Origin of the sequence: Streptomyces zhihengii, from assembly GCF_016919245.1 — a bacterium.
Taxonomy (GTDB): Bacteria; Actinomycetota; Actinomycetes; order Streptomycetales; family Streptomycetaceae; genus Streptomyces; species Streptomyces zhihengii.
This window is the reverse complement of the sequence record NZ_JAFEJA010000002.1, coordinates 1,978,979-2,209,664: the sequence shown is the minus strand read 5'-3', so window position 1 is coordinate 2,209,664 and position 230,686 is coordinate 1,978,979. Positions and strand designations below refer to the sequence as shown.

The 230,686-nt window shown below is 69.0% G+C and carries 183 protein-coding genes and 23 pseudogenes (2 of these 206 cut by a window edge); 101 read left to right on the top strand and 105 right to left on the bottom strand.

Annotated elements, in window-relative coordinates:
- From JE024_RS37110 to JE024_RS37090, 6 genes are all read left to right on the top strand, one after another.
- Positions 1-72, top strand: partial view of an STAS domain-containing protein gene (locus JE024_RS37110; RefSeq protein WP_205378224.1) — the 3' portion only. 291 nt of this gene lie to the left of the window's left edge; only the last 72 of its 363 coding nucleotides appear in the window; its start codon lies off the left edge, out of view; the stop codon is at positions 70-72.
- A gap of 500 nt (positions 73-572) precedes the next feature.
- A complete protein-coding gene (locus tag JE024_RS41545) occupies positions 573-794 on the top strand; it encodes a hypothetical protein (RefSeq protein WP_244883513.1) in 222 nt (73 codons plus the stop codon).
- Positions 795-2,076: 1,282 nt separating this feature from the next.
- Entirely contained in the window at positions 2,077-2,349 is a 273-nt protein-coding gene (locus tag JE024_RS37105) for a hypothetical protein (protein WP_205378223.1), read from the top strand.
- A 1,269-nt stretch (positions 2,350-3,618) separates the two neighbouring features.
- Positions 3,619-3,831 carry a hypothetical protein gene (locus tag JE024_RS37100; RefSeq protein ID WP_205378222.1) on the top strand — a complete coding sequence of 71 codons (213 nt, stop codon included), beginning with the start codon at positions 3,619-3,621 and terminating at the stop codon, positions 3,829-3,831.
- Positions 3,832-3,905: 74 nt separating this feature from the next.
- Positions 3,906-4,730, top strand: coding sequence for a sigma factor-like helix-turn-helix DNA-binding protein (locus JE024_RS37095; protein ID WP_244883651.1), 825 nt, complete (start codon positions 3,906-3,908; stop codon positions 4,728-4,730).
- Positions 4,727-5,593 carry a hypothetical protein gene (locus JE024_RS37090; protein WP_205378220.1) on the top strand — a complete coding sequence of 289 codons (867 nt, stop codon included), beginning with the start codon at positions 4,727-4,729 and terminating at the stop codon, positions 5,591-5,593. Before JE024_RS37095 ends, JE024_RS37090 begins: the two co-directional genes overlap by 4 nt.
- A 197-nt stretch (positions 5,594-5,790) precedes the next feature.
- Here the strand turns inward: JE024_RS37090 and JE024_RS37085 are convergent, their stop codons facing one another.
- The 5 genes and pseudogenes from JE024_RS37085 to JE024_RS37070 form a co-directional block, all read right to left on the bottom strand.
- Positions 5,791-6,450, bottom strand: a complete 660-nt coding sequence (locus JE024_RS37085; RefSeq protein WP_205378219.1) for an HNH endonuclease family protein — start codon at positions 6,448-6,450, stop codon at positions 5,791-5,793.
- A 1,054-nt stretch (positions 6,451-7,504) separates the two neighbouring features.
- Positions 7,505-7,617 (bottom strand): annotated as a pseudogene (locus tag JE024_RS41540) (IS30 family transposase); the annotation flags it as partial.
- A 128-nt stretch (positions 7,618-7,745) separates the two neighbouring features.
- Positions 7,746-8,945 (bottom strand): UDP-N-acetylglucosamine--N-acetylmuramyl-(pentapeptide) pyrophosphoryl-undecaprenol N-acetylglucosamine transferase, encoded by a 1,200-nt coding sequence (locus tag JE024_RS37080; protein WP_205378218.1) that lies wholly within the window; start codon positions 8,943-8,945, stop codon positions 7,746-7,748.
- Between the two features lie 346 nt (positions 8,946-9,291).
- Complete coding sequence (locus tag JE024_RS37075) at positions 9,292-11,874, bottom strand: glycoside hydrolase family 9 protein (protein WP_205378569.1); 2,583 nt, start codon at positions 11,872-11,874, stop codon at positions 9,292-9,294.
- A gap of 845 nt (positions 11,875-12,719) precedes the next feature.
- Positions 12,720-13,199, bottom strand: a complete 480-nt coding sequence (locus JE024_RS37070) for an SRPBCC family protein (protein WP_205378217.1) — start codon at positions 13,197-13,199, stop codon at positions 12,720-12,722.
- A 77-nt stretch (positions 13,200-13,276) separates the two neighbouring features.
- Here JE024_RS37070 and JE024_RS37065 point away from each other — a divergent pair, with 77 nt between their 5' ends.
- The 5 genes and pseudogenes from JE024_RS37065 to JE024_RS42015 all read left to right on the top strand — a co-directional run bounded on the left by JE024_RS37065 (position 13,277) and on the right by JE024_RS42015 (position 19,314).
- On the top strand, positions 13,277-13,867 hold the full coding sequence (locus JE024_RS37065; protein ID WP_205378216.1) for a TetR/AcrR family transcriptional regulator: 591 nt from the start codon (positions 13,277-13,279) through the stop codon (positions 13,865-13,867).
- Positions 13,868-13,917: 50 nt separating this feature from the next.
- Positions 13,918-14,516 (top strand): annotated as a pseudogene (locus JE024_RS37060) (DinB family protein).
- Between the two features lie 562 nt (positions 14,517-15,078).
- Complete coding sequence (locus tag JE024_RS37055; protein WP_205378215.1) at positions 15,079-18,648, top strand: hypothetical protein; 3,570 nt, start codon at positions 15,079-15,081, stop codon at positions 18,646-18,648.
- A complete protein-coding gene (locus JE024_RS37050) occupies positions 18,645-19,037 on the top strand; it encodes a hypothetical protein (protein WP_205378214.1) in 393 nt (130 codons plus the stop codon). Before JE024_RS37055 ends, JE024_RS37050 begins: the two co-directional genes overlap by 4 nt.
- A gap of 151 nt (positions 19,038-19,188) precedes the next feature.
- Complete coding sequence (locus JE024_RS42015) at positions 19,189-19,314, top strand: hypothetical protein (RefSeq protein WP_280521588.1); 126 nt, start codon at positions 19,189-19,191, stop codon at positions 19,312-19,314.
- A gap of 269 nt (positions 19,315-19,583) precedes the next feature.
- Here the strand turns inward: JE024_RS42015 and JE024_RS37045 are convergent, their stop codons facing one another.
- The 5 genes and pseudogenes from JE024_RS37045 to JE024_RS37025 form a co-directional block, all read right to left on the bottom strand.
- A complete protein-coding gene (locus JE024_RS37045; RefSeq protein WP_205378213.1) occupies positions 19,584-20,159 on the bottom strand; it encodes a hypothetical protein in 576 nt (191 codons plus the stop codon).
- 26 nt (positions 20,160-20,185) lie between these two features.
- Positions 20,186-20,902: pseudogene (locus tag JE024_RS37040) on the bottom strand (RNA-guided endonuclease TnpB family protein); the annotation flags it as partial.
- A gap of 136 nt (positions 20,903-21,038) precedes the next feature.
- Positions 21,039-21,230: a hypothetical protein gene (locus JE024_RS37035; protein ID WP_205378212.1), complete on the bottom strand. Its 192-nt coding sequence runs from the start codon at positions 21,228-21,230 to the stop codon at positions 21,039-21,041.
- 138 nt (positions 21,231-21,368) lie between these two features.
- A complete protein-coding gene (locus tag JE024_RS37030) occupies positions 21,369-22,544 on the bottom strand; it encodes a glutathione-independent formaldehyde dehydrogenase (protein ID WP_205378211.1) in 1,176 nt (391 codons plus the stop codon).
- Positions 22,545-22,800: 256 nt separating this feature from the next.
- Positions 22,801-23,610: pseudogene (locus tag JE024_RS37025) on the bottom strand (hypothetical protein); the annotation flags it as partial.
- A 103-nt stretch (positions 23,611-23,713) separates the two neighbouring features.
- Between JE024_RS37025 and JE024_RS37020 the strand changes: the two are divergent.
- On the top strand, positions 23,714-24,697 hold the full coding sequence (locus tag JE024_RS37020; RefSeq protein WP_205371595.1) for an IS481 family transposase: 984 nt from the start codon (positions 23,714-23,716) through the stop codon (positions 24,695-24,697).
- Positions 24,698-24,706: 9 nt separating this feature from the next.
- Entirely contained in the window at positions 24,707-25,000 is a 294-nt protein-coding gene (locus tag JE024_RS37015; protein WP_205378210.1) for a hypothetical protein, read from the top strand.
- Positions 25,001-26,263: 1,263 nt separating this feature from the next.
- Here JE024_RS37015 and JE024_RS37010 read toward each other — a convergent pair.
- From JE024_RS37010 to JE024_RS36985, 6 genes are all read right to left on the bottom strand, one after another.
- Positions 26,264-27,049: a nucleotidyltransferase domain-containing protein gene (locus tag JE024_RS37010; protein ID WP_205378209.1), complete on the bottom strand. Its 786-nt coding sequence runs from the start codon at positions 27,047-27,049 to the stop codon at positions 26,264-26,266.
- Complete coding sequence (locus JE024_RS37005) at positions 27,046-28,797, bottom strand: AMP-binding protein (protein ID WP_205378208.1); 1,752 nt, start codon at positions 28,795-28,797, stop codon at positions 27,046-27,048. The genes JE024_RS37010 and JE024_RS37005 overlap by 4 nt, the downstream gene beginning before the upstream one ends.
- 25 nt (positions 28,798-28,822) lie before the next feature.
- Positions 28,823-29,899, bottom strand: coding sequence for a GNAT family N-acetyltransferase (locus JE024_RS37000; protein WP_205378207.1), 1,077 nt, complete (start codon positions 29,897-29,899; stop codon positions 28,823-28,825).
- Positions 29,896-30,636 carry a DUF6071 family protein gene (locus JE024_RS36995; protein WP_205378206.1) on the bottom strand — a complete coding sequence of 247 codons (741 nt, stop codon included), beginning with the start codon at positions 30,634-30,636 and terminating at the stop codon, positions 29,896-29,898. The genes JE024_RS37000 and JE024_RS36995 overlap by 4 nt, the downstream gene beginning before the upstream one ends.
- A complete protein-coding gene (locus JE024_RS36990) occupies positions 30,633-32,096 on the bottom strand; it encodes a carbamoyltransferase family protein (protein ID WP_205378205.1) in 1,464 nt (487 codons plus the stop codon). The genes JE024_RS36995 and JE024_RS36990 overlap by 4 nt, the downstream gene beginning before the upstream one ends.
- Positions 32,097-32,272: 176 nt before the next feature.
- Positions 32,273-33,679, bottom strand: coding sequence for a condensation domain-containing protein (locus JE024_RS36985; protein ID WP_205378204.1), 1,407 nt, complete (start codon positions 33,677-33,679; stop codon positions 32,273-32,275).
- 261 nt (positions 33,680-33,940) lie between these two features.
- On the opposite strand from JE024_RS36985, the gene JE024_RS36980 reads away from it, so the two are divergent.
- The 9 genes from JE024_RS36980 to JE024_RS36940 all read left to right on the top strand — a co-directional run bounded on the left by JE024_RS36980 (position 33,941) and on the right by JE024_RS36940 (position 43,642).
- Entirely contained in the window at positions 33,941-34,909 is a 969-nt protein-coding gene (locus tag JE024_RS36980; RefSeq protein WP_205378203.1) for an ABC transporter ATP-binding protein, read from the top strand.
- A gap of 1 nt (position 34,910) precedes the next feature.
- Entirely contained in the window at positions 34,911-35,747 is an 837-nt protein-coding gene (locus tag JE024_RS36975; protein ID WP_205378202.1) for an ABC transporter permease, read from the top strand.
- A gap of 10 nt (positions 35,748-35,757) precedes the next feature.
- The gene (locus JE024_RS36970) at positions 35,758-36,549 is read left to right on the top strand and encodes an ABC transporter permease (RefSeq protein WP_244883512.1); all 792 of its coding nucleotides are present in this window, start codon (positions 35,758-35,760) and stop codon (positions 36,547-36,549) included.
- A gap of 97 nt (positions 36,550-36,646) precedes the next feature.
- Positions 36,647-37,789, top strand: coding sequence for a DegT/DnrJ/EryC1/StrS family aminotransferase (locus JE024_RS36965; protein WP_205378201.1), 1,143 nt, complete (start codon positions 36,647-36,649; stop codon positions 37,787-37,789).
- Between the two features lie 4 nt (positions 37,790-37,793).
- Positions 37,794-39,170, top strand: coding sequence for an aspartate aminotransferase family protein (locus JE024_RS36960; RefSeq protein ID WP_205378200.1), 1,377 nt, complete (start codon positions 37,794-37,796; stop codon positions 39,168-39,170).
- Positions 39,167-39,652, top strand: coding sequence for an adenylyltransferase/cytidyltransferase family protein (locus JE024_RS36955; protein ID WP_205378199.1), 486 nt, complete (start codon positions 39,167-39,169; stop codon positions 39,650-39,652). The genes JE024_RS36960 and JE024_RS36955 overlap by 4 nt, the downstream gene beginning before the upstream one ends.
- Entirely contained in the window at positions 39,649-40,380 is a 732-nt protein-coding gene (locus JE024_RS36950) for an HAD family hydrolase (protein WP_205378198.1), read from the top strand. Before JE024_RS36955 ends, JE024_RS36950 begins: the two co-directional genes overlap by 4 nt.
- The gene (locus JE024_RS36945) at positions 40,377-41,402 is read left to right on the top strand and encodes an NAD-dependent epimerase/dehydratase family protein (protein ID WP_205378197.1); all 1,026 of its coding nucleotides are present in this window, start codon (positions 40,377-40,379) and stop codon (positions 41,400-41,402) included. Before JE024_RS36950 ends, JE024_RS36945 begins: the two co-directional genes overlap by 4 nt.
- Positions 41,399-43,642, top strand: a complete 2,244-nt coding sequence (locus JE024_RS36940; protein WP_205378196.1) for a glycosyl hydrolase family 65 domain-containing protein — start codon at positions 41,399-41,401, stop codon at positions 43,640-43,642. The genes JE024_RS36945 and JE024_RS36940 overlap by 4 nt, the downstream gene beginning before the upstream one ends.
- Positions 43,643-43,705: 63 nt before the next feature.
- Here JE024_RS36940 and JE024_RS36935 read toward each other — a convergent pair whose 3' ends face one another.
- Together JE024_RS36935 and JE024_RS36930 are read right to left on the bottom strand one after the other, a co-directional pair.
- On the bottom strand, positions 43,706-44,851 hold the full coding sequence (locus JE024_RS36935) for an MFS transporter (protein WP_244883511.1): 1,146 nt from the start codon (positions 44,849-44,851) through the stop codon (positions 43,706-43,708).
- Positions 44,852-45,277: 426 nt separating this feature from the next.
- Positions 45,278-45,751, bottom strand: a complete 474-nt coding sequence (locus tag JE024_RS36930) for a hypothetical protein (RefSeq protein ID WP_205378194.1) — start codon at positions 45,749-45,751, stop codon at positions 45,278-45,280.
- 631 nt (positions 45,752-46,382) lie between these two features.
- Here JE024_RS36930 and JE024_RS36925 point away from each other — a divergent pair.
- From JE024_RS36925 to JE024_RS36910, 4 genes are all read left to right on the top strand, one after another.
- Complete coding sequence (locus JE024_RS36925; protein WP_205378193.1) at positions 46,383-46,532, top strand: hypothetical protein; 150 nt, start codon at positions 46,383-46,385, stop codon at positions 46,530-46,532.
- A gap of 172 nt (positions 46,533-46,704) precedes the next feature.
- Positions 46,705-47,823, top strand: coding sequence for a hypothetical protein (locus tag JE024_RS36920; RefSeq protein ID WP_205378192.1), 1,119 nt, complete (start codon positions 46,705-46,707; stop codon positions 47,821-47,823).
- Between the two features lie 643 nt (positions 47,824-48,466).
- A protein-coding gene (locus tag JE024_RS36915) for an IS3 family transposase (protein WP_205378191.1) occupies positions 48,467-49,671 on the top strand; the annotation gives its coding sequence in 2 pieces (ribosomal slippage) (positions 48,467-48,758 and positions 48,758-49,671; 1,206 coding nt in all).
- A 42-nt stretch (positions 49,672-49,713) separates the two neighbouring features.
- Positions 49,714-50,442 (top strand): barstar family protein, encoded by a 729-nt coding sequence (locus tag JE024_RS36910; protein ID WP_205378190.1) that lies wholly within the window; start codon positions 49,714-49,716, stop codon positions 50,440-50,442.
- Here the strand turns inward: JE024_RS36910 and JE024_RS36905 are convergent.
- From JE024_RS36905 to mobF, 3 genes are all read right to left on the bottom strand, one after another.
- Entirely contained in the window at positions 50,376-51,401 is a 1,026-nt protein-coding gene (locus tag JE024_RS36905; protein WP_205378189.1) for a hypothetical protein, read from the bottom strand. The genes JE024_RS36910 and JE024_RS36905 overlap by 67 nt on opposite strands.
- A gap of 612 nt (positions 51,402-52,013) precedes the next feature.
- Positions 52,014-52,448 (bottom strand): hypothetical protein, encoded by a 435-nt coding sequence (locus JE024_RS36900; protein ID WP_205378188.1) that lies wholly within the window; start codon positions 52,446-52,448, stop codon positions 52,014-52,016.
- A 295-nt stretch (positions 52,449-52,743) separates the two neighbouring features.
- Complete coding sequence (mobF, locus tag JE024_RS36895; protein WP_205378187.1) at positions 52,744-57,435, bottom strand: MobF family relaxase; 4,692 nt, start codon at positions 57,433-57,435, stop codon at positions 52,744-52,746.
- Between the two features lie 450 nt (positions 57,436-57,885).
- On the opposite strand from mobF, the gene JE024_RS42010 reads away from it, so the two are divergent.
- Entirely contained in the window at positions 57,886-58,509 is a 624-nt protein-coding gene (locus JE024_RS42010; protein WP_205378186.1) for a hypothetical protein, read from the top strand.
- A gap of 72 nt (positions 58,510-58,581) precedes the next feature.
- Here the strand turns inward: JE024_RS42010 and JE024_RS36885 are convergent, their stop codons facing one another.
- The 5 genes from JE024_RS36885 to JE024_RS36865 form a co-directional block, all read right to left on the bottom strand.
- The gene (locus tag JE024_RS36885; protein ID WP_205378185.1) at positions 58,582-58,956 is read right to left on the bottom strand and encodes a hypothetical protein; all 375 of its coding nucleotides are present in this window, start codon (positions 58,954-58,956) and stop codon (positions 58,582-58,584) included.
- Between the two features lie 214 nt (positions 58,957-59,170).
- Positions 59,171-59,773: a DUF3085 domain-containing protein gene (locus tag JE024_RS36880; RefSeq protein WP_205378184.1), complete on the bottom strand. Its 603-nt coding sequence runs from the start codon at positions 59,771-59,773 to the stop codon at positions 59,171-59,173.
- Between the two features lie 302 nt (positions 59,774-60,075).
- The gene (locus tag JE024_RS36875; RefSeq protein WP_205378183.1) at positions 60,076-60,771 is read right to left on the bottom strand and encodes a GNAT family N-acetyltransferase; all 696 of its coding nucleotides are present in this window, start codon (positions 60,769-60,771) and stop codon (positions 60,076-60,078) included.
- Between the two features lie 555 nt (positions 60,772-61,326).
- Positions 61,327-61,662 carry a hypothetical protein gene (locus tag JE024_RS36870; RefSeq protein WP_205378182.1) on the bottom strand — a complete coding sequence of 112 codons (336 nt, stop codon included), beginning with the start codon at positions 61,660-61,662 and terminating at the stop codon, positions 61,327-61,329.
- A gap of 227 nt (positions 61,663-61,889) precedes the next feature.
- Positions 61,890-62,489, bottom strand: a complete 600-nt coding sequence (locus JE024_RS36865) for a hypothetical protein (protein ID WP_205378181.1) — start codon at positions 62,487-62,489, stop codon at positions 61,890-61,892.
- Positions 62,490-63,332: 843 nt separating this feature from the next.
- Between JE024_RS36865 and JE024_RS36860 the strand changes: the two genes are divergently transcribed.
- Entirely contained in the window at positions 63,333-64,115 is a 783-nt protein-coding gene (locus tag JE024_RS36860) for a sulfite exporter TauE/SafE family protein (protein WP_205378180.1), read from the top strand.
- A gap of 88 nt (positions 64,116-64,203) precedes the next feature.
- Here JE024_RS36860 and JE024_RS36855 read toward each other — a convergent pair whose 3' ends face one another.
- Positions 64,204-64,791, bottom strand: a complete 588-nt coding sequence (locus JE024_RS36855; RefSeq protein WP_205378179.1) for an SMI1/KNR4 family protein — start codon at positions 64,789-64,791, stop codon at positions 64,204-64,206.
- A 44-nt stretch (positions 64,792-64,835) separates the two neighbouring features.
- On the opposite strand from JE024_RS36855, the pseudogene JE024_RS41530 reads away from it, so the two are divergent.
- Positions 64,836-64,976: pseudogene (locus tag JE024_RS41530) on the top strand (glutamate--tRNA ligase); the annotation flags it as partial.
- A gap of 193 nt (positions 64,977-65,169) precedes the next feature.
- Here JE024_RS41530 and JE024_RS42005 read toward each other — a convergent pair.
- The 3 genes from JE024_RS42005 to JE024_RS36845 form a co-directional block, all read right to left on the bottom strand.
- Positions 65,170-65,292 (bottom strand): hypothetical protein, encoded by a 123-nt coding sequence (locus tag JE024_RS42005; protein ID WP_280521587.1) that lies wholly within the window; start codon positions 65,290-65,292, stop codon positions 65,170-65,172.
- 127 nt (positions 65,293-65,419) lie between these two features.
- Positions 65,420-65,956 (bottom strand): GNAT family N-acetyltransferase, encoded by a 537-nt coding sequence (locus tag JE024_RS36850; RefSeq protein WP_205378178.1) that lies wholly within the window; start codon positions 65,954-65,956, stop codon positions 65,420-65,422.
- Positions 65,953-67,227: an NsdA family TPR-like regulatory protein gene (locus JE024_RS36845; protein ID WP_244883510.1), complete on the bottom strand. Its 1,275-nt coding sequence runs from the start codon at positions 67,225-67,227 to the stop codon at positions 65,953-65,955. The genes JE024_RS36850 and JE024_RS36845 overlap by 4 nt, the downstream gene beginning before the upstream one ends.
- 324 nt (positions 67,228-67,551) lie before the next feature.
- Here JE024_RS36845 and JE024_RS36840 point away from each other — a divergent pair, with 324 nt between their 5' ends.
- The 7 genes from JE024_RS36840 to JE024_RS36810 all read left to right on the top strand — a co-directional run bounded on the left by JE024_RS36840 (position 67,552) and on the right by JE024_RS36810 (position 74,851).
- A complete protein-coding gene (locus tag JE024_RS36840) occupies positions 67,552-68,907 on the top strand; it encodes an IS4 family transposase (protein ID WP_280521544.1) in 1,356 nt (451 codons plus the stop codon).
- Between the two features lie 151 nt (positions 68,908-69,058).
- Complete coding sequence (locus JE024_RS36835; RefSeq protein WP_244883509.1) at positions 69,059-69,838, top strand: ATP-binding protein; 780 nt, start codon at positions 69,059-69,061, stop codon at positions 69,836-69,838.
- Positions 69,835-70,377, top strand: coding sequence for a hypothetical protein (locus JE024_RS36830; protein ID WP_244883508.1), 543 nt, complete (start codon positions 69,835-69,837; stop codon positions 70,375-70,377). Before JE024_RS36835 ends, JE024_RS36830 begins: the two co-directional genes overlap by 4 nt.
- 300 nt (positions 70,378-70,677) lie before the next feature.
- Entirely contained in the window at positions 70,678-71,541 is an 864-nt protein-coding gene (locus JE024_RS36825; RefSeq protein ID WP_205378176.1) for a radical SAM/SPASM domain-containing protein, read from the top strand.
- 26 nt (positions 71,542-71,567) lie between these two features.
- Entirely contained in the window at positions 71,568-72,710 is a 1,143-nt protein-coding gene (locus JE024_RS36820) for a methyltransferase domain-containing protein (RefSeq protein WP_205378175.1), read from the top strand.
- Between the two features lie 312 nt (positions 72,711-73,022).
- Positions 73,023-73,919 (top strand): Scr1 family TA system antitoxin-like transcriptional regulator, encoded by an 897-nt coding sequence (locus JE024_RS36815; RefSeq protein WP_205378174.1) that lies wholly within the window; start codon positions 73,023-73,025, stop codon positions 73,917-73,919.
- On the top strand, positions 73,916-74,851 hold the full coding sequence (locus JE024_RS36810; RefSeq protein WP_205378173.1) for a Scr1 family TA system antitoxin-like transcriptional regulator: 936 nt from the start codon (positions 73,916-73,918) through the stop codon (positions 74,849-74,851). Before JE024_RS36815 ends, JE024_RS36810 begins: the two co-directional genes overlap by 4 nt.
- Positions 74,852-74,901: 50 nt before the next feature.
- On the opposite strand, the gene JE024_RS36805 is transcribed toward JE024_RS36810, so the two are convergent.
- The 3 genes from JE024_RS36805 to JE024_RS36795 all read right to left on the bottom strand — a co-directional run bounded on the left by JE024_RS36805 (position 74,902) and on the right by JE024_RS36795 (position 78,283).
- The gene (locus tag JE024_RS36805) at positions 74,902-76,086 is read right to left on the bottom strand and encodes an NsdA family TPR-like regulatory protein (RefSeq protein WP_244883507.1); all 1,185 of its coding nucleotides are present in this window, start codon (positions 76,084-76,086) and stop codon (positions 74,902-74,904) included.
- Between the two features lie 2 nt (positions 76,087-76,088).
- Positions 76,089-76,250, bottom strand: a complete 162-nt coding sequence (locus tag JE024_RS42450) for a hypothetical protein (protein WP_205378172.1) — start codon at positions 76,248-76,250, stop codon at positions 76,089-76,091.
- A 536-nt stretch (positions 76,251-76,786) separates the two neighbouring features.
- Complete coding sequence (locus tag JE024_RS36795; RefSeq protein WP_205378171.1) at positions 76,787-78,283, bottom strand: hypothetical protein; 1,497 nt, start codon at positions 78,281-78,283, stop codon at positions 76,787-76,789.
- A gap of 187 nt (positions 78,284-78,470) precedes the next feature.
- Here JE024_RS36795 and JE024_RS41520 point away from each other — a divergent pair.
- Positions 78,471-78,963, top strand: a pseudogene (locus tag JE024_RS41520) (transposase family protein); the annotation flags it as partial.
- Positions 78,964-79,370: 407 nt separating this feature from the next.
- Here the strand turns inward: JE024_RS41520 and JE024_RS41510 are convergent.
- Together JE024_RS41510 and JE024_RS41505 are read right to left on the bottom strand one after the other, a co-directional pair.
- Positions 79,371-80,966, bottom strand: coding sequence for a fibronectin type-III domain-containing protein (locus JE024_RS41510; RefSeq protein ID WP_244883506.1), 1,596 nt, complete (start codon positions 80,964-80,966; stop codon positions 79,371-79,373).
- A gap of 242 nt (positions 80,967-81,208) precedes the next feature.
- Positions 81,209-81,808 (bottom strand): annotated as a pseudogene (locus JE024_RS41505) (S8 family serine peptidase); the annotation flags it as partial.
- Between JE024_RS41505 and JE024_RS41500 the strand changes: the two are divergent.
- Positions 81,713-82,354, top strand: a complete 642-nt coding sequence (locus tag JE024_RS41500; protein WP_244883656.1) for a hypothetical protein — start codon at positions 81,713-81,715, stop codon at positions 82,352-82,354. The pseudogene JE024_RS41505 and the gene JE024_RS41500 overlap by 96 nt on opposite strands.
- A 351-nt stretch (positions 82,355-82,705) precedes the next feature.
- Here JE024_RS41500 and JE024_RS36785 read toward each other — a convergent pair whose 3' ends face one another.
- Entirely contained in the window at positions 82,706-84,880 is a 2,175-nt protein-coding gene (locus tag JE024_RS36785; protein WP_205378170.1) for a M4 family metallopeptidase, read from the bottom strand.
- Between the two features lie 177 nt (positions 84,881-85,057).
- Here JE024_RS36785 and JE024_RS36780 point away from each other — a divergent pair, with 177 nt between their 5' ends.
- Positions 85,058-87,781 carry a helix-turn-helix transcriptional regulator gene (locus JE024_RS36780; protein ID WP_205378169.1) on the top strand — a complete coding sequence of 908 codons (2,724 nt, stop codon included), beginning with the start codon at positions 85,058-85,060 and terminating at the stop codon, positions 87,779-87,781.
- 161 nt (positions 87,782-87,942) lie between these two features.
- Here JE024_RS36780 and JE024_RS36775 read toward each other — a convergent pair whose 3' ends face one another.
- On the bottom strand, positions 87,943-88,389 hold the full coding sequence (locus JE024_RS36775) for an Lrp/AsnC family transcriptional regulator (RefSeq protein ID WP_244883505.1): 447 nt from the start codon (positions 88,387-88,389) through the stop codon (positions 87,943-87,945).
- Positions 88,390-88,853: 464 nt separating this feature from the next.
- On the opposite strand from JE024_RS36775, the pseudogene JE024_RS36770 reads away from it, so the two are divergent.
- Positions 88,854-88,958, top strand: a pseudogene (locus JE024_RS36770) (IS5/IS1182 family transposase); the annotation flags it as partial.
- Positions 88,959-89,447: 489 nt separating this feature from the next.
- On the opposite strand, the gene JE024_RS36765 reads toward JE024_RS36770, so the two are convergent.
- The 11 genes and pseudogenes from JE024_RS36765 to JE024_RS36715 form a co-directional block, all read right to left on the bottom strand.
- Complete coding sequence (locus JE024_RS36765; protein ID WP_205378167.1) at positions 89,448-89,909, bottom strand: hypothetical protein; 462 nt, start codon at positions 89,907-89,909, stop codon at positions 89,448-89,450.
- Between the two features lie 494 nt (positions 89,910-90,403).
- Entirely contained in the window at positions 90,404-91,624 is a 1,221-nt protein-coding gene (locus tag JE024_RS36760) for a hypothetical protein (protein WP_205378166.1), read from the bottom strand.
- Between the two features lie 362 nt (positions 91,625-91,986).
- Entirely contained in the window at positions 91,987-92,577 is a 591-nt protein-coding gene (locus JE024_RS36755) for a GNAT family N-acetyltransferase (protein ID WP_244883504.1), read from the bottom strand.
- Between the two features lie 710 nt (positions 92,578-93,287).
- Positions 93,288-93,800, bottom strand: a complete 513-nt coding sequence (locus JE024_RS36750; protein WP_280521594.1) for a DUF6283 family protein — start codon at positions 93,798-93,800, stop codon at positions 93,288-93,290.
- 298 nt (positions 93,801-94,098) lie between these two features.
- The gene (locus JE024_RS36745; protein ID WP_205378164.1) at positions 94,099-94,746 is read right to left on the bottom strand and encodes a GNAT family N-acetyltransferase; all 648 of its coding nucleotides are present in this window, start codon (positions 94,744-94,746) and stop codon (positions 94,099-94,101) included.
- A 9-nt stretch (positions 94,747-94,755) separates the two neighbouring features.
- Positions 94,756-94,929: a hypothetical protein gene (locus JE024_RS36740; protein ID WP_205378163.1), complete on the bottom strand. Its 174-nt coding sequence runs from the start codon at positions 94,927-94,929 to the stop codon at positions 94,756-94,758.
- A 965-nt stretch (positions 94,930-95,894) separates the two neighbouring features.
- Positions 95,895-96,479, bottom strand: a complete 585-nt coding sequence (locus tag JE024_RS36735) for a hypothetical protein (RefSeq protein WP_205378162.1) — start codon at positions 96,477-96,479, stop codon at positions 95,895-95,897.
- Between the two features lie 440 nt (positions 96,480-96,919).
- Complete coding sequence (locus JE024_RS36730; protein WP_205378161.1) at positions 96,920-97,204, bottom strand: hypothetical protein; 285 nt, start codon at positions 97,202-97,204, stop codon at positions 96,920-96,922.
- A 575-nt stretch (positions 97,205-97,779) separates the two neighbouring features.
- Positions 97,780-98,501: pseudogene (locus JE024_RS36725) on the bottom strand (transposase family protein).
- Between the two features lie 257 nt (positions 98,502-98,758).
- Positions 98,759-99,124, bottom strand: a complete 366-nt coding sequence (locus JE024_RS36720; protein WP_205378160.1) for a hypothetical protein — start codon at positions 99,122-99,124, stop codon at positions 98,759-98,761.
- Positions 99,121-103,350 (bottom strand): CHAT domain-containing protein, encoded by a 4,230-nt coding sequence (locus JE024_RS36715; RefSeq protein WP_244883503.1) that lies wholly within the window; start codon positions 103,348-103,350, stop codon positions 99,121-99,123. The genes JE024_RS36720 and JE024_RS36715 overlap by 4 nt, the downstream gene beginning before the upstream one ends.
- A gap of 350 nt (positions 103,351-103,700) precedes the next feature.
- On the opposite strand from JE024_RS36715, the pseudogene JE024_RS36710 reads away from it, so the two are divergent.
- A pseudogene (locus tag JE024_RS36710) lies at positions 103,701-103,963 on the top strand (IS5/IS1182 family transposase); the annotation flags it as partial.
- A 185-nt stretch (positions 103,964-104,148) separates the two neighbouring features.
- A complete protein-coding gene (locus JE024_RS36705) occupies positions 104,149-104,871 on the top strand; it encodes a hypothetical protein (protein ID WP_205378158.1) in 723 nt (240 codons plus the stop codon).
- A gap of 323 nt (positions 104,872-105,194) precedes the next feature.
- Here the strand turns inward: JE024_RS36705 and JE024_RS36700 are convergent, their stop codons facing one another.
- Together JE024_RS36700 and JE024_RS36695 are read right to left on the bottom strand one after the other, a co-directional pair.
- Complete coding sequence (locus JE024_RS36700; protein ID WP_205378157.1) at positions 105,195-105,560, bottom strand: hypothetical protein; 366 nt, start codon at positions 105,558-105,560, stop codon at positions 105,195-105,197.
- Positions 105,561-105,733: 173 nt separating this feature from the next.
- Positions 105,734-106,144, bottom strand: coding sequence for a hypothetical protein (locus tag JE024_RS36695; protein ID WP_205378156.1), 411 nt, complete (start codon positions 106,142-106,144; stop codon positions 105,734-105,736).
- 407 nt (positions 106,145-106,551) lie between these two features.
- Here JE024_RS36695 and JE024_RS36690 point away from each other — a divergent pair, with 407 nt between their 5' ends.
- Both JE024_RS36690 and JE024_RS36685 read left to right on the top strand, forming a co-directional pair.
- Positions 106,552-106,881, top strand: coding sequence for a DUF4429 domain-containing protein (locus tag JE024_RS36690; RefSeq protein WP_205378155.1), 330 nt, complete (start codon positions 106,552-106,554; stop codon positions 106,879-106,881).
- A gap of 119 nt (positions 106,882-107,000) precedes the next feature.
- A complete protein-coding gene (locus JE024_RS36685; protein WP_205378154.1) occupies positions 107,001-107,804 on the top strand; it encodes a hypothetical protein in 804 nt (267 codons plus the stop codon).
- A 787-nt stretch (positions 107,805-108,591) separates the two neighbouring features.
- On the opposite strand, the gene tgmC is transcribed toward JE024_RS36685, so the two are convergent.
- The 4 genes from tgmC to JE024_RS36665 form a co-directional block, all read right to left on the bottom strand.
- The gene (gene tgmC / locus JE024_RS36680; RefSeq protein WP_205378153.1) at positions 108,592-109,761 is read right to left on the bottom strand and encodes an ATP-grasp peptide maturase system methyltransferase; all 1,170 of its coding nucleotides are present in this window, start codon (positions 109,759-109,761) and stop codon (positions 108,592-108,594) included.
- Positions 109,758-110,717, bottom strand: a complete 960-nt coding sequence (gene tgmB, locus JE024_RS36675) for an ATP-grasp ribosomal peptide maturase (protein WP_205378152.1) — start codon at positions 110,715-110,717, stop codon at positions 109,758-109,760. Before tgmB ends, tgmC begins: the two co-directional genes overlap by 4 nt.
- 3 nt (positions 110,718-110,720) lie before the next feature.
- The gene (tgmA, locus tag JE024_RS36670) at positions 110,721-110,975 is read right to left on the bottom strand and encodes a putative ATP-grasp-modified RiPP (RefSeq protein ID WP_205378151.1); all 255 of its coding nucleotides are present in this window, start codon (positions 110,973-110,975) and stop codon (positions 110,721-110,723) included.
- Between the two features lie 661 nt (positions 110,976-111,636).
- Positions 111,637-112,362 (bottom strand): HEAT repeat domain-containing protein, encoded by a 726-nt coding sequence (locus tag JE024_RS36665; protein WP_244883502.1) that lies wholly within the window; start codon positions 112,360-112,362, stop codon positions 111,637-111,639.
- A gap of 1,028 nt (positions 112,363-113,390) precedes the next feature.
- Here JE024_RS36665 and JE024_RS36660 point away from each other — a divergent pair.
- Positions 113,391-113,513: pseudogene (locus JE024_RS36660) on the top strand (IS5/IS1182 family transposase); the annotation flags it as partial.
- Positions 113,514-113,517: 4 nt separating this feature from the next.
- On the opposite strand, the gene JE024_RS36655 reads toward JE024_RS36660, so the two are convergent.
- From JE024_RS36655 to JE024_RS42210, 8 genes and pseudogenes are all read right to left on the bottom strand, one after another.
- Complete coding sequence (locus JE024_RS36655; RefSeq protein ID WP_205378150.1) at positions 113,518-113,883, bottom strand: hypothetical protein; 366 nt, start codon at positions 113,881-113,883, stop codon at positions 113,518-113,520.
- A gap of 447 nt (positions 113,884-114,330) precedes the next feature.
- Positions 114,331-114,522: a hypothetical protein gene (locus JE024_RS36650; RefSeq protein ID WP_205378149.1), complete on the bottom strand. Its 192-nt coding sequence runs from the start codon at positions 114,520-114,522 to the stop codon at positions 114,331-114,333.
- On the bottom strand, positions 114,494-115,540 hold the full coding sequence (locus tag JE024_RS36645; protein ID WP_205378148.1) for a helix-turn-helix transcriptional regulator: 1,047 nt from the start codon (positions 115,538-115,540) through the stop codon (positions 114,494-114,496). Before JE024_RS36645 ends, JE024_RS36650 begins: the two co-directional genes overlap by 29 nt.
- Positions 115,541-117,879: 2,339 nt before the next feature.
- Entirely contained in the window at positions 117,880-118,887 is a 1,008-nt protein-coding gene (locus tag JE024_RS36640) for an iron-containing redox enzyme family protein (RefSeq protein WP_372449903.1), read from the bottom strand.
- Positions 118,871-119,107, bottom strand: coding sequence for a CDGSH iron-sulfur domain-containing protein (locus JE024_RS36635; RefSeq protein WP_244883501.1), 237 nt, complete (start codon positions 119,105-119,107; stop codon positions 118,871-118,873). The genes JE024_RS36640 and JE024_RS36635 overlap by 17 nt, the downstream gene beginning before the upstream one ends.
- A gap of 13 nt (positions 119,108-119,120) precedes the next feature.
- Positions 119,121-119,807, bottom strand: a complete 687-nt coding sequence (locus tag JE024_RS36630; RefSeq protein WP_205378145.1) for a HemK2/MTQ2 family protein methyltransferase — start codon at positions 119,805-119,807, stop codon at positions 119,121-119,123.
- Positions 119,808-120,080: 273 nt separating this feature from the next.
- Positions 120,081-121,559, bottom strand: a complete 1,479-nt coding sequence (locus JE024_RS36625; RefSeq protein WP_205378144.1) for an aminotransferase class I/II-fold pyridoxal phosphate-dependent enzyme — start codon at positions 121,557-121,559, stop codon at positions 120,081-120,083.
- A 110-nt stretch (positions 121,560-121,669) separates the two neighbouring features.
- Positions 121,670-122,431 (bottom strand): annotated as a pseudogene (locus tag JE024_RS42210) (DMT family transporter); the annotation flags it as partial.
- Positions 122,432-122,584: 153 nt separating this feature from the next.
- Between JE024_RS42210 and JE024_RS42445 the strand changes: the two are divergent.
- Positions 122,585-122,752, top strand: a pseudogene (locus JE024_RS42445) (DUF6233 domain-containing protein); the annotation flags it as partial.
- Positions 122,753-122,965: 213 nt separating this feature from the next.
- Here JE024_RS42445 and JE024_RS41490 read toward each other — a convergent pair.
- Together JE024_RS41490 and JE024_RS36615 are read right to left on the bottom strand one after the other, a co-directional pair.
- A pseudogene (locus JE024_RS41490) lies at positions 122,966-123,305 on the bottom strand (HNH endonuclease); the annotation flags it as partial.
- 50 nt (positions 123,306-123,355) lie between these two features.
- Entirely contained in the window at positions 123,356-123,931 is a 576-nt protein-coding gene (locus tag JE024_RS36615) for a helix-turn-helix domain-containing protein (RefSeq protein ID WP_205378143.1), read from the bottom strand.
- Between the two features lie 120 nt (positions 123,932-124,051).
- Here JE024_RS36615 and JE024_RS42205 point away from each other — a divergent pair.
- The 3 genes and pseudogenes from JE024_RS42205 to JE024_RS36600 all read left to right on the top strand — a co-directional run.
- Positions 124,052-124,930, top strand: a pseudogene (locus JE024_RS42205) (EamA family transporter).
- Positions 124,896-125,603: a B3/B4 domain-containing protein gene (locus JE024_RS36605; RefSeq protein ID WP_205378142.1), complete on the top strand. Its 708-nt coding sequence runs from the start codon at positions 124,896-124,898 to the stop codon at positions 125,601-125,603. The pseudogene JE024_RS42205 and the gene JE024_RS36605 overlap by 35 nt, the downstream one beginning before the upstream one ends.
- 71 nt (positions 125,604-125,674) lie before the next feature.
- Positions 125,675-125,857, top strand: a pseudogene (locus tag JE024_RS36600) (dihydrodipicolinate synthase family protein); the annotation flags it as partial.
- Between the two features lie 73 nt (positions 125,858-125,930).
- Here the strand turns inward: JE024_RS36600 and JE024_RS42000 are convergent.
- From JE024_RS42000 to JE024_RS36590, 3 genes and pseudogenes are all read right to left on the bottom strand, one after another.
- Positions 125,931-126,056, bottom strand: coding sequence for a hypothetical protein (locus JE024_RS42000; protein ID WP_280521595.1), 126 nt, complete (start codon positions 126,054-126,056; stop codon positions 125,931-125,933).
- 157 nt (positions 126,057-126,213) lie between these two features.
- Positions 126,214-126,399: pseudogene (locus JE024_RS42710) on the bottom strand (transposase); the annotation flags it as partial.
- 255 nt (positions 126,400-126,654) lie between these two features.
- The gene (locus JE024_RS36590; RefSeq protein WP_205378141.1) at positions 126,655-127,734 is read right to left on the bottom strand and encodes a serine hydrolase domain-containing protein; all 1,080 of its coding nucleotides are present in this window, start codon (positions 127,732-127,734) and stop codon (positions 126,655-126,657) included.
- A gap of 600 nt (positions 127,735-128,334) precedes the next feature.
- Between JE024_RS36590 and JE024_RS36585 the strand changes: the two genes are divergently transcribed.
- The gene (locus JE024_RS36585) at positions 128,335-128,973 is read left to right on the top strand and encodes a GNAT family protein (protein ID WP_205378140.1); all 639 of its coding nucleotides are present in this window, start codon (positions 128,335-128,337) and stop codon (positions 128,971-128,973) included.
- A gap of 275 nt (positions 128,974-129,248) precedes the next feature.
- Here the strand turns inward: JE024_RS36585 and JE024_RS41995 are convergent, their stop codons facing one another.
- Together JE024_RS41995 and JE024_RS36580 are read right to left on the bottom strand one after the other, a co-directional pair.
- Positions 129,249-129,380, bottom strand: a complete 132-nt coding sequence (locus JE024_RS41995) for a hypothetical protein (protein ID WP_280521586.1) — start codon at positions 129,378-129,380, stop codon at positions 129,249-129,251.
- Positions 129,381-129,532: 152 nt separating this feature from the next.
- A complete protein-coding gene (locus JE024_RS36580; RefSeq protein ID WP_205378139.1) occupies positions 129,533-129,772 on the bottom strand; it encodes a hypothetical protein in 240 nt (79 codons plus the stop codon).
- Between the two features lie 550 nt (positions 129,773-130,322).
- On the opposite strand from JE024_RS36580, the gene fxsT reads away from it, so the two are divergent.
- Positions 130,323-134,243, top strand: a complete 3,921-nt coding sequence (fxsT, locus tag JE024_RS36575) for an FxSxx-COOH system tetratricopeptide repeat protein (protein ID WP_244883498.1) — start codon at positions 130,323-130,325, stop codon at positions 134,241-134,243.
- A 44-nt stretch (positions 134,244-134,287) separates the two neighbouring features.
- Here fxsT and JE024_RS36570 read toward each other — a convergent pair whose 3' ends face one another.
- The 3 genes and pseudogenes from JE024_RS36570 to JE024_RS36560 all read right to left on the bottom strand — a co-directional run bounded on the left by JE024_RS36570 (position 134,288) and on the right by JE024_RS36560 (position 136,122).
- Complete coding sequence (locus JE024_RS36570) at positions 134,288-134,494, bottom strand: hypothetical protein (protein ID WP_205378138.1); 207 nt, start codon at positions 134,492-134,494, stop codon at positions 134,288-134,290.
- Between the two features lie 103 nt (positions 134,495-134,597).
- A pseudogene (locus JE024_RS36565) lies at positions 134,598-134,810 on the bottom strand (STAS domain-containing protein); the annotation flags it as partial.
- 100 nt (positions 134,811-134,910) lie between these two features.
- On the bottom strand, positions 134,911-136,122 hold the full coding sequence (locus JE024_RS36560) for an MFS transporter (RefSeq protein WP_205378136.1): 1,212 nt from the start codon (positions 136,120-136,122) through the stop codon (positions 134,911-134,913).
- 226 nt (positions 136,123-136,348) lie between these two features.
- Between JE024_RS36560 and JE024_RS36555 the strand changes: the two genes are divergently transcribed.
- Positions 136,349-136,864, top strand: a complete 516-nt coding sequence (locus JE024_RS36555; protein WP_244883649.1) for an ATP-binding protein — start codon at positions 136,349-136,351, stop codon at positions 136,862-136,864.
- Between the two features lie 620 nt (positions 136,865-137,484).
- Here the strand turns inward: JE024_RS36555 and JE024_RS36550 are convergent.
- Entirely contained in the window at positions 137,485-137,676 is a 192-nt protein-coding gene (locus JE024_RS36550; protein WP_205378135.1) for a hypothetical protein, read from the bottom strand.
- Between the two features lie 266 nt (positions 137,677-137,942).
- On the opposite strand from JE024_RS36550, the gene JE024_RS36545 reads away from it, so the two are divergent.
- Positions 137,943-138,383, top strand: a complete 441-nt coding sequence (locus JE024_RS36545) for a DUF5959 family protein (RefSeq protein ID WP_205378134.1) — start codon at positions 137,943-137,945, stop codon at positions 138,381-138,383.
- 275 nt (positions 138,384-138,658) lie between these two features.
- Here JE024_RS36545 and JE024_RS41475 read toward each other — a convergent pair whose 3' ends face one another.
- From JE024_RS41475 to JE024_RS36530, 3 genes are all read right to left on the bottom strand, one after another.
- On the bottom strand, positions 138,659-139,093 hold the full coding sequence (locus JE024_RS41475) for a hypothetical protein (RefSeq protein WP_244883495.1): 435 nt from the start codon (positions 139,091-139,093) through the stop codon (positions 138,659-138,661).
- A gap of 239 nt (positions 139,094-139,332) precedes the next feature.
- On the bottom strand, positions 139,333-139,872 hold the full coding sequence (locus tag JE024_RS36535) for a hypothetical protein (RefSeq protein ID WP_205378133.1): 540 nt from the start codon (positions 139,870-139,872) through the stop codon (positions 139,333-139,335).
- Positions 139,865-141,472, bottom strand: a complete 1,608-nt coding sequence (locus JE024_RS36530; protein ID WP_244883493.1) for a tyrosine-type recombinase/integrase — start codon at positions 141,470-141,472, stop codon at positions 139,865-139,867. The genes JE024_RS36535 and JE024_RS36530 overlap by 8 nt, the downstream gene beginning before the upstream one ends.
- Positions 141,473-141,542: 70 nt before the next feature.
- Between JE024_RS36530 and JE024_RS41470 the strand changes: the two genes are divergently transcribed.
- From JE024_RS41470 to JE024_RS36510, 4 genes are all read left to right on the top strand, one after another.
- The gene (locus tag JE024_RS41470; RefSeq protein WP_244883491.1) at positions 141,543-141,722 is read left to right on the top strand and encodes a transposase; all 180 of its coding nucleotides are present in this window, start codon (positions 141,543-141,545) and stop codon (positions 141,720-141,722) included.
- Between the two features lie 94 nt (positions 141,723-141,816).
- Complete coding sequence (locus JE024_RS36520) at positions 141,817-142,368, top strand: VOC family protein (RefSeq protein WP_205378131.1); 552 nt, start codon at positions 141,817-141,819, stop codon at positions 142,366-142,368.
- A gap of 228 nt (positions 142,369-142,596) precedes the next feature.
- Positions 142,597-142,992 carry a hypothetical protein gene (locus JE024_RS36515; protein WP_205378130.1) on the top strand — a complete coding sequence of 132 codons (396 nt, stop codon included), beginning with the start codon at positions 142,597-142,599 and terminating at the stop codon, positions 142,990-142,992.
- Positions 142,993-142,998: 6 nt separating this feature from the next.
- A complete protein-coding gene (locus tag JE024_RS36510) occupies positions 142,999-144,246 on the top strand; it encodes a GNAT family N-acetyltransferase (RefSeq protein WP_205378129.1) in 1,248 nt (415 codons plus the stop codon).
- A gap of 134 nt (positions 144,247-144,380) precedes the next feature.
- Here the strand turns inward: JE024_RS36510 and JE024_RS36505 are convergent, their stop codons facing one another.
- Complete coding sequence (locus JE024_RS36505) at positions 144,381-144,935, bottom strand: flavoprotein (RefSeq protein WP_205378128.1); 555 nt, start codon at positions 144,933-144,935, stop codon at positions 144,381-144,383.
- A 548-nt stretch (positions 144,936-145,483) separates the two neighbouring features.
- Complete coding sequence (locus JE024_RS41465) at positions 145,484-145,735, bottom strand: hypothetical protein (protein WP_307840743.1); 252 nt, start codon at positions 145,733-145,735, stop codon at positions 145,484-145,486.
- Between the two features lie 26 nt (positions 145,736-145,761).
- Here JE024_RS41465 and JE024_RS36500 point away from each other — a divergent pair.
- Positions 145,762-146,232: pseudogene (locus JE024_RS36500) on the top strand (transposase); the annotation flags it as partial.
- 72 nt (positions 146,233-146,304) lie between these two features.
- Positions 146,305-146,667 carry a hypothetical protein gene (locus JE024_RS36495; protein WP_205378126.1) on the top strand — a complete coding sequence of 121 codons (363 nt, stop codon included), beginning with the start codon at positions 146,305-146,307 and terminating at the stop codon, positions 146,665-146,667.
- Positions 146,668-146,859: 192 nt separating this feature from the next.
- Here JE024_RS36495 and JE024_RS36490 read toward each other — a convergent pair whose 3' ends face one another.
- Positions 146,860-147,894 (bottom strand): IS110 family RNA-guided transposase, encoded by a 1,035-nt coding sequence (locus JE024_RS36490; protein ID WP_244883487.1) that lies wholly within the window; start codon positions 147,892-147,894, stop codon positions 146,860-146,862.
- A gap of 319 nt (positions 147,895-148,213) precedes the next feature.
- Between JE024_RS36490 and JE024_RS36485 the strand changes: the two genes are divergently transcribed.
- Positions 148,214-149,428, top strand: a complete 1,215-nt coding sequence (locus JE024_RS36485; RefSeq protein WP_244883485.1) for an IS110 family RNA-guided transposase — start codon at positions 148,214-148,216, stop codon at positions 149,426-149,428.
- Here JE024_RS36485 and JE024_RS36475 read toward each other — a convergent pair whose 3' ends face one another.
- Positions 149,429-149,872: a hypothetical protein gene (locus tag JE024_RS36475; protein ID WP_244883477.1), complete on the bottom strand. Its 444-nt coding sequence runs from the start codon at positions 149,870-149,872 to the stop codon at positions 149,429-149,431. It abuts the gene before it with no gap.
- Between the two features lie 400 nt (positions 149,873-150,272).
- On the opposite strand from JE024_RS36475, the gene JE024_RS36470 reads away from it, so the two are divergent.
- Positions 150,273-151,477 (top strand): IS3 family transposase gene (locus tag JE024_RS36470; protein ID WP_205378124.1). Its coding sequence is split into 2 segments (ribosomal slippage): positions 150,273-150,564 and positions 150,564-151,477, totalling 1,206 coding nucleotides; the frame shifts between segments, so codons are not numbered across the junction.
- Between the two features lie 195 nt (positions 151,478-151,672).
- Here JE024_RS36470 and JE024_RS36465 read toward each other — a convergent pair.
- The 3 genes from JE024_RS36465 to JE024_RS36455 all read right to left on the bottom strand — a co-directional run bounded on the left by JE024_RS36465 (position 151,673) and on the right by JE024_RS36455 (position 153,172).
- Positions 151,673-152,140 carry an NUDIX hydrolase gene (locus JE024_RS36465; RefSeq protein WP_205378123.1) on the bottom strand — a complete coding sequence of 156 codons (468 nt, stop codon included), beginning with the start codon at positions 152,138-152,140 and terminating at the stop codon, positions 151,673-151,675.
- 97 nt (positions 152,141-152,237) lie between these two features.
- Positions 152,238-152,588, bottom strand: coding sequence for a hypothetical protein (locus JE024_RS36460; RefSeq protein WP_205378122.1), 351 nt, complete (start codon positions 152,586-152,588; stop codon positions 152,238-152,240).
- Positions 152,585-153,172 (bottom strand): Gfo/Idh/MocA family protein, encoded by a 588-nt coding sequence (locus tag JE024_RS36455; RefSeq protein ID WP_244883648.1) that lies wholly within the window; start codon positions 153,170-153,172, stop codon positions 152,585-152,587. The genes JE024_RS36460 and JE024_RS36455 overlap by 4 nt, the downstream gene beginning before the upstream one ends.
- A gap of 212 nt (positions 153,173-153,384) precedes the next feature.
- Between JE024_RS36455 and JE024_RS36450 the strand changes: the two genes are divergently transcribed.
- The 4 genes from JE024_RS36450 to JE024_RS36435 all read left to right on the top strand — a co-directional run bounded on the left by JE024_RS36450 (position 153,385) and on the right by JE024_RS36435 (position 163,845).
- On the top strand, positions 153,385-154,869 hold the full coding sequence (locus tag JE024_RS36450) for a VMAP-C domain-containing protein (protein ID WP_205378121.1): 1,485 nt from the start codon (positions 153,385-153,387) through the stop codon (positions 154,867-154,869).
- A gap of 32 nt (positions 154,870-154,901) precedes the next feature.
- Positions 154,902-155,993: an AAA family ATPase gene (locus JE024_RS36445; RefSeq protein WP_244883475.1), complete on the top strand. Its 1,092-nt coding sequence runs from the start codon at positions 154,902-154,904 to the stop codon at positions 155,991-155,993.
- Positions 155,993-158,956, top strand: a complete 2,964-nt coding sequence (locus JE024_RS36440) for an SAV_2336 N-terminal domain-related protein (protein WP_280521585.1) — start codon at positions 155,993-155,995, stop codon at positions 158,954-158,956. Before JE024_RS36445 ends, JE024_RS36440 begins: the two co-directional genes overlap by 1 nt.
- Before the next feature lie 437 nt (positions 158,957-159,393).
- Positions 159,394-163,845: an AAA family ATPase gene (locus JE024_RS36435; RefSeq protein WP_205378119.1), complete on the top strand. Its 4,452-nt coding sequence runs from the start codon at positions 159,394-159,396 to the stop codon at positions 163,843-163,845.
- A gap of 93 nt (positions 163,846-163,938) precedes the next feature.
- On the opposite strand, the gene JE024_RS36430 is transcribed toward JE024_RS36435, so the two are convergent.
- Positions 163,939-164,754, bottom strand: coding sequence for an alpha/beta hydrolase family protein (locus JE024_RS36430; RefSeq protein ID WP_205378118.1), 816 nt, complete (start codon positions 164,752-164,754; stop codon positions 163,939-163,941).
- A 363-nt stretch (positions 164,755-165,117) separates the two neighbouring features.
- Between JE024_RS36430 and JE024_RS36425 the strand changes: the two genes are divergently transcribed.
- Entirely contained in the window at positions 165,118-166,473 is a 1,356-nt protein-coding gene (locus tag JE024_RS36425; protein ID WP_280521544.1) for an IS4 family transposase, read from the top strand.
- Positions 166,474-166,529: 56 nt separating this feature from the next.
- On the opposite strand, the gene JE024_RS36420 is transcribed toward JE024_RS36425, so the two are convergent.
- From JE024_RS36420 to JE024_RS36410, 3 genes are all read right to left on the bottom strand, one after another.
- Positions 166,530-167,816 carry an IS701 family transposase gene (locus tag JE024_RS36420; protein WP_443742873.1) on the bottom strand — a complete coding sequence of 429 codons (1,287 nt, stop codon included), beginning with the start codon at positions 167,814-167,816 and terminating at the stop codon, positions 166,530-166,532.
- Positions 167,817-167,885: 69 nt separating this feature from the next.
- On the bottom strand, positions 167,886-168,323 hold the full coding sequence (locus JE024_RS36415; protein ID WP_205378116.1) for a hypothetical protein: 438 nt from the start codon (positions 168,321-168,323) through the stop codon (positions 167,886-167,888).
- Between the two features lie 67 nt (positions 168,324-168,390).
- On the bottom strand, positions 168,391-169,269 hold the full coding sequence (locus JE024_RS36410; RefSeq protein WP_205378115.1) for a helix-turn-helix domain-containing protein: 879 nt from the start codon (positions 169,267-169,269) through the stop codon (positions 168,391-168,393).
- A gap of 512 nt (positions 169,270-169,781) precedes the next feature.
- Between JE024_RS36410 and JE024_RS36405 the strand changes: the two genes are divergently transcribed.
- Positions 169,782-170,333, top strand: coding sequence for a hypothetical protein (locus JE024_RS36405; RefSeq protein WP_244883473.1), 552 nt, complete (start codon positions 169,782-169,784; stop codon positions 170,331-170,333).
- Positions 170,334-172,011: 1,678 nt separating this feature from the next.
- Here the strand turns inward: JE024_RS36405 and JE024_RS36400 are convergent.
- A complete protein-coding gene (locus JE024_RS36400) occupies positions 172,012-172,539 on the bottom strand; it encodes a GNAT family N-acetyltransferase (protein ID WP_244883471.1) in 528 nt (175 codons plus the stop codon).
- Positions 172,536-173,759, bottom strand: a complete 1,224-nt coding sequence (locus JE024_RS36395) for an NsdA family TPR-like regulatory protein (protein WP_507232748.1) — start codon at positions 173,757-173,759, stop codon at positions 172,536-172,538. Before JE024_RS36395 ends, JE024_RS36400 begins: the two co-directional genes overlap by 4 nt.
- 440 nt (positions 173,760-174,199) lie before the next feature.
- Here JE024_RS36395 and JE024_RS36390 point away from each other — a divergent pair, with 440 nt between their 5' ends.
- Both JE024_RS36390 and JE024_RS42200 read left to right on the top strand, forming a co-directional pair.
- Positions 174,200-174,619, top strand: a complete 420-nt coding sequence (locus JE024_RS36390; protein ID WP_205378112.1) for an ATP-binding protein — start codon at positions 174,200-174,202, stop codon at positions 174,617-174,619.
- A pseudogene (locus JE024_RS42200) lies at positions 174,616-175,068 on the top strand (DUF5999 family protein); the annotation flags it as partial. The gene JE024_RS36390 and the pseudogene JE024_RS42200, both read left to right, overlap by 4 nt.
- A gap of 78 nt (positions 175,069-175,146) precedes the next feature.
- On the opposite strand, the gene JE024_RS36385 reads toward JE024_RS42200, so the two are convergent.
- The 4 genes from JE024_RS36385 to JE024_RS36370 all read right to left on the bottom strand — a co-directional run bounded on the left by JE024_RS36385 (position 175,147) and on the right by JE024_RS36370 (position 179,349).
- Positions 175,147-175,494: a hypothetical protein gene (locus tag JE024_RS36385; RefSeq protein WP_205378111.1), complete on the bottom strand. Its 348-nt coding sequence runs from the start codon at positions 175,492-175,494 to the stop codon at positions 175,147-175,149.
- Between the two features lie 81 nt (positions 175,495-175,575).
- A complete protein-coding gene (locus JE024_RS36380) occupies positions 175,576-175,959 on the bottom strand; it encodes a DUF6262 family protein (RefSeq protein ID WP_205378110.1) in 384 nt (127 codons plus the stop codon).
- Positions 175,946-178,234 carry a tyrosine-type recombinase/integrase gene (locus tag JE024_RS36375; RefSeq protein WP_205378109.1) on the bottom strand — a complete coding sequence of 763 codons (2,289 nt, stop codon included), beginning with the start codon at positions 178,232-178,234 and terminating at the stop codon, positions 175,946-175,948. Before JE024_RS36375 ends, JE024_RS36380 begins: the two co-directional genes overlap by 14 nt.
- Positions 178,231-179,349 (bottom strand): tyrosine-type recombinase/integrase, encoded by a 1,119-nt coding sequence (locus JE024_RS36370; protein ID WP_244883467.1) that lies wholly within the window; start codon positions 179,347-179,349, stop codon positions 178,231-178,233. Before JE024_RS36370 ends, JE024_RS36375 begins: the two co-directional genes overlap by 4 nt.
- Before the next feature lie 514 nt (positions 179,350-179,863).
- Between JE024_RS36370 and JE024_RS36365 the strand changes: the two genes are divergently transcribed.
- The 14 genes from JE024_RS36365 to JE024_RS36300 all read left to right on the top strand — a co-directional run bounded on the left by JE024_RS36365 (position 179,864) and on the right by JE024_RS36300 (position 192,939).
- Positions 179,864-180,349, top strand: coding sequence for a hypothetical protein (locus tag JE024_RS36365; protein WP_205378107.1), 486 nt, complete (start codon positions 179,864-179,866; stop codon positions 180,347-180,349).
- Between the two features lie 255 nt (positions 180,350-180,604).
- A complete protein-coding gene (locus JE024_RS36360; protein ID WP_205378106.1) occupies positions 180,605-181,525 on the top strand; it encodes a Scr1 family TA system antitoxin-like transcriptional regulator in 921 nt (306 codons plus the stop codon).
- Between the two features lie 183 nt (positions 181,526-181,708).
- Positions 181,709-183,154, top strand: a complete 1,446-nt coding sequence (locus tag JE024_RS36355; protein ID WP_205378105.1) for an ATP-binding protein — start codon at positions 181,709-181,711, stop codon at positions 183,152-183,154.
- 14 nt (positions 183,155-183,168) lie between these two features.
- Entirely contained in the window at positions 183,169-183,624 is a 456-nt protein-coding gene (locus JE024_RS36350; protein WP_205378104.1) for a roadblock/LC7 domain-containing protein, read from the top strand.
- 1 nt (position 183,625) lies between these two features.
- Complete coding sequence (locus JE024_RS36345; RefSeq protein WP_205378103.1) at positions 183,626-183,991, top strand: DUF742 domain-containing protein; 366 nt, start codon at positions 183,626-183,628, stop codon at positions 183,989-183,991.
- Positions 183,969-184,583 (top strand): GTP-binding protein, encoded by a 615-nt coding sequence (locus tag JE024_RS36340; protein ID WP_205378102.1) that lies wholly within the window; start codon positions 183,969-183,971, stop codon positions 184,581-184,583. Before JE024_RS36345 ends, JE024_RS36340 begins: the two co-directional genes overlap by 23 nt.
- Entirely contained in the window at positions 184,580-185,107 is a 528-nt protein-coding gene (locus JE024_RS36335; protein WP_205378101.1) for a GAF domain-containing protein, read from the top strand. Before JE024_RS36340 ends, JE024_RS36335 begins: the two co-directional genes overlap by 4 nt.
- Positions 185,108-185,158: 51 nt before the next feature.
- The gene (locus JE024_RS36330) at positions 185,159-186,478 is read left to right on the top strand and encodes an acyl-CoA dehydrogenase family protein (RefSeq protein WP_205378100.1); all 1,320 of its coding nucleotides are present in this window, start codon (positions 185,159-185,161) and stop codon (positions 186,476-186,478) included.
- 11 nt (positions 186,479-186,489) lie between these two features.
- Positions 186,490-187,269, top strand: a complete 780-nt coding sequence (locus JE024_RS36325) for a hypothetical protein (protein ID WP_205378099.1) — start codon at positions 186,490-186,492, stop codon at positions 187,267-187,269.
- A 39-nt stretch (positions 187,270-187,308) separates the two neighbouring features.
- Positions 187,309-187,812: a LuxR C-terminal-related transcriptional regulator gene (locus tag JE024_RS36320; protein WP_205378098.1), complete on the top strand. Its 504-nt coding sequence runs from the start codon at positions 187,309-187,311 to the stop codon at positions 187,810-187,812.
- 1,136 nt (positions 187,813-188,948) lie between these two features.
- Positions 188,949-189,698 carry a hypothetical protein gene (locus JE024_RS36315; protein ID WP_205378097.1) on the top strand — a complete coding sequence of 250 codons (750 nt, stop codon included), beginning with the start codon at positions 188,949-188,951 and terminating at the stop codon, positions 189,696-189,698.
- 71 nt (positions 189,699-189,769) lie between these two features.
- Complete coding sequence (locus JE024_RS36310; RefSeq protein WP_205378096.1) at positions 189,770-191,710, top strand: ATP-binding cassette domain-containing protein; 1,941 nt, start codon at positions 189,770-189,772, stop codon at positions 191,708-191,710.
- Positions 191,711-191,980: 270 nt separating this feature from the next.
- Entirely contained in the window at positions 191,981-192,502 is a 522-nt protein-coding gene (locus tag JE024_RS36305) for a methyltransferase domain-containing protein (RefSeq protein WP_280521593.1), read from the top strand.
- Positions 192,503-192,582: 80 nt separating this feature from the next.
- Entirely contained in the window at positions 192,583-192,939 is a 357-nt protein-coding gene (locus tag JE024_RS36300) for a MazG-like family protein (RefSeq protein WP_205378094.1), read from the top strand.
- Here JE024_RS36300 and JE024_RS36295 read toward each other — a convergent pair.
- The 4 genes from JE024_RS36295 to JE024_RS41450 form a co-directional block, all read right to left on the bottom strand.
- Positions 192,936-193,756, bottom strand: a protein-coding gene (locus JE024_RS36295; RefSeq protein WP_205378093.1) for an IS5 family transposase whose coding sequence is annotated in 2 segments (ribosomal slippage) — positions 192,936-193,414 and positions 193,414-193,756 — 822 coding nt in all. Because the reading frame shifts where the segments join, the coding sequence is not laid out codon by codon here. The genes JE024_RS36300 and JE024_RS36295 overlap by 4 nt on opposite strands.
- Positions 193,757-193,842: 86 nt before the next feature.
- Complete coding sequence (locus JE024_RS36290; RefSeq protein ID WP_244883465.1) at positions 193,843-195,525, bottom strand: ISAzo13 family transposase; 1,683 nt, start codon at positions 195,523-195,525, stop codon at positions 193,843-193,845.
- 82 nt (positions 195,526-195,607) lie between these two features.
- Complete coding sequence (locus tag JE024_RS41455) at positions 195,608-196,114, bottom strand: FkbM family methyltransferase (protein WP_372449912.1); 507 nt, start codon at positions 196,112-196,114, stop codon at positions 195,608-195,610.
- A 32-nt stretch (positions 196,115-196,146) separates the two neighbouring features.
- Positions 196,147-196,512 (bottom strand): class I SAM-dependent methyltransferase, encoded by a 366-nt coding sequence (locus tag JE024_RS41450; RefSeq protein WP_244883462.1) that lies wholly within the window; start codon positions 196,510-196,512, stop codon positions 196,147-196,149.
- 56 nt (positions 196,513-196,568) lie between these two features.
- Between JE024_RS41450 and JE024_RS36280 the strand changes: the two genes are divergently transcribed.
- Together JE024_RS36280 and JE024_RS36275 are read left to right on the top strand one after the other, a co-directional pair.
- Entirely contained in the window at positions 196,569-197,075 is a 507-nt protein-coding gene (locus tag JE024_RS36280; RefSeq protein ID WP_205378091.1) for a P-loop nucleotide/nucleoside kinase family protein, read from the top strand.
- A gap of 91 nt (positions 197,076-197,166) precedes the next feature.
- The gene (locus JE024_RS36275; RefSeq protein ID WP_205378554.1) at positions 197,167-197,406 is read left to right on the top strand and encodes a peptide deformylase; all 240 of its coding nucleotides are present in this window, start codon (positions 197,167-197,169) and stop codon (positions 197,404-197,406) included.
- A gap of 117 nt (positions 197,407-197,523) precedes the next feature.
- Here the strand turns inward: JE024_RS36275 and JE024_RS36270 are convergent, their stop codons facing one another.
- A complete protein-coding gene (locus tag JE024_RS36270) occupies positions 197,524-198,078 on the bottom strand; it encodes a flavoprotein (protein WP_205378090.1) in 555 nt (184 codons plus the stop codon).
- A 120-nt stretch (positions 198,079-198,198) separates the two neighbouring features.
- Between JE024_RS36270 and JE024_RS36265 the strand changes: the two genes are divergently transcribed.
- The 13 genes from JE024_RS36265 (at position 198,199) to JE024_RS36205 (ending at position 215,931) form a co-directional block, all read left to right on the top strand.
- On the top strand, positions 198,199-199,383 hold the full coding sequence (locus JE024_RS36265; RefSeq protein WP_205378089.1) for a helix-turn-helix domain-containing protein: 1,185 nt from the start codon (positions 198,199-198,201) through the stop codon (positions 199,381-199,383).
- Positions 199,384-199,447: 64 nt separating this feature from the next.
- Complete coding sequence (locus JE024_RS36260; RefSeq protein WP_205378088.1) at positions 199,448-199,702, top strand: hypothetical protein; 255 nt, start codon at positions 199,448-199,450, stop codon at positions 199,700-199,702.
- 201 nt (positions 199,703-199,903) lie between these two features.
- On the top strand, positions 199,904-201,328 hold the full coding sequence (locus tag JE024_RS36255; RefSeq protein WP_205378087.1) for a protoporphyrinogen/coproporphyrinogen oxidase: 1,425 nt from the start codon (positions 199,904-199,906) through the stop codon (positions 201,326-201,328).
- Positions 201,325-202,410: an ATP-binding protein gene (locus JE024_RS36250; RefSeq protein WP_205378086.1), complete on the top strand. Its 1,086-nt coding sequence runs from the start codon at positions 201,325-201,327 to the stop codon at positions 202,408-202,410. The genes JE024_RS36255 and JE024_RS36250 overlap by 4 nt, the downstream gene beginning before the upstream one ends.
- Positions 202,407-202,958 carry a P-loop NTPase family protein gene (locus JE024_RS36245; RefSeq protein ID WP_244883458.1) on the top strand — a complete coding sequence of 184 codons (552 nt, stop codon included), beginning with the start codon at positions 202,407-202,409 and terminating at the stop codon, positions 202,956-202,958. Before JE024_RS36250 ends, JE024_RS36245 begins: the two co-directional genes overlap by 4 nt.
- A gap of 6 nt (positions 202,959-202,964) precedes the next feature.
- A complete protein-coding gene (locus JE024_RS36240; protein WP_205378085.1) occupies positions 202,965-203,981 on the top strand; it encodes a glycosyltransferase in 1,017 nt (338 codons plus the stop codon).
- The gene (locus JE024_RS36235) at positions 203,978-205,576 is read left to right on the top strand and encodes a hypothetical protein (RefSeq protein ID WP_205378084.1); all 1,599 of its coding nucleotides are present in this window, start codon (positions 203,978-203,980) and stop codon (positions 205,574-205,576) included. The genes JE024_RS36240 and JE024_RS36235 overlap by 4 nt, the downstream gene beginning before the upstream one ends.
- A gap of 43 nt (positions 205,577-205,619) precedes the next feature.
- Positions 205,620-206,099, top strand: a complete 480-nt coding sequence (locus tag JE024_RS36230) for an NUDIX domain-containing protein (RefSeq protein ID WP_205378083.1) — start codon at positions 205,620-205,622, stop codon at positions 206,097-206,099.
- A 4-nt stretch (positions 206,100-206,103) separates the two neighbouring features.
- The gene (locus JE024_RS36225; protein WP_205378082.1) at positions 206,104-206,880 is read left to right on the top strand and encodes a phosphotransferase family protein; all 777 of its coding nucleotides are present in this window, start codon (positions 206,104-206,106) and stop codon (positions 206,878-206,880) included.
- A gap of 342 nt (positions 206,881-207,222) precedes the next feature.
- Entirely contained in the window at positions 207,223-208,791 is a 1,569-nt protein-coding gene (locus JE024_RS36220; RefSeq protein WP_205378081.1) for a TIGR02677 family protein, read from the top strand.
- 26 nt (positions 208,792-208,817) lie between these two features.
- Entirely contained in the window at positions 208,818-210,212 is a 1,395-nt protein-coding gene (locus JE024_RS36215) for a DUF2398 family protein (RefSeq protein WP_244883453.1), read from the top strand.
- Complete coding sequence (locus JE024_RS36210) at positions 210,209-214,528, top strand: SbcC/MukB-like Walker B domain-containing protein (protein WP_205378079.1); 4,320 nt, start codon at positions 210,209-210,211, stop codon at positions 214,526-214,528. Before JE024_RS36215 ends, JE024_RS36210 begins: the two co-directional genes overlap by 4 nt.
- Complete coding sequence (locus tag JE024_RS36205; RefSeq protein WP_205378078.1) at positions 214,525-215,931, top strand: TIGR02679 family protein; 1,407 nt, start codon at positions 214,525-214,527, stop codon at positions 215,929-215,931. Before JE024_RS36210 ends, JE024_RS36205 begins: the two co-directional genes overlap by 4 nt.
- Positions 215,932-216,286: 355 nt before the next feature.
- Here the strand turns inward: JE024_RS36205 and JE024_RS42435 are convergent.
- A pseudogene (locus tag JE024_RS42435) lies at positions 216,287-216,821 on the bottom strand (nucleotidyltransferase domain-containing protein).
- Between JE024_RS42435 and JE024_RS36200 the strand changes: the two are divergent.
- The gene (locus JE024_RS36200; RefSeq protein ID WP_205378077.1) at positions 216,747-217,028 is read left to right on the top strand and encodes a hypothetical protein; all 282 of its coding nucleotides are present in this window, start codon (positions 216,747-216,749) and stop codon (positions 217,026-217,028) included. The pseudogene JE024_RS42435 and the gene JE024_RS36200 sit on opposite strands and share 75 nt — an antisense overlap.
- A gap of 414 nt (positions 217,029-217,442) precedes the next feature.
- Here the strand turns inward: JE024_RS36200 and JE024_RS36195 are convergent, their stop codons facing one another.
- A complete protein-coding gene (locus JE024_RS36195; RefSeq protein WP_205378076.1) occupies positions 217,443-217,916 on the bottom strand; it encodes an NUDIX domain-containing protein in 474 nt (157 codons plus the stop codon).
- A gap of 117 nt (positions 217,917-218,033) precedes the next feature.
- Here JE024_RS36195 and JE024_RS42195 point away from each other — a divergent pair.
- Positions 218,034-218,267 (top strand): annotated as a pseudogene (locus JE024_RS42195) (NUDIX hydrolase); the annotation flags it as partial.
- Positions 218,268-218,280: 13 nt separating this feature from the next.
- Here the strand turns inward: JE024_RS42195 and JE024_RS36185 are convergent.
- From JE024_RS36185 to pglX, 5 genes and pseudogenes are all read right to left on the bottom strand, one after another.
- Positions 218,281-220,440, bottom strand: a complete 2,160-nt coding sequence (locus JE024_RS36185) for a DEAD/DEAH box helicase (protein ID WP_205378074.1) — start codon at positions 220,438-220,440, stop codon at positions 218,281-218,283.
- A 53-nt stretch (positions 220,441-220,493) separates the two neighbouring features.
- The gene (gene brxD, locus JE024_RS36180; protein ID WP_244883647.1) at positions 220,494-221,804 is read right to left on the bottom strand and encodes a BREX system ATP-binding protein BrxD; all 1,311 of its coding nucleotides are present in this window, start codon (positions 221,802-221,804) and stop codon (positions 220,494-220,496) included.
- A 163-nt stretch (positions 221,805-221,967) separates the two neighbouring features.
- A complete protein-coding gene (gene pglZ, locus JE024_RS36175) occupies positions 221,968-224,886 on the bottom strand; it encodes a BREX-2 system phosphatase PglZ (protein ID WP_205378072.1) in 2,919 nt (972 codons plus the stop codon).
- Positions 224,886-228,779 carry a BREX-2 system ATPase PglY gene (pglY, locus tag JE024_RS36170; RefSeq protein WP_205378071.1) on the bottom strand — a complete coding sequence of 1,298 codons (3,894 nt, stop codon included), beginning with the start codon at positions 228,777-228,779 and terminating at the stop codon, positions 224,886-224,888. The genes pglZ and pglY overlap by 1 nt, the downstream gene beginning before the upstream one ends.
- A gap of 23 nt (positions 228,780-228,802) precedes the next feature.
- A pseudogene (gene pglX / locus JE024_RS36165) lies at positions 228,803-230,071 on the bottom strand (BREX-2 system adenine-specific DNA-methyltransferase PglX); the annotation flags it as partial.
- Between the two features lie 93 nt (positions 230,072-230,164).
- On the opposite strand from pglX, the gene JE024_RS36160 reads away from it, so the two are divergent.
- On the top strand, positions 230,165-230,686 hold the beginning of the coding sequence (locus JE024_RS36160) for an IS630 family transposase (RefSeq protein WP_205371596.1). Its footprint extends 612 nt past the window's final position; the window shows 522 of its 1,134 coding nt (coding positions 1-522); the start codon lies at positions 230,165-230,167; its stop codon lies beyond the right edge, outside the window.

Genomic DNA, 230,686 nt, shown 5'->3' with positions numbered 1-230,686 from the left:
GGCACCCAGCGCTTCCTGCCTACCGCCCCCGACACCGCCACTGCCATCGCCCTCCTCCGCAGCACTAGCTGACCCGTCGGCAGTACCCGCACGGCTGGACCCAGTCCCCGGCCGGGTGACGCGCAACCAGCCCCCGGGGCGCGCCTTCACCAGAAAGCCCGCGCTGGTCAGAACTGCGGTCAGCGCGATACCGAAAGCCCGTTGCAGACCCTCCAGCTCCTCCGAGACCAGGTGGGCCTCGGCCTTCAGATCACGCGAAGGACGCAGCAGATCGTCCGGCTCCCAGCCCACCAGCACCCCGTCACCTTCCGGCAGCAGTCGCAGCCCGTCCGCCCCCGGTGCCGACTCCTCGAAACCCGCCCGCTCAAGCGCCCGGGCCACGGCAGCGATCAGATCAGCTCCCACACCAGCACCCTAGACACACGACCACGCTCCCCCGTGGCGGCATGCCGCTTGCCCTTGCGGGCCTCCGCGTCAGATGCCACAGGAAAGTGCCGGGCCAAGGCATCCGCCCTTTCTGGGCGACCAGCTATCGGGATGCTCTGAAAGCTGGTCGGCCGCACCCTGGAGCTATGGCGACACCTATAGTCGTGCACCGGCTGTCCCGGACGGGCGGCCGCAGAGTCACGCTCTCTCGCGCGGGCTGGAATGAAATCCTGGGACTCGCACGCAACGATCACGACGTGATCGCCCTCATCGGGCGCGCTGGGATCCTGTATCCGGAGACCATTCTCGACAACCCACGATGGGTGGAGTGGCGTGGCGGCCGCGCCCACCAATGGGACGCCGCGTAGGCGCTCCCGTCGCCGGCCTGCGAGCTGAGCTGGTCTGACAGACCCGTCCAGGCCGTGGGCTCGACGCCGCGGTGACAACGTCCAAGGTCGGCGCCGCCTCAAGCCGGGTAAGACCCTTGAGCCGCATCCGCGCCTTACGGGTGTCCTCGCCGTCCAGTGTCTGCCAGTACGGGTGGGTGGTGAACGTCATGGACCTCGCGGTGGCCGGCACGCGGCTCCGGCCGGGGCCGTGCTCGATGGAGAAGCGGCGATCTGGCGCGATGGGTACCTGGACTTCGGCACTGTCCAGGCGCCCGACAACTCCCCGGTTCCCCCGGCCCGGATACTTGCCGAGCAGTTCTCGGCGTCATGTCCTCGTGCACCCCGAGCACGGCAACGTCCGCGGAAGCCGGTACTCGCAAAGGCGCCAACTCTTGCTCGTGGTCGGCGACCTCAGGCCGCTATCCAGACCCTGCCGGCCACCGGACGGCAATGGTCCTGTACGAAGCCTTCGACGCGCAGGGCGTCGAGGGGATCGTGGCGAAGCAGTCGGTGAGACCTACCGGGGCGGCTCGCGCGAGTGGCGCAAGATCCGGCACGCGGCAACCCGAAAACCTGGCGGGCAGCGCGGCAAAAACGTCGAGATCATTCCCAGCGCCGACCTCCACCGCAGACTCACCGGCGAACTCAGCACCCCCTGACACACAGCACCACACCACACCACACCACACCGCGCCCCGTCCCGGCCCCACCACCCGGCACGGGGCGCAGCCCGCCGCAGACACCAGCACCCCTCGCCAGGAGGTCACCCCGTGACAGAGCACAAACGCGCACCGGACGAGTCGCCCGCCACAGCGGGATGATCATCGCTGTCACGGCGGCGGCCAGCACGGCCGGCTGGGCAAGCTGATGCGTTCACGTAGCCGAGCAGGCCCACAGCCGGACAACCCACGCCCAGCGGCAGGTGCTTCGGGACGCCAGCCTCAGCCGCCTGCCTGACCCGTGCACGCGCACGGCCCGGCAGCCCCGCCGTCGCCGCACCGCGGAACTGGGACGACCGTCCGGCCCTCGCTACCACAGGCTGCTGCGGATCTGCTCGCGCAGCGTGGACCGGGTCCGACCGGTACGTCCATTGGGTAGTTCCCGGACGTCGAGCCGGTCGCCACTCGGTGGTGCTTTTCCTCACCACGGACGCTTCGCCGCGGCCTACCGTGCTGCCTTCGGCGTCTCCCCCTCCACCACTCTGCGCGCCGCTCCCTGGCCTTCCCTCCCCTCCGCGAACGGCTGCGGCAAGCTGGAGGGCATGAACACCCTGGAGGCCGTCATGGCGGGCTACACCGGGCCCGCTGCACAGCCCCGACGACTCGTCCTGCGGCTGCCGGGCGGGCAACTCGTCCTGTCCTCAGCTGTACCCGATGCACTGGCCCGCGCCGTGGCGACCTACCTGACAGGCTCAGGTCCCCGCGCCCGTCTCCCGGACGGCACCCTCTACACGAGCGCGCCCAGCTCACTCATCGCCGAGGTGGCCGCCCAACCCCACGCCGACGGCACGTTCGACATCCTGCGCGTCTACTGACCGGCCACCATCGACACCGTCCGCGAGCGACCTCCTGACTACGCCCGCGGCCCAAGGAGATCACCCGGCCCGCGGCCAGGCGGCGGCACTCCCGCATCGGCGGTGCGCCGCGGGGGTGAACACGGGACCTCACCGGCCGGGCATACGTGCCGTCTCATGGTCTCGCGCGCGACTATGGGTGCGCTGTCACATCAAACGTCTCCCCGGGTGACGTGACGCGTCCCGGGGCTCCCCGACCTCCCCGTGCGGAAGCCCCGGGCACCCGGCTGTGCGAGCAGAGCGTCGCGGAGGGCGCAGGGACGATGGCCCTGGCAGGAATTCCGCTCCGCAGGAGCCCATCCTCGACGCCTGCGCCGAATACGGCATCCAGGTCCTCTTCCTGTACGGAGACGCCGACCACGCCCACCGCCACACCCTGGAGAGGGCGTTCACGGCCGTCTGGGACACCGGCTGGCGCCTGGTCATCGACCTCACGCAGCTCACCTACGCTGACGAAGCCCTCCACGGCCTGCTCCTGGCTACCCGGACCCGCACCCCGCACGTCCTCGCCGGCACCCTGCCTGCCGTCCTGCGCCAGCGTCGCCATCACCGACATCCAGCGCTTCCTGCCCACCGCCCCCAGCATCGCTGGCGCCTGGGCACCGGCCCCGCTCGCGTCAGGGTGCGCCCGGGCGGCGACCGCGGGGGCAGGCCCCTTCGGTGCCGAAAGTCGTGTGGGAGCACGCCCCGGCGCGGGGGCCCATGCTCAACCGTGACCTCGGGCCCACAGCGCCATGAGCTGGCCGACGTTGGGCGTCTTAGGGTGAGCGACTCCTGGTGTCGGTGCTCTCCGCTACCGTCTTCGAGGTCCTCGCGCGTGGGGACTTGAGCCGCTCCCGCCTGACCTCTATGGGTGGTCAGGCGGGAGCGGTGATGCTCTGTCCCTGTTGTTCTCGGCACGGGGCAGAGCCCTTCCGGATGGGAAGGCCGACACCCGGGGGTGTCCTGTAACCATTGACGTGGGTCTCCCGTGGGATTGCAAGGAAAACCGGGAACTTCTACACGGCAGACGGACTGGTCGGGCGTCCTGCGCACCGGAACGGTCATCTTTGTGCGCTTTAGGCTCGGTCTGCGACTGCCATTGTTCCCTGAATCCATGATCACGTGGCGTTACAACTCCCCCGTCGTACAAGCTGGTTGCCCTTCCCCAGGGAGCGGAATCGGCACCCGCCACCCGTGGGCTTCCGGATGGGCCGCAGGGGTGCGGCCGACACCAAGGGAGATGCGCACATGACGCTCAACCAGATACTGATCGTTTCGCTCGCGGTGCTTGCGGGGAGCATCGCGATGGTCGCCATGGGACAGACTGCGGCACTCGCGGCGCTGGCCCCCCTCCTCGTCCTCGTCGTGCAGCAGCTTCCGCGAGGATCCCGTCGTGAGTCCCGGCGCTCAGCCGGTGGCCGTGGGGGCGACGCCTCCGGCGAGGAGGGCAGCGCACTGTGACGCCTTCCCTGGAGCCGCCGGCTCCGGCCCCGGAGCCTGCTCCTGTGCGGCCTGGCCGCAAACTCGGTCCGATCATGGAGGGCGTGGGCAGTGTTCACCGGGCGTGGCTGGAGCCTCTGCGTGCGGCCTACCTCGGCAGCGGGCTGACCATGAGTCACCTCAGCGTGCGGGTGCCGCTGGCCAAATCGAAGATCTCGGAGCTGCTGCGCGGACTCGGGCACTACCCGCGGTGGGAGATCATTTTCAGCCTGTCGGTGCCGCTGGAAGTGCCCAGTTGGCCCCTGTACCGGCTGTGGCGTCAGGCGGCGCTGGAGGCCCGTAAGTCTCCGGACTGGGTGGAACAGTCGAGCGACAGAATTCCGGTGACCACGGCCCAGACACCGCCGCTCGACCACCGGGCGTTCCAGGAGACGGTGGAGACCATGTACCGGCTGTACGCGCAGGTCTTCCTCGACGATGACCAGCGGGACACCGCCGTATCCAACACGTTCGACATCCTGTGGCTGAGCTGGAACGACGCGCTGGCCAGCCCCGACATCCGACGGTTCGCCTGGCAGGCGCTGCGCGCCACGGTGATGTCCCGTACCCCGCACATTGATGGACGGCCCGAGTTCGGGGCCGCGGCGTTCGACACGATCGCGTTGCGGCAGCTGTCCACCGAGGCGGCCCAGATGCATCAGATGGCGGAGAGCCTGCAGCTGTTCAAGGCCATGAGCTGGCTCCCTGAGCAGCAGCTCGACGTGATGGTCATGCGCCGCTTGTATGACTTCCCACCCGAGGAGGTCTCAGCGCTTCTCGGTGTGCCGCTGGCCATCGTCCGCTCCAGCGAGCGGCACGCCATCCACTTCCTGGAGAACGTCATCTGCCCGCCCACCGAGACCGAAGGGACAACCGCATGACACACATCGAAGAGATCCTCTCCCGGGCCCTGCTGGTCCGGGACCGCTCCGTACCCCGGGACATCGTGCCGCCACCCAAGGCCACCTACCCCGACTGGGACCCGGTCGCCCCTGCCGGCGAGCAAGCCACGGCACCTGTGTCCTCCGCTGCGGCGAAGGACCTTCGGACCCTGTGCGAAACCCTGGTCACTCACGCTCCCGCTGACGACGTGGCCGACTTCGTCACGGACCAGGTCCCCGAGCCCCGCAGCGCCATGATCCTCGCCTGCGTCCTCCAGCTCACGGACACCGACGACGGGGCCCGCTACTGGTGGCAGTACGCCTGGGGCGCTGGACAGAGTGCGGCCGCGTACTGCCTCTACCTGCACCACCTCTCGCTGGGGGAACAGGCTCTGGCTGCCTGGTGGCGCAGGCGCACCGACGACGACAAGCCGGCCGAGACATCAGAAGGACCTGCCCAGTCATCGCACCCGGCCCAGACCTGGCACCCCGCCAATCAGCAAGTCACCGAAGCTTCCACAGCCACCATGCTCCGTGTGCTGCAGCACCTCGCGAAGCACACCGCACGGCCGTACTCCGCCGTGGTCGTCGAGCTGATGGACTACATCCCGACCGCCGTCGCGTCCGGATACCTCCGCCAGCCCGACTGGGAGATGCCCCTCCCGGGCCCCGACTTCTCAGCCCGCGTCGCACGCCTCCTCGACGCCGCCACCACACAGCCAGACACCCGGCGGCACCGCCTCCCAGCCCGCACCCCCTCACGCGACCGGCATCCCGCACCCACAGCACAGCAGTCGGCACCCCCAAGCCCAACCGAGTCACATGAAGTGCCCACGGGCGCCCGCGGCACAGCGACCCGATAGCAGGCAGTCTTGGGGGCGGTGACCTGTCTAACCCGGCGCAGGGAGGGCCACTGCGCCGGGCATCAGCCCGGTGCCTCACCTCGATGAACGCGGTGGGGCACCGGACGGCTTCGACACTGCAAGAGGCCCCGCCCTGCGGTCGCGCGGGTGCGCCCTGCCGCGCGCCCGAGCTGGCATTCGCCGCCCGGCGCTCGGGCTTATGGCGCAGCGGTGTAGTTCACGACCGTCGTCTCACACGTCTCGCCGTAGACCTCGAGCGTCGCCAGCTCGGTTTCGTCGATCGCGAGGCCCCAGCGGAGCTTCGTGCCCACCCACTCACCGATGTATCGGCAGTGGACATCGGCGGCCGGCGGCAGCCACTCGGCCGGGTCACGGTCGGCCTTCGCCCTGTTGGACCGGGCGGTCACGGCGACGAGACTCGTCGCCGATCCCTGGTCGTTGGCGTACGCCTCCCGGCGCGCGGGCGTCCAGGTGCTGGCCCCTGAGTCCCACGCCTCGGCCAGGGGGACCATGTGGTCGATATCGAGTGAGCCTGCCTGGATGACGGTCTGGCCGTCGTAGTACGACGTCCAGGATCCGCCGCTGATGGCGCAGCCGGGGCCAACCTCCGGCGCCACGGTGGCTTCGGCGAGGAGCACCTCCTGGCGGGTGTTGCACCCGTCGGCCGGGTCGTCCCCGCCCGTCCAGTGCTTGAAGCTGCTGCGGGTGTAGCCGGTGCGGTCCTCGACAACGACGGGGAGCAGCTCGACGGCGTCGGCGAGCGGCACGGTCTCCAGGGCCTGGGCCGGTGTGGCGGCGGTGAGCGGGGCGAGGGCGAGAGTGAGCGCGGTGAGTCCGCGCAGCAGGTTAGTGATCACGAGGATGTGGATACCGGCCGTGTCCGCTGCGACGGAAGCGCTCGGGGTGCCCTATACCCGAGCGGGTGAGTGTTTTCACCTGGCGAAACGTTCCGCGAACCGCACATGAGGCTGCACGGCCGGAAGCAGGACTCCGGCGCTGGGCCTTCGCCGGGTGGAGTGTTTGCGAGGTCAGGGCCGGACGCTTTCGCGCAACGCTGATCAGTTGCTGCGGCTTTCGATCACTGAGGGAAGAACGGGGGCTGGTTAGCCGTCAGGGAGGCGAAGGCGTCGGGCTGCTGTCTCGCCTCAACGAGCACGTGGGCTGACCAGCCTCGGAACGGCGAGCCACCACTTAGAACACGGGACGCCAGCAGAGAGTCGCCGAGCTTGAGGACGACCTGGCAGCCGCACGCGCAAGCCATTACCGCATGATCCGCAACAAGAATCGGTTGTCAGCATGGAGTCACCCTGCTGCTTGGCCAACGTAGCCCCCACGGACGCGGGGGTGCTCCGCCGCAGCCGCCGGCCCGCTTCGCAGCGAGTACTTGCGGCCGACGACCGCCGACGAGCGGGTGAAGCTCTGGTTCGCCAGGCCGGTCTGGTCACCGACGGCCGGCCCCTCAGCAGCCACGGGCTCCGGGCCGGGGCGGCTACGGACCATGCCGGGGCGAAAGCATCCGTGAGCGAGATCCGGAAAGCCGGTCGCTGGGCAGAGGGATCGACCATCCCCGAGCGGGTGTACGTCCGGCCCGTGGAGGACGCGTCGAAGAACCGTTCGAGAACGTCAGACGACCCGCCTGAGCACCACTGCGGAAGCCGACTGAACGAGCTGAGAACGGCGCCTGATGTCGATGGCCAGTTGGGCGGGCGAACTTCCCGTGTACGGCGCCCGTGTCACCATCACACCCGACGGCGAGACCACCCTCGCCCGCGGAAACTGGACGGCCAGGCTGTAGCCCTTCGGCTCCGCTTCCCGCTGCGCCCCCGAGACTTGTCAATTGCAGGGGTCGCTGCACCAAAGTGATCAACTGACTGGTGTCAGGAGCTTGGCGAGACGCTCGGATGGGGTCTGTCAGCCGAGCGTTTTGCGTGGCCGGCCATTGAGTTCGGCGGCAACGGCATCCAGGTCCTCCCACTGTGGTGGGACCAATCGGTGCCCTTATGTAGGTACCGCCTCAACTGACCCTCCCACCGCAGGCACAGGACGAGGCCCGGACGGTGACGCACTACTACCTCCGCGACAACGCTCTGCTCGGCGCGAGAACCGACTGGACCCGGGCCGCCATAGCCACGTAACCCAGCCAGTTCGTCCTTCAGCCACGATCGGCCGCAGCCAGCACCACGTCGGCCAGGCGTTCCGAGGCGTCCGGCCGGCCCTGCTCCCGGGCCCGCCCGGCGACAGCTGCTCGTCGCTCCGGGTGCGTGAGCAGCCCATGCAGTGCCGACTGCAACGCGGCCGGGGATACGTCGTCGACGAGCGCGACGGCGGCCCCGGCCTCTTGCAGGTGCAGCGCGCTGTGGGCCTGTTCGTTGCCGGCCGAGGAGGCGAGCGGGATGAGCACCGCGGCTTTGCCGAGGGCAGTCAGTTCCGCGATCGTGCCTGCCCCGGAGCGGGATACGACGACGTCGGCGAGCGCCAGGACGTCGGGGAGCTCGGCGCCCGTGAACCCGGTGACGTGGTAGCGGGCCGCAAGCTCGGCGGGTAGCGCTGCCGCGGCTTCCCGCAGGGTCGCTTCGTTCGCTGGCCCGCACTGGTGAACGACGTTGGCGCGCTCCAGCAGCCACGGCAGGTTGGCCTGGATGTTGTTGTTGATCTGCACCGATCCCTGCGCGCCGCCGGTCACGTACACGGTCGGCAGGGCACGGCGGAACCCGTGCAGGCTCAGAGCCTCGATCGCCTTTTCCGCCGTTCCGGACAGCACCTCGGCGCGCACCGGATTGCCGGTTACGACAGCGGCCGCCCGCACGCTGTCGGGGAGGAGCCCGAGCGTGGACTCCGCGGAGACGGCGATGCGCGTGGCAGCGCGGGCCAGCACCCGGTTCGCCAGACCGAGACGAACCGTCTGCTCATGGACGACCAGCGGCCGCCGGCACATGCGCGCGGCCAGCCCGATGGGGATGGCGACATAGCCGCCGGTCGCCAGGACGACGTGGGGAGCGAAATCGGCGACGATCCGGCGGGCTTGGGCCACCCCGCGCGGCACATTGCTCATGTCCTTCACGTTCGCAGGCGAAACGAGCTTCAGGGGGTTCTTGGAGCGCCGGATCTTTCCGGTGGCGACTTCGGTGAAGCGGATGCCCTCAGCTGCCGTGACCCTGGCTTCCAGGCCTTCGGCAGATCCTGCCCACAGCACATCGAGTGCGACGCCTTGGAGCGCCAGCCGCTGTTGAACGGTACGCAGGGTGGTGAGGGCCGGGTAGGTATGCCCGCCGGTACCTCCGCCGGTCACGAGCAGCCTGAACGGGCCGCTATTTGCGGCCTGAGGGGGGCGGATTCGAGAGGGGTCGACCATCCACGGAGAGTAGCGCGATCACGTTCCGCACGATGCGCCATTCCGCCACCACGACGCCGGTGACATTGCAGGCAAACGCGGTCGTGGCGACGGAGGGTGTTAGAGAGCTACACCGTTGACGTTCAGGGAATGAAGGCGGTTGCGAGTTGCAGCGAACCGGAGAGACGGTGACGACCGATACACCCCCTCTTGACCCAGACGAGCGACCTTCCGGAGGCATCCCGGCGTGCGCGGGGAGCAGGTTTCCAGCGAGGGGGTGTGGGCCAGGCCGGAGGCCGTCGCGGGTGTCGCGACGGCCTCCGGCCTGGCCCGCCCCGCAGCAAATGTGCAGGGCGGTGGCGCGCAGTCAGCCGGTGGTGCAGGGGGCGCCGTTGAGCGTGAAGGCGGTGGGGTCGGCCGCCCCGCCGCCGGAGGTGCCGTTGAAGCCGAAGTCCACCGAGCCGCCGGGCGTGATGGTGCCGTTCCATGAGGCCGGGTGAGCGGTGACGTCCCGCCCGGTCTGGGTGATCCGGCTGCTCCAGTGGTGGGTCACCCGCTGGTCGTCGGCGAACGTCCAGGTCAGTTTCCACGGACTGAGCGGCTCGGTGCCCGTGTTGGTGACCGTCACACGGCTGGTGAAGCCCCCGTTCCAGCGGTCGGACGCGTAGTCGACCTCGCACGTGGCCGGGTCGGGATCCGTGGTGCCGGAGCCGCCGAGATCGTCCACGTAGGAGGCGATCCAGGCGAGCGGGGCGTTCCAGTTGATGGTCACCTCGTTGGTGGCCCAGGAGCCGATGTCGTCGATGTAGCACATCGCCGGAGCGCAGCCTTGGAGCTTGTCCTGCGCGACCGGGTCCTGGATGTCGGCGTTGGGGCCGGCGGCGACCGAGCCGGGTGCCGGGTTGGGCAGGTTCGGGTCGAGCTGGTGGGCCCAGTGCCGGTGATGCTGGTTGCGGGAGTCGCGCTCGCCGTGACCGGTGACGTACGACTGGTTGAGCGGGTTGCGGCCCAGCAGGTAGTCGAGGCCGCCCAGCAGGGCATCCCGGTACTTCGTGTTCCCGGTCAGGTCGTGGGCGACGCCGAGTACCACCATGTTGTTGAGCACTCCGCTGTTGGATCCCCACACGTAGTGGCTGTCCTCCGGGGCGTAGGGCACGCCGTAGGCGGCGGCCTGGGCGTCCGCGGCGTAGCGGTCGGCGCCCGTGGTGACCGTGGAGCGCACTGCGGCCAGTTCGGCGGTCGTCAGGCGGTTGTCCACGGTGGCCAGGGACAGTGCGCCCAGACCCGCGGTGCCGCCCCACCACACGCCGCCGCGCGGGAAGGTCTTGTCCGCGTCTCCGTGCAGCGGGGAGTCCAGGAGGTGCCTGCGGTAGTCGCCCTGGCCGGTGGTGACGAAGAGCTCTGCTGCGGCCCAGTAAAACTCGTCGCGCACGTCGGCGTCCTCGTAGGCGCCGCCGCCGACGTTGTCGCCGGCGTCGGCGTAGACCTCCGGGTGGGCCAGAGCGGCCTGCCAGGCCCTGGTGGCCGAGGTCAGGCAGCGGTCGGCGAAGGCCGCGTCGTACGGCCGGAACAGGCGGGCGCACTGGGCACCGGTCGCGGCCAGGTTGAGGGTGGCCGCGGTGGACGGCGGGTGGAGTTCCCGCTTCTGCGGGTCCTGGTGCGGCAGCAGCGGCAGCCCCGTCCACTTCTCGTCGTGGACCTTGTGGTGTGCCATGCCCGCCAGTTCCTCACCGGCGGGGACCTGCATCTTCATCAGGAAGTCGAGCTGCCAGGCGGCCTCGTCCAGGATGTCCGGAGTGCTGTTGCCCCGCTCGGGCACCCGCAGCCGGCCGTCGCCCAGGGGTTCGCCGTCGGCGTTCTCGGCGGTCAGGGTGCGCTCGTAGGTGGCCATGACCTGGGCGGCCGAGATGCCGCCGTTGACCACGTACTTGCCGTGGTCCCCGGCGTCGTACCAACCTCCGCGTACGTCCAGGCGGTAGTCGCAGACGCCGGGCTGGCAGGGCACGTCACCGTCGCCCTGGTTGGGTGCCGTGTCCAGGTGTCCGGCGGGTCGGGCGTACTCCTCGCCGACCAGGTCGGCGTCGATCTCGATGCCGCTGCGGTTGTGGTAGAAGTACGCCAGCGCGTCCGTGCGCAGCTGTGCGTACAGGTCGTCGCCGATGGCGAACGGCTCGCTCGTCTCGCCGGCGATGGTGACGGTGTAGTCCTGGCCGGCCCTGGTGAACTCGCTGAAGTCGAAGGTGTGCACGTGCTGGCGCGAGGTCGGGTCCTGGCCGAACACCTTGGTGGTGCCGGTGGCCGCCGCGGTGCCGGCGGGGGCGTTCAGGGTCCAGGTCAGGGGCTCGGCGGCCTCGGTGACGAACGTACCGCTCTTGGGTCCTCCGGTCAGGTAGCCGACCTGGTTGACCCGGACCGGTGAGCCGGTGTCCGGCTCGTAGGGCGGGGTCGCGGTTCCGCCCGTGAGTGAGACGTCGTCCAGGCAGAGGGTGAACGCCTGGTCGTGGCCGCCTGTCTGGAAGCCGAGCTGGGCGGCGTCGTTGTCGGCCTTCGCGGTGAAGGTGTGGGTGAAGGTCTGCGGCTCGGTGGTGATCTGGTCGGTCGAGAGATGCTCGGCCGTGTAGGGCTCGACGGCCATCTGCAGGGCGGTGCGGATCGCGACGGGGGCGGTGGCGTGCGCGGTGAAGCTCAGGACGTAGCCCTCGCCGGCCAGCAGGTCGACTCCGTCCTGCCCGATGATGGCGTCCCACGGGTTGGCGGTGCCTCCGACGATGTCGGCGCACAGCTCGCCGTCGGTGACGGCGGCCGGGCTGTTCGCCGTCCACCACCAGGGGGCGGCGCCGGCGGAGAAGTCGCCGTTGACGATCTGCTCGACGCCTTCGGCGGGACGGGTGTCCGGGACCTCAGCTCCTCCGGCAGGGGCCGCGACGAGGCCGGCGATCAGGACGCCCATGACCGCGGTGCCCGTGATGCGGCTCCTTCGGCGGTACGCGCGACGGCTGGGAGGCTGGGGTAAGCGGGGCAGATGTCTCACGCCTGGGTCCTCACTCGGTTACGGACAGACATGGGAGCGCTCCCATATCTGGGGGACGGTCGAACTGTGTGCGCCTGGAGGGAGCATGTCAACCCCTCGCGTCAGTTCCGGCGGACCTGTCAAGGTCTCGAGCGCGCGCGGCCACCCCCTCGGGGTCGGTCCGCAGCGACTGGCTGGCAGCTGGCAGTGGATGCCGCGGCCGCGGCACACCATCTCCAGGCGGGAACGCACTGCGCACAGCGATATGCACAAGCAGATCGAAACGATCATCACTGAGCGGGACATCCAAGACCACTGCTGTGCGCGTTCGTCCTCCAACTCACTCCTCGTCGGTCTCCCAGCATTGCCTGGGCGGCAAGGTCGACGGGGACAGAGTCGTGCCCCGGATGCTCGCCCTCGTCTCGCAGCAGTCCTGTCTCCCGTGACGATTCCCCACACCGTTTCGGGCACGTCCGGGCCCGCCGACCGGCAGAGCAACTCCTTTGCACCGGCACAGGCAAGCTTCATAGTGGTCGTGCATCACCTGGAGGAGGCGCTGCTTGTCCGTGGGGAGCGTGGCGGGCGGCTCGGAAGCGCACACGAGCGCCAGTGGCCCGACGCTTACTGTCGCTCTTGTCGCCGACCTCGCGCCGGGGAAGCAAGACCGCCCCGAAAGAAAAGGCCACCGCCTCGTCGACTACCGCGCAGACCACATGCGGTCGGGATGGAATCAGCAGCCCGCAGGTTGGCGGAGGTTACGGTCCAAGCACGGGATCTTGAGGCCACTAGCCCCGCCGGGCCAGGGCCGTGCGCAGCAGTCGGACGTAGGGGCTCCAACGGGCGGGTCGGGCGGTGGGCGCGGCGCGGTCCAGGCCGTCTTCCACCAGGGCGTTGTGGAGGGGGCGGTAGAGGAGGGGCCAGGTAAGGCGGGCTGCTCCCGTGGTGCGCATCGACAGGGTGTGCCGTAGAAGGGTGCGGTGCGCGTCGACCGGGATCACGGCGAACTCGTGGTATCCGTGGAATCCGGGCGGTCCGGTGAAGTCGAAGCGCACCCGCGCACCGGGCTCGTAGGCGCTGACGGTGTATCGGATCGGACCGTGCCCGCCGGCCGATCCGGGCGACAGCCCGCGGTCGAGCCGCATGGCGGGCCAGTGGCCGGAGGGCCAGAGCCGGTCCTCGGGCCCGGCGGAGAGGGTGTCGAGCAGCTCACCCACGGCGTCGGCGCCCGCCGCGACCAGACGTTCGTGCACATTCAGGACGGCCATGTGTCTCCCCGGGACAGAGGTCGAAAGTATATTAGAGATATCTCTCCAATATAAAATTGGAGGGTACTCTCCGATTCATGGCCCGGCCACCCCGTTTCGACAGCGACCAACTCCTCGACGCCGCCGTCCGCCTCGCCGCCGGCGGCGGGCCCGCCGCCGTGACCATGTCCGCCGTCGCCCAGGCGGTCGGCGCGCCCAGCGGCTCCGTCTACCACCGGTTCGCGGGACGGCCGGCGCTGCTCGCCGAGGTCTGGCTGCGGACCGTCGAGCGGTTCCAGGAGGAGTACGCGCAGTCCCTCGACCAGGAGCCCGACCCGCACCGGGCCGCCCGCGCGGCCGCCCGGCACGTCGTCGCCTGGAGCCGGGCCCACCCGCGGCAGGCCGCGCTTCTGCTGCACGGCCCCGAGGAGTTCGGGCAGGCCGACTGGCCCCCCGAGCACCGGGAGCGGGCGGACGGCGGCAACCGCCGCACTCTCGCCCGGCTGGCCGCGCTCGGCACGGCCCTCGGCGCGACCGGCCCCCAGGACCGCGAGCGGATCGCCCTCGCCGTGGTCGAGGTACCGCTGAGCGTGGTCCGCCGCCACCTCCGCGCCGGCGAGGCCCTCCCGCCCTACGCCGAAGACCTCGCCGAGGACAGCGCCGCCGCGCTCCTCGACCGCTTCGGCTGATGCCTGACCTGAAAGACAGGCCCCAGCAGCCCATGGCAGGCTCATGCCGCATGACCGACGAACGCGCGAAGGCAACCCTGCACGGGCGACTGCGGCGGGACCGCAAGGCGCTGCTCTGGAAGCTCGACGGCCTGTCCGAGTACGACGCCCGCCGGCTCTGACAGTGACCGGGACCAACCTCCTCGGCCTGGTCAAACACGTCGCCGGCGTCGAGGCCAGGTACTTCGGCGAGGTCTTCGGCCGGCCGTCCCTGCAACCGCTGCCCCGGTGGCAGGACCACGACGGCAGCGATCTGTGGGCGACTGCGGACGAGACGCGCGATCGGATCATCGAGTCCTGCCGGCGCACGTGGGAACACTCCGACACGACGATCGACGCGCTTGCCCTCGATACCCCGGGCCACGTGCCCTGGTGGCCGGAGCCCTATTCCGACACGACCCTGTTCGCCGTCCTCGTCCACGTCCTCGGCGAGACCAACCGGCACGCCGGGCACGCCGACATCCTGCGCGAAAGCGTGGACGGCCGAACCGGGATGCGCCCCGAACACGAAACGCAGATCGACCAGGACGCCCGCACCGCGCATTGCGCGAAGATCGAGCAGGCCGCCAGATCAGCCGCATCCGCCAAAGGCTTGTCCCGTGACACCTGACCGCAGTTGAGGTTTCTTCGGCCTGCCTCCACGACCTGCTCCTCGAATCTGAGGTTCTGCAGGTGGTGGTGGCGGCTGCGGTTGGGCAGAGGGCGGGTGCGGATCAGCTCAGGGCTCGAGCGAGTCCTTCGTGCTGAGCCGCCGAGGCCGTTTGACACAGTTGCACGCCAGGAGCTCGATACCGGTGGCGTCGAAGTACAGATTGAAGAACGAGAGTCGAGGCAGGTTGGTTCAGCTCCCTCGCCTCGCTCCCCCAGCCGTCGTTCACCTGGTGCGGCGCATCCTGATCACTCCTACGGCGAGGTTGGCCCCTCCGACGACAAGAGACCCGATTGTGAGCAGGGGCTGCAGGGGCGTGAGGTGGTGGCAGATGTCGAGGAGCAACTGCATGGTGGTTTCCCTCCCTTGATCTCCGGCGGCTGTTCCCCCGGGTTCGCTTGACTGTGGGGTCGGCGGCGTTCCGGGGGTGCGGGGGCAGGGCTTGGGGCGGGGAAAGCGCGGGGTATGGATGGGGGAAACGGGTCGGGCGGGCTTTCCCCGCGCGGGGAAGGGCGGGGGAATCGTGGGCAGGAACCTGGGGCCCGTCAGGGCGTCGGCGCCGGAGAGTTTGCGGACTCTGGCCGTGTGGCTGCGTTCGGTGGCAGAGCAGGCGGGTCTGGGGTCCCTTGCGGATCTGGCCGCGCGGGCGGGTGTCAGTGAAACAGTGACCAGTGAGGCGCTGCGGGCTGTGAAGCCCCCGACGGAGCGCACGGTGCGGTGTCTGCTCGATGCCTGCGGGGTTTCGTTCGACGGGCGTTGGAAGGCGTGGTGGCAAGCAGCGGTCAAGGCTGGCCGGTTGGAGCGCAGCGAGGTGCGGGAGCTGGAGCGGGCGGCTGCCGCCCGGATGGCTCCCGTGGTGGTGCGGCCGCGATCTGCGCCTGAGGTGGAGCGGCGGCGGCGTGTGCTGGCGGGGCGTGCGCATGTGCAGGCGGATGGGGACCTGCCGCTGGTAGGCCAGGTGCGGGACCGGGCGTTGCTCGGGATTCACGCGGCTGCGCGGCTACGGCTGAGCCCGGGGGTGGTTTTGGATGAGCAGCTGCCGTCGTATGTGGTGCGGGACGGTGATGCTGTGCTGCGTGGGCATGTGCGTGAGGGCCGGGATCGTGGCGGGCTCGTGTTGGTGTCCGGTCCGTCGACGGCGGGCAAGACCCGGTCGGCGGCGGAGGCGATGTGGGCGGAGCTGAGTGGCTGGTCGCTGTTGGTGCCGGTGACGCCGGAGTCCTTGGTGGAGTTGGCCGCAGGTCAGCTCGACTTGTCCCGAACGGTAATCTGGCTGAACGAGCTGGATGTGTATCTCGGTCCGGCAGGCCGGCAGGCGGAGGCCTTGGCGCAGTTGCTGGCCCGGCCGGAGAAGCCGCTGGTGATCGCGACGATTCGTGCGCATCAGCTGTCCGACTTGGAGGAGGGCAGCGGCTCGGAGCCCGGGGACGACGAGCGGACTGCGCGTGAGCCGGCAGGACGCAGGGCGGCTGCGGTCATACGCGGTGTGCTGGCGAGGGCCTGGCACGTGCGGATGGAGCGCATGTTCTCGGCCGGTGAGTTGGCCCGTGCCGGGGAATTGCGTGAGGACTCGCGGTTGGTTGACGCCTTGCGGGTGGCCGGCCGGTACGGGGTGGCAGAGGCACTGGCCGCTGGGCCGGAGCTGCTCCATCTCCTGCGGGCACACACCGACGCCGCGGATGGTCAGTTCGGCGGAGCGGCGCTGGTGCGGGCAAGTGTGGACGCTGCGCGCATCGGTTGGCGGTGGCCTTTGCCGCCGCATGTGCTGCGGGAGCTGTTGAAGCACTACGTCCCGTCGGAGCTGCGGCAGGAGGTCGACGATGCCCTTTTCGACCGGGCGTGGAAGTGGGCGCGCCGGCGGCGGCGAGGATTCAGTCGGCTGTTGATTGACGACGAGTCGGGGCAGGGTGTGCGGGCCTTCGATTACCTTGTCGATCATGCGCAGACACGTCTGCCGCAGGCTCCAGTGCCTGCGGTTTTGTGGTCGGTCCTGCTGAAGGCCGTCACGCCTGATGAGGCGTTGGAGTTCGGGCATCAAGCGCAGCGCTGGGCGCAGGCCGGCGTGGCGGTTGCCGCGTGGCGGACGGCGGCGGAGGCGGAGGCGTGTGGGCTGGCTGGTGATGCGGCGGGGGCGCTTGGGCGTCTGCTGATGGAGCGCGCTGAGCCCGAGGCGGCTCTGCCCTTTCTGCTGCAGGCCGCGGAAGGTGGCGACTGGTGGGCGGGTGACATCGCCGTGAACTGGTTTCTCGCGCGGGGGCGGTTCGACGATGCGCTGCCGGTTGTTCGGTGGCGGGTGACTGCGCACAGCACTCGCGGGGCCAAGCGGGACCTGTGCAGGGTTCTGGCCGCTTTGGCGCGGTGGGAGGAACTGGCAACAGTCGTGGAGGGTTTCAGGGCCGAAGACCGCGACATCGCGTCCCGAGATTCCCTTCGGGGTGCCGAGATTCTGGCCCGGTGGGACCCGCAGGGCGATCACCGTGCCGGCGACGAGGAGCTGCACCTCGCGTTCTCCCAAGCGCGCTACGGCTGGGACTGGGAGCAGCGGGTTGCGGCTCTCGTCGAGAGCCTAGGCAACACTTCTGCGGGGCAGACAGTGCCTACGAGTACAACGCAAGCACCGTCCGGTGAGGACAGCGCGGAGCTGCCGGTCGCGGCCGCCGTGCCGGCCCCGGCCGCCGTGAAGCAGCATCCCAGCATTCAGGATCAAGAGGCGGAGCTCCTCACCGGCACCACGAGCGACAGGTCGTGGGAACGCGGTGAGGCGTGGCACGGCCTCATCGGTCTGCTGTGGTCGCAAGAGCGCCTGGCGGAAGGCGAGGAGATGCTGCGGGAGGCCGCTGGCGGCGATGAGGTGGCCGCGGAGCAGCTGGAACGCCTGCTCCGCATGACCGGCCGCGATGCGGAGAGCAGGAAATGGCACCGTCGCGGGCACGAGCGGCATCGTCTCGACCGGCTCGTCGAGGAGCAGGATCTTGGTGAAGCCATGCGCCTGGTTGCGCTGGATGAGCGTCTGCGGAGCGATCTGGTCGAGCTGTGTGCGCAGCACGGACTGGCGGAGCACGCCATGACGCTGGCGGACCGGTGGGCCCGTGAAGGGGACCCCGCTCCCGCACTCGAGCTCTACCGGCGTGCCGGCGATTGGGAGAAGGTCCTGGGGGTGCTGCCCTTCAACGCGCCACCGGAACTGCGGGCCCAGGCGCTCAGCGACATGGACTACGGCATCGAGGCACTGGTGCAGCTCGAGCGCGTGGAAGAAGCGCAGCATGAAGCGCAGCGCCTGTTCGAGTCAGGACATGGCTCATACGCCTTCGTCATGGCAGACCTCATGGCCGGCCGGGGCCAGGCAGACGAGGCGGAAATGCTGCTCACCCGAGTGTGGCGAGAGGGAGTCGGCCACCAGGCTGCGCGTGCGCGCGATCGGCTCGGCGTGCTGCTGCACGGCATGGGCCGTCACCGGGAAGCCATCGACGTACTGCGGGACCTGTCGAGTGGACATGCTCCGGAGACGATGCCGCCAACTGATCCCATCGACCGCATCAGTCTGGCCAGGGCACTGGCCGCGACCGGAGCTCTCGACGAGGCGCTCCAAGAGCTCCGCACGCACTTGGAGCAGTACCGACCCTATGCGACGCACCGCATCTGGCGCACGCTTGCAGAACTCCTCGACGGGCACGGCCGCACAGCGGATACGGCGCAGACACTCCTAACAGTCGCGGCCACAGACCCCGGCGCCTGCTACGTCCTGTCCCTGCGCCGACAGCAGGCCGGGGACCACGACGGCGCAATCGAACTGCTGGCTGATCACTTCACTCAAACAGAGCGGTTCCAGGACGACATGCTCTGCTCCGTGAAACTGGCGAGGCTGCTGCACGATCAAGATCGGGTCTACGAGTCACGGTTCGTTCTGTGGCATACAGCTCATCTGAACTGGCTAGAGGGCGCCGGCGAGCTCGCCCACCACGAGATGTGGGACGAACTCGACGACGTGCTGTGGGCCGTGGACGCCAGCGGCCTGGTGCTACCAGACAATTTCCAGTACCTCCGCAGCCACTTCTCCCGAGGCGACCTCAACCTCAGCACCACGGACCGGTGACACCCGACCGAGGCCACCGTGGCAGCCACGAGCTGCTGCTCACCACCCGCACCCGGCCCGTCCTCGCCGGTACCCTGCTACCCGTTCCGCGCGCCCGGATCGCCATCGCCAGCACTCTGCGTTTTCTGCTTACCGCCCCCGACGTCGCCACCGCCATCACCCGCGGGCAACAGGGGGATGCCCCGCAGAAGCGGACAGTCACCCTCCCGCCAAGTCCAACGAGACTGATCTTCACGGCGACGCTGACCAGCTACGCCACCATCACTTGCCAAGAATCGTCCCTGGCCCACTTCCTCACGGCCGTGCAGCTCCCGCCGGATAACCGGGCCCTGACGCCGCCCGCGCCGCCGCCGTGGCCGCGGCTGAGACCGGGCAGCGCGCCCAGCTGATCGGGCCTGGCGCTCGCCGCATCGACGTCACGTCCGCACGTCGCGTCGAGCCCTCCAACAACGCGACGGGGGCCACCGCGGACGGCCGCCTCACCGCCATCGTCACCTACTCCCCGAACCTGCGCACCGCCCGCCTGACCGTCACCGTTGAATGGGCACCGGCAAGACCCTGCTCGCCCTGGATCGTATCTGTGCCCTGTTCACTCATCCCGGCCGCGCCGACACCGACCCCGTCCCGATGCGTCTGTCCCTCGCGATCCAGTACGCGACGACCTGACGGTCGGGCACGTGACTGGGCTCGTCGGCGCGTTCGCGGTCAGGCCCGCAACCGAGCTCGTGTCCGAGCTGGTCCTGTTGTCGGAGCTGGTCGCCGCCTCCTGGTAATCCTGCTCTGCGTTCGGAGCCGGCTGTGGTCTCCGGCGAGCAACGCGCCCGCGTGAAATATTCACCCCGGGCCCTCCTCTGCCGCGCATCGCGGCCCGCTCGCCATGCTCCGAGCATCTTGCGTTGAGCGGGGGGGGGGAGGACGCACGAACTCCGACTTCCTCAGAGTTTGCCACCCATGAGAACCACGCGATGTCCACCGAGCGCACGGGAGAGACCCTCGAGGAACCCGGCGCTGAAGGCGGGCCAGTCCCAGAACTGGAAACCGAGATAACCGAAGGCGAAATAGTCATCCGACCAGGTCCACGCGGTGAGGTCACCAGAGCGCCGACAATACGGGCAGGCGACTGCCGCGCTGCCTGTGTCGCTCCAGACGTTGATGGCTTCACCGAAGGGTTCCCACGCGCCCTCGATCTCCTCCATCCGGTCGGTGTAGAAATCCACCCGCCCGGCGCAGTGGGGACACACCGCGAAACTGGGTTCTCCCTGACCGCAGTCGAATACGGTGCGGCTGGTCTCGATCCTGAGCCCGTCGCTGGGCACCCAGTCCTCCTGATCGACCGCCTTGGCCCAGGAGGGACCGGGCGGGTGCCCAGACGGCGCCCCGAGTACACAGTCGGTGAGCTCGGCCCGAACTATCCCTTCCCTGACCAGCCAGTCGAGTCCGCTGGCTGCAAGAGTGCGGGTGTCCGCATGAACGGCGTCGAGGTCGACGATGGTCTGAAAGTAGTTCCCCATGAGGCAACATTGACATGCTCTCCGCCCTAGAGGGCGGGGATTCCCGTCTGCCTTCCGGTGGTCACCGGCTGGGGCTTCGGGTGGGTTCCTGTTTCTTCGCGCTGTGCCGGGATGAGTCCCGGTCTTACCCGCGCTCCGCAGGCAGTGACCGCCAGTCCGGCGGCCTTGGCGACGTTGATGGCCGCGTTGATGTCCCGGTCCAGGACGGTCCCACACGCCCTGCACGTCCATACCCGGACGTGCAGGGGCTTGGGGCCGTCCTTGACGCCGCAGGCCGAGCAGACCTGAGACGTGGGCTCGAAGCGTCCGATGCGGTGGAAGGCGCGGCCGTACAGGGCGGCCTTGTACGCCAGCATCGCGGTGCACGCCGACCATCCGGCGTTTCGAACGGACTTCGCGAGACGCGTACGGGCGAGTCCCTTGACCGCCAGGTCTTCCACTGCGACCGCTTGGTTCTCGCGGATCAGCCGGGTGGAGAGCTGGTGGTGGAACTCGCGCCGCGCATCGGCAGTCCGTGCGTGGGCGCGGGCAACCCTGATCCGGGCCTTCGCCCGGTTCTTGCTGCCTTTCGCCTTCCGGCTCAGGTTCCGCTGCGCTCTTTTCAGCTTCTTCTCGGCCCGGCGCAAAAAGCGCGGGGAGTCGATCTTCGTGCCGTCGGAGAGGATCGCGAAGTGGGTCAGGCCCAGGTCGATGCCGACCGTCGCGTCCGTGGCGGGCAGCGCCCCGGGGCCGGTCTCGACCAAGTTGGGGGCTACGAGCCGCCACTGGCACAGGTGAGGGTTCGTCCACAAGCCGCTGCCGACGACGCGGGAACCCGCTGGATCGAGCCGGTAGTCGAGTGCCAGGGCGACAGCACCTCCGGGCTGCGGCTCACGGCGATCAGGACGGCCTGTTCCACGTCGAGCCAGGGAAGTGCGAGAGGACCGACGACCCGCTCTGCGCCTCGGGGAAGAAGACGCAGAGCGGGTCGTCGGCGAACATGTCCATCGACCGGGACTGCCACTCCATCTGCTCCGGATCCGGCAGGAAGACGAGCGGATCCTCGAACCACGGGAGGAACTTGCCCCCCACGGCATCACCAGGGTGCCGCCACGAACCGTGTTCCATGAGCGAGTTGAGGGTGAAAGGAGCAGACCACGAACCGTCGAAGGCGCCATGCCGTGCAGCATCACGCGACGGACAGCTCCTGGGAGAGACGCTGGAGTCCCGTTACTGCTTGTGGCCGTTGCCGTGTCCATTGGGATGGAGGACTACCTTGGTCCAGCCGTCGTCACGGGCATCGAAATGCTCGTATGCGGTGGCGGCTTCATCGAGGCTGAGTTCGTGGGAGACGAGGAAGCTTGGGGTTGCTTTCCCGCCGGCGATGAGGTCACGCAGCGCCCGGTTGTACTTCTTTACCGGTGCCTGCCCGGTGCCCATGCGCTGGCCCTTGAACCACATCATGCCGAAATCGATCGGGATCTTGCCCTGCGCCTCGAGCTCCCCCTGGGCTTCGGCGCCACCGGGGTCCTGGGGTAGGAAGACGCCCACCACGCCGAGGTTGCCTGTGAACCTGACCGAGTCGATGAGTCCGTTGAGCGTGAGGCTGGCGTCCTCCTGCCCCTGGGGGTCGTGTGCCTGGTAGCCGACGCATTCGCAGCCGTTGTCAGCGCCCAGACCGAGGGTTGCCTCCTTGACGACTTCCGCCGGGTCCTGCTGAGCGGTGTTGATGGGGATGGCTCCGATTTCCTCTGCCGTGCGCAGTCGGTCCGGTTGGTGGTCGGCTACCCAGACGCGGCCAGCGCCCTTGAGTATGGCGGAGTAGGCCGCCATGAGGCCGACGGGACCGGCGCCGAAGACGATGGTCTGGTCGCCAGGTTTGACGTGGGCCATCTCGGTGGCGTGGTAGCCGGTGGGAAAGATGTCGGCGAGCATGACGTAGTCGGTCTGCCGTTCGGCGGCGTCCTCTCCGAGGCGCAGTGCGTTGAAGTCGCCGTAGGGTACGCGCAGTAGCTCCGCCTGGCCGCCCTGGTAGGGGCCCATGTCGGCGAATCCGTAGGCCGCCCCGGCGAGGGAGGGTTCAGGTTGCATGGTCAGGCAGTAGTTGGTCAGGCCCTGCTCGCACTGCTTGCAGAAGCCGCAGGCGATGTTGAAGGGCAGGACCACATACTCGCCGACTTTGACTTTGCTGACTGCCGAGCCGACCTCCACGACCTGGCCCATGTTTTCGTGGCCCAGGGTGCGGCCGGACTCGAACGAGGTGCGGCCTTCGTACATGTGCAGGTCCGAGCCGCAGATGTTGGTGGTGGTGATCTTGACGATGATGTCGCAGGGGTGCTCGATCTTCGCGTCCGGTACGTCCTTCACTGTGACCGTTCGCGGTCCTTCATATACCGCTGCTTTCATGATGGCTTCCCTCGCTGCTGCGGCATGCTTTGAGCATGCTGTTATGGATGCTGCAGATCCGGGTCTTGGGGGTTGGTGCGAGGACTTTTGGCTCCGGTTGTGCTCGTGGGTGCCGCTCATCTGATTCTGACGATTGTGCGCCACCGGCCCGTCCAGCGGATCTCGCGTGGCGTACCGCTCGAGTCACCGCTGGCCCCGACGCTAAACACCGCCGGCCGATCGATCTGCGGAATCTGCGTATCGGGATGGCCACCCGCTAGTCACTTTGTTTGTCCTGGAGCGCGTGTCGTCGTTCCTGTTCGCGCTTGGAGTAGGCGGCGGCCCGAATTGCTTCGTTGCTCTCGAGGCCGGATCCCAGCGCGCCGCCCACAGTGGCGACGGAAGCGACGAACCAGGACAACGTCCAGTAGTCCGTCGCGTGCAGTGGGGTTCGGGTCATGGAAGCGAACACTTGGTCATTGAGGATGAACAGTGCCCATAGCAAGTTGATGGCCATCAGGCCCGCGTAGCAGACGATCACCCCGATGGCGACGGTGAGCACTGTCGAGGCGTTGTAGAGGGCCGTCTTCTTCTTGTCCTCCGGTGAAGTGTCTGTCGATCGGTGCCACAGCTGCGCGTCGATGATCAGCCAGCCGATCATGAGGGTGACGGATCCGACCATCGCGATCACGAGGCGTGGTGCGCTCAAGGCCTGCGCCAGGCTCCATACCGTGGAGTTCACGGTGGCGATAGCGCCCGTGGTGAGTGCGGCTGCCAAGGCCTTCTTCAGGCCGGGTACCAGTCGCCATGGCCGGTTGGCGCGGACCATTCCGGCGAGGACGGTCAGGTATCCGCGTGGCCCGCTGACGACGAATCGCAGATCGGCGGTCTCCTCCTCGCTGACCGGTCCTGGGCCGATCGGGGTGAGACGACCGGCAGCAGGTCCCGGCGGCGAGTGGCCTTGCGGAGGCCCTTCAGTCTCTGGGGCATGCGGGCCCGTCAAAGCGAGCACGGCTTCCTCCACTGCCCGCCGGGCCCTCCTGTGCAGGCGAAAGCCCCCCAGTGAGGGCAGGGACAGCAGGGCTAGGTGTATTGATCACGAGCGTTGTTGACGCCGGTCTGGCCTTGATCATGGCGAAGACCTCCGGTGTGGTGGGAGCTGTCTAGGAACTCACCGCACGGAGGTCTTCGTGTCCCACCGTAATGCCCGGCTGACCGTCTTCGGTAGGAGACTGCTGGTCGAACGTGTCTGCTCAGGCCGTCCGGTCGCTCATGTGGCCGCCGAGATGGGTATCTCCCGGGCTACCGCCCACAAATGGACCCGCCGGTGGCGGACGGAGGGCGAGGCGGGTCTTCACGACCGGTCGAGCCGACCTCACACGACGCCCCACCGGACCGCGTCCGCGGTGGAAGACCGCGTCTGCGACCTGCGGCAGAGCCGCAAGCTCGGCCCGGCCCGGATCGGCCCGATCCTGGGCCTTCCCGCCTCGACCGTGCACCGGATCCTGGTCCGTCACGGCCTGAACCGGCTGGCCTGGCTCGACCGGCCCACCGGAGAGCCGATCCGACGCTACGAACGGGCCAGGCCCGGCGAGCTGGTCCACGTCGACATCAAGAAACTCGGCAACATCCCCGACGGCGGCGGATGGCGAACCGTCGGCAGGACCACCGGCGACCGCAACCGCCAGGCCACCACCACCGAGCGCAAGAGCTGCAGCCCGGTGATCGGCTACAGCTACATCCACTCCGCCGTCGACGACCACTCCCGCCTGGCCTACAGCGAGGTCCTGCCCGACGAACGCCAGCACACCGCCATCGCCTTCTGGCAACGCGCGAACGCGTTCTTCGCTGACCACGGCATCAGTGTCGAACGAGTCCTGACGGACAACGGCTCCTGCTACAAGTCGAAGCTGTTCACCCAGAGCCTGACCGCGGCCGGCATCACCCACAAGAAGATCCGGCCCTACCGGCCGCAGACCAACGGCAAGGTCGAACGCTTCAACCGGACGCTCCTGGACGAGTGGGCCTACCTGCGGCCCTACACCTCGAACCACGAGCGGACAGCGGCTCTGTCAGACTTCCTCCACACCTACAACCACCACCGCTGCCACACCGCACTCGACGGACACCCGCCCATCAGCCGTGTCAACAACACTGCGGGTCAATACACCTAGGCCGTGCTCGTGGCTGAGATCCACGACAATCTTGCGCCCGTGTGCGTGCAGCGGAAGGTCGGTGAGGGCGATGACGATGTCCCAATTTTCCTCACGGCTGCGATCCATGATCCGACGCATCAATGTGGGCAGGTCTTCGGTGCCCGCGGTGAAGGGCTCACTGGCCACGTGCACCTCGAATCGCTGCCCCTGTCCCGAGCGGTCGGCGAGCCGAGAAGGAAGTGCGCCGGCTATGCGCTGCGCGATCTCCGTCGGCGCATCTGGATCCGCCAGGAGAGTGACGACCGTAACGCTCTGGGATGACACGCGCATGATGGGCCTCCTCGTCGGCTGCCCCCGAATGGCAAGTGCCCGCGCGATGCCGGAGGTAACGTCGCGTGTGTGATGCACCGCGCCGCACGGGCACCCCGGCGCTCATGGATGCCTTGTCACCCGGGTAGCGCGGCGTCACCTCTGACCGCCGGCGGATCCTCGCTGTGGCGGTGCCTACCGTGAGGAAGATGGTTGTTGCCTGCGCTTGGATGGCAGCTGGTGCTGTTCATCGTGACCGGGCTGCTTCACACTGTCCGTCTCACCATGCGGAACCGGACCCTCGTGGGTGGGCCATTCCCTGATCGTCGGCATCCGGCACCGTGCTCATAGCCACGGCCGAGGCGGAGTAGACCTGCCGGTGGCACGCCTAAGGGATCGACGTGTTCATTCTGGCCGGGCTGATTTTCGTCGTGGTGACAGCGGTGTGCGTGTGGCGGAGCTCGAGCGTCTAGCGGCGCTTGACGCCCTGGAGACTTTCGCGTCGCAAGGCGAGGTGCTGAGCGCTGTCGGAGCCGTCTGCCCCCATCCTGGTACACCTGACCTACTCATCGCCTTCCGCGGCCGAGGCTGCCCGCGCCCGCTGCTGCTCGCGAGCGGAGCTGATGTCCCGTTCCAGATGTGTTCTGCTCACGGCCGTTGCAAGGTCCTCGTAAGGCCCTTGCAGTTCTGCCCCGCGTCGCACTACGGGGCTCCGATCCTCTGGGGTCCTTTCCTGCGGGCGATGACACCCTTGAACTCCCCCGGCGCTTCGTCCGATAGGTCACGAGACTGCGTCCGCGGCGTCGGTGCTGGGCGGGCGAGAGGGGCGCTCTCCCGCCCACCAGGTGTTGGACGCGTTGTACGCGGCGTGGTCGACCATGGCGGCCGGAGGCGGGAGCGGCGCGTTGGTGAGATCGGAATGCCGAACCGGCTCCGGATCGCGATATCCACAACCGGCCGCCGCAGGAGTGGGCCCAGTCCTTCGAGGCACCTGTGGTGATGGCGCAGCGGACCCGAAATGCCTACCAGAGCAGGATGAACGCTCTGGTTGGGCACGACGCGGCCGAGTACAGGTATGGGGAGGCCCTGACGGCCCAGTGGGCCTCGGCATACCGGCAGGCCCGGGCTCAGGTGCCCGAGCCTGCGGGTTTGGCACTGGCCGCCCTGCTGAGGCTGTTCTCCTGCTGCAGCCGCAAGGACGGCACGCCAGAGTGGGTGGCAGCGGCGCAGGGGGCAGCCGGGGGCGTAACGATGCAGATGCGGTAACCCGTCGTGTCATGACAACCCAGTGCCGGCGTCGAGTGCATAGCGCACGATGCGGCGCTGCTCCTCGGTCATGTGCGCGTCGAAGAGGGCGCAGGCGCTGCGGAACAGCTCGATCGCGGCGGCGGAGCTGCTGTGCGGGTCCTCGCCGCCCGCGGCGAGCGCCGCGCTCTGGGCATCGCGCCACGCGCCGAGGCGGTCGGCGAGCAGATGCCAGAGGTGGTTCTCGGAGGGGAAGAAGGTACGGGTGCCGCCCGCGACCACCGGCGCCAGGTGGACGGCGAGGATCGACGCCTGGACGCGGGCGTTGACCCAGTCCTCGCGCGCGATCGCCCGGTGCAGCTTCATGACCTCCTCCGCGTAGCCGTACACGGCCTGCGCCGCCCAGACCTCGGGTGCGGGATCGAGCAGGTCCCACGTCCACCGGCGGGCGTGGTCGACGAGTTCCCGGGCCCGCCCGTGGGGATCGTCGAGGATCAGCGCGTCGCGCCACGCGGGCACGACCTGGCCGCAGGAGTGGGGGTTCGCCATGTTCGCGAGGTGCTCGTCGGCGGTGGCGAAACTCCAGGACACCGGGCCGAGTCCGGTGAGGCGGAAGACGTAGCCGGGGCCGTTCCCCACACAGACGACGTCGATGTCCGACCAGGGCGTCGCGTCCCCCCGAGCGTGGCTTCCCACCAGCACCGCGGCCTCCGGTTGCGGGTCCCACTCCCGCAGCAGCGGCTTCAGTTCCCGGGCCCAGTCGACAGCGGTCACGCTTTCCTCCGTGGTGATGCTTGTGGTGGTGTTCATGGTCATGAGCGGTGGTCCGTCGCCGCGGCGATGTCGCGTGCGATAAGGGTGAGGGAGTCTCCGAGAAAGAGCAGGCCGACGTCGAAGTCTGCTGCCAGTTCTTCGACGAGCGCGAAGTAGACGCGCAGCATCTGGAGGGAGGTCGCGCCGAGTTCGAGCAGCGAGCGGTCGTGGTCGACCCGCGGGACGCCCAGTGCGCCGGAGACGATCCGGGCGAGCCGTTCCTCGACGGTCTCCGCGCTCCCTGCGGGGCCGCGGGCGCCGTCCAGCAGGGCGGGGAGCAGTTCCTTGCGTATCTTGCCGTTTCGCGTCCGGGGCAGGTCGTCGAGCAGGAGGACATGCGCCGGGGCGGCGTGTGCCGGCAGCTCCCTGGCGGCGAAGCGGCGGATCTCCTCGGGGTCCGCCCCCTCCCCCGCGGTGACGGCGACGGCGACTTCCTCGCCGAGCATTGCGTCGGGCCGGGCGAACGCGGCGGCCTCGCGTACGCCGGGGTGCCGTTCGACTGCGCGTTCGACGTCCGCGCAGGCGACTTTGCGGCCGCTGACGTTGACGAAGTCCTGTGCGCGGCCGACGAGATGGAGGCATCCTTCGTCGTCCAGGTGGCCGATGTCCGCCATCCGCACCCAGGAGCCGCGGAAGGTGTGCGCGGTGGCTTCGGGGTCGCCCTCGTAGTGGCGCTGCGGGATGCCCTGGGGCGGGCTGAGTTCCACCCGGCCGGTCCGTCCCGGGGGCAGGGGGTGGCCGAGGTCGTCGGTGATCCGTACCCGGGTGCCGGCGTTGGGACGGCCCACCGCATCCGGGGCAAGCCCGGGGTGCCAGGTGCAGCCTGTCCCGGCGAAGCCCGACTCGGTGCCCGCGTATTCGATCCGGATGGTGGCCTGAGGGAAGAGTCGGGCCACGCGTTCCAGTACGGGGGCGGGGCACCGCGCGGTGCCCATGGTGATGCGCTCCACGGTGCCCGTGTGGGCGGCCTCCTCCGGTGCGATGCCGCTGAGCAGGGCGGCCATCGCCGGCACCATGGATATCTCGTGGACGCCATGGCGCCGGACCGTGCCGACCAGGGACGCAGGAGTCAGCTCCGCCGCGGTGATCATGCGCACGCCGAGCAGCAGCGGGGCGAGCGCCACCCACTGCCCGGCCGCCGTCGAGGGTTGGAAGGCGTTCAGGTGGACGCTGCCAGAGGCCGGGTGGGTGTCGACCCCGGCGGCGGTCCGGGGGGCCCGCGCCATGAGGTCCGCGTAGGCGATGGCTACGCCTTTGGGGGTGCCGGTGGTTCCCGAGGTGAAGACCACGAGCGCGGTCGCCGTGCCTTCTGGTGCGGCGGCGGGCGGGTGGGCCCCGGGGCCGGTGCGCAGGTCGCCGGCGTCCAGCACGGGGAGGCCGGGCGGCCACCTGCGTCCGCTGGGCGCCTCGTGTTCGGTGGCCACCAGGCACTGGAGCGGGGTGAGGGCCTCGATGGTGTGCCGGGCGGCAGTGTCGTCGTCTGCGGGGAGCAGCACAGCCGCGGCGCCGAGCCTGTGTGTGGCGACGAGAGAGGCCGCGAAGTCCTGTGTCTGCCCCCGGGTAAAGGCGAGGCCGACGTGGGACCCCGCCGTGACACCCTGGCGCGCGAGTCCGGCCGCGACCGCCAGGGAGGCGCGGTGCCACGCACCGTAGGTGATATCGGACTCGGTGCCGTCCGGGGCGATGACGGTGTGCGCGATGCGGTCCGGGAAGCGTTCGGCCCACCAGGCGAGGACTTCGCTTGTGGTCACGGCCGTGGCTGGAGGGCTCGGTTCCTCAGAGCTGTGCGGGCGGGCCATCTCCGCCTCCTTCCGGGGTTGCCGGTTGGGGAATCGGTGCGTCGCGTTGCCAGTCCTCGCATCGTTCGAGGGCGGTGAAGCCCAACCGGTCGTTGATCGCGCGCATGGGGGTGTTCTGCGTCGCGTTGGTCGTCTCGACGGCGACGGTCGACGGTGCGTCGCGTTGGAGGCGGAGGAGGTTGACGGCTTTGAGCACGATGCCGAGGCCGTGTCCCCGGTGGCTCGGGAGGACGAGGGTGTCCCGCTGGAAGGCGTGGCCGCCTGGCCCGGCCGCCAGTATGGTGTGGCCCGCGGTCGAGCCGTCCGGGGCCAGCGCCATGCTCGTGACGACCGTCCGCCCCTGCCGTTCGTCCAGGCGTTCCTCGGCTCTGAGTCGGTCCACGTCCCACCGTTCGGCTTCCAGGGAGAGGGCGCCGGTGGGCGCTTCGCCTAGCAGCATGCCGCGCAGGGACGCGTAGCGCCGTGCGTAACGGTCTGGGCACCGGCCCGACCAGCTGACGATCCGGCAGTCTGCCGCGGCCGGTGTGGGTGCGGCGAGCCGCCGCAGGCGTCCTTCGTCGACCGGCAGCCGCAGTCGCTGGCGCAGCTCGGTGTTGCGGAGGGTGTAGCCGCGGGCGGCGGCGAACGCGGCGCCCGGCCCGCTCGGGCCGTTCAGTGGGAGGTCGAGGTGTGTCAGGAGACTGGTGCGCCCTTCGTGTGCGGCCGTCGCCGTGATCGCCCGGTGCAGGGCGTTGCCGATGCCCCTGCCGCGCAGTTCGGGCGGGACGGCCAGGCGGAAGGAGAGCAGGCGGGTGTTGTCCCGGGCTGGCAGTTCGAGGCGGGCGGCGCCGGCGGGCAGGCCGTCGGCGAGGGCGAGCAGGGCGTGAACGCGCGTGTGCTCGCGGGGCACCGACAGGTCGGCCGCCGTCTCGGCGAGGGTGTACGGGGGCGGGTCGTCCCGTCCTGCTCCCAAGCCCCGGGTGAGGGCGTCGAACCAGGAGGACACGGCTGCTCGGTCCGAGGGGGCGACGCTCACCACGGCGGGGCCCGCTCCGGGGTCGCGTGGGCCCGTCATGCCGCGTCCCGCGCGAGGAGCCTGGTCACCCAGGGATGGAGGTGTTCCTCGGTGTAGATTCGCTGGCTCCGCTCCAGCGGGTGGCCGTCGGGGCCGAGGTCGCCGAGTGCCTTGCCCACCGAGTAGAGGGACGGTCCTCCGTGGGGGAGGTGTTCGGCGCCGATCGTGCGTGCTGGCGCGGGCCCGCCGTCGTACTGGGGGAACTGGGCGAAGGTGGCCGGGTCGGGGTCGTAGGCCCACAGGAATCCGTAGCGGTATCCCTCCCGTGCGAGCCAGGCGTCGAGGAGGATGCGGTGCAGCAGGAATTCGGAACGGTCTCCCGCTTCGCTCTGGAGTTCGCGGTACCAGGTGCGCGAGAGCCGGTCGCGGCGGTCGATGTAGCTCGCGTGGATGCGCCGCCATCCGCTGTCCGGCAGGTCAGGCAGGCCTGCTCGGGGGTCGGGTCTGTCGGTCAAGATTTCGAAGCGGTTGATGCTCGTCCACATGCCCAGGAAGAGCACTTCCCCGGGTTGCAGGCCGTGTTGGCGCGTGATGCGTCCGAGGTGCTCGACGGTGACGCGCACCAGGCGGTGGTTGCTGCCGGCGCATGCGCCGAGGTTGACGGACGGGATGTCGAGTCGGCGGGCGAGCAGGGCGGCCCAGCTGTCCTCGGTACGGTCCCGCAGTTCGTCGCCGTAGGTCATGCTGCATCCGTTGACGACGAGCAGCCGGACGGGCGGGTGGGCGGGCGCGGTCACAGGACCTCGACTCCTGTGTCGGCCCGGAACGCGCGGGCGTCCTCCCAGGTGTTGACGAGGGGTTGCCCCTTGATGTTGAGGCTGGTGTTGAGGAGCATCGGGCATCCGGTGCGGCGGTGGAAGGCGGAGATGAGGTCGTAGAACTCCGGGTGCGTGGACCGGGAGACGGTCTGGACCCGGCTCGTTCCGTCGACGTGGGTGATGGCGGGGAGGAGGTCGGGCCGTTTGCAGCGCGCCACGAACTGCATCCAGGGCGAGCGCTTGACCGGCAGCTCGAAGTAGTCGTGTGCGTGCTCTTCCAGCACGGCGGGCGCGAACGGGCGGAAGGGCTCCCGGCCTTTGATCCGGTTGACCTTGTCCTGGACCTCTTCCCCGCGGGGGTCGCAGAGCAGTGAGCGGTTCCCCAGCGCGCGGGGTCCGAACTCGGCACGGCCGTTGGCGACGCCCACGACCTCGCCGTCGAGCAGTCTTTCCAGGATCGCGCGGTGCTCGTAGGGGCGGTCGATCGCCGTGCCGAGGTAGGGGCCGTCCCAGTGCAGCGGCCTGCCCAGGTGGGCGGCGGCGGCACCGATGCTGGATCCGGCGTCACCCGGGTTCGGGAAGATGGACACCTCGTCGAACCCGGCCTCACGGGCGATGCGGGAATTGGCGACACAGTTGAGGGCGACTCCGCCCATCAGGACGAGATTGCCGCTTCCCGTGGCGCGGCGGCCCCATCGGGCGATGTCGACCAGAACGTCTTCCGTCACCGCCTGGATGCTGGCGGCGAGGTCCTCGGGGCGGGCGTCGTGCAGCCAGTCGCCGATCCCGCGGTGGACGTTGTGCCGCAGCCGGTAGCCGCCGTCGGTGCGTTCGATCAGGTCGCGGTGGATCGCGTCGGCGTGGCGGGGTTCACCGAAGCCGGCCAGGCCCATAAGGATGAACTCCTCCTCGTTGGCCTTGAAGCCGCAGCGCCGGGTGAAGGCGCTGTAGAGCAGCCCCAGGCTGTGCGGGTAGCGGATCCTGCGGTGGTGGCGGTGGACACCTTGCCGGAAGGAGCCCACGGTCATGCAGTCCCATTCGCCGATGCCATCTACAGTGATGACGCACGCGTCGTCGAACCCGCTGGTCCAGTAGCCGGCTGCGGCGTGGGAGGCGTGGTGGCCGACTGTGTGGAAGCGGCAGTCCCGCAGGGCGTCGAAGCGGCGGAGGTAGCGCCGGGGCAAGTCCGCCGCGCTGAAAGCCAGGCCGTACTGACCGGCGCGCAGATGCCGCAGTTTCTTCACCAGCGGGCGTTCGTACCACACCACGTCTGAGGGCTGCCCGAACCGGAGGGCGTCCTCGATCAGGAGCGGGTTGAGTTCGGCGTCGTTCTTCCGGCGCGAGTAGCGCTCGGAGTGCGCGGCGAAGACGACCCTGTCGCCGTCCACCACCGCGAGCGCGGCGTCGTGGGAGAGCGCGGAGATTCCCCAGATGGTCATCGTCCTCTGCCCCTCACTTGTAGAGGAACGGGTCGCGCTGCTTGAGAGTGCGTCTCTTCCGGCGCCAGCGCACTTCCTCCCGGAGCCACGTCCACGGGTTCCTGAGCGTGATGTTGCGGACCGACGGCACTGCGGTCCACCTCTCTCATCGGCGCGGTGTATGGGCGGGGCGTGCTCTACGAGGTCCGGCTGTCCTGACTGCCGGACCGGGCGGCGCGGCGCGGCGTGTGGGCGCGGGACAGCTCCCCTGGCCCCGCTCCGGTGCGGGCGGCCGTGGTCAGGAGCCACTCCAGATCGTGCAGGAACCCGGCGGTGGTGCCGGGGGCGAGGAAGTCCCGGTGCGCCGTGACGGACAGCCGGACGCGCAGCCCGAGGTCGTGGACGTAGAGGAAGAAGTTGGCGCCCTTGGGGTCGGCCGGCGGCGGGAGGTCCCTGACGACGGTGGGCCCCGCCGGGGTGTCGTCGTCGTGCCGGGCGGGGGCGCTGCCGGGTGCCTGGTAGCCGGTCAAGTCGTTGACGAAGCAGTATCCGTCGCCGCGGAAGCCGCGTCTCGCAGTGGCCTCGCCCACGACGTCCTCCAGGGCGACGGGGTCGTACTCGGCGGCGGCGAGGGACTGGAGGGAGGCCGTGCGCACCCGGGTGAAGAAGTCCGCGAGGCTCTCGTCGCGCAGAGGTAGGCGGAGCAGCGCGTTCTGGTTGAGGGGGCCGACGAAGCGGGCGGTCCGCGTCGTGTAGCGGGTGGCGACGATGAGCCGGAGGCCGATCTCGCTCTCCCCTCGGTCGAGGCACAGGGCGAGGGCGGTGCCGGCCTGGACGACCATGGACGGGGTCACCTTGTGCTGGGCCGCCAGTTCGGCGACGGCGCTTCCCAGCGCGGCAGAGTCGATCTCGCTGCACACGAGGTCCCCCGTGCCGGGGGCCCTGGGTAAGCCTTCCAGCCACACCCGGGGCAGATCGCGTACCGCCGTGCTCCAGTGGGCGAGGGCCGCCCTTTCCCTGGCGCGGGCGGCGGGAGAGGCTTCGTGGCGGGCGCGGTCGACGGGCTGTTGTGCGAGGGGCGGGGGTTCGGCACCGGCCAGCAGGGTCGCGAGTTCCTCTCGGACGATCGCCATGCTCCAGCCGTCGACGGCGAGGTGGCTCACGACCAGCACGAGTTCGGCCGGCTCTCCGTCGCGGCACAGAACGGCGGCGCGGACGGGGAGTTCGTCGGGCGCGAAGGCGGGAGTGGCGAGTTCCGTCACCAGGCGGTGAAGATCGTCACCGCGCTCCTGGCGCGGGGCCCCGGGTGCCGTACCGCGGGTGTCCTGGCGCACGGTGAGCGGGATCGCACCCGATGGGGTGACGTCCTGGCGCGGTCCGTCCCCGTCGTCCCGCATGCGGGTGCGCAGCGACTCGTGGCGTTCGAGCAGCCGTGTCAGCGCCGTGGTGACCGCGGGGAGACCGGTACCGGCCGTGAGCGGGCAGACCTCGACCATGTTGAGGTCGCCGGCCCGTGCTCCCAGCCAGCGGACGACCTCCCAGATGGCGCGCTGTCCCCAGGTCAGGGGGGCGCTCAAGGGGCCGCGAGGGCCGTCGAATGTCACCCGCACGACGGTGTCCGGTGTCGTCGGTGCTTCCTGTACCGGGCCGGATCCGGGGGTGCCGCCGGGGAGTTCCGAAGCCCCGAGGTTTGCCTGTTCGTCATTCTCACGGTCTGCGAGCACAACTGCGATCATAGGTCAGTTATTTTTGCGATCAAGTCTTGTTCTTGCGTGGCAATCATGGTGTGGTTGCGCCTCGGTAGTGCCGTGCAACGAGCCGGGACCGGCTCGGCCTCAGGCGGCCCGTTCCTCGGGGGGACGTTGATGAGCACCGACAGCGCGTTACAGTCCGGGCGGACGACCGTCCTTGTCGAGGCCGACGGTCTGCGCAAGGTGCACGTCCCCCGGCGGGGCGGGGCGGCCGTCGAGGCCGTCGCCGGCGTCTCGTTCTCAGTGGCACGCGGCGAGGTCTTCGGGATGCTCGGGCCGAACGGCGCCGGCAAGTCGACCACCATGCGCATGGTGGCCGCCGTGTCCCCGGTCTCCGGGGGCAGGTTGCGAATCTTCGGTCTCGACCCCGAGCGCGGTGGTGCCCGGATCAGGGCCCGCATCGGTGTCGTCCCGCAGGACGACACCCTGGATATGGAGCTCACGGTCCGCGAGAACCTGCTCGTCTACGGGCGCTACTTCGGCCTGCGCCGCCAAGTCATCCGCGAACGTACCGACCACCTGCTGGAGTTCGCCCGGCTCACCGAGAAGGCCGGCGACCAGGTCGAGGCTCTCTCCGGGGGCATGCGGCGCCGGCTCACCATCGCACGGTCGCTGATCAACTCGCCCGAGATCCTCCTGCTCGACGAACCCACCACGGGTCTCGACCCGCAGGCCCGGCACATGCTGTGGGAACGACTCTTCCGCCTCAAACAGGAGGGCGTGACCCTGCTGCTGACCACCCACTACATGGACGAGGCCGAACAGCTCTGCGACCGCCTCGTGGTCATGGACCGGGGCCGGATCGTCGCCGAGGGGACACCCGCCGGGCTGATCCGTGCCCATGTCACGCGCGAGGTGCTGGAGATGCGCTTCCCCGTCGGTGAGCAGCCCTCGCCGGACGTTCTCGCCGACGGGGGCCGGCTGGAGGTACTGCCCGACCGCGTCCTCGTCTACGCCGAGGACGGGGAGACGGCGCTGGCGGCCGTGCACCGCCGCGGGGTGCGGCCCCTGACCGCTCTGGTGCGCCGGGCGGGGCTGGAGGACGTGTTCCTCAGCCTCACCGGCCGGACGCTGGTGGACTGATATGGCCGTCGCCCCGCCCGGTCGGCGTCTCGCGCGCGGTGCCGCCGCCCTGTCCGACAGCGCGGTCCGGGTGCCCGCGCTCGGCGCATTCGGCTACTGGATGCGGCGCTACCGGCGGACCTGGCGCGGCTCCGTGGTGATCAGCGTCGTGAATCCGCTGCTCTTCCTCGCGGCGCTCGGCGTCGGGCTCGGGCGCCTGGTCGACGCCCATCAGAGCGCCCATCTGTCCGGCGTCGCCTACGCGGACTTCCTGGCTCCGGGGCTGCTGGCCGCGTCCGCGATGCAGAACGCCTTCGTGGAGGCTACCTATCCGGTGCACGAGGCGACCCGCCCCCGGGGCGCCTACCCGGCGGCGGCTGCGACACCGCTGAGTCCCGGCGACATCCTAACCGGGCACCTGATGTTCATCGCCTTCCGGATCGCCGTCAGCGCCCTCGCCTTCGTGCTCGTGCTCCTCGCCTTCGGGGTGACCGGCCCAGCCACCGGGGCGCTGTTGCTCCCGTGCGTCCTGCTCGTCGGCATGGCGTTCGCAGCGCCGCTGTGCGCCTGGGCGGTGGGCGTCGAGCGGCCCAGCCGCCTCAACGGCGCGTACCGGTTCGTCGCCATGCCGCTCTACCTGTTCTCCGGCACCTTCTTCGCGGTCGGCCAGCTCCCCGGCTGGCTCCAGTGGGCGGTCACGCTCACTCCGCTCTACCACGGCACCGAGCTGGTACGCGGCGTCGCGCTCGGGACCGCTCCCGCGGGCCCGGCCGCCGCCCACGCCGGCTACCTCGCCGCCCTCGCCCTCGCGGGCACCGTCCTCGCCCACCGCGGCTACGCACGCCGCCTGCACCGCTGAAAGGAACACCGTGCCCGCCTGCCCCAGGGGGTGGCCCGCCCTGTCCGGACCCGTCGCGCTCGTGGAGCGCAGTCTGGTCGTCTACCGGCACAGCTGGCACTTGCTGCTCGCGGAGATCTTCGAGCCGGTGCTCTACCTGCTCTCACTCGGCGTGGGCATCGGAGCACTCGTCGGCGAGGTGCCGGGACTGCGGCCGGACCAGGGAGGCTACGCGGCGTTCGTCGCACCGGCGCTGCTCGCCACCGCCGCCATGAACGGCGCAATGGACGAGACAACGTTCAACCTTTACGCGAAGCTGCGGACTTTGCGGACGTACGACGCGATCCTCTCCACCCCGCTGTCCGTGCGCGACATCGCCTTCGGCGAGGTGCTGTGGGCACTGCTGCGCGGCACGGCGGTCACCGTGGTCTTCGCCGCCGCCCTCGCCGCCTTCGGCATGGTGACCTCGCCATGGGCCCTCCTCGTCCTCCCCGGGGCGCTACTCGTCGGCTTCGCCTTCGCGTCCCTCGGTCTGGCGGTGGTCACCTTCGTGCGGAGCTGGCATGACTTCCAGCTCGTCCAGCTCTTCATGCTGCCGATGTTCCTCTTCGCCACCACCTTCTACCCGCTCGGCGTCTACCCCCGGCCTGTGCAGATCGTCGTCGAATGCCTGCCGCTGTACCACGCCATCCAGCTCATCCGGCTGCCCGCCACAGGGGTCGTCGACGGCGGCGTCGCCGTCGCGGCGGGCTATCTGCTGATCCTCGGGACCCTCACTCTGGCCCTCGCCCTGCGACGGCTGCGCACGGCGCTGGTCCGATGACGCGCGCCGTCCGCACCGCCCCACCCGGTGGCCCCGGAATCCGCAAGGACGGAGGGCTCGCTTGAGCCGTGCCGGCCGCTGTGAAAGGAGAACCGACATGCGTGTGCCCTTCTCCCAGGTACGGGAGGAGAACCGTGAGCTCATGGACGAGCTGCTGCCCCGGCTCACGGAGGTCCTGGAATCCGGCGTCCTCGTCGGCGGCGACGAAGTGCCCCGCTTCGAGCGCGCGTTCGCCCGACTGCACGGGACCCGTGAGGCCGTCGCGGTCAACTCGGGCACCGACGCGCTCCGGCTGGCGCTGCGCGCCCTGGGCGTGCCGCGCGGCAGCGTCGGGATCACCGTGGCGAACACCTTCGTCGCCACCGTGGGCGCCCTCGTCTCGGAGGGTGTCCGCCCGCTGCTGGTCGACGTCGGCGCGGACGAGAACATCGATCCCGAGGCGGTCGCGGCGGCGGTCACCGAGGAGACCGGCGTGGTGGTTGCCGTCCATCTGCGGGGCCGGCCCGCACAGATGGACGTGCTGCGCGATCTGTGCGCCGAGCGCGGCGTCCCGCTGATCGAGGACTGCGCCCAGGCCGTCGGCGCTGTCTTCTCGGGCAGACCGGTCGGCGGTTTCGGAGCTGTCGGCTGCTTCAGCCTGCACCCGCTCAAGAACCTCGCGGCGTGCGGGGACGCCGGTGTCGTCGTCACCGACGACACCAAGCTCGCCGACAGACTGAGGCTGCTGCGCAACCACGGTCTCGCGGACCGGGACACGGTGGCCCTCTGGGGTGAGAACTCCCGGCTCGACCCCCTGCAGGCCGCCGCCCTCGACGTCAAACTCAGCAGGCTCGCCGGCTGGACAAAAAGCCGCAGGGAGCTCGCCGCCCTGTACGACGCCCGCCTGGCCGGCCTCCCGTTGGTCCTGCCGGCACATGGCCCGGACCGCACCCATGTCTACCACCGCTATGTCGTCCGTACTCCGTGGCGGGCCGAGCTGCGGGCCCATCTCGCCGCGGCCGGTGTCGAGACGGCGATTCACTACCCGGTCCCCGTGCACCGGCAGCCAGCGGCACGTACCGGAGGGGTCGCCGTCGCGGACGGCGGGCTGCCCGTCACGGAGCACCAGAGCGGGGAGATCCTCTCCCTCCCCCTCCATCCCCTGCTGACGGAGGAACAGATCGACTACGTGACCGACCGCATCACCGAATTTCATCACCGGCGCTCTCTTCGAGCGCATCGAGACGAAGTGGGGGCGTGACGACATGAGCACTGCGCACAGTCCGCTGAACGGGACGGCACCGCACCTGGTCGGCGGAGTCGCCGCAGGCTGGAACTCCCTGTCGGCCGTGGGGCCGGTCCGTGTCACCGGCGCGAGCGGCCCGTACATCCGCGACGACCAGGGGCGGGAGCTGCTCGACTTCATCATGGGGTGGGGCTCGTGCTTCCTCGGCCATGACGCGCCGCCGATCCGGGAGGCGCTGCAAAAGGCGCTCGCCGGCGGATTCCTGTACCAGTACGAGACAGCGACCCACGGCATGCTGGCGGAGGAGTTCTGCGCGGTCGTCCCCTGTGCGGACAAGCTGCGGCTCGCCAACTCCGGCCTCGAAGCGACCATGTACGCCCTGCGGATCGCCCGCGCCGTCACCGGCCGGCGCCTGGTGGTGAAGTTCGAAGGCCACTTCCACGGCCTGAATGACCAGCTCATGTGGAACGTCGACACCTCCGAGGGGCCGGCCGCCCCAGGCGAGAACGGCCTCCTGCAACGCCTGCCCGGCGCCCCCGGGCTGCCGGACGAATTCGGCGAACTGGTGCTGCCCCTGCCGTGGAACGCACCCGGCCTGGTGGACCAGGTCTTCGCAGAGCACGGGGACGACATCGCCGCGGTCATCCTCGAACCGGTGTGCCTCAACATCGGCTGCGTCGGGCCCGAGCCCGGATTCCTGGAGCACCTGCGCGCGGTCACCACCCGGCACGACGCCCTGCTGATCTTCGACGAGGTGCTCACCGGCTTCCGACTGGCCCTCGGCGGCGCCCAGGAGCGCTTCGGCGTGGTGCCCGACCTCGCCTGCTACGGCAAGGCCTTCGGCTGCGGCATGCCCATCGCGGGCATCGCAGGCCACGCCGACTTCATGGACGCCGTCGCACCGGTGGGCCAGGTCGAGGTGAGCGGGACAAACACGGGCCGCTACCTCTCCGTGGTCGGCGCCCTGGCCGCCCTGCGCGAGCTGTCCACCCCCGGCTTCTACGAGCACATCGAGCAGCTCAACGACTACCTGGTCACCGGCGTCCGCGAGGTGTTGGGGCAGCACAAAGTCCCCGCGTTCGTCTCCGGATTCGGCGGCCGAGTGGGCGCCCACATCGGATCGTCCGAACGGCCCCGCAACATGGCCGACGTCGCCCGCCTGTACAACCTGCCCTACGCAACCGAACTGTTCCGGCTGCTGTCGACCAAGTTCGACCTGTACGGCTTCCTGCTGCCGCTCTCCTTCTGCCCCGAGCCCGTGACCGTGTCCGCCGCGCACACCACCGGGCACATCGACGAGGCGCTCAGCCGGCTCGACGACGCGCTCACCGAACTGCCCTACAAGCCGCACGAGCCGGACGGCCCGCTGCTCGGGGGTGGCCGGGGATGGCGATGAGCCGCAGGGGCAAGGTGCTGCCCGCCGACCTGATCGCCGGGCTGCGCACCGAATGGGGACGCCGCGGAATGACGGTCGGACAGTGCCACGGCTGCTTCGACATCCTGCACGAGGGACACATCCACTATCTGCGGCAGGCCGCCGAACAGGTCGACGTGCTGCTCGTGTCCGTGACGGCAGCACGCCACGTCGGCAAGGGGCCCGGCAGACCGGTCTTCGGCGACCGCGCACGGCTCTCGGTGCTGGCGGCCCTCGACGCCGTCGACCACGTCGCCCTGAGCGACTTCCCGACCGCGGTCCCACTGATCGAACTCTGGCGCCCCGACTTCTACTTCAAGGGCGCCGACTACGCGGACGGCGAGGACCCGCGCGTCGCCGCCGAGCGCGACGCGCTGGAGGCCACGGGCGGAAAGTTTTTCACCACCGACGGCAGCATCTTCGACTCGTCCACCCGGGCTCTGCACGCATGGACCGCCCGATGAAGGACTCCTCCACGCCGCCCCCCTACGGTCTGCTGGTCCTCGACATCGACGGCACCCTCCTCGACACCCCGCACCTGCGGGCCTGGAACCAGGCGCTGCGGCAGGTGCTCGGCCCCGCCATCGACAACTGGACCCACGGCGGCCTCACGGCGTACGCCTACCAGCGCCATGTCGCGGGCCGCCCCCGCGACGCGGGCGCCCGTGCGGCATTCGCCTCCGTGGGCGTCGACCCAACCCCGGCACTCGTCGACCGGCTGGTCACGGTCAAACAGAGCGCCTTCCTCGCCCTGGCGGGCAGCACCCTGCTCTTCCCCGACGCGGCACGCCTGCTGGACCGGGCAGCCGAACGCGACATACCTCTCGCCTTCTGCACCGCGTCACGCAACGCCGGCACCCTGCTGCGCGGGCTCCTTGCCGGCCATCCCCGGGCGGCATGGCTGACCAGCCGGATCGACCGCAGCCTCGGCGCCGGCGGACCGCACCCGCCCGCCGACCGGGCGGAAGCAGTCCGCCGTGTCGTCCGTGTCTGGGAAACAGCCCCGGAGCGGACGCTGGTGGTGGACGACACCGAACACGGCGTCGCGGCAGGCCTCACGATCGGCGCCGACGCCCTGCTCATCGACCGGACAGCCCACCTGGCGCCCGAGGACACCGCGCCCCGGGTGTCCACCCTGGACGAAATCGACCTCGACGACTGGGCGGTACCCGCCGGCAAGGAGAGCACATGACGGACCCGACCGCTCCCCCCACCGTGCTCGTCACGGGAGGCGCCGGCTACATCGGCTCCGTCCTCGTGCGGCGCCTGCTCGCCGACGGCGCCCGGGTGCGGGCCATGGACACCCAGCTCTTCGGCGACGGCCTCGCCGGAGTCCGAGACCCGCGCCTCGAAGTCGTGACCACCGACGTACGCGACGCCGACGGCTTCCGCGACGCGGTACACGGCATCGATGTCGTCGTGCACCTGGCCGCGGTGGCCAACGACCCGAGCTTCGACCTCGACCCGGCGCTCGGCCGCGCCGTCAACCACGACTGCCTCGACCATGTCACCCGGCTGTCCGTCGAGGCCGGAGTGCGTCGCTTCGTGTACGCCTCATCGGCCAGCGTCTACGGCGTGTGCGACGCCCCCGAGGTCGATGAACTCCAGCCGCTGGCCCCTCTCACCGACTACAGCCGCTACAAGGCGCTCGGGGAAGACATCCTCTTCCCGCTGACCGGCAGCAACTTCGAAACGGTGGCCGTGCGGGCGGCCACCGTCTGCGGTGTCTCGCCACGCCAGCGCCTGGACCTGACGGTGAACCTGCTGACTGCCCAGGCCGTGAAGAAGCGGGCGGTGACCGTGTTCGGCGGGTCGCAGTACCGGCCCAACGTGCACATCGACGACCTCGTCGACGTGTACTGCCGCCTCGTCCTCGACCCGTCCCTCGGGCCGCTCAACGGCAGGCCCCTGAACGTGGGCAGGCAGAACATGACTGTCTCCGAGATCGCCGCCGCGGTGCGCGAACGTGTCTCCCGCCGACTCGGGGAACCGGTCGACGTGACCACCACGGCCACCGATGACCTGCGCTCCTACCGCCTCACAGCCACCAGGCTCACCCGGCTGCTGGGCATCCAGCCGCGCCGCGACGTCCCCCAGGCGGTGGACGAGGTGGCGGCCGCCCTGCTGGACGGATCCCTGCCCGACGCCTTGGGCGACGACCGCTACTACAACGTGCGCAGCATGAGCACCCGCGCCGCAAAGGACCACAGGTGAGCGACACCGGAATGACCCCTGCGGGCTGGCTGCTGCCCGTGACTGCCGCCGGCCCCCGGCAAGCGGCGTACGCCGAGGCGCTGCTGCACCTCGCCAACTCCCACCAGGGACTTCGCGTGCCGCTCGACGTCGACGACCCGCACAGCGAACCGGGTTTCTTCCTGCGCGACGTGTACGACGCTGGCGTCGGCGTCGACCGTGAGATCGTCAACCTCCCGCACCCCCTCGGACTGCGGGTGCGACAGGGGTACGAGCGCCTGCGCCCCGACTGCCCGGCCACACGGACACTGGACATGCGCGACGGGGTGGTCCGCTCGACCACCCCGCTGACCGGACCGGACGGCGACCGGGTGCTGCTGACCACCGTCACCGCGGTCCACGCAACCCGCCCCTCGGTCGGCGTCATGACGGGCACTCTGCGCGTCCCGGCGGGAGTCTCCTCCCTCGCGCTCGACGTGTTCTGGGACAACACCCGGGGCAACGCCTACCTCGGCGGTGCGGTGCCGGAACTCGCCATGGTCCACACCCTCGTGGACGGCGTCGCCCACCGGGGGGACGCCGTGGAACTCGACTGCCGGCTGACCGGCACCGGCGAGCGGCTTCTCCTCACCGCGGACACCCGCTGCGAGCGGGTGTCGCGCAGGATCCCGCTCACGGAGTTCCGCCGCTGGGGCCAGACCCTAGTCCTCGACACCCAGGCCCGGGGCGGCACCGCGGAGGTCCGCTTCGATCTCGTCTGGCAGGCTGGCCGCGCACAGGACGTGGCGGACGAGGTGCGGGGCGCGGGCGCGGACGAGCTTCTCGCGGAGCACCGGGCCGAGTGGCACCGCCGATGGCGGGCCCACGGGATCACCGTCGACGGCGACCCGGAGGTGCAGGAGGCCGTCCGGTACTGCCAGTTCCAGTTGCTGCAGCACGAACTGCCCGCCAGGACGTCCGCCGTCACACCGGCGCGCGGTCTCTCCGGCTGCTACCACTCAGGGGCGACGTTCTTCGACACCGAGCTCCACAAGGACGCGTTCTGGGCGTGGACGGTGCCCGAGGTCGCGCGCGCCCACCTCGTCTTCCGTCACGAACACCTCCCGGAGGCTCGGGAGTTCGCGCGGACGACCGGCTTCGCCGGGGCCCGGTTCCCCGAGGCGGCGAACGACGCCGGGCGGGAGAACGGCCCCCACCGCCTGCTCGACTATCCGGAGAACCGCGACATCACCGAGTGGAGCGTGCGCGAGGTGCTCCACAACTCGGCGGACGTGGCCTACGCCGTCCACCGGTACCACCGGGTGACCGGTGACACCGGCTTCCTCACGGCCAGGGGCGCGGAACTCGTCCTGGAGACGGCCCGCTTCGCGGCATCCGTTTTCACCTGGGACGACGCGACTGGGGCCCATGTTGTGCGCTCCGTGATGGGCCCCGACGAATACCATTACCACGTCGACAACAACCACTTCACCAACGTGATGCTGCGCTGGAACCTCGTCTACGCGCTCGCGCTGCTGGACGGCACAGAGGGCCTGCCGGCCCCGGAGGCGGCGGCGGTGGCCAGGCGCCTCGGGATCACCCAGGAGGAGAGGAGGCACTGGAGCAGAATCGCCCGCAGCGTCCTGATCCCCGAGCCGCTGGACGGCGAGGTCCCGGCACAGCACGAGGGATACGCGGCCCTCCCGGACTGCCCGCCGCGGGCCCCCGGCCACGGACCCTCGGCCCGGCTCAGCGAGGAGGAGCGGGCGCTCGCCGACGATCTGCAGCCGTTCCCCACCAGGCTGGTGAAGCAGGCGGACATCCTGCTCCTGGCTCATCTGCTGCCCGACGTGTTCGACCCGGCCACCCTGGCCCGTGCCTACGACTACTACGAACCACGGACGGCGCACGAGTCCTCGCTCAGCGCCGCACCGCACGGAGTCGTCGCGGCACGGCTCGGGCGCGCTGACGCAGCGCTGGCCTTCCTGTCACGGGCCGCACGGTACAACCTCGACTACACGCCCCGAGAGGACTACCGCAACGGACTGCATCTGTCGGCCTACGCCGGCGCCTGGCAGATCCTGGTGGAGGGCTTCCTCGGCGCGACTCCGGTCGACAAAGACACACTCGCGCTCGCCCCGCGCCTGCCACCCGCATGGCGGGAACTCACCGTGCCCCTCGCCTACCAGGGGCGGCGCCTCATCGTCTGCCTGCGCCGCGACGGCCCGTCAGTCCGCCTGCTGTCCGGAACGAAACTGCGCGTGCGGGTGGACGACGCCTGACAAGCCGAACATATGGGCCGTTCTGTCCGACTGAGCGGGGCCGCCGTCGCCGCCCGCGGCGGGTCAGGTAGTGGCGGGTGCGCGGCGTGGGGTGATGCGGGTGGCGAGCGTCAGCGTGCACAGCGCGGCCGCCACAAGGGGGACGGTGAATTCGCCTCCGAGGGGGCCGGCGAGCGCGGTTCCCGCGGCCAGGCCCAGGCGCATGGCGCTGGAGAGCCAGCCCACCGCTTCCGTGGAGGTGCCGGGGGGAGCCAACGTGGTGAGCGTGATGCTGGCGACGGTGAGGACCGGTACGAACAGGGCTCCGGGCAGCAGTGCGGCCACCAGAAGCAAGGGGGCGGGCAGCGGGGCGAGCAGCGGGAGCCAGCACAGCGCGTACAGGGCAGCGAGTTGGGCAAGGTGGCGGGGACGGGGCGCGTTGGCCGGCTGGAAGCGAAGGAACAGTGCACCCCCGATGACTCCGGCGGTGGAGAAGACCGCGGGCAGGGCGCCTGCCAACCAGGGAGCGTCGTGTGTCTCGGCGGCGGCGATTCCGGCGACGTCGAGCGCGCCGACGGTGGCGCCGAGGAAGACCAGCGCGGCGAGCAGCGGGCGCATGGCGGGTGGTCGCAGTGCGCCGAGCGGGTCGGGTGTGCGGGGCGCGGCGCGCCAGGTGCGGGTGGGGCGGACGGTGGCGAAGGCGAGGGATCCGGCGAGGGTGGCTGCGGCAGCCAGGGCGATGGCGGCGGCCGGGGAAAGCCAGCTGGCGAGGGCGATGGTGAGGGCGGGGCCGGTGACGTAGACGATCTGCTGCGCTGAAGAGTCCAGGGTGTAGGCGGCGCGGACGTGTGTGTCGTCGGGCAGTACGGTCGGCCAGAGGGAGCGCAGGCCGCCTTCGAGAGGTGGGCAGGCGGCGCCGGCCAGCAGGACGCACGCAGCGGCCAGGGGGATGTGGGTCGTTCCCGCGAGGGCAAGGATGCCCAGAGCGGTGGCGACGACGGCCGCTCCGAGGCAGATGGGTGGGGTCAGGCCGCGGTGATCGGCCAGGCGGCCCAGCAGCGGCAGGCCGAGTGCCGGGGACAGGCCGTAGAGAGCGGCCAGAAGGCTGGCGGTGGCCAGGGAGTGGCCGTCGGCCTTCGCGGCGAGGATGAGGGCGACGGGCATCATGCCCAGGGCCAGGCGGCCGATCACGGAGGCGAACAGCAGGCGGCCGCAGTATCGGTGCCGCACAACGGTGCGAAACGACGGAGGAGTATGGGGGCCGGCGGGCTTGTCGTCCGGCGGATGGGGTGCGGGGGGTCTCGGTGCCTGTGTTGGGCGGGGGATGTCGTGGACTTGCGCGTGGGCCATCGGTTGCCTTGCTCCTGTGCGTGGGCCGGTTGGGGGATGTCACCCGCACTCCGGGAGCTCCCGGCTTGCACTCGGGGTGCGGGTGGCGGCAGCGGAGGCGGGGGCTTGTCCGCTGCGTCGGCAAGCCCAACAGGGCTGCGGCCGGGTTACCCCACTGTTTCCGGGCGGGCGGCAGCGGTGCCGGTGTCCCGGTGCTCGGCGCGGCGATCGGGCTGAGCGGTCCGCCACACGGCGCCTTCGAGGGGCGAGGAGGCCGCGGGGAAGCAGGCTCGTGTACGTCTGGTGCCGGGGGTTGTTCGGGCTGTGTCAGCCGCAGTGCTTGCTGGTGTACCTGCTCCAGGCGCTCGAGGAGTCCCAGGTGGCGTTGTAGGTGAAGCCGCCCTCGAAGCTGATGCAGGCGTTGCGGGCGGAGACGTAGACGGGCCCTGCGTACTGGGTGAAGTTGGCCTGGTAGCCGTCGAGCCCGGCCCAGCCGGATCCGGTCTTGCCGATCTTGACCTTGATCCCGCGGGCCAGGTGCACCCCGTCGACGGGCCTGGCAATGGCGCAGTTCTTGCCGGTGGCGCCGGAGTAGTAGACGTCGATGTACCCCTTGGTCTTGCCGGCGTCGCTGGTCCAGTACTGGGCCTGGATCGGCCACGACTTCAAGAGCGCGTAGCTGGAACCGCAGGCGTTGATCCGTGGCGTCGCGGTGGCTTCCGTCGCAGTGGCGGCGACGGCAGCGCCGGCGAGCAGGGCCAGCGACATCGCCGTGAGAGCTGTGCTGCGCAGAGTTGTCATTCGCTTCAGTTCCTTGATCGAAACGGGCCGGGGGCCGGTTGGGAGGGGGCCGCCCGCACGCCGGGGGCTCATGGTTGGCGCGCGGCGTGCGGGCGGCGACAGCGGGGGGCTCATCCGCTGTGTTGGCAAGCCCAACAGGGCCGGGAGCGCGCTTCAAAGGCCCTTCCCTGCGGGCGGGCGGGCGTGTGGGCGCGTCCCAGCGTGTGGTGCGGCAACCGGGCCCGCCGGTCCGCCACGTGACCCCCGCAGGCGCGGGCGAGGCCGCGCTCGGGGCCCGGCTTCTGGCATGAGGAAGCTGCAGTATGCGGCGGTGCAGCACTTGCTGAGGATGCCGGGCTTACGTGATGTGCCGGGCGTTGTGTTGCTGGCGGTTGAGGGACTCGGCCCGGTCGTGCGCAGAGGCGCAGTGACGTGAGGAAGGTGGTTGGTCGAGTCGCGTTGCCGGGACTCGGCTGCGATCTGCTTGGCCCGGTCCATGAAACGGCTGAGCCATGGTGGGCCGGGTGCCGGTGGCGGGGGGCGAGGGTGCTGCGCGGATGAGGGCCGAGGTCTAGAGGAGGGGGTGTGGAATCCCGCCGCTGACTCTGCCGTTCTGGTCCAGGGCCGCACCGGCCGCAATGATCGCTGGCCAGTGGCGGTCGCGCAGGGCCGGGGCGGCAGTTCGCGCCTGCCGGAGCTGCTCGCCAGCCGCTCCCGTTTCATCGAGTGCGGCGTCGTCGTGACCCGCGAGGGCGGCCACGGCGGGGTCTCTGCCAGTACTCCGAACGCCTTGAAGGCGTGAAGTAGCTGGTGAGGCGGTAGAGCCACTCTCGCGGCTTCACCGCCCTCACACGCGGGGCGCTAGGCGGTTGCGTTTGATGCAACCGGCCGCCGAGTCGAGGGGCTTGTCGCGGCGATTGCTATCGTGGCATGCTTCGATCCATGATCAAGAGAATTGAGTCCTCCGTCCGCCGATGAGCGAGACGACCGGGACAGGACTGCCCGGGTCGCCGACGTCGCTGTTCGATCACGCACTCCAGCTACATCAGTTGGCTCCAGGGGAGCCGCTTCCGCGCGACGGGGAACCATATCCCGACGACGAGTTGCACCGTCATCGGCGAAGCCCGAAGGCACCTGAGGACCGGCCCTCGGCCGGCAAGGACGTTGCCCTCGTCCTGGACACGCATTTCGCCAAGGTTTCGGCCCTGCCCAGCGAATTGGCCGATGCCTTCCACGACGTCTACGTCCCGATTCACCAAAACAGGCACATCGCTGCCGCGGCTGAGCGGGCGGGCAGAGACCGCGTTCGCCAAACGGGCCGCTGGTTGGTCCGATACGGGACCGATCGATGCGCGGTCACCGTTGGACTTGCCCTGCTGGCTGCCGTGGGCACAGCCGAAGACATCCCGCTGATTCGAACGATCGGGCTGCTTTCCAACCGCTTCGGGCCACTTGCGGCGCACGCATTCGAGCAGCAGACAGGGGGAGTCGAGGCCCTGCTCTGGTTGGCCGAGCGCGTCACCGGCTGGGGGCGCGTCTATGTAGTTGACGCACTCTGCAGACTCAACAACCCGATTGCCCGACCTTGGCTGCTTCGCAGAGCCTGTGACGGCGATTTCCTTAATGCATACTTCGCCGGCAGCGTCGCAACAGTCGCCAAACTCCATGAGGCACTGGCAGACCTCGACACTGACAGCGAGATGGTCGACCACGTCGGTCGTCTACTCCATCAGATGTGTGACTGCGGGGGGATGGGACTCACCCTCGCTGACTACCCCCATTCGGGAGCGGTCCTGGAAGCTCATGCTCGCCATGTGGGACTGCTCAGCCCGACGATCGAGCGCTATTTCACGATCGCGGTGCTCGCCCAGCACCTGACTACAGAGCCTCCCGAGGCTGCGGGATGCACTGCGGCGCAGCAGGAAGCGCTCCGGGCGACCTACCTTGAGGTGCTCGACCGAGAAGAGTGGGCCCAGGCCGCACGCGCCGGGCTGGCGACGGATGACAACCGGATGCGATGGCTCGCCGATCACCGGGCGCCCCCGTTGAGACTGCGTGCGTTTCCCGATCGTGGGTCCAATGCCGAGGAATAGCGCCCGCCGGGAATAGCTGGTCTCCGCCAGCAAACAGCGTCCAAGATCGTCGCGTGGTCGATGTGCTCCCACCCGTGAAGCCGGGCCGCTGGCCGCCTGGCTGGGGACCGCCCTCCCGGCGTGGAGATCATCTGCCGAGGCCGGGCGGGCGCCTTCGGCGTTGGCGCCCGCCGCTTCGCCCGGCAACTACCTGCTCACAGCCGAGCGCGCCAGGGGAAGGTCCACCAACTCTACTTGCGCACAGATGGACCGCGAACGCGCCGGGCCGGCCAGAGCCGTACGCTCAGTGGCCAGCTGCGGTGCTCAGTCAAATCACAATAGGGGAAACGTGATGGTCCTGCAGCACTGGCCCCGCAAGACCCTCTTGCCAATGTCATCGCCCCTGGCCTGCTCAGCTATGTTCGTCAAGCACGATCTGCCCTCCGCAAATAGCCCTGCCGCCGAGCAATCGGCGTGCAAGGATCTCGCCCATGACGACCAAGCCCACTCTGACGGATCACCGCCCTCCATGGGGCGTGTTCACCTCCCCAGCCGACCCATGGCTGGCGTCGGAAACGGCCATGTTCGTGCAGCGAAAGGGCCTTGACCCCGGATGTTGAACACACGAGACACTGGATCCTGAGGATCTGAGAACGGACATCTCGTGGTCATGAAGAACTACCCGCCGCAGTTCAAGGCGGACGCGGTCGCGCTGTACGAGTCGCGGCCGGAAGCGACGATCAGGTCGGTCGCCGCCGATCTGGGGATCAATCCGGAGACCCTGCGGAACTGGGTGAGGGCCGCCGGCGTGAGTCGTCCCCGGGGCCGGCGGACGCAGGACCCCTCTCAGCCGCCGGCCCCGCTGGAGGCGGAGAACGCCGCTTTGCGGAAGAAGGTCCGTGAGCTGGAGGAGGAACGCGAGATCCTGCGCAAAGCGGCGAAGTATTTCGCCGGGGAGACGCGCTGGTGAACCGCTTCCAGTGTGTCGCCGACCTCCAGCGCCGTCACGGCGTGAAGCGGCTGTGCAGCATCCTCGGCGTCAGCCGCTCGAGCTTCTACTACTGGCGCCGGACAGCCGCTGACCGCGCCGCCCGGCAATCAGCCGACGCCCGCCTGGCGACCCGGATACGGGCGGTGCACCAGGAATCGGACGGCACTTACGGAGTCCCGAGGATCACTGCCGAGCTTCGCGAGAAGAACGGTGAGGTGGTCAACCACAAGCGGGTCGCCAGGATCATGAGGGCGTCCGGGATCGAGGGGGTCCGGTTGCGTCGCCGGCACCGCACTACCGTCCCAGACCCGGCCGCGGCCAAGGCCCCGGACCTGATCGGCCGCGACTTCACCGCGGACAAACCGAACACGAAGTACGTCGGCGACATCACTTACCTGCCCATCGAGGGCGGGAAGTTCTGCTACCTGGCGACCGTCATAGACCTTGCCTCACGACGCCTGGCGGGCTGGGCGATCGCCGACCACATGCGCGCGGACCTCGTCACCGACGCCCTGGCCGCGGCGATCCGCACCCGCGGCAGCCTCGCCGGATCGATCATGCACACCGACCACGGAGCCCAGTACACGAGCAGAATTTTCGCTGAAGCATGCAGGTCAGCAGGGGCGCGGCGAAGCATGAGCGCGGTCGGGTCCAGCGCGGACAATGCACTCGCCGAGTCCTTCAACGCCACCTTCAAACGCGAGACCCTGCAGGGACGGAAAGGCTGGTCCACCGAGCGCGAGGCCCGGCTCGACGCCTTCCGATGGCTCCACCGCTACAACACCCGACGCCGACATTCCTACCTCGGGCAACGATCACCGATCGCCTTCGAGGAAGCTCTCCAGCTCACACCAACTACGCTGGCCCAAGCCGCATAACCCGTGTTCAGGATTCGGGGTCAAGGCCCAAACGGTCTGGTCGTGCGGCTGGACGGCCGGGAACTGCGGGATCCGGCGTCCGTCTTTCGTACCTTCGCCCGGGAACTGTCGTTCCTCGACAGCTTCGGCTACAACTGGGATGCGCTTGTCGACTGCCTCCACGACTGGCACGGTCCCGGCCACGGCAACCAGGACCTCGCGATCCTGATCGAGCACGCGGACGACCTACTGAATGCAGACTTCCTCGGGCTGTTCGTATCGGTCCTCGCCCAAGCAGCATGGAGCTCCAACCTGCGCCTGGACGGCGATGGCGTGCCCGATGAGTGGCGGCAGCGTATAGCCCAACATTTCATCTTCCTCCTGGACCACACGGCACCCGTTGCCTTCATCGAGAAAGTAGCCCGCGGCATTGACGTGGCGGTGGCGCTCTCGGACGGCCGCCTGCTCGTCACCCTGACCGACGTCGACTGGCCTGGTGGCGATTCCGCGTCTGCGCCTTGGACGGCCGGCACGCTCTCCTTCGCAGACGAGGAGATCCTCAGCGGCAGAAACATCGAGGGCATCAAGGTGTTCCGAGACCACCTCGGCTGCTCGACCCACGAGGCCCTGGACATCCTCCGGTCTCGCTCTGAGCTCCTGCGCCACAACTATTCAGACGGCCACATGATGGGCCGTGCCAGCCAAGCAACTGGACTGCGGGCGGGCTACGTCATCAACTCGATGTGCGGATGCTCGGGATCCGCCGGGCAGACGAACAGGTGCTGCCGGTAGCCGCTGCCTATCTGGACCCCGGTCGCGTTGTAGCCGCGGTGGCTGGGGTACGGTCCAGCACCTGGGTGGGGGTGCGGAGACCAGCTGTTTCCGGCATCGTCCCCTTCCTCGAACGTGGCGACGGTCATCAGGACCTCCATGCCGGTGCTGCACTCGGAGCAGTGCTGGGGGCTGGGGTCGGTGGCGTTCCAAGCCGGCCATCCGCCGACCTTCCAGCCGGGGGCGTTGGACAGCACACAGTCGTAGTACGTGTCCGGGTCCATGTCTTCCTCTGCTGCCTGCGGCACACTCCACTGCTTGAGCTGTTCTCGCAGTTCTACGCTCAGCTCCAGGTGGTCGGGGTACTCGGTGATCTGCTCTGGTTCGAGCACGCACGGTTCCGGTAGGTAGCCGTCGAACTGCACTGCGGGCGGCTCGGGGGGCGTGTCGAGGATGTCGGTGACGGCGGCTGCCAAACGCCAGAAGAGCCGGGTCTTGGGCATGATGGGGTGATCGAAGGGGCACCATAGGACCTGCAGCAGGTCCTTGCCCTCCGGCGGGCTCAGATCGGGCACATCCCGTACGTACAGCTGCGCGACAGGCAGCATCGCTATGGGGCCGTCGTACGCCTGGACCGCCAGCCTTACCGGATACGTCCGAGCGGGCCTGATCCGCAGGAGAGTATCTCGTTCCTCCACAGTCATGTCCCAGCCGTGCGAGGCCTCGAAGATCCGTCGTTCCAGCCTCAGATCCGCAGGGGACAGAGCTGGGTTGATGCCATCCACCACATGCGGTTCCTCGCAGTGCGGCCACGGCTCCTCAGCTGGCCAGAGCAGCGGACCGCCGATCGAGCTGTCGTCCCACGTCGGCTCCCCTGGGCGGGGGTGCAGTCGGGTCGCCGTACGGGCCAGCGGCACCAGTTGGGGAAAGACCGCGGCAACGTCGATCGGCCGTGGCGGAGTGACAGGAGTGACGTTCATGGCCGCCATCTTGCCTGTCGCCTCTGACAACGGCCCTCGTGGCCGGCCAACGGCAAGCCGGCGCGCGAGGTCAGGGCGTGCCGTGCAGGGTGAGGCTCGGGGACACGCCGTAGGCGGCGCGGTGAGTGGCGGCGAAGCGACCTGGGTGCGAGAACTCTCAGCGGGCGGCGACGGCCAGGGGCGCTTGTGGGGATGGGTGTTGCGGAGGTCGAGGTGGGCGCGGCCGAGACGCACGTGCCGCCGTGGCCGAGCGAGGTGGAGCCGACGTAGCGGCTGAAGGCGACTGGACGACCCGCGGCGTAACGGACACGGCCGCGGCAGTCTCGGCGAAGTCGATGTCGCGGTGGACGTTGTCCTCGATGAACGTGACGGCCGCAGTGCTCGGCTACTCGGAGCCCATCACTCAGCGTGTCGTGAACAGAGCCACCGAGCTGCTGACGCGCGCCGCCGATGAGGCGGTCCATGTCAGTCCCACCAGAGCACGACGAGAAGCTGCCGTTGGGATGCAGCACGGTAGAACTCGCGCGGGGCGTTGAAGTGCCCCAGCACGTACCGTCTTCCGTGGCACCGCAACCGCGGTGGCCGTATCGCTCTGGCTTTGGGCGTGAACTGCTACGCAGCCCAGCAGTAGACGCTCTGGTTCTGGCGGCGGGCGCTGCTGACGAGAGCAGCGAGATCACCCACGATCGCTTCGGCGATTTCCGTACCGATAACCTCGCCGTCCTGCGCACGCAGCCGGGTCCACGAGGCGGCGACGTCGCGCAGTCTGGCGTACTCGGCGTCCGCGAGCGCTGCGGACAGGCGAGGTGAGAGCGCGAAGACAACGGGCCCGTCGTTGTCCTGGCCGGCGACGATGCGAGGCTCATCGGCTTCCAGCAGTTCCTCGAAGGTGCCGCCGGCCAGCAGGCATTCCCACTCGAGCACGGCTTCTTCGGGATCGAAGTTGCCGAAAGAGAGCGACTCGAATGCCCGTCCCGGGCCGGACTGGAGGGCCAGGCTCGCTGACGTGTCGTCCGGCGCCATGAAGAACTTCACGATTGTGCTCACCCGGGCATCATGCCCGACTGCCTACAGCCATGATCGGCCGGACGAGTCCTGGCTGGGCGCTGTGGGGCTGATCGTCTTCCTCGGCGGTGGCGGTGTGCCGTGGGTAGGCAGGCGTCCGCGGGTGTGCTGCGCGGCAGGAGTGAGCGGCCGCCCCAGCGGGCGGCGGGTCGGGTCAGCGGGTGCAGGGGGGCGGGGTCCAGGCTGCGTTGGAGGAGGGCGGCGGGGCGGGGCAGGTCGTGCGGGTGTGGCGGCAGGTGTTCCGGGGGGTGGGGATGGAGGGTGGTGGGGTTCGGGTTCAGTGGGTTGGGCGCTGCGGGCGCGGGCGGTGGTTGTCGGGCCGGGGCTGCTGGTGGAGGGGCAAGGTCGGGGGCTTCAGCGCGGTCCGGGCCGCGGCGGTGCGCTCGCGTATCTGCTTGAGGCGGCGGGCGACGCAGGCGTGGGTGTAGAGGTCGATGGCGTTGGTGAGGTGGTCCCATTCCTCGCCTGCGAGTCCTTCGGGGCGGGGGCCGAGGATGTCGTGTCCGGCACGGTGGTGGCGGCGCCGGTAGTCGCTGAGGGTGGTGATCAGTGCGGTGAAGGTGCGCTGTTCGTCCTCGTCGTCCTTGCCGGGCGGGGTGATCTTCTCCATCCATTCTTCGGGGGCGCTTTCGCCGGCGAGTGCTGCGGACAGGGCGATGCGGGCGAGGGCGCCGTAGGTGTGGGGTGCGACGCCGGAGGGGTCGTGCAGAGCCGGGTGTGCGGGCTGGGGTCTGGCCGGTGGTGGGGTGTCGAGGTGGCCGAGTGCGGCAGCGAGGACCTGGTGGGCGGGTGCGCCGGCGGGCGGCAGGTGCAGGGCCGGGCGGCGCCGTCCGGTCAGCGCGTGGATGCGTGCGTCGAGGTCGTCGAAGTGTCCTGCCGCTTCGGGGTCGGCCGGGCGGGGGCCGAGTCCGGGGACGCTGTGGATGGCGTGGCGGGTACGCCACAGCTCGACCAGGGCGGCGGTGGTGGCCCATGCGTGGCGGCGGCGCGGTGAGTGCGTGGAGGGAGGCGGGCCCAGCGGTCGTGTCCAGGCGGGCGGGTTGCCGGCGAGGGTGTGACCGCGGTCGGCCAGGGAGCGGGCCAGGGTGCGGTGGCGTTCGGCGAGGTGGGTGCGCCAGTGGGCGGGGGTGTCGGGGTGGGTGAGGGCGTGGGAGTCGGCGACCCAGTCGGGTATCTCGCCGCGGGTGCGAGGGTGCGGCATGCGGTCGGGCAGGCGTTCACGCAGACGCAGCTCGGCGTCGATCCGGGCGGTGACGGCCTCGGCGCGGGCCACGGCAGCCCGGGCGGAGTGCTGTCGCTGCTCGGTGGCGGCGCGGCGTTCGGCGGCTTGGCGACGGGCGGCGGTGAGCGACTGGTGGGCGGTGTGGGGGCGGTTCGGGGAGCGTTCTCGCTGGTAGTCCTCGCGGGCGCGGTCGCGCCAGGTCAGTGCGCGGCGCAGCTGGGTTTCGGTGGTCAGGGCGGTGATGGTGGCGTGGGCGGTGTCGGAGAGAGGGTGGCTGGTGGAGCCCGCATCGTGCGGTTGGGTGCGGACGGCTGCCAGCTGGGAGGCGAGCTCACTGCGGGTGAGGGGGCCGAGCGGCCGGTCGGGCCAGGCGGGATGGGTGGTTCCCTGGCGGGTGGTGACGGGGGTGGGCAGGTGGGTGAAGGCGGCGTCGGTAGCCATCAGCGCTTGTTGAGCTGCTGTGCGATGACCGGCGGCGAGCTGCTTGAGGGTGTCGAGCTGGGCCTGTGAGCGCGCGGCCAGGGTGCTGTCGCGGAAGGTGTGGCGGGCCTGTTCGGCGTCGGTGAGGGCTTCGCGCAGCCGCCAGGTCAGCACGGCGGACACGTCGTCGGCGTCGAAGATCCCGCGGTCCAGAGCGGTGCGGGCGAGGAGTCGGGGCAGGGCGAAGCCGGCGCGTTCGGCGTCGTGGAGCGCGCGGGCGAGGGCGGGGTAGGCGTCGGCGGCCAGGAACTGTGCTGCCCGGTCGGCGCCGAGGATCTGTTCGAGGGCCCCGGTGAGGCGGGCGGCGGTGGCGCGTTCGGTGACGTCGGCGTACTCGGCTGACAGCTGTCCGGGCGCGCTGATATTGCGCTGCAGGGCGGCGATCTGCTCGGTCGCGGTCAGCTGCGCACTGCGGCGTGCGGCGACGGCGGTGAGGACGTCGTCGAGGTGGTCGCCGTTGTCGATGGCCATGTAGAGGCGGTTGGTGCGCCGGCCGCGGGTCAGCTGGACGTAGACGCCTTCGCGGGTGGAGCGGGCGGAGGCCAGCGCGTGGGAGGTGTCGACCGTCATGCCTTGGGCGCGGTGGATGGTGGAGGCGTAGCCGAGCTCGGCCTGGGCGGTGAGGTAGTCGGCGGGCAGGGTGATGCGGCCGCGGTGCTGGGTGTGCCGGACGGTCGCGGCGCCGTCGGCGAGGATTTTCTCGACGGTCCAGGTGTCGCCGTTCTTCACGAAGTCCTTCCCGCCGCGCACGGTCATGCGGCGACGGTTGAGACGGGTGACGATGATGTCGCCGGGGTGGGCGCGCGCTGCGGTGCGCAGGGGGATGGAGCTGCTGGTGTCGAGGTCCCCTCGGGAGATGTGCCAGTTCTGGGCACGCTGGTTGAGCTCGTTGACGGTGGCGTTGTCGGCGGCGGTCATCAGCGAGGCGAGGCCCCGGCCGGTGTCGGCCGCCCACGCGGTGAACACCGCGTCGCACATCGCCTCGTGCCGTCCTGCGACGATCCGGCCTTTGCTGCGGTACCAGTCGAAGGCCGACCGGGGGTCTTCGCCGTCGCGCAAGGTGAGGGAGGCGTCGCCTTCGCCGGAAACGGTGAAGCGGTGCAGGCGGTCGAGTTCGACCGTGGCGCCCGCCTGGGAGATGAGCCGCAGTGCGCCTCCGGCCTCGACGGCGGCGAGTTGGTGCGGGTCACCCAGGAGGCGGACGACGGCGCCGGCGGCGGCCGCGTCGGCGAGGACCTGGTCCAGGAGCAGGGTGCCGGCCATGCCCGCTTCGTCGACGAGGACGACGTCGCCTGGGCGCAGGGAGAATTCCGCCTCCACGGGGTGCCCGCCGGCTGCCTGGGCGCGCTGGTGCAGCCAGGAGTGCAGAGTGTGGGCGCGGCGTTGCAGGTCGGTGGCGAGGACCTGGGCGGCGCGGGAGGACGGGGCGAGCGGGATCAGGCGGCCGCCCGTTGCGTCGACGGCGGCTGCGACCAGCCGCATGGCGGTGGTCTTGCCCGCGCCGGCGGGGCCCAGTCCGGCCTGGAGCAGGCGGTCGGAGAGGACGAAGGACGCGGCCAGGGCCTTCTGTCCGGCGTCCATTCGGCTTGGGTGGAGGGCGGCGGTGCGGTGGAAGGTGCCGTGGGCGACGGGCGGGATCACCCGGCTGCGGGCTCCGGCGAGGAGGCGGTGTTCGGAGGCCAGGAGGGAGTGGGTGGTGTAGGTGTCCGAGCCGATGGGCCGGTAGATGCTGCTGCCGTCCGGACGGACGAGGTCGGGGTGAGTCGGGTTGATGGTGGGTGGGGTGATGTCCAGGCAGTCGCCGTGCGTGAGAACGCGGTCGGTGATCTCCTCGGCGAGCTGGGGCCCGGCTGGCTGCCCGCGCAGGGTGCGCATCAGGTAGCGGCGGGCCTCCGCGAGAACGTGGCGGCGCCTGAAGGTGGTGCGCCGCTCGGCCACGGCCGCGAGCACCTCCGTAGCGGCCGCGGAGAGGTCGACGTTCGCCTCGGCCGGGTGCTGGGGGTCGCGGGTGAGGGCTGCTGCCTGGGCTGCGGTGAGCAGACGGTCGACGGTGTCCTGGTCGGTCGCTGCGACGGCCCGGCGCCGCCAGGTGTCGAGCAGGTCGTCCAGAGGGCGGGCCTTGCCCTTGGGCGGTCGGGTCATCAGCGTGGCCCGCTGCTGCAGCCGGATCCGGGCGCCGGCGTCCGGCTGACGGCCGTGGCGGCGCCGGTAGTCGTCGAACAGGTCCTCGGCCATGGACCGCACGGCGCCCGCACGGCTGGCGAACTCGGCACGGATCCGCGGGTCGATGCCGACGATCCGCATGACCGGCCGCCTGCCGGGTGTGACCACCACTTCCTCCGCGGCCAGGCCCAGCCGGTCGCAGAGCAGTTCCAGGGCCCGCTGGTTGAACAGCTCGCTGGCGGCGACGATCTCGCGCAGCAGCAGGCGCGAATCCAGGTTCCCCCACCGCCCGTCCGGACCTTTGACGCGCGGGCTGATCACGACGTGCTCGTGGAGCATCGGGTCACCGGCACGCGATTCATAGTGGAGATAGACCGTCGCCATCAGCGCCGGCTCGGCCCGGTGCTGGACGATCCCGCCCGCTCCGCTACGGACGGCGAGCGCGTGGTTCTCCAGCCACGCCAGGGTTTCCGTCCGGGCCTGCTCCAGGACCTCCAAGGCGATGCGCCGCACCTCGGGGCTGCCGAGCGCGAACAGCAGCGACAGTTCCTCAGAAGCAAAGGTCAGGTCCCAGCCGGTCACGGCCCGGCGCTTGGGCCCGGTCCGCGCCGCGAGATACCGGCCGAGTTCTTCACCGTCAGCGGGGCTGCGGTGGTACTCGGCTTCGAAGGCGAGAGCTGCGGTGCGGTGAGTGAGTTCACGGCGCTCCGACTTCGTCAGCGGCCGGCACAGCCGCGCGGCCGCGAGGTCGAGAACCTCCTCGACCGTCTTGTCCAGCGGTGACTGCTCGGCCAACTGGGGCACCGCCCGACCCAGCTTCGCCGCCGTGAACGCCTGGCGAATCGAGGCCCCCCGTGCCAGCTCGGCAGCGATTCGCTCCTCGGCATCGGGATGCATGCCCAAGCCGAACAGCGCCCTCATCTGCGGCTCGGTCACCTCCCCCATCAGCCCCATCGCGGCCGCGGCCCGGCCGGCCCACACCCCGGCCGGGACGCCCGGCTCACTCGACGACACGGCCGGCTCACCACCCTGGATGCCGTCGCCCGCAGCGACGCTGCTCCGGTAGTAGCGGTAGTTCTCGGCCGTCACGGCCGCCCCGGTCATTCCCACACAGGAAGTCGACCAGCCCGCCAAAGCCAGAGAAGGCGCCGGGACGGTTCCTCCCAGGCCCTTGGATGAGAATCTCCCCGCGCGTCCCGCCGGGCGGGAAATCCCCGCCTGCGCAACGGGCAGCGGCCGCTGATGCCAGAGGTGTGCTGCGCGCCAGCGGCCGCAGACCGCAGGCCATGACTCACCCCCGGCGACGCCGATCGGACACCCTCACATCCTGGCAAGGGCGCCGAGCAGCCGGGGCGGGGAGCACCCGAGCTACAGCGTTGGCCGCAGCATCGTGGGCCTCTTGAGCGGCGTGTCCCGTGGGCGGGACCGGGCGGGGCGACAGGAGTGTTACGGGGTGGGACGTGGGCGGCTGGGGCGGGGGCGGGTGTGGGGGCGTCTTCAGACTGGCGGCAGGCGGGTCCGTGTCTGGCGGGCCTGATGGCCGGGAGGTGGCACATGGCAGCGAGTAAGGGCAAGGCGCGGGGTGGCAGGGAGTTGGTGGCGCGGCGTCGGGCGGCGTTGGCTCGGGCGGCGTTGCGGGTGTCGGCGGAGCGTGAGGCTGCGGAGCGGTTGGAGGCGGAGCGGCTGGCTCGGGAGGTGGAGTTCGATGAGTTGGCGGCGGATTTCGAGTTGGCTCGGGAGGACGAGGATCAGGTGGCGGCTGAGGTGGAGGCGGAGTTGCGGAGGGTGCGTGAGCGGGGGCAGGCGCGGATCCGGGAGGTGCGGTTGGTGGCGGCGCGGGTGGTGGTGGCGATGGGTGAGAGGGGGGAGACGGTGGCCGGGTGTGCGCGGCGGTTGGGTGTGGGGGCGGATCGGGTCAAGGAGTTGCGGCGGTTGGGTCGGGAGGAGGGCGCTGCCGAGAGCGGGGAGCCGGTGATGAAGGGTGCCTCTGGGGCGACGGTCCCCGCGGTGGGGCGGCGGCGGGGCGCGGTGTCGGGAGTGAAGGTGAGGGAGGAGGGCCGGGCGCTGGGGCCGGGGGTGGTGGCTCCTCCCCCGGTCCGGCCGGCTGGTGCGTCGGTCGGGGTGCGGGGGGTGGTGGGGCCGGGTGGTGGGGATGCGCTGTCGGGGGTGTCGGGCTGATGGTGTGGGACGGATGGCGGCCCCGGCTGCCGTTGGGGGGCGGCGGCCGGGGCCGGGGGCGGGCGGAGGGGGTCAGGAGTGCCAGGGGGCGGCGGGGCGGCGCGGGGGCGCAGGGTGCTGCGGGGCGGCAGGCTGGGGGGCGGTGGGCTGGGGCCAGGGGGCGGCCGGCTGCTGGGGTGTGGCCTGGTGGGCGGGGAGGGTGTCGCGGTAGTAGACGGTGATGGGGGCGCCGTCGGCGACGTGGATGCGCTCGTGGATGCCGGGTGGGGTGAGGACGAAGACGCGGGTGTCGTCGCGCAGGGTCTTGCTGCGGATGAGTGGCGGGGGGAGGGTCACCTCCTCGGTGATGCCGGTGGCGGGGTCGGTCTCGGGGACGGTGATGTGGTCGACGGTGGTGAACAGGCCGTGCAGGGCGGCGAGTTCGTTGATCGTTGTCTGGTGCTGCACGGTGGGCTCCCCCTTGTGTGGTGTGGCCGGTGGCGGCGGATGTCTTGCGACGGTAGGTGCGGTGGTGGGGGCGTGTGAGCAGGGTGGGTGGCGGGGTGTCGGGGGGTGGGACGCGGGCTGGGGTGGCGGGTGCTGGAGGTGGGATACGCGCGCCGGCCCCGCGCTTGCCGGGGGTGTCCGGTGGGCGCGGGGCCGGGCTGGGGCTGGGGTGCTGCTACTCGGTGATGTAGGTCAGTTCCATGTGGTGGTCGTCGAAGGTGGCCTTCAGCTTGAAGCGGGTGCAGCCGCTGGCGGCGGCGGTGCGGAGCATGTCGAGCAGGGTGCCGCCGCCGTCGTCGTCGAGGGGGGTCGTCAGGTTGAGGGACTCGCGGAAGTCGTCGCCGCCGAGGATGGAGCGGGCGTCGGTGCCCGGTCCCCAGCCGGTGGCGTGGACCATGTGGGGCGGGTGGCCGTCCTCGTCGCGGGTGCCGACGGGGTCTTTGCCGTTGCTCATGAGGTAGGTGCCGTCGTCCTTGACCCACCACAGGCGGGGCGCGGCTTCCTTCTCCTCGTAGCCGAGTTTGTGCTGGTCGGCGGAGGCGGCGTGTTCGGCGGTGGCGAGGACCTTGTCGAGGGGGAAGTCGAGCGTGCACTTCTTCTCTCCGTGGGCCGTGTCGGCCATGACGAGGTCGAGCAGGGGGTGGGTGCTCGTGGCGGGGATCTCGGGGTTGGTCATGTGGCCGAGGTAGTCGTTGAGCCATGCGGGGCGCTGGTCGGTGGGGAGGTTGAGCATCCGGATCGTCTCGGCGGATTCAGCGTTGGGGGTCGGGTCGGTCATGACAGGTGTTCCTTCGGGTTGTTGGTAGCTGCGGGGCGGGCGCGGAGGCGCTCGACGGGCGTCAGGGTGTGGGGGCGGGGGGTTAGGGCGGCAACCGGGATGGGCTGTGGCTGGCGGTGGGGTCTGAGGGGCAGGGGGTGGGCGGCCGGGTCGGCACGCCCCGGGGTGGCGGAGGAGCGGGGCGCTTGGCTGGGCGATGGGGCGCTGATTGCGCGACAGCGGCTGTGGGCGGGGACGGGGCGGCGCCGGGCCGCTGGCTGCGGTCCGGCGCCGGGGAGGCCCCGCGCGGGGCGGGGTGCGGGTCAGGTGATGAGGTGTCCGTCTTCGAAGCGTGCGGTGGGTGGCAGGTCCCAGCCGGGCAGGAGGCCGGTGACGACGGGCAGGGGTGCGCCGGGCAGTTTGCGGATGTGGATGTCGGGCCGGAGGGCTTTCACGGCCGTGAGGCAGGGCTGGGGCTGGGTCAGTCCCATGGCGGCGTCGGGCAGGGCGATGGTGACGTGGTGGGCGGTGGTGTAGCCGAGGTGTTCGTAGAAGTCGGTGAGGTGGGGGGCGTGCAGGAGGGTGGTCATCCCGTATCCGGCGGTGCGGGCGCGGTCTTCTGCCTCGGTGAGCAGGGTGCGGGCGATGCCTTGTCGGCGGCGGGTGGGGGCGGTGGCGACGCCGTAGATGAGGAGGACGGTGCGGGACAGGACTTGGGCCAGGGCGGGGTTGTTCTGGGTCAGGGGGTGGTGGAAGGCCCAGTCCGGGAACGAGGCGAGCAGGGCGCCGGCGGGCTTGGGGTGGGTGCTGCGGCGTGGCCGGGCGGTCAGGCAGAGGGCGGTGCCGTGGGTGGACGGCGGTTGGGCTGCGAGCAGGGTGAGGACGTGTCGGACTTCGGGCGGCAGGTGGCCGCTGACGGTGGTCAGTTCGAGGAGTTCGATGTAGTCGGCGTGGTCTGGGCGTTGCAGTGGTGCCACGTCTATGCGCGCGGTGTGGTCCTGGTGGGCGGTAGGGGGCATGACGGCAGGGGCCTTTCACGAAGAGCCGGGTGGGTGGGGTGCACGCCGCCGGTGACCTGTCTTGGTGCAGGGGGCGGCGGGTGGCGTGACCGTCGCTGTGGCTTGGGTAAGCGCCGCAAGCCGAGGGCCGTGGGTGGCCTGGTGGCGGGCGGGGCGAGGGAGAGGATGTGAGCGGCTTCGGCGTGCGGGCTCTGGCCGGGGGTGAGGTCGGGCAGGGCGAGGCAGATGGAGTGGTCGGCAGGCCCAGGGGCGCGACGCTGGTGCGTGTGGCGTGGGGTCGGGATGAGGTGGCGGTGCAGAGTACGGGGCGGGTCGCCTTCCGGTTGGCGGGAGGCGGCGCGGCAAGTTGCGTGCCGCTGGCCGGGAGTTGGGCGGTCGAGAGGTGGTCACCACTCCCCCGGTCGGTGACTCGGTCCTGCGGCCGCACCAGGCAACCCCTCCAGCACCGGCGGGGTGTGGGGCTGGGGGCTGTGAACGCTGCGGCCCCGCGCCCGAAAAGGGCGCGGGGCCGGGAAGCGGTCCCCTTGTGCGGGAGGGCCAAAGGGTGGTGGCGGGTCAGGAGTCGTTGTCCTGGCCTCGGATGGGGAGGTCGGGCCGTTCGGCACGCAGGTGGTGCGGGGTGATGCGCGGGGAGTTGCTGGCGGTGTTCACGAAGCGGGCTCCGCATCCGGGAGTCGGCTTCCTTCCCGGGATGTCGGTGTGGCGGTCCACTCCGTGGATGAGGGTGGGCATGTGGCAGTTGCTGCACTCGGATTCGAAGTCTCCGATGAGCAGCGTGGCAGTGAGCTCGACGGCCGGTGTCTCGAGCGTGTCGTTGTCGTTGTCGTTGTCGTTGTCGTTGTCGTTGACGGGAGTGGTACCGGTCATGGGGCGTTGGATGTGGGTGGTCAAGGCTGCTCCTTGCAGATCTGGACGGCGGCAGGAAGCCGGGGCGGTGGGTTGAGCAGGCCGGGGGGTGGGGGTGGTCACCACTCCCCCGGGCCGGTGACCCGACCTTGCGGCCGCGGCCCGCTACGCCCGCAACACCCCCGCCCGTCTGGGGGCGGGGGCGAGCGGCCTGGGCGGCGGCATCGGATCTGCGCCGGGCGCCGCCCGCCCCGCGGGGTGCGGCATGTGTGTCAGGGCTGTGCGGGGGCGGGGGTGCCGGTCAGGAGGACGTGGCAGAAGCCGGTGGCGTGCGTCCAGGCAGCCGTCAATGCCTGCGGGGTGTCGGGGGCGATGGTGAGCATGGCGGTGACGTTGCCGAAGGGGTCGGGGTGTTCGGTCAGCATCTGGGCGTGAGCATCGTCGGGCAGGTTCAGGTGCCCGGAGAAGCTGTGGTTCGTGACGTGGGGGCGCAGCGCCCAGTGGTCGGGGGTGGGGTGGGCCGGGGTGGTGAGGGCGTCGGGGCGAAGGGCGTGAGGCGTCAGGTCGCCGAGGTGGCGCAGGGCGGTGAGCCAGCGGTGGCCGGGGAGTTGGTGGGCGCGGATGGTGGCGTGGCCGTCGGGGGTGATGAGGATGGTTCCGGTGGTGCGGGCAGGGCCGGGGCGCGGGGTGTCTTCGGTGAAGCTGAAGCCGCACACGGGCTCGCCTTCGTGCGGGTGGGGGTAGCTCGTCATGCGCGGGGCGGAGTGGTGGATGGCGGTGTGGAGGTTCTTCCAGGTGCCGGTGGTGGTCAGGCGGTGGTCGAGGTCGGCGCGGGTGGTGAACAGGCGGGCGGTGGTGGTGGCGTCTGGCATGGGTTTGCTCCCAGCAGGGGGTCTCGGATGGTGGGTGGACCCTGTTGGGTGTGGTGGCAAGCTGGGCAACGCCCCACCCCGCGCTGGGCGCGGCGCGTGCAGGGCGGGCGAGAAGAATGCGTGTGCCCACCCCCGGGGTGTAGGGCGGGCACATGGGGTGGCGGGAGGGGCTACCGACCGTTGTGGGCGACGGTGACGTCGTAGCCGGTGTTGTTCCGGGTGCGGGCGGTCTCGGCGGTGAACTGGGCTTCCTGCGGGTGAGGCAGCGGATGGATTGGGCGCCCGGACCGGTGCCGTTGCACAGGGAAACATGGCTCGACGAACGTGCGCCGACCGCACGAGACGACTTCGCACGTGAAGCGCCGGACACGAAGCCGCAGCACCACCCGACGTCCCGCCACGGGGACGTCAGCGGGAAACCGCATGCATGAGCCGTGCACCCGCCCGAACCAGCTTCCGTAGCCCGGGCATCGAGCACCGTCCGTCCGGCATCTGACACCGACTCGGATCGCCTCGCCATCGTCCTGCACCCGACACCAACCGGATCCTTTGGTCCGCCAGGAGGAGCAGCTTTCCGGCCGGAGCTCGCGCACAGCCCAAAACCATCAGCCCGAACCCGGTCGGCGTCAGTTTCCAGACGATCTCGCGCGGCCAACCTGCGTAACCCATAGGCACAGGAAGTAGGCACACCACAGAAGTTGGACCAGTACCTGAGTTTGGGCAGCAGTTGTTCACCGCTTCGGGAGGCGGTTGAATCAGGGCGGGGTCGATGTTCATGGGAACGGGAGGCACCTGAGCCGGAGCCTCCACCCGCTCCGGAGGCGGATCGCGGGAGGGGCTGTCGTGGACTGGTCGATGGGGCTGCTCGGTTTCGCCTCGGGGCTGCTGATATCCGCGGCCACAACGCCCGTGGGCGTCTCCGGAGCAGTCTTCCTACTGCCGGTCCAGGTCAGCGTGCTGGGCGTCCCAAGCCCGGCGGTGACACCGACGAACCTGCTCTACAACGTCGTGGCCGGCCCCGGCGCTCTCCTCCGCTACTGGCGGGCCGGTCGCCTCGGGGGGCCGCTGACCCGTCTGCTGATAGCCGGGACCCTGCCCGGCGTCGTCCTGGGCGCCCTGATCCGCGTCTTCGCCGTCCCCGGGCCGCGCGTCTTCCGCCTGCTCGTGGCAGCGCTCCTGTTGCCGCTCGGGCTGTGGCTGGGGCTGCGAACCGTACGTCCGGTCCCGGCCCGTGACCCACGCCCACCCTCGCCACGCGCCACCCGAACGCTGGCCCTCCTCGTCGGCGTCATCGGGGGCATCTACGGGATCGGCGGCGGCTCCCTGCTTGGCCCCATCCTCGTCGGCCGCGGAACCCCAGTCGCTGCCGTCGCACCCGCAGCCCTGGCCGCCACCTTCGTGACCTCCATCGTCGGCGCGGCCACCTACGCACTGCTCGCCCTGACCACAGCGGGCGACGTCGCCCCCGATTGGCTCCTGGGCCTCTCCTGCGGGGCGGGCGGACTCCTCGGCGGATACCTCGGCGCGCTCCTCCAGCCCCGCCTGCCCGAAACCGTGCTGCGCCTCCTGCTGGCTGCCCTGGCGACCGGCGTTGGCTCGCTCTACGCGGTGCAGGTACTGGGCTGACCACACGGCGATCCAGCCGCCCACGCCGCACGCGGGCACCGTCGAAACTCGGGTTCTGGCTCACTTTCCGTGCAGCGGCTGCGGAGAGTCAGATCTTCGGGGCCATGCGATGGCGGTTCGGATGGGCACGTAGTCGAGGCGAGGTGAGTTCCAAGGCGCGGTTGTCGCGTCCGGCGCTCATGTGGTTGAGCCAGCGTTCGTACCAGTCGAGGAAGTCGGTGGCGGAGGAGACGTTGGGGCCCCAGTACCCGTCGCCGTTACCAATGAGGACGCGGCCGGTGAGTGGGCCGGTCACCGCGAGGACGCATACGTCAGTGCAGCCCATCTCGATGATGTGGAGGAAGAGGTCGCCTTCATGTGCCCCGGCGCCCGCGCGGCTGAAGCCGCGGGGTTTCCCTGCTTCTTCGCGCGGATTCATGACCAGCAAGGAACACCGCTCCAGCGGCACAAGGCCGTAGAAAGGGGCCGCGCCTGAGCCCCCGATGTTCGTGAGGAACTGCCGATATGCTTCGGGAAGAACGATGTCGCGCTCGGCCTCAAACGCAGCAACGCGTGCTGCCGTCAGCTTTGGGCCGAGGCCGAACTGGTGTTGCTCTTCTCCGAAGGAGTGGCTGCGCAGTGGCTGGAAGGGGATCGCGGCCAGCTTGCGACGCAGGCGGGGTATGCGGGGATCCATGGTGCATCTTCTCTCGTCCCCGTCACTTTACGGCTGGCTGTGGTCAGAAGGAGCGATCTGGGTCGGATCATCTCGGGTATGACGGGTTCTGCCGGAAGCGGGGGCTGGCCTTCGAGGAGGGCCGGGCGCGGTTCCGGACGCCGGAAGAGGGCGAGACGGTCGTAGTCGACTTGATCCGTGCGGATCGCATCTGCGGGGTGAAGAGCAGCAGGCTCAGGTCGGTCCACATGAAGGTGTCGGCGGTGCTGTTGAGTGTCCGGATGGCCGGGGCCAGGCTGTAGCGTCCGGCTCCGCTTCCCGCTGTGCCCTCGAGACTTCCAGCTCGGGGGCGCAGCTCGGTGGAGGAGGCCGTGCCGCTGTGCCCGTGGGGAGCAAAGGTCAGGTTGCCTGCAGGGCGGTGCGGATGCGGTCCCTGCTGTCGAGGACCGCGGTTCCCAGGGCCTTGGGGTCCAGTTCGACCCCCAGTTCGCGGAGCCGGTCGCTGACACGGGTGGAGTGCACGTCCTCCATCAGCCTGAGCGCGGTCGACGTGGCGGCGTCGGCTGCTTCCGGCTGCCCGTACCGGGCGTAGGAGCGGGCGTGTACGTCCGGCCCGTCAAGGATGCGTCGAAGGACCCGTTCGCGAACGTCAGACGGCTCGGATCATCACGGTGAGGCGGGGTGACGCCGGCGAGGGCTGGCTATGACCGAGGTCCTCGTACCCCCACGACCTGTAGAGGGCGTGGACCTTTCCGTCACCAGCCGTCTTGTTGACCATGAGCGTCACGTAAGGCTCATTCCTGGTGGCCAGGAAGGCGTCATGGATGCGACGCGCCAGGCCTATGCCACGCCAAGCGGGCCGGACTCCGATCTCTTTGAGTGCGACAACCGCTCCCGCCGTGAACTCTTCGCCAGGGGTCGGATCTGTGCGCTGCCAGTAGCGATCCCCGTCTTCGATCCGATTGCCGTAGGCGTATCCCACGGGGTGCTCGCCCTCATAGGCGAGGAGGGCCTGGAAGCCGTCCTCGGCGCCGTGCCGGTCCAGACGTTCACCGAAGGCACTCACCGCGTAGTTTGCGAGGTGGAGCAGCGGAGCGCGGACTTCGGCGTATACGTCGAGGAGGTCGCCGCGGGCAGCTTCCATGTCGGTGAACGAGCGGAGTTCGATGGCGGGGGTCGAGGTCATGCGGGTGTCCTCCAGGCGGCTGTGTGCTCAGTCCATGCGCGCGCATTCCTACTGCCCGGTGCTGTGGCGCGGAGCGCGGCACCGAACTCCTGAAGCATGCGGGACACCCGTGGGTGTTGGGTAGCCGCTTCGGCGTTGACGGCCATGGCGGTGTGGGTGGCAGCGTCGGTGTCACCTTGAGCGAGCTGGGCGTGCGCGAGGCGGCTGGTGGCGATGGCGCGTGAGCGCTGCATGTGAGGGCGGAGCGATGCGAGGCACTGGTGTGCGTGGTATTCAGCGGTCGGCCAGTCGCCGGCGGCGAGGTAGGCGCTCAGGGCCAGAGAGTGAAGTTCTGCTTCGTCCCAGAAGGCGAGGAGCCACACGGGACGGTAGGCGTCTGTACTGGCACGACTCATGGCTTCACGTGCCTGACCGAAGGTGCGGGGCAGGCTGCGCAGCTCGTGGGAAACGCCCTGGATGGCCATTTGCCGGGCCATCCCCAGGGACGCGAACATCGGGTCACGGCGAGTGATGTGCAGGTTCCTGGCGACATCATTGGCGGCTCGCGCGTCCGTGGGGCGTCCCATGTGGCGGTAGAGCGTGCCGGCGTGGGACCAGATACGGAACTTGATCGCCTGGTCGCCGGAAAGCTCTGCGAGCGCCTGGGCTTCGCGCATGTGGATGAGAGCGTCCTTGAAGCGGCGGCCGTCGATGGCCGCCCACATTGCGGATGAACGGAAGCTGGCGGCGCTGGCGTAGAGACTGCTGCGGACGCGCTGAGTGGCGGTCCCAGAGTTCTGGAGGTTCAAAGCGGTGTCGGCGAGGGTCGCTGCGCGCTGTTCAATGTCGCGCTGCCCTCCGTGCTTGTGGTCGCTGGCGATCACGGCGGTGAACTTCTGCTGCAGGCGCCCGACGTCGCTCATCCCGATCTTGCGGGTCGACGCGGCGCATGGAGCTGCGGCAGCGATGGCGGTTGAAACGGCGCCCGTGACGAGGGTGCGACGGTGCATGGAATCCTCCTGCGGTACGGCTGCCGGCGAGGTTCGGCCCCGTGGCACGAACCCTAAGTCGACTGGCGACCTTCCGGAGAGGTCGGAGAGGACTCGCCGGGTGGCCGTATTGGGCCAACGGACCCGTCCAGAGCGCCACTCGCGAATGTGGCGGCCGTCGTAGGTACCTACCTTGCCCGTGAGGGACTCCAGCCCTGCATTGATCGCTATGGCAAGGCCGTTGGCGCTGTACTGGTGCTCGTCCATCCATGCTTCGAGGGCAACGTTGCGCTCGCTTTCCATCCACGCAAGGTAGCCCTATGAGTGCATCGAGCGAAGTAAAGCGAAGGTCAAAACCCCCTAGGCGATTCATCGGAATCGTACACAGCATCCCCTAACCAGCGACCGGCCAGGCGGAGTTGTCTGTTCATGCGGCGCCGGACCGATGGCTCCCGCACGGAGGAACTCCAGTCCTGTCACTTGCGAGGGCTGGGCAACCCCACGCTGGAGGGATAGACCCAATGCCGTGTAGTTAGGGCTCTGGGCTGCTTGTCAAGCAGGCTGATGAAGTGACGGAGCTCCTGCTAGAACCGTGTCGACCAAGATCACTGTTCAGCAGGAGCTCCGTTGGCCGCCAAGTCTGTCATTTCTCGCGAAGTAGCGGTTGCGGCAGGGGCGTTTGCCCCCGGCCATCTCGGCGAGCTGACACGGATTGTCCCGTTCGAGATGGTCGATGAGGTGTTGGCAGATACCGGCAGAACCCAGCAGCGGATACGGGACCTTCCCTCGCGCGTGGTGGTGTATCTGCTGCTGGGCGGGGCATTGTTCCCGGGGCTCGGATGGCAGCAGGTGTGGCAGCGGCTGACGGCCGGCCTGGACGGACTGCCGACGGCGACTCCCACGGCCGGCGCGCTGGCCCAGGCCCGCAAGAGGCTCGGGACCCGACCGTTGCGTCACCTGTTCGACTTGCTTCGTGGACCGGCCGCGGGACTCGGGATCGCCGGAACGCGGTGGCACGGACTGCTCGTCTGCGCCATCGACGGCACGTTGATGGCAGTGCCGGACAGCCCCGCGAACCAGGCCGAGTTCACCAGGCACCGCTGCAACAATGGCGGCGCGGGATACCCCTCACTGCGGCTTCTGATCCTGGTCGCCTGCGGAACCCGAACCGTCATGGACGCGGTATTCGGTCCGGCCACCGACGGTGAGACCACCTACGCTCCACGCCTGGTCCGAAGCCTGCGGGAAGACATGATCGTCCTGCTGGACCGGAACTTCGCCGTCCAGGCCCTGATCGAAGCAGTCACCTTGAGGAGCGCACACGTCCTGGTCCGGGTGAAGGAGAACCGCAGACTGCCGGTCCTGCGACGCTTCCCCGACGGCTCCTGGCTCTCCCGGATCGGACCCGTTCCGGTCCGTGTTGTCTGCTGCGAGATCACCATCAGCACATCACAGGGACGACGCACCGGCGCATACCGGCTGGTCACAACCCTGACCGACCCCTTCACCCACCCCGCCGGCGATCTGATCGGGCTGTATCACGAGCGGTGGGAAATCGAGACCACCTATCTGGAGATCAAGTCGACGATCCTCGGCGGTCGGGTCCTTCGTGCCCGCACTCCCGCCGGTGTCGCCCAGGAAGTCTTCGCAGTGCTGGTCACCTACCAGGTCCTGCGGCTGGCGATGGCGGACGCCACCGCCAGCCGGCCCGGGACCGACCCCGACCGGGCGAGTTTCTCCATCGCCCTGAACACCGCCCGCGATCTGGTCATCCAGGCCGCAGGCGTGTTCAGTGGCGCCGTGATCGACCTCGTCGGCACCATAGGCCGCCGAATCCTGGCCGCCCTCATGCCCGACCGCCGTGTCCGCACCCGTCCACGCGTCGTGAAACGGGCCATCTCGAGATACAACGCCAGAGGCACCGTCGACCGCACCACCTACAGGGCCACGATCAGCGTCCACATCCTGACGCCCGCCCCTTGACACCGCCCACGGCACCCCTAACTACACGGCATTGGGGATAGACCCCGTGATGACAACGCATCCCAAGGCTGCCGGAGTCCGACAGCGGCCGCTCAGGCAGCCAGCCCTCGAGATGTCAATTGAGCGCCGCCCCGATCCCGTCACCGGTGGCATGTCCGAGGCGGACAGAAGGCGGCCGCACCAGCTCCGCCGGACGCTTCGCGCAGCTCTCCACCACTGGAACCGGCACGAACTCGTCGACGCCGCGGAGCTGCTGCTCACCGAGCTCGTGACGAACGCCCTCCGTCACGCATCCGGCCCTACGGTGAACGTGCGGGTTGCCCACCTGGACAGCCACCTCAAGATCGAGGTGAACGATGGAACGCCCCGCTGTCCGCTGCCAGGCTCCTCGAGCCCGGACGCCGAGCACGGCCGCGGCCTGTTCATCGTCGACGCGGTAGCCGATGCCTGGGGCGTCAGCGAAGACCGAACGACGGTCTGGTGCACCCTTCCCCTGACCGAAGGAACATCCGACATGGCCACCCCGCAGATCGTGCGCGAGAAGACCATGGAATTCGACGCCAACCCGAACTCGTCCGGGTCCGCCCGCGTCTGGGCACGATCCGCGCTCACGATCCTGGCCTGGCCCGGCCCCGTCCACCTTGCCACGGACGTGCTGTACGTCCTCGTCACCAACGCCTTCGAGTACGGGTTACCCGCGGGGAGCGGACGGTCGGTGAGGGTGGCGCTCCGGCTGACGGAGCACGATGAACTGCTCGTCGACGTCGAGGACGACACCCCCGACTTCCCCGCCTTCGACAAGGCCGTGAGCGGTGAACTCGGCCGCGGCCTGTGGGGGGCCAAGAGTCACGGCGCCGAAGTGACCTGGTTCCCCAGCAGCGCGGGCAAGACCGTGCGCGCCACGCTCCAGGCGGGGCCGGTGGACCTGTGACCGTCACCGCGACGCCCGACGCCGGGCAGATGATGAACAGGCTCGTGCGGGAGGCGGGTGGCCCCAGCGAGCCGGCCGCCGACATGGCCGACCTTGCTGAGCTGCTCCGCAATCTTCTGGCAGTCACCAGGCGCGAGGACACCATCGTGCGCCTGGGCGGCAACCTCTTCGACGTCGTGGTCACCAGCTCGAGCTTCAAAGCTCGCGCCGCTGTCGACGTCATGGACGAGATCCAGGGCGGGTGCGGACCGGTCATCGAGGACACCCGAGACGGATCCTTCTACTGGCTGGTCCCGCCGGGCACGGCCGAACGGTGGCCGCAGCACACCCATGCCGTCTGCCTCGGCGCCCCGTGCCGCATCACGCTTCCGTCGCTCGACTCCACGTCATGGCCTTCCGTTCCCGGGCCCTACTGGTACCGGCCGTCCAGGAGCGACCGTCTGGTTCCCGGCATGCCGCTGTGGAAGACGCTCGCCCTGCACCAGCCGGAGCCGACGCCGCATGCCGCGTTCGAGAAGCGTCTCGGCGGAACCCTCTAGATCCCCGTGTCCGGGCGGCCCTCCCCCCCCCGTAGCTGCCCGACACGGGCGCACCCCCTGGTGCCGGAGCGGATCCGGCTCCGGCACCAGGGGCCCCACAACTCCTGTCCGGCGGTCGGGTCGACGGCCCGTCCCCGGCCGCCGGACAGGCGCCACTTCCGGCGCGGGGCACCACCCGATCGTGTTCCCCCACGGCGGCGTTCCCCGCGCCGGGCCCATCACCCACGGCCGATGGGACCGTTCCGCCCACACCTTCCGCCCCGGCCCGGCATCCTGGGCCGGACGAGCAAGGAGCAACCAATGACCGTGCTGGACATACACCGCCCCTCCCCCACCCCGCTCGACGTCCTCTCGCTCGAACTCACCGCCCGGTGCCAGTTCACCTGCCCCAGCCAGTGCTACGCCGAGGCGGGCCCGACCCGCGACCACGGCAGCATGACCGCCGACAACTGGCACCGGCTCATCGACGAGGCCCACGCCCTCGGTACGCGCAGCGTGCAGTTCATCGGCGGGGAGCCCACCCTGCACCCGGCCTTCACCGAACTCGTCGAGCACGCGCTGAACGCAGGCCTGAATGTCCGGGTGCACTCGAACCTCTACAAGGTCCGTGACGAGCACTGGAGCCTCTTCGAGGACCCGCGCGTACGCGTGGCGACCACCTACCACAGCGATGACCCCGCGCAGCACGATGCGATCACCGGCCGGGACGGGTCTCACGCGGCCACGCGCGCCGCGATCCGCGAAGCATTCATGCGCGGCGTGAAGCTGCGCGTCGCCATCGTCGACCACGGGAACGGCCAGCGGGCGGAGCAGGCACGCGCCGAGATGGAGGCCCTCGGGGTCACCGCCTCCGTCGACAAGGTCCGCGCGGTCGGGCGCGCCTCCGGCGGCCTTCTGCCGTCCACGTCGTCGCTGTGCGGGCGCTGCGGCGATCGCAAGGCGGCCGTCCTGCCGAACGGTGAGGTGTCCGTCTGCGAAATCGGCCGCTTCCTGACCGCGGGCAACGTCCGCGAGACGCCGCTGGCGTCAGTTCTGACCAGCCCCGCGTGGCAGCAGGCCCGCAAGAGCGTCCCGGTCCGGGACTCGGCGGACCCGTGCGGGCCGGACTGCGGGCCCTCGGACGACAGCTCGTCCGGCGGCGGCTCCTGCGGCCCCATGAGCTGACAACGGTCAGGAAGAGGAGAAGCAGCATGGACTGGGAGACAGACGCCCAGCGCTTGGGCGCGAAGGTCGCCCGGCCGGGATCCCCCTGGGAGGCGGCCGTTACGGAAACCCCCCGGCATGTGTTCGTGCCCCGGTGGTTCGAACGGGACCAGGAGGCCGGCGGGCGGGTCGTGCGCGACGGTGCGGCCGACCCCGATGCGTGGCTCGCCGCCGCGTACAGCGACACCACGCTGGTCACGCGGGTCGGGGCCGTGCACGCGGACCACGCCGAACCCGGCACCGTGGTCACCTCCGGCGTCTCGACGTCGTCCTCGACGGAGCCGGGCCTGATCGTCGGAATGTATCGGCAGGCGGACTTGATCGACGGGTGCCGCACGCTGGTGACCACCGGCACCGGCTACGGCACCGCACTCGCCTGCCATCGACTCGGCGCAGGCATGGTGACCAGCGTCGACGTCGACCCGTACCTCGTGGAAGCCGCCACCGACCGGCTCGCTGCTATCGGGCTGCGTCCCGAGACTGCCGTCTGCGACCTCACCCAGGGGCCGCTCCCGGGCGAGTACGACCGGATCGTGTCCACCGTGGCCGTACCGAGCATCCCGCCCGCCTGGCTCGAAGCCCTGCGGCCCTACGGCCGGCTGGTCACCACGATCACCGGGACGGGGCTGACTCTCTACGCCGACAAGACCCCGGACGGCGGCGCCGTGGGACGGACCGCCTTCGAACCGGCATTTTTCATGGCCGCCCGCCAAGGCGCCGACTACGAGGAGACCATCCCGGCGACCGTCTGGGACGCCGCACAGCACGGCGACGGCGAAGCAAGCGTGAGCCGTCACCTGCTCGTGTTCGTGCCCGAGGCATGGAGCATCCGCTCCATGCTCCAGCTCCACACGCCCGGGATCGAGCACCGCCACCGGTGGTACCCGGACCGTAGCCACACGGTCTGGATGGCACACGCCGACGGGTCATGGGTCCGCGCCCACTCCCCCGCCCCCCGCGAGGTTGCCACCGTGTACCAGGGCGGCCCACGCCGCCTGTGGGACCCCCTCGAGGACATCCTCGACCGCCTCAACTGGGTCGGCGAACTTCCCGTGTACGGCGCCCGTGTCACCATCACCCCCGACGGCGAGACCACCCTCACCCGCGGAAACTGGACGGCCAGGCTGTAGCCTTCGGCTCCGCTTTCCGCTGCTTCAGTCCGTGTCGACGCCTCATGTCGCGTTCGAGAAGCGCCTCGGCATGAGCCCCTAGATCTCCGTGTCGGGCTTACCCATAGCTGCCTGACACGGGCACACCCCTGGTGCCGGCGCCGGATCAGGCGTCGGCACCAGGGCTCGACTTCACACCCGTCCGGCGATCGACGCACCGTCTCGCCTGGACTGGTACGGCTCCAGCCCTGCCCCGAACGCACCGTGTCCCCCCAACAGGACGTTCGGGGGCAGGCAGGCCCTTTCCCTCGCAGAACTGCACAAGGACTTCCCATGCCCAGCGCCCCGCACCACGCCTCACCTCGCACGGCCGCGGTCCCGTCCCCGGCGCAGCTCGTCACCAGCCGATGGCTGCGGCACCTGCGGCGTGAAAGCAAGCTCACCCTCGAAACGGTCGCCCAGCGATTGCGAGTCCCCCACCAGGTCGTGTCCCAGTGGGAGGAAGGCCTGCCGCCCCGTGACCGGGCATGCCTGACCGCATTACTGCGGTTGTACAACGTCAAGAGTCCAGACGAGGCGGTCGAGATGCTGAGCCGCGGCCTGCCGCCGGTAACGGCCGGCCGGGAGGAAGCGGAGCAGATTGCCGATCAGCGCTGTGAGCGGACCATGTGGGACCGCTGGACCGACACAGGCCACGGTGCTGCTCTGCGGCACTGGCTGATGTGGGACTCCGCCACCACCGTCCTGAGCCACACCAACCTGTCCATCCCCCCGCCCTATCGAACACCCGCCTACACCCGAGCTGCATGCGGAGGGCGCACCGCTGCGCACACGCCTCCCTACAGGCTTGCGGGACGTGGACGCCGACCCGAGCTGATCCTCCTGCTTGGCCAGGACGCCTTGGAGTATCCCGTCGGCGGTCCGCTGGTCATGGCTGAGCAGCTTCGGTACCTGGTGAGCATCGTGCAGGAGCGCCTCGCAACGATCCGTGTCCTGGTCCCGCGCCCGCACCTGCCCCCGATTGTGTTCAAACACGCGCACCTGATGCTGATCGAGGGCCAGTGGGTGGCGGCTGGCGCCAGCGGCTACTGGTACGAGACCCGCACCGTCGAAGTAGGCCGCGCACGGGCGGCTTTCAACAGCCACTTATGGGCCGTATCAGAGGAGGAGAACGCCATCTACTACCTGACGAAGGCGGCAGAGCGCATGGAGAGGGCGGCCGCACCGTGACCGTTCTGCAATTCCCTCTACGCGGCGCTTCCGCACCGTTGTCCGTCGCCGACTCCGCACCACCCGCTCGGATCGTCCTCGGCGTCTACCTTCGGGCTCTGCGCCGGGCTCACCGGATGAGCCAGCGGAGGTCCGGCCGCCACGACCACGTCGCGACGTCCACCATCTCCCGCGTCGAGAGAGCCGAGAGTCCGCTGAAACCGGAACGGCTGGAGGCACTGCTGGACGTGTACTCCGTCGCCGAGAAGGATCGCCGCTATCTGCTGCGTTCCCTCCCTCCAGCCCAGTTCACACCGGCCCCCCAGGGGTGGACTCAACGCGACCGATGGGATCACTGGGCAGACGTCGCAGGGGCGGAAGCCGATGCCCGCTACGTTGCCGTGCTGCTCTCGGCCAGCGAACTCATTGAGCACGCCACCACGCGCATTCCCTCGGACCTGCGGCCCGGCAGCCACCGTGACGCTCAGGACTCCGACCAGTCCGCAGGTCCCGCGGGCCACGACGTGGGCATGCCGTCCTGGGTGCGCACGGTAGAACGTCATCCCGAGCAGCGTCGAACGGTACTGATCGACGAGTACCTGTTGAGCCGCCCGGTAGGCGGACCGGCCGCGGCGGCGGAACAGTTCCACCACCTCGTGGAGCTGATGAAGCGGGAGGATGAGAGTCGTCTGCGGATCCGCGTGCTCGACTCCTCCAAGCTGAGCATGCTGGATCTGATTCACACGTCGGCGCTGGTGACGGTCGGATCGAACCGCATGATCGTGGGGTACGGCCTCTGCCCGTACTACGAGACCCGATCCGGGGCGGCCATCACCAGCGCCGACGCCTTCCGTAAGGCGCAGGAGAACGCCTACGACCGGGCCACCACGATCGCCCTCATCGAGCGAGCGGCCGAAGGGATGGCCAAGAAGGTCAAGCAGGTGAAGCAGTAGTTACAGGCCCGCGCGCCCGGTCTGTAGTGCCTCCGGGCCGGGGCCGAGGGTCAGCGGCGAGCTGAAAGGAAGTCGCGGGTACGATCGTCGAGATCGGCGGCGCATCGCAAACCGCGGGAGCGGAAGCGCGACAGGTCGCGGCGCATGGTGCTCACGGCCTTGCGAGTCCGGGCCGACTGAACGCCATCCATGTGGTCCATGGCCCGGCCCCAGGTGGCGCACGCTTGCTCAATGCTGCCCTCTGCGGCCTGCATCTCGGCCTGCGCGACCAGGTCCAGGGCAACAATGCGCGCGTGCGTGCCCGGTGGCCGGCTCGTCGCCGCCGCTCCGTACATTGCCGCGGCCCGGCGCCGGTCTCCCAGCGTTTCGAAGACCTTCGCCGTCCGGCTGTGAACAGTGGCAGCGGGCGGCCCCCACGACAGGGCCCAGAACGGAACGTCGTCGCCCTTCGCCGAGCTGAGGGCCGTGCGAGCACGCTCGACCTCGCGCACCGCCTCCTTCCTCTGGCCGGCCTTGGCAAGGGCGTGGGCGTGGGTGACGGCGAACAGCGCATCGGTCTGGGTGTCGACCCGCCCGTGGACCTTGTCGACGGCGGAAGCGGCCAGGGCGAGGCAGTGCTCTGGGCGGTGCAGCTTCATGCCCTGCTGCGACATGGTCCTCATGACGAACGCGGCGTGACCGGTGACCTCCGACTCGCGGGCCAGGGCGTACGACTGGAGGTAGTACCGCTGCGCCAGGCCTTGCTCCCCGCCGTCGTACGCTCGCCAACCGGCCTGGTGCACACCGACGGCGGCGGCGGACAGCATGTGACGGTGGTCGTCCTCGGAACTGAAGCGTCCCCGGCACAGGGTCGCGACATCCGACAGGAGGTACTGCACCAGTGCGGACCGGCCATGCTGGCCGCCGTGTCGTTCGTCCATCACTGCAAACATCGCGACCATGTCGCGTACCGCGGCAACGTCCGCATGCCCGAGCCGGGCGCCGGTGCGGGCCTTGGCCGCGCGGGAGGCGATGTCGGTGACGTGCTCCAGCGGCAGCACGGCGGCGGCCACCGAGTACGCGGCGCCGGACAGGAAGCGTCGGCGGTCCAAGTCACCCCTCCAGATCGGTATCAGGGCCTCCAGCGGGTAGTCGCCGAGGGACAGCCCGATGCTGTCATTGTCCCAGCCGGCCGGGACCGGCAGGCCGAGATCCTCCGGGGCCAGGGTCCTGCCCAGGCGGCGGAAGAGCGCCATCGTCAGGTAGCGGCCGGTCTGCCCCGCCGGCAGCGCTCGACGCCCGTGCCGAGCATCGCATCCTGTCGCGACTTCGCGCTCTGGCCGACGGCAGGACGACACTGTTCATCACCCACCGGCTGGTCAACTGCCGGCTCGCGGACCGGATCGTCGTTCTTGACCACGACCGGATCGTCCAACAGGGCACCTACGACGAATTGGCCACCGGTACCTCCCTGTTTCACGACATGCTCAAACTCCAGTAGGACACCACAATCGCCGAGGTGTAACAGAACTACACCGTTGACGTTCAGGGAGTGCAAGTTGCGCCAACCGCCCAGCGGACCAGAGGAAGGATGACACCCCTACGACCCCATCCCCGTGCGCGCAGGGCCGACGGGTCGGACTGCTGGCCGCGCTCCGTAACGCGCGGACCATCTCCGCAGGCACGGGGGCCGACGTGGCGAGCAGCCGGTCGGTCTGGCCCAGGCCCGGACCATCCCCGCGCGTGCGGGGACGACACGGCCCTCACCGGCGATTACTCCCGCGGCGCCGGACCATCCCTGCGCGCGCGGGGTCGACCCGTCCCACACGCCGTCAGGCACACCGGGTGGTCGCGCCGCCCCACGGGACGAGCCACATCTGGGTGAGGGCGGCGCCGCGGAGACGAAGATCCGCGTCGGGGTCGACCTGAACCACGAGCCCTACCCGATCCCGCCGCTCACTTCGGCTGACTGACCCAGGCCGACTTCTCGTACTGGCTGTCCACGTGAAAGATCTGCGGCTTGCCGTGGCTCAGCTTGATGATGATCTTCCAGGTGCCGACGCCGGGGGTGATCCCGGAGCATTCGAGCTTCGCGGGCCGTCCCGCGGTGGCCCACTGGTCCTGGGCCATGCGGCAGGCGGCGACCAGTTCGGCGAAGTAGCGGGTCACCTTGGTCTCGGAGAGGGTGGGGCCGAGTTCCTGTGCCATGTGCTTGAGGCACGCCATGTCGGTCTCCATGCCGCCGACCGAGAAGGCCCGGGGGACCCACCACGAGCCGATCCGGATCCACGTCATCGGGGTGACGCCGCCGGGCACGGGGATTTCGGTCCACGAGGAGTTGAGGGCGATACAGGCGTCCTCCCAGTTCGCGACGGTCGCCAGCACGCTGAAGGCCTTCGACAGCTGGACTGTCGTGCAAAGCGGCGGGGCCACCAGTCTGAAGGGCTTCTTGACGTATTTGTTGTCGCAGTGCGTCAGCACCTGCGTGAACTCCTGCGGCGTGGCCAGGGAGCTGAGGCACAGCAGCCAGGGCTCGCCGTAGTCGGTGGCCATCGTGGTGCAGGCGCTCTTGAGCGGTGGCGTCATGGTCGCGAGTGGTGCGAGGCGCTGGAGCGTGTCGTCGGTGAGGCGGAAGACGCTGCCGCACAGCTGCGTCCGGGCGCCGTTCGCCGCGCTGCCTGGTGTGTCGACGACGGCGCCGACGGTCTGCTTCAGTGCGGCCTCGGGCTCCGTGAACGCCGCGCAGAGCGCCGTGTCGACGTCCTTCCAGACGTTGTCCAGGGGCGTCGCGAGCACGACCGCGGCGGCCTTGCGGAACTTGATGACCGGGCCCGTCCATACGGTCAGGAACGGGCCGAGCTGGAGGGTGTCGATCGTGTGCAGGGTGGCGTCGACCTGCTGGACAAGGGTGTCGAGTTCGCCGTACTCCTGGGCGCACCACTGCTTGCGGCCGGCCAGCCACGTCTCGACGCTCTGCGAGCGGGTGACGTATGCGGTGACCTCGTCGGAGAGCCCGTGCAGGGCGATGTCGAGGGCTGCCATGATCGGGGTGGCGTGCAGGAACGAGTCGAGGATGGACAGGGTGGTGGGGTCGGCCGCCACGACCTGGTCGTCCGTGAGGTTGGCGTACTTCACCTGTTTGGCGTTGACGAGTGCCGCGTCGACGGACTCGGCGAGCTGGGCGGTGAGCGGTAACAGCTTCGCGCGCAGGGCGATGACGACCTTCTTGATCTCGGCGATCCAGATCGCCCTGCGCTCCGGTGCCAGGTGGGCGAGGCGGGCGTCCAGGCTCTTGGTTGCGGCCGTCTGGGTGGTCCAGCTCTTGATCGTCTCGTTGAGCAGGGTCCGCAGGAGCGGCTCCAGGGCGGTGCGCATGTGCTCGTCGGTGGGCGGCGCCGGCTTCCCCCCGGTGCCGACCGGTCCCGGCGGTCCTGCGAACGGTTGCTGCGACATGATGTCCCCCCTCGTCGCGACGCCACGGCGACGCCGCCCGGAAAAGTATCGGGCAGTGGAGGCGCACCCGGAGCTGGAACAACACAATTCGCGGGAGCGCGAGTTCACGGTCCCGCGACATGCGCCCGCGGCGTTGTGGCAGGTGTCGGAGCGCGGGGCGCCGTCCATGCCCCGATGCCGGTCCGGCCGGGCGCCGGGCCTCCTGCGGGTCCTGCGCGAGGCCGATCCGGACTACGTTCCGCTCGCCGGGACACTCGCCGAGTGCGACCGGGTCGGCGACAGCCGGGCGATTGCCAGGGGGCACCGCCGTCACGGCGTGAACGTGCAGGTCGTGGCCGCCCCCACCGGCACCTGCTGGGGATCTCACCCGTTCTGCCCGGCCACGCCCACGGCCTGACGGCGGCGCGCGCTCACCGCAGCGAACGCCAGGGCGTCCCCGTCCTCGCCGACCGCGCCTACATCGGTGCCGGCCCCTGGGTGACGACACCGATCAGACGGCTTCCGAACCGGGACCTCATCCCGGCCCAGCGGACGATCAACCAGACCTGTCGGCGGCGTGAGCACCGATCGAATGAAGCGTCGCAAGGCTGACGTCCTGGCGCATCTTCCGCATAGCCCGCTGCAGCCCTAGCCGCATAACAGCCATGGCCGCAGCCGTCGTCACCCTGGAGCGTCAAGCTGAAGAGGCTTGGTGTCCCGTGTGTTCGGCATCAGGGGTCAAGGCCCGATCTCGTCGGGCGTAGTGATGCTGCGGACTCATCCTCACGGCCTTCGCGCTGAACGTGTGTGTTCCGTGGCCGGAGCGCATTTTCAGGTGAAGGCCGTTTCTGCGTCCGGCGGTTACCGAACCGAGTGATCAAGTACGACGCACCGTTCGACGCCCCATGCTGAAGATCGAGTTAGGCTGGAAGATCAAGAAACGTCTGGACCACAAGGTAGGCGTCGCCATCGGCTACGGCGACTGCTTCTCCAACGGCGAGCTGGAGATCGTGCGCAGGGGCGTGGGCGAAACTTCGCGGTTCGAGTGGTGGGCACGTGCGGGGGCGGTACGCGTGTGCGTGCCGCCCCCGCTGGTGGGTGCCGGGACTCAGCTGAGGGTCAGGAAGGTGCCTGCCCCGTTGCCGTACTCGATCCAGGCGCCGGAGCGGGTGTGCGCCGGGACGCCGGACCAGGCGGCGGTCAGGTCAGTCGGCACGCCGGGGATGACGCGGGCCCGGTCGGGCGTGACCGTGACTTTGCCAGTGATGGGGCTGTCCGCGGTGATGTGGTTCGCCTGATAGGTGTACGGCGTGACGGTCTCCCCGTCGGCCCCCATCGCGACCAGGGACACGAAGAGGGCGTCGGCCGTGGGATGCGGCACGGTGATGGTGACCACTCCGTCGCTATCGGGGACGGCGATCTGGACGTCCTGGAGGACCCCGCCGACCTTGTTGCCCCACAGGACGCCCGTGATCGTGTCCTCCACCGCGTCGAAGCGGACCGTGATCTGCGACGCCTTAGTGCCGGACGGGATAGCGGCGTCGTAGGAGACCTCCTGCATCTGAGTCAGGGTGCCCTCGGTGACCGGCGAGGTGACCGGTCCGTAGGCGGTGGCCGTCAGGGTGCTGGTGGCCGGGGTGACCGAGAATATGTTCGAGCCGCTGAAGCCGGAGCCCTCAATCTCGGCGGGGGCGCGGACGATCTGCGGGGTGACGACGATCGGGCTGCGGACGGTGGTGCGGCCAGAGGTCCAGGTGAGGGCCCCGGTGTCGACGCGTCCCGCGGGCGCGGAGGTCACGTCCAGGGTGAGAGTGAAAGTGCGCTTCTGGCCGGGGTGAGTGAAGTGCAGTACGGGCGGGCTCACCGTGGCCTTGATGCCGGGGAGGTCCACCCGGGAGCGGTAGGTGCCGGCCGTGGTCGCAGTGACGGTGCGGGTGACGGTCTGCTTGCCGAACAGGTCGCCGATGGCTATGGACGGGTAGTTGAGGTCACTCGGGTCGATGGCCTTGATGCCGGTTCCGGTGTCCACGCCGGAGCCTTCGAGGTAGGCGAGCCAGTCCCGCTCGCCCGAGTCGTAGACGAGTCCGGGCCGCAGCATGGCCCGTGCGTCCACCTCGCCGGCGCCCTGCGCGAAGGCGTCGACGCTGTTCTCGCCGTCCGCTGTCTTCGTCGGCGTGGCGGTGGTCATCATGGCCGACTTGATGCTCATCGGGGACCAGGTGGGGTGCTCCGAGAGGTAGAGCGCCGCGAGGCCGCTGATGTGCGGGGTGGCCATGGAGGTGCCGGAGTAGTAGTCGAAGTCGCGGCCCTTGTTGCCGACCGGGGACACGGCCGCGAGGATCGTGGCGCCGGGCGCGGTGATGTCGGGCTTGAGCAGGTCGCCGTTGCCGACGAGCGAGGGGCCGCGCGAGGAGAAGCCGGCCACCTGCGGGTAGACGTGCGAGGTGCCTCCGTCGGTGAGGGTGGCGGTGGCTCCGCTCGTGGCGGCGTAGGTGCGCACGGGGGGCGCAGCCGCGTGGTCGAGGTGGACGGCCGGCAGGCTGTGCAGGTCGCCGTCCGTGCTCTCGTTGCCGGGGTTGACCAGGACGAGGCCGATGCCGCCGGCCCGCTTGACCTCGGCGGACTTGTCGGGGCGGCCGTTGACGCCCCGTTCGCAGACGACGATCTTCCCGGCCGTGCGGGCGGGGTCGAGGGAGTTCGGCATGCAGTAGTCCGCGTAGATGTCGTGTCGGGGACCCGGACCGCGGAGCCCAGGACGAGCGGGGCGGGGCCGACCTGCCGGTGCACGGTGGTGCTGATGCCGGTGTGGCTCGCGCCGTTGCCGAGGGTCACCGTGCCGGTGTGCGACTTGATGGTGCCGGCGGCGACCGTGGTGGTCCAGGGCGCGGTGTTGGAGAGGCTGGACGCGCCTGGGCCGGAGTTGCCCGCGGCGGTGGCGACGAACACTCCGGCCGCGGCGGCGTTGCGGAGCGCGACCTGCGCCGGGTCGTTGTACACGCTTTCGAACGCGGCGCCGAGTGAGTAGTTGATGACGTCCACGCCGTCGGCGACGGCCTGGTCGATGGCGGCGACGATGTCGCTGGTCAGACCGCCGTCCGCCTGGCCGTCCTTGCTCTGCCAGAGGGCTTTATAGACGGCGATGGTGGCTGCGGGGGCCACGCCGGAGACGGTGCCGAGGTTTTCACCGCCGGCCGTGGCGCGGACGTTGGCGTTGCCGGCCGCGGTGGACGCCGTGTGGGTGCCGTGGCCTTGGCTGTCGCGCGGGGAGACGTATCCGCCCCGGTTGGACTCCGGAACGGCGTCGAACCATGCCTTGCCGAAGTAGCGGGCGCTGATGACTTTCTCGTTGCAGTCCGCGGCGGTGAAGCTGTCGCCGGTCTGGCAGGTGCCCTTGAAGGTGGCGCCGTCCGCCTTGTGCATCACGGTGGTCGTGCCCACGCGGTAGGGGCGGTGGCGGTCCTTCGTGCCGGGTTTGCGGGAGCTCAGGGCCGGGGCGTCGAAGGAGGGGTTCTCGGGCCAGATGCCCGTGTCTATGTCGCCGATCACGATGCCCTTGCCGGCTTCGGCGGTTCCGCCGAGGGCCTTCCACAGTCCCGTGCGGCCGGAGAGTCCGAGGAAGTCGGTGGAGTTCCGGTCGTCGGTGGCGTGGTGGAAGCGGTCGGGGGCGATGTGCACGACGTTCCCGGTGTGGGCGAGGCGCACCAGTTGGCGAGCGTCGAGCCGGGCGCTGAAGGTGTTGGTGGTGACCGCGTAGTGCTGGCGGACGGTGGCGCCGACCTTCTTGGCGACGCGGTTCTGCTGGTCCGTCAGGTGGGTGCGGTACCGCTTGGCGGCGGCCGATGCGACATCGAGCTTGCCGCCCTCGGCGGGCTTCGTGGCGGGGAGGTCACCCACCCCGCCGTCGTAGGTGACCAGAGGCTCGTCGGCGAGGGTGACCAGGTAGGTGCCCGTGGCGGATTCGGCGATCGGGGAGGCGGCGGGAACGGCGGTGGCGGCCGTGGCGAGGGGAAGGCTGAGCGCGGCAAGGGCACTGGTGAGCAGGGTGGCAAGGGCGGCTCGCCGGTTGCGCGACGTTCTGCGCGGCAGGAGTGACACGGACTCTCCTCATGGAATTCCACGCACGCCGGAGATGACGAGCACGGATGCTCGCCTGCGGCGTGCGCTGGGGGCGGGAATCTCCGAACCGCCTGGCACCGGGCGGTGACTGACGGGAAGACCGGGACGAGTGAACGCTCTCTCTTCCCCGTATGAGGTGGTGTGACTGGCAGGAAAGACACTCACGATCACACCTGTCATGCATGCGGCAGGCAGGTTGGGCGGTTGAACACACCGGGAATCCCGCGGAGCGGGAACCGGGCCGCCCCCGCGCATGCGGTGGCTTCTGCGGCCGGAGCACCCGAGCGGGGCTCCGGCCACGGGAGCACTGGCGGTGGGTGGGATCGGTCAGCCGATGGTGATGCCGTCGAGCAGGAAGATGGTGGACAGATAGGTGTCTTCGGTGCCGGCGAACTCCAGCTTCACCGTCTGCCCCTTGTAGGCGGACAGGTCGACGGTCTTCTGGACGTATCCGGAGCTCGCGTTCGCGTTGGAGTAGGTGGCCAAGGTGGTGCCGTTGACGTTGACCTTGAGGGTGTCGTAGGCGATGGAGCCGGTCTCCTGGGTGGAGACCTTCAGCCAGAAGGTGAGCTTCGGGGTGCCGGTGGAGGGCACCGCGACGTTCGACTGGGACAGGGACTCGATCGCGTCGGCGCCATAACCCATCATCCAGGCGTACCAGGACCCGTCACGTGCGGCCTGCAGGGGCGAGTTGGTGATGATGCTGTCGCTCTGGGTCCAGCCGCTGGTGCCCTGTTCGAAGCTGCCGTTAATCAGCGCGTTCCCGCTGGGGGGCGTGGTCGGCGAAGGAGTCGGATCGGTCGGGGAGGGGGTGGGGGTGCCGGTGCCGGGGTCGGGCAGTGCGGTGCCGACGCTGACGGCGGCCCACGCCTTGGAGACGAGGTAGCGCTCCTGGGAGTTGCTGCCGTACAGGTCGGCGGCTGCCTGCAGGGTGGCGGTGCGGGCGCCGGCGTAGTTGGTGGTGGAGGTCATGTAGGTGGACAGCGCCCGGTACCAGACCGCGGCCGCCTTGTCCTTGCCGATGCCGCTGAAGGTGTCGTTGTTGCAGGTGGTGCCGGTGTGCGAGCGTCCGCCGATGGTCTTCGTGCCGGTGCCCTCGGCGGCCAGGTAGAAGAAGTGGTTGCCGATGCCGGAGGAGTAGTGGACGTCCACCGAGCCGGCGCCGGAGGTCCAGCAGGACAGCGAGTTGCCGTCGGCGGCGGGGTTGTCCATGCGGCGCATGTAGCCGCCGGACATGTTGAGCTTCTCGCCGATGTAGTAGTCGCCCGGGTCGCCGGTGTTGCCGGCGGAGAACTCGACCATGGTGCCGAAGATGTCGCTGGTGGCCTCGTTGAGGCCGCCGGACTCGCCGGAGTAGGTGAGGTTGGCGGTGGCGGCGGTGACGCCGTGGCTCATCTCGTGGGCGGCCACGTCGAGCGTGGTGACCGGGGTGTTGCTGTTCTGCGAGGAGCCGTCGCCGAAGAACATGCAGAAGCAGTCGTCGTCGTAGAAGGCGTTCAACAGGCCGGTGTCCACGTGGACGTAGGCGGGGGCGCCGCTGCCGTTGTTGCGGATGCCGGAGCGGTTGAAAGAGTTCTTGTAGTAGTCCCAGGTCTTGGCCAGGCCGTAGGAGGCGTCCACCGCGGCGCTCTCGCGGCTGGAACTGGTGCCGTTGCCCCAGGAGTTGGTGGTCTTGGAGAAGGGCCGGGCGTTCTGCCTGGGGTTCGACTGGGGGCTGTTGTACGAGTCGTAGACGATCGTGCCGCCGTGCGCGGGGTCGGTGAGGGTGTAGCCGCCGGCGGTCTGGGTGGTCTCGATGGAGACCTGGCCGACGGTGACGCCGTTGCCGGTGCCCGTGACGTTCTGGTGCAGCTCGTACTGGTCCAGCGCCGCGCCGGTGGTGGCGTCGACGATCACCGCCTCCCGCGAGGTGGGGCCGGTCTCGCCCTCGCCGGTGACGGTCGAGCGGTAGGCGAGGACGGGGATCTTGCCGACCGCGTACACCACCAGGGTGCTGTCCTTGCTGCCGGCCTTAGCCTTCTTCACGTGCTTGGCGTGCTTCACGGCCTTGGCGGAAGCGTCGTCGGCCGTGAGTTTCGGGGTGGTGCCGGCGATCCGGATCGCGCCCTGGTGCGCCAGGTTCGAGCCGGTGATCGTGCCGCCTTCGGTGAGGTGGACCACCAGGTCGCCGCCGATCACCGTCAGGCCTCTGTAGGTGCGGTCGTAGCGCACGTGCCGGGAGCCGTCGGCGTCGATCAGCACGTCCTTGGCCACCAGGCGCTCGTCGGGGCCCAGGCCGAGTTCGCGGGCGGTGGCGGCCGCGTTCCTGCCGGCCGTGCGTATCGCCTCGCTCCGCGCGTCGGCCGTCATCGCCCGGAACCCGGCGCCGGGTTGGGCGACGGAGGTACCGGCGGCCGCGGTGGGCCGGGGACCCGCGGCGGTGGACTGGGTGGCCACCATGGTCACGGAGCCCAGGGCGAGGGCTGCCGCGACACCGGCTGCCAGGGCGTTCTTGCGGTTCATTGCAATCCTTCCGCCGGGCCTGTCGGGGAAATGCCGCAAAACGTCATCTACGGTGCGGGGGGCGTTCAGCAGTGGTTGGCTCGGCTGTGGCCATGAGGCTAGGGACGCGGGAGGCAGCCGACATCAGGGCAATCCCTTGACCTGGACGGGGAGGCCCCGTGGGCGCACCATGGCCCGATGCCAGACTCTGCGATGTGGATCAACGCGTCCCACGAGGCCGGTGCCGTGCTGCCGGTCGTGCCGGAAGACGGGCCCGTCGCCCGCCGGGTGGTCCTGTTCGGGCCGCCTGGCAGCGGCAAGACCACCGCGGCCGGTGCCCTGGGGCAGCGGCTGGGCTTGCCCGTTCTGCGTCTGGCCCCCCGTCCGCAGGACGCCCGGGTCCCCGGCGCCGGGCTCCTCGAACTCGCGCTGGCTCTACCGGCGCTGCCCGCAGCGCGGGAGCTGACGGCTGCACTCGACGACGCCGCCGATCGGCCGGGTTTTCCGGATGACGCCGGCCGGGCCCTGCGGCTGCGACGGCAGACCGCCGTCCTCCTGCGGGAGGCGCCACCCATGACCCTGGTCGTGGACAACGCCCAGTGGCTGGACCCGGCCAGCGCTGCCGTCCTGGACTGGGCACTGCGCGCGACCCCGGACCTTCCCGTCATCGCGGCCGAGCGCACCTGGCGCCCGCAGGCCGGAGGCCACTGGTGCGGGGAGGACACGCACGCGGTACGCGTTCCGCCCCTGACGGCCTCTCAGGTCGCGATGCTGCTCTCCCCGTACCGGCTTGCCCTCCGCGAGGTCACGTGCATCCATGCCCGCAGCGGCGGGAACCCTGCCCTGGCCCTGGCGCTGGCCGACGCCTCGCGTCCCCTACCGGACCGGGACGGTGGAAGGGAGTCGGCCCTGCCGCCTACGGCCCGTCGGCTGGTGGGCGAGTGGCTGGACGAGGTACCGGCCCAGGTACAGGAACTGCTGACGTTCGCCGCACTCGATGATCGGCCCGGCCTCGAACTGCTCGGCCGCCTCGCCGGCCCGGCAGCCGAGGCCCTCCTCGCCCAGGCCGAGGCAGCGGGGCTGCTCGAGATCGGGCAGCCCAACGGGACGGTGCGGTTCACCGCCTCCGCGATCGGCACCGAACTCGTGGCGCGGCTGCCGGGTCACGCGCGCCGGCTCCTCCACGCCCGGCTGGCCGAGGCCAGTCGTGACAGCGTCCGCCGTGACCGGCACACCGCGCTGGCGGCCGATGCCGACGACCCGCAGTCGGCTCTCCACGCTGCCCGTTCTGCCGTACGCGCCCGGCAGCGCGGCGACCACGCACTCGCGGCAGAGCTCTCCTTCCTCGCCGCCCAGCGCACCCCGCACGACGATGGCGACCTGCTCACCGAGCGGGCCCTGACCGCCGTACGCGACGCCGCCCACTACGGCGACCTCCCCCGCGCCCGGGCCGCCGCCTGCCTTGTCCTGAGCCACGACACCACCCCGGACCAGCGCGTCGACGCCCTTGTTGCCCTGATCGACGCGAGCGGCCAGTACCTGCACAGCGCGGACGAACTGTTCGCCGACGCACTTCACGCGGCGGCCGGACGACCCGACCTCACGGCACAACTCCTCATCCGCAAGTCCATCTGGGCCAACGTCAATGAGGGCGATCCCCGCCGGGCGTGCGACCTGGCCGGACGTGCCACTGCCCTCGCCGAGAGCGCCGGTGACATGACCACCACCGCCATGGCCCTCACGATGCAGGCCCGTCTCCAACGCGTCCTCGGACACCCCGACGCCGAGACCACGCTCAGCCGAGCCCTGTCCCTGCCACGCGCCGCTTCCGTCCCGGCCAACGGCACACCCCAGCACCTCGCCGCCCGGCACGCCCTCTTCGATGACAACCCCGAGGAGGCCCGTACCGCGCTGCTTCCCCTGCTCGTCGAAGCCGAGCGGACCGGAGACACCGAGGCGACCGTGGACATCCGGCGCAGCCTCGCCGAGGCCGAACTCCGCGCCGGACGGTGCGCCAGGGCGCTCGAACACGCCCACCGCGCCCAGGCACTGACCGACGAGACCTCCCTGTCACCCGCACCGGCGTGCTACACCTCCACCCTCGTCGAGGGCACCGCTTGTCGCACCGACATCGCCCTCCTCCACGCACGCCGCGGAGTCGACACCGCCCGGCAGGAGGACAACAAGGTCTTCCTCTCCCGCAACCTCTTCGCCCTTGGTCACCTTCTTCTGGTCACCGGCCGTCCCAAGGAAGCCCTGGAGGCCCTGGAGGAAGTGCGGTATTTGGAGGGACTCCAGCAGGTCCGCGACCCGTCCGTCCTGCGCTGGCATCCCGAACTCGCCGAGACCCTCGTCACCCTCGGCCACCTGGGCCAGGCGCAGAGCCTCCTGGACGAGACTCGCCGCACAGCGATCGATCTCGGCCGTCACACGGTCCTTCCTCCGCTCGAACGCACCCAGGCGCTTCTGGACGCCGCCCGCGGCGACTACGACACCGCGGCCCGGCGCCTCAACGACGCGGCCGACCGCCTTCGCCACCTCCCCCTCGAACGCGGCAGGACCCTGCTGGCGCTCAGCCACACCGAACGACGCGGACGCAGACGCGCCAGCGCCCGCACCGCCGCGCACAGCGCCATCGACCTCTTCACCACCCACCAGGCCCACCCCTGGGCCGAAGCCGCCGCGCGCACCCTCAGCCGACTGGAAGCCGCCCCCACAGACGACAACGCCCACCCCCTCCTCACCTCCGCCGAGCAGCGCTGCGCCGAACTCGCCGCCGCCGGAGCGAGCAACCGCGACATCGCCACCGCCCTCACCGTCAGCGTCAAGACGGTCGAAGCGACTCTCACCCGCGTCTACCGGAAACTCGGCCTCCACTCACGCTTCCAGCTCGCACACACCGTCACTCCAACACGTGAGTGAGCCACCCAGGCGGCTGCGGGAGCCCGCCCGGGTCCAATAGTGGCCCGGGCGACCTGCCGCTCTGTCCCGGACCCGAGGCGTGGCGGCGGAACCCTGTTCGGCTGAACAAGCCTGCCGCCGGCAGGCGGAAGGCCTCCGATCCTGGGGATGCCGTTTCGCGGTCACGGGGTGACAGCTTGCTCGGTCGCCCGCGTCCAGGTGTTCATGATGATGAAGGTCTTGGTGCCCTCCACCTTGCCGGTCCGGCGTACGGCGTTGATCACCTGCTGAAGATGCTTCACGTCCCGGACTCGGAGCTTGAGCAGGGCGTCGGAGGTGCCGGCGATGCTGTGGCTCTCCTCCATCTCCGGGATGCTCTCGGCGATGCCCTGGATCTCGTCGCTGTCGGTAGCCCCGAGCAGGCGGATCTCGATGAACGCCTGAAGCATGCCTGCCTGGCTGTCCTCGATGACTGCGGTGTAGCCGCGGATCACCCCCTCCCTCTCCATGCGCTCTATGCGGCGAGCGCACGGTGCCGCCGAGAGTCCCACAGCACGTGCGATCTCCGACACGGGCGCTCGCCCGTCCTTGCGGAGGATGTTCAGTATGTGGCGGTCGATCGCATCCACGGCCAACTCCCCGAATCATGCGCGCCACGCACAGGTCACGCGCCGAAAGCTCCCTAGCTCCCTACAGGTCGAGTGAATCACGCTCGACATGTGCGTGATGATGCCCGGCCTGTCGCCGGGAGGACGTCGCCCTGTCATCGTCATGGCGTCCGGGTGATCCCCGGCAGGAGGCTCGTACCGGCCAACCCCTACGGCGCGGACTCCGTCCAGGTGACAGGTGCGCGGGCATCCCCGGCACCCCGCGGCCGGCCCCACATCCTGGGGCCGGCCGGGCACCGGACCAGGTCCACGGGCAACGATCATCGCGCAGGCCACACGAGCTGTCCTGGACAACATGATCACGAAGCTGCGCTGTACCTGATCTGAAGCCCCGTCACGACGCATGGTGAGCATCGGATCAGGGTGTCAACGGTATCGACTGCGCTTCGGGTCTCACGGTCACTAGCGCGGCCGGATGGTGTGATGTCGCCCGCCTCAAGTCCTGGCGGATCCTCCGCAAAGCCCGCTGCAGCCCCAACCGTATGTCGGCCATCGCCGCCACCCTCCTCACTCTGCAGCGGCAACGCTGAAAGTCCTCACTGATCGGCATGCTGTGCTCCCAGGACGGGCCGATGCTCTCCGCAGTGGTATCGGGCAATCATCGCCATGAGTTCGACGTACCGCTGGTCGCGGACAGGCGCGGTCATGACGGACTCAAAACCGTGACCGTCTCGCTCCGCCGCGGCCCAGGACCCTGCCGTCATGTAGGCCCAACTGCCGCTGCGGGGGCCAGGAGCCACAAGGAGGATGCGTAGGGCGGCGAGCCTCTCGCCGCTCCAGCCCGAAGTCGTCGTCGATGTCGCCGACAAGATGCCCTTCAAAGATGTCCCGGACTTGCGACTCGGCCGCCTCGGCGGCTCCCGCCTTCGTATAGCTCACCGCGCGAACATGTCGGACAGGCCGTCGTCCGCCTGCAGCTTCACCCTGCGTCATGTCCATCCGGTGCGACCGCGAATACACAGCGCCTCACCATGCGAGCCCACCGGTCCCCGGGCCGAAGTACGGACGCCGGGACGGCCTCACGCCGCGACAAGGTCCAGGACGGCTTCGCTGACGACGTGTACGTGGGTCCAGCCCCGGTGGGTCGCGCCGATGAGGTGACGCCATCGGCCCACGATGTCGGTGAACAGGAGGTTGCGCAGGTCGTCGTCGCTTGCGCAGGCGGCTGCTGCGCGGGCCGAGTCGGCGGTGGTGAGCAGTCGAGCGCTGGGGGCGGTCAGAGCGCGTTCGGCGGTGGTGAGGAAGCTGAGCGCGCAGGGGGTTTCTGCGTGATCGGCAACGCCCAGGGGGTGAGGAGCCGGGCGGTGGCCGTGAATCCGCGCGGGATGCGGGTGGTGACGGTCGGCGGTCGCGTCGGGGTTGTCGAGGATGCGGCTGATGGCCGCTGTCCGGTAGGCGACCTGGTTGAGGCGGACGATGAGCCGGTCGGTTTCAGCGGCGTGGCGGGCGGCAGCGCGCCACTGCTCGAGGGCCGTGGGCATGGACAGCTCCCATACTCGGCGCCCAGGGATGCTGTGTGGCCGAGGGGCGGGGGTGCCGGGCCGCCCTCTGAGGGAGGGGGTGGGGGGCGGCCCGGCGGCCGGGGGCTCGACCACGCCCCACCCCCGGGGGGTGGGCAGTGGGTGTGGGAGCACCTTCCGGCAGAACCGACACTGCCCGGGGCGGGGGCAAGCTCCGCAACCCCGGCCGGAGAGGGTGGGCGCAACCCGCTCCTCGCACCCGGGGGCGGGTTGCGCTCCTGTGGGTTGGGCCGGGGGTGGGGCCGGCGGACGTCAACGGGAGCTCAACGCAAGGGGGCTGAGGCACAGATCGCAGGGAGCGCTGCGGCCCTGAGGCACGTGGGGCGCGGCGGGCAGCGGAAAGCGCAGGTGGCCTCGTGCCCGGACGGATGTCCGGGCACGAGGCCGTTCAGGGGCGGGCGGCTCGTGGGGGTGCGGTGGTGGAGGAAGGTGGGCTGCTCTGCACGGGGGTGTGGTCAGGCGGAGGGGGCATCGAAGGTGAAGGTGGTCCCTCCGCGGATGCGGAGGGGCTTGTCGGCGGGGCCCTTGATGCTCATGGGCATGATTTCTTCGCGGTGCGTGTGGTGTTCGAGGGCGTCGTCACCGAGTTTGTGGTGCAGGTAGGGGTTCTGGCAGGTGTTGCGGCGGTAGGGCGGAACAGGCCAGCGGCATGACCACTGAACGGTTCGGCGGCCGTCTGAGGCGGCGTTGTCCCGTTCGGCGTCTCGGGCTGCCGGGCGGGCTGTGGCCGCGAGGTCGACGACGCGGACGGCTCCGTCGCCCACGCGGCGCGTCCGCTGTGTGTTTGCCTTGCTGGCCAGTTTCTTGCGGGCGGCGGGAGGCAGGGCGTGTCGCGCGGTCTCGGTGAGCTGTGCTTTGCCGGTCTGTTCCATCACCTGCCAGACGGTGTAGACGGTTGCGGCCCAGTGCTGCGGTGTGCCTGGTTGCGACGTGCCGAACAGCTCGCCTTCGGGCAGGACGAGCTCGTTGTGCCAGGACAGCGGGCCCCAGTGCTCGCGGTTGTTCTGACGGAACGCTGTGTCGGCCTGGTGGGCTTCGGCGGCGGTGATCACAGTGCCGTCAGGTCCGACGGCGACGGGCTGGCCCGGATCGACGCCGATCGTGTCGCCGGTACGCGGGGCGTAGAACGTCATCCAGATGCCGCAGAAGCGTGGCGGGTAGGGAAGGACATCGCCGTGGTGTGCCTGGCGGAGCCAGGTCACTGGTATGCCGTGGTGGGTGTCCTGGTCCCCGTCCCACAGGGACCATGATGCAGCCACGATCGGGGTGTGGATTACCACGGTTTCGCCGCTGGTGGTGCGGTAGGTCTCGATGTCGGAACCGATGGGATCGGCGAAGACCATCAGTCCTGCAGGGCTTGGGGGCCGGTGGCTGCTGATCGCTTCGCGCGGGGCTGATCCGGCGGTGGCGGCGACCGCGAGAGCGGTCGCGTTCGCTCCGATGCTGTAGGTGCGTGCCTGCTGCAGCCGGTCGGATTCGGTGATCATCAGCAGCTTCGACGACAGCTGGCCTGCGACGAGAGGAGCAACGTTCCAGTTCCTGTTGCGGAAGCTGAGTTCGAGCATGTTCTCGGTGAGATTGGATCGGGTGAAAGCCTCCTGACGGCGCTGCCAGTCCAGAAGCGTCAAAGGAGCTGGGGCACGCCAGCCGGTCGGGCGGGTGGAGGGGAAGGACATGATGCTGCGCTCCTGGTTCGAGGTGGTGACGGGCGGGGCCGGGCCGCGCGGGGGCGGGATGGTCCGCGTTCCAGGCGCGGCCCGGCCGGAGCCGGTCGCTCGCAGCTCACGACACGGGGGTTCGTGGCGGGCGTGTTCCGGCTGCGCCGACTCTGGCCCGCGGGCGGGATAGCCCCGCAACCTGTCGGCCGTGGCCGGGTGGACGATGGAAGCCCCGGGGCCGGAGGCGCGCGGCGGAGTGCCGGGCGGTGTCGCACCGTCTGGGCTGGCAGCTGGTGGGGTGGAGGAGCGGTCGGCAGTGGCACGGCCCGGCGCCCTGCCGTGTGGGCGGGGCGCCGGGCCGGGTGGGCCGGGGGGCCGGGTCAGTTCAGGAGGCCGGACAGGACGTGCAGGCCCCGTTGTGTGGTGAAGGTGATGGCGGGGTCGAGGGGTTTGACTGCGTACTTCCACTCGCGGTCGTGTTCGGTGAACAGTCCGGCCGGGCCGAGGTCCACCGCGAGGCGCGGAAGGCTGGTGAAGCCGTGTGCGGTGAAGAAGTGCCGCATGCGGTGTTCGTGGCGCAGGGCGAGTGCTCGGTATCCGGCGGCTGCGAAGTCGCTTTCCACCCGGGCGAGGATCGCTGTGGCGATGCCTTGGCGACGGTGGTCGTCGTGGACGGCGATCGTGTCGATGCTGCTGACTTTCTCGACGAGGGTGCGCCGGATGCGGGCGGGGATGCTCCGGTCGAGCATCCAGCGGGCCGGGCCGACGTGTACGGCGCCGACGGGCTGGTCGTCGAGGGTGGCGAACAGGAAGTGGTTCAGGCCGTGCGAGAACGGCGGGCGGACATCGGTGAGTGCCGCTGCGATCGTGTCCTTCAGGGCGGGGAGTTGATCGGCGGGCATGTGAAGGTCGACCAGCAGCGTCAGGTCGAAGAACGCATCGACCTCGTCAGGGCGCACCGCACGGATCACGAGACCCTCCACAGATGCCGGGGTGGATGCACACCCGGGTGCCGGGTGGGACGCTGCTTCACATCGCTGGGGTGCCGGTGCAGCGTGGGAGTTGGGGCTGGGCATGGCGGGGTGCCTTCCGGTCCTTCTCGGGAACGGGCCCACACCAAACTGGCCGGGCCCGGGGTACGGCCGGACCGTGACCGGGCGACGGGTTACCCGGGCAACACCCACGTCTCCCCCGGTCCAACACCCGACCACGCCCTCGCCCGGGCGGCACGAGAGGGCCGGTCGTACAGGGATACGACGCCTACGTCGGCCGCTGGTCCACGCGCGGCGGCCCCTGCACCGGGTGAAGGCGGGAGGCAAGAGGGAGGCAAGAGGGAGGCAAGGGCATGTCCAAGGCAACCGTATGTCGCTAGTGCCGGCCCCGCCGCGCGGAACACTGCAGCCCGGTGCGACAGGAGCCAACGGCCAGGCGGCGACAGTGCGGCGGCATCAGGCGGGTGCGGTTCAGCCGACGACGTGGCTGCCGAATCCGGCAGCCGTCAGCAGACCACAGCTGTACATCAGTCCCGTCACGACCGGCCCGGGCGTGACGGACCCGGTGCGCCCGGCGCAGGCTCCGGATAAATGATCAAGTGAAGCGGCTTCTCAGCGGTCACGAAGGGCGTGAGCGAATGGAGCACCACCACGTTGCAGGGCAGCAGTATCGACGCTGGGTAGCAGTGCTATGCGCCTGCAGGGTCAACGTCGCGGCGGCCGGTTGTCTCAGAGCGCGTGGCGGGAGTGGGGGCTGGGGGCGGCACGCCGGGGGTGAGGTCGCCGCGTGTGCGGGTGATCTTGTCGATCTGCCGCTGGGCGTTGTCGTCTGGCCGCGTGATGTTGGCCTGGCCGTGTTGCGCGGCTTGCATGCCGGAGTCGAACAGCGGGACGGGCGATTGGTAGTTGACGATCTCGGCGAAGGTGTCGGCGTCGATACGACCGAAGGCCAGGGCTGTTCTGGGAGCGAGCAGCTCGGGACCGTGGCAGCCCGCCCAGCCCGCGCACACCCGGCGTGCCGCGCTACCGCCGTCCGTCTGGTGGCATTGGAACAGTCCGCTCGGTTGGACACCGGTGGGATCGTCGTAGCGGATGAGTTTCGCGTACTCCTCGTGCGCCCAGATTCCCGAGGGCACGTCTCTGCGGTAGGGGCACGATTCACAGGGACGCGGCGCAGGTCCGCGCACCGGCACGCCGTGCATGTCCCCCGGCGCCCGCTTCGGCGGATTGGAGTCAGACACGAAGAGGCCCTTCGACGGTGTGATGTGCAGGTGGCCCTACTCTGCGCCTCAGCATCATAAGCCCGCTACGGCAGGCGGGCCCCGGGGTGTGCCTGGCGGGTCCGTGTACGGCCTGCCAGGCACGGATGCAGTGTGGCAGCCCTGCCCGGGTGTGCGAGCGAGAATGACCTGAGTGCTCGTGCCCTGCCCGGCTGCTTTGCGGTGCGGATCTGCCGTCCCATGGCGTCACGTGGCAGGCGGGCGCTCCGGGAGCGCGGTCTCAGGCGTCCTGTTGCGCGACGAGCAGTGTCGTGCCGCGGCTGCTGGTCCTGCGGACGGTCACCCCGGGCTGCAGGGCCTTCACGGCGAGCTGGAACCCGTCCCCGCCGTCGTCGCAGGATGACATTCCGCCCTGGGTGGCGAAGACAACGGGCTCGCCCTGCCCGGCGAGAAGGTATCCCCGCCTGCGATACCAGCGCATCAGCGGAAGGGCGCCGATTTGTACCTTGGCGAGCATCAAATGCACCCCGTCACTGAGCGCTGCATTCTCCGCCGCCTGCAGCAGGGCGGAGCCGGTGCCGCGACGGCGGTGAGCGGGGTCGACAGCGAGGAGTTCGATCTCCGCCACGGCACGCGCGAGGCGTGGCCGCAGCGCGGGGGAATGCCCCTCGAGCCACCGGATGGGCGGCGTGAGATACAGCATTCCGGCGACCGGGCCCGCCCCGGTCCTGGTGACCCAGCAGTGCCCGTGCCCGTAGGGCAACGGGATGCGGCCGCCGTACTCGTCGATCGCGGCAGCCAGAGGCTGCGACGCCGCCGACCGCCCGGCAGCCGCACCGGACAGGGCGAGCGCTCCGAGCGCGGCCACCGCCTGCCCATCCCCACGCACAGCAAAATCAGTCACTGCTCCTACGCCGTCATCGGTCACGGGGACACCCTAGGACTGCGAGCGGAAGGCAAGGAAACAGGCGTCGGCTACACCGGTCCACAGCGCGCACGGCACCTCACCGGAATTGAGGCCACCAAGAGCCAGGTTTCTGCCGGCCGCGACGATCGTGTCCTTCAGATTGGGAAGTTGATCGGCAAAAATGTGGGGGTCGACCAGCAGCATCAGGTCGAAGAACGCATCGACCTCGTCCGGGCACCGTACGGATCACGAGACCCTCGGGGGACGTCGGGGTGGGGCGCTGCTTCACCTTTCTGGGGTGCCGGTGCAGCGTGGGAGTTGGGGCTGGGCATGGCGGGGTGCCTTCCGGTCCGTCTCGGGGGCGGGCCCACACCAAGACTGGCCGGGCCCGGGGTACGGCCGGACCGTGACCGGGCAATGGGTTAACGGGGCAACACTCATGTCTCCCCCGGGCCAACACCCGACCCCGCGCCCCCGCCCGGGGACACGAGAAGGCCGTCGTACAGAGGTGCCCCGCCCTGGCCGGCCGCTGGGCGAGCCCGGCCACAAGGCAGCATCCCCGCGCGTGCGGGGTCGACGAAAACATGCCGGGCGCTGCGCGGCTGCGGCCCGAGGGGGCAGGTGGGGTGGTCACCGCCCTCTCCGGGCAGCTGGAGCGAACATGGGGTGAGGCAAGAGGCGCAAAGGGCAGGGGGGCCCGCAGGGTCGGGGGTGTCCTGGTCCTATCTGGCGGGGCAGTGTCGGGCGATCGGGCTTCGGGAGCGGGGCGGTGCGGCCGTGCGCCCCGGAACGCTGTGACCTTGGGGCGGGTGGCGTCCTGCTGGCCACAGAGCTCCACTCCCCTCTGGTCACGCGTGTCTTGAGCGACGGGCCGGCGCGGTGCCGCCGGGACGGGCGCGGGCGGGCGGTGTCGACCGTGTGGTTCTTAAGCGAGGGCTGGCGGAGCGTCGACACCGGTCGGCATAGCGGGCGAGCGGGTCTGGTGGGCGGGGAGCGTGACCGTTATGACGGCTCCCTCAAAAGTCGTGCGGCAACAGGCGCTGGCGAGGACGGGACGGGCGTGCGGTGGGCCCGGGGGGACGGCGGTGGCCACCATTCCCCCGGGCCGGTATCCGTGCCCTGAAACCAAGGTGTGGAGCGCTGCGAGGCAGCGGCCCGGGGTGTGGTGGTCAGGCGCAGAGGGCAGGTGTGGCAGCTGCGGCAGGGTGGAAGAACACGTCACCGACGAGCCGCGAGTGGAGGGTGACGACGCCGGTGGGCAGTTCGAGGTGGACGCTCACGGTGCGGGTGCGGGTGATCTGTCGGGCCAGTTGGCGCAACCATGGCCCGGTTACCGTCTCGGTGTACGTGAACGCACCGTCACGCAGGCTCAGAGGGCGACTGCGGCTGGTGTAGCGGTCGCCTGTGATCAGACTCGTCTCGGTAGGGGCAAGCCGGTGGACCAGGGCGAACCGGTGGCCCGGCTGGTGCCGGGTGTGCCACCAGCCGGTGACCGTTCGGTCGTCCAGGACAAGGCTGCCCGGCCCCCCGGGGACGATCCACCAGCCGTCGTGGCGCATCCACTCGTTGCCCAGCGGGCAGCTGGCGCTGTCGCCGTCACGGAAGGGCGGCAGCGTGGTCTGCGTGCGGCCGGTGCGGGCGAGGGTGAAGAAGTCGGCGGCCGCGATGCGGGGGCTGTCGGAGCGGACCGGGCAGGCGGGCGTGGCCGGGGCGGTATGCGGAGCGGCGGCCGTCGCGTGGGCGGGCGCGGGCATGGGAACTCCTCTGCAGGGGCGGCGTGAGGTGTACGAGAGCGCATCCGCCTGGCTGTCACCGGCGGAGCTCGACCCACCCCACGGCTGGGCCGGGGGCGGGAGCAGCGTTCTCGATGGCCCACACGCTCGCCTGGGCGATACCAAGCCCCACAACACCCGGGTAAGAGACCGAACCGGGATCGGGACGACACGAGGCAACCGGGGGTGACAACGCCGAGGGCCCGCCCCATGGTTGTGTCCAGGGGCAGGCTTTCGGGTGTGCGGTAGGCCGGTCAAGAGGCGAGGCGCCGACGTGCGGGGGTGGCTCTGCCGAGCGTCCAGAGCACGTCGTCGATGTGGCTCCGGTCCGAGGCTGTATACCGAGTCGCGGTAGGGGATGACGCGGACGTGGATCAGCCGCCCAGCGACCAACTGCGCACTGACCGCGACCTTGACGGAGGTCACAGTCTCGGCGGTCCAGCGGGGAACAGCGCGCGGTACTCCACGTACTCGCGGCCGAGATTGGTGATCGCTGAGTCGGAAAACTGGTGGCCGACCATGGACGCGCACTCTCTCGCAAGCAGGAACCGGCTGCGGAGCCAGTAGAGGCGGTCGCCTTCCGGCCACACGGCTGCGGACCAGACGACCTCCCAGTCGTGCCCGGCCTCGACCGGGGCGGCAACGTAGGTGTTGAACTCGCGCAGCAAAATGTCTCCGAGCCGGCCGCGCTCCTGCATGTTCGACACAGCTAATCCTCCATGCGGGTACCGGCAAGCTCGACCAGGAGAAGGCGCTCCACTGCGGGAACGTCGCCGCGGCGTGCCGGGTTGTGGGGCAGAGCTCCGGCCAAGCCGCGGGCAGCCGCACTGAAACCTGCGGGGGTGGACATCATCGGTCTCTTTCTGTCGGTCAGGAGGGCTGGGAGGAGTCCTGCGGCCCCTCCCCCAGCCCCGGACGAGGAGGCGGGCTCACTGTCGTCGGGCGATCGGCAAACAACGAGAAGAGGCCCGGTACAGGGGCCGAGGGCCGGAGCGGCAGGGTGAAAGGGCGGCATCCCCGGCACCTGCTCGGGGCGGCATCGGGATTGCGCGCGCTCCCAACATGGACCGGCCCTGGCATCGCGAGCGATGCCAGGGCCAGAATCTGGAGCCGAGGTCGGGGAACCGTGCAGGAGGTCAGGCCGGTTCGGGGGCCAGGCGAGTCGTGGCGTCTACGTGGCGGCCACGGTCTCGCTGGCGGTCTCCTCGCCAGCCAAGGGGGATACCCCATTCGTTTGGCCTCTGTTGTGCGGCACACCTCTGGCACTGAGGCTTTTCCACCCTCACTCTGACGCGTGGTGAAGGACGAGGACGGCCTGGATGATCGCTGTGGTGCGGTTGGTTCTTCAGCGGAGCTCCGCAGGAGGCGCCAGCCCTTCAGGGTGGCCGTGGCCTGCTCGCCGAGGCAGCAGGTCTTGGCGTGGGTGCTGTGATAACGACGTTGCCACTGCTTGAGGCGTCGGTCCCGAAGCGGGACCCGGCCGGGCCCGCCGGCGCCTTGATACGCCTTGTTCGCCCAGCATCTGAGTCCTGCTCCGGTGAGGGCTTCGATGATCCCGTGCTGCCTGGCGGCGGTCAGGTCGTGAGCCGAGCCGGACAGCACCTGAGAGACCCAGCGCAGCCGTCCGAATGGAGCGGTGAGGGCCTGCACGTTCATGCCGTGCCGCTTGTGGGTGTCGACGGCGATGGGTTGATCGGCAGCAAGGTGCTCGAGGATGACAAACGCCTTCTCCTGGATCGTCCGCATCGCCCCAGCCAGGTACAGGGCGAGACCGGCCAGGGCCTCGACGACTTCACGAATCTAGCGGCAAACGGTCGCGTTCCCGACGCCGAACCCGGCGGCCAGCTGGACGTAGGTGTGCACCGTGGGTGGGCCAGGGCAAGCAGGGCCTGTCGCGAGGCGGGAAGGTGCCGCCAACGCGTACCGATCTCCTGCCTTCAGCCGCCTTGTCAGGTACCGCATGCTGTGGCTGGACAGATCAATCGCCGACGGGTAGACAAGCACGCGAAGCTCCTGGCAGACGCGGGTGATCTTGGTCGAGAACCCGCCTACCAGGAGCTTCGACCTTATTCAGGCCCGTCCAACTCGCGGTCAACGCCGCCAGCTCAGAAGGAGCCCTGTGCCTCGCCCCCCGAACGCTGGAGCCGTCACCCCGGGCCGGTGTGGTCCGCCGGCCAGGGGTGACGCAGGGGTACGGCTGCGGCGTGCGACGGCTGGTCAGCCGGCTGCGGGCGTGGGTGCCGTGCGGCTGTCTGGGTAGTTCACGGCTCGTCGGTGATGAGGTCGAGGAGTTGGTCCGACGTGAGCGTGGCGAGGTCGACGGAGCGGTCTTCGAGGACAAGGCGTGCCGTCGATTGTTGCGTCTGGAGTTCTCGGGCGCGCTCGATGAGTTCGCCGGCGCGGCGCCGTTTACGGATTCGGTCGGTGATGTCCGCGACGGCGAGCATGGCCGAGGGGATGGACAGGATGAGGGCGGTCAGCGAAATCGGATCGACGGCCTTGGCGTCCGGATCCTTCACGGGTTCCCCTGCCCGGACGGGCTCGGCGGGGTAGCCCCAACTCGCGGCCAGCTCGCTGATGCTCTTCCCGGCGGCTTCGGTGTCCGTTCCGACAAACTCGATGATCATGATTCGTTGTCTCCGTCGTCCGTGGACTTCAGCAGTTCATCAAGCTGGTTGACCTGGTCCGTGAACCCGATCTTGGCGGCGGCGGCTCGGGCTGCCTGAAGCACCTGCCGCGCCCGGCCATGCTCCCCGCTATTGAGAAGCAGCTGTCCCCAGGCCGCCCCGACAACCGCGATGCCGTCGGCTCGCTGAAGCCCTTGAAGGAGCTGAAAGGAGGTGTTCAGCCTTGCTGCCGCCGACGCGAGATCCTGACGGCTCAGATCGATGCGCGCAAGGTCCCAGTTGGCTGCGGCGACGCCATCCACATCACCAAGCCTCTCATTGACCTCCAAACGCTTGATCTGCAGTTCGCGGGCCTCGTCCGTCTCCCCCCGCTGCTCGAGGATGTCGGCGATCTGCCCCCAGGTGACCGCGGCAGCGCGGGTGTCGCTGATCCGCTCGTACACGGGCAGTTCGACCTCCCGCCGGATCCGCAGCGCCTCGTCCGTCTCGCCGCGCTGCTGGAGGATGTCGGCGATCCGCCCCCAGGCGATCGCAGCGGCGCGGGTGTCGCCGATCCGCTCGTACACGGGCAGTTCGACCTCCCGCCGGATCCGCAGCGCCTCGTCCGTCTCGCCGCGCTGCTGGAGGATGTCGGCGATCTGTCCCCAGGTGACCGCGGCGGAGCGGGTGTCGCTGATCCGCTCGTACACGGGCAGTTCGACCTCCCGCCGGATCCGCAGCGCCTCGTCCGTCTCGCCGCGCTGCTGGAGGATGTCGGCGATCTGTCCCCAGGTGACCGCGGCGGAGCGGGTGTCGCCGATCCGCTCGAATACCGGGAGGGTGACCTCCCGCCGGATCCGCAGCGCCTCGTCACCCTCGCCCCGCTGCTGGAGGATGTCGGCGATCCGCCCCCAGGTGATCGCGGCCTCGCGGGTGTCGCCGATCCGCTCGTACACCGGGAGGGTGACCTCCCGCCGGATCCGCAGCACCTCGTCCGTCTCGCCCCGCTGCTGGAGGATGTCGGCGATCCGCCCCCAGGTGACCGCGGCGGAGCGGGTGTCGCCGATCCGCTCGTACACCGGGAGGGTGACCTCCCGCCGAATCCGCAGCACCTCGTCACTCTCGCCCCGCTGCTGGAGGATGTCGGCGATCCGCCCCCAGGTGACCGCGGCCTCGCGGGTGTCGCCGATCCGCTCGTACACCGGCAGTTCCACCTCCTGCCGGATCCGCAGCGCCTCGTCCGTCTCGCCGCGCTGCTGGAGGATGTCGGCGATCTGTCCCCAGGTGACCGCGGCGGAGTGGGTGTCGCCGATCCGCTCGTACACCGGCAGTTCCACCTCCTGCCGGATCCGCAGCGCCTCGTCCGTCTCGCCGCGCTGCTGGAGGATGTCGGCGATGTGCCCCCAGGTCATGGCGGCGGAGCGGGTGTCGCCGACCCGCTCGTACACGGGCAGGGTGACTTCCCGCCGGATCCGCAGCGCCTCGTCCGTCTCGCCGCGCTGCTGGAGGATGTCGGCGATCTTCCCCCAGGTGATCGCGGCGGCGCGGGTGTCGCCGGCATCGGTGTAGAGCTGACGTGCCTGGTTGAGCAGGCTCTCGGCCTGGTCGGTCTCGCCGCGGGTGATCAGGCGGTTGGCGTGGTCGTAGAAGAGCGCGGCGCGGTCGGTCGGGTTGGTCTGCTCGTTGCTTGTCTGCTGGATGGCGCGGTCGAGGAGAGTGTCAGCATGGTCGCCGTCGCCGCATGTCACGGCTGCGTCGAGGACGGCCCGCAGCAGAGGGACAGGGACTTCGTGGTCATGGCGGTCGAGGAGGGTGATCGCTTGGCGGCCCAGTTCGGCGGCGATGGCGGCGGGCCCCTGGCGTAGTGCGCTCACGGCGCCGGTGGCGCAGTGGGCGGTGATGGCCGGATGGTTGGCGGCCAGGGCGAGTCGGGTCAGCTGCAGGTCGAGGTCGCTGTCGCGGTCTGGGCGGGGTGTGGTGCCGCCCCACTGGGTGTAGAGCTTTTCGACGGTCAGGGTGGCCAGGGCTGTCCGTTCGTCTTCGGTGAGGGGAGCGAGGCGGCCGGCGGCGAGGGCGTTGACGGCGAGTGCGGGGCGGTCGGGGTGGCGCTGGTCGGGGAACGTGTCGAGGAGGCCGAGGCCGCACAGGCGGGAGGCCGTGCCGCCGACGGCCTCGGCGAGGGTGTCGACGACCGGTTGCGGGACCGGGACGGAGAAGAGGGTGCAGGCCTGCAGCAGGGCGCGGTGCGTGGGCCCGGCCTGTTCCAGGAGGGTGTCGAGGGCGAGGTTCTCCAGGAAGCTGCTGACGTCGGCGTTGTCGGCGGGGAGGTCTCCCTGGCGCAGGTAGGCCTCCATGTCGGTCACGGCCGCCTCGGCGCGGGCTTGGTCGACTTCGTTGCTGTAGACCAGGCGCAGGCCGATCAGGTCCTGCAGTCCGGGGTTGCCGCGGCTGATCTCCATTGCCCGACGGGCCAGATCGGCCCGCTCGGCCACGTAGCCGACCGGGGCGAGTGCCTCCTGGCGGCGCTGCAGTTTGAGCCGGGCTGCCTGCGACAGCGGCTGCAACTGCACCGGCTCCAGTGTTTCTTCCAGTGCGTCGAGGGTGAAGGTGAAGCGGCTGGTGACGAGTAGGCGGCTGTCGGTCCGGGCCGGATCGCACGCGGCCAGCACATCGGCGACGACACCGGCATATCTCGGGTCGAGCCGGTGCGGACCGTTCTGGTCGGCGATCAGGATCTGCTCCAGATCGTCGATGATCAGAAGGAGCGGCTTGCGCACGTCGTCGCGCTCCTGGGCGCACGGTCCGGCCAGCAGATCAGTCAAGAGAGTTCGGAGGCGGTCGGGCTGTTCGCGAACCTCGGCGCGTCCGCCCTCGATGAGCGCGCGGGCTTCCGGGTTGGCGGTGACGGCGTCGGCGACGGCGTCGAGGAGCGCCCCGGCGGAGTAGTCGCCGAAGACGACCGCGACGTCCCGGTGGGGGTGGCGGTCGGCGATCCGGGCGGCCAGGCTCGACTTGCCCAGCCGGCCCTGTCCATGGAGCAGGACCCCGCCTCGCTCCCCACCCCGCAGTGCCCGCAGTGCCCGTTGCATCTCCGGACGGCGGCCGACGAACATCTTCGCGTCCGCGACACGCAGTTGGTGCTTGCGGTCCAGGAACCTCTGGGTCGCGTGGTGCGCGGGCACCATCTGGCGCTTGCGGGTCCCGGCGACCAACGGCCCGCCGCCTGCCGGTCCCAGCCACAGCCGCGCCAGATGCCAGTCCGCCCGCACCCGCTCCTCGGCGTGGTGCAGGAGCTGGTGGCGGGCGACGGCGACGGCCTCGGCCAGGTCGACGCGGCGGCTGAGCTGCTGGTAGAGGTGCTCGGCGAACAGGGTGGCGGCCCGGTCGCTGACCGACCCGTCCCAGCCGATCACCGCCGGGACCCCGGCCGTCACCAGCCCCGTGGCCAGCGAGTGCGCCACCGGCACCGGGGCCGGGGCCTCCGCACCACCGCGGCGGCCGGCCCCGGCGGGCAAATGCCCGGCCACGTCCGAACCCGTGGCGGTCAGACAGGCCGACACGAACGCGAGCCTCGGACGCGGAGTCAGCAGTCTGAGCAGTTCTTCCGCGCGCGTCGGACGCCCTTCGCCGAGGTCGTCCTCCATGAGCAGCACCGGCGCCGGAGCCCCGTCCGGCGACTCACGCCAGTTGTGCAGCCCGTGGCAGGACAGGTGCACCACCGGCATCCCGCCCAGCTCGGACAGTCGCCGGCCGAGGTGCTCGGGGTTCCCGGAGTCCTCGACGACCAGGTCGAGGCTCGTCGCCCCGGCAGCCTGCAGGATCGCCAACTCCTCGGCCTCGAAGTCCAGCTCGTGCTGACCCCGCGGCGACGACGCCATGAACGCCACCCCGAGCCGGAACCCCTCCAGATCTGGCGCCCGCCCGGGACGCCCTAACCGGCGCACCACCGCGAACGACGACAACTCCCCCGCCAGGAACCCGCCCTCCGGCGCGGCCAACAGCTCGAAGGGGGCGCGCAGCAGCGCCCACGCCGCCGCAGACGGTCGTGCGGACGCCCTGACCTCGAAGACCAGCGGGCTCTGCGCCTCGTCGCGCAGCCGGGTCAACTCACCCCGCTCGCCGTCCAGCCACCGGTACAGCTCCCGCCCCACCGCGAGCAGCTCCTGCTCTCTCGAACCCTTGCGCACGGCGTCCACGTACCGGGCGGCCACCGCGTCGAGCAAGTCCACATCAGCGCTCTGCACCATCCGACGGGATCCGACCCGTCGGTCATCGACGACAAGCTCGAACCCGTCAGCGTCCGCCACCACCCCTGTGACCATGCGTCATATTAACGTCGCAGGGAGCCACCGCTGTCTGCCTTTCAGCGAACTCACCCCACTGAAGTGAGCCGCCAGGCACCGGCACAGACTCGCCGTAGAGGTGGACGAGACGGCGCCAGGCGGACCGAGCGCTGCCCCGCAGCGCAGGCGCGCAGCGTCCGCGGACGCCGCGGATTCGCCGCGCGCGACCCGGGCGGCTCAAGGTCCGCCGACGCGTTGGGCTGCGGGTTCCCTCCCAGCCTCCACTCCCGCCATGCCCTGCGCGGGACTGAAGAGCCCAGCTCGCCGCGGGATTCGGCACCAGCATGACCACGGCCTACCGCTACATCGCCGAAGCCGTCGACCTCCCCGCAGCCCTGGGCCCACGCTCCACTCAGCCGTCCGCGAAGCGTCGAGGAAAGCGCTTGTCCTGCTCGACGGCACCCTGCCGACCGACCGTCTCGCCGCCGACCGACCGTTCCACTCAGGCAAACAAGGCATGAACGTCCAGATCCTCGCCGACCCGGCCGGCCGCCTGCGGTGGGCCTCACCCGCGCTACGGCACATTCGCGCCTCGGTCTCGGCTCGGGTGCAGCGTCGCGTGGGCCCGGCTGGAGCGGTGCAGACCGGGCTCAGCGTCGTGAGGCAGCCTCCGCACACACACCTGATGTTTCTCAAAGTCACACAGCTCTGACCGGGAACCCCGTGGAATCCGCTTTAGGCAGCATGGAATGCTGACCCGTCTTGGATCTTCGATTTGCAACGGGGCTGATCAGGGTGGGGTACACCGTTCCCGAGGGCGTCGACACGATGCTGGACGTCGCGGGCGTGGGGGTGGCCGAACGTGACGAGGACGCGTACCTCGACATGGCGGACGCGTTTTGGGAGTTCGCGGACGACGCGGGCGCGGCGCACGGCCACATCCAGCAGAATCAGGATCGAAGGACCATCCTCATGACCAGCCCAGAAGTACGTCAGCTGCTGGAATCTGCGCGGGCCCTGCTGCCCCAGGAAACGGAGTGGGACGTGATGAACTCCGTCCCTACCGGGTACGCCGGCCCGGTGGACGCCACTGTGCCCGACGCGTACCGGGAGTACCTCGGCCTGGCCGACGGCGGCATTTTCAGCACCATGGCCCTCTTCGACGCCGACCACGCCGCAGGCAACCAGTTCCTCGCCGATCCCGTGGACGGCGCGCCCGTCACCTTGGGCGGGCAGGACTGGTTCTGCCTGGGCAAGATCTACGAGGACCCGGTGTTCCTCAAGCGGGCGGACGGCACGGTCTGGGGCTTCCCCGACCAGGGGATCAACTGGTGGCAGAGCGACGTGTTCGAGAAGTGGGCCGACGACCTGGATGCCTTCCTCCGCAACACCGTCTTCGGCCCCGGCTTCCGCACCGTAACCGGTGCCGACGACGAGGACCCCTGGTGGCAGGTACTGCGCGAAATGGGACGCGTCAGCAGGTAGCGACAGCACCAGGTAGCTCGCCTGTGCACCGTCGGCCGCACAAGGCTTGATGCAGCCCTGCGTTCCGGTCGCACGTTACGCGGGGCTGCCTTACCTTCATGACTCGGTCTGTCGCGCCCGGAGTAAGGACGCGCCGGACCTTTGCGATTCGGCCTTTCTCTGGCCGCTGACCCACACCTGGCGCCTGGCGGGGCTGTCGGTACCGGACACCCGCACGCTGCCGTTCAACGATTTCCACATGGCGACCACGCGGAGGAGACGACCTGATTTCGCGAGGACGGCCGCCACACACAGAGGAATGAGGCCTGACTCCGGACCAGTTGTCACGTGTCCGAAGCGCCGCGCCCGAAGCGGGCACGCTCAACACAGGGCGCCCGCGTGGGCGGCGAATCGGGACAGCCGCTGATCCCCGACTCGCGGCCCGCGCTCGGACGGCCATAGGGCCCGGCCGGTCGAATGCCGCATCCGGGCCGGGCCTCGTTGATCCATTCCTCGATCGTGCGGGGTGTCCAGTGCCAGGCGGTCAGCACGCTGCGGCGCTTGGGCGGTGAGCCCTTCTTGGCCTTGCCGTGGCGGACCAGCGGGGTGCCGTACTCGCCGACCTCCCGGCCCGCCGGATTGTGTCCGAAGTCGGTGAGATCCAGCATTCGGGTCTCGTTGCGGCGCAGCTTGTAGGCGTGCGCGATCATTCAGCAGGGCAACGTCCCGAAGGGCCGGCAGCCAGCCCTTGCGGCCCTTGCGGCGAACGCGCAGCACCTTCTCGTCTGCGTGATCGGAGCAGGTCGCGGGTGGCTGCAATGGCATCGGTGGGGGCACCATCGATCGCTGCCGCTGCCCCGTCTCGCCCACGTCTGCGGATGCCTCATTGCGGGTCCGGTTCTTGGGAAGGGAACGCTTCGTACAGGGCGTCGGCGTGTACCGCGTCCCACTGGCTGATCAGCAGACGCTCGATCCCGCTGTCATGCTTGTGCAGTTCGACTTCTTGGCCCCTGTCGAGCTCCACCCGCACCTGCGGATTCCCGCAGACCGCTCTGGCTTCGCCGCGCATGATCTCGAAAAAGATGCCACGTATGTTGTAGCGGAGGTCATTTCCTCGATGACGCAGCACCCTCACTCGGCGGTCGGTCAGGAGGAGGGACGCCCGCCGTGGGACCAGACCCCACAGCGACCGTCCGTAGATCACCGCACAGCCGGCCATCATCCGCTCACCCTCGGGAACCCATTGCTCCAGGCGTTTACGGTCCACCGACCACTTCGCAGCTTCCATGATCATCTCCGGCATCCCTCGAACGGCAACGCAACGGTCCGCTGACCGTCTACCCGGGAGCAGTCCATCAACCGGCGGTCGGCGGCTCCCGCAGAGTCGGCTTCCCCACCCGCCGCGCCGAACGGGCCGCAAGTGATGCCACTGTTCGCCCAGTGCCGGAAGCTGATCGCTCGCGCGGAGGAGAGAGCTGCGGCGCCGGTGATCTGGAACAGCGGGGCACGTTGGGCACAGCATGCAAAAGACAATGACGGCGAAGCCGGCTTCCGCACCTCTCCCCGTCGCTGCTGCGCGTCGTGCAGCATGTCGGCCTGCATCATGCGGGAGCGGAGCAGCTCTCCTACTGCATTTCGAGACACACGTTCGCTGACGCCGACTAGCATCGGCCTCCTCAACTGGACTACCTGGGGGCAGATGTGGCGGAGTGGGATGTCAAGGGCGTGCTGGGGAGCATCCATTTCGACGGTGCGTGGGTCAGGATCACGAAGAAGGAGATCGGGAAGGCTCCTCGGCCCTTCCGCCTGCGGGCCGCTGACGTTACCGGCACCCGGCTCAAGCCCGCCACCACGCTCTTCCACGGGTACGTTCAGTTCCTCGTACCGGGCAGCGACCCAGCAGAGGAATCCCGGAGCCTCTTCTCGGGCGGCCGGCCCCCGGACTCGGACCCGCACAGTCTGTCGATCCCGAAGAAGAGTAGCGACGATGCGGCCAAGCTGGTGGCAGCGGTCGGGCAGGCGCGCGCTTGAGAATGAATCCCTTCACCAGGCGCGCATTGCACTTCTCCGGGAAATGGGCAGACCGCGCAGACAGCGCGAACCGCGTGTACACCCCTGCCCCTGATGCCCCATTACGATTCCGTGCGGCCGTGGGTCGCTCCGCGTACTTCTTCTACATCAGGCAGCAGCGAACATGGGCGTTTCTCACGGTTGCCCTCGCGGTGAACGTTTGGTTGTTGTTTGGTAGCGCCAAACACGTGCTCGCGGACGAGCGCTTCATCGCAGCCTGGGGTGCAGTGGAGTGGAAAGCTCCCGAACCGCCGGTGTCGTGGGTGGCCGAGATAGCCGGTGGAGTGCTCATTCCGATCCTCGGGGCGCTGGCCGCGCAAAAAGCGAGCCGGAGGGGAAACGCTGTGTGGTTGTCGCGCCCGGACTCTGCTCGGGACCCGGGGCCCACCGCCTTCTTGTGTGGCCTGTTGCTCTACAGGTCAGCATTGGCTTCAGTGGCACCGCCTGCCCGGCGCCCTGCCGAGATAGGGGCCGTTGACGAAGCGGCTCGGCTTGTTATCCGTGCCCTTCTGAAAACTCCGAGGGAAACGAATCGATTCGACACCGGATCCCCCAGGAAGAAGCATGCCAAAAAGCACATCGCCCTGGTGGCCGCAGCAATTCAGCAGGTTCGTTCACGGCTGGACACAGACCCCGAGGCCGCCGCAACCGAGATGGCACGCGTGGCACGCAAGATCGGAACGCGCTATGCGGAATGCCGGTGGGGGCAACTTCTCGATGACGATCAGCTGGAGAATTTGGAGCCGTTACGAAACTGGGAGTTGCTCCGCGTCGTCGGTACGAGCGTCGTGATAGGCGCTGCTGCCCTGGGCATCGGCTTGCTCAATCCACCGGGGCGGCAGTGGTCCCCGTGCTCGTCGGAACGGTCGGGCTCATCACCGTAAGCCTCGTCTACGGGGCGCGCCGCCACAGCCCATACGACGCCTTGGACTCCATGCGGGGCATCCAGCGTCCGTGATGATCAACCGGTGCCGAAGGTGAGGGCCACGACGACCGCTCCTGTGCTGACCGTGAACGGAGAGCGGAAGCCAACCCCGGTTCCGGGTTCGCTGTACATCTCGCCCTGGACGCGAACCTGGTCCGTGGGGTGGATGACGCTGCCGAAGGGGCAGTAGACCCGCAGGCCAGAGATAACCTGCTGGCGCCTTTGGGTGTCCTCGTTCCGGCCGGCGCCGGTCTATCGGTTCAATCGCACATCCGGGAACTTGGATCTCCTTGGTGGCTCCGGGGACACCGTTGCCGTACACGTCTTCGGTGAGCGGGCCGGGCGGACGATCGTGATCGTCTCACCGTGCGGGAGCGCGTGCGGGGGTGACTTCGCATCAAGGAAGTACCGAAGCTCGGTCTCCGGACCATCCCCGCGCGTGCGGGGTCGACGCCGAGCGTCGAACGGCCGGCGTCATTCCGTCCGGGGCTTCCCCGCGGACGCGGGGCCGACGCGGCAAGGGCACGGGTGGCGTCCTCCGCTGGCGAAGCATCCCCGCGGTCGCGGGGCGACGAAGCCGAAGTGGATCTACAGGATCATCAACGCCCTCGCGACCTTCGGCACCTACAGCGAGGACGCGGCCTTCAAGGGCGCCGTGCCCTTCCTCCCCCGCCCTCGCGATACCTCACATCCCCGCATGGAGCAGAGATCATGGCCCGTATCCACCCGCCACCACCCCCGAGACCTCAGCACGTGAGGTGATGCTGCCAGCGGAGGGAGGGGTGCCCGTCAATCCAATAGGTGTGGGCCTGCTTCGTGACGCGAAGCCGCACTGCCGTGATGTCAGGGCGGCCTGCGTCCCTCCAGGTGGTGAGGGTCTGTTCGACCGTGTCCCACAGGGCCACCGGGCCCCCTTGACGGACCGTCCAAGCGTCGCCGCTCTGCACGAACGAGGCGAAGGACTCGCGGTCGGGGTTGAAGAGGTACAGCAACCGGTTGCCCTCCTTCGATGTGGCGCGGGTGAAGTGCGTTCCGGGGGCGGCGAGCTGTGTGAGGAAGGCCGGCATCCACTCTTCAAGCAGCAACGGGGGCAGTTCGGTCTCGCGCTCGCTGTCGGCGTAGGCGGTGCGGGCAGACAGGTCGCCAGCGATCGGTACCTCAGCCTGGGAGCGGGCCTGCATGAAGGAGCTGCGGCCGATGATCTGGCCCTCGGCGGTGCCGTCGGTGGCAACGGTGACCTTCGCCAGGCCGGTTCCGTAGTGCCATGAGCCGCCTACCGTGGCCAGGACGACGCCACCAGGCTTGGTCTGCCTGATCCAGGTGTACGGGATACGGCGTACCGCGCAGGTGGCGATGACGCGGTCGTATGGGGCGCGGCGGGGGTGGCCGAGGAGTCCGTCGCCGGTGACGGTCCAGGTCGAGTATCCGGCGGTTTCCAGGGCGGTGTCGGCGCGGGCGGCTACGTCCGGGTCGACTTCGACCGTCGTGACGTTGTCTTCTCCGAGGCGGTGGCACATGAGGGCGGCAGAGTAGCCGGTCCCCGTGCCGATCTCGAGGATCTGGTGGTCGTCCTCCACGTTGAGTTCTTCCAGCATGTCCACGACGGTGACTGGGGTGGTGGACGAGGAAGTCGGGGAGCCTGTCACGGTCCCACTGGCCTGGTCGGCGGTGAGATGTCCGTCGAGCTGAGTGGTCAGAGACTCGTCGCGGTAGGCAATCTGCGCCCACGCATCTGGGTCTGTCCCATCTGCGGTCACCGGCCTCCAACCTCCCTCTGCTGGTAGGAACACGCCGGGGTGTAGGAACAGCTCGCGCGGTACGGCCTCCACGGCTTCCCGCCAGCGGGGGGTAGAGAGGACGCCTGCTTTCGTTAGGCGCTCGGCAAGAGCGCGCCGCTCGTTGGTGGTGCCGGTCATGGGGCAGCTCCTTGCGTTAGCAGGTCAGCGAAGGCGGCGGACATGCCGAGGCCGGTGCGTTCCTCCAGCCATCCCCACTGTCCGTTCGGGTTCAGTTCCAGCCACCAGAGGTCTCCGGTTTTGTCCACGGCGAAGTCGAAGCTTCCCGACACCAACCCGAAGTGCTTCAAGTAGGCAAAGAGCATTTTCTCCACACGATTGGGCAAGTCCACGACACGGTAAGCGAGGTTCGAGTAGTTTTTGCGCCAGTCCAGCATTCCGGACTCGATATGGACAGCAAACACATCACGGCCGACGATCAGCACGCGCAGATCGCCTGTTTTGTCGACCACGGTCTGGAAGAGATGCGGTACTACCGAGACCCTCTCGTCGATCTCGGTCGCCGAGACACGGTCAGCCCACCCGGTGACGGGCACACCGTCGCGCTGGTAGGGCGTCCACCGGAGCGTCTTGAAGATCACCTGTTCATAGCTACTGACGAAGCAGCGTGCTTCGTCCGGGTCGTTCGTGACAAGAGTGGGCGGTACTCTCAGCCCGAGGCGCTGAGCGACAGCGAGCTGGGCGGGTTTGTAGTCGGCTGCCGCGTTGCGCAAGGGGTGGTTGACCCACAAGGGCCCGTCGAGTGCATACAGTGTGCCGGCAAGTCCGTAGCGGGTCTGCGCCGCAGCAAACCGGGCGTCGTCATGTTCCAGGTCGGCGAAGACCGGCCATACGGGACGGCGCCAATACACCGACCTAACCTCGGCCAGGTCTACAGTCCGCGATGGGGTGCGAAGCTGCCCGGCCACGGAGGCCGGGCCACCCCCGAATCGAGCGGAGACCGTCAAAGCCGCCCCGATGTCAGCTGGATTGAACCTGGCCACTGGCACCTTCTGTCGGTTCAATGCGGTGATCACCATGTCGGCAGTAATGTCATCCACCTCGGTGACCACCAGCACCGGCCTCCTATCGGACATTCGTCAGTCCTGCTCCGAGTCTTGATCGTGTCCTTGGTCGGGCGCGGAGTCCGAGTTCGTAGTCGTACTCGTCTCGGTGCCGCTGCTGGTGCCGTGCTTGCCCATATCGATCACCATGCCGAGGTGGTCGGTGAAAATACCAAGCTGGGTGGCGGGGTCCAACGTGACCGACGCATGAGGTCGGTGGGCGACCGTCGGAAACGGCGCGAGCCGATCGGCCCCCCAGGGACGCCCGATAGGGTCAACTGAGGCGGACATATTAACCTCCTTAATTGCGGTGGTTGTTGACAATTCGAACACCCTGATCGCTGCCGCTGGAGAAAATCGGACTGATCGCGGGAACGGAATAGGTCACCAGGGAGCGCATCAGGCATACACCCAAGCAAGGTTGCACGACGATGTTCCACCATGGGGCACAATCAAGGGGGAAACAGCTTGGGAGTACGCAGCTGACGGCCTGCTGCATGTCTGGGGCATGACGACGGGGAGACAGCCTGCCTCAGACACAGTTCACCGTACGACCCTTCGAGCGAGTCGAAGCGCAGATGGCGAAGAAATGTCCGAAACCCAAGCTCCGGCGAACCCCCCCCTCGTCCCGGCAGCGACATACGGGCCGCACCGCGGCCCGCGTGCGCCGCGGGTACTACACCCGCGCAGAGCTAGTTTCCGGCAGGAAGCTCCAAGCACGGCGCGGGCCGTCCCCGCGCGTACGAGGTCGACCCCCACGTAGTCGGCCAGGTGCTCGCGTACGCCGGACCATCCCCGCGGGCGCGGAGCTCACCCCCCTGCCGGTCTTCGGCGTCTTTCGGTACGCGCGTGCCCGCAGTGCGGAGGAAATGCCAAACCGGCAAGGGGTGTTGGCTGGCCCGGGGCACCGCCCGGGCGACGTATCCGGGACACTTCTTTCAGATCGGGGTCATCACAGATCCGAGGCGTCGATCCAACAGATTGTCGCCACCAGGTCGGGAGCCTTTTCAGCTTCTTCGGCTGCCAGAAGTGCCCAATCCCGACATTCGACCACGATCCGATCCCAGGGCAATTGGCGATCGATGTCCCAGTCGATGCCCGGGCCTTGGCGCCAGAAGGCCCCATTGGTCGGCTTGATCTGCCACACCTGGAAATAGAGCACCGCCTGACCGTGAGCGGCAAGATCCTCTATGACCTCGGCGAGGTGAGCCGTCGGCCATGCCAGGTCCAGGTTCCCCAGCGAGGCCCGCAGCGCAGCAGCCCGGGGCGGGATCACGAGCGCGCGGGCACCGAGATCCGTCAGCGCCCAGCGAAGTGCCTCTCCTTCGCTGTCATCGGGGGCTTCCCCTCGCTGCCGAAAGGCTTCATAAGCTCGTTGAAGCTCGGGCACTGCACGCTGGATCTCCAGGCCCGTCAAGGCTTGGGCAGCCCATTGGCGAACAGTGGCGTTCTCGCTGTGCAACAGGTCGATCAACACGTCTCCCGGTCGCGGATCCTTCAGCGCAGTGAAGACCTCGATGGCGCAGAGCTGCCCGAACGCCCCCAGGTGAGGCACTGCCGCGATCAACTCGTCCAGCACCTCTGGCCCCATGGCGATCAGCGCATGCTGGGCGTCTTCTGCCACTTCGCTCGAATCAGCATCGAGCTCGCCAACCCGCTGAGCAATCGTGCCGTTCATGGCCACGGAGTCTGGCCCATTGCGTCCACCGCGACCAGTCGATACTCCAGGCACGTCGCGCCCACGACAAGTGGGAGCCTTCGGCACACATGAGAGGGACCGTTGCGGATTCGCGCCCACGGACGGCCGCGGTGGCCATAGGGTCGGTGCTGGCCCGTGCCGGTCTGGAGTGCGTGGGCCAGGACCTGGTGCCTCTCGTGCAACCGCGGGGAGGCAGTACGACCGGGCCGACATCGTGCCGCCCCGCCAAGAGCGCTCTGGTTCTGTGCGGGGCGGCCGTATGCCCACGCCGCTACCCGCTGGCCTTCGGGCGACGCCGTCCGAAAGCCGGATCGAGGAGGAACGCGTGGGGAAGGCCCTGGCGCGGCCTACGCTTTCGCGAGCCTGGTGGGAGAAGGAGCTTACGCTCCAGGCCGGAACCGAGAACTCGGCCGTGCGCCGGCTGCGAGACCTGCTCGCACGGCAGGAAGCATGCTCCGGGCGGGAACTGCGCAACCTCCGCCGGGTTCTTCGGGACCGCCACGACCAGGCCGTATGTACCGTCGTTACCGTGACTCTCGCCTCCACCTGCCCCGTCGGGCACAGCCTCTGGGGACAGGTGTGCGTCCTGACCGCCGGACACGACGGCAGGTGCCCTGACTGGGGCACCACGCCGGAAGGGCCCTCGCATGGACCGGCGGTGCCCTCATTGCGTTCTGAGCCAGAAGGTGGGCGTAACCCAGCAGACGCGCGGTGCGTTAGTGGAACGGCGCTTGTCCCTTTTCGGCCTCACGGGGCGGGCAGCCATGGGGCCCTGGAACCTGCCCGGTCGCCAGGGCCCTATCAGCGCACAGTTTCGTGTTCGCGGGCCACGTCGACGCGCGCTCCGCGGGCCGGGACCCGGTGCGTCTGGTCGAGGCGCAGACCGGCCACGGCCGCGGTGGTCCGCCCTCTGGTCGGCAGCACGGCCTGCCGCCCCGCTTCCAGTACCGGCGTTGCGGGCAGCGGCGACCGCGCACCGGGCAGCAGCGCCGGGTGGCCTGGGCCCCGTCGAACGATGCAGCAACCGCCTCAAGGAATGGCGGGGCCTGGCCATGCGGACTGACAAACTCGCTATCGCCGACCAGGCCGCACTCCACCTTGCCGCGATCCTCGTCTGGACCCGACGCTGACGACTCAGGCGCGCTCACTGCCGCCTGGGGGGAACTCATTGCCGTCGCGGTCAGAGACCGTCGCGAACCAGGACGTGGCCCAGACGGTGAGACAGTCGGTCTCGTGGATCGTCTCGAACGGGTGGTCATTCCACGTCCCGTACGAGGTGACGTACACAGCCTCCCCGGGCTTCAGCCAATAGTCCTGCCCGAACGGCTCAAGCCACAGCTGCAAATGCTCCTTGCCGTCGTTTTGCACCAGTAGCGGCACCGGGTTCCCCAGCTGCTGGATCGCCTCAAAGCTGAGGTCCCCAGCCTGGGGCATGTTCGTCTTCAGCGGATCGATGATCCGGTCGATGTCCGCCCGCTGAACTGAGTCCTGTCCGTCCACATGACCATTGTGGCCCCGCACAGTAGGCAGCTCCAACTGCTCTGCGCGTCAAGGAGACACGGCCTAGCTGCCGGTGGTCGACGGCTGCCAGCAGTGCCGGGGAGGCGGCGCGGTCGCGTCGATACGGTGCGCGAGGACCGGCGGCGGAACGACCCGGCGGGCACCAGGGGGCGCGGCGGATGTCCGGCAATGCTGGAGGCCGGCCACCGGGTCGACCACAGCGGCCTTGCCGTGATCCACCAGTACCGTCTCCGGAACGGCGACGACGCCCCCGCATCCGCCCCTCCAACGCGGTGACGTCGATCAGCACCGATCGCGGAATGCCGTCCTGAGGCCAGAGAGCATGCGCCGACCAGTCCGCCCCCGCGGGCCGGGCGGCAGGCGGAATGCTTCGGGGCCGGGTGCCCTGCGAGTGGATCGAGGCCAGGGCTGCTGGCGCGGGCGCTGTCACGGCTCGCGGCTGTTTTCTGCCGTCGCAGGGTCGCTGGCTTCGGCGTCGTCCAGGGCTTCGCGCATGGCGGTGACAGCGGCGTCGGCGGTGCCGGCGTCGATGCGGCGCAGGTGGGCTCGGCGCTGCGGGGCACGCAGGGCGTCGGCGTGCGCGTCTGTGTCAGGGCTGGGTTCGTGGGGCTGGGTCATGGCGGTGCGCTCCCGTCGCTGTGCCGCACGGTCCGATTGGTGCGGCGGGTGGCTGCTGGGGAGGTTCTTGGGCGGCGCGTCCGGGGCCGGCGCGGAGGGTGGCGGAGGGCGCGTTGCCGTAGGCGGCGCGGTAGGCCGCGGCGAATCGGCCCTGGTGGGCGAAGCCCCATTTGGTGGCGATCGCGAGCACGCTTGCGTCGGGCGTCGCGGCGACGAGCTCGCTGTGGGCGTGGGCCAGTCGCACGCGGCGCAGGTAGCCGAGCGGCGTGGTGCCGGCGTGGCGGCTGAAGGCGTACTGCACGGCGCGGGGAGTGACGCAGACGGCGGCGGCGATGTCGGCCACAGTGATGTCGCGCTGAGCGTTGTCTGCGATGAAGGCCATCGCCCGTTCCAGCGTCTGCGGGCCCCTGTTCGCAATGTCGGCCCCGGCGGCCCGCATGGCGAGCGTGGTGTTCGGCAGAGTGGCCAGGACGACGGCTTCCAGATGCCGCACACCGGTCGTGACCACCAGACCGCTCGCATCCGGATCGGCGAGGACCTGGTCGCGCAGGAAGGACACGGTCGTACCCAGCCGCAGGTTGGCCGCCGCGTCCAGCGGCCGCTGCCCGGTCAGGCGCACAGGCCCGGCGGGGCGGGGATCGTGGTCGTGCGTGGCGACCTCGTCCAGCACAGCGGCGTCGAACGTGGTGATCGTGCAGCGTGCTGCACGCAGCTCGCCGGTGCCGGGCCGGTCGGGCGGAGCGATGAGGAACGTGTGGCCGGGGCCGTAGGTGTCGTGGCGGCCGCCGGTCGTGTCGACGACGGCGCCGCGGTGGACAGTGATCAGACATACCTTGCGCGAGGCGGCCGCGTCGTAGGAGACCGTGGCATCGACATCGAGCCGGTCGACGCTCAGCCCGCCCGCCGACGCCCGCACCGCGCCCACCTCCTGGCCGTGCCCCTCCATCCGCAACGCAGGGTGCACCTGGGACACGAGCTCCCGCGTCTGTGCACGGCTGCGGAACTGCAGCGACCTCATGATCACGTCTCCTCACGCCCGGCCACGGCTCCGTCGCTCGTGACGCTACGCCCCCCGCCCGAGGGACGAAACCGCCCCTCTGAGGGGATAACAGCCCCCGCAGCAGGGACCCGCGCCCTGCGGCCGGAAGGCAAACCATGGCGCCAGGGGCGCGGGCCTGCTCTTCACGTCGTGTGACGTGCACTGCTACAGGTTGCTGTCCAGCCCCAGCTGCCCTGCGTGCCCCGAAAGGTCTCCCGGGCGAGGGTGGACTCAGCACCGAGGGTCCGCCACCGTTTCCCCACGAACGAGTGATGGTCTCCACGAGGCACACACATGTGCGCCACACCCCTCGTGCGGCACGGCGGCTGTCCGGGACTGAGGCAGCGGGAGCTCAACACAGGCGACCGTCCTGGCCGGCCAGCGACAGCGTGCGGGGGTATTCATCGGTACGGGCCGGGAGCGGGTCCCGCTGGGCGCACAAGACGGGACCCGTCCCGTGAACGAGGACGCCAGCGGCACCGCCGGTGCGCCCGCATATGAGCAAGCGCACCAGCCACTCGGCGCCGCACCCTAGGGGACACCGGAAGGATGCGGCCGCGAGCAACGGCACAGCCGCTGACGCTCTCGCCCCGCATGCACCGCGCGCCCTACACACACGGCACACAACCCCTATTTTCGCGCCGAACAGCACAGAGCGCCATGAATCTCGCCGCCCTCCTCGCGCCGCGGGGCGCCGGCCACTCCCCCAGCGCCGGCGGACTGCGGCACGCTGAGAGGGTGAGCGGTAAGGAGGCGGCGGTAATGGGCTACACCGGCCTCACCGCACAGCCCCGACGATTCGTCCTGCGGTTGCTCGACGGACATCTCGCCCTGTTCGCAGACGTGCCCAAGGCACCGGCCCGGGCGGTGGAGACCTGCCTGACCGGCCCGGACCGCTCAGACGCCTCCCGGACAGCACCGCCTGCACCGGCATCCACGAGTCGCTCATCGTCGAACTGGCGGGCCGGCCCGCCTCAACGGCACGGCCGAGGTCCGGCGCAGCCGCCGGTGCGCCGCGGGAGTGAACAGGACTGCGCAGCACCCCGGAATGGCCACCGGCTGTCGCTTCACGCGGCACGATGGCGGCGCTGTCACATCAACCGTCTCCCCGGGTGACGTGACACGTCCCGGGGCTCCCTGACCTCCCCGTCGGAGGCCCCGGGCACCCGGCCTGTGCGAGCAGCCCGTCCCGAGAGTGCAGGACACGATGGCGCTGGCCAGCTTTCCCTTCCCGCAGGAGCCCGTCCTCGACGCCTCTACCGAGCACGGCGTCCGGTCCTTCTCCTGTCCGGTGACGCCGGCCACGCCCACCGGGCCACCCTCGAAGCCGCTTTCGCCGCTGTCTGGGACACCGGCCGCCGCCTGGTCGTCGACGTCACCCAGCTCGCCTACGCAGGGGAAACCCTCCAGGGCCTACTGCTCACCACCCGCACCCGCACCGGACTCGTCCTTGCCGGCACCCCGCCATCCGTCCTGTGACAGCGGATCGCCGTCGCCAACACCCAGCGCTTCCTGCCCACCGCGCCGGACGTCGCCAGCGCCATCATCCTCGTCCGCACCCTCTGCCCCCCGGCGGCGGTGCGCAGCCGGCTGGCCCCCGCCCGGGACCGGGTGACCCCGCAACCAGTCCCCCGGGCGCGGCTCGACGCCGGAGCCCGCGCTGGTGAGAACCGCGGTCAGCGCGATGCCGAGAGCACGGTGCAACCCTTCCGACTCCTCCGAGACGAGGTGGGCGTCGGCCTTGCGCGCAGCAGATCATCCGGCTGCCGCGCCACCAGCACACTGTCGCTGTCGCCCAGCAGGCGAAGGCTGCGGGTGACAGCCGAGAGCGCTTCCGCAGGCTGGACGGGTGGATGCACGAGCATTTCCGGTGGGTGAGACGGGATACCGGTGGGTCGTGCAGGACAACGACGCGAGCGACGGCGTACCTCTGGTCGGGCGCGCGCCATGTGTGTGTGTGGCGACCGGGTTCGCCGGCTGGGGTGCGAGCGGAGGGGCGATGGCCGGTCAGCTGCTGTCAGGAATGCTTGCCCGTGCGGAACCCGAGTGGGCGGAGCTGTACGACGCGCGCCGTCTCGGGAGCACCGTCCGAGAGGGGGCGGTTCTGCTGAAGCCGACATCTGACCGATGGCCCGTCTCAGCGCCGGGCTCAGAGCGCCAGACGGAGGCCCGGCCACGGCCTGGCGCGGATCGTTCCCGCGCGCTGACGGAGCGCAAGCGGCGGGTCGGCCAGTACTCTCGGCTCGCCATGGGGCGGACGGTCTTTCCAACGAGCGCCAGGGGCAACGCGTTGCGGAGGGGGCCTTCGGCGCGGACCACTATCGCTGGAGGAGCACGGCGTTACCCGTCCGCCAGGACGTGAGGAGGTGAGCTGCCAATCGGTTCTCCAGATGCACGGTGGCATCGGCTCCGAAGGCCACCTCTGGGTCCAGGTGGGGTTCTTCTTCGAGTAGGCCGCCTACCACTTCGCGGCGCACGACTTGTTCGTGCACGGCGTCCGCCTCCACATGCTCAGCGTAGAAATGTTCGGACGCGGGGCCCGCGCCGGTGCGGCGCATGGCTGCGGCGAGCCGGCGCGAACCCGGCGAGGAGGTGACCTCCACGCAGGCGAAATGGCCGACCAGCGCTCCGCGCAGTGCCCGGTGCAAGCCGAACAAGGACATGACGTTCACGACGGCGAGCGCGGGGGCTGGGGCCGCCTCCACGTAGTGGCCGTAGAGCGTGTCGAGGTCCAGGTCGGCCATGAGCTGGGCGAAGAGGTGCGCATGGATGTTTTCGGCGCGTCCCGCGCCGAACTCGTCGTATGCGATGGCGACCATGCCCGCCTTGGCCCGCCCTCGCAATCGCGGGATCACCCAGGCATGCGGGTCTGCCTCTTTCAGGTGGTAGAGCGAGCGCAGAGCGGCGTATTCGCGGATCTGCCACAGCTCTCCCTCGTGCTCAAGGAAGTAGGCAACGCTGTCCCGGTGGTCGGTGGGCTCCACCAGCAGTTCTGCGAACGCCTCGTCGGTCGAGCGGCCGGCAGGTACGTCGGCACGGAGAGCGTTGAGGAAGCGCATTTCGAGCGCCCGGCGCAGGGGCATGAGGGCAGGGTCCCACTCGCGGTCCTCTGCGACGCCGGCGAAACCGCGGTAGTGCAGCTCGTACAGCATGTAGAGGGCGAGCTGCAGATCTTCTCCATACGGGTCGGCGGCTGCGACGCCCTCGACGTTCGGCGGATCCTGCTGTGGCGAGGCCAGGGCATCGGCGAGGGCGGCTGACAGCGGTCCCCTGGCCCTTGGCAGGGTGGGGAGCGGACAGAGCTGGTTGTCAGTTGTCACTGTCACGGGCTTCCTTGGGGGCGTTTGCGGAGCGCTGGTCGCGGTGGCCAGACTCCGACGGTTTCGTGCGACGGCGGTGGCTGGTGTCACACCACGGGTACATGCGGCTACGGCGGCATGTGCAGACAGCGACGACGAACCGGTCGGAGGTGGCGGTCGTGCCGTCCTCCTGCACGATCTCCACCGGCCCTTCGATGAGGATGGGGCCGTTGCCGTCGACGGTCACACGCCGGGCGTGATCAGTTTCGTTCGGCACGGACGACCACCAGCTCTTCTGTGTCCTCGTCGGGGTGGAGCAGGCCCTGGGCGCGTAGCCATGGCAGCCGTTGGGTGATGACGGGCCCGAAGGGCACACGGGCTCGGTGTGTCACGGAGCTGCGCATGCCGGTATCGGCCAGCCGTCTGACTGTTTCGTCGGCGTCGCAGAGTGCGGAGTGGACGATGAGTAGTACGCCGTGCGGGTGAAGCACGTCTGGGGCGTGGGCGCAGATACGGTCCAGGGCCTGCCGTCCGCTGTGCCCGGCGTTCCAGGCCACTGAGGATCTGTGCTTGCGCGGACGGTGTGCGGGTGGTGTGGGGACGTAGGGCGGGTTGCTCACCACGATGTCGAAGCGCTGTTGGGCGAGCGGCCCGGTGAGGTCGCCGTGCAGTACTCGGACGCGTTGTCCGGCACGGGCAGCGTTCAGTCGGGCGGTCATCACCGCCCGGCGGGAGATGTCGGTCGCCGACACCCGGGCGCCCATGCGCGCGGCCAGGACAGCCAGTGCTCCGCTTCCTGTGCAGACATCGAGGACGTCTGTGCCCTTTGCTATCTCTTCCGCCTGGAGTGCCGCAGCAAGCAGGTGGGTATCGGCTTGCGGTGCGTAGACGCCGGGCAGTGTCCACACGTTCCCGAGGCCGGCGGGTCGTACGGCAGCGGTCGTCATCTGGAGCCTCCATGAGGTGCGAACAGGTGCGCTCTTTGTCAGTTTCGCCAGGCGCGCATCCGCCTTCGTCAGCGTGAATGTCCCAAGGGTCCGCCGCGACCCGAGCGGCGGTCTCTCGCCTTGTGCCCTGTGCCGGACCTGACATGCCAAACGCGCTGGTAACCGGCTCTCTGAGTTACCCGCTGGCCCAGGTGTTCTCAGCCTCACCGCGTGCGCAGCATCGTGTGGTGGCAGGGCGCGTGGTCCGAATTTCGCCTTGTCGCGGGCGCCCGGTCAGTCGGCGTCGGCGTCATGCACGGACACGCGAATCGTGCCGATGGTGCTGTCGGCGGCGTCGGGAATGAGCATCCCCCCGCTGACACCGGTCTGCAGGTAGTCCACTGCGGCCTGGTCGAGCACCTCGCCGGGAAGGGCTGCTGGGATCCCTGGTGGGTAGGGCGTGAGCATCTCGGCACAGACACGGCCGACCGCCTGGTCGGCGGGAATCTGCTCGACCTCGCCGAAGAAGGCGTCGCGCGGAAGCGTCGCCTGCGTCAGCCGGAGGTCGCCGGGGTCCGGGATCCGGATGTCGGGGGCTGGTGGCAGCTCGTCTGCGTGGGCTACCAGGTCACGCAGGCCGTCCAGGAGCCGCTCCGTCGTGGTGTCGTCGTCGGCGTGGGTGAGCTGGGCGTTGATGCGCCGGTGGTCGGACGTGTGCAGGTTGATGCGGTGGTTTCGACGCATCCAGTCGGCCGCGTCGTAGCCGCTGAACTTGACTCCGCTCAGGTCGATGAAGACTTGGAGGGGGTCCAGGTCGAAGGCGCGCCCGGCCGCGCAGAAGTCATCGCGGTCGTTCACGTGCAGGCCCTCGATGTCCTCAATGGCTTCACGTACCCGGCGGGACCTGGAGAGGGCGTCGTCCAGGAGTTCGCGGCCGTGTTCGACCATCTGACGACGCCAGCCGTCGAGGGCGGCATAGATGAGGACCGAAGGGCTGGTGGTGTCCAGGAGGTCGGCGCGGGAGGCGAGAGTTTGCGCGGTGACCAGATCGCCTTGGAGGTGGAAGACCGACCCTTGTTCGAGTCCGGAGCCCATTTTATGGACGGAGGTGACGCACACGTCCGCGCCGGCGTCCATGGCCCAGGCAGGCAGCTCGGGGTGGAAGGGCAGGTGGGCGCCCCACGCTTCGTCCACGATCAGTGGTACGCCGTGCTCGTGGCACAGCGTCGCGATGGCTCCGATGTCGGCGCAGGTTCCGTAAGGAGTGGGGCTGGTGACGAGCGCGCCCCGCGCATCCGGGTGCTGCTCGAACGCCGCCCGGAAAGCCTCCGGGGCCGGTGGGTGGGCAACGTGCAGATCGGGATCCCACTGGGGATCGACCCACACCGGGCGGATACCGGCGAGGATCAAGCCGGAGATGACTGACTTGTGCGCGTCGCGTCCGACCAGGAGTTTTTGGTGCGGTCCGGCAACGGACAGCATGGCGGCCTTCACCGACAGCGAGCTGCCGCAGGTGGAAAAGAATGTGTGCTCGGCGTGGACGGCGTCGGCCATGAGGTCTTCCGCCCGCTCCAGGACCTTCTTCGACTGTGTCCGGTCGTCCAGGCCGGACACCGCGAGCATGTCCGCGCCGAACAGGCTATCTCCCAGTACGGCCCGCACCCTCGGGTCGGCCCCCCGGCCCTGCTTGTGTCCGGGCGGGGTGAACGGCAGTTGTTCCTGCGCCTGGTACGCCTTCAGAGCGTCGAGAACGGGGGCTTTCGAATGGTCCATGATATGCGGCTTCCCGGGACAGGAGGGGCGAAAACGGTAGGAGTGAAGGCCCGGGGGCGGCACACGAGGGTCCGTCTCTCAACACTCCTGCCGCCCCTGCCGACGACCTCGAGCATGACGGTGCCGACCGGGTACAGGGCGGTGATCACCGCTCCAACGGCCAGGTCGCCGCTGCGGGCGGCGAACAGGAACAGCACCAGCAGGTTGGCCACCGAGTCGAGCACGCCGACCGCCGCCGAAATCCTGTACGCGGGCTTCTCCGCGCCCAGCCGCCGGATCATCGCTCCGGCGGCGGCCAGGGTGACGACGGAGGGCACGGCACGGCCGACGATCAGCGGGCCCACCCCGCTCTCGGACGGTGCCTGGTGCAGAAAGACCAGCTGCAAAGCGATCGCGGCCCCGGCGCCGAAGGCCAGCAACAGCGCGGTCCGCGAGGGGCGGCCGACTTCGTCCCGTGCCCGGCACTGACCAGGACCACGGCCGCCAGCCCGAGCGGCAGGCCCACCAGGCCGGCCAGCCCCAGCCGCTCGCCCTGCACCAATCCCCCGCCGACCGGCAGCATCGCCGACACCAGCGCGGTGACCAGCGTCAAAACGTTCATCGGACCCGTTGCCAGGGTTGGTAGAGCAGGGCGAACGTAGCGGCCGACGCCACGCCGGACACGGCGCCCCAGGCGAGAGTCGCGGGGGCGCAGAAGGCGCCGAGCACGGGCCACAGCTACAGCTACAGCTCGACGGTGAGCGAGGCCGGGCGGCGATCATCACCGTGCGCGAGACGTGGGCCTTGCGGGCGTCGAGGCCGCCGAGGAAGTCGGCACATCCATTGGCCAGAGAACTGCCCAGGGCCAGCAGCAGAGCGAATACATCGGTCAAGGTTCCCTACGTTGTCTGCGGGACACCGGCCTCCCCCGTCACCGGACCCTGGAGACGTGGCTCGCGCTTAAGCCTTGACCAGGTGCGCGAGCGGATCGCCGCCCTGGCGCGGCGCGAGCGAGAGCAGCGCGCGGGTGAGGCCTACGGCCGCCGATCCCGGACTTCGCGGTCGAGCCCGGGATCGCCGCCGAGCGGCCACCGCTGTACGTCCATGTCGGCGGCTGCCACACGGTTGGCAAGCGCGTCCACGCGGTGACCCGCGACGTCGCCGCCTGGCCCGTCACGGACGGCGGGGAGGCGTGCTCGCACTGCCGCGCCGACGCGGCCCTCGGCGTCGGGCAGCGCCGCTCCTGGCGGCCGTGTCCCGGCCGCGGCCGGCTCGTTGGACCGGGCGGTGTGGTCAGGGCCTGGCGGGCCCCTCCGTGCCGCGGCGGGGCCCCGCCAGCTTCGACACCTGTCAGGGGCCCCGTCCCCGCAGTGCCGCCCGATGCGACCTGTCGCGCGAGCGGTCGGCACCCGGTCACCGGCACACGGCGCCGCGGTGTGGGTGACGACCGTGCTCTTGCACGCCCCGGCGAACACCATCAGCGTCTCCTGCTCCGCCTGGTCGGCCAAGAGGCCCTAGCGGAGTTTCGTGCCGCCCCACTCGCCGGCGTATCGACAGTCCTGGCCCCCGGCCGGCGGCATCCACTCGGCCGGGTCCTTGTCGGCATTCGACCTGTTCGATCGCGCGGCGACCGCCACCAAGCTGGTGTGCGCCCTGGTCGTTCGCGTACGCCTCCCGGCCCGCGGGCGTTGAGGCGCTGACCCCTGAGTCCCACGACTCGGCGAGCGGGACGACGTGGTCGATGTCCCAGGAGCCCGGGGCCGTCACGCCATCCTTTACCGACAGGGGGCACTCGGGCTCCCCCGGCCCGTTGAGGTCTACGCCGGGCCTGGGGGCAGGTGGACGGTCATGATCAGGTGGCAGGTCTGGGTGCCCGTGCCGCGGTAGGTGTGGGTGGTGTCGGCGTCGAAGGTGGCGGTCTGTCCGGCGGTGACGGCGTATTCGGTGCCGTCGACGACGAGGACCATGTCGCCGGCGGTGACGCTGACGGTCTCGGTCACGCCGGTCTGGTGGGGGTGGCTGGGGTATTCCTCGCCGGGTTCGAGGGTCCAGCGCCAGACCTCGGTGGCGGCCGGGCCGCCGGTGGTGAGCATGAGCCGGGCTTCGCTGCCGTGCTCACCCTTCCACAGGGGCGTGACGGCGTCGGCGCTGACCATCCGCACGCGTTGTTCGAGGCTGCCTTCCATCAGCGCGGAGACGGAGACGCCGAGGGTGTCGGCGAGGCGAACCAGGGTGGCGAAGTTGGGGTTGCCCTGGGCTTTCTCCAGTCCGACGAGGGCGCCCTTGCTGACCTTGGCGCGGCGGCCGAGTTCGTCCAGGGACAGTCCTGCGCGGGTGCGGGCCGCGCGGACGTTGTGCGCGAGCGTCCGCAGTGCGGCCTCGGTCTCGGGCATCGGGCTCATCCCTCCGGCAGCAGGTCGGTGTGCTGCACCCTTCGGTCGGTCGGTTGACCACCTACGGTCGGTGCGTTGTACGGTGTAGTCGTTCCAATGACGGTAGGGGATGTACGTACCGTGATCGCTCTTCTGCTGGCCCTGGGCAGCTCCCTGGCCTACGGATGCGCCGACTTCCTCGGCGGCCTGGGCGCCCGCAAGGCTCATGTCCTGCGGACCGTGATGATTCGCCGCACCGGCCTCGCTGACCGTCGAGCTGCTGCTGTGGCCCTTCCTCGGTGCCTCCTTCGCGCCCGCCACTCTCGCCTGGGGGGCTGCCTCCGGCGTCGCGTCGGCCGCCGCGTTCGCCCTGCTCTACAAGACGCTGGCGATCGGCCCGATGAACGTGCTGTCGCCGATCACCGAGCTGGTCTCGGCGATGCTGCCGGTGGGCGTCGGCCTGCTGCAGGGCGAGCACCTGGGCTTGGCCGGGCTGATCGGCCTGCCGCTGGCGCTGGCGGCGGTGGTGCCGGGCACGGGGCGAAGTCGGCACGGCCCTCGCGCACTGCGCTCTTGGCTTTCGGCGCCGGCGCGGCGATCGCTCTGCAGCTGGTCTTCCTGCACCAGGCGCCCTCCGACAGCGGCGTCGGTCCGCTGATCGTCGGCCGTGCCGTGTCCTCCGCCGTCACCCTGGCCGCAGCCGGCGTGATGTTCCGGCGTCTGGGCCCGGAAAAGCCCGCGTACGCGATCTCGGCGACGGCCGGGGTGCTGGACTCGGTGGCCAACCTACTGTTCCTGCTCGCTGCCCGCAGCGGCGACCTCGCCGTCGTCGCCGTGATCACCGCCCTCTACCCGGCCAGCACCGTCCTGCTCGCCCGCAGCGTCCTGGCCGAGCGCATCCACCGCGGCCAGCTGATCGGCCTGGGCACCGCCGCCGCCGCCGTCAGCCTCCTCGCCCGCACACCACCCTCGAAACGGACCTCCGATGACCCTCTTCCGCCTCACCCCGGCTGTCGCTGACACCTTCCCCGACACCCTTATCGCCGTCGTCACCGCCACCGGTCTGCGCGGCCGCGAACCGTGGCCAGCCACCACCGCCGCCCTGGAAGAACTGGAGGCCCGGCTCGCCGACGGCTCCTGGTCCCCGGCCGACGAGAACGACCCGCGCATCGAGGCATGGCATGCCGTCTACCGCGCCTTCGGCACCAACCCCCGTCGCATCCGGCCCAGCGTCGACGCCCTGGGCCGCCGCCTGGCGAAGAAGGGCCCCCTGCCCCGGATCAACCCGGCCGTCGACTCCTACAACGCCGTCTCCGTCCGCCACGGCCTGCCCGCCGGCGCCTTCGACCTCGGCCAGGTCACCGGCGACGTCGAGATCCGCTACGCCGACGGCAGCGAGACCTTCACCCCGCTCGGCGAGCCCGGCACCGTCGAGACGCCCAAGCCCGGCGAGGTCATCTACACCGACACCACCGACGTCCTCACCCGGCACTGGAACCACCGCGACGCCCACCGCACCCGCGTCACCGAGGACTCCACCCGCGTCGCCTTCGTCCTGGAGACCGTCGCCGCCACCCGCGACGAGCAGCTGCTCAAGACCGCGGCTGGCGACCTGCAGGAACTCCTGCAGCCGCACTGCGACACCAGCACCGTGCACTACCTCAACCCGGCCCACCCCGACGCCACCGTCTGACCAGCCCGGCCCGCCCGCTCAGCACCGCGGCAGCCACCCCCGCCCCGCCGAAAGCCCCCCGCACCCCCCTTTTGGAGGCCGTCTTGTCCACCGGCCTGAGCGCCTTCCCGCTCACTCCCGTCCCCGGCAACGGCAACGTCGACGAGAAGGCGTACGCCGCGCTGGTCCAGCGGCTCGCCGCCGCCAGCGTCGACTCCATCGGCGCGCTGGGCTCCACCGGCTCCTATGCCTACCTGTCCCTTGAGGAGCGCGCCCGCGTGACCCGCCTCGCGGTCGAGCACGCCGACGGCGTGCCGGTCATCGCCGGCATCGGGCCCTGCGCACCCGTCAGGTGCCGGCGTCGACCAGGTGCTCGGCGGGCAGCAGCCCGCGACGAGCCAGGCGGGTGTGGATGCCAGGCAGGACCTGGCTGTCGTGGGTGGTGGCCGCGGTGGTGGCGACATCCTTGATCACGTTGGGGCCATCGGCAGCACAGCTCTCGGTCAGCGGCCTCCCTCAGGCGCGCGAGTGCGAGGTCGAGGAGACGGTCGGCGCGGCCGTCCTCGGCGAGACGATCACGGAAGTCGCTCAGCACACTGTGATGGAACCCGGGATCGTCCAGCTCCATGGCCATCGCGTACTTGAAGTCGATGCGGCAGCGGACAGACTCGGCAGCCTGCCTGTCCGACAGGCCGGGCAGGAACTGCAGCACACAGACGGTGGCCAGCTGAGCAGGTGAAAGACCCGGGCGTCCGTCCCGCCGGTACCAGTCCGCGAAGTCCTCGTCACGCCACAGCCCGTCGAGGCGGTCCCGCACCCATATCGCCGTCGTGCCACCCGGGTTGCTCGCCCGCGCAACCTGCGCAGTCAGAGACGGAACCTGCTCACCGGAACAGGGACGAAGGGACAACGAGCACCTCGACAGCTGTATCGGTCAGCGGAACTACCCGAGCATGCCCGTCGATCTTGCTGCCGCACCGGGAAACTCCAAGATTCCCGACAGAGTCAAGCTCAGTCACTGCCCGACAATCTGGTCCTGACGGTGTCCGCTTACCCGACAGGACGAAAAGTCCTAACGGTCGGCCACCACCGCGTCGTGGATGGCCCATCCGAGGTCCCCGGCTGACCAGCTGACGTTGCTCAGCACGGCGATATCCACGTCGCCCTCGGGGTAGTGGTACAGCCGGGCGCTTGCGCCGTCCTCCTCACCTGTGTGTCCCCACCGCACGACGCGGTCGTTGTCGTCGAGGAGGAAGGTGAGCCCGAAGCCGTACATCCAGCGGTAGCCGCGTACCTTCTCTTCCCGTTCTGGGACCTGCGGGGTGAGGGCGAGCCGCGTCGCCGTCTCGTTAAGGAGCGTGCCTGACCGCAGGGCGCGGGCGAAGGCCACGAGATCGTCCGCGGTGCAGGTGGCTCCTCCGTCTGCCGCGCCACGGGGCGTGGTCCCGTAGAGGTTCGTGCGCAGGGCTGCGGGGCTGTCGGCGCGAGCGAGGTAGCCCTCGGCGAGGCCGGGCCCCGCGGAGTCGAGCGCCATGAACCCGGCGTCGGACATGGCGGCGGGTGCGAAGACGTAGCGGTGGATCGCTTCGATGAAGTCCAGGCCCGTAAGTTTCTCGATCATGAGGCCGAGGAGGATGTATCCGGCACCGTTGTACCGGTAGCGCTCCCCCGGCGCAAAGTGGCCCGGCTTGCCGATAAACAGCGGCAGGTAGTCCGCGTTATCGCGCAGCAGGTAGAGCGGGTGCGCGGCGCAGAGTGCGGCCCAGTCGGCCGCCCAGGTCTCGCTGTCCTCCTCGAACCAGTCCGCGATACCCGACGTCATGGTGAGCGCATGGCGCAGGGTGATGCCTGAGTCGAGTGAGGGGTGCGCGTGGCGCACGTGCGGCAGGAGTGGTTCGTCGAGGTCCACCGCACCGTCCTGGGCCAGGCGCAGGACGGTGACGGCCGTGAACGCCTTGGATATGGAGGCTATCCGGAACCGTGTGTCCATGGTGTTGTCGATGTCCCATCGACGGCTGGCCTTGCCGTAGGCGCCCTGCAGCACCGGCCTCCCTTCGGCCACCACGCTCACTGTCCCGGAGAACCCCTCCGCCACCGCGTGTTCGACGACCGACCGCACCCCCGCGCCGAATCCCACACTTGCTCCGGACATGGTGCCTCCCTCGTACGACAACGCGGTGATCTCCGCGGGGCAGAGGATCAGGAGGGGCCCTGGTGGCGCAACCGATTTCTGCCCTGCAGTCCGGGTGTGGTCGGGGCCCGGAAGGCAGCCGTCGGGGGCGGACGATGTCCTCTCCACGGGACGACAGAACGCCAACTGCGTCCCGATACACGTCCCGGGAGGGGCGGCTGCCGGGCGATGAGAACGTTACCTGGAAGGGAAGTTGCACAAGGGTTGCCTTTGTCCTTGTCTGCGCAGCCGCCCGCAAATTCCTGAGTGCGGCTTGCCTGGCAGGGTGTGGGCGCAGCGTTGAAGGGGCGGTTCACCTCCGCCCCCTCGATGCTGTGACAAAGGTCCTGTCTGCGCTCAGCTGGCGGGACCTGTGTTCAAGCTGGTCGAGCCCGCACCGCCCCGGTGGCCCGGGGTAAGCGCAGCCCACCTTGTCGCCCTCGTGCGGGCCGGTGCCCGCTTCGAACGCGGCCGGCTCTTCGAACGCTGGAAAACCTCGCAGCATGAACAATCTCAACTGATCGACAGGATCTGTCCGACAATTGCTTCCTGCCGGCTTCCTCAACAGACAGGTGGACTAGCGTGGGCGCACCGCACCCGCTCCTCACATTCTTCATGGCTGCCGCCGACGGCTGCTTCCCTCCGGTCGACGGCCGTGTAACGGTGCTGCCGCCCCTGCCCAGGGGACTTGAGTGCTCGGTCGCCTTCACCGGCCACGCCGTCATCGCCACCGCCATGACCAGTCAGGCCGTACATACCCGGGGACCAGATGGCTTCGGCGAGTCGCTCTCGCCGGATTTCCTGCGTCACTTGGCCGGCCCGAAGGGCTGGATCGGTGTCACCGACGCGACACTCACGGCTCGGGGCACGGGTGGCCCACCGCGTCTGGCAGAGCTGACCGATGCAGATGATCATTCACGCGTCCGCTATGCCCGGGAGATGCGGACGAACGTCAAAGTCTACGGTGACGAACGCGGCCTCGTCACGCTGGCCGACGGCCTCGCCGGGCGGCGCGAGCTGAGCATCGAACTCCACCGTGTTCAGGACGGCAGCAAAGGACATGGGCGGTCGCTCCTCACCGACGCCCTTTCCCTGGTTCCGGAAGCCGACCCGGTCTTCGCTGCCGTGTCCCCCGGCAACGCCCGTTCTCTACGCGCCTTTCTCGCCTGCGGCTTCACACCTGTAGGCAGCGAGGTTCTGCTGCGCCCCGAACGGGGATAGCCAGGCACGCTGCTACGGACAAACCCCAACTACGTGCCTCCGCGGACGATCCACACGTATGGACAATCGCTCCCCGCGGGTGCCGACGAAGTCGGTCAAGCGGGTGGGCACGGGGACGGCGGAGAAGCCGACAAAGTCGACGCGGAGGTAGAGGAACCAGTGATCAGGGCCCGCGACCTCGACGACATCGCTGACGGAGACAGAAGGATGTCGTCGGGCCAGGTCTGACCGGCGTCATCCGCGCAGTAACGGTTGCCCACAACAGCGCGTCGGCGTCAGGCGTCGTGGTCACGGACACGGACGTCGGTGTGGAAGACCAGGCGCACACGGCTGCCATCGGTGCAGGTGGCCTCGGCGAGCGAGGGATGTGGCTGATAGCTGTCGAAGCCGTGACGGGCAGTGCTCATGTAGGCGGTGGCAGCGTGCACGGTCGGGGCGGAAGTGCTGTCGGTGTCGATGCGGGTGGTGACGGCAGGGCCGCGGCAGAGCAGTCGGCGGCCTCAGAGGCCCTTTGCGGCGCGTCAAGCCGACGCCACCTTCGGAGTCGATTGCAGGGCTCTCAACCGGTGAGGAAGGCTCCCCGGCGGCAGGGACGGCACACGAGGACGTAGCCCAGCTGACCGCCGAGGTTCATCGAGGTCTCGTAGGTCATCCCTTCCTCCAGGTGGGCCACGAACTCCATGGTGACGGCGCAGGAGGGGCACGCGGGTACGCGTTCGTTCTCGAGGTAGGAGGGATTGCCGCCGAGTGACCCGAGCACTTCGCGCTGTTGCCCGAACCGTTCGCCGGGTTCGCGCATCCACCCCTGGCGCGACGTCGTACGCGTCGGGCTCGCACTCCTCGCCGGGCTCAACCCCCTCCGCCTCGGTCTCGTCGACCTGCTCGGGATCGAACTCCACCACGTGGGTGCGGATGCCGGAGACGGCGGGCAGCAATGCCAGTCCGGCCCCGGGTACGGCGACCGGCCGCAACCCCTTCCGGGGGAACAGGCAGACCCTGTTCGCGCTGGAGCCCGCGTCCCAGATCTCGCACGCGCCGGGGTCGTTCTGGCACAGGAATACCGACAGGACGCCGTACGCGACGGGGAGGCGGGCCAAATCGTTGAGCCTACGGCGCTTCCGTTCCCGCGCCAAGAAGCCAGCCGACTACCGCCCTCACTGCCCCGGAGACACCGGCGCCAACGAGCGCGAGAGCAACCTTCAGCGACGTCTTCCGATTCATCATGACTGCCTTTCCGAGGAAGAACTGGTCCTGCAACACTCGCCGTCTCAAAGGGTGTTGCGCCAAGAGCTACACGTTGCGGATCCTGTGGGACACACGGCCTCAGCACGCCCAGAGGAGACGTAGGGGTGGGCGACGAGAGTTATGCCGAGGACGGCCGCGGCCTTGACGGGGCCGCCGGCCGCCCCGCGGCTCGCGACGGCATGGATGAGCCGGTTTTCGGAGAGCTGGTCCCCCTCGATCACGATGCGGTGTCGCAGGCCAGCGGCCTGCAGCCCTTGGCCGAGGACATCGTGGGCGAACGGCGTGACTTGGCTGTGGCGCTGCGCCAGTGTTTTGTGGAACTGAAAGTCTCCGTGCGCAGGTATGCGGTCCTGCGCCGCTACAGCGCGAGCAGCGTGAGCCGCTATCTCAGCGGGGAGACCGTGGCTCCGGACCACTTCATCGCCGTGCTGATCGACGATGTCGGCAAAGAGCTCGGGCGCCCGCTGTCTTCGGAAGTGCGCAGCCGCCTCACAGACATGCAGCGTGCGGCTTTGAAGGCGACGAACAGCCGGGCTTGGCGAGTGCAGCAGCTGGAGGACCAGCTGGCCGGCGCGCTGCAGGAGAAGGCGATCGCCAGAACGCAGGCTGACGCGGTGGCGTCCAGGCTCCTGGAGTATCAGGAACGCGTCGCGGTCTTGGAGGCTGAGCGTCAGCAATTGGCCCATGAGGTGTCGCACCATCGGGCCGCAGACATCGAACTGGACCTGTTGCGCGTGGAGCAACGCCGGATGCTGACGAGTCACGACGCGCTACTCCAGCGGGTCTCTGAGCTGGAAGCTGCCCTCGAAGCAGCCGAACAGCGTGTTGCACTGGCCGAGCAACGCTGCGCTGATCTGGAGCACACGCTCCTTGCAGCAGACGCTGCGGCAGCGGTGGAGGAACAGCTCGACAGTCAACGGACTGAGCGGAAGCTGGCTGAGAGCCTTGCTGAGCTGCGCACCGCGCAGGCCGAGGTGGCGCGGCTGCGGGCTCGGGATCAGCCGGGACCTGGCGGAACCGCGAGCGGGTCTGGTCCAGGAACGGTGGTTGAGCTGCGGACTCGTGAGCCTCTGTCCCGTGTCTCGGTTGTCTATCCCGGCTATCACCAGCCCTGGGCTGCCTGGATCGCGGCGTGCTTGGAGGGGCACGGGCACCGCGCAAGAATGCAGCGCTGGGAGCCGGGTCGTGCCGCTTTGGAGGACTACTTCCGGGACCTGCTTCTCACCCGCGGGCAGATCGTGCTCATCGTCAGCGACCGGTTGCTCGCCTCCGAGACCCGCCCGGCCGGTGAGTGGAGCAGGGCCCTGCGTGGCATTGTCGCGGCGAATGCTGATCGAATCCTCGCCGTCAGCCTTTCCGACACGCCGCTGCTCCGTGCTGGTGGGTCGCTGGAACCTGTACCTATCTGGGGTATCGGCGCGGAAGAGGCCGCAGCCCGCTTGCTCAGCAGGCTGGACCATCAGGTCCGCAGGGCCTCCGCTCGGCCGATCCCGCCGAGGGCAGAGGTCCGTTTCCCCAACACTGCGCCCACGATCTGGGGCTCGGTCCCCCGCCGCAATCCTCGCTTCTCAGGCCGGGATGACCTCCTTGACATGCTTCAACGACGGCTGACAGGCGCCGAGCCTGCGAACGCCATCTGCGCTCTGCTCGGCATGTCCGGCATCGGCAAGACACAGATCGCCATCGAGTACAGCCACCGATTCGGCTCGGACTACGATCTCGTCTGGTGGGTCGACTCCGATGACCGCGACACGCAGAGCGACCGCTTAGCCGAGCTGGCCGCCGAACTCGGCGTGTCCAGCAGAGGCGCATACGGTGATCGCACCCGGGCTGTCCGCGAAGCCCTGCGTCGTGGCGACCCATACAGCCGCTGGCTCATCATTTTCGACGGCTGGGACGACATCGACGATGCCGCAGGCATGCTGCCCCAGGGCCCCGGCCATGTGCTCATCACCTCCCGCAACCGCAGCTGGGGCAACCACACCGAAGTCCTCGAGGTCCCGAGTTTCGACCGAGCCGAGTCCATCAGCTATCTGATGCGCCGCGCGCCGCACCTTTCGCAGCGCGAGGCCGACCAGGTCGCCGCAGAGGTCAGCGACGTACCTCTCCCGCTCGGTCAAGCCGGCTCCTGGCTTGGCGAATCCGGCATGGACGTGCGCGAGTACCTGCGCAGGATCCGCGACGGCGGGCTGTCCACCGCCGACGAGAGCTCGCGTGAGGGGACTTCTCAGTCCTCGCTCACCTCCTGGTCGATCCTGATCGGCCGGCTTCGCGACACATCCCCGCAGGCCCTGGCCGTCCTCAGCCTGTGCGTCGCCTTCGCCCCCGGCGACATCCCTCTCGGAATCGTGCGTGACAGCGCGCCTGCCGATCTCCCCGAAGACCTACGGTGGATCGCGACCGACCAGGCCGCGTGGACTCGCGCCCTCGACACCCTGGTCAACTACTCCGTACTCAACCGCCCTCGCGCCAACGACGCCGAACCAGGACCGGGCTGGGAGATGGTCTACATGCACCGGCTCGTCCACGACATCGCCGCCCGGCTCACCAGCAGCGAACACCGCGAGGCACACCGCCAGGCCGTCCGCACCCTCCTGGCCAAGGCTGACCCCGGCAATCCGATGGAAAGCCGGCACTGGCCTCGCTACGCCGCACTCCTCCCCCACCTCGAGCCCTCCGGTGCGCTCACCAGCCGCCACCCCACAATGCAGTCCGCCGTACTCAACTGCCTGCGGTACTGCGACGCCAGTGGCCGGTACGAGGCAGGCATTGACCTTGCCGCACGGACTCGCGCCCACTGGAGCACGTCCATGAGCCCGGCCGATGAGCCGATGCTGAGTGTCATCCTCCAGGAGGGGGCAGTGCTACGCGCCGCGGGACACTTCCAGGCGGCGTACGACGGAGATCGACTGGCACTTACAGAGCTCAAGTCAAAAGAGCCGCGCAACCTTCTCGGCGAACTCACCGCCTCCAGCGCAATCGCCGTCAACCTGCGGCACCACGGCCGATATGAGGAGTCCTACCACCTGCAACAGAGCGTGCTCAACGGCCTCATCGACATCTCCGGACCGGACACACCAGCCACGCTCACCGTCCGATACGAGCAAGGGATCACGCTCCGGATGCTCGGCCAATTCCGGGACGCCTACGAACAGGACGTGGCGAACCAGAAGCTGCAAAACCGCATCCTCGGAGACAACCATCCCGCCACCCTTGCTTCAGCCACCGCCATCGCTCGTTCCCAACGGCTCCTGGGCCGCTACAACGAGGCACTGACGCAGCAGCAAGCCGTCGCCCGCCGGTATCTGAGCATCTTCGGCAAAGACCACCCCCGATGTCTCGAGGCCGATATAGAACTTGCTCTCTGTCAGCTGCACAGCGGCCGTTTGCAAGGCATGGCCGACTCACTGGCCGCAGTACTGACCCGGGCTACCGACACGCATGGGACGCAGCACCCCACAACACTCCTCTGCATGACGGTCTACGGCAATCACCTCAGGGAACACGGCGACCGCGAGCGGGCGGGGAAGCTGCTAGCTGAAGCCGAAGCCGGCTACCGGACACTCCTGGGGCCTGCTCACCCCATTGCTCACGGCGTTACCGCCAACACAGCGCTTCTCATGCAACGGATGCATGAGCCCGACAACGCCCTGGCCATGCTTGAGAGGGCTCTCGTCGGCATGACATCGTTCCTTGGATCCAACCACCCCTGGGTTCTCGGCTGCGCGCTCAACACCGCAGCCTCGCTCAGCACCAACGGACAGCATACGGAGGCCTCCGCACTCAGCCGGCGCACCCACCGGCAGGCCCGAGAAACACTTGGGGACGAACACCCTCTGAGCCTGGCCTGCCAGGTCGCGCTCGCCTGCGACCTGCGCAGCACAGGCGAAACTGAGGAAGCCGGGCACCTCGAGAAGGCAGCTCTGCACCTCCTCACCGACACCCTCGGCGCCCAGCATCCGCAGACAGAATCCGCCCATCGCCGCAAGCGACCCCACGCGGACTTCGAGCCCAGCATCAGCTAACCAGCATCAGCACGCAGCGGCCTCTGTGCTCAGCCACTGCAAAGTCACCGCATCAGCGCGAAAACGTCAGCCGGTTCGTAGACCCCGGCAGACCGGGCGGCGATGTCCCGGATCCGCCTCGTACCCAGCCGGAACTTCGGATGACGCCACTTCAGATCCTCCAGAAGCCGACAAAACGTCACCCGGCTGGGCAGGTGCTCCTCGTCAAATCCCGTGGCCAGCAGCCGGGCGCGGGTCCGCTCGACCACCATCTTGCGCGACCGCGTCGCCCGGATGGCCAGTCGGCGGGAGGCGCAGAGCGAGGAGGGCGACGTAGCAGCGGGTACGTGCACCGTCGCACCCCCAGCCATGGCTTCACCGTCCGCCGGACTGCTCGATGGTGAAGGCGCTGCCAGCGTGGGTCAGCCGCAGCAGCCTCGCCAAGGTGTGCGGGACTGTACACAGCCGCAGCTCGCTGCCGGCGGTCTTCGCCGCGCGGGCGGCGGCCAGCAGCGCGGACAGGCCGGTGCATTCGCAGAACGTCAGCCCGCCGCAGTCGACTTCGACCCGGTCATGGGCCGCCACGGCAGCCCGGAGGGGGTCAGCTCGCCCGCGCGGCCTGGCGGGGGGTCAGCTCGCCAGCGCGGCCTGGCGGGGGGTCAGCTCGCCAGCGCGGCCTGGCGGGGGGTCAGCTCGCCAGCGCGGCCTGGCGACTGGAGGAGGCGCGGAGGATCACGGCGAGGGCGACCAGGACGATACCGAACCAGACGACGCTCGTGACGCCCAGGTGGTCGGCGAACAGGCCGCCGATGAGGGCGCCCAGGGCGATGCAGGTGTTGTAGGCCATGGTGTTGAGCGACATCGCGGCCTCGAAGGTGTCGGGGGCCGCCGCGAGCGTCATGTTGATCTGGCTGAGCTGGACGACTCCGAAGGCGAGGCCCCACAGGACCATCGCGGCGATCACGCCGATGTCGTTCGTGCCGATGGCCAGCAGCATGACGAGTGCGGCGATCATGATCAGGCCGCCCACGATGAAGCTGCCCCGCAGGCTCTTGTTGACGGTCTGGACGCCGATGAAGTTGCCGATCGCGCCGCCGATGCCGAAGACGATGAGGACGACGGTGATGAAGCCGACACTGGCGGACGTGCTGTCCTCGAGGTAGGGCCGGACGAACGTGTAGGCACCGAAGTGGCCGAGGACGAAGAAGACGACCATGGCCAGGACCACCCGCAGCGGCACGTTCTTGACGGGCAGTTCGAAGACCTCGCGGACCGAGACCGCGTTGGCCGACGGCAGCAACGGGATCGTGAAGGCGACCGCGAGGAGCACCAGGGCGCTGAGGCCGGCCCAGATCAGGAAGGTGGCGCGCCAGTCGCTGGCGCCCTCCAGCAGGGTGCCGAGCGGGATGCCGACGACGGTGGCGATCGAGATACCGGACATCACGACGGCGGCGGCCCGGTTGGCGTGCTTCTCCGGGACGATGCGCATGGCCATGCTGACGCCGATGGCCCAGAAGACGCCGCTGGCGAAGCCCATGATCAGGCGGGTGCCCAGGATCAACGGGTAGTTCGGGGCGATCGAGGTGATCAGGTTACCGACGGCCAGGACTGCCAGCAGCGCGGTCAGCAGGCGGCGCCGGTTGACGCGGCGGGTCCACGCCACGATGAACGGCACCCCCAGACCGGCCGCGACGCCCTGGGCCGTGACCATGAGGCCGGCTGAGCCCACGGAGACCCCGAGGCTCTCGCTGAGCGGGGTGAGCAGGCCGATCGGCATCAGCTCGGTGGTGAGGAAGACGAACAGACTGGCGGTGATGGCGGCCACACCCAGCCATCCCCGGGTCGGGGTCAGCGGCTTCTGCGGTGTGGTGGGGGAATTCGTCTCATCTTGGATGGTCATGTCATCTCTCCGGATGTGGTCATGGCGTGGGGACGTGCGCCCGCCGTTATCCGCTGCGCTGCTGTTCCAGAGCGGGTGGGTCGGGGGAGGGTGGAGCGGTGCTGCGGGGTGGGGCCGGCGGAGAGCGCTCTGAGCGGCGGCGGGCCCGGTCGTCGCACTCCGCGAGGCCGCCGGGTTCCCCCGCTACAAGTCACTTCGCAAGTTCGACTTCGACGCGAACCCCAACATCGACGCGAGCCATGATCCACACTCTCGCCAAACGCGAGTGGATCAAGAAGGGGCTGCCGCTCTGCCTCATCGGGGACTCCGGCACCGCAAGTCCCACCTGCTGATCGCGCTGGGCACCGAGGCCGCGATGGCCGGCTACCGGGTCAAGTACGTCCTGGCCACCAAGCTCGTCAACGAGCTCGTCGAAGCCGCCGATGAGAAGCAACTGACCAAGACCATCGCCCGCTACGGCCGCGTCGATCTCCTCTGCATCGACGAGCTCGGCTACATGGAACTCGACCGCCGCGGCGCCGAACTGCTCTTCCAGGTCCTGACCGAACGCGAGGAGAAGAACAGCGTCGCCATCGCCTCCAACGAGGCCTTCTCCGGCTGTACGAAGACCTTCACCGACCCCCGCCTCTGCGCGGCTATCGTCGACCGTCTCACCTTCGGCGGCAACATCATCGAAACCGGCACAGACTCTTACCGACTCGCCACCACCCGTGCGCGCACTGAACAACAGCAGGTCAGCTGAACCGGCCCTGAGCACTTGATCTCTGTCGCCAACGAGCTCTAGGGTCGGTCGAACCAACGTCTTCCTACTGGAAGTGTTCATGCCTCGCCGATCACCAGGCGAGATCAGAGCCCAGCTCCCGCGACGCCGAACGCACCATCGGCGGGCACCCGTGATCTGCGGCCTGTCCTCCTCGGCGAACAGGCAGATCACTGCCTTCGAACGGGGTCACAGCCTCCCCGCGGGCGAGGTCTCACACGCGTTCCGTCGCTGGAATGCGGATGTCCGACGGCCACGCGAAGACGCCGATCGGTTCTACGAACGCGATGACACGGACCTCCGCAACGGCGACTACCACGTCCGCACCCTGCTGGAGATCACACTCCATGCCCTGAGGTCCAAGGCACGACGCGAGCTGAGCGCAGTCATCGGTCCCGCAGACGAACGCGTCCTTGACCGCACGCTGAACAATCCCTTCGCGCCACAAGACCTCCCCTGGTGGATGCGTCGAATCGGTGTCTGAACCCCCAGCCGTTGCTGGTTCTGACCAACATCTCCAAGCGCCTCAGGCCGGAAGCGCTGCCAGCACTGGCCGACATTCGTTCTTCGTTTTCACCTATGCAGCCAGTACGGGGCCGTCCTCACTGGAAGGCATGGGGTCTGGTGCAGCAGCGGTTGTCCCGGCAGATCCGCCACGCGGTCCGGTCCGCCATCGCGGCCCCGGCATCGCGTGCCTCGTCGGCCAGGAAGCGGTAGCCGAACTCCGGATCCTCGCGGTGGGCGTCGAAGAGCGCGTTCGCGCGATACGCCTGGGTGAGGACGGCGTGGCCCACCGGCTTGTCGAGCCAGCGGTAGTACGGCTGTCTGGCGAGCTTGAGTACCTTCTCTGAACTCGGGACCCCATGGCCTCAATTCCGTCTACAACGGGCAGGCTCACAAGCTGCCCGAATCCGCGGAGCCAGCGTACGGGGCCATGATCTCTCGCCCCATGGCAGCTCCAGCCCACAACCGCTCCGTCGACCTCACGCCGTCACCCGGCCGCGGCGCCCGTACGCTGCACGGCAACAATGCTGGAGAGCGAACACCCTGGGGGCGAGACATGGAAGATCGTGAGCGGTTCACTCTGCTTCGGATCACTGGCAAGTACGGCGGCAGCGTGGCTATTGAACTCGATGAATCCGGAGCACCCGGCGTCCCCGACAGCAGCGGCGAGCTAATGGTGCACAACGACTTCGTGGCCGGAGTCACCCGCACCTACGTCGAGCCGTACGACCTCGCTCCCTGGGAGCACGTGCTGGACGAGGTCGAGGCCGGCCGAGACGCTGTTTGGCGCGAGCATGCCCGAGTGGCCGAGATCGGCATCCGGCTCGTGGACCGGGAAGATGACCAGGACCAGATCACTGTCACGGTCGCCGACCAGCAGACAACACGGGTGGCCGTCAGCCTGCAGGTGAACCGCGGTTGGATCGAAGAACAGCGTGCGCTGCTCCATGGAATCCGCAAGGCTTGGAAGCACGTTCACCCGACCGCATTGCGGTAGCTGCCTCGGTACAGCAGCGGAGTACCGTAGCTCTACAGAGATCGGTCGCTACCGGGCGAAGGGGCCACATAAGCGGCCTGCTGCGCCGGTCACAGTCGGCGTGGGTCGCTGGGGTTGCGAGGGTTAGGACACTCGTGCGAGTGAGCGGCGAGTGAGCCGACCTAAGCGATGATCTTGCTTCAGCGTTCTTGCAGTTCAGGAGGATGCTGGGCTGCAAGAGTTGATCGAGTGACGGGGTGCCCTGGGGAAGGGGCGCCCCGAAGCTCCAGTGGCGGCTACTCGTTGGCTTCGCCTGCGCGGGCAGTGAGCTGGGAGAGGCTGGGCAGGCCCAGGAAGACGGGCGACTGCTTCTTCTCTTGCTGGGCTTCGATCTGGGCGATCTTGTCCTCGGCGGCGGCGAGGCTGGTGGACAGTCCATCAATTTCGCCGAACCATCCTTCGCGTTCGGCTTCGGCGATCCTGTCTTTGAGGTTGTCGCGGATCTCTTCCAGGCGGGGCTTCTCCTCCAGGGTGCCGATCAGGACCGGGCAGCGGACGCAGGCTTCTCTGAACTTGCCGGTTGGACCCCTGGACCACCTCCGAGGCCTCGATAGAGTCGGAGTGATGACTGGGAACCGAGGCCGTTGGCCGAAGATCGATGAGGAACGCGGCGTCGAGGACGTGACGCTTCTGATCTTGGAGTGGCTGGGCGAGCAGGGTGTGAATGCCATGATCAGGATGGACGCCGAGAGACTGGCTGACAACGCGCCGGCGTGGACGTTCGCTGCCAGCGGCGGCCCGTTGGCGCATGGGATGCGAGCCGATGGGAGGACTGTTCAGCAGTGCATGTCCGTTGCTCTCGCCCGTCTGCGCGACTCCGGTCTGTCGGTTCCGTTCTGATCTTCGACCGCCTCTGCTGAAACCTCGCTTTGGGAACTCAGTTGGAGCGATCTGATTGCTGGAGGGCTGGTCAGGGCAGGAGCGGTCGGGTTGCGGTCCAGGTCACGAGTTGTTCCCGCACCAGGCCGGGTGCCAGGTAGCCGACCAGGCTTTCCAGATGGGCCGTCAAGTTCTTGTGTCGCCGCAGCTCTCGGATCTGCCCGGTGGGAAGGTCGCGCCAGCCCTCGGCGAGAGCAGCGGCCTGCGGGGGCGTGAAGGACAGTGCGTCGAGCGTGTCGGACGCCAGCGCCTCGGGACTCCAGTCGGGGTCTGTGTCGTCGGGGCCCAGCCGGTCGATCACCCACATCCGGAGCATGAAGTCCTGCTGAGCCACGCGCGCAGGGTGTCCCTCGGCGTGGTCGAGCATGCGTCGGTTCGCGAGCAGCGACAGCTTCGCCCACTGGCGACGGGCTTCCTGGGGATGGCTGGAGTTGTAGGCCTGTGCCTGCGCGGCGACGCGTGCTGTCTCAAGTTGCTGGCCGCGGGCGTCATGGATGAACGTCTGGAGCTGGCCGAGCGTCCACGCGCTCAGATCGTGGCCTGGTTCTTCTCGATGTGCGTCGCTACTCAACGTCCCCGCTCCTGGTCGTAGGCATGCCGAGGATGATGGTGGCCTTCTGGGACTGCCTGTCGATCTGGGCGAGCTTATCCTCGGCTCCGGCGAGGCTGACCTTGAGTCCTTCGACCTCGCCGAGCCAGCCTTCTCGCTCGGCCTCGGCGATGCGGGCGAGGAGGTTGTCGCGGATCTCCTCCAATCGGCCGCGCTGGGCCGGGTCCGGTCGGAGGAGCGAGCAACGTACGCAAGCGTGTTCATGGATACAAGGGCTTGAAAAGGCGCGACCGCAGGCGCCGATGGAGACCTTGCGCTTCTCGAAGTGCGCGAGGAAGGCGTCCCATTCCTCCTCGGTGGGGGTCCGATACTCTTCGCTGGGCCGGGTGGCCCTGCGGCGGGCGATGAAGGCGCGATGGGCCTCGATGGTCTCGGCCGGGTAGATCGCCTTGTAGCCCATCGTCGTGTCGAGACTTTTGTGCCCGCAGATCACTTGGGCGATGTGTGGTGGCAGGCCGTTCATGATGGCTTCGGTCACGAAGATCCTGCGGAAGTCGTGCGGGGAGAAGACGAGCAGTTCCCCGCCGGGATCGGTCAGCCCCGTGGCGGTCAGCGCGTTGATCAGAAGCTTGCGGAGGGCGGTCGGGGTGAAAGCGCGGTGTTCGGTGCCGATATCGCGCTGGAACAGTAGCGGCATCGACGGGTTCCAGACCCGCTCGTGGACGTCGTAGGAGGTCACCAGCGCGATCGCACGGCTTCTTCCTCGCAGGCGGCGGATGATGGTGGAAAGGATGTCCGCCAGTTCCGGGCTGACAAGCCGGAGCCGTTCGCTGTCGGTCTTGGACGGGGCAACCTGCAGCAGGGGCACAACTTCGCCGGTGCTGGGGAGCCGGTATTCGGTGATGCTGTGGTGGGTCAGCTCCAGGAGCTCCTCGTTGCGGATGCCGGTCAGGCGCAGGACCTCGATCGCGGCGAAGGCCCAGAAGGCTTCGCTCTCTTCGTAGGTGAGGTTTCGCCGCCGCCCGGTCGAGGTCTCCTCGGCCCAGATCAGGTGCCCGGCGGCCTTCGGCGCGACGGCTCTGCGCAAGGCCCCGGCGGTGTCGGGGATCAGATCCCCGGGCCGAGTTTGTTCGGCGGCAGCCAGTAGTTCGGCTGCGGCGCGACGCCTTCGGTCGGCGGTGTCGGTCAGCACCGGCAGGACGGGAGGCCGTTCGCGGGTGCGCTGGTCCATCCGGGCCTTACGGTGTTTGCGGTCCTTGGCCTTGCTGATCTCCTCGTCGCTGATCGGGCAGGGCACCACCCACGGCGCCCAGCGGGCCGGCTCTTCCGCGGCCCAATGGGCGATGTCCAGATAGAAGGCGCGGACGCGGATGAGCTCGTCCTTGGCGTTCAGCCGGGGGCTGGCGATCTCGACGGCGGTGCCGTCTGGACCGATCGTGGTGCGCTTCTTGGTGGCGATGTCCGTCTTCCAAGCCCGGGCCAGTGCCGACGGCAGCCGCAGGGAGTCGATTCCCGGTGCTAGCGCTTCGATCCGGGTCCAGAACAGCCCCGCCAGGGGTCGCGAGACCGCGTCCAGGCTGGTGTAGTCCAACGACGGTTGCCGTTCGCGCAGGTAGTCCACGGGGTCTGCCGCACGATCGGGTGACATCTGAACTGGCTTGCCCTGTAGGGCAGGTGGGAAGGATGTCGCTGTGCCGAAGCCTTATCCGGAAGAGTTCCGCCAGGACGTCGTGCGGGTCGCGCGGAACCGCGGCCCGGGTGTGACGGTCGAGCAGGTGGCCACCGACTTCGGGGTCCATCCGATGACGTTGTGGAAGTGGATGCGCCGGGCGGACATCGACGACGGCGCCAAGCCACACTCGGCCGGCTGACCCCCATCGAATACGAGACCGTCATGACCACACCGGCCCTCCAGGCCGCGTGACTTCAACCTGTCACCCGCTCCTGCACCAGACCCATGTTTCCATGCGAGTGCGAGTAAAAGACTTCGATCACTTGGTGCTCAATGTGCGCGATGTCGAGCGTTCCCTGAAGTTCTACTGCGGGTCACTCGACCTGGAACCGGCCCGCGTGGACGAGTCGAACGTCGGCCCCCGGATCGCCCTCAGCGCCGCGCAGGCCGCCGACAAGACGCACGCTCACAAGAGACACCGCCGGGGCGTTGTACGTGCCGGCCACGGTCGCCATTCCTCTCCCCCGACCTGCTTCCGTGCACCGGCCCCCTGCACCTCGTCCGGCTCTTCTGTGGGTCGGCCGGACGGCGGCGGTCGAGAATCTCGACGCGCATGTCCGCAGGAGCGGTCTTCGTGGCTTTCCTTCCGCCCGGACCTGGTGGACGGGCCCCTCACGGTAGGAGGGTGCGCTGCGGATGCAGCGGGTGTGCTCCGGGTTTCCCAGGGCTTGGTACGCGGGGTCGGATCGCGGTGCCGGGCCCTGGCGCGCCGGAGTGCTGACGCACGGGATCGGCACACATCACTGACAGGCTGCTGGGAGCAGCCGGGCCGGCTCTGCGTCTGAGCGGATGGGGCCGGCGGATGGCGACGGGCCATGACTGGACCGTCAACTCCACTGCTGTAGCGACTCGTTCGAAACATTGGGGGGTGGGGCGGTGCGGGTGCGCGCAATTGGCCCGTGCACACTGAGAGTTCGCGGGGGCCGTGTGCGGCGCCTGCGCTTCGGGGCGGTCGTTCAACCGCCGTACATCAGCGGGCCCACCGGGTACCCGCCGGACCACCGGGAGCAGCCATGGACAGCGTGACCACTGAGGTCAATTCCGAGTTCACACAGGTGCAGTTGACAGGCCCGGCCGACGCGGTCGCGCGCCTGATGCAGCATCTGGCGGGGGTCGGCGAGGTGATCTTCGGTCCGGTGTCGCAGCCGGCTGCCGGAGGCAACGTCCTGTGCACTGCGCAGCTGGTGACCCGTCCCCCGGCTGTCTCCACGGCGGGTCCGGCGAGCGGGCAGCGTGCGGTCGTGACCGTCCAGTCGGTGCTGGAGCTGGACCCCGTGGCGCTCGCGGCTGAGGACGCCGCCGAGGGTGTCGCGTCGTCGGTGGCGGACGCGGCAGGGCAGTTGCCTGGCGTCCGGGCGGCCAGCGCCCGCCTGGTCGCTGTCGTGGGGCTGCCCGGAGTGCGGGAGTAGACGGCCGTGGCCGGGGCCGAAGCCCAGCTTGGGAACGAGGGTGTTGCACTGTGGCTGACCGACTGGAAGATCTCTCACAGCGACACGTGGGTGCCCAGGCGGATAATGGCCCTGGTCGGCGGCGAGATGGCCGGGCGGCTGGACTTCCTGCGCCATCCCGATGGTCGGGCCCTGACGGTGTGGCAACTGGCGGTCGAGCCGCGGTTCCAGCGCCGTGGGCTGGCCTCGGTGATGATGGATGCCCTGCATGCGGCGCATCCGCAGGCCTGGATCAACCACGGTTCCCGGCAGCACGCCGGGGCACGGTGGTGGGACGCGTACACGGACCCGGCGCCGGAACGCAATATTCACAACCGGCCCATGTCCGAATGGGCGGCGTACTTCCCCGCGCTGCAGGTGGCCGCACACCGGGCAGCGAACGCCTACCGAAATCAGGAACTGGGCCTGGACGGGCACCGGGACGCGGAACACCGATACGGGCAGCCGCTGGAAGAAGATGCGCTTGAATGGGCCGCCGCCTACCGGGAGGCTGCGGCGTCCGGACCCGATCCGGCCGTCCAGAACCTGTACGGCGGGATCCGGATCGTTCTGCCGCCGCGGATTCACCGGGTCGTGCACGACGGTCAGCGCAGCGCCGCGGAGCGGGCCGACCTGCTGCTCCATCACATCGGACACGGCAACCTGCCCCATGACCAGCCGTGGAGCGCCTCCCGACACGCCGCCTTCGGGGACCTGGCGGAAGAACAGATCCGCCTCCCGCCAACGCAGTCCGAAGCCGCCTCCACGCATGTCACCTTCCAGGTCCGGCTCTCGGCCGGGCAGGAAATGCCCGAGCATCATGCACGGGCCGACTGGGTGCGCTACCTCGACTCCCCCGGAATCGAGGTGGACGTTCACGGCATGGCATGGCGGGATGCGGCCACACCGTGGCTGACGCACGAGACAGACCTCAGCCCTCCGGTCGGCGCCGCGATCGCCCCCGAAGGCCCGGTGAGCGCCCGTTACGCCGCCCGCTATGACGTGATCGGGGAACTACGGCCCGGCCTGAGCACCCGCCGCCAACCCGAGGATCTCCTCGCCGCGCGGGAGGTAGAGATCGCGGCTCTCGCGCGACGTATCACTGCCGAAAGCAGCGCACGCCTCGCCGCCTCCGACCCGCCGGAGCCTGTTAGCGAACCCCGACGTGCAGAGCAGCCCCCGGGGCAAACCCCCCACCGGAGTACCTACGACCAGCAGCCACCACGACTGCACTAGCCGGTCGCGCGCGACAGAACGGACGCTCTGCCTGAGCCAAAAAGTTGTCGGCATCCTCGACAAACTCGCGAGCGGTCCCGGGTACGGCATCGTCATCTTGTCTCGTGGACCGTTCCGGAGCGGTGAAAGGGAGCCTAGGCGATGGAGGTCGGGCCGAGGTTGTCGGCGACGGCGTCCAGGGTGGCCCTCCAGGGGTACGTGGCGGGATTGCCCTGGCCCGGTTCGTTCGGGATGAAGCCGCCTTCGCCGTACAGCACCCGGACCCCAGCGTTCCGGAGGGCGTCGATCGAGCGCTCGAACTGCGGGTGCGCGAGGTGTGCCCGGTTCACGCACGGCATCATCGCCATAGGGATGCTCCTGCCGATGCCCTCGGCAATTACGCCGACGAGCCACTTGTCCGTGATCCCGAGCGCCCACTGGTTGATCGTATTGAAGGTCGCCGGCGCGACGACGACGGCGTCCGGCTGCGGCCACACGTCCGGCTGTCCGGGAAGGCTGTAGTCCCAGCGGACGGGGTGACCGGTGAGGGCGGCGAGGCCGTCGAGGGAGTCAGCAAGCCAGCGGGCGGCCGTCGGGGTGAGACCGAGGCATACGTCCCAGCCGTCGGCCTGCGCCTCCTCGATGACGCGTGCGACGTCGAAGACGGGCGGGGCCGCGCTGCTGAACAGGTACAGGGTCGGATTGGTCATGGGTGTATCCGATCACAGCCAGGCGCCCACCAACTCGACGGAGTCCCTTGTGCATCCCCCTGTCGCGGCATAGAGCAGCGCGTAGCGTTCCAAGTAACAAGTCAGAGACGCGAGTCCGGTATGCCGCCGCGGGACTGGGACCACACCGGTGAGCGGATCAAGGAGCAGCGGCGGCTGGCGGGGCTGACGCAGCGGGAGCTGTCCGACTTCTCATGCCCGCCAAACCGGCCAACCCCGCGGGCCCGGATACGGCACCCCGCCGGGCGAGCAGGCGAACTCACGGCCCGGAGCATCCCCGCGGGCGCGGGATCATCAACGCGCTCGCGACCTTCAGCATCCACGGCGAGGACTCGGCCGCCGAGGGCGCCGTGCCCTTCCAGCCCCGCTCTCGCGATACCTCACATCCCGGCAGTCGTGGGCAGCCCGGAGGGCTTCCCGGACGTCGAGGGCGCTGACCACGTCGATGTCCCCGGCCACGGTCACCCGGCAGCGGCCGGGCCGGGTCGGGTGCACTGCGGCGTGGAGCGTGTCGTACACAGCGCCCCCAGTCACCGATGCGGACGGGGGTGTACGTCCAGGAGAAACCTCGACCAGCGGCGAAGTCCATACCCTGCGGAACGGGGCCGGCGGCGGCCAGCATCGGCCGGACGCTTCATCCCGGCCGCCGGGGCGGCGTCCAATCGCACATACTTGCTCGCGGTCCCGGTACCCGGGTCGATCCCGTTCACCCACAGCTGGGCCTCCGAGAGGTTCGCGGCGGTGCCCGCGGGCTCGTATGAGAAGCCGTTCCACTCCTCCAGAGCCCGCGGCTCGTCCGGGCGGAGGTGTCCGTGGGCGGGGCTCGGGCCGGGTGCCCATGGCCGGGTTGACCTGCTACAAGCCGGGGAAGCGGTCCCGGATGTTCTACTCGGTCCGCGAGTACCGGGGCCGCAAGGGCGAGCCGAAGGGCATCGGGTGGCGCGACCTGCGCAACCTGCTGGTCAGAGCGCACATCCAGCTCGACGGCCCGATCGTGCTGGTCTGGGACAACCTGCGCACGCACCTGGTCGAGCCGATGCGCCAGTTCATCGCCGACCACGCGGACTGGCTCACCGTCTTCCAGCTTCCGAGCTACTCGCCGGACTTGAACCCGCAGGAGGGCATCTGGTCGCTGGTCAAGCGCGACATCGGCAACCTTGCCGCAGCCGACCTCGGCCAGATCACTCGCGCCGTCAAGCGCAAGCTCATAATGGTGCAGTACCGACCAGAGGTCATCAACGGCTGCCTCGCCGGCACAGGCCTGGCCCTGGACGAGTGAACGCAACGGCTGGCCGATCGGCGATTGGCCGGCACGGTCAAGTCAAAGTTGCTGGTCAGATACGGTGACGGAATGACCGAGAGCCTGCCTGCCGACGTAGCCGATGCGCTCGCGGCAGTCCTGAACACGGACAATCCGGTTCATGTCGCGCTCCGAAGGCAGGTTCCGCACCTCAGCGTGCGAGGGCGCTGCACATGCGGATGCGGAACCGCCTATTTCGAACTCGACACCAGCAAGGCGGAGCCCGCACCTACTGGTCCCAGCACTGTCGTGGCGGCCGAAGCGCAGCTCGTCAGCGAGGCTGGCGAGTGCCCCGGCGAGGTCCTGGTCTTTACGCAAGGCGGCTACCTGTCGTGGCTGGAAGTCTGTTCCTGGAGCGACGACGTCGAGGTGACCCTGGCTGCCGCGCGTCGCTGGCTGCAGACACGCTCTTGATCTCGAACGGTCAGAGTTCAGCGGTCTATGCGACACCACCGACATTGATGCTGATACTCAGGTTCCGGTGGTCGTGGCTCTGCCACTGACTGACGCCCTGCTGGGCTGTCTTCAAGGTGTTCTGTCCGGCTGCCGGAACCTGTTCTCATGGCTCCGGCCGGGCGGAACATGACCTGATAGCGCCTCTGTGTGTCAAGCGGCCTGAGCGAGGCGGTTTCGCTGGTCTCGTTTCATGATCCGGTAGACCACGTTGGACAGCCTTCGCTTGAGAGCCCTGCGGGCCTCTGAAGGCGTTTTCCCCTCGCTGATCTTGCGGAGGTAGTAGTCCTGGCCGCGCCCGCCGTCGCGGATCTGGCAGACGGCGATGGTGTGCAGGACCGAGTTCAGTGCGCGGTTGCCGCCGGTGTTGAGCCGGTGGCGGACGTTGTTGCCGCTGGAGGTATCCAAGGGTGCACTGCCGGTGTAGCTGGCGAAGTGGTGCTCGGTGCGGAATCGGCTGACGTCCCCGATGTGGCCGAGGACCTTCGCGGCCAGCACGGTGCCCAGGCCCGGCAGGGTAGTCAGCGTGGTGCGGGTTGCCGCGACGGCCTCACGCATCTCGGCCTCGTTGTCTTTGACCTGCCGGTCCAGTCGGCGCAGGTCGGCCAGCAGGTCACGGGCTATGTCCCGGCGGCAGTTGTCGGTGGCTGTGACCGGCCGGATGCCCTTCATAAAAGCGGCAGCCTTGTCGGCCGACAAGCCGGTGGGGGCTCCGCCGGGCAGGAGGTCGCGCAGGACGGCGTGGAGGCGGTTGAGGACGCGGGTGCGCTCGTGGACCAGGTCGTCTCGGCGCTCGGTCAGCAGTCGAAGGATCGTGGTCTGGTCTTCCTGGACCACGGGGCGCAGGTCATGGCGAAAGAGGGCGACCTGGGCGACGTGGAGGGCGTCCTTGGCATCGGTCTTGCGATCGCCGCCGGTGGCCAGCAGCCGGGCCCGGGCCGACAGGGTGGAGGGCACGTCGACCACGTTCTCGCCCGCGGCGGCCAGCTGCTGGGCGAGTGAGCGCCCCAGGCCGCCGGCGCCCTCGACCGCAAAACGACGCTCGGGCCACTGCTCGCACCAGCGCATCAGCTGCCGGAAGGTTCCGGCGTTGACGACGAAGCGGCGCTGGGCCACCTGGTGACCTGCGGCGTCGACAGCGACGGCGGTGTGGGATGACTTGTGGGGATCGACACCGATCAGGATCACAGGCTGCTGTCCTCGCACTCGATGAGTCAGGAAGGGGAGTGCGGTGGGCACCCTGACTTGAAGTCACTGCGTCACCTTCATGCCTCTGTCGAGCCACACCGCGCGGGTGTCGGCCGGCGGCGGCACGCTATCAGTGAGCCAGCCCGAGGGCGGCAAGGAGCACTGCGGGCCCATGCCGACCGACACCCTGGACGCTACGGCTGCAGACCGAGCGTCTGGGGTCGATTCAACAAGTCAGGAGCTTGGTCAGAAGCCCCCTCAATGTCCTGTCTGCGCCACCCGGCCGGCGCCCACCTCCGGTTGGGAAGGCACCATCAGCATGACATCAGAGGCGGCAGGGCAAACCCCGGGCCAAGGCGTGTTCGGCGGGGTCGACTCCCACGCCGACACCATCCACGTCGCGGCTATCGGAGACAACGGCGGCCACCTCGCAGACGCCGAGTTCGCCACCACCGCCGCCGGATACGCCGCGGCCCTGGCATTCCTGGACGCCCACGGCCACGTGATCGCCATCGGCGTGGAGGGCACCGCCTCCTACGGCGCCGGATTCACCCGTGCCGCCCGCTCCCACGGACACCGCGTCGTCGAGGTGAACCGGCCCGACCGGGCCGAACGCCGCCGCATCGGCAAGTCGGACCCCATCGACGCCTACGCCGCCGCCCGCGCGGCCTTCTCCGGACGCGCCTCCGGCTCGCCCAAGGACGACACCGTCGCCGGTATACGCGCCCTGCACAACGCCGCCCGCTCCGCGGTCAAGGCCCGCACCGCCGCCCTGAACCAGATCACCCACATCCTCTTCACCGCACCCGAGAGCATCCGCGCCACATACGGACGACTCAAGGGAACAGACCGCACCGACGCACTGGCCCGGCTGCGGCCGGCCGGGGACGCGGTCCACGTCGCGGTCCTCGCCGCCCTCAGAAGCCTCGCCCGACGCGTCAAAGAGCTGACGGCCGAGCACACGGCCCGGACCAAGGTCCTCGACAGCGAGGCCACCGTCTTGAACCCCGGCCTGCGTGCCGCCCACGGAGTCGGCCCCGACACCGCCGCCCAGCTGCTGATCACCGCCGGAGGCAACCCGGAGCGCATGCGGACCGAGGCATCCTTCGCCGCACTCTGCGGAGCCGCACCCGTCCCCGCCTCCAGCGGCAGAACCAACCGCCACCGTCTCTCACGAGGCGGGGACCGGGCAGCGAACGCCGCCCTCTACCGCATCGCCCTGGTCCGCATGTCCAGCGACTCCCGCACCCGCGACTACGTCGCTCGGCAAACCGCCGCCGGCCGAACCAAGAAGGAAATCATCCGGCTGCTGAAACGAGCCATCGCCCGGGAGATGTTCCGCTGCCTGACCACCACGGTCACCGTCCCGGGCATCGCCGACCTGAGACCACTGCGGCAGTCCAAGAACATCACCCTCACCGCCGCAGCCCGCCACTTCGGGGTGTGGCCCGCCACCATCTCTACCCTCGAACGCGGCATCCGCCGGGACGACGCCCTCGCCCACACCTACCGGGACTGGCTCAAAGCCGCCTGATCACGCGCGAGGCCCTGTCACGTCCGGCATCTCGGGCCACAGCCAGCCGCCGGGAGAAGCATCCGACGGCCGGCCCGCGCGCACGAAGTCGCCGTACTCGTCCTGGACGATCCCCTCGTTGACCCACCGGCCCCGGCCCGCTCCGGCGCACTGCTCGGCAACGATCAGCGCAGCCAGCGGGTCCTCAGCCATGCCCAGGAGCCGCCCAAACTCGCCGGCCTCGTCATCGGGATCGAACGGCGGGAACTCGCCCAGATCGAAGAAGCCCTCACTGCCGGCGTCCTCAACCGTGTGGAGATAGACCTCGAAGGATGTCTTCGCCGCACGAACTTCTACATAGCGGACCCCCGGGCGCCCTGCCGAGCCGCACGGCCCAAGGAACTGCTCGACCGAACGACCCCGCCGCAGGGCCCCGAGAAGGAACGACTCCGCCAAATACCGCATCCGGCAACCATACGGCGCTCACCCTGCCGAGAGGGCTTGACGATCAATAGGAGCATCATCGTTCAAGTTCAATAGGCGCGCTGCTACGGACAAACCCCAACTACCTGCCGACGCCGACGATCCACACGTATGGACAATCGCTCCCCGCGGGTGCCGACGAAGTCGGTCAAGCGGGTGGGCTCGGGGACGGTGGAGAAGCCGACAGAGTCGACGCGGAGGTAGAGGAAAAGCCGTCCGCGGGCAGATCCCAAACGCAACGCCCCAGTTGGCCGACCGGAGTCAGGTCGGTCTGGGCCAGCGCGGATCACTCGTCGCACTCTGCGGCACGAGTCCTGGGCCTTGACCCCGGATGTTGAACACACGAGACACTGGATCCTGAGGATCTGAGAACGGACATCTCGTGGTCATGAAGAACTACCCGCCGCAGTTCAAGGCGGACGCGGTCGCGCTGTACGAGTCGCGGCCGGAAGCGACGATCAGGTCGGTCGCCGCCGATCTGGGGATCAATCCGGAGACCCTGCGGAACTGGGTGAGGGCCGCCGGCGTGAGTCGTCCCCGGGGCCGGCGGACGCAGGACCCCTCTCAGCCGCCGGCCCCGCTGGAGGCGGAGAACGCCGCTTTGCGGAAGAAGGTCCGTGAGCTGGAGGAGGAACGCGAGATCCTGCGCAAAGCGGCGAAGTATTTCGCCGGGGAGACGCGCTGGTGAACCGCTTCCAGTGTGTCGCCGACCTCCAGCGCCGTCACGGCGTGAAGCGGCTGTGCAGCATCCTCGGCGTCAGCCGCTCGAGCTTCTACTACTGGCGCCGGACAGCCGCTGACCGCGCCGCCCGGCAATCAGCCGACGCCCGCCTGGCGACCCGGATACGGGCGGTGCACCAGGAATCGGACGGCACTTACGGAGTCCCGAGGATCACTGCCGAGCTTCGCGAGAAGAACGGTGAGGTGGTCAACCACAAGCGGGTCGCCAGGATCATGAGGGCGTCCGGGATCGAGGGGGTCCGGTTGCGTCGCCGGCACCGCACTACCGTCCCAGACCCGGCCGCGGCCAAGGCCCCGGACCTGATCGGCCGCGACTTCACCGCGGACAAACCGAACACGAAGTACGTCGGCGACATCACTTACCTGCCCATCGAGGGCGGGAAGTTCTGCTACCTGGCGACCGTCATAGACCTTGCCTCACGACGCCTGGCGGGCTGGGCGATCGCCGACCACATGCGCGCGGACCTCGTCACCGACGCCCTGGCCGCGGCGATCCGCACCCGCGGCAGCCTCGCCGGATCGATCATGCACACCGACCACGGAGCCCAGTACACGAGCAGAATTTTCGCTGAAGCATGCAGGTCAGCAGGGGTGCGGCGAAGCATGAGCGCGGTCGGGTCCAGCGCGGACAATGCACTCGCCGAGTCCTTCAACGCCACCTTCAAACGCGAGACCCTGCAGGGACGGAAAGGCTGGTCCACCGAGCGCGAGGCCCGGCTCGACGCCTTCCGATGGCTCCACCGCTACAACACCCGACGCCGACATTCCTACCTCGGGCAACGATCACCGATCGCCTTCGAGGAAGCTCTCCAGCTCACACCAACTACGCTGGCCCAAGCCGCATAACCCGTGTTCAGGATTCGGGGTCAAGGCCCCCTCGAGCCCGGAGTTCCTCCACCCCGTTGTTGGCGTCTCCGAGTGCCTGCCGGGTGAGCCGTTGCACCAGCTCGAGGTCGATGCCGCTGTCAGGCCCGGTGACGCGGGCCCGGACCGGCCGTAGGAAGCCAAGGGCCGACGCCTCGTCGCGGGCCGCTGTCTCCCTCACGCGATTTCCTCTTCCTCTCGCCACGTTGCCAGCACGGACCGTACGACGCTGGAGACCTGCTCCTGCTCCCTACGGTCGGCCCACAGGTGTGCATCGTGTTCGGTGAGCTTGACCGTGTCGCTCTCGTGGGTGACGTGGGCGGTGAAGTTGAACTGTCGGGTCTTCTTGCCGCTCTTGGAAAGGTAGTCGAAGTGCCCGAGGTAGGTCTCGATCGTGGTGACCATGAGGCCGGTCTCCTCGGCGACTTCCCGGTGGAGAGCTTCGGTCAAGGTCTCGCCCGCGTCGACGCCGCCGGAGGGGAGCTCCCACAGGCCGCCGAGGTAGTCGTCGGCGGCGCGGCGCAGCAGCAGTACCTCGCCTTCCGCGTTGGGGATGACGGCGCCGACGACGTGCTTGGTGATGCCGTCGGCGTCGGCGGCGTGGATGAGGTCGCCCAGGAGGGCGGCGTCGACGGGTGCGCTCACTTCACGAGTTCCTTGTGGTGTTCGGCGACCTTGATGACGGCCGCGGTGTACGCCTCGGCGAGGTGGAGGCCCTGGTCACGGTGCCACCCCGGAAGTTTCACCGTGCTGCCGTGCACACGTCGGGCGGTGGTGAAGCTGTCGGCGGCGGGGCCCTGGTGGTCAGCGTAGCCGGGCAGGAGGGCCCCGGGAGGGCGGACAGCTGGTGATCCCCCAGCGGCCGGGTGGAGCCGGGCAGGTCGATCTCGCTGGCGCCCTCGGCGTGGACGGCTTCGAGGAACCGTTCGACGGGCAGGACGGCGAGCTGGTCCGGGTTGTAGCGCAGAGGCAGCGCGTACCAGGCCGGACGGGCATGGGACGGCGGGTGCGGCACGTCGACGCCCGGCACGTCGCGCAGAGCCCGCAGCATCCGGGCAGCGACAGCTTCGCGACCGGCCAGGTATCCCTTCATCCGGGGAAGTTGGGCCTGGCCAGTGCGGCCGCCCGGGGGTGGATGCGCAGTTTGAGCCCCATCCCCGTGACCGCGTACGGGGCAAGTTCGTGGTCGGCGGGGATTTCGCGGCGGCATCGCTTGCTGTACTGGCCGTGCAGCAGTACGCGGTAGTACAGCTCGGTGTCGTCGGTGGCGGCGAATCCGCAGTGGAAGGTGTAGCGGCCCTCGACCAGGTACGGTCGGCCGATCTGCTCCAGCAGCTGCACTGCCGCGTTGTAGACCGGGTGGAAGCGGCGCTGAACGGTGACCATCAGTTCGATGCCGGCCTTGTCGCACAAAGCCACCAGCTCGGCGGCCTCTGCCGGGCCGGTCGCGAACGGCTTCTCCTTCATCACATGCACTCCGGCCGCCGCGCAGGTCTCGATGACCTCACGTCCGGCGTGGTGGGGCACCGCGACGATGGCGAAGTCCGGACGCACGTCCTCCAGCAGGGCACGGAGGTCGGTGAAGCCGGGCACGCTGTGCTGCTGGGCCTGGACGGCGACCTTGCTGGAGTCGGTGTCGCAGACCGCGGCGAGCTGGGCGAACTGGGAGTCGGCCAGCCCTGGAAGGTGGTCCAGTCGCCGGCGACGTAGTAACGGTCCTCACGTGGGGGCTGTGTCGGAGGCGAACGAGACGCACGTGGTGGCGGTTCGGGTCCGTGCGTCAGGTTCGCCGTTCCGCATTACAGCGTGGAGTTGCACCCTTATCATGTGGTGCCGGTCAGGTGCACGGCAGCGGATGTGTCGGTGGTGGGGAGGCGCTCGGTGCGATCGTGGATTTCAACTCTGCCCCGCGCGTCTTGAGCGCGGGGGGGCATGTTCTTTCTGAACTGGTGGATGCGCTGTGCGATCTGCCGGGCTTCGCCGACGCGCCTACCCGCGCTGTAATTCTGCGGGATTTGCGACCGCCGTTGGTCGACGTACTCAATTGGGAAGCTTCCACCAGGTCGATGGCCGGTCAGGTGGTCCAGCAGTTTCGGCACAGGGACGGTGCCCTCCTGGAACTCGTCCAGGTGCTGGCGTACTTCCATGGTGAGACGCCTGCGATAGCTCGGATGCGCCTGCTGGTCACCCGGCTGACGAAGCCTGTCGATCCGGTCACCCCACGGGGCGCGGAGCTCGTCCGGATACTCACCGACGGGCTTCAGCCTTGGTTGCCGTCCTTCCTGGAGGTTGCAGGCTCGGCTGCCGAGCGGGCTCCTCGGTCTCCCGGGGAGGCCGTCGCGTTTCTTGAGGATCTAGCTGCGCCTCCCCATCAGCCGCCCCCTGTACTCCGATTCGCTGTTGCCCTGGCTGGCTGTCCCGGATGGTCCCGGCCGCAGTTGGAAGAGCTGCAGGAGTGGATTCAGCGGCTTGCCAGGCGGCTTGGGGTTTCGATTCCGGTGGAGGCGGGCGCGCCGTACTCTCACGGCCCGTCGGCCGGCCCTGGCAATGACGTGCGGCTGGTGGTGAGCTTGCAGCGCTATCAGCCGGGCTCGCGGGAGTGCCTGTTGTCCATGTGGCTCGGGTACAGCCGGGATCGCTGGATCGTCCTCGTTGTCGAGGACGAACCACAGTCCCTTGAGCGGATTGTCGCCCGTTTCAACTTGTATTTCGAAAGGGCACAGGAGCTCTCGGGCTCGCTGCCCTCACGTGTGGAATTCATGCTTCCGCGCTCTCTGCTCGGCCTGCCGGTCGATCGTTGGTCCGTTAAGAGCCCCGACAGCGATCAGCCTGCCGCGGGTCTGCCCCTGGGTGTTCTGTGTCCTGTGGTCGTACGCGATCTGGAACGCCCTGCGGACTCGCGGGCGCGCGAGCGATGGTCGCGTCGTTGGCAGGAGTACAAGAGTTCGCGCAGCCTCCCCGTCGAGCGGACCGCCTGGCTGCCGACCGGACGCGATCATGACCTGCCGAGTAGGACGCGAGAGCTCTCCCATGCCCTCGCCGTTGTCGTGGAGCCGCCACCTCGCCAGACCTACGCTCCAGCTGGCGAGGTGACGCGGGCCGTGGGGATGGCCCTGGACGCGGGCGTTCCCGTCGTCTTGTGGGGACGTGATGAAGGCGACGCCGACGGACATGCAGAGTCGGGTGCACTGCATGCAGTCACCAGACGGCTGATGTCGGGAGGCAGCCCCACGCGACTGCCCGACCGCATAACGTCGTTGCGACGGGAGGCACTCGACTCGGGGGCGCCGTCCCCGGCGGAACAGCTGGCACTCGTGTGGGACGACCCCGGCGGACGCCCCGATGTCGGGGGCGGCGCACTGCGGTGTCCCTGAGACGGCAGCATGCCGACCGGCGTGGGAAGGGCATGAACAGCGGCGAGGAAGGCAGGCAGAGACAGATGCGCGAGGGATACATCTACCGAGGGGGCGGCCAGCCGCACAACGGAATCGATCGGCTACCTGAGCCGCCTCCGTGGCGTGACATGCGAGGCCGTGGCCAGTTCAACAGGGGTGAGCGCATCCGGCCGGCCGGGACGAGGGCAGACACCTACCGGGCCACCGAGGCGACCGTGGAGGCAGTAAATGCGGCCCTGATGCTGCGCCGTCCGCTGCTGGTGACCGGGCCCCCCGGCTCCGGAAAGTCGTCCCTGGCGTTCCACATCGCGCACGAGTTGGGCCTTGGCCGGGTGCTGCAATGGCCCATTACAAGCCGTTCCACGCTGAGGGACGGTCTTTACGCATACGACGCCATCGGGCGCTTGCAGGAGGCGGGCCTCTCCGCATATAGGCAGTCCTCGTACTCGCCCAGTGATCGTCTGGCGTACGACGGCTCCGCTCGTGTCCACGACGACGCAGCCGGTCCCAGCCAGCCGGACATCGGAGATTTCATCCGCCTCGGGCCTCTGGGTACGGCTCTTCTCCCTGTCGAACGGCCTCGGGTGCTGCTGATCGACGAGTTCGACAAGAGCGATCACGATCTGCCGAACGATCTGCTGCATGTGTTCGAGAACGGCGAGTTCGAGATTCCTGAACTCGCCCGAGCGTCCCAGGCTCAGCCGACCAAGCAGGTGCACACCGACGATGGGAGGACCGAGTTCAGTGACGGCACGGCCCTCATCTGCGACGGACGAGTCGCGTGCACCACCTTTCCCGTCGTGATCTTGACCAGCAACGGCGAACGGGACTTCCCTCCAGCTTTTCTGCGCCGCTGTATTCGCCTTGACCTCCCCGTCCCGGACATCCAGCGGCTGGCCGAGATCGTCCACGCACATCTTGGAGAGGAAGGCATCCACCGAGGTAGGCGTCTGATCGAAGAATTCGTCCATCGGCGCGCCAACGGGACTCTGTCTACTGACCAACTCCTCAACGCGGTCTATCTGCTGCTCGGCGATGGGTCCAGCGAGGCCCGGACAGAGCTGCTGGAACAGGTCCTGAGGCCTTTGGGACCAGGTGACTGATGCTGCCATTGGAGCACCTGTTGCGGGCACTGGGCGATTACACGGTCGAGGCCGAGGACCTCGCTGACGCCCTCTGGCTAGCCGAGCACCTGCCGAGCGCGACAGCACGATCCAGCAACAGTTCTGAGGTGCTCGGTGGCGACGATCCTGCGTTCCGATCGCCGCCACGCCCTGACGACGTCACCGCTGATCAACATGGCCCCCCGCCGGATGGTCGGCCTCCCGATGGATCCGACAGCCCGCAGTTCGACCTGTACCTTCCGGCTGCACCCAATGGCGTCGACCGCACGAGTGCGGTGTCGCCGCTCCCGCTGCAGGCGCCTCGTGCTCTGCCACACCGTCACCGACTCGCACGATCATTGCGCCCTCTGACCCGCCGGGCCCCGTCCCCGGACCGGACCGAACTGGACGAGGAGGCCACAGTGCAACACATCGCAGACACTGCGCTGTGGCTGCCCGTCCTGAGACCGGCGCCGAGCCGTTGGCTCGACCTGGCGCTCGTCGTGGACGACAGCACCTCCATGCTCATCTGGCAGGAGACCGTGCAGGAGTTCCTCTCCGTCCTCGTGAGCGTAGGGGCGTTCCGCTCGGTGCAGCACTGGATCCTTCCTACGGAAGAGGTCGCCGCTCAGGGTCTGGTTCTGCGCTCGCCTGCCGGACTGGACCACAACCACAGTCCGATGGAAATCGTCGATCCAACGGGTCGACGTGTCGTGCTCGTACTGTCGGACTGCATCAGCCCGGCTTGGTCGGACGGCACTGTGCTGCAGCTCCTGCGCGCATGGGGCCGGACCGGTCCGGTAGCGCTCGTCCAATCCCTTCCGCGGGGATTGTGGGAGCGCAGTGGGCTCGCCCTACAGGCAGTGCGCTTGTACCCCCCTGTGCCCGGTGCACCCTCCCTACTCCAGAGGCACGAGCCACTCCCCGGGCAAAGAGATCTTGTTCACGGCATGGCCGTCCCCGTGCTGGAAATGACCCCCCACTGGCTCGGCCAATGGGCGTCTTTACTCAGTGGCGAATTGCCCTACTGGGACACGTTGGTGGCGGCCGTGCCCGAGAGACCGAACGCCCCGGTCGTAGACATGATGCGGCTGCGCCAGGAGGAGCCCCCAGAGGAGCGCCTCGAGCGCATCAAGCGTCGTCTCAGCCCACCGGCGCTGCGCCTGGCACGGCACCTGGCTGTGGTCCCCTTGAGCCTGCCCGTGATGCGGCTCGTCCAGAACGCGGTGTGCCGGGACAGCCGCCCCTCTGTATTGACCGAGGTGCTGTTCACCGGGCTTGTCACCCGGCTGCCGCTGGCCAGTCCTTCTGATGGGCCGCAGAGGAAGCCTGACGCTGTCGGCAGCGTGCTGTTCGACTTCCTCCCAGGCATGCGCGAACTCCTGCTCAGCGAGATCCGGCGCGTGGAGGTTCTGCAAACTGCTTCGCTCGTCGCGGACTATGTCCTCGGTCAACTCTCCACGGGTCATTCGCCAGTGACGTTTGCGGCTCTGATCGCCGAAGGGGACGAGGCGGTCGCCGTGGCCCGCTCGGAGCAGCATTTCGCAACGGTGACGGCCCAGGTGCTCCGTCATCTGAGCGGCCAGTACGAGTCACTCGCCGAGCGCCTCGACCAGCGGGAGACGCCAGGTCCAGACCTCGTCGCCAGTCCCACGGGTGATGGGGCAGGCTCTCACGATCCCTTGACCGGGCTTCCCGCATCAGCGCCGCTTCTGGATCGCGATGGTGTCCTCACTGAGCTGCGCCGGGCCGCGCACCTCGCCGCTACCGGTGAAGGCACTGAGACGGTTCGCATCGTGCTTGTCGCCCGCGAAGGCAGTGGCACCAGCGCGGTCGCCGCCCGCTACGTTGCCGAACACCGAGCCGCCTACGGGCACATCGGGTGGACGGCGGCTGGCACCAAGCCCTCATTGTGCACGTCGTCGGACTTGCAGGAGGCGGTGGTCCAGGGGCGGCCGGCGACCTGGCTGCTCGTCATGGATGGCGCACGCCCGGAGAATGTGCCTCCGGTGCTGCCGAGCGCACCAGGAGTCCTCCTGATCACCTCTGCCGAGGACGCGTGGCCGGAGCCGTACTCCACTCAGCCGCTGCCCCCGCTCAGACCCTCCGCTTCGATGGGGCTTTTGCGCGGCCTCGTGCCGCGGCTGTCTCCACCGGTGGCCCTGCGCATTGCGACGCGGCTCCATGACCTGCCGCTGGCGCTCGCCATGGCTGGCGGCTTCCTCTCCGAGAGCGATGCCACTGAGGAAGCGGGATCCGCGCTTCTGGCCGCGCTCGGCGCTGACCCCACTCCCGGCGCACCCCCTGCTGAGCCTCTGGCCGACCCTCTGCTGGCCATGTGCGATCTGGTCCTGGAGCAGATCGACCTGCGCCATCCGCAGGCAGCGCCGTTGCTGGACCTGCTCGCCGTGCTCGGTCCCGGACCGGCGCCCATGGCTCTGCTTCGGCATGTCCTGCCGGGCGGCCACGGCGAGATCGAGGCGGCGGTCAGGGCTCTCGCCGCGGCCTTCGTGGCGCAGCCGTCGCCGGACCAGGATCTGTTTTCGCTTCGCTCATCCGCACGGCGCGCGCGCCTTCAGAACATGGAGGCTCACCGCGCCGATACGGCGCGGCGGCAGGCCCGTACCGCTCTGGTGAACTGTGTTGCCGCTCTCGCCCTAGGCGGTGACGGCGCGGATCGGCGGCGGGACAGGGTCGCCCTGACCTGCCATCTCTTGCCCATCGGGGCCCTGACGGACCCCGACCCTTCTGTGCGTGCGGCTGTGGTTGGACAGGTGCGCTTTCTCGTCGAGTGCGGTGACTTGCCCGCCGCGCGGGACCTGGCTGCTGATGTACTCACGCATTGGGGTCCGGACGACCCGCTCGTCGTCGAACTCGCCGCCATGGTCGGTGCGCAGGAGGAGCCTGGCACAGTAGACCCTTTCGGCCGCGTCCCTGATGAGACGGGAGAGGGCCGGCCGTGACGGGCACCGCGCCGGCGGAGCCCGCCGCGGAAGAGCTCTCGCCCGTGCCGGGTCCGCTGAGCGCGTCACCGCCTCCCGGTGACGGGAACTCCTCGCCGGTGGGGCGGTATGCCCTGAGCATTGGAGTGTCATGGTTTGCGCCGAGTCCCGAGCACGGTCTGGACGGCGAGGGTCCTGATCCTCTGACCTTCGCTCCAGGGCGTGTAGCTGCCTTGTCCGATGCGTTGGAGCGGGAGCCGTACCGCTACGAGTGCACCCGGCTCACTGGTCCGGACACCGCCCCTGCAGAATGTGTTCCAGCCAGCACGTCCCAGACGGCGTCCTCGGCGTCCGACGCGCTGGACCCGGACATGAACCGGGGATGGCAGCCGTCCGCCGATCGTCTCGGCGCCACCATACGTCAGGCCTTGACGACTGCCGGACCCGAGGACGTGTGGGTGGTCCACGTCCTCAGCCATGGCGTCGTACGACCGACCGGCTTGTACACCCTGGGCGCGGACAGCGTGCATACCGAGTGGACGTCGGTCCGGAACTGGCTTTCTGCAGTGGAAGACTTTCCGGGACGTCCGCTGGTGCTGTTTCTCCTCGATCTGTGCCATTCCGGTGCCGCTGCGCGCTACGACTACCAGTTGAGCGGCTTGACCGACGGGCACCACCGGGCGTGGGTGATTGCGGCTTCCGGCCCGTCGGAACTGGCGGTTGAGGGCCGGTTCAGCCGTGCTGTTGCCGACGTCCTGAATGCCGTCGCCGAGCGGCGTATCCAGTACGACCACACCCGTCGCCACCTTGGCTTCCATTGGTTCGTCGACCGGGTCCGGGACCGGCTCCGCGAACTGGTCGAGGAATGTGGCGGCATGGCTCACCGGGTCACTGCCGATGTCCTGGACACTGCCGCGCCGGATCTGCCGTTCTTCCCCAATCCCTGCTTCACCCACGGCCTGGCTGACCTGCCGGGGGCGCCCTACGAGCACACGACTTCTGTCAACGTTCAGGGTGATGACGTTGTCGACCCTGATCATTTTCTCCGGCACGCGCGGGGCGGCGCGGGGTTTGCACCGCAGCCCGGTACCGCCGGTGAGCAAGACGGCGGTCTGTTCACCGGCCGGCATGCGGAGCTTGTGCGTCTGGCCGAGTGGTTCGTCGCAGGGTCTGGAGCTGCACGGCTGCAAGCCGTCACCGGAGGCCCAGGCTCCGGCAAGTCGGCTCTGCTGGGGGTGCTGCTGCGTGCGGCACATCCGGGCTTGGGGAGCACGGCGGGGGCCGTGCAGGAGTTGGTGGCACTCAGCCGGACAGTGATCGCGCCTCCTCTGACCGTCCACGCTCGGCAGCGCACCTTGGCCGAAGTCGTCGACTCGCTGATCCGGCAGGCAGGCGCTTATGGCGGCAGCTGGGCGGATCGATCGGACGAGCCTGAAGGCGACCCCCGGCGGCTGATGGACGTCCTGAGCCGTCTGCCGGGAACGCCGCCCGTCGTGGTGGTTGATGCGCTCGACGAAGCCCGTGAGGCGTCTGCACTCGTCCACGACCTGCTGGTCCCGTTGACAACCTTGACACGGCCGGACGGGAGGCCGCTGTGCCGGCTCCTGCTCGCCGCACGCGATGAGGAGCCCTGCTCGAGCCTCATAGCCACAGCCCGGAATGGCGGTTCGCTCATCGACCTGGACACCATCAGTCGCCAGACTCTTTCAGCTGACCTCGCCGCGTACGTGACGAAGCTTCTCCAGCAACCGGACGCAGAAATGGCAGACCCGGGCAGCCTCGGCACCGTCTCGGCCGTCGATGACACGCCCACCGGGCACGGGCAGAGGGAGCTGCTGAAGCACCCGACCGGTGGGGAGAGCGGCGAAGAACACGAAGCGCAGCATGGGGACGCTGCGACCGCGCAACAGGGCGAGGCGGAAGGCGTGGCCGCCTTCGCTCAAGCGACCGCCGAGGCACTAACCGACCCAGAACACACGACCACTACCGGTCCGTACCTGATGGCAGCGCTGTATGCCTCCTACGCCTCCCAGGAGAGTGTCCGCCATCTGTTGGGAGACACGGCCACCGCCTGCGAACTGGGCGCCAAGGTGCCCGGCAGTCTGCCCGATCTGCTCGATCTGGGCTTCGTGCATGGGCACGCGCACCGGCTACTGAGACCGGTTCTCGTCGCCTTGTCCTTCGCGCAAGGCGACGGAATGCCAGTCTCTCTCGTAGCTGCCGTGGCGCGCGTCTTCGTCACGCCCGACGACGGCGCAGCAGGGACGGACCCGGCCGAAACAGGGCGCGCAGGGGTAGCCGACGTATCCGAGATCCTGCCGTCGGCAGACACTTCACCGGTTCTCGTGAGCAGCTCCGAGGTCGCTCAGCTGCTCGGCGAACTGCGTGCCTTCCTACGGGCCGTACCGGACCCAACTGGGACCGTGCTCTACCGACTGTTGCACCAGAGCGTTGCTGACGAGTTGCGCCGGCTGACGGCGCATACTGTCGCCGCAGAGAACGAGCGGCCCGAATCGGTGGACCGCCGGGTGGCAAGCACGGTGTACAGCGCACTCATCGGCTCGCTCAGCGGCCCGGTGCCAGGAGGTCCGCCCCGCTGGGCCGGGCTCGATGCCTACCTGCGCCGCCATCTCGCACAGCATGCTTTTGATGCGGGCCGCTTCGACGAACTGTGCACCGAGCCCCAGTTCCTGGTCCACGCAGACCCGGACTGGCTCGACCACGAGTTGGGCAGAACGGCTTCCGAGGCCGCCCGTGGTGCCTCCGCCGTCTACCGCACCAGTGCACACGTACATCGACGCACGTCCGACGAGCAAAGGCGGCACATCCTGTCCATAGACGCGGCCAGGCACCGGGCGCACACTCTCGCCGACCGCCTCGCCGCACCTGGCCCGGGCTGTGGCGAGGACATGCCGTGGCGCCCGCAATGGGCCACCGGGAGCCGGATCAGTGCCGCGCACGCGTTCACACTGCACCTACCCGAGGACAGGACGACCGCCCTGGCCGGTGCGCTGGTCGACATTCCGATCGTGGTGACCGGCGGCCGTAGCGGCCGGCTGAGAGTGTGGGACGCAAGTAACGGGCGGCTGATGCACACCGCAGACCCAGGTTGCGGGGAGATCAGAGCGCTTGCGTGCGCTCGCATGGGCAACACGTCAGTGGTCGTCGTGGCCGGCTCGGACGACTCTCTCACCGTGCGCTCCCTACCGACGCTCGCCCCCGTTGACACGCCTGGTCTGCGCGGTGTCCGAAGTGGAGATGTCAGGTCGATGACCCCCGTGGACCTGGCACATCAGTCCATGGTCCTGACGGCGGACACCGCGGGACGGCTGGTGCTCTGGGATCTCACAGGCATCCTGCCGCCAGAGGAGCTGCGGTCAGGACTGGGCCGCACGACAGCTCTCATATGCGTACCGGGCAACGACGCTCCGTCTGTAATTGTCGCAGATGACGAAGGCACCGTGAGTATCTGCCCGCTCTTCGGTGACCCCCAGGAGAACGGAACATTCCACCACCCTGGCCGCGTAAACGCTCTCGCTTACGCGAAATTGGACGGTACGCCCCACGTAGTGACCGGGGGCGAGGACGGAACCGTGCGAACATGGGACTTCACGGGTCGGGCACTGCGCCCGGACTCCGTCCCGCGCCACGACGGCCCAGTGTACGCACTCGCCACCATGGAGGACGAGGACGGCCATTCGCGGGTGCTCAGCGCCGGCGGGGACGGCACGATCCGCCTGTGGGAACCCCGCGATGGCTCTGAGCACAGCCGGTTCGTGGGCCATATGGGGGCCGTCACTGCCCTCGCCCAACCGCAGTCGCTTCCTCCCCTCGTCGTGTCGGCAGGCGTCGATGCCGCGTTGCGCGTCTGGCACGTACCGATGGGCGAACAACGCGTCGTACCCGCCGTCGGACACACCTCCTGGGTCCACGCACTGGCACAGACAGTCGTCGGTGGCCGCGAGATACTGTTCTCGGCGGGTGCAGACGGACTCCTGCATCGCTGGGATCTCACCTCGGGCACGCAATATGAGAACCCGTCGCCCATGTCCCAGCATCCGACGGGAGGCGTCACCCCTCTCGGAAGCACACCCTCACTCCTCGGCGACGCCCGGGGCGGCGGGCACCGGCCAGGGCGCGTGCACACGCTGGCCGTCACCCGCCTCGAAGGACGTCCCCTCGTGATCGCTGCCGGGCCGGACGGACTGCTGCAGTGCTGGGATGCGGAACGGGGCACCCCGTACAGTGAAGCCTTCGCTCACGCCGCTGCCCCGGTGCACGCCGTCACCACCACCGTGCTGGCCGGCCGCCCGTTGGTCGTGGCCGGCGGCGCAGACGGCCACCTGCACTGCTGGGATGTGGCCACGGGACGTCGACGCGGACTTCCGCTCGCCGGGCACAAGGGCGGTGTGAACGCCCTGACCTGCATCGAGAGCGACACGGAACCCATGGTGATCTCCTGCGGCGACGACGGCACACTGCGCCTGTGGGACCTGACGACCGGCCTGCCGGTGTGTCCACCCGTAGACGCCCACAGCGGATGGGCGACAGCACTCGCTTGCACCCTCCTCGACGGCAAACCACTTGCTGTGACGGGCGGTCAGGACGGCAAGATCCGGCTGTGGGACCTGTCCCGTCCGGAGCCTGGCAGCAGACTCGGCTGGGTGCGACCCCACGGAGAGCCACTGTCGGTGGCCGGCGGCGTCAACGCTGTGGCGTGCACGATCGTCGGTGGAACGCTCCTTGTTGCTGCCTCAGATGACCGCGGCGTACGGCTGTGGGACTTCGCATCGGGCGTACAGCGGACCGACATCGGCGTGCCGGGGACGGTGCCCTCGCTTCTACTTCACGGAGACCGGCTGGTGCTGGGGTGCGAGTGGGAAGTCATCGTCCTGCGGCGCTCCATCTGACGCACCTGGCCCTGCGGGGAGACGGGGCATCACCGTCCAGAGGCAAGGCCCACCACCACATGTCCCGCACGACCCCGTGCGGGACACATCCCGTCAGAAGCAAGCGCGAATCTCGGCTGCCACCTCTGGGACACCGAGATAGCGGGCGGCCTGGTGCGAAGCGACCAAGCCGAGGGAGACCTCATGGTGCACGTCGATGCCAGGGAAGCGGGTAGGCAGGTCCCGAGGGATGGCCACGATGTCACCGATGTCGGCGACGTTGACCCAGCGCCGGACTCGCGGCGGGCGCTCACCCTTGCGCGCATCATTGCCCTCACCCAACGACAGTCGGTCGTACACAGCACCGGGCAGACCGAGTGGCGAGCCTAGCGTGATGAGCAGATCCAGCTCGACGGGCTGATGCCACAGTGCTTCGTAGGCCACGACGGATCCCAGCGAGTGTGCAAGAACGACACGCGGACGGTGCAGCTCCAGCACGCGGTGCAGCTCTGCTCGCACTTGCTGCCTGTGAACCGAGTTGGGGTCGGCCACATACGTGTCCGCTTCTCGACAGAAGTGGACGACAAATCGACGGGCCATGTCACCGTAACGTCGTGCGATCCACTCAGCCGCCTGGCGTACCGGCAGGGTGGTCCGCCCCATCGTCACCTCCGCAGGAGCCCCGAGTGCAGAAACCCAGTCCATCAGCAACTGCTGGCCGGGGCGATTAAGTAGTTCGGGATCTTCTTCTCCCTGTGAAGTCCCCAGGTCCAGCAGGTGAGCATAGTAGGCGGCCTCGAACCTGCTCGCCGGGGCCGGTGTGCCCAGCGCTGACGCCCACTCATCTGCCAGTAGTCGCGCAGCCAGTTCCGGGCTCCCCGACCGAGCCAGATAGCGAAGGCAGCGAATGCCGTGTACCCCGACGATCATGAGACGTCCCCCTCGCCGACACTGTCGTACCTTCAGAGTAGGTGGTCGACAGGTCTCTACGAGCAGAGATCCATGAAGCGGTGGTGGTGCCTCGGGTGCGTGGCTTCGAGTCCCACCGCCCTGCGACCGCACCCTCGACGGAGGGATCAACGGCTTCGCGATGTCTCACAGCCCGTCCGGAACATTCCAACGCCACGCACCCCGCCCCATGAACTGCCCAACAATCGCCTCAGCACGTGGGACACGGTCTAGTACCAATGCCGTGTAGTTAGGGCTCTGGGCTGCTTGTCAAGCAGGCTGATGAAGTGACGGAGCTCCTGCTAGAACCGTGTCGACCAAGATCACTGTTCAGCAGGAGCTCCGTTGGCCGCCAAGTCTGTCATTTCTCGTGAAGTAGCGGTTGCGGCAGGGGCGTTTGCCCCCGGCCATCTCGGCGAGCTGACACGGATTGTCCCGTTCGAGATGGTCGATGAGGTGTTGGCAGATACCGGCAGAACCCAGCAGCGGATACGGGACCTTCCCTCGCGCGTGGTGGTGTATCTGCTGCTGGGCGGGGCATTGTTCCCGGGGCTCGGATGGCAGCAGGTGTGGCAGCGGCTGACGGCCGGCCTGGACGGACTGCCGACGGCGACTCCCACGGCCGGCGCGCTGGCCCAGGCCCGCAAGAGGCTCGGGACCCGACCGTTGCGTCACCTGTTCGACTTGCTTCGTGGACCGGCCGCGGGACTCGGGATCGCCGGAACGCGGTGGCACGGACTGCTCGTCTGCGCCATCGACGGCACGTTGATGGCAGTGCCGGACAGCCCCGCGAACCAGGCCGAGTTCACCAGGCACCGCTGCAACAATGGCGGCGCGGGATACCCCTCACTGCGGCTTCTGATCCTGGTCGCCTGCGGAACCCGAACCGTCATGGACGCGGTATTCGGTCCGGCCACCGACGGTGAGACCACCTACGCTCCACGCCTGGTCCGAAGCCTGCGGGAAGACATGATCGTCCTGCTGGACCGGAACTTCGCCGTCCAGGCCCTGATCGAAGCAGTCACCTTGAGGAGCGCACACGTCCTGGTCCGGGTGAAGGAGAACCGCAGACTGCCGGTCCTGCGACGCTTCCCCGACGGCTCCTGGCTCTCCCGGATCGGACCCGTTCCGGTCCGTGTTGTCTGCTGCGAGATCACCATCAGCACATCACAGGGACGACGCACCGGCGCATACCGGCTGGTCACAACCCTGACCGACCCCTTCACCCACCCCGCCGGCGATCTGATCGGGCTGTATCACGAGCGGTGGGAAATCGAGACCACCTATCTGGAGATCAAGTCGACGATCCTCGGCGGTCGGGTCCTTCGTGCCCGCACTCCCGCCGGTGTCGCCCAGGAAGTCTTCGCAGTGCTGGTCACCTACCAGGTCCTGCGGCTGGCGATGGCGGACGCCACCGCCAGCCGGCCCGGGACCGACCCCGACCGGGCGAGTTTCTCCATCGCCCTGAACACCGCCCGCGATCTGGTCATCCAGGCCGCAGGCGTGTTCAGTGGCGCCGTGATCGACCTCGTCGGCACCATAGGCCGCCGAATCCTGGCCGCCCTCATGCCCGACCGCCGTGTCCGCACCCGTCCACGCGTCGTGAAACGGGCCATCTCGAGATACAACGCAAGAGGCACCGTCGACCGCACCACCTACAGGGCCACGATCAGCGTCCACATCCTGACGCCCGCCCCTTGACACCGCCCACGGCACCCCTAACTACACGGCATTGGGTCTAGTACTCCAGCCGTAGATCATGATCTTCGTTGTTGGAGTGCGTCTAGCCGCCGATAGTGGCACTGGCGTGCACGGGCCTGGTGGCGTCGGCGCCAGTGCGACCAGCGCAGTCGATGTGCGAGGTCGTGGACGGGGCTGACCAGGACTGCGAACAGGTGCTGAATCTCGTTGCCGGTCAGGGGGATCAGTCCGTCGTGCGCAGGCCGGTCGTGGCGTTCCGCGGCTGCGGTGACCGCGAGGAAGGCGTGGGCGAGCATCGCGAGGGTGACCCAGCGGTGCCAGGAGGTCCAGCGGCGGACCTGGTGCTCATCCAGACCGGTCAGGCTCTTGCTGGCCTGGAACGTCTCCTCGACCGTCCAGCGCCGTCCGGCCACCCGCACCAGCTCGGACAGCGGTACCGGGTGAGGTGAGAAGCAGCGGTAGAAGGCGAGTTCGCTCGTGCGGCGGTTGCGGCGGACCAACAGGCACCACTGTCCGAGCCGACCGGTGGGGCCGTGAACGTCGACCTGTGCCCAGTCGTAGTACCGCTCGCCCTTCGCGCCCGCTCCGGCCGACAGCCGCTGCCAGGCCCGGCTCGGGATTCGCGCTGCCAGGGTCCTGGCCTGGAACCTCCCAGCGTGCGTGACGACGGGGTGGGTGCTGGAGACGGCCAGGACGTAGCCGGTCCGACACTGTTCCAGGGCGGTCCGCAGGTGCGGGTTGTCGCCGTAGACCTCGTCTCCCGCGACCCAGCGCGCGGGTGTTCCCGCGTCCAGAGCTCGCTCGACCATGCGGGCCGCGAGTTGGGGCTTGGTCGCGAACGCCAAGCCGTCCGGGATGCCCGCGCGTCGGCAGCGGTCCGGGTCCTCGGTCCATGAGCGCGGCACGTACAGGGCCCGGCCGATGGCAGCGTGTCCGCGGGCAGCGGAGTACACAAGGTAGACAGCGACCTGGGCGTTCTCGATACGGCCGGCCGTGCCGGTGTACTGCCGCTGGACGCCGACGGTCGCCGTGCCCTTCTTCAGATCCCCCGTCTCGTCGACCACGAGCACCGCATCCTCGTCGTGCAGGTGCTCGACCGCGTAGGTGCGTATGTCGTCGCGGACCGCGTCAGCGTCCCATTTCGCGCGGTGGAGCAGGTGCTGCATGCCGTCCGGGGTGGCGTCACCCGCGTGCTCGGCCAGGGTCCAGCAATTCTTCCGCGGCAGGCCCGACAGGAGCCCGGAGACCAACCGCGTTACCCGGCGGCGGGGTTCAACTCGGGCGAACCGGGTCGCGATCCGGCTCATCAGAGTCTCGAATGCCTCCTGCCAGTGGGCTGGCATTACGCTGGCGGCCGAGGTCGCCGCGTGATCATTGGTTGTCCACACAACACCTAATGATCAACGGCGGCCTCACCTGCTCGGACGCCATCGGAACCAGTAGCCGGTCCCTTCCACTCGGTGACCAGCGCCGGTATACCGAAGCTCACCGGCAAGCCGACGCGCATCGGCCGGCGCCTGACGGTACTGCGCCAACTGCGCGTCCAATTCGTCGTAGCGTGCGTCGATCCCGGCCTGGCCCAGATAGGGAGCCCCAGCCCCCTGGCGCTCGTTCCAGTCGACGTAGATTGCCCACTGCTCGCGTTCCAACTCCACCGCGGCCGGGCTCGCAGGCCAGACGCGGTACTCGTCGGCCTCGTCGCCCAGGTATTGGCCGTAGCCGTCGAAGTAGTGGGGCTGCCCGTTGATGTCAACGAGGCCGACGCGCAGTCCGTCGTACCACTCCAGCTCGACGAGGACACGCCCGAAGCCGTCCGCGATCAACTGCGCTTCGTCCGAGGTTTCAGCCATACGCGCAGGCTACCGACGAGCGACCTTCACATCTATGATCATGATCTACGGCTGGAGTACTAGGCAACTACGCCGCATGGCAGAAGGGGCGGCAGCCGCTGCGCTCCGCCTCCGATGGCGCGTCAACTTCCTGCAATACGAGCGTAATTCTTTTGAAGCCCAAAGCTTGCAAGGCGCGAGGGGTTTCCTCAACAAATCGACAGCCTCGCAGGCCCAGTTCAGGATCGGGGTGTCGTATAAGACGGAGATCTTCCTGATGGATCAGGTCAGACCCAGGGCCGCAGATCCAGGCCGGCACGTCGTTGAGGTACATATCTCTCAGCCTGGGATCAAGGTAGACCTCCCTTCGCATCACTTGAAGCGCTGGATCGCTGTCATAGCACTCAAGACTTACTGCCAATTGAGCAAGGATCGACAACTTCCAGGCAGTATCACCCTCGAGCACCTTAGCCGCATCAGGATGAAACAGGCCGAAGCGAAGGAAGTTGGTGGCCGGCATGGAAGCCGGACGCCTTGACACGCCCTCGAAGAGCATCCGGAAGGCTCCGTTACTCATACGAACGTTCCAACCATGGTCGATCAGGAACGCGGGGAGCGACTGCGCCTCTATCAAAACTCTATAGTCTTCAAGGAGCGCCGAAACAGAAGTGCCGGTTGACATGCCACGAACGGGACTTCGCAACTGCGGCTGCGGCACCCGGTCCACAGCGAGCCGAAAAAGCCGGACGGTCTGAAATTGCGTCATTTCCAGAGCCTCAGCTAAGGAATAGAGTTTTTGATCAGTCCATTCCTTCACCACGCCACGCTCCCAGTTGCCATAGGCACGCGCACTGATCTCCAGACGCGCCGCTACGGCTTCCTGACTCAGCCGAAGGTAGCGGCGTCGCCCCTGGATCAGCTCCCGCAGTCGCCATGGGTAGGCCTCCGCAATCCCGGCAGCGCGCACATGCCGTGTCTCGTCACGCCGACTTCCTTCAACGCGATCAGCGTCGCGATGCGGCTGGGTTCGCGACGATGCACAGCGTTGCGGCTGCCCAGAGTCGCGCTTCCCTGCGCTTGCCCCTAAGTTGCCCGTGGGCTGTGGAACCTGCGTCACTCTTACCCCTATGCTTCGTGCGCCGACCTGACAGGGTGTGCAACACGCCGCAGTTGCACAGCATGTCACCGATGGTGAAATGTCCGTCCGTGAGCGCGGGTTCGACTGCGAGCCGAACAACCATGCCTCACTGCCAGGCATGACTGGACCTGCGCACGGGCAGCACTCTGCATGCCGATTGCCCTGCGACGTAGCAGCAGGTAGCGAAGTGGTGCCCTATTGTGATCCTGCCGTGCACGCTCGGCACTGTCAACTAAAGTGGCCAGAACCATGATCAGAAGGCGTCGGGGGGATCGTCATATGGCTGCATGTAGTCGTCAACCCAGGGTCTCCCCTGGTGCGCGAGGAAGTGCTAGGCCATCATGAGCAGCGCCTCCCGGTCGCTGGGCGAGAAGCTCAGAGCACTGATGTCGCGGGCGCGCCCCGACTGCGACAGCCGGCACACGACGCGCTCACTCGCAGCAGACATCGAGGCCCTCCCCGACAGCAACGTCTCTCTGTCCCGAACAGCCATCGGCAACCTGGCTAGCGGCAAGCAGGGCAACCCAACCACGGATACCGTCATAGCGCTGTGTAAGGCTTTGGGGGATATTCCACCTGCTCACCTACTCCCCCATGAAAGTTATGACGATCTGGACGCCCTTCAAGCGTTCGAGGACGTGAAAGTTCGCCAGGTTTTGCCGCTCCTTAGCCGCTTCGATGACCGATTGCCCAGTGTCTTGTCGTTGCTGACGCTACTGGAGGGCCTACCGGAGGGGGAGTTACTCAACGTCATTGCAGACCTGAAACGACGACGGGACGATCTCGGGCTGGACCCAATTACACTCAGCGACCCCACAGAGAAGCCTAAGGGCCGACGACGACGTACAGCACAGGAGGCCGCAGCCTACGCGGTCGAAGCACTGGAAGGGTAGTTGCAAGTGGTTGACGGCACAGTTTTCGGAATTTGCGCTACGGCGGGTTTAATTGTCACGGCCTTATGCGGCAGGAGGGCGCGCAAGAATCCACGCGTCGCCACCTGGTCCATCGCCGCCGCCTTCGGCGTCTGCACGCTGGGCGTACTGTTCGCTATTCCCGCGGTGGCCCAATACGCCGAGGACGTAACGGGAGTACCCAACATTGGCAAGCTCATAGCGCATATATGCGCTGTCCTATGGTGCGCTGCCCTTCAAATCACCATGGTGGACCTTGCCTACAGGCCTGAATATTTGCGTGCGGCAATGTTCCAGCGAGGCTTCGCGGCGATGGTCCAACTCGCCATAATGGTTCCGCTTTTTCTCGCTACCAACCGTCCGGGTATGGAGTTTACCACTGCGCACGTGTCGGAGCCCACGGTCGCAACTTATCTCCTTATTTACTTGTCGTACGTACTTTTGACATGCGGAGAGTTGGCGTTCATGTGCGGGCGAACGGCACAGCGAATGTGGGGATCTCGGCCGTGGAGCGGCACCGGATTCGCACTCTCCTCCATGGCTGCCACGCTGGGCGTCGCTTACACCATATCCAAGGGCTCGTACATCGTTCTCTTTACACTCGACAAACCATTTTCGCTTCAAGTAGAGGAAGTCGTAAGCCCCACTTTGAGCGGTATGGCCGTCTTGTTCCTTTTCGCTGGCCTAACGCTGCCAATATTTGGCGCCCTCGTCGACCGAGCCCGCGCCAAGCGCGAAGCGTCAGCAAGTTGACGAGTCAGTGCACCGTAGCAGTCAGGCGGCGAGGACAGCGGTCGGTCCTGTCTGCACCTCTGCCGTGTCGTCGTCTCCCTCTCGTCCCGGCCGCGGCACACGGGCCGCACCACGGCCCCGTGCGCTGCGGGTAGTACACCCGCGCGGAGCTTTGGAGGAGCTTGGCGCTGCTCCTCATCGAGGGCCCCGGCCGGCCTGGGCAAGCTGGAGGACGTGCCGGAGGTTTGACGAGGGGCCCAGACCCGAGAGGGACGAGACCTTGCGCGCGGCAGCAACTGTGGCACGTCGTCGCGCTTTCCTCCGGTCAGCGACACGCAAGCGGGGTCCCTTTCAGCCGACGGGAACGTGGTGCTTGCTGCCCGAACGTCGTCGCAGCGGCGGTTCGCGGATCGGCCCTGCCCCCACTCACCGCATCACCGCTGTCCGACAGCGAGCGCAGCATCTACCTTCCGGCAGTCGAGCCCCAGGAGTGACCTCTCATCGCGCTTCGCTGTCTAACAGAGGCCCGGAGTCCACCAACACTCGGTCCCGACCCGCGCTGCCTCACGATTACGTGGGACGGGGGCCAACTGTTCGTCCTCTCTACCCTGGCGCAGTGGTCGGGCGCAGCGCGACGTGCGACTACGTTGGAGGCCAGAGAAGGGCAATCGCCCCGTGACGAGCCTCCGCAAAGCGGCGCTTTCGCCCTCGCCGGCTCCGGCCTCGAAAACAGCACGAGAAACGGTACGAATGTGCGATGCCAGCCTCGCTGGTTCCGCATCCCCCAAGCCGATCCGGTGGTGCTTGCTGACCGCCGACCTGCAGCTCGAAGCGTACGACATCGCCGACCGGCCCATTCGCTGGGCATGCCTTGGCCTTCCCACCACTGCAGCATTGCGCCTCCGCCCTTTCCGCCGGGGGACCGCGTTCAGGGGTGCAGTCTCTTCACCATGACGGCGTACAGCGGGGAGTCAGCGAACGGCCGCTGCTCGCCGGCCTTCTCATAGCCCCAAGTCTCGTATAGCTTTTGGACCTGCGGGTGAGTCACGTCGACCAGGAGTACGGCAAGATCCTCGCTCCGCTCCTGCAGCAGGGCCTCGTGCAGGCGATCCGAGACACCCTGTTTCCGCCATTGCGGCCGCACCATGACCTCGGAAACGGCATACGTCGAGGTGTAGCCATTGTTCGGTTCGAACTCGGTGGAGCGCCACCATTCGCGACCCGGCTGAAGCGGCGCACCGTACGCGAAGCCGGTCGGCTCGTCTCCGTCGAAGGCGACGACGCAGGTGAAACCGCCCATTTCTGACCAGTGGTCGACGAACCAGGGGAACCGCTGGTTGAACTCGTCGTCCATCGCGTCGGCGTAGGAGTCGGCATGCACCTCAATCAGCATCTGTTTGAAGCCCTCCGGGAGGTTTCCATGGCCGAAATACCGCAGGTCGATCACCGTGGTCACGCTCGACTCCATTCATCCCGCATACGGTCTGCCCAGTCGCGGGCGTACGTCGCAGACGGCGCCAGCCGGAACAGGTCTCGGTGAAAGTCTCCGATCAACGTGCGCATCCGTCCAGGCAGGGGAGCGCCATCCATAATCGTGAAGACAGTGGCCGCCGTGGTCGTGGCCTGCTCTAGCTCGCCTTGGCGAAGCTGTGCAAGGGCGAGCTGACACGTGGCCAGGCCACGGTTGCGCTGGAACTCTGGTGAAATCTGGGCCAGAGAGCGATGCGCCATCGCCTCAGCCTCGGCTGACTCCCCGTTGTGATTGAGGATGATGGCCGCTAGGTGATTGAGCTCGGACGCCCCGTAGAACGCGGTCCAACGAGGACGCTCGTCCTCGTCCGCCTTGCCCAGGGATTCCTGTGCCGCCGCGAGAGACCTCTTCGCGGCGCGCGAATCCCCCAGCATCGAGTGGGCCAGCGCGAGGCGGACGCGACCTATGGAGCCGAAGAACGGATCTCTTCGGGCGGCTCGGGAGGCGTTTGCCGCCTGCGCTGCGGCGAGTTGCTCCGATCCGTTCTTCCGCTGGTAGGCGAGCATGGCCATGTTGACCCAAACACGCATCCCTGTTGGCGGGTCCTGAGAGAGGCCAGCGTACGTGGTCGACTCGTGTAGATGCATCTGCGCCGTGTCAAGATCGCGCAGGTCGATACACGACCAGGCCGCGATGGTGGTGTACTCGGCCGCGAGCGCGTACAGAGCACGGCGTACGCGCTCGCTGGCGTTCCGCTGCTGGAGTTCGAGAACCTTGGCCCGGCCTTCGAGGGCCGCGGTCTCCAAAGACGTGTGACCGCCTCGTCGGTCGTCCGCCTCCACAAGCTCGTTCATGCCGGTTGCGGCTCGGGCTACATCTGTCATGCCCACTGACCGGCGCTGTTTCAAGATGGGGACAGCACCGGCCGCCGTTCCCGTTGTGGAGACGATGAAGTCACGACGCCGCACAGGGCCCTCCGGGGGGTGTTGCATGGAGCTGGGTGCGCGGAACCCTAAGTCCGCCACGGGGCAGCCGAACACACGCTCAAGTGCTGCGCAAGTACGACCGATTGGGCGTCGACTCGACCCGTTGAGCAGGTTCCGGACCGTCCGCGACGACATCTCCCCTGGTCGCCCTGTGATCTCCTGTAGCGCCCTGTTGAGCCGGACTGCCAACTCGTCCTGCGTTAGACCGAGTTTATCCATACGGCTCTGAAGGATGAAGTTCGCTCCCATGTACGGAAGGTAGTACTGCCGACATTCTCGCGCCAAGATTGAGGGTAACGCGAACGCAAAGTCTTCCGGGTGGTCGGTGTGCACGAAACCGGAACTCTTCCTGTTGCCAGCTGCTCGCGACTCGTTGACTGGCTATCAGCCGCCAGGCCGCTTAGGGCTCAAGTGGTGACGGAGAGCCCTTCTCCCCCGTGACAGCCGAGTATCCCGCGCCGGAAGGAATGTGCTCATGACCATGACAGCTACCAGAACGGATGCGACCGGCCGCGCCGGTCGCACCACCGCTGAGCTGCCAGATGAACCTGCAGTACCCAACTGCCGGCCTTCGGAGCATGCGCGCCGTCGTGCAAGCGCGCAGCGGCCGAGGAGTGGACGGATGTCCGTCCGGAGGCGAGAGCGTGCCGGCCTGCCCTATGCGTGACTTCCAGGTGGCGATGGTGGTGCCCGCCCGGGCGGACGCTGTCGCCGGTGCGCGGCGTCAGCTCGCCGGTCTGCTGCGGAGCTCGGGTCTCGCCGAGTGTGCGGACACGGTCGTGCTTGTCGCCCAGGAGTTGATGGTGAACGCCATGGTGCACGGGTGCGCGAGCAGGCCGGAGGGCCGGTTCGTCCTGAGCGCCATACATGGGCGCGGGTGCCTGCGGGTGGAGGTGGAGGACCCGTCCATCGAGGGACCGCGCCCCCGTGTCGCGACTGCGGATGAGGAGGCTGGCCGGGGACTGCACTTGCTTGATGCCCTGGTCACACGCTGGGGAACGGACCTCTCCTTGCTGGGCGCGAACGGCAAGACGGTGTGGTTCGAGTTGGATCTCGTTGTTGAGGAGGTTGCGTCGTGAATCTGGCCCGCTTCCTCATCGGCCGCCGCTCTGCCTCCACCCCCACCCGGTGTGTTGTCTCCGCCGCCCAGGAGACCCTGGCCATGGTCCTGACGGATGGCTGCCCCATTCCTGAGAGCGATCAGGACATCCATGACCTGATGCTCCGGTTGCGCGGTCACCTCATGCAGCTCGGGACACTTGCACCCACCCGAACCGAGCCTGTGACCAGAGCGCTGGAAGTCGCCTGGGTCTGTGAGGCTCAGGTGCCGGTGAGTCACGCCCAAGCCCTGATGCCGCTGGTCAGATTCGCATCGGCGATCCGGGCGGTACTCGGGGCGTTGCGTGCCGAAGGAGCCTTGTGTGAGCACTCGTCTCCGTGCCCGTCGGCCAGCGCGGTGGATTATCTGGCGGCGAAAGTCTTAATCGGGCCCCCCGGGGTCGGCTGGTGTGTGCTGTGCAATGGCGTGATCGTGTTCGAGGTTATGTCGATTTCGGATGCGGAAGAGGCTGCTGACCAGGGGCACTACGAGACGGACATGTCTTCGTCAGGACCGGAGGCATTCTCCCTGCGGATCGAAGCAGATGAGTCCGTGCTCGTGGGCCAGCGCAGCGGCGTACTCGGACACTTCCTCAGCCTTGCCATAGGACATGAGCAGGTACACGATCGGGCCCGATGCCTCGTCGAGGACCGGTGGCGACGCCCATACGACACTGCGCTCGTCGTCGGGGTATCGCGCCACGAGTGCTTGCACGTAGGCCGTGATGCGCGGCTCCGGAGGCACGACGACGTCGTCCGATTCCAGGTAGCGCTCGTAGAGCTCGTCGTAGGTCGAGCCCGCATGGTGATTGTCGAGGGGACGGTCACCGTCCCAAACAGCGAGGTCATAGCTCATGGGCGCATCGTCGCAGGCGGGAGCTCCGCTGGCGCCAGCAGGCCCCGAGATCGAACCTCCGCTCGTGACCTGCAAGAGGTCCTAGGCCAGGGTGCGGAGGCGGCGGATCTCCCCGTGGGCGGTCTCCAGTTTCCGGGTGAGGTCAGCGACTTGGTCGCGGAGTTGCCGGTTGCGTTCGAGTGCGGTCTCCAGCCTGCGGTGCAGGGAGACATCGCTGGCCGCGTGCCGAGGGTTGCGGTGGGGTGCCGGGGCTCGCTGCTGGAGCTGGTTGATCGCGGTGATGAGGTCGGTCTGCGTGTATAGCCAGGACCTGGAGACGCCGGCCGCGTTCGCGATGCCGACAACGGTGGGCCGCTCGCTGCGGCGGGCTGCCGTCTTGATGGCCTCTTCGGCGCGCTCGCGTGCCTGCCGGCTGCGGGCCTTCGAGGCTTCGACGAGGAAGCGGGCGTTGTCAGCCGGTGGCATCGAGATCGGTCACCTTCCCACCGGCCACGATCTGCTGCGGGCCGGCCTGTTCCAGGGCGTCGATGATGGTGTCGAGCTTGCCGAGCGTGCGGGTGTTCCTCTCGACGATGCGCGACAGCCCGGCTTTCTCGGCATCGCCGATGAGCTTGCGGGTCTCGTCCCGCTGGCGCCGGTGCTGGTCGAGGAAGTCGCCGGTGGTGATGAAGAAGCGGCAGTCCAGGCAAGGGTTCGCGTACTCGCAGTCCGTCTGGATCGGAGCTCCGCAGTAGCCGTTGGGGAGACTGACCTTGGCGCGGACCAGGGACAGCCGCATCCAGGTCGCATCAGCAAGCGGGTGGTCCGCGGGCAGCACGACGGCTTCGCCTTCGGCGTTGACCTTCAGGGACTTCTCCCAGTGCTCGCGCAGAGTCTTCTGGTGCAGCCGGGCGTAGATGGCCGTCATCTGCGGCGACATGTGGTCGAGCAACTGCTGGACGATGTGCTGCGGGACGTTGGCATTGATCAGCCGGGTGCCCAGCGTGTGGCGGAACTGGTGGAAGGTCACGCGAGCCGGGCGGCCGTGCTCGTCGATGAGGCGGATGCGCTCCAGCCAGGTCTCCATCTGTTCGCGGCACCAGGTGTCCGAGACGGCCTTGCTGCCGTTGAGGTTGGCCATCCAGCCGGGGAACAGGAAACGGCTTCCGGCAGGGAAGCGGGCCTGGACGCGCTTTTGTTGTGCGGCGATCTCGTCGGCCAGGGCCTGGCTGATGGGGAAGAACGCGATGCGGCCGTGGATCTTGTGGTTGACCCAGGTCAGGTAGGGGGCGCCGGTGTCGTCATGGGTGACGCAGTCGAACCGCAGGCGCCGGGCGTCCTTCATCCGCAAGCCGCAGGAGATCAGCAGGGGGACCATGAGGCGGAGGTCGTCGGTATAGATCAACGCCAGGTTCTCGGGGTTCTCCATCTGCCGCATCAGGTGTTCGGAGATCCAGCGGGGCTTGGCCGGCGGCGGTGGCGGAGCGTCGTTGTAAATGATGGCGTCGCGTGGCAGGACCGGCTGCCAGTCGTGGGCGCGGGCGTCGGCGAGGAACCGGCCCAGCGAGTTGATGGTGGCCCGGCGGGTGAACACGTCCGGGTAGTCGACGGCCAGGGCGGCGAGCCACGTCTCGATCCTGGCGCGCGTCAGATCGGCCGGCGCGGCGTGCGGCGGCAGATGCCCGGAGAGATGGGCCAGGGAGCGCAGGTTCTGCGCGACGGTGTTGACGCTGATGTTCGTGCTGATGCGCCAGCGGCACCATCGTCTGACCAGATCGCGCAGCCAGGGCTGGACTATGGCGCCGAAGCGCGGGTAGCGCGTCTCTCCTTCGGCCAGGGCGAAGTGCCGCAGGTCCCAGACGTCGCGCGGGTACTGGTCAGCCCATGGATCATCGGCGATGAGCAGGTGCTCCAGGGCGAAGCGGGTGTCCGCGATGAAGCGGAAAGCCACCACGTTGTGGCCGTGACGTTTCCCGCCGGGTCCGAGCGGGGCGACGTGGTCGCGCCAGGTGCTCTCGTCCCAGTCGAGGAGGCTGGTGATGGGTGCCTCGCTGGCCCAGGTGACCGCGCGGCGGACGTCGCGGGCGGGGGTGAAGCGCAGTCCTTCGTCGAGCCGGTGTTGCAGACCGAACTGGAACTCCAGGCGCAGGGCGGGGGTCAACTGGTCCAGACGGACCTTCGGGTCTCCGCGGTGCGCGAGGTCGTCGTACCAGGTGTCGAGGGTCGGTCGGCCGTGCTTGCGCCACCGGTTGTGGTGGGTGTGACACAGCGGAGCGTCGGTGCTGTCGGTCCAGCGCGGGCAGTCGGGGAAGTCGCAGGTCCGCTCGGCGGACCAAGGCTTGCGCGGCGGTTGATAGAGGGCCCGTCCCAGCCAGGATGCGAGGGGTGGGCGTCCGGCGTGGGTCCACCGCGAGGAGTGGCGGTGACACAGACCGTGGGCGGCGCGGGCCCGATTGCACCCGGAGACCCGGCAGGCCGAGACCTGGCGTCGTTCGCGCAGTCGCGCATCCTCCTGAGCGGACCAACCGTCCAGATCGGCTGGTCGTCCCGCCGCCGCCCAGCGGTGGTGGTGCGTGCGGCACAGCTTCAGCCGGCCCATGGTCAGCGTCGTCGGGCAGGCCGGAATGCGGCACTCGCCGGGGAAGAACACCGGGCTGTCCCGCGGTGGACAGAACACCTCGGCCCGGAACTCCGGGCGCACCATCTCCACCAGCCTGGCCAGCAGGCCGGCGGAGCCTGCTCTCGCGCGGGGCGTGTTCACCGGGCCGGTGCCCCGTCCTTGATGACCCCGGCCGACAGGAGTACCCGGCGATGATCCTCGACATCGAGATGGCTGTAGATCTCGGCGGTGGTCTGCGGGCTGGCGTGACCGAGAAGTTCGGCCACGACCTCAATCGGCACCTCTGCCCGCAGCAGTCGTGTGGCGTAGGTGTGCCGGCAGACATGCGGCGAGAAGTGCGTGATCCCGGTCCGCTTCTGCAGCCGCTCGACCAACTCGTTGACATTCGCCCGGGTCATCGGGGAGCCGATCGGCGCGCGGAAGAGGTTGGCGAACACGAAGTCGCAGTCCAGCGTCCCGTACTCGCTCTCCATGTAGGCGGCGTAGCGGTCGAACAGCTCCGGCCGCACCGGGATGATCCGGCCCTTCATGCCCTTGACCCGGGCCTGGTTCGCGTTGTTCTCGCGCGGAACGACGTGCACCTCGCCCTTGCGGAGGTTCAAGTCAGCGTGCCGCAGGCCCAGGGCCTCGCTGATCCGCAGCCCCGCCTCGTCCAGGAGCGCGATCAGGAACCGGTCCCGGCGCCGGTTGCACGCGCCCATCAGCCGCTGCGTCTCGTCACCGGTCAGCGTCCGGGGCAGCTTGCGGTGGGCGTGGATGCGAATCGGGCTGTACTCGACCTCGCCCCCTCGCTGGGTGTGCGCCAGCATCGGCGTGTAGGAGCCTGTCGGCTGCCTGGCCAGCAGGTTTCCCAGCAGCGCGGGCACGCCCTCGTCCCGCCGCGCGTGGAACCTGTAGAAGGACGCGAGCGCGGCCCGCTTCCGCTGCAGCGTGGTGTTCTCCAGGGCCTGGCCGACCCCCGGCAGCACGAACACCTCCGGCGCTCGGGCCGGCTTCGGACGACGCAGCCAATCGAAGAACTGGGCGACCACCTCCAGCCGCACACGCCGGAAGTCCAAGCCCACCTGTCCCAGCCAGACGAAGAAGTCGCGCAGGTCGTAGGCGTAGCCCTGGACCGTGTTCGGCGATGCACCTCTCGCCGTCAGGTACGCGAGGAAGTCCTCCACGTCATCGACGGGCAAGCCATCGTCCCCCACCACGGTGTACGAGACCGGACCGTCCTCGGACAACCGCAGCCTCTGCACTGCGAACGACACACCACACCCCAGAACGACATGGACAGGAGAACAGAACCCGTCCATGTAGCACCGAAAGGCCCTTTCATGGCAGCGAGTTGGACATCAAAGACACCCGCAAGGCTGATGGACATAGTCGAGGACACCGGTTACCTTCTGCCGTCGGGTGACATCGGCGTGCCGCGGCGGCCTCTGCCACGCGAGGCGGGGTGACATGACCTCTCTCCGGTGCCTGCCTGGCGTCTTCCCGGCGGGTTGCTGCTCCCCGCTGCGACCGCCTACGACTGCTGAGGGCTGGCTCGTGAACCGCGGCCGTCTGCTTGGCGCGATGACCATCGTTCTGGGCTGGACGCCGAGGGCTGTCCTGACCTCCGTGCCCGGGTGACTGTTTAGCCGGGCAGCCCGCTCTGCCCGGGGGTGGCTTCGAGGCCATCGTCACGCGTGCCTCGGGCGCCCAGTACGCCTCCCGTGTTTCTGGTGTCGTGCCAGCCGTCCCCTCCACGGCACCAGATCCGATCACTTGCTGGAGATTTTCATGACGTTACGTAGCAACCATCTGTGGCGCGTCGCCGTCGCTGAGCAACCGCCCTTTGACCTGTCAGTGGGCGTCTCCTCAGTCCGAGTCGGCGTGGCCCTCGGCTTGCCGGCGATCGACGCGCTCGTCGCGCAGGGCACCCCTGTCGGGCCGTTGAAGTACTGCATGATCCATCGCCAGCTCGTGGTGCCGGTAGAGCCCGAGACGGTGCACCGGTGGAGGGCCGCGCACTCCGACTGCGTCCCCGCTGCCCGGTCCCGAAGCTGTGGTGCGGGCGGGTATCGCGGTTGTACGGGTTTGTGGGTGGCCAGCGCCGGATCGGAGCGGGCCACCTTCACCCCGGCCGGCGCGCTGCACGACGCGCTGAGCCGCACCCGTGCCCTGCTGCGAAACGGTGGCCGGCACGTACGACTCGCGTCATCGGCAGACAGGCTGCGCGTGGACCCCGTGTCCGGCAGCAGGCCTTTGGCGGATTTGCCGTACTGACCGCGGTCATCCCTGCGCCCTGGCATTCGCCTTCGCCGTGAGCACTCTTCCTCTGGGCCAGGCCCGTGTCACGGCAGTGGTCAGCACCTGCGGGCGGGCCATCACCGTCCTGGTTGCGCTGGCAGGGCCGCCCGGCTGCACGGCCGGCTCCGCGTCGCTCGCTCGATGGCCACGCCGGCGACGCACGACTGAACGTCGTCCCTTCCCTGCGTCGTCCAGGCGCGGTTCAACTACCCATACAAGGATCTCTTGACCATGCTTCACGCTGTTCCGTCGCCACCGGCCGAGGTGCCGCAGGCGCCTGCCCGGATCATGACGGGCCTCTACTTGAGATGCCTGCGCGAGGCTCGCGGCATCGGGCTGGAGGACGCGGCCCGCACCGTTCAGGTGTCCGCGTCTGCCATCGACAGGTGGGAGCGGGCCCACTCTCCCATTCGTGCGGACGCGCTAACCGTGCTGTTACGTCGCTACGGTGTGGCGGACGACGAGTTGGACTTCTTGGTGCGGAGTCTGCCCCCGCAGGACTTCGAGCGCGGTGGGCGTCACGTGCGGGGCGGCTGCCGTCTTGCCGCGTACGACCAGTGGGCGGACATGGCTGGTGACGAGGCGGCGGCCCGTCACATCAGTTTGATGCGCTCGGCGAGCGAGGTCGTCCAGTACTGCACGGTGGTGCCCGCTGGTCTGCGTACGCGGGAGTACCAGCAGGTGTTGCTGGAACCGGAGGTGCGTGTCTCGCGGGATGAGCCGGTTCCCGGGCTGCCGGCGTGGGTGCAGCAGGTGTCGAGATTCCCCGGTCAGCGGTGGACTGTGCTGCTGGACGAGACCGTTCTGGCGCGGGGGCGTGGCACTCACCCTGCGACGGTGGCCGGCCAGCTCCGGCATCTGGCCGAGCTCGTGGACCGGGAGCGCCCTACGGGGGCGAGCGTGACGGTCCGCATCCTGCCGCTGTGTGCTGTGCGCTTCATTCATGCGGTCGGCCCGGTTGCCGAGGTGGCCATTGACGGGCACCGCATGGTGGTGCGGATCGGCCTGTTTCCCTGCTACGAGACTGGCTTCGGCCCGGCAGAGGTTGTCAGTGCCGCGCTGCAGGAGGCTGCTGGTGCCGCGTGGAGCCGTGAGGCGACGTACGAGGCGCTTGTGAGCGCGGCCGAGGGCATGGAGCGGAGGACCTCATGAGCGTCGCCGTTGCCGTCGAGCACGCTACGGCCGCTGTCATGCCTCAGGGTTGCGCCTGGCGGGAGCGGTGCGATGTCTGACGCCCCGGCCCCGTCTGGGGCGACGCGGCGGCATCGCGCGCATGCCAGCGGGAAGGCGCCCCTTCCGCCCACGTTCCGAGCGAGCGCGTGCACCGGAGCTGCGGTGACCGGGGGCTGGCTCCTCGATGGCGTCGAGGTGCTTCCCACCGCGCTCAGCATCGCAGCAGCGGCCGGTGCGACCGCCGCTTCGCTCTGGTGGGCCGCGGCGAAGGCAGGTCGAGCCCGTCGCAACCTGATCCATGTGGCGGACGTCCGCCGTGAGCGGGACGCCGCACTCCGGGCTCTGGACGACGTCAGAGCCGCCATCGGCAGGGGCCGTGCGCAGGTGCGCTGGGCGGTGGATCAGGCCGAACGAGGGGTCACGCAGTTTCCCGGTGGGCCGATGCCGGCCGCGCCTGGTGGCGGGGTCGCGCGCGGGGATGCTGCTGGTGACCTGGAGGCGGCCTTCGGTGAGGCGTGGCGGGCGGTGGTGTCGGTCGCGACTCGGCAGCAGCGGCAACAGCGGCAGCTCTATGCGCAGGCGGAGCTCGCGGAAGTTTTCACGTCGATCGCTCCGCGTCTGCAGAGTCTGGTCAATCGCAGTCTCACCGTCATCTCCGATGTCGAACGGGACGTTGAGGATCCGGAGTTGATGGCTGAGCTGTTCCGGGTCGATCATCTGCTGACCCAGATCCGGCGTGAGGTCGAGAGCCTTGCCGTCCTGGGCGGCAGTTTTCCTCCCCGTGACAGTGCGCCGGTGCTGCTGGCCACGGTGATCCGGCGGGCTGTGCAGGAGATTCCCGAGTACCAGCGCGTCCGCGTGGCGCCCTCTCAGCATGCGTCCGCCGCGCTGCCGGGCTATGTGAGTCCGAGCGTGGTTCATCTGCTGGCTGCCCTGATGGAGAACGCGACCGGCTTCTCGAACGACCGCGTGGAAGTGCACGTCCTCCGGACCGAGGGCGGCATAGCTGTTGAGGTGCTCGACCGGGGAACGGGCATGACGCAGCACAAGCGGGAGTCGCTGAACCGGCTGCTGGCCCAGCCCGAGAGCGCGGACCTACGAACCCGTTTGCGTGACGGTCAGATCGGCCTCCTGGTCGCCGCCCTTCTCGCGCGACGGCACAAGATCGCGATCCGGCTCGGGCCCAACATCGTCGGCGGCACCCAGGCCGTCGTCGTGATCCCGACCGGACTGCTTGTCCCCGTCGAGCAGGACAGTCAGCCGAGGCAGCCCGCGCAGAACCCGCACCGGACAGCGCCCACGCCGCCCGGTCCCATGCGCCGGGCCCACACGCTGCCGGGCGCGGACGATACCGCCGAGCTCCCCCGACGTATCCGACCGGGCACGGCGCACGACAGCGCAACGGAGTCCCTACCGCAGGACTCCGGCCGGCCGCAGCTGCCACGGCGGGGCGACGCCGAACAACGCACCCCTCCCCTGACGGCGCCTGCACCGGCGGGGCGTGCCACCGGTGGCCTGATGGCGAGCTTCCGCTCCCGCAAGCCCACCGAGACCGGACAGGCGCCCCCTGCCGGCCCGACCGCGCCCCACTCCCCCACCCACCCCTGACCTGGAGGAAACACATGGCTTCCGACGACTCTGCTCCCCACGTCCACCCCGCCCGTCACCAGCTCGGCGGGCTGCTCGACGCGCTCCTTCGCAAAGTGCCCGGGACTGTCGGCGCCCTTCTTGCCTCCGGAGACGGCCTGAAACTGGCCGTCAGTGAGCAGCTGGCCAACGCTGACACGCTCGCGGCCGCTACGTCCGGGCTCTACTCGCTGGGACGCCAGCAGTTCATCGATGAGCCCGGCGGTATCCGGCAGGTCGTGGTCGAGCACGACGGCGGCAGCCTCTTCGTGATGAGCGCCGGTGCCGAGTTCACCAACCGGTCCGCGGTGAACACGGTGCTGGCCGTCGTCGCCACACCGGAAGCGAACCCTGGCCAGGTCGGCTACGAGATGGAGACCTTCATCCGGGGTCTGGACGAGCACCTGGTCGTGGCTGCCCGGCCCAGCTCGTTCAGCGGGCTGGGACTGTGACGTGGCGGCCTGGGGATGGGCCGACGGTTCTTTAGGGGACGTCCGCCCCTACACGATCACCGGCGGCCGCACCCGTGCCACCCATGCACTGCAGCTCACCACATGTTTGATCACCCGGCCGGCCGCCCCCGGCACCGTCCATCCGAGCGCGGAGAAGGAAGCGCTGCTGCTGCACTGCAGCGGCGCGCCCCGGTCCGTCGCCGAGCTCGCCGCCCTCTCCCGCCAGCCTGTTCAGGTGGTGAAGGTGCTGATCGGTGACCTGCTCGACTGCGACGCGCTGGCCCGGGCCAACCCCGCCGGTGCCGGGACCGATCCCGACGTACATCTCCTGGAGGCACTCCTTCATGGCCTACGCACCCGCCTCTGAACCCGGGGCGACGCTCCTGTCGGCGGCGGAGCTGAAGATCGTGGTGGCCGGCGGTTTCGGTGTCGGCAAGACGACGATGGTCGCCACGCTCAGCGAGATTCCGCCGCTGACGACCGAGGAAGTCCTGACCGCCGCCGGTCAGGGCGTCGACGACCTGACCGGCGTGGCGGAGAAGACGACCACCACGGTGGCCCTGGACTTCGGCCGCATCACGTTCGCCGACCCGCCCCACCCCATGATTCTTTTCCTGTTCGGCACGCCAGGGCAGGAGCGGTTCTGGTTCGCCTGGCCCGACCTGGCTTATGGCGCGGTCGGCGCGGTCGTCCTCGCCGACACGCGCCGCCTGGACGCCTCCTTCGCCGCCGTGAGCTATTTCGAACAACTGAGGACACCGTTCGTCGTCGCCGTCAACGAGTTCGACGACGCCTTCCGCTACACGCCCGCCGAGGTGCACACAGCGCTTGGCCTCAGCCCCGGCGTCCCGGTTCTCACCTGCGACGTCCGCGACCACAAGTCCGCCATGACCGTACTGATCCGCCTCGTCGAACACAGCATGCGACGCCGCAACCTCCCTTCTGGAGCCCTCACATGACGAACCTGCCGAACCCCCCGCACACGGGCACGCCACACCCCGCACAGGACGCCCTCCTGCACGCCCTCGGCCTGACCGGCCCCACGCCCGAACTCGATGCCTTCGCCGCGCGTCTGGCCCAGGCGGCGGGCGTCCCCTACGCCATGGTCAACATTTTCGGCGACCAGCAGCAGTTCTTCGGGCTCCACACCCCCGGGGAGGACAGCGACCTGCCGACCGTCGGCCGAAGCATGCCCCTCGACCACGGCTTTTGCCCCGAAGTCGTCGACCGCAGAAAAGCCCTGGTCCTCCCCGACGTGTTCTCCTCGCCCCGGTTCGCCGGAAACACCGTCGTCGACCTGATCGGCATCCGCACCTACGCCGGCGCCCCACTGGTGCACGGCGACACGGTCCTCGGCACCGTGTGCTTCGTCGGCCCGGTGGAACGCGACCTGAGCACCGGCCGGGACTCCCTGACCCTCATCAAGCAGCACCGCGACCATGTCATGGCCTTTCTCCACCAGCGCGCCGGCATCCAGCCGTAGACACCCCCGCACCACCCCATGCCACGAGCAGCCACCAGGGAGGGAGCCCCCATGTCCGACGCCTATCTCGAAGAACGCCATCACCAACTGCGCGCGCAGGTCCGTGCCTTCGCCGAGTCCCACATCGCCCCACGGGTCGCGGACATGGAGGACACGGGCGCGGTCGAGACACAGCTGGCGGCAGCCATCGCCCTGCGGGGGTGGATCGGCGTCACCGTCGACACGACGTACGGCGGCATGGGCGCCGGGCACCTCGCCAAGACCCTCATCATCGAGGAACTGTCCCGGGTCAGCGGCGCCATGGGCGCCATCGCCCAGGCATCCCAGCTCGGTGTCGCGAAAATCATCCACTTCGGCAGCGCACGGCAGAAGCGGACCTGGCTCCCCAAGATCGCCGACGGCACGTGCCTTCCCACCATCGCCGTCACCGAACCCGACGCCGGCAGCCACGTGCTCGGCATGCAGACGACCGCACGCCGCGAGGGCCGCCACTACGTCCTCAACGGCCGCAAAATCTATATCGGCAACTCCCACATCGGGCACCTCCACGGAGTCGTCGCCCGCACCGGCGACGGCTCACGAGGCCTCACCGGCTTCCTCGTCGAAGCCGACCGCCCCGGCCTCACCCTTCCCCCACCCGTGCGAGCCCTGGGACTCCACGGATTCAGCTTCGGCGAACTGCACTTCACCGACTGCCGCATACCCGTCAGCAACCGCCTCGGCCGCGAAGGAGACGGCCGCGACATCGCCTACTCCTCCAGCGTCCTGTACGGGCGCCCCAACCTCACCGCAGTCGCCCTCGGCATCCACCAGGCGATCCTGGAACAGACCACCCGCTTCACCAGCGAACGCGTCCGCTACGGCAACCAGCTCCACCACCTGCCCAACATCACCATCAAGATCGGGCAGATGCAGTCCCGTCTGATGACAGCACGGCTCGCCGCCTACCACGCCGCCCACCTCCTGGACACCGGCGCGGCCTGCGACACCGAACTGATGAACGCCAAACTCATCAACACAGAACTGGCCCTGGACTCCGCCCGCGCCGCCATGGAGATCCACGCCGCAGCCGGCCTGCTGACCGACACACCCATCAGCCGATACCTGCGCGACGCCCACCACATCCTCGCCCCCGCGGGCACATCCGACATCCAACTCCTGCGCCTCGCCGAATTCGCACTCGGCCAGAGCAAAGGCCAATGGTCACAGCGTCCTCTCCCCCCATCAGACGCCTGCCCTCCCCATCTCGCGCACCCCCGCCCGCGGCCCGGACGCCCGCCCCGCACCCCGGCGATGACACCCGCCCCCAGCGGTCGACACGCAATCAGACGTCTGCCCGCACCACGCACCACGCACCACCTGCAGGAGTGACCTTGCCCGACATGCCCGCTCCCCCCGACGACAGCACCATGGGCCGGGTTGCCGCGGCGCTGAGCACACTGGACCACTGGCACACCATGACATGGACGGACGTCGCCGAAGCGGCAGGTGACGCCGTCCACTTCCTCTGGGAAGCATGGAAGGGATCCGCCGCGTTCCATGCCCTTCCCCCGCATGACCAGGCCGCGATCCACCACACCCTGGCCATGGGACGACGCGTGAACTGCGAGCCCCGCAGCCGCCTCGGCCCCGACTACTGGCAGTCCCACATCGAAGAGCTACGCACCGAAGCGCACTACGCCGCAGCCCTGCGCCACCACCCGCACAACACCCCCACACTGGCCGACAGAGCTCAGCGAGCGACCCAAGCCGTCAGCCTCCACCACCGCCTTCTGAAACTGCCCCCCGTGTGGCAGCACACCATCCTGGAACAGCTGACCCCGCGCACCCCCTTCGCCTGGCACGCCGTTCCCCCGCAGGCTCCCCCGACGCTCCAGGAAGCAGTCGCTCTCGCTGAGGCGGCCGCCTCCACCGGAGCACTCCCAGAGCCGGCGCAAGCCCGCCGCCCCACGCCCGACACATCAGGACAGACCCTCATGGACGGGCTCACCCGCCTCCCCCGGGGGTGGCAGATCGAGACTGTCCGCCGGATCGCCGACGGCACGGCCCCGATGTCCGCACTCTTCAACGCCAGCCAGTCCATCAACCTTGTGCGCTCTTTCGGCGTGTACATCGCCTGGAACGCGCCCAGCGCACCCCGCACTGCCCGGCCCGAGCAGTAGACCGAACGTCCTCCGCCCCTCTTCCCACCTGGACATCTGATGACCCGCAGCACCACCCTGATCACTCCGCTCACCGCCTCTCAAAGAAGGATCGGCGCCCACATCGTGTGGGGGCTCTCCAACAGCGAAATCGCCGGCGAAGAGCACCTGACTCTGGAGACCGTGCGCTCCCACATCAGCACGATGCGCCTGCGCCTGCACTGCCCGCCCCGCGCATCCCGCGCCGTACTCGCCCACACCCTCCTGCGCCTCAAGCAGGTTCCACCACCCGAACTCACGCTGCGCCACTCCTTCATGCCGGACACCGAAGGGCAGCGGCTCATCCACGCCCTCGCCGAACACTCCCCGCGAGGCGACATCGCCCGCGCCGCAGGCATCCCCACAGGAGCCCTGCGCACCCGGACCGACGGCCTCGTACGCCAGGCCGGAGCCGCGAACGTGCCCCACCTCATCGGCCTGGCCCACACCCACGGCATCCTCGGAACCGACGAAACCACCACCACCCCGCCGCCCCCGAACGGACCGGCCGGAGCAGGGCGATGAACACCCCGGCTCCCGGCATCACACCCCACCGGCCCCAGCACCCCTCGCGGGCACGCGCGAGGGGGACGATCGTGGCGCCCGGCGCTCGCGCGGCAGCCGTGGCGCTGGTCCGGGCCCACGGACAGTGGCTCACCCACCGCGCGCCCGACGACGAGGGTGCCGCCTGCTACCCGGCGATGACTCAGTGGGCGTCGTGAGGCCCAGCGACGGTGCGGACACAGCCGCATGGACACAGTGGGACGAGCATATGGCGTGCCGGCGTGAAGCCCGGCACCGGTTTCAACGAGACCAGCTCCTGGCCGAGCTCCGCGTGCTCTTGGCCAGCTACCCGTACGGCACAGTCCTCCCCATCGGGAAGGAGCTGGCCCAGCAGCTCGGGGCCAGACCCGAACATGTTCGAGCCGCCATGGCCGACCTGGAGATGGGCGGAGAAGTCGCCTACCGCGGCCGGCGCAGTTACCGGCTGAGGCCTGGGCAGCTGCACCCGCAGGACAGGGGATTCGACCAAGAGGTACGGGACGGCATCCACTGCGGTCGCTTCCGTCCCGGCGCTCCACTGCCCACCGGTCTGCTGGGCGGACGTCACGGCCTGCCGCCGCAGACCATCCCCCGCGCCTGTCGGCTCCTAGTGGCCAGCCGACTCGTGGCTCACCGCGACGGCCCCTGCGGGCCTGGGTACTACGTGCTGCCCCGGGTGGACTCCCTTCCGTCAGCGCCATGCGCTCCTACAGAAGGAATTGCTGACCGTGTATGACCCCGACGGTGTGATCGCCACGGACAACGTCCCGGCCCGCACTCATCGCCGTCGACGTCGGCCTACCCGGCCTGGCCACCGACCCGTGCTGGCGCCAGCACCAGGTCTTCGCCGACGCCGGACGCATGAGGGGGCCGATCGGCGTCCTGTCGCTGATGCCGCTGGTCAACTTCTCCAAGCTACTGACACCGCACGGCCAAGGCGAGGCCGCCTGCGACCTCCTCGACCGCGCTGCGTGGCAACGGGAGAAGACCGAGAGCGACGGACACACCGTCGACCTGTCCGTGGTGACCAGCCCCGAGGCCGAGCACCGGCAGGGGTGCCAGGAGCTGTGGGTCACCCTGCTCGCGGACGGTGCCCCCACCCTCACATGCATCGGCCGGTGGCGGCCGAAGCCATGGCCCGGCAAAGCGGCATCGGCAATCGGCTCCTCGACAGCTGCCAGATCAAAGTCATGGCCCTTGCGGAACAAGGGCAAAACCAGCAGGCCCTTGACCTGATCGACACCACCCAGCCCACGGAATCCGGGGAAACCGCCATTGGCCTGCTCCTGGGCGCCCACTGCGGTCCCGTCGGCGTACCGGATACGCGGGCCGACCTCGAACCCACTCTGGAGGAAGTCACCCTGCTCCTCACCCTCCCCGATCCGTCGACCGCCGCGCTTCAAACCTGTGCGGGCCTGACCTCCCTTGAGCTGGACTCCGACGGGCAGTGCGCGGGCACGATGCCCAAGGCCATCGCCGATGTGGCGCGGCTCGACGCCTACGCCGCCCGAGACGTACTGCACCACCCCATCGCCGCGTCCGTCCAGGATGCCGGCTCGCCCCCTTCGCTGAACGCGGTGATCGCCGCAGTCGGATTGGGATCCGGCGTCATGTCCGCCCACCAGCACCAAGCCCTGACGACCGCGGTCGCCCACGCCGATATAGGGCTGGAAAGGCTGCTGGAGACCGAACCGGATCCCGGTCAAGAGCGGATGACCGGCAGGAACTGGCAGATTCTCCACCGCAGCCCGTGGTGTCGGCGTTTCAGCCATTCTCCGCCCAAAGCTGCTCCAAGCGCCGTCAGGGATCCCGCACCTGCAGGGTTCCCTCACGCAGGAAATAGCGGGCTCTCCAGCACGACCGAATGACGTGTGTTCGATATCGCAGCCGTGTCGTTAGACCTCACGACTCTGCCGCAGTGACCCTCCTAGGGGGAACGATGACCTCGGCCATTGCACAGGACCAGCCGCCGCAGCCACCGAAAGGAACCGCGCCGGACGACGAACCGCAGGAAGCCAGTGTTCGAGAGGAGGAATACCTCTACCGCGACGAGTCACGGCTCCAGGCCGGCTCCCAGCTGACCTCCCGCACCATGGCGCGGCGCCTGCCCTCGCTCGTGCACCGCTCGGTACAGATGGCGTGGCGTGTGGACCGCGGCGCGACGATCGGACTGCTGGTGTGTCAAGTCGGGACCGGCGTCCTCGCGGCTCTCGGCCTCTTGGCGGTCACGGGCACGATCACCGCGCTGATCTCCTCGGGCGACATCACCGAAAGGCTGTGGGATGCCGCCCCGCAACTGGCCGTGATCGCCGGTGCCACCGGTCTGCGCGCGATGTTGGGGATCGCGGTCGTCTGGCTCACCGGCCGTCTACGCCCGGTACTCGGCCGGGCCGCGGAGGTGACGATGGTCGAGGCCGCGCTCGGCGCGGAACTGGCCGCCAACAACAAGCCCGGCTACAACGATGCCTACGACATCGCCGACCGCGGCGCCCAGGTCACCCCTGACCTCGTCGAGGAAGCGCAGGACGTCCTCGCCGCGACCGCGACGCTCGCGGCTGGTGCAGCCGTGCTGACCGTCCTGCATCCGGTTCTCCTTCCCCTTCTCTTCCTCGCGTGCCTGCCGCAGGCCGCCGCCTACGTCCGTTCCGCCCGCGTGATCTACCTCGCCGGCCTGGAGACCTCGGGGCGGCGACGGATGCTGGGCAAGTTGCGCTGGCACATGGCCTACATGGAGTCCAGCGAGGAGATGCGGGCCTGTTTGGCCGGTCCTTTCCTGATCGGCCGATACCGGAAGCTGGCCGCCTCCGTCAACGCGGCGGAACGCCAGGCCGCGAACACCGGTGCCTGGATGGGACTGGCCGGAGCCTTGGCCGGCGGGATCGCATCGATCGCGGTGTGGGCGGCTCTCCTGTGGCTCCTGGCGTCGGGACGGATGGGCCTGGCGGCCGGCGGCGGTGCCGTCTTCGCCCTTCAGACCGCCACCGGATCGGTGCGCGGCATCATCAACGGCGGGGCCCGCCTGGTACGCACAGGCTGGTACGTGCAGGACTGGCAGAGTTTTCTCGACAACGCGCACGGGCAGGCCATGGCCGACTCCCGTGGCACCAAGACGGTGGCTTCCGCCCCGCAGCGTTTCGAGGTTCGCAACGTCACGTACCGCTACGACGGTGCCCCCAAGGACAGCTTGAGCGACGTCTCCCTGCACGTGAAACGGGGCGAGATCGTGGCACTGGTTGGAGAGAACGGCTCCGGCAAGTCCACCCTTTCGCGTCTCTTGTGCGGGCTGCTACTGCCCACCGAGGGGGATGTGGCCTGGGACCACGTCTCCACGGCGGACCTCGATCCGTGGAGGGCGTGGGAGCATGTCGCCCTGGTGCCGCAGAAGTTCACGTACCTGCCGCTGACGATGCGCGACAACATCACGTTCGGGCAGGGCGACACCAGCGATGCTGCGCTACTCGCCGCGTGCGAGGCATCCGGCGCCGCGGAGATACTGCCGGGCCTCCGCTCCGGCCTGAACACCCTCCTGACCAGCGAGTGGTTCGGTGGCCAGCAGCTCTCCGGCGGGCAGTGGCAGCGCCTCGTTCTCACCCGCGCCTTCCACAGGCAGGCAGCACTGCTGGTCATGGACGAGCCCACAGCCGCCCTCGACGCCCGTGCGGAACACCGGATCTTCTCCGGCCTGCGCGAGCTGGCCAAGGACCGATCCGTTCTGCTGATCACACACCGGCTCACCAACGTGGCCGTTGCCGACCGAATCGTGGTCCTGGACGAAGGTCGAATCGTTCAGGAGGGCACGTACTCCCAGCTCATTCAGGAGCCTGGACTTTTCCGCACACTGTGGGAGCTGCAGCGACGGATGAGCGGCGACACCGCCTGACCGCCCCGCCCTCGCCAGGCCACCGCTCCGCCAGGCATGTGAACCGACCCGCCCACCGGTCCTGCCTGCGCCCCGTGCTTCAACCGTTCACGAACACCGGAAGGAATGCCGTGACGACTTCATCGGCCACCGAAGTCAGCGACGCGAGCGAGCTTCGCCACCAGCTCGTCGAGCAGCTCCGCGCCAGCAACCACATCCGCTCCGCCGCAGTCGAGAGCGCCTTCCGAACCGTGCCCCGGCACGCTTTCGCCCCCGAGGTCCCCCTCCCCTCTGCGTACGCCGACGACATCGTCGCCACCCGGCACCGCGACGACGGAACCATCACGAGCTCCATCTCCGACGCCCTGGCTACAAGCCGACATGCTCGAAGCCGCCCGCATCCAACCCGGCCACCGCGTCCTGGAGATCGGCTCCGGCGGATACAACGCCGCGCTGATCGCCGAACTCGTCGGTCCGACCGGTCACGTCACCACCCTCGACATCGACCCGGTCGTCACCGAGAGGGCCGTCCGCTTCCTGCACGAGACCGGATACAGCCAGGTAAGTGTGGTCACCGCGGACGCCGAGCACCTGCCCTCCAAGGTGGTGCCGAAGGGCGGATTCGACGCCATCGTGGTCACCGTCGACACCTGGGACCTGCCCTGGATCGACGCCCTGTGCGTCGGCGGCCGACTCGTCGCGCCGCTGCGCCTGCACGGCTGCCACTGGGCCATCGGCTTCACCAAGGCGAAAGGGGTCCTGCACTGCAACGAACCGCTACCGGCCTTGTGCCCGGCCTGCTGCCGGAACTGACCAGCTGAAAAGCGCAATGACCACAAACCGAATCACCGTCGCGCTATGTCTGCGCCGGCCCCAGGACCTTGGAGCCCGTTTTGAGCCCCTCCCCGTGGGAGACCATCGGCCAACTCGCCGATCTCTTCACCCGCCTCGATACCGCGCGCGGGATTTCCGCTGAGCAGCAGTGGACCCTGCAGGTCCTCAAACTCACTGAAGAGGTGGGCGAGTCGGCCCAGGCGGTGATCGGCGCCTGGGCCACCAATCCGCGGAAGGGGCGGAGCCACACCTGGGAGCACGTCCAGGAGGAGGTCGTCGACACTGCAATCACGAGTCTCGTCGCATTGCACCGGATGCTCGGTGACGAGGCCCCGGCATTCTTCGAAGCCCTGCTCGCCCGAAAGGCCGCCCGGTTCTTGGTCCTCGGCGATGAGGCTGTCGTGCCACCCCTCTAACTGATCGTTTCAGAATGAGGTTCGTGGCGTCTCAAGCAGATGATGCTGCAGGCGAGTTGAAGCAGTCCGAGGTGGAGGTCGGCGCGTATCTCGTAGCGGATCCGCAGTCGTTTGAACTGGTGAAGCCAGGCGAAGGTCCGCTCGACGACCCAGCGTGTCTTGCCCAGCCCGGAGCCGTGTGGAACGCCGCGTCGGGCGATCTTCGGTGTGATGCCGCGGGCCCGCAGGACGCGCCGGTACTTGTCGTAGTCGTAGCCACGGTCGGCGAACAGCCGGCCCGGCCGGTGCCGCGGTCTCCCGCGAAGTCCTCGGATGCGGGGGATCGCGTCCAGCAGCGGCGTCAGCTGGGTGACGTCGTGCCTGTTTCCGCCGGTCAGCGACACGGCGAGGGGTGTGCCGTGCCGGTCGACGATCAGATGGTGCTTGCTGCCCGGCCGCGCGCGGTCGACCGGCGAAGGTCCGGTGTGAGCCCCCCCTTCAGGGCCCGGACGTGCGAGCCGTCAATCGCGCAGTCGTCCATGTCCAACAGACCTGCCTTGCGCAGCTCCGCCAGGAGGACTTCGTGCAGTCGGGGCCAGACGCCGGCCTCTGTCCAGTCCCGCAGCCGCCGCCAGGCCGTCACCCCGCTGCAGCCGGTCCGCTCCGCGGGAACATCCCTCCAGCTCACGTTCTTGCGCAGCACGTACACGATGCCCCGCAGGGCCGCACGGTCGTCCACCGGCAGACGTCCGGGGTAGCGATGACGCCTCGGCGGGCGGGGCGGCAGCAGTGGAGCCACGCGTTCCCACAGGTCATCAGGCACAAGATCATCCGACACCCGCACCACTCTGCCGCCACCAGACCCGACCGCCAAGCCCTCACACTGAACTCATTCTGAAACGATCAGTAAGGGCTTGCCGGGAATCAACACGTCGGTTTGATCTTGTTCTTGTCGGGGTCGAGGAATCTCTCGATGTCAGTCGGTGTGCGGAAGCGGGCGGTCGAGGCGGGGATGTGAATTCCGTGGGCTTCCAGGAGCGGGCGGACATCTTTCGCTGCGCGGCTGATGGTCATGGCGGTGGTGTTGAAGAGCTGGCCCAGGAGGTCCATGGTCGCGAGTTTCCGCAGGTGGAGCACGGTGGCCAGGACTCGGTCGGCTGAGGTGAGCTTGGGTTTGGCGCCTGTGCCGGGGGCCACCAGGCGTTCGTGGCCCCTGCGGGTGCGGAGCACTTGCTCGCGTTGAATCTCCATCGCTGGAGTCAGTACGTCGATGAGTTCGTTGAACTGCTGGCGGGTCATCCCGGTCAGTTGCGGGTCCTGTAACGAACGCTGCGTGAGGCGGGCCGGTCCGTCCGCCAGGGTCTCGTCTTGTGTGCTGGTGGTGGTCGCCGTGTCCGTCGGTCGCTGGGGGTGGAGGGTGTAGTTCCAGTCGCCGTGGAAGCGGTGGCGGGTGATGGGCAGGGCGGCGATCTCGTCGTCGCTGATGCGGATGCCGGTGGGGTACTCACCGCTGTCGAGTTCGGCCCGGACGGTGAGGCCGGTGCGGCTGGTGGTCGCGGCGATGGTCTGGAGCATGACTTCGTGGCTGGTCAGGGGCCTGCCTCGCCAGTTCATGGTGATGTGGGAGAACAGCCGGTGCTCGATCTTGTTCCACTTCGAGGTGCCGGGCGGAAGGTGGCACACCGTGATCTCAAGGCCGGTCTCGGCGGCGAGATCGGCGAGCTGGGTCTTCCAACCCCGGGTGCGGTAGCCGTTGGAGCCGCCACCGTCAGCGGTGATCAGCAGCCGGCGGGCGCCGGGGTAGTCGTGTTGGCCGACCGCCTGCCACCAGCGGCGGATCGAGGCGACGGCGAACGCCGCCGTGTCGTGATCGGTGCCGATGCTGACCCAGCCGGTGTTCGCCGTCATATCGTAGATTCCGTAGGGAATCGCCTTGGCGGCCTGGCCGGGGAAGTCGTGCGTCTTGACCCTCACGGGTTGTCCTGCAGGCTGCCATTCGTGCCCGGCGTTCCTGTAGTCGCCGATCAGTTCCTTCTTCTTGCTGTCCACGCTGATCACCGGGTCACCGGCGTCCCTGTGGTCTCGTGCCCGCTCGTTGAGGTAGCGGAACTGGGCGTCCCTGTCGGGGTGCTGGGCACCTTCGATGGTCTTGGCGTTGGCCTGCAGGCTGAAGCCTTCCTCCCGCAGCAGACCGGCGACGGTGTCGGCGGAGACCCGGTGCCCCTGGCGGGTGAGCTCCGCCGACAGCTTCCGGGTCGACTTCGTCGTCCAGCGCAACGGCGACATCGGGTCGCCCCGCTCGTCGGGCTCGACCAGCGCCAGCAGTGCCGGCCGCAGCCCAGAGTCCAGCTCGGCCGCCTTCTTCCGCCCTCCACCGGGATGGCGCACCCGCCCCAACGGGGCCTGACCGGAGTCCAGTTCAGCCGCCCCACGCGAGACCGTGGCCTCCCGGACCCCGGCTGCAGCGGCGACGATCTTGATGCCGCCATGCCCCAGCGACAGTGCTTCCGCCCCTATGGCCAGCCGACGCTGACGCTCGTCCAGATGCGGCAACAACACCTGGAACTTCACCGCCAGAACGGCCTCGATCCCTTCCGGTCTCCCCATACCAGACCAACGAGCCCCACAGCTGGAAGCCACGACTTGTTTCCCGGCAAGCCCTAAGGGGCCTGAGAACAGCCAGCGGTGCTCAGGGCGCGAGCGGAAGGCTAGTGGCGTCGGTGTGGGCGAAGACCAGGTCGGTCATGTCCTTCGGGGTCGTGGTGCACCGGATGGGCGGCTGCGGCCCGCGCATGGCCCGGGGGTAAGTGGCCGGGTCGTAGTCGTTGGTGAGCGTGTAGGGGTGGAAGCCGTGCGTGCGAAGGGTGGCAATGATTGCGGCGGCGCTCTCGCCCTGTTTGGCTCGGAGCCGGGGGGTGACCTCGACGACGAGCTCGGCGTCGGCGCGCAGGTACGGGAGTGCGGGCAGGCGTCCGCGGATCGCGGCGGCTTCGGCGCCTTCGACGTCGATCTTGATGACGCGCGTGGTGGCGAGGTCTGCCCGGCTGATCAGGTCGGACAGGGGCGATGAGGACCTCGGCGGTCGCGTGGACGTGGCGGGGCGGATGGCGGTGGTGTGGCCCAAGTTGGAGGGGTCCTCCAGGTACAAGGTCAGGGCTCCGGTGGTGTCGGAGGCGGCGGAGCGGACGGTGTGGATGTTGGTGCGGCGGTTGGCGGCGGCTGCGGCGGTCAGGTCGTCGTGGAAGCGGGGGTAAGTTCGATGGCGACGACGCGGCCGTGGGGTCCGACGGCGTGGGAGGCCAGGAGGCTGAAGGCGCTGCGGTGGGCGCCGACGTCGATGAAGTGTCGCCGGGGTGGAGCCGGTCGCGTAGGAAGGCCTACTGGTTCGGCTCCCACTCGCCGAACAGGGCGCTGGATGACGTCGCTGGTGGTGACGGGGACCGTGTCGCCGGACCGCAGCCGGACGGTGGTGTGGACGGGGTGGGTGCGCAGGTGCTCGTCGAGGAAGCGGTCGACGATCTGGGCCTTGCCGAGGGTGCCGGGGGCGTGGCGGACGTAGGTGCGCAGAGCGCGGGCGAGGACGGAGGCGGGCACGGACGGATCCTTCGGGTGGCGGCGGCCGGGAACGACGGCGGGCATGAGGGGAGTTGATGGTGGTCGAGAGTGGCGCTCCGACGGTCTTCCTGCTGGTGGGGCTCACCGGATCGGGAAAGACGACCTATGCCCAGCGGGTGCTGGAGCCTCGAGGGGCGGTGCGGCTGTCGGTGGACGAGGTGGTCTTTGAGCGGCACGGCCGGTACGGCGTCGACTACGCGGAAAACACCTACTTCGAGAGAGAGGCCCCGGTCGTCGCCGAGCTGCACGAGCGGCTGGCCGAGCTGGTCGCGGAGGGCCGGGATGTGGCGTGGGACCACGGGCTGTGGCCGCGCAAGGACCGTGATGCGATGAAGACGCTGGTGGAGTCGGCCGGCGGGCGGTGGCGGCTGTTGTACTTCCCCGTGGCCCGTGACGAGCTGCTGCGTCGGCTGGCGGAGCGCAACGCACGGGGGGACGCGAACGCGCTCGTCGTGACGCCGGAAGCGCTGGACGACTTCTTCGCCCGGTTCGAGGAGCCTCAGGGCGAGGGCGAGGAGATCGTGGCCCCAGACTGGTTCTGAGGTGTAGGCGGGCGCCAGGCGGTGGTGATGGTGGCCGCTTCGGTGGCCCAGCCCTCGGGGAGACCGTCGAGGGTAACCCGGGGAAGGCTGCCTGTCGTTCTTCGGCGTCCGCGGCCGTGTCCCCCGGCCGCTGCGGATCACCGTGGAGACCGTCACCCTGGAGGGCTGGGTGGAGACCGCCGTCTACGAGCCTGGGCTCGCTCGGCTGGTCCACCACGAGATCGACCACCTGGACGGCCTGCTCTACACCGCACAGATGCGGGCCGGCGTCGTACCCATCCCTGTCGAGGAGTATCGCCAGGCCGGACGGGCATGGACCTACGACCAGTAGGCCGCCTGGACGTCAACCGAGCTCGCCCCGCACCCGAAGGTTCTTGCCGTCGGACACCTCTGATTCGTGCCGCTGCTGTGGGTTTCTGCGGCCTTACCAGCCGGTCAGCAGGTCCTGTTAAACGGTCGGGGTCGGGTCGAGTACGTCGGCGACGGCGTCCAGGGCAGACCGCCACGGGTAGGTGGCGGGATCTCCCTGGCCCGGTTCGTTCGCGATGAAGCCACCTTCGCCGTACACCACCCGGACCCCAGCGCTCCGGAGGGCATCGATCGAGCGTTCGAACTGCGGGTGTGCAACGTATGCCCGGTTCACGCACGGCATCATCGCCATGGGGATGCCCTTGCCGATGCCCTCGGCAACTACGCCGACGAGCCACTTGTCCGTGATCCCGAGCGCCCACTGGTTGATCGTGTTGAAGGTCGCCGGCGCGACGACGACGGCGTCCGGCTTCGGCCACACGTCCGGCTGTCCGGGAAGGCGGTAGTCCCAGCGGACGGGGTGGCCGGTGAGGGCGGCGAGGCCGTCGAGCGAGTCGGCGAGCCAGCGGGCGGCCGTCGGGGTGAGACCGAGGCATACGTCCCAGCCGTTGGCCTGCGCCTCCTCGATAACGCGTGCGACGTCGAAGACAGGCGGGGCCGCGCTGCTGAACAGGTACAGGGTCGGAGTGGTCATGGGGCTATCCGATCACAGCCAGGCGCCCACCAACTCGGCGGAGTCCCTTGTGAATCCGCCTGTCGCGGCATAGAGCAACGCGTAGCGTTCCAAGTAACGAGTCAGAGACGGGAGTCCGGTATGCCGACGCGGGACGGGGACTACACCGGTACGCGGATCAAGGAGCAGCGGAGGCTAGCGGGGCTGACGCAGCGGGAGCTGTCCGACCGGATTCCGTACTCGTATAGCTGGCTCACCCAGGTCGAGTGCGGAGCGCGGCCGGCGTCCTCGGACTTCGTCGCGGCCGTCGCGCGGGCGCTGCGGATCGATGTCACTGTGCTGACGGGTCAACCGTACGTGACGCAGATGCAGGAGGACCGGCTGGCGGAGCTGATCCGGCCGATCCGTGAGTCCCTCGACCTGTACGACCTCGGCGACGATCCCCGGGTCACCACGCGCACGGCCGAGGAGCTCGTCACCGTCGCCGAGGAATTGTGTGCCCATGTCCGCGCCGCCCACCTGCATGCGGCGGCGGCAGCGCTTCCGGACGTCATCACGGAGCTGACCGCCCTGTGCTGGCGCTCGCCGACGACGGAGCTGTGGCAGGCGCTCGGTTCCGCCTACCGCACCGCGCACGACGTCACGGTGAAGCTGGGGTACTTCGATCTTGCCAGCGTCGCCCTCGACCGGCTCGGCTGGGCCGCGGAGCGGGCCTCGGACCCCTGCCTGGCGGCCATGCGGCAGTACTTCCGGGGGTTGGTCTACTTCCGCGAAGGGGAGTACGGCATCGGCTTGCGCCTGGTCGGCTCCGGCCACAGGCTGCTTGCTCCGGGCGACGCGACCCGCGAAGCCCTCACCGTCGCCGGCCAGCTTCACCTGGGCGGCTCCGTGCTTGCCGCGCGGGCGGAGAACGCTAGCGCGGCCGCCGACCACATCGCACGGGCCCGCGAGTACGCGGGGCGGGTCGGAGACGCCAGCAAGGTGCACTGGCTCAATTTCGGTCCGGTGAACGTGGCCTTGCACGAGATGACTGTGGCGATGGAGATGCGTCAGTATGACGAGGCACTGCGGCAAGCCAAGGCGATCAAGCTGCCGGCCTCGATCGCGACGTCCCGCCGCGCGCACTTCTTCATCGACCGGGCCCGCGTCGAGATGGAACTGGGCAAAGCGGAGGCGTCGTTGAGGTCGCTCTGGGCGGCGCGGCGGGCTGCGCCGGAGCAGACCCGCTATCACCCTGGTGCCAGGGAGACGATCCGCGGGCTCGTTCACCTCTCCCGCCGGACGCCGGAGCCGTTGCGGAACATGGCGGGCTGGATCGGCATGTAGGGGCCGCTGGGACTCTCGCTCAAGTGAAAGAGTTTCCAGGGTCCTTAGTGGCCACGATGGCGGCGTGAGCGATGACACGGACCTGACCGAGGAATTGTTGGACGGGCTGTCTCCCGAAGCAGTGGAGCAGGCCCGTGCGGCCATGGCGCGCCGCGAGGGACCCGCTGGTGGGGAGACCTGCGACTACTGCCGGTTCGTCAGCGCGACAATGTTCCAGGCGCTCGTGCACGGCAAGGGCTTCGAGGAGCAGATGGAGGTGGCCTACTTCCACATCCACAACGCACACGTGGACTCGGACATCGAGGGGCCGGCGACCTGAGGCACCTCCAGCTTGCGCCGGCCGGACCCTGTCGGCGGCCCGCGCTCTTGCACCAACCCCTCGCGGTCGAAGCCGACCCTGAGCAGGGTGACCCCGCCGCGTCCCGTGCATCGTCGATGGGGTCACCCCGCCCCCGTTCTGTCACCGCTGCCCGCCGGACGCGGGTCACAGCTTTACCGTCTGCCGATCGAAGGAGGCTTCATGCCCGATTCACCGCACGCCTTACCCTCCGAGAGGATTGTCATTCTCGGCGCCGGCCCTTGTGGCCTGGCCTGTGCGGACGAGTTGAAGCGGCTGGGTCACCGTTCCTGGACGCTGCTGGAGGCTGCCCCTCTGCCCGGCGGACTTGCCTCGTCCGTGGTCGATCCGGCCGGCTTCACCTGGGACCTGGGCGGGCACGTGGTCTTCTCCCACTTCGGCGAGTTCGACCGGTTACTTGCCGAGCTGTTCACCCCCGACGAGCTGCTGCATCACGACCGGTCGTCCTACATCCGCTTCCGCGACCGGTGGGTGCCCTACCCCTTCCAGCAGTACCTCCACCGCCTCCCGGCCGAGGACGCCGAGGCGTGTGTGCACGATCTTCTTAGCGCCTGCCAACGGCGCGAGGAGGGGATGGCCGCGGGTATGGACTTCGCCACGTGGCTGCAGGCGATGTACGGATCGGGCCTGGTGGAGCGGTTCTTCGGCCCGTACAACTCCAAGGTCTGGGCGACGCATCCTGAGCAGATGGCCTCGTCCTGGGTCGCCGAACGCGTCGCCCCGGTCGATCCCGGTGAAATCCTGGCTGCCTTCTCGGGGACCGCCCCGCCGGCCCGCCGGTGGGGACCCAACGCCACCTTCGCCTTCCCCGCCCGCGGCGGCACCGGAGAGATCTGGCGCCGCCTGGCCGCACGGCTCGACGCGGGCCTGCGGACGTCAGTCCGCGCAGTCGCCGTCGACCCGGCCGCCCGCACTGTCACGCTCTCCGACGGCGACCTCATCGGCTTCGACCACCTGGTGGCCACCGGTCCCCTTGACCAGCTCTCCGCCATCACGGCCTGCGCCCCGGAGGCGGTGCGAGCGGCAGCCGGACGGCTGCAGCACACCACGGTGGCCATGGTCGGCCTCGGCTACGAAGCCCCGACCACCGACGAACGGTCCTGGCTGTACTTCCCCCAGCCTGAGGTGCCGTTCTACCGGGCCACGAACTTCAGCAAGTACGCCCCTGCCAACGTCCCCGGCGCCGACACAACGACATTCAGCGCGTGGATGACCGAGACCTCCACGCTGCCGGGGACCCCGCTGGAACACCGCCAGCTCATACTCGACTGCGACCAGGCCCTGCGGCGCCACGGCCTCGTGCCCGAGGACGCGCCGCTGGCCAGTACCCACCTGGAACTGATCGACTACGCCTACCCGATACCCACCCTCGACCGTGATGAGGCCCTGGCCACAGTGGTGCCGTGGATGGAGTCCCAAGGGATTTACCCACGAGGCCGGTTCGGGACATGGCGCTACGAGATCGGCAACATGGACCACGCGGTGAAGATGGGCATCGACATCGCCCGACGCCTGGTGCACGGCACCACTGAAGAACTCCTCATTCAGGCACCCGACGCCATGGCGGCAACAGGGGGACAGAGGTGAGCGGCCGCAGCAACGGGACGGTCGCCTTCGCCGGGCACCGCTTCGACGTCCGTACCGACGAGACCTTCCACCCTGACCAGAGCATCCACCTGCAGAACTTCTCCCCCGAGAAATCGACGGCACCGCTGTGCGGGCAGCTCACGCAAATACGCATCCACCACAGCGAAGACCTCTTTCGCGGCCACGGGGCCCGTCTGGCCGATGCACAGTCGCTGGAGGTGTTGCCGTTCCGCGGCGAGCCGTACCTCGACTCACGGCTCGGGCAGGTCCGCTGGTGGAAGCCCGACCCCGCCTCGCACCTGCCGGCAGACCACCTGTACGCCCGCGACACGACGGGCCGTCTGCACATCGTGCTGCACCCAGGGACCGACCGCGGAGAGCGGTACGCCCTGCGGGTGATCCGCGAGGTCGTCCTGCGCTGCGCCGAACACCGCGGCTGGACCGCCTTCCACGCCGCAGCCGCCACGGTCGACGACCACGGGGTACTGATCGCCGGCCCATCCGGGGCCGGCAAGACCACCCTGATCACAGCCCTGGCCGCTCACCGTCGCGCCGACCTCGTCGGGTCTGACCGCGTACTGGTCACCGAGTTGGCCGCGAAATTGGTCGGGGTACCGATCTCGGTCCGCATCGCCGGCGGCACCCTGTCGGCGCTGGCCCCGAACAGCAGCCTGCCGCCGCACAGCGTGCTGCCGACCGACTTCGGCACGTCCCGCAAAGTTTCGTGGACCCCGCACGACTTCGCTGGCGCCTTCGCCGTCCGTGTGAGGGAAAGCGCCCCGCTGCGGCTCGTCGTGCTCCCGCGGCTCTATGACGACGACCGGGACATCAGCGTCGCTTTCCCTGGCGCGGCGGCGGCTCGCGCTGCGCTCGCCGCCGTGTGCTGTACCCCGCACGACGAGGACTGGCTGCACCCGTGGTTCGCCGACCGCACCCGTTCCGAGGGCGAACTGGCCCGGCAGGCCGCCGACGTCATGGACGACCTGGTTGCCCGGGTGCCGGTGATGCAAGTGACCGCCGGAGTGCACACTCCTCACCTGCTGGAACGGCTCGCTGATGCCGTCGCGAGGAGGCTTCCGTGATACCCAAGCGCATCGCGCTGGTCGGCCCAGTGGCCTCCGGGAAGTCCACTCTCGCCGCCGCCATCGCGGCCCACACCGGCCTGCCCCACCTCGACCTGGATGAGCTGTTCTGGGGACCGAGGTGGACCCCTGTGGGCCCGGAGCTCTTCCACGCCCGCGTCCGAGACGCCTTGGCCTCGGACATCTGGATCGCCGACGGGAACTACGGCGGTGAAGTCGGCGAGACGCTGCTGGCTCGCGCCGAACTCGTCATCTGGCTCGACCTGCCGCTGAGGGTCTGCCTGCCCCGGCTGATCCACCGCTCGCTCCGGCGGGCTGGCACCCGGCAGGAGCTGTTCGCCGGGAACCGGGAAACCTTCAGCCACCTGCTCGCCCGCGACTCGATCCTGTGGTGGGGCCCAGCCCACCACCGCCGGCACCGCCGCCGCTGGGCCGAACGTCTCCACCCGGACCAGGCCGACGGCCAGCCCGTCGTCCACCTCAACCGTCCCCACGCCATCACCGGCCGACTGCGGTCCCTCGGTCTTCTCGCCCCGAAGGAGGCGTGAGCCGCCGTGATCGCCTCCGTCGTCCGCGTCCCCTGGCACACCGCCCACGGCGGCTACGACCGCCTTCTCGACCACCTCCCCGAAGTCCGCCGCATCACCCCACCCTCCGGACCGCTCGCCACCAGGGCGGCCGGTCAGGCACACCGCCTGCTCGCCCGAAGCTGCCCGCTGCCCTTCTACCCGGCCGAGCACTGCGCCACCGACCTGCACCTGCTGGCCTCTCGCTCGGCCGCCCACGTACTGTACGGGGACGAGCAATACTGGTTCTCCCGCCGCCGCCTCGGCCCGACCGCCGTCACCTATCACCAGCCGCCCGCACACCTTCAGCAGCACCTGCCGGCCTGCACGTGGCGAAAGCTCGCGCCGACCGCCGAACGCATCGTCGTTCTCGACCCGCACCAGCAGGCGTTCTTCGCCGACCTGGTGCCCGCCGACCGCGTGCACCTGGTACCTCACGGGATCGACACCACCGCCTTCACTCCGGCGCCCGCGTCGCCGCCGTCCGACCGGCCGCTGGTGCTGACCGTCGGCTGGTGGCTGCGGGACTGGACCGTCCTGGACGCGGTCCACCAGCGGCTGCACCGCCGTTACGGCGACGGCGTCGAGCTGGTTGTCGTCACCCGCCAGGCCCGTACCCGGGCCTGGCACCCGGCCGCTCGCGTCCTCGAAGGCGTCGCCGAGCAGGCCCTGCTCGCGCTGTACCGGCAGGCAGCCGTGATGCTGCTGCCGCTACTCGACGCGACCGCCAACAACGCGCTCCTGGAGGCGATGGCCTGCGGCACGCCGGTCGTCGCCACCGACGTCGGCGGCATCCGCCACTACACGGGAGAGGCAGCCCTGCTCCCCCCGCCCAGCGACGTCGGCGCTGCGACGGAGGCGGTGGAGAAGGTCCTCACCGAGACCGGCACCGCCGCGCACGCCGCCAGGCGGGCCTCCGCCCGTGAACGGGCAGAGCAGTTCGCCTGGCCCCTCGTCGCCGACCAAATGCGCGGCGTCTACCAACTGATGGAGGAAGCACGGTGACCGCGGCCGAGATGTGGCTGCAGGCCACCGTGCCCGTCCTGCTGACACTGCTGCTGGCCCGCGCGCTGTGGGCCTTGATCGCGGTCGAGGTATGCGCGAGGTGGCTCCTCGCCCGCGCCGGCAGCACACCCACTGGGACGCAGGCGGGGAAGGACGCGGTGCCGTGGCTGGTGGTGCTGCTGCCGATGCTGCGCGAGCAGACCATCGCGGAGGAGACGGTGACCGCGTTCAGGGCACTGGACTACCCGCGCGACCGCGCCGCCGTCGTGGTCATCACCACCGAACGCGAAGTCTCCGCACGCGCCGGACATCGCGACCGGCTGGCGGCCCTGGCAGCCCACGCCCCGTTGGAGGCAGGGCAGTTGCGGGGCCTGTTCCCGACCGTCCGCTGCCGCAAGGTCGCCGAGACGGTCAACGCCGAACGATCAGCCGACCGGCTACGGGTGCTGTCCGAACTGTTCGACGCTGAGCCGACCACCGCCGACATCGTGACGTCCCTCGCCGCCCGCCTGCCGGACGGAGGGCTGCCGTTGGTGCATCTCCACCAGCCCGATGTCGGCGGACGCAAGGCCGGACAGCTCAACTTCGCCCTCGACCGCCTGGAGCGGGTTCTCGGCCCGCTCGGGTGGAGGGAGGACGAGCACGCTGACGACACGTATGCAGTGGTCTACGACGCCGACGCGGCCCCCGACCGGCGCACCCTTCAGGCGTTCGCTACCGAGGCCACCGCGCACCGGACCCGCACCCGGCGCGCCCCGGCGCTCATCCAGCAGCAGCGGCTGCCGCTGTTGGCTCGCCGCCCCTTTGCGGCCGGCCCGGTCGGTCTGCTGCTGGAGGGGGAATGGGCCTACCAGCTGCGGCGCTCGCTCGGCATCGAACTCGCCCGCGTCCGCCTCCACCGCTTCGTGGCCGCCTCCCGTCTGCCGGAGGCGGTCCGGATGTGGCTGCGGCCCATGGTGTACGGCGTGGGCTGCGGCATGGCCGTTTATCTCCCTGCTGTCCGAGCACTTGGCGGCTTTCCCGAACCGATGGAAGACCTCGGCACCGGGCACCGGCTGTCCCTGCTCGGCGCCGACCTCACCGCCTCCGCCGTTGCCGTCCTCGACGAGCCCTACACCGAACCCTCCGGACTGGCCAACCTCCACGCGCTGGCCTTCACTGCCTCCGCCCGCCCCGACCGCCACGCTGCCGCCGTCGCGCACCTTCCCACCGCACTCTCCCGCCCAGCCAGGGTGATCCTGGTGGCCCGGGAGTGGGCGGACGAGGCCGCCTGGCTGCTCGGCGCCCCGCTGATCGCGGCGGCCGTCCTGTCCGCCTGGTGGGCCGGGCCCGCCTGGACGGCCGTCGCGACGGCCGGCGTGCTGCTGCACGGCCCCGTGGCCACGGCCCGACTGCTGGCCCTCGCCCCGGCCCTGCACGCGGCCGTCACCCCACCGCCCGGTCTCGCCCCCCTACCCCGGACGTCCCCGGCCCACCTTGCATCGCTGGTGGCAGCCAGCCCGTTCCAGCCATTCGTACGGCTGGCCGGACCCTGGCGGCTGATCTTCGCGAAGGCGGCCGGACGCCACCGCGGTTTCGGCAAGACTGAACGCTGACAACCCTTCCCACCCACCACCGAAGCAGAGTTGGAGCCCACTCGTGGCCGAGCCTGTCACCCCGACCATCCGCACCTCCGCCAAAGCCGTCGTCGTCCACGATGGTCAGGTCCTGCTCCAACGAGCCAACTGGGAAGGCCAGGACTGCTACTTCCTGCCCGGCGGCGGCCAGAACCCCGGCGAGCCCCTCGACCAGACTGCCCGCCGCGAAGTCCACGAGGAAACCGGCCTGACCGTCACCGTGGACAAGCTGCTGTGGCTTCGCGAGTACATCGGCGCCAACCACGACCATGCCGACACCGAGGCCGGCACCCACCGCATCGAAGCGATCTTCCACTGCACCCCCGAAGGCGACCCCGGTCGCCTCGGCGGACACGCCGAAGATGACGTGCAGACCGGTCTGGAATGGGTGGAACTGGAGAAGGTTCCCGGTCTGAACCTGCTGCCCCACGCCCTCCGGCAGCCGATCGCCGCCCTCGCCACGGGCCAGCCCTCATCCGGCTATCTCGGCGACGTCGCCTGAACCCGTGGCGGCGATAGACGGCAGGGTCCCTGACGGCGCCCGAGAGATCACGACCGGACAGGCCAACCGCGTCTGGTACGTCGACGGCCCCGTGCCGTATGTACTCAAGCACTACAGCGACCCGAACCGCGCCGCCAACGAGGCCGCCGCCCTGGCCCTCCTCACCTTGCACGGTGGCCCGGCTCCCGAGCTCCTCGGGGCCGGTCCCGGGGGCAGTCCGGCGTGGACCGCGCAGACCGCGGTCCACGCTGAGCCCGTCCCCGCCGACCAGCTCCTTCACGAGCTGGCCGGCCCCTTCGCCGCTGTCCACCGCATCACGGGCCCCCATGCCGGTCGGCTCGCCGGAGCCCGGCAGTACCGCACCTGGCACCACTACCTTCACGGCCGTCTCGACACGTACACAACTGCCGCACCTGACCTCGCGCCCGCCGCGGCGGCCGTCCGCCGCCAACTCGACACCACGGACCTGGACATCGAGCCCAGACTGCTGCACCACGACCTGCAGCCGGGCCACCTCGTCAGGCCCGCGGCCGGCGGATCACTGCTACTGGACTGGGAACTCGCCGCCTTCGGCGACCCGCTGTCCGACCTCGCCCGCCTGGCCGTCCGTCTCGACCTCACCGATCCAACCCGTGTGCTTCAGGTTGCCCACCAGCCCACTCCGAACGCCGTCCGCAGGTTCCAGATGTACTGGCGCATTCATCAGTTCGCCGACGCAGCCCTCAGCACCGATCCAGTCGTACGGCACCGCGGCCGGGCTCGCCTGGGGGGAGAGTTATAACCACTCCTTCCCTCGTGAACCACGACCTCTCGCAGGCCCTCGCTGTTCACCGCTAACTGAGCGGCGACTCTGCGTATCCAACAGTCTGGAAGATCGTGGCCAGGAACTTGGTTTCAGTCGCCCCATTCCAGGCGCATCGGCTCGCGGGCGATGGCGAGGGCGTTGCCGAAACTCGCGAGGGTGGCGGCAACGAGTCGAGGCGGCCAAACGATCGAAGGAGGCGAGGCCGTTCGATTCTGCCGAGAGCGCTGAAGAGGGGGAAGCCGCTTCTCTTCCGGCCTCGATTGTCAGTGGTGTCTGTCAGGGTATGCGCAATGCGTGCCGAGATGAGGGGCGGCGTAAGTGTTCCAGCGTGATGACTCTGGAGTCTCCGAGTCATTCGATCTTGATTCGTTGACGGTGGGCGACCGCCTGCGACTGTTCAACTTCACGCAGCGCGATGATCCTGTCGCATATTTGTGGGTGCTGCGTGCGATGAACGTACTGCGAGCGGTACACCAGTTACAGGTTCACCCTGACGACGTGGCGAACACGTTGAAGGAGCTCGCCACAGAGCACGACGAGGTACCGTCTGCTGCGGATCTGAATCTGCGGGGCATGCTCGACAACCTCTCCTCGGACGACGAGCAGGTCCTCTATCGAGTGGAAGATCCGTTGCGGTGCGGCAATCTTGCCGCATACCGGAACCGGCAATCGGTCTACCAGTTCACGGAGATCGGCTACCGCGTCTACCGCGCGGTGGAGGAGGTCATCGGCTCCCGCGTACAGGACGCGAACCTGTCGCGGCTGATCTTCGCGGACATCCTGACGGACTTCAAGTCGCTGGCAGCAGCGAACCGGGAGGGTGACCGGGACGAGGTGTACCGCAAGCTCGCACGCCTCGACAGCGTGCTGGAGGACATGACCCAGCGGGCGGCGCGCTTCTATCTGACCCTGAACGACGTGGCGCGCACGACGGATGTCTCTCCCGAGACGTTCCTGCGCTACAAGCACGCGCTGCTGGCACACATGAGTGAGTTCACAGCGGAACTGGAGCGCTACGCGCCCCGGCTGGCCGAGGCCGTATACGAGGTGGAAGACACCGGGGTCGAGACCTTGCTGGAGCGGGCCGCCGCAGTGGATGAGCGGCCCATGATGCGGCCGTCCGCACGCCTGGAGGACTGGCGGCGGCGCTGGATCGGGCTGCGCCAATGGTTCTTGGCGGACGGCCACGCGGAGACCAAAGCCGCCCATTTGCAAGGCGCTACGCGCACGGCCATTTCGGGGGTCATCGCCCTGCTGCGGCAGGTGACGGAGTCACGTCGAGGAGGGGTGAGCCGGACCACCCAACTCCGGCACCTTGCCGCCTGGGCAGCGGCTGCGCCGGATGAGCAGGCTGCGAACGCCCTCGTGTCCGCCGCCTTCGACCTCCGCTCGGTACGTCATCTGTCGGGTGCCCACGGCGACGATGACCAGATCTCGCCGCGGACGACGTGGTGGGATGCGCCTGGTGTAGAGGTCAGCATCAGCCTGTTCCGGCACGGCAAGCGGCCAGCACCGGGTGGCCCGCAACCGGTCCGTACCCGCCGTGGTGCCCATGCCCGGCTACGTGAGCAGCAGTTGGCGGATCGGGCCGCGGACCGGGAGGCCGCGAAGGATCTCCTGGACCATGGGCCGCACAACCGGGTGCTGAACGAGGCGGAGACCCGCGCCGTGCTCAAGCTGCTGACCCGTGCCCTGCAGGTGCGAACGGTCGTCGCGAGCCGACTGCGTTCCGGCACCGGCAGCAGCGACGTCCTGACGCTGCGCCTGATCCCGAACGAGCGCGGCAGCCAGCTGCGGACCGAGACCGGCACGCTGCACCTGCCCGGCTTCGCCCTGGAGATCAAGCCCCATGGTGCGATGCGCCGAAGCCGAACGGAGACATCCTGATGCCCGCCCATCGCGTAGCCGCCTCCGTGGAGACCGCAGACCTTGGCTCGTACCAGCAAGCGGCCCGGCTCATGCTGCTGCATGGCGTCGTCACCGAGAGCTACCCGCGGGCCAAGGCGCTTGCGCTGGTGCTGCAATGGGCCGACGAACTGGCCAAAGACTTCCGTGACCTGTTCGGCTACTCCTTGCAGACCAGCGCCCGTCACGCACGGCTGCTGCGGCGGCTGGACGCCTTCGACGCCAGCCAGGCGTTCCTCACGGTGAAGAGCAAGCGACCCTTCGACCGGCGGCGGCTGGCCTACCTCTGCCTGATCTTGGCCTGCCTGCACAGGTCGCGCGTCGAGATCAACCTCGCCGATCTCGTCAAACTGCTCACGCCGTCCGCGAACACGATCGAGCACTTGGGCTTCGATGCGACCGCACCAGGTCACAAGGACGCGGTCGTTGACGTGATGGACTGGCTCGTCGACCGGGGTGCACTGCGGACCTCCGATGGCTCCATGGAGGACTGGGCCCGTGACCACGACCGCGGGGACGCGCTGTTCGACATCGACCACGACACCTGCGCGGCGCTTTTCCGGCCGAACAAACCGCTGCAGCACCTGGTCAGCGCTGCTGGACTGTTGGACACTCCGACCGCCGGCACCGGGCGCGACCCCCGTCGCCGCTTTGCTGCCCAGCGAGCCCGTCGGCTGCTGATCGAGTACCCGGTGGTCTACTTCAGCGAGACCGACGCGGAGACCTCGATAGCACTGCGCCAGCCCACCCTGGCCGAGGACATCGCACGGCTGACCGGGTTGCCTGTCGAGCGCCGGGCCGAGGGCATCATGCTCGTAGACACCACAGGGCACTTTACGGACAAGCGGTTCCCCGGCCGCGGCGGAGCCGTTAACCGGACTGCCGGGCTGATACTCGCGAAGATCGCAGACCTGCGGGAAGACCCGGACCGGGCCAGCAGCCTTCACTACCTCCTGCCCACCGATCCAGGAGAGGAACACGCAGACCTGCTCAGCCGCATCGATATGGCCCTGCCGCAGGCGGGCACGCTCGAAGCCTTGGCACACGACCCGCATGCGGACGATGGCGAGCACGCGGCCGAGGCTGATCCGGACGCCCGGGAGCATGAGGGGCAGACGGGCTTGCCCTTCGTGGAAGACGGCACGCTGGAGCAGATGATCACCGAGCTCTATGAAGAGTTCGGCCCCTCGTCCTTCACCAACAAGTGGCAGGCCGATCCTGGCGGGCTACTGGCGGAGGCGGTCGCGCTCCTGGCGGACCTGCGCCTGGTCCACATCGTCCCCGGCGGGATTCTGGTCCGGCCCGCGGCCGGCCGCTACCGCAATATCACCGCCGTCCTACCGCGCCCCGCGCACGACGGCCAGTTCGCTCTTGACTTCCCCACTGAGGAAACCTCTCGATGAAGCTCATCCCTCACTCCCGCACCGCTGACCAGTCGGAGGTCCGCTTCAAGCCCACCCGCGCCGGAGTGATCGGCCTATGGGACTACACCGACGAGGAGTTCGTCTTCGCCGACGGCCGCCTGGTCCTTCGCGGGCACAACGGTTCTGGCAAGACCAAGGCCCTGGAGGTTCTCTTCCCCCTGGTCCTGGACGGTGTCCTCGACGCGCGGCGTCTCGATCCGTTCAGCGGCGAGGAACGCACCATGAAGTCGAACCTGCTCTACAAGGGGCAGGAGTCCGCATACGGCTATGTATGGATGGAGTTCGCCCGCACCGCACCCGACGGAGAGGCCCTCGAAGCCGTCACTGTGGGGATCGGCATGCGGGTGACCAAGCCGATGTCAACGCCGGCCCGCTTCTTCTTCGTCACCGACGGCCGAGTCGGCACCGACTTCGGCCTGCTGGACGCCGCCTCGCGCCCGCTGCGGGAGAACGCTCTGAAGAAGCTCCTGGGTGAAGGAGCCACCTACGCTACGGCGGAGGCGTACCGGGAGGCGATCGATGACCGGCTGTTCGGGCTGGGCCGCGAGCGCTACAACCAGCTGGTCAACCTTCTGCTCCAGCTACGGCGTCCTCTGCTGGCCAAGGACCTCGACCCGGTCAAGGTGTCCGACACCCTCACCGCCGGCCTGCGCCCCGTCGACGAGGACCTCATCCTGCAGGCCGCCCGCGATTTCGAGAACCTCGCCGAGATCCAAGCGCTCCTCAACGCACTGACGGGGGCGGACACCGCGGTCCGGACCTTCCTGCGTGAATACTCCAGTTATCTGCGCGCCCATGCCCGTGACCGCGTGGACCAGGTCACCGGGCGCATTCAGGACACAGCCGCGCGGTGCGAGACGATCATGGAGGCGGCGGAGGACCACCGCACCGCCGAGCGGCAGCTGGCCTCCTCACAGCATGAGCGCGATACCGCCGAGCGCCGGCGCAAAGAGCTCAGCGCGAGCCTGGCCGAGTACAAGAACCACGACGCTATCAAGCAGCAGAACGGTCTCGAGGAGCTGCGCGATCGCGTACGCAACGAGCGCCAGGGCATCGTGGAGAGTGGCCGCCACCTCAACCGGGCCCAGGAGGGCTTGGCTGCCCTCAAAGGCGAGGCTGAACGGGCTCTCCTGAGACACGATGAGCTGCGCAAGGCCGCTTCTCGGCATACCCACAGTCTCATGGACGCGGCGCGCCGCTGCGGCGTCCTGCACGACGACGACACACTGGATCTCGGTGCCGATCTGGACACGGACGTGGCAGGCCGGGTTGCCGCGCGTCGCAGCGAAGTGGAGGACGTACGCGTCCACCTCAGCGCGTCCGAGAACGCCGCGAAGGACCAGGAGCGCGAGCAGGAGCACGCTGACGCGGCGAGCGGTGAGCTGACCGAGACCGAGCGGCAATCCGCCGCAGCAGCTGAGAAGCTCGAGATCGTCCGCGCCACGGCCGACCAGGAGCTGGAGGAGTTCATCAGCCGCTGGAGCGGCAGTGATGACACCGCGGTCTTGGTCGCCGCCGACGGTGACGTACTGTGTACTGCCATCGCCGCGGTGGGGGAACCCGAAGCGGCCTCGCTGCCGGAGGAGTTTCGTTCCCTCACCGACCAGCGCCGCACCAGTGCTCTGACCCGCGTCGAGAACTTGAAGCGGGAGTACAGCGACGTCGCGGAGGCCCTGCGATCCAGGCGAGCAGAGCGCGACACCGTGGCAGCGGAAGGCGACGACGCGCCCCCGCCCAGCGACCTGCGCCCCGCCAGCCGCGATGCGCGGCCCGGTGCGCCGTTGTGGCAGCTTGTGCGGTTCGCCGAGGATGTTCCCAACGATCATGCGGCTGCGGTGGAGGGCGCCCTGTACGCGGCCGGCCTGCTCACCGCCTGGCTGCACCCCGACCGTGCGCTGACCGACCAGGCACTGCACGACAAGGTCGGCGACGCCTATCTGCGCCCACTGCCTCCCGCGCAGCGGCCGACCGGACGCACCCTGGCCAACGTACTGGTCGTCGAAGATCAGCAGCTCGTCTCCGCCGCGGCCGTACAGGCTGTCCTGGCGTCCGTCGCCGTAACGGACGACGTCCCTGCGACGGACGGCGCGCTGCGCGCTCCTGCGGTCACGACCGGCTCGCACTTCTGCCTCGGCATCCAGGTCGGTGCGCATCCTAAGGATCAGCCGGAGTACATCGGGGCCACGGCACGAGCCGCCCGCCGGCGCGAGCGGCTGCGCCTGCTCGAAGAATCCATCGCCGTCCTGGAAGCTCAGCTCGCTGGCATCGAAGAGCAGCAGAGGTACGCGCAGGAAGCATGCAACGACTTCGACCGCGCCCGGCATGAGCTCCCGCGCACCCAACCGATTATCCAGGCGGTGGGTCAGGTGGCGGTGGTGGCGGAGAAGGCCGCCGGCGCACGCCGCCGCCTCTCCGAAGCCCGCAAGCGGCTCGACGGGGCGATTGCGCGCGCCCATGAGAAGAATCGACAGCTTCGGCATGCTGCCACGGCCGCACGGCTGCCTACGCTTCGTGAGGAACTGGACAACGTCGCGCAGGCCATCGACCACTTCGCCGACGCCGGCAAGGCGCTCTCCGTCTGCCGTGAGCAGGCCGGTGCGGCCGAGCGCGACATCGCCGGCCGCAAGGAGATCATCGAAGCGCAGACCGAGTCCTGCTCAGAGCAGGCTGAGGCGCTACAGGCGCGTAGGGATGCGTTCGCCGTTCAGGAGGAACGTCTGCGCACCCAGGAAGCGACGCTCGAAGCTCCTCTGCAGGAGATTCTGCAGCAGATCACGGACGCGGAGGAGCAGCTCACCACGGCGCAGAAGACGTACGACCGTGCGGAGAAGGACGCGGAAGAGCATCGAGACCGGCTTCTGAAGGCTGACCATGCCCTGGAGTTCGGCCGTACCGCACTCGCCGCGGCCGTGGCGGAGCAGGTGCGCACCACGCTCACGCTGGAGCCATATGCCCGGCCCGACCTTCTCGGCCTCCTCGAAGCGAACGCCGAGACCATCTGGCTGCCCCACGACATGTGGCCGAGCCCCGAGCAGGCAGTCCAGGCCCTCATGGACAGCCTGACCTCGCCCGGCATTCCCCTCACTGGCATCGAAGCCGCCCAGAGCGTCGTCCCCGCATCCGTCGCTTCCTTGGTCAACGCGCTCGATGAGGCGACCCGGGGCCGGCCGATCACCGCGAGCCTCCTGAAGACCGTGACATCCAAGATCTCTAGCGCTATCACCGCGCTGGAGGCAGCCCTGCTGGAATCTGATCAGGGTTACCTCTTCGAGTGGGAGCCGGCCGGTGACATCATCCTGGCCCGGGTCACCGACAGCGAAGGCCCCGCCCCCGTAACGGACTTCGCCCGTCGCCTGGCCGAACAGCTCGCCGATCAGAGCGTACTGCTGGAAGACAGGGAACGGACCGTCCTGGAGGACGGGCTCCTGACCGGGCTGGCCGAGCAAATCCATGATCGCACCGTCGCCGCCCGCGACCTGGTCAAAAGCATGGACGCCGATACCCGCTCCAAGCCGATGTCCTCCGGTACCACCGTGGGCATCAACTGGATCACCTCCGACGCACTCACCGACTCCCAGCAGGCCGTCAACAAACTTCTCGACAAGGATGCCTCCGGTCTCGGACCGGCAGGACTCGCCGAGCTCCGCTCCCACCTGCGCAGCCAGATCCGCGCGAGGGCTGCTGCCGACAAGAAGAGGAGCTACCAGCAGGTGATCGCTGAGGTCCTGGACTATCGCGCCTGGCGCAAGTTCGAACTCCGGCTGTTCCGGGCGGGCATGAGCGAAGAGGAGCGGAAGAAGGGAGAACTGCTCACCAAGGCCAAGCACAGCGTGATGTCCGGCGGCGAGAAGTCCGCCTCCATCCACCTTCCGCTCTTCGCAGCCGCCCATGCGCAGTACAGCTCCGCCTACCCCACCTGCCCGCGGCTGATCGCCCTCGACGAAGCTTTCGCCGGCATTGACGAGAAGTACCGCCCCGACCTGCTCGCCCTCACGGCCAAGTTCGACCTCGACCTCTTCATGACGGGCTACGACCTGTGGATCACCTACCCTGACGTGCCGCAGATCTCCCACTACGACATGAAGCACGACGAGGCGTCCCACACCGTCTCCGCCATGCTACTGGTCTGGGACGGCGAACAGATCCTCGATGACCTCGAGTACCCCGGATCCGACGATCTTGCCGCCGAACTCCTTGGCTTCGCGCCCCGTCGGCACGTTCCCGCAGGGGCAGGACTGCTCGCGGACATCCACGAGGACGAGCCGACGAACGACAAGGTCGAGGAGACAGAATGACCGGATCGACAGAGGCATACGAGCGCTACCGGGCCCCCGAGTTCCGTCGGCTCCTGGCTGCTGCCCGGCGCTCGCTCGAGCGCAACGGCGGCGAGGTCAAGGGCTCCATCGGCCTGGCCAACCCGACCTCGGCCGAACGCACCGCTGTCATCGGCATCACCGGTGCGTACAGGTCGGCCGATGTCCGCCGCATCACCATCCCCCTCGGAACATTCGAGGAGAGCGTCCGCAACGTCACGGGCATGTCGCTCCGCGACGTCCTGGAACGGATCGGCCCCGAGCTGCGCTTTCGCGCCGATGAGCGGACAGTGCTCGATCAAGCCCGGCGGAGGATCCTTGCTGAGGGCGAGGCCAGCCCGCTTCATGCCGAGCATGCCTGGTACCGGCAGTGGCTGGCCAGCCTCGCATCCGACGGCACGATCACCGCGCTGATCAATAGGAAGGACCCTCACCTCTTCAGCCAGGCCGCCCGCGTCCTGGAACACCTCTACAGCCGGCCAAGCAACGCTCTACCGATCATGCTGCCCGCCTTGGCCGACGCCACCACAGGAGACACCAAGGCCCTCAATCCCGGCCGCGGCTCTCTGCCGACACTGGTCCTGCGGGCCTTGGCCATGGCACGCGGAGTCTCACTCGGATCAGGGGCCGAGCCTCGGCGCGAGTTGTGGGACGCCTTCGACGTCATCGTCGATGATCTGGCCAGCCGTGTCCTCGTCCTCAACCTCCCCGCGACCGGCCAGGGGCTGGGCCAGTGGCTCACCGACGCCGCCCGCTACGGCACTCCATTCCACATCACCCTCCACCAGCTCATCACCCTGCCAATCGCCGTGAATCTGCATACGGTGTACGTCTGCGAGAACCCGGCCGTGCTCCGTCGTGCCGCCGGTGAGCTCGGTGCCAGCAGTCCGCCGCTGATCTGCACCGAGGGGCGCCCCTCGACCGCCTTTCACCGGCTGGCGCGGTTGGTCGTCGAAGCCGGTGGCACCTTGCTCTACCACGGGGACTTCGACTGGCCCGGCATCGACATGACGAACCAGCTCCGAACCCGCTACCAGGCCGAACCCTGGCGAATGAGCGCTGAGGACTACCTCAGCGCGGTGCGTACCGACAGCGATCACGTCCAGCTGAGCGGCAAAGCCCAGGCCACCTTCTGGGACCCGGAGCTCGCCGAGGCCATGGAACGGGAAAACCGCGCCGTCTACGAAGAGGCCGTCGCTGACGCCCTGCTAGCGGATTGGAAGATTCCGGCTGATCGCATTCCCCCTGGGCATGGAGTTACGACCAGCGCAGAAGCTGAGCGTCACGATGAGGAAGAGAAGCCCGTACGAGACGTAGTTCCGCCGAGAAGGGATAGTGACGGAGACCGGGAAGTCTGCTGCGGAGGTCGCGCAGGGCCCGGATAGTAGGTAAGCGCAGTCATAACCAGACATCGCGATCGCCCCATGGCGCGTCGCGCGACAACGAGGTCATCGAGGGAGATCACCAACGCACCAGTACTCCCGACCCGGAGCAATGACCGCTTGGACTCCCCCAGATCGCCGGCCTGGCGGGGGACACCCGTGCCCGCAGCGGCCTACACCACCGCTATGCCCTTCACGGCAACCGCCCTGCGCACGCTACCCACGCCGAAACCCCGATGGGTACAGGCGTACGTGGGAGGATTTTCTGACTAGGTAACACCCCCAACCGGGGGCCTCGCCGCCATTCACTCAGTGCTCCGCGTCCCCGTCAAGGCACCCTGACTGTCCGGCTCCGCCGCTACTCGCCGAGCTGCTCGATCCATGGGTGCGGCCCGCACGTGCTGCCGATCGACTGCTCGAGCCATGCCCGCTGCCCGGTGTCGAGGATCGGCAGCACCGCGACGAAGTCGACCGCGTCCCTGGGCCGCGGCTGCTTCGCCTTGTAGTAGAGCTGAATCTCCGGCCGTAGTAAGGGATGCCGGCCGCGGAGACTGCACCCAGGTCCGTGAGGTCGCGCCGCACATGGCGGTCCCGCCTCGACACCCACTCGTCGCCCTCGGCCTCGTCGAGCATCACTTGAATCCGCCACGGCGCCGACGCGCTGGGACGGCACCAGACGTCATGCACGCCAACCGGCAGCAGCTCGCCGGGCCGCCCCGCCGCAGGTTCCCAGGCGGGTCGGCAGCCCACCACTGCCACGCGGCGAGGACCTCCTGAACGGCGAGCTGGTCTCGGCGCAGCACGAGGACGTCGATGTCGTGGTGCTCACGGAACGACTGGCCTGTGGCAAGCTCGATGGCATGACCGCCCGCGATCCACCACGGCGCAGCCATTTTCGAGAACAGAGCGGCAACCTCAGTCAGCGGTGCGGGCTGCCAGCTCTGCCCGGGGCCCTGGCCGGTCACCATTCACGGCTCGCGCCCGGTGCGCGCCAGATCATCGCGACATCGGGCCCCGACAACGAAGCCCATCGTGTCGTACAGGCGGCGGCCGTCCGCCGAGGCGTACAGATCGATGACTGTGCAGCCCTGCCCGGCTAGCCGATCACGCGCGGCCGTGCCCATGGCGGCGGTGCGCCGGGTCGGTGGCCACCGACCCGATGTGCCCGGCATAGGGGGCGCTGTTCCCCGGGCTGGGGAGTCGAGGAGTGCAGGTTCCAGCGGCCCAGGCGGTCAGGCCGACGCTCCCCGTGTTAACGACGAAGATGGCGAACAGCGGGTCGTCGAGGCGTTGGACGAATGCCGTTGCGCAGTCCGCCGCCCTTCGCGGAGGGGGCTCTGTACCAGGCGACCCGAACATGATCCATCTCAGCCTGACCAGCTCGGGCGCATCGGCGACCACGACGCGACGGGCTAACTCCGGGACCGGCATGCGTTCTTCCTTTCGCGCAAGTGCAAGCAGTGTGCGGGTGGTGTCCGGTCCTGGGCACGGCCGCATCCACGTGTCGCCAGCACTCATGCGGAGGGCCAAGCGTATTCGCTATACGTGACGCTGTCGGCGATGTACTGCACGGCGACCGCGAGGTACGGAGGCAGAGGCACGGGAAGACTGCTGGGCTTGTGCCACTGCCAGCCCTCGCACTTGTCTGGCTCGGGGTTCCCGATCTGGCCTTGCCAGCGCTCGACCTCGAAGAAGAAGGCGATCCGCCGTGACCCAGCGTGCGTGGAGACGTGGTGCATCAGGTGAACGAATCGCACGTCGGAGGGGTCGGCGGTGGCGCCGGTCTCCTCGGTGAACTCACGGACGGCTGCCAGCGTGGCGGGCTCGCGGTCCTCCACCAGCCCGGCCGGCACCTGGTACATGCCAGGGAACACAGGCTGGCTGCGGCGTCGCCCCATCAGGATCTCGTCGCCCTGGCGGACGATCAGGTGAACGTCAGCGTAGTGAGCAGCATACGTACGGCCGGATTCCGCGGCCTTCTCAGGCATGGTTCTCCTCCGATCGTCAAGGCCGGTCACGCTACAGGGCGCCTCTGTAGCCGGCGACGGAATTCGGCCGCCAGCACCATCGACTCATGGGCGGGTGGCGATCAGGGCTTCGGATGCGACACCAAGCCGGACAGAGAGCCGTACTGGGTGTCGGTCGGCGGCGGGGTGGAGCAGGACGACGCAACCATCAAGGCGGCCCTGCACCAGTAGGTGTTCGAGGAGCTGGGCGGCGAGCTGGAGGGCGCCGAGTTCGTCCACCTGATCACCGACCAGTTGGATGACGGCATTGCCGTCCAGCACATCTTCGCCGCGCGCCTGGCGTCGATGGACCTGGCCGCACGTACGGGGACGAACGCCGGGGTGTTCAGCTGCCCCATTCCACTCGTACAGGCTCACGGGCGGTGCCAAGCGCGCCGTCGAAGTCCACTAGACGTTCAGCGAGCGTGGCGGAGGCGAGTCGGGGGGGAAGTGCAGCGGAGAATTTGAGGCCGCGGACGGCACGCGGATCAACGGTGGGCAGGGTGAGGGACTCGGCCAATTCGGAGCGGGCGACCTTCCAGTCCTTCGAACTGAGGTCCTGGCGCAGGCGGACGTGGGTGTCTGTGGGGCGCTGAACGGGATCAGCAAGGTTTCCGAGGGAAGCTGTGAGAGTGGCGTTGGCGCGGTAGCCGGCCCAAGTCCACCAGCGGGTGGCGTCTGCGTCGCGGACGAGGAGGGTACCTGCAGGGTGCACTTCGTGGGGTGCGCGGTCCATGCGGAGTTCGGCGAGGGTAGTGGTGGCGCGGCGCGTGAGGCGTACGTCTGGGTCGGTGCCGAGGAGGACGTCGCGCATGGCGCGGGTGAGGGCGTAGGAGAGACCGCGGGCTTCGCTTCCCTGCCATTTGGCGATGCCCCCGTTTTCGACGGGTTCGACGAAGGCGCGACGTCGAGCCCAGTCAATAAAGGTGACCTGCCAGCTGCGGCCGGCCAGGAGCAGGCGTCGCGGGCCTGGGCGTTCCTCGGTGAGGACGGTGGGGTCGGTGGTCCCGATCTCCTTGCGTCCGGCAAGCACGGTGAACTCAGGCGGTGCCGTGAAGGAAGCGGTCAGCTCCATGAAGTGGCGTCGGCCGAAGTGTTTCTCGGCTTCGGTGCCAATGAACAGCATGCCGCCGTCGCTGTCGAGGAAGCCGTTTTCGACGAGGTGGGACAAGAGAGGGCCAGCGGAGCGGTCGAAGGGAGCCAAACCGTTCCATTGTTCGGGCCATAGGCGGTCGCCGAGGCGGTGTTCCTGCAGGGTGACAGCGAGGAGTTGTTGCGCGACGAGATGGCGCGGCGAGGGGGGCGGGGTGACGGGTTCAACCCAACCTCGGGTCCACAGGGTGAGGAGGCCAGCGGCTTGGAGGAGGGCGTCGGGCCGGGTGGCGAGGAATAGGCAGTTACGGGCGGTGCCGGCACGGCGTCCGGTACGGCCGATGCGTTGCAGGAAAGAGGCCACCGTGCTGGGTGAGTCGATCTGGATGACGCGGTCGAGGTCGCCCACGTCGATGCCGAGTTCGAGGGTTGAGGTGGAGACGATGACACAGTCGCGTGCTTCGGCGAATGCCTGCTCGGAGCGAGCACGTTCGTCAGCGGAGAGGGAGGCATGGGAGAGGAACACGGTGACGTCGCGCGCCCGTAGTGCCGCGCCGAGCTCTTCCACCTGCTTGCGCGAGTCACAGAAGACGAGCCGTTTTTCGCCCTTGTGCAGGGCGGAGATCACTTTGGCAGCGTTGGCGAGAGATCCGACGTAGTCGAGTTCCACCTCTCCAGCGGGGCGCGGGAGATTTTCGGCGCCGGCCGATGCGGTCCCGCTGGCGGGCAGGGTCACTCCGGGGGCGACGACTCGGCCGGGGCGGTTAGCGGGGCTGGCGCCCTGGAGCCAGGTGAGCAGGGTGTCGGGGTTGCCGACGGTGGCGGAGAGGCCGATGCGTTGGATCCGTTGGCCGGTCAGTCGCTCCAGGCGTTCGAGTACGGCGAGCAGGTGCCAGCCGCGGTCGTCCCCCGCGAAGGCGTGCACCTCGTCGACGACGACGGCGCGTACGCGGCCCAGCATGTGCGTGTGGTCGGTCTTGATGCTGATGAGCATCGCTTCGAGGGACTCGGGCGTCGTCAGCAGGAAGTCGGGTGACTCTGTGCGGATGCGGCGGCGCACGGACTCCGGGGTGTCGCCATGCCAGAGCGCGGCTCGGCGGCCCAGCCACTGGGCGTAGCTGTCGACCCGGTGCACCAGGTTGTTCAGGAGTGCCTTGAGCGGTGCAAGGTAGAGGACGGAGGTGCCGGTCCAGTGCTTCTCCCGCATTGCGGACAGCATCGGGAAGGTGGCTGCCTCCGTCTTCCCTCCGGCGGTCGGCGCGAGCAGGATCGCGTCCTCGCCGTCCATCAGCGGGTGTACGGCCTCCTTCTGCAGGGTGCGCAGATCCGGCCACCCGAGTGTGTTGACGATGTGGTGCAGGACTACCGGGTCGAGGCGTTCCACCGGGTCGGTGGCGCGCGGCTGATCCTGCACGTCTATGGCTCCTGCGCTGGTCGTCAGAGGTCGGGGCTTCGAGGAATGGCTCTTCAGAGCTCGAGGTCGAGATCGTCCGCGGAGGCGGCTGGCGTGGGCGCGGCGAAGTTCCGTTCGGTGGCGGTGAGGTCGCCGCTGGAGACCGTGAGCTTGTAGTGCGTGCGCGGGTCGAAGTCGGGGAACTGGTCGATCCGGTCCAACACGTCCCCGACCAGTTTCTTCAGGTACAGCCGGGGTGCTACTCCGACCCTTCCGCCAAGAGCACCTCCCACGGCCCGTGCCAGGTCGGTGAGGTACGCGTCGTCGGCGACCTGCTTGATCCGGTCCGGGGACTGGGAGCCGTCCGCGTACAGGTCGCGGATGGTGGCGCCCAGGCCGGTCAGTGACTGCTCGGTGAATCCGGGCAGTCGAATCTGGACGGCCCGTGGGTTGTCGAAGCGGGGGTCGGTGGTGAAGTCGGTGGCTAGTCGCTGGGCGAGTGGTGCGAGTCGCTGTACGCCCTGTTGTCCGTCGTAGAAGGCGGGCGTTCCCGTGATGACGAGGTAGAGGCCAGGGAAGCGGCCGGAGTGGACTTCGTCGATGAGCTGCCGCAGTGCGTTGAGTGCCTTGTCGCGTGCGTCGGAACGAACCCGCTGGAGGGTTTCCACCTCGTCCAGCACGAGAACGAGTCCGGCGTGCCCGGCGTCCCGGAGCACGGTGAGCAGGCCCTGCAAGAAGCCGAAGGCACCGAAGTGGTCCAGGTCGCCGCGGACGCCTGCGCTGCGCCGGGCGGCTGCGGCGACGTGCGGCTGGCCACCGAGCCAGGCCATGACCGCGGCGGCGGTGGCCTCGTCTCCGGCGTCCAGGGACTGCTTGTATCCACGTAGGGCGGTGGCGAAGGCAGGGGCATGCCGGGAGACCTCGGCAAGGCGGGCAGTGAGAAGCCGGTCCACGGCCTGCGGCAGCTCGTTCTCGCTCGCGCCGTCGGCGAGTGCGTCCTCCTCCAGCGCGTAGAACCACGCGTCGACGACCGGCCGCAGGGCGCTCGGCGGGAAGCTCACGGTGGTCAGGCGTTCGGTGAGCCGCCGGTAGACGGTCTCCAGCTTGTGTAGGGGGGTCTCGGTCTCCGACACCTGTACTTCGGCCACGGCGAAGGTGCGTCGTTTGGCGCGTTCGCCGAGCCAGCGGGTGAAGAAGGTCTTGCCGGATCCGTACTCGCCACGCACGGCCTTGAACACCGAGCCGCCGCCGGCGACGGCGTCCAGTTCCTCGTCGATTGCCCCTTCGAAGCGGCCCAGGCCGGTCGCGAGCAGGTCGAGGCCGCTTTCGGGGACAGCGCCGCGCCGCAGCGCATCCACCACGGCGCGCCGTCGCACGACGCCGATCGGGGTGGCGGCCCCTGATGCTGAAGATCCAAACGCGTTCACCCGAACAGTCTCCCATCCGGCCGCCCACCTGGCCGGATTCCGACGCCAAAGCCTGGCATCCAGCACGCGGACCGGGCGGGCCGGGAGACCGGCCCACCGGATGCAGGGGCACCGCGCCGGTTCACAGCCCGAACTGCTCGATCAGCTGGGCGCGGTGCAGGCGAAGGGTGCGATTGTCAGGGAGGATCTCCAGGATCTGGGCGCCGTCGTAATTGAGGAGCTGGGCGAGGGTCGCTGCGAAGCCGGGTGCACGGGTGGCGGGCTGGCCCGCTCGCTCGGCAAGAGCGGTCATCGGCAGGGTGCCGGCCTCGACAAGCGCGACCAGTGCCTTCGGGAGGACGGTCTTGTCGCGTGGCTTACGGGCGAGAAGGTCCAGCTGTGCCTGGTACAGCTCGGTCTCCATGAGCCGCTCGACCAGGGCAACAGCAGGGTCTTCGAATTGGTTGGAGGTGGGTGCGGGCTCGGGCTCGGCCGCCGACTTCCCGGGTTCCTGCGGTACGGGGGGGGCCACCTCCTCTTCGCCGAACAGGCTGATGACGCCCTCGGGAGCGGGCGGGGCAGCCTTCCTGTTCTGCTTGCGGCGCGGGCTCGCCACGGCGGCATCGGGCACGCCACCTGTGCTCGCTTCGTTCTTGGTGCTGGCCTCGACGACGACACCGTCCTCGGCGTCCTCCGTCCACCAGGAGGGTGTCGGGTCGCCCAGCTCCCGCCATCCGATCGGCGGCTCGGCGCCGAAGGGAAGGAGGGCGAGGAGCGGGATGGTGAACTCGGCGAGGGTCACCCCGCCGTGATAGCCCGCCTTGAGCGCGGTGTACCGGGTGTCGTGGTCCCGCAGCGCGACGATCCGCGATCCGGGCTCCGGCCAGACCACCCGCGGTCCGGACAGCTCGATCTCGGCCGGGGCCACGGGTCCGCCAGGAGTGCGGTGGCGGGCCGAACCGACCATGCCGCCGGCCGCGTCGAGCTTGGTGCCGCGCCGCTCGACTACATGACCGTGGTCGGAGGTGAGCAGGACGGTCATGCCATGCGCACGGGCAGCCCGCAGCAACGGTTCCAGACCGCCGATCTCCTTGGCCCGCCACGCGCCGTCGCCGAGTTTCTGCTCCTTGCCGAGGCGGTCGTCGACCGTGTTGAGTACGACCGCGACATGGGTGTGATCGTCGGCGAGTGCTTCGGTGAGGGCGGTGGAGAACGGCGAGCCGGTGTCGGGGCCGCGCAAGTCGTCCTTGTGGAAGACGACCGCCGGTGCCCCGTTCCAGCAGGAGTGCTGGGGGAAGAGCCGCTTCTCGTCGTTCTGGTCGCCCTTCATCAGGGTGCCCGCGAACAACGAGGTCCGGGATACGGTCGTGAGGGTGGGCAGCGCGGCAGCCACGGCGCGCCGGACGGGCGGTCCGGCCACGGTGGGCAGCGGGTCGAACTCCGCCCACTGTCCCCGGAGTTCTTCGCCAAGCTCCGCAGCTATCGCCGCGCTCATCCCATCCACGAGCAGGAGTAGGACCCGTCGGCCGGGGCTGGCCACGACGGGTGCGACAACGCGGTCCAGCAAGCTCTCCACGGTGAGCATGGCGCCGGGGGCGGTGCCACCCGCGGTCCACACCGCGAGCCGCTCGGAGAATGCACGGTCTAGCTCGCGGCGCTTGTCCCGCGCCTGCGCGCCGATCCGGCTGTACGCGTCGGCGAGTACGTCGTCCGGGTCGCCGCCCGCTTCGAGGTGTTCCAAGGCCCGGTCTACCCAGCCGAGTTCGCAGATCTGGCGGGCGGTACCGTCAGCGACCGAGGCGATATCGGCCTCAGGCGAGCTGGCGAGCCACTGCCGCAAGCGCGCCGCCATCCTCACCCGCTCGATTCGCGCGCGGGTGGCGCCGTCGGCGGCCAGAGCATGGTCGGCCAGCGCGGTGACGGCATCAGTGATCGTGTCGGTGCCGCCGTCGGCGAGGGCACGACCAGCCGCAGTGAAGCGGGCGTCGAGTCCGGCCGAGAGCAGCGGGCTGGCAGTCGCGGCAGCCTGTGCCCCAAACTGTGCCACGAGCTGTGCGGCCCGAGTCAGGACCGGGTCGGCGAGCCGGTGCTCGCCTCGGTCGACAAGCCCGCGGACGAACGCCTCGCCGCTGGAGCCGAAGGAGGCCACAAGCCTGTCGAGGTCGTCGCCCTGGGCGGGAGGCTGCTCGCCGAGCCACCGCTCGGCGCGCCCTCGCGCCCGGTACAAGTCGTGATCGGCCTCCGCGTGCCCCCACAAGGCGGCGCAGACGACCGCGTAGGCGGCTGCGTCTACCCCGTGTTCAGCGTTCCCCAGAGCGGTGATGATCTTTCCGGTGGAACCGCCCTGCTCGGGTTCGGCGAGGAAGCGGGTCAAGCCGGCCCGTTCCGGTCCGCGCAGGTCGCGCAGGAGGTCGGGGCCGCCAGGGGTGAGAGTCCATCGGAACAGTGCGACGGGGTCGATGCGGTCTCCGTCTTCGTGTGCGGCCGGCCCGCCCAGGGCATCCGTGTCGTGACGGCCGATACGGAGACGGCGCCTGGCCAGCCGGGTGAGTGCCTCGTCTCGGGAGAGCACTCCCTTACCCAATGAGGGCCAGCCACGGGTGGCTGCCGCGTCCAGGAGCGCTTCGGCCGCCCAGGTCTCACTGCGCAGTCGCCCGTCGAGCCCGCGTGCGTCGAACGCCTCCTGCACGACCTCCCAGTTGTCGACGGACCGGATCCCGCCGCCGTAGACGCGGGCGAGCAGCCCGGGGTCGAGGTCGGTGTCCTCTCGGTCGGTAAGGACGACCAGGACCTTGGGGTCGGGGGGAGTTGCCGCGTCGAGATGGCCCAGGATCTGCTCGTGTACGGCCAATACCGAGGGCCCGACGGCCACACGCGCCCGCAGCCCGCCCGCTGTCTGTTGCACTTCGGGCCCGTCCCAGGCCGGATCGGCCCGCAGCAGCAGGACGCGGACCGTGCCGTCGCCGAGCCGACTGCGGGCGGCTAGGTACTGGCGGACGGTCCCCGCCGGCAGCCGGGCGAGACCGGCGGACGCGGGCGCTGTGGTGACGGTGTCGGACATCAGTCGACAACCCTCCAGACGACCTCGACGGTGGCGTTGGGGTTCTCGGCCGCGAGCGCCGCGATCTCCGCCTGCAGCTCGGCAGCAGCCCGCGCTGCGGTGGTCCGCCCGCCGCCGGAGCGGACAACGGACCGAGACGGCGTGCGGGGCCCCGGCTGCGCCACCGGCTCCGGCAGCACCTGGGGGTGGGCGGAGCCGCCGATCAGGTCCACGTCGTCCGAGCTCGGCAACGGGGTGGCAGGGGTCTGGGGCTGCTCGGCCGTTGTCTGTCGGGACCTCAGCAGGGACAGCACCTCCCGCCCACCGGCCTGCAACACGCCCGGCAGGTCGGGGTAGTCTCCCGGGTCGCCGGCGGCGGCATCTCGCACCCGCTCCAGGACGGCCGCGCCGTCCACACCGAGGGTGTCGGCCAGGCCCAGCTGGTCCCAGCTGGTGTTCTGCAGCGCGGCAGCGACCTTCCCCGCGCCCTTGAGGGACATGGCGTAGCGGTGTGCGGTGAAGTCACCGAGGTCGAAGCGTGCGAGTCGGTCAACGACGGTCTTGGCGTCTATGCCGGCCTCCGTCACCGACTTCACCAGCTCCTGCGCCCGCCGGGCGAGGACGAGGCGGGGCGAGCCGTCGTCGAGGCGCAGGAATGAACGGTGCTTCTCCAGTTCCCCGACGAGCCGTCCTGCGTCCTGGGCGAGCACGGCGGCGGCCTGCTTGATCTGTCCGGCGAACTGGTTGACGATCCGCCCGCGACGCAGTTGCGGCGCCCGGTCCCCGAGCACGGTCTCGTACCGCTTGCGCGCCTCAGTCCAGTCGTCCTCACTGGGCAGAGCCTGCTCACGCAGGGCGTAGTCCCGCTTCAGCTCATGCGGTGCGGGCGCCGGTTCGACGGGGACACCCCCGCGTACCCACACCCGGTCGGTCATCTCCGCGTAGGCGGCGGCGAGCAGCCGGCGCAGCGGTTCGGGCAGGCCGCGCGGCTCGGGAAGGTCGCTCCAGTCGGAGAGCATTGCCAGAGTCGGCTCGGCGGTTCCGTCCCGGCGGGCCTGGCTGGTGAAGTGGTCAGGCCAGGTGGTGGACTGCCGGTAGTACGCCTCCCTCATGGTGCCGAGGCCGAGGCCGCCCGCGATCCGCGCCATGGTCTTGCGGTCCTTGCCATCGACCTCGACTTGTCCGTCGCGGTCCTCGGCGGCCTTGCGCACGTACTCGAAGACGGTCCTGATTTCGGCAGGTTTCACAGGCTTGCCAGTGCCGTCTGGGTCCAGGTCGGGATGGGCGGGGTACTGGTGGGCAAGCAGCTTGCCGGCCAGGTCGCGGGCGGCGGCGTCCAGCGGTGCACCGAGCGGAAGCCGAAGCTCGGGCACATCCTGCTGGGCGACCAGGTGGGTGTCGAAGCCGAGGTCGACGACCCCTTCCTGCTTTTGCGCGAGCCCGTACGCCTGCCGCAGCGCCTGGGTGACGCGCTCGGTGAGGATGTCGCGCTGCGACTGCAGCATGCTCTTGGCGCGCGCCTTGTCGTCAGCGTTGAGGCTGCGTGCGAATTCGGAGTCGAAGCGGGCCTCGTCGGCGAGGGCCTTGTCGATGACGACGAGACGCTCGAAGTCACTGCGGGAGGCGTCGGTCAAGTGTGTGGGCAGCCAGGCCAGGGTGCGCGAGTCGCCGCCCGGCTTCTCCCGCAGGGCACGCAGCCGCTGCAGGTCGTCCATCGGACCGAACTCGCCCTCGTCGTACGGGAAATCGACGACGAGCCGCCAGGCGTCGTCCTGGCTGGGCCGCAAGGTCGCCTCGGACAGCGAGTCGACGTCGGCGACGTGGCCGAAGACCACCTCGATCTGTCGTTCGGTGCCCTTCCATACAAGGTCAAGCACGTCGTATGCGTCGAAGCCTCCGGGCCCGTCGCCAACCCCGAGCGCATCCTTGAGCAGGCTGCGCATCTTGGCGCGCCGGTTGCCCAGGTTGTTGTGGACCTGTGCGTTGGCGAGGACGGCGTCCAGGTCGACGCCGGTGAGCTCTAGACGGACCACCGCGCCCGGCCCGGTACCGGCGACCTTGATCTCGGGGAAGGTCGCCGCCCACTCCTTCACCTTCTGCTCGAGCCGACCGACCTCGGTGCCCGCGATGCGCGTGGTGATGGAACCGTGGTTGAGGGCGTGCAGCCGCGCCAACGTGAGGTCGGCGAGCGCCGGCACGCTGGGCGCGAGCGCCGACAGCAAGAGGGTCTGCAGGAGCCGGCTGTCACCGGTGAAGTCGCGGCAACGGGCCGCGAGCTGTGGGTCGTCCAGGCTCTCGGGAGAGCGTCGGTACGCCTCGACCTGGTCCTCGGTGACCTGGTTGGTCTTCAGCAGGTACGGGCGCAGCTTGTCCCGGTACAGCTTGTCGGCAGCCTCGAAGTGGACGTTGGTCTCCCCGCTGAACGCCTTGTCGCCGCCGCCCGCGATCGCCGGATACAGATCGCCGAGCGGCACGAGCTGTCCGAGCCGCCAGTCATCACGGTGGTCGACGAGCAGCTGACTCATCAGCTTCAGGCCGGTGCGGGAGCGCTGCAGCGCGGCAGAGATGTGCACCAGGGTGTCCATGAACGCCGGCGAGAACGGGTACGTCCGCCTAAAAGCATCCTCGTCCGCGCCGGTGGTGGACTTGTCGTGACCCAGCAGGGTGTCCCACACATCCGGGCCGAGCTTCTTGGCCTCGGCAAACGCCGCATCCACCTTCGCCTCGGCCCCCGGCACGGGCTTGAGCAGACGAGCCTGCGCGATCTGAGGAAGGTTGCGGTCCTCCAGGACGATCTCGTCGTAACGCCCACCGTTGAGCTTCAAGGTGTCCTGCACTGCCGCCTCGGCGGCACCCGACATCTCCTCACCAACCAGCTCACGCAGATCACGCTGACGGGCGATGAACGACACCACGGGAATGGCACGCCGCTCGTCACCGCCCTCCACGAAGTTCGTCACCTTGCTGGATTCCCTGCCCAGCACCTTCTGGTCGTGGATGAGAGTGGCCAGCCACAGGATCAGCTCGTCCATGAACAGGATGAGCCCGTCGTAGCCCAGCGCCTTGGCGTGCGCCGCGATGACGCTGAGCCCCCTGTCGAGGGAGATGAAGCCGCTGGCGTCCTCGGAAGCATTGCGCGCGAAGGCGGGGAACAGCGTTCTTGTGAGGTCCTGGACGAGGCGGGCACGCAGTTCCCTCGGCGTGGAGGGATTGTCCAGATCGAGGCTCTTGGTGTTCTCGTGTTCCTCCACCGCGTCCATGGCCTCGTCGAGAAGGCTGCTGGTCCAGGTGAAAGAATCACCCCATTCGTCCTCTTGGCCACCGGCATCGGCGAGCTGCGCGATCACCCAGTCGTCGCCGTTACGGCGGCGCTGCTCAGCGAAGTCCTCGAAGATCCCGTCGGTCCGGTAGACCTGCGGCAGCGGGCAATCCTCATGCAGCTTGCGTACGTGCTCCACGTACTTACCGAGCACCCGCTGCTCCAAAGACTTGGCGCCGAGCATGTGGTACGGCACCAGCAGGAACTTACGGTCATCCGCGTCGAGCCAAGAGTGCCGGGCCCGCACCGGATCGAGCTCGCTACGGTTCCGAGCGGCCTGGTTGCGCGAGAGCAGCGCGTAAAGCACCGCCATGAAGTGCGACTTACCGGAACCGAACGAACCGTGCAGATATGCCGCTTTCGACGAATGGCTGTCGAGCGCCGACTTGATCAGGTCCAGGGCCTCGTCGAAGTTACCCAGTAGCCGGTCGGTGACGACGTAGTCCTTCAGGGCCGCCTCAGCCCCCTCGGCGCTGACCGCCTCGTTCAGCTTCAGCACGAAGTCGGAGGTGGACACCGACTCCGGAATGTCGATCAGCTCCCGCAGAAGCGGGCGGTCCTCGGGGCGAGAGTTGTTCCTACTCATGAACGCCATGGTGTTTAAGCTCCTCGCCCTGATCAGTCGGACTCTGCGCCGGCGACGGCATCGGTAACGTTGTCCGTGACGGACATCTGGACGGCGGCTTTCGTGTTCGTTCGCCTCTTGGGCGCGGCTGCCTTCTTCGCGCCACCGCGGGTGGCCGCAACCGGGCGCCAGGCCCGTAGCGCGTCGTCAGTCAGCCCGAGCTCACCCTGCTTCTGCTGCCGGAACGCCAAAATCTCGGCGGCCGGCGACGCCCCGAACTCCGGGTCGTACTCGCCATGCCACTGCTCCACCCACGGCTGCAGCTCAAGCAGCCCGGCCAGGTACGGCACGAGGTCGTCCTCGCCGAGCCCGGCCTGCTGGATATGGGAGGCGAGCGCGAGGGCCTGCTCCAAGTGGTCCCAGCCGGCCCACCCATAAAGCTCCGGCGACTGCGCGTTAACCGTGCCGTACGACACGAACCGCTCCTTGGGTACGTCGAGCTTGCCGCGCGCACGCCAGTAGCTCGGCTTCAGGAAGTCTGCCGCGGTGTACTTCGGCGGCACGGGCGTCTCCTTACGGATCTGCCGCTTGGTGGGCTCGTCAGAAGCGGCGTCCACCTCACGCTGCTTCTCCCACACGTACTCCCAGTCAGCGCGCTTCTTGAGCCCGGACGGCTTGTACCGCAGCGCGGAGACGAAAGGCACGTGCTCCTCGGACAGCAGCTCCCGTACAGTCTTCGCGAGGTCCTGCCGGGGCGCGTACAGCTCGACGACCGACACAAAGTCCTCGTTTGCGGACACGTTTTCGGCGAGACGAGCGAAGGTGATGACAGTAGGGTTGCCGCTGGCGTCGAACCAGTGCGCGCGGTCCTCAACTCGGTCGAGCAGCCAGGACTTCAGCGCCTTCTGCCGCATCGCGTCCCAGCCCTCGGTGGCCCAGCGCCGCTTGTACTCCGGCCGCTCCACCATGCCGATAGCGCGGTTCGACTCAATGACGTCGATCCGCCTCTGCACGAGCGCCTGGTAGTCGGCGGGCCAGTGCACGGGGATCTCCGTGATTGGCGTCGAGCCGTGCCGCTTGAACCACTCGCCACTGGCCTCGCCAGCCGCGACCTGGCGCGCAAGGACGATCTCGAAAGCCCGCTCGCCGAGGGCGAGTTCGGGCACAGCGGAGGAGTCGGGCAGGCGCAAATCCTCGGAGTGCAAGTCGTACAGGGAGTACACCTGCCAATCCAGCTCCTCCTGGAGAGCGATCATGCGGGCGCGGGTGGAGTCGTAGTGGGTTTGAGCTTCGCGGAAGGCGGTAGCGGTGGGGACGCCCTCGCTAGTGCCGTAGCAGGCAACGTTTGCCCTGTTGTGATGTGACGCGCCGTCCTGGTGCTGTGCTGGGCGGCGCGTGGCCGTCACTCTGTCCGAGTGGCAGAGCGAGTACGGGTACGCGAGATCGACGATGACGAGGGCAGACGGCTGCTGAGGATCATCCGCAGGGGCACGGGGTCGGTGGTGACCTGGCGGAGGGCCCAGATGGTGCTGCTGTCCGCGCAGGGCATGCCGGTGGCGAAGATCGCCGAGGTGTCGTTCACCAGCGATGACCGGGTCCGGGACGTGATCCACAACTTCAACACTGACGGCTTCGACTCGCTGTATCCGAAGTACAAGGGCGGCCGGCCGAAGACCTTCACTCTGCCCGAGCGGCGCGAGATCAAGAAGATCGCCAAGTCCAAGCCGACCGAGCACGACCTGCCGTTCTCGACCTGGAGCCTGACCAAGCTGGCGGACTTCCTGGTCGCCGAGGGGGTGGTCGACGACATCAGCCACGAGGGACTGCGCATCCTGCTCCGCGAGGAAGGCGTCTCCTTTCAACGCCTGAAGACCTGGAAGACCTCCCGCGATCCGAACTACGCGGCCAAGAAGGCCCGGGTCGAGCACCTCTACGCG

Excerpts from the sequence above, each read along its gene's own strand:
- JE024_RS36630 (WP_205378145.1), bottom strand. The coding sequence starts at position 119,807 with ATGACGACCGCTGCCGTACGACCCGCCGGCCTCGGGAACGTGTGGACA.
- JE024_RS36445 (WP_244883475.1), top strand. The coding sequence starts at position 154,902 with ATGAACAGCGGCGAGGAAGGCAGGCAGAGACAGATGCGCGAGGGATAC.
- JE024_RS37045 (WP_205378213.1), bottom strand. The coding sequence starts at position 20,159 with ATGGGGAACTACTTTCAGACCATCGTCGACCTCGACGCCGTTCATGCG.
- JE024_RS36195 (WP_205378076.1), bottom strand. The coding sequence starts at position 217,916 with ATGCCTGAGAAGGCCGCGGAATCCGGCCGTACGTATGCTGCTCACTAC.
- JE024_RS37100 (WP_205378222.1), top strand. The coding sequence starts at position 3,619 with ATGACGCTCAACCAGATACTGATCGTTTCGCTCGCGGTGCTTGCGGGG.
- JE024_RS37090 (WP_205378220.1), top strand. The coding sequence starts at position 4,727 with ATGACACACATCGAAGAGATCCTCTCCCGGGCCCTGCTGGTCCGGGAC.
- JE024_RS36920 (WP_205378192.1), top strand. The coding sequence starts at position 46,705 with ATGAGCGAGACGACCGGGACAGGACTGCCCGGGTCGCCGACGTCGCTG.
- JE024_RS36855 (WP_205378179.1), bottom strand. The coding sequence starts at position 64,791 with ATGGATCCCCGCATACCCCGCCTGCGTCGCAAGCTGGCCGCGATCCCC.
- JE024_RS36695 (WP_205378156.1), bottom strand. The coding sequence starts at position 106,144 with ATGATCATGGAAGCTGCGAAGTGGTCGGTGGACCGTAAACGCCTGGAG.
- JE024_RS36380 (WP_205378110.1), bottom strand. The coding sequence starts at position 175,959 with ATGCCACCGGCTGACAACGCCCGCTTCCTCGTCGAAGCCTCGAAGGCC.
- JE024_RS36330 (WP_205378100.1), top strand. The coding sequence starts at position 185,159 with ATGTCCGACGCCTATCTCGAAGAACGCCATCACCAACTGCGCGCGCAG.
- JE024_RS36650 (WP_205378149.1), bottom strand. The coding sequence starts at position 114,522 with ATGACCCAGCCCCACGAACCCAGCCCTGACACAGACGCGCACGCCGAC.
- JE024_RS36805 (WP_244883507.1), bottom strand. The coding sequence starts at position 76,086 with ATGGCGCTCTTCCGCCGCCTGGGCAGGACCCTGGCCCCGGAGGATCTC.
- JE024_RS36420 (WP_443742873.1), bottom strand. The coding sequence starts at position 167,816 with ATGCCAGCCCACTGGCAGGAGGCATTCGAGACTCTGATGAGCCGGATC.
- JE024_RS36395 (WP_507232748.1), bottom strand. The coding sequence starts at position 173,759 with ATGGATAAACTCGGTCTAACGCAGGACGAGTTGGCAGTCCGGCTCAAC.
- pglZ (WP_205378072.1), bottom strand. The coding sequence starts at position 224,886 with ATGTCCGACACCGTCACCACAGCGCCCGCGTCCGCCGGTCTCGCCCGG.
- JE024_RS37070 (WP_205378217.1), bottom strand. The coding sequence starts at position 13,199 with ATGGCCGTCCTGAATGTGCACGAACGTCTGGTCGCGGCGGGCGCCGAC.
- JE024_RS37000 (WP_205378207.1), bottom strand. The coding sequence starts at position 29,899 with ATGACGGGCCCACGCGACCCCGGAGCGGGCCCCGCCGTGGTGAGCGTC.
- JE024_RS36255 (WP_205378087.1), top strand. The coding sequence starts at position 199,904 with ATGCCCGATTCACCGCACGCCTTACCCTCCGAGAGGATTGTCATTCTC.
- JE024_RS36485 (WP_244883485.1), top strand. The coding sequence starts at position 148,214 with ATGACATCAGAGGCGGCAGGGCAAACCCCGGGCCAAGGCGTGTTCGGC.
- JE024_RS36945 (WP_205378197.1), top strand. The coding sequence starts at position 40,377 with ATGACGGACCCGACCGCTCCCCCCACCGTGCTCGTCACGGGAGGCGCC.
- JE024_RS36930 (WP_205378194.1), bottom strand. The coding sequence starts at position 45,751 with ATGACAACTCTGCGCAGCACAGCTCTCACGGCGATGTCGCTGGCCCTG.
- JE024_RS36265 (WP_205378089.1), top strand. The coding sequence starts at position 198,199 with ATGCCGACGCGGGACGGGGACTACACCGGTACGCGGATCAAGGAGCAG.
- JE024_RS42015 (WP_280521588.1), top strand. The coding sequence starts at position 19,189 with ATGGGCACCGGCAAGACCCTGCTCGCCCTGGATCGTATCTGTGCCCTG.
- JE024_RS36965 (WP_205378201.1), top strand. The coding sequence starts at position 36,647 with ATGCGTGTGCCCTTCTCCCAGGTACGGGAGGAGAACCGTGAGCTCATG.
- JE024_RS36390 (WP_205378112.1), top strand. The coding sequence starts at position 174,200 with ATGCGTGACTTCCAGGTGGCGATGGTGGTGCCCGCCCGGGCGGACGCT.
- JE024_RS36210 (WP_205378079.1), top strand. The coding sequence starts at position 210,209 with ATGAAGCTCATCCCTCACTCCCGCACCGCTGACCAGTCGGAGGTCCGC.
- JE024_RS41995 (WP_280521586.1), bottom strand. The coding sequence starts at position 129,380 with ATGAGCACTGCCCGTCACGGCTTCGACAGCTATCAGCCACATCCCTCG.
- JE024_RS36365 (WP_205378107.1), top strand. The coding sequence starts at position 179,864 with ATGACGTTACGTAGCAACCATCTGTGGCGCGTCGCCGTCGCTGAGCAA.
- JE024_RS36495 (WP_205378126.1), top strand. The coding sequence starts at position 146,305 with ATGACCGAGAGCCTGCCTGCCGACGTAGCCGATGCGCTCGCGGCAGTC.
- JE024_RS36545 (WP_205378134.1), top strand. The coding sequence starts at position 137,943 with ATGGAAGATCGTGAGCGGTTCACTCTGCTTCGGATCACTGGCAAGTAC.
- JE024_RS36615 (WP_205378143.1), bottom strand. The coding sequence starts at position 123,931 with ATGCCCGAGACCGAGGCCGCACTGCGGACGCTCGCGCACAACGTCCGC.
- JE024_RS36310 (WP_205378096.1), top strand. The coding sequence starts at position 189,770 with ATGACCTCGGCCATTGCACAGGACCAGCCGCCGCAGCCACCGAAAGGA.
- JE024_RS36350 (WP_205378104.1), top strand. The coding sequence starts at position 183,169 with ATGGCTTCCGACGACTCTGCTCCCCACGTCCACCCCGCCCGTCACCAG.
- JE024_RS36905 (WP_205378189.1), bottom strand. The coding sequence starts at position 51,401 with ATGAACGTCACTCCTGTCACTCCGCCACGGCCGATCGACGTTGCCGCG.
- JE024_RS36865 (WP_205378181.1), bottom strand. The coding sequence starts at position 62,489 with ATGCCAGACGCCACCACCACCGCCCGCCTGTTCACCACCCGCGCCGAC.
- JE024_RS36715 (WP_244883503.1), bottom strand. The coding sequence starts at position 103,350 with ATGGTGCAGAGCGCTGATGTGGACTTGCTCGACGCGGTGGCCGCCCGG.
- JE024_RS36645 (WP_205378148.1), bottom strand. The coding sequence starts at position 115,540 with ATGAGGTCGCTGCAGTTCCGCAGCCGTGCACAGACGCGGGAGCTCGTG.
- JE024_RS36845 (WP_244883510.1), bottom strand. The coding sequence starts at position 67,227 with ATGGAAAGCGAGCGCAACGTTGCCCTCGAAGCATGGATGGACGAGCAC.
- JE024_RS36590 (WP_205378141.1), bottom strand. The coding sequence starts at position 127,734 with ATGTCCGGAGCAAGTGTGGGATTCGGCGCGGGGGTGCGGTCGGTCGTC.
- JE024_RS36875 (WP_205378183.1), bottom strand. The coding sequence starts at position 60,771 with ATGCCCCCTACCGCCCACCAGGACCACACCGCGCGCATAGACGTGGCA.
- JE024_RS36665 (WP_244883502.1), bottom strand. The coding sequence starts at position 112,362 with ATGAACGGCACGATTGCTCAGCGGGTTGGCGAGCTCGATGCTGATTCG.
- JE024_RS36475 (WP_244883477.1), bottom strand. The coding sequence starts at position 149,872 with ATGCGGTATTTGGCGGAGTCGTTCCTTCTCGGGGCCCTGCGGCGGGGT.
- JE024_RS36785 (WP_205378170.1), bottom strand. The coding sequence starts at position 84,880 with ATGAACCGCAAGAACGCCCTGGCAGCCGGTGTCGCGGCAGCCCTCGCC.
- JE024_RS36960 (WP_205378200.1), top strand. The coding sequence starts at position 37,794 with ATGAGCACTGCGCACAGTCCGCTGAACGGGACGGCACCGCACCTGGTC.
- tgmC (WP_205378153.1), bottom strand. The coding sequence starts at position 109,761 with ATGACCGGCACCACCAACGAGCGGCGCGCTCTTGCCGAGCGCCTAACG.
- JE024_RS36820 (WP_205378175.1), top strand. The coding sequence starts at position 71,568 with ATGGACTGGGAGACAGACGCCCAGCGCTTGGGCGCGAAGGTCGCCCGG.
- JE024_RS42010 (WP_205378186.1), top strand. The coding sequence starts at position 57,886 with ATGGCAGCGAGTAAGGGCAAGGCGCGGGGTGGCAGGGAGTTGGTGGCG.
- JE024_RS41545 (WP_244883513.1), top strand. The coding sequence starts at position 573 with ATGGCGACACCTATAGTCGTGCACCGGCTGTCCCGGACGGGCGGCCGC.
- JE024_RS36990 (WP_205378205.1), bottom strand. The coding sequence starts at position 32,096 with ATGACCATCTGGGGAATCTCCGCGCTCTCCCACGACGCCGCGCTCGCG.
- pglY (WP_205378071.1), bottom strand. The coding sequence starts at position 228,779 with ATGGCGTTCATGAGTAGGAACAACTCTCGCCCCGAGGACCGCCCGCTT.
- JE024_RS36430 (WP_205378118.1), bottom strand. The coding sequence starts at position 164,754 with ATGATCGTCGGGGTACACGGCATTCGCTGCCTTCGCTATCTGGCTCGG.
- JE024_RS41510 (WP_244883506.1), bottom strand. The coding sequence starts at position 80,966 with ATGCCGAACTCCCTCGACCCCGCCCGCACGGCCGGGAAGATCGTCGTC.
- JE024_RS37095 (WP_244883651.1), top strand. The coding sequence starts at position 3,906 with ATGGAGGGCGTGGGCAGTGTTCACCGGGCGTGGCTGGAGCCTCTGCGT.
- JE024_RS36505 (WP_205378128.1), bottom strand. The coding sequence starts at position 144,935 with ATGACCAATCCGACCCTGTACCTGTTCAGCAGCGCGGCCCCGCCCGTC.
- JE024_RS36460 (WP_205378122.1), bottom strand. The coding sequence starts at position 152,588 with ATGAAGGGATACCTGGCCGGTCGCGAAGCTGTCGCTGCCCGGATGCTG.
- JE024_RS36765 (WP_205378167.1), bottom strand. The coding sequence starts at position 89,909 with ATGCCCACGGCCCTCGAGCAGTGGCGCGCTGCCGCCCGCCACGCCGCT.
- JE024_RS37030 (WP_205378211.1), bottom strand. The coding sequence starts at position 22,544 with ATGAAAGCAGCGGTATATGAAGGACCGCGAACGGTCACAGTGAAGGAC.
- JE024_RS37065 (WP_205378216.1), top strand. The coding sequence starts at position 13,277 with ATGGCCCGGCCACCCCGTTTCGACAGCGACCAACTCCTCGACGCCGCC.
- JE024_RS36360 (WP_205378106.1), top strand. The coding sequence starts at position 180,605 with ATGCTTCACGCTGTTCCGTCGCCACCGGCCGAGGTGCCGCAGGCGCCT.
- JE024_RS36720 (WP_205378160.1), bottom strand. The coding sequence starts at position 99,124 with ATGATCATCGAGTTTGTCGGAACGGACACCGAAGCCGCCGGGAAGAGC.
- JE024_RS36515 (WP_205378130.1), top strand. The coding sequence starts at position 142,597 with ATGGACAGCGTGACCACTGAGGTCAATTCCGAGTTCACACAGGTGCAG.
- JE024_RS36325 (WP_205378099.1), top strand. The coding sequence starts at position 186,490 with ATGCCCGCTCCCCCCGACGACAGCACCATGGGCCGGGTTGCCGCGGCG.
- JE024_RS36980 (WP_205378203.1), top strand. The coding sequence starts at position 33,941 with ATGAGCACCGACAGCGCGTTACAGTCCGGGCGGACGACCGTCCTTGTC.
- tgmA (WP_205378151.1), bottom strand. The coding sequence starts at position 110,975 with ATGTCCGCCTCAGTTGACCCTATCGGGCGTCCCTGGGGGGCCGATCGG.
- JE024_RS36605 (WP_205378142.1), top strand. The coding sequence starts at position 124,896 with ATGACCCTCTTCCGCCTCACCCCGGCTGTCGCTGACACCTTCCCCGAC.
- JE024_RS36625 (WP_205378144.1), bottom strand. The coding sequence starts at position 121,559 with ATGGACCATTCGAAAGCCCCCGTTCTCGACGCTCTGAAGGCGTACCAG.
- JE024_RS37105 (WP_205378223.1), top strand. The coding sequence starts at position 2,077 with ATGAACACCCTGGAGGCCGTCATGGCGGGCTACACCGGGCCCGCTGCA.
- JE024_RS36570 (WP_205378138.1), bottom strand. The coding sequence starts at position 134,494 with ATGGTGGTCGAGCGGACCCGCGCCCGGCTGCTGGCCACGGGATTTGAC.
- JE024_RS36580 (WP_205378139.1), bottom strand. The coding sequence starts at position 129,772 with ATGCGCGAACCCGGCGAACGGTTCGGGCAACAGCGCGAAGTGCTCGGG.
- JE024_RS37010 (WP_205378209.1), bottom strand. The coding sequence starts at position 27,049 with ATGACCATGAACACCACCACAAGCATCACCACGGAGGAAAGCGTGACC.
- JE024_RS36205 (WP_205378078.1), top strand. The coding sequence starts at position 214,525 with ATGACCGGATCGACAGAGGCATACGAGCGCTACCGGGCCCCCGAGTTC.
- JE024_RS36520 (WP_205378131.1), top strand. The coding sequence starts at position 141,817 with ATGCGAGTGCGAGTAAAAGACTTCGATCACTTGGTGCTCAATGTGCGC.
- JE024_RS36760 (WP_205378166.1), bottom strand. The coding sequence starts at position 91,624 with ATGTCCTTCCCCTCCACCCGCCCGACCGGCTGGCGTGCCCCAGCTCCT.
- JE024_RS36975 (WP_205378202.1), top strand. The coding sequence starts at position 34,911 with ATGGCCGTCGCCCCGCCCGGTCGGCGTCTCGCGCGCGGTGCCGCCGCC.
- JE024_RS36405 (WP_244883473.1), top strand. The coding sequence starts at position 169,782 with ATGAGCAGCGCCTCCCGGTCGCTGGGCGAGAAGCTCAGAGCACTGATG.
- JE024_RS36780 (WP_205378169.1), top strand. The coding sequence starts at position 85,058 with ATGCCAGACTCTGCGATGTGGATCAACGCGTCCCACGAGGCCGGTGCC.
- JE024_RS36290 (WP_244883465.1), bottom strand. The coding sequence starts at position 195,525 with ATGGGGAGACCGGAAGGGATCGAGGCCGTTCTGGCGGTGAAGTTCCAG.
- JE024_RS37075 (WP_205378569.1), bottom strand. The coding sequence starts at position 11,874 with ATGGGCGTCCTGATCGCCGGCCTCGTCGCGGCCCCTGCCGGAGGAGCT.
- JE024_RS36795 (WP_205378171.1), bottom strand. The coding sequence starts at position 78,283 with ATGTCGCAGCAACCGTTCGCAGGACCGCCGGGACCGGTCGGCACCGGG.
- JE024_RS36385 (WP_205378111.1), bottom strand. The coding sequence starts at position 175,494 with ATGAGCTATGACCTCGCTGTTTGGGACGGTGACCGTCCCCTCGACAAT.
- JE024_RS36950 (WP_205378198.1), top strand. The coding sequence starts at position 39,649 with ATGAAGGACTCCTCCACGCCGCCCCCCTACGGTCTGCTGGTCCTCGAC.
- JE024_RS36280 (WP_205378091.1), top strand. The coding sequence starts at position 196,569 with ATGGTGGTCGAGAGTGGCGCTCCGACGGTCTTCCTGCTGGTGGGGCTC.
- mobF (WP_205378187.1), bottom strand. The coding sequence starts at position 57,435 with ATGACCGGGGCGGCCGTGACGGCCGAGAACTACCGCTACTACCGGAGC.
- JE024_RS36320 (WP_205378098.1), top strand. The coding sequence starts at position 187,309 with ATGACCCGCAGCACCACCCTGATCACTCCGCTCACCGCCTCTCAAAGA.
- JE024_RS36835 (WP_244883509.1), top strand. The coding sequence starts at position 69,059 with ATGTCCGAGGCGGACAGAAGGCGGCCGCACCAGCTCCGCCGGACGCTT.
- JE024_RS36415 (WP_205378116.1), bottom strand. The coding sequence starts at position 168,323 with ATGGCTGAAACCTCGGACGAAGCGCAGTTGATCGCGGACGGCTTCGGG.
- JE024_RS36270 (WP_205378090.1), bottom strand. The coding sequence starts at position 198,078 with ATGACCACTCCGACCCTGTACCTGTTCAGCAGCGCGGCCCCGCCTGTC.
- JE024_RS36850 (WP_205378178.1), bottom strand. The coding sequence starts at position 65,956 with ATGACCTCGACCCCCGCCATCGAACTCCGCTCGTTCACCGACATGGAA.
- JE024_RS36440 (WP_280521585.1), top strand. The coding sequence starts at position 155,993 with ATGCTGCCATTGGAGCACCTGTTGCGGGCACTGGGCGATTACACGGTC.
- JE024_RS41475 (WP_244883495.1), bottom strand. The coding sequence starts at position 139,093 with ATGGCATTCACACCCTGCTCGCCCAGCCACTCCAAGATCAGAAGCGTC.
- JE024_RS36560 (WP_205378136.1), bottom strand. The coding sequence starts at position 136,122 with ATGACCATCCAAGATGAGACGAATTCCCCCACCACACCGCAGAAGCCG.
- JE024_RS36340 (WP_205378102.1), top strand. The coding sequence starts at position 183,969 with ATGGCCTACGCACCCGCCTCTGAACCCGGGGCGACGCTCCTGTCGGCG.
- JE024_RS36750 (WP_280521594.1), bottom strand. The coding sequence starts at position 93,800 with ATGCACGGCGTGCCGGTGCGCGGACCTGCGCCGCGTCCCTGTGAATCG.
- JE024_RS36700 (WP_205378157.1), bottom strand. The coding sequence starts at position 105,560 with ATGATCGCGCACGCCTACAAGCTGCGCCGCAACGAGACCCGAATGCTG.
- JE024_RS36825 (WP_205378176.1), top strand. The coding sequence starts at position 70,678 with ATGACCGTGCTGGACATACACCGCCCCTCCCCCACCCCGCTCGACGTC.
- tgmB (WP_205378152.1), bottom strand. The coding sequence starts at position 110,717 with ATGTCCGATAGGAGGCCGGTGCTGGTGGTCACCGAGGTGGATGACATT.
- JE024_RS36880 (WP_205378184.1), bottom strand. The coding sequence starts at position 59,773 with ATGACCGACCCGACCCCCAACGCTGAATCCGCCGAGACGATCCGGATG.
- JE024_RS37080 (WP_205378218.1), bottom strand. The coding sequence starts at position 8,945 with ATGGTCGACCCCTCTCGAATCCGCCCCCCTCAGGCCGCAAATAGCGGC.
- JE024_RS36955 (WP_205378199.1), top strand. The coding sequence starts at position 39,167 with ATGAGCCGCAGGGGCAAGGTGCTGCCCGCCGACCTGATCGCCGGGCTG.
- JE024_RS36740 (WP_205378163.1), bottom strand. The coding sequence starts at position 94,929 with ATGCTGCTGGTCGACCCCCACATTTTTGCCGATCAACTTCCCAATCTG.
- JE024_RS36335 (WP_205378101.1), top strand. The coding sequence starts at position 184,580 with ATGACGAACCTGCCGAACCCCCCGCACACGGGCACGCCACACCCCGCA.
- JE024_RS36815 (WP_205378174.1), top strand. The coding sequence starts at position 73,023 with ATGCCCAGCGCCCCGCACCACGCCTCACCTCGCACGGCCGCGGTCCCG.
- JE024_RS36735 (WP_205378162.1), bottom strand. The coding sequence starts at position 96,479 with ATGCCCGCGCCCGCCCACGCGACGGCCGCCGCTCCGCATACCGCCCCG.